The 227,449-nt window shown below is 62.8% G+C and carries 216 protein-coding genes, 3 tRNA genes, 2 rRNA genes and 4 pseudogenes (2 of these 225 only partly in view); 105 read left to right on the top strand and 120 right to left on the bottom strand.

The annotated features are described in order from the left end of the window. The 3 genes in view from fdhF to AC72UB_RS01945 are tightly spaced (each overlapping or abutting the next) and all read left to right on the top strand, a layout consistent with a single transcriptional unit that may run on beyond the window. Positions 1-1,534, top strand: partial view of a formate dehydrogenase subunit alpha gene (gene fdhF, locus AC72UB_RS01955; RefSeq protein ID WP_505188275.1) — the 3' portion only. The gene continues 1,346 nt to the left of window position 1, outside the view; 1,534 of the gene's 2,880 nt are visible here — the last part of the coding sequence; the start codon falls outside the window, past its left edge; the stop codon is at positions 1,532-1,534. After that, entirely contained in the window at positions 1,531-2,343 is an 813-nt protein-coding gene (gene fdhD / locus AC72UB_RS01950) for a formate dehydrogenase accessory sulfurtransferase FdhD (protein ID WP_505188274.1), read from the top strand. Before fdhF ends, fdhD begins: the two co-directional genes overlap by 4 nt. Further along, a complete protein-coding gene (locus AC72UB_RS01945) occupies positions 2,333-2,584 on the top strand; it encodes a formate dehydrogenase subunit delta (RefSeq protein ID WP_463288838.1) in 252 nt (83 codons plus the stop codon). The genes fdhD and AC72UB_RS01945 overlap by 11 nt, the downstream gene beginning before the upstream one ends. Before the next feature lie 115 nt (positions 2,585-2,699). On the opposite strand, the gene AC72UB_RS01940 is transcribed toward AC72UB_RS01945, so the two are convergent. After that, entirely contained in the window at positions 2,700-3,029 is a 330-nt protein-coding gene (locus tag AC72UB_RS01940; protein WP_505188273.1) for a TFIIB-type zinc ribbon-containing protein, read from the bottom strand. Positions 3,030-3,161: 132 nt separating this feature from the next. On the opposite strand from AC72UB_RS01940, the gene yghU reads away from it, so the two are divergent. Then, entirely contained in the window at positions 3,162-4,007 is an 846-nt protein-coding gene (gene yghU, locus AC72UB_RS01935) for a glutathione-dependent disulfide-bond oxidoreductase (protein WP_505188272.1), read from the top strand. A gap of 3 nt (positions 4,008-4,010) precedes the next feature. Here the strand turns inward: yghU and modC are convergent, their stop codons facing one another. From modC to AC72UB_RS01915, 4 genes are read right to left on the bottom strand one after another with little or no spacing between them, the layout of a single operon-like run. Beyond that, on the bottom strand, positions 4,011-5,117 hold the full coding sequence (modC, locus tag AC72UB_RS01930) for a molybdenum ABC transporter ATP-binding protein (protein WP_505188271.1): 1,107 nt from the start codon (positions 5,115-5,117) through the stop codon (positions 4,011-4,013). Then, on the bottom strand, positions 5,114-5,812 hold the full coding sequence (modB, locus tag AC72UB_RS01925) for a molybdate ABC transporter permease subunit (RefSeq protein WP_505188270.1): 699 nt from the start codon (positions 5,810-5,812) through the stop codon (positions 5,114-5,116). Before modB ends, modC begins: the two co-directional genes overlap by 4 nt. Positions 5,813-5,835: 23 nt before the next feature. Further along, positions 5,836-6,594 carry a molybdate ABC transporter substrate-binding protein gene (gene modA / locus AC72UB_RS01920; protein WP_505188269.1) on the bottom strand — a complete coding sequence of 253 codons (759 nt, stop codon included), beginning with the start codon at positions 6,592-6,594 and terminating at the stop codon, positions 5,836-5,838. Between the two features lie 60 nt (positions 6,595-6,654). Next, positions 6,655-7,020, bottom strand: a complete 366-nt coding sequence (locus tag AC72UB_RS01915) for a winged helix-turn-helix domain-containing protein (RefSeq protein ID WP_505188268.1) — start codon at positions 7,018-7,020, stop codon at positions 6,655-6,657. 121 nt (positions 7,021-7,141) lie between these two features. Between AC72UB_RS01915 and AC72UB_RS01910 the strand changes: the two genes are divergently transcribed. The 4 genes from AC72UB_RS01910 (at position 7,142) to AC72UB_RS01895 (ending at position 11,515) form a co-directional block, all read left to right on the top strand. After that, positions 7,142-7,504: a hypothetical protein gene (locus AC72UB_RS01910; protein ID WP_505188267.1), complete on the top strand. Its 363-nt coding sequence runs from the start codon at positions 7,142-7,144 to the stop codon at positions 7,502-7,504. Between the two features lie 78 nt (positions 7,505-7,582). Further along, complete coding sequence (locus AC72UB_RS01905; protein WP_505188266.1) at positions 7,583-8,521, top strand: copper uptake system-associated protein; 939 nt, start codon at positions 7,583-7,585, stop codon at positions 8,519-8,521. Between the two features lie 256 nt (positions 8,522-8,777). After that, a complete protein-coding gene (locus AC72UB_RS01900; protein ID WP_505188265.1) occupies positions 8,778-9,983 on the top strand; it encodes an aminopeptidase P family protein in 1,206 nt (401 codons plus the stop codon). Between the two features lie 449 nt (positions 9,984-10,432). Further along, complete coding sequence (locus AC72UB_RS01895; RefSeq protein ID WP_505188264.1) at positions 10,433-11,515, top strand: L,D-transpeptidase; 1,083 nt, start codon at positions 10,433-10,435, stop codon at positions 11,513-11,515. An 89-nt stretch (positions 11,516-11,604) separates the two neighbouring features. Here the strand turns inward: AC72UB_RS01895 and AC72UB_RS01890 are convergent, their stop codons facing one another. After that, positions 11,605-11,946 carry a cupin domain-containing protein gene (locus tag AC72UB_RS01890; protein WP_505188263.1) on the bottom strand — a complete coding sequence of 114 codons (342 nt, stop codon included), beginning with the start codon at positions 11,944-11,946 and terminating at the stop codon, positions 11,605-11,607. Between the two features lie 152 nt (positions 11,947-12,098). Here AC72UB_RS01890 and panB point away from each other — a divergent pair, with 152 nt between their 5' ends. From panB to AC72UB_RS01845, 9 genes are all read left to right on the top strand, one after another. After that, positions 12,099-12,938: a 3-methyl-2-oxobutanoate hydroxymethyltransferase gene (gene panB, locus AC72UB_RS01885; RefSeq protein ID WP_463288824.1), complete on the top strand. Its 840-nt coding sequence runs from the start codon at positions 12,099-12,101 to the stop codon at positions 12,936-12,938. After that, entirely contained in the window at positions 12,935-13,774 is an 840-nt protein-coding gene (gene panC / locus AC72UB_RS01880; protein ID WP_505188262.1) for a pantoate--beta-alanine ligase, read from the top strand. Before panB ends, panC begins: the two co-directional genes overlap by 4 nt. Positions 13,775-13,953: 179 nt before the next feature. Continuing rightward, positions 13,954-15,024 (top strand): hypothetical protein, encoded by a 1,071-nt coding sequence (locus AC72UB_RS01875; protein ID WP_505188261.1) that lies wholly within the window; start codon positions 13,954-13,956, stop codon positions 15,022-15,024. Positions 15,025-15,027: 3 nt separating this feature from the next. Next, a complete protein-coding gene (locus tag AC72UB_RS01870; protein WP_505188260.1) occupies positions 15,028-16,149 on the top strand; it encodes a hypothetical protein in 1,122 nt (373 codons plus the stop codon). Positions 16,150-16,288: 139 nt separating this feature from the next. Further along, positions 16,289-18,217: an AAA family ATPase gene (locus AC72UB_RS01865; protein ID WP_505188259.1), complete on the top strand. Its 1,929-nt coding sequence runs from the start codon at positions 16,289-16,291 to the stop codon at positions 18,215-18,217. A gap of 135 nt (positions 18,218-18,352) precedes the next feature. After that, on the top strand, positions 18,353-18,706 hold the full coding sequence (locus tag AC72UB_RS01860) for an endonuclease domain-containing protein (RefSeq protein WP_505188258.1): 354 nt from the start codon (positions 18,353-18,355) through the stop codon (positions 18,704-18,706). A 166-nt stretch (positions 18,707-18,872) separates the two neighbouring features. Then, positions 18,873-20,219 (top strand): DUF6638 family protein, encoded by a 1,347-nt coding sequence (locus AC72UB_RS01855; protein ID WP_505188257.1) that lies wholly within the window; start codon positions 18,873-18,875, stop codon positions 20,217-20,219. Further along, positions 20,216-20,497 (top strand): hypothetical protein, encoded by a 282-nt coding sequence (locus AC72UB_RS01850; protein ID WP_505188256.1) that lies wholly within the window; start codon positions 20,216-20,218, stop codon positions 20,495-20,497. Before AC72UB_RS01855 ends, AC72UB_RS01850 begins: the two co-directional genes overlap by 4 nt. Positions 20,498-20,508: 11 nt before the next feature. Beyond that, positions 20,509-21,162 carry a DUF1523 family protein gene (locus AC72UB_RS01845; RefSeq protein ID WP_505188255.1) on the top strand — a complete coding sequence of 218 codons (654 nt, stop codon included), beginning with the start codon at positions 20,509-20,511 and terminating at the stop codon, positions 21,160-21,162. A gap of 123 nt (positions 21,163-21,285) precedes the next feature. Here AC72UB_RS01845 and AC72UB_RS01840 read toward each other — a convergent pair whose 3' ends face one another. Beyond that, positions 21,286-22,884 carry a GMC family oxidoreductase gene (locus tag AC72UB_RS01840; protein WP_505188254.1) on the bottom strand — a complete coding sequence of 533 codons (1,599 nt, stop codon included), beginning with the start codon at positions 22,882-22,884 and terminating at the stop codon, positions 21,286-21,288. A 68-nt stretch (positions 22,885-22,952) separates the two neighbouring features. Beyond that, positions 22,953-25,364, bottom strand: coding sequence for a phenylalanine--tRNA ligase subunit beta (gene pheT, locus AC72UB_RS01835; RefSeq protein WP_505188253.1), 2,412 nt, complete (start codon positions 25,362-25,364; stop codon positions 22,953-22,955). A 191-nt stretch (positions 25,365-25,555) separates the two neighbouring features. Here pheT and AC72UB_RS01830 point away from each other — a divergent pair, with 191 nt between their 5' ends. After that, positions 25,556-25,708 (top strand): hypothetical protein, encoded by a 153-nt coding sequence (locus AC72UB_RS01830; RefSeq protein WP_505188252.1) that lies wholly within the window; start codon positions 25,556-25,558, stop codon positions 25,706-25,708. 26 nt (positions 25,709-25,734) lie between these two features. Here the strand turns inward: AC72UB_RS01830 and AC72UB_RS01825 are convergent, their stop codons facing one another. The 4 genes from AC72UB_RS01825 to argH all read right to left on the bottom strand — a co-directional run bounded on the left by AC72UB_RS01825 (position 25,735) and on the right by argH (position 31,306). Continuing rightward, the gene (locus AC72UB_RS01825) at positions 25,735-28,221 is read right to left on the bottom strand and encodes a TIGR02302 family protein (protein WP_505188251.1); all 2,487 of its coding nucleotides are present in this window, start codon (positions 28,219-28,221) and stop codon (positions 25,735-25,737) included. Positions 28,222-28,246: 25 nt separating this feature from the next. After that, positions 28,247-29,512 carry a diaminopimelate decarboxylase gene (gene lysA, locus AC72UB_RS01820; protein WP_505188250.1) on the bottom strand — a complete coding sequence of 422 codons (1,266 nt, stop codon included), beginning with the start codon at positions 29,510-29,512 and terminating at the stop codon, positions 28,247-28,249. Positions 29,513-29,570: 58 nt separating this feature from the next. Continuing rightward, entirely contained in the window at positions 29,571-29,747 is a 177-nt protein-coding gene (locus tag AC72UB_RS01815) for a hypothetical protein (RefSeq protein WP_505188249.1), read from the bottom strand. 158 nt (positions 29,748-29,905) lie between these two features. Beyond that, positions 29,906-31,306, bottom strand: a complete 1,401-nt coding sequence (gene argH / locus AC72UB_RS01810; RefSeq protein ID WP_505188248.1) for an argininosuccinate lyase — start codon at positions 31,304-31,306, stop codon at positions 29,906-29,908. A gap of 22 nt (positions 31,307-31,328) precedes the next feature. Here argH and AC72UB_RS01805 point away from each other — a divergent pair, with 22 nt between their 5' ends. After that, complete coding sequence (locus tag AC72UB_RS01805) at positions 31,329-31,871, top strand: TlpA family protein disulfide reductase (protein WP_505188247.1); 543 nt, start codon at positions 31,329-31,331, stop codon at positions 31,869-31,871. An 83-nt stretch (positions 31,872-31,954) separates the two neighbouring features. Here AC72UB_RS01805 and AC72UB_RS01800 read toward each other — a convergent pair whose 3' ends face one another. Next, a complete protein-coding gene (locus AC72UB_RS01800) occupies positions 31,955-32,458 on the bottom strand; it encodes a fasciclin domain-containing protein (protein WP_505188246.1) in 504 nt (167 codons plus the stop codon). 271 nt (positions 32,459-32,729) lie between these two features. Here AC72UB_RS01800 and AC72UB_RS01795 point away from each other — a divergent pair, with 271 nt between their 5' ends. Both AC72UB_RS01795 and pheS read left to right on the top strand, forming a co-directional pair. Next, a complete protein-coding gene (locus tag AC72UB_RS01795; RefSeq protein WP_505188245.1) occupies positions 32,730-33,221 on the top strand; it encodes a hypothetical protein in 492 nt (163 codons plus the stop codon). A gap of 86 nt (positions 33,222-33,307) precedes the next feature. Further along, the gene (pheS, locus tag AC72UB_RS01790) at positions 33,308-34,390 is read left to right on the top strand and encodes a phenylalanine--tRNA ligase subunit alpha (RefSeq protein WP_505188244.1); all 1,083 of its coding nucleotides are present in this window, start codon (positions 33,308-33,310) and stop codon (positions 34,388-34,390) included. 1 nt (position 34,391) lies between these two features. On the opposite strand, the gene AC72UB_RS01785 is transcribed toward pheS, so the two are convergent. Continuing rightward, positions 34,392-35,387 carry a P1 family peptidase gene (locus AC72UB_RS01785; RefSeq protein ID WP_505188243.1) on the bottom strand — a complete coding sequence of 332 codons (996 nt, stop codon included), beginning with the start codon at positions 35,385-35,387 and terminating at the stop codon, positions 34,392-34,394. A 105-nt stretch (positions 35,388-35,492) separates the two neighbouring features. On the opposite strand from AC72UB_RS01785, the gene AC72UB_RS01780 reads away from it, so the two are divergent. Further along, on the top strand, positions 35,493-36,194 hold the full coding sequence (locus AC72UB_RS01780) for an SDR family oxidoreductase (RefSeq protein WP_505188242.1): 702 nt from the start codon (positions 35,493-35,495) through the stop codon (positions 36,192-36,194). On the opposite strand, the gene AC72UB_RS01775 is transcribed toward AC72UB_RS01780, so the two are convergent. The 6 genes from AC72UB_RS01775 to AC72UB_RS01750 all read right to left on the bottom strand — a co-directional run bounded on the left by AC72UB_RS01775 (position 36,178) and on the right by AC72UB_RS01750 (position 51,106). Next, on the bottom strand, positions 36,178-36,390 hold the full coding sequence (locus tag AC72UB_RS01775) for a hypothetical protein (protein WP_505188241.1): 213 nt from the start codon (positions 36,388-36,390) through the stop codon (positions 36,178-36,180). The genes AC72UB_RS01780 and AC72UB_RS01775 overlap by 17 nt on opposite strands. Before the next feature lie 187 nt (positions 36,391-36,577). After that, the gene (locus tag AC72UB_RS01770) at positions 36,578-41,086 is read right to left on the bottom strand and encodes a MupA/Atu3671 family FMN-dependent luciferase-like monooxygenase (protein WP_505188240.1); all 4,509 of its coding nucleotides are present in this window, start codon (positions 41,084-41,086) and stop codon (positions 36,578-36,580) included. A gap of 36 nt (positions 41,087-41,122) precedes the next feature. Beyond that, on the bottom strand, positions 41,123-42,124 hold the full coding sequence (locus AC72UB_RS01765) for a glycosyltransferase (protein WP_505188239.1): 1,002 nt from the start codon (positions 42,122-42,124) through the stop codon (positions 41,123-41,125). Positions 42,125-42,127: 3 nt separating this feature from the next. Then, positions 42,128-48,511, bottom strand: coding sequence for a type I polyketide synthase (locus AC72UB_RS01760; RefSeq protein WP_505188238.1), 6,384 nt, complete (start codon positions 48,509-48,511; stop codon positions 42,128-42,130). 184 nt (positions 48,512-48,695) lie between these two features. Continuing rightward, entirely contained in the window at positions 48,696-49,688 is a 993-nt protein-coding gene (locus tag AC72UB_RS01755; protein WP_505188237.1) for a glycosyltransferase, read from the bottom strand. After that, complete coding sequence (locus AC72UB_RS01750; RefSeq protein WP_505188236.1) at positions 49,688-51,106, bottom strand: O-antigen ligase family protein; 1,419 nt, start codon at positions 51,104-51,106, stop codon at positions 49,688-49,690. Before AC72UB_RS01750 ends, AC72UB_RS01755 begins: the two co-directional genes overlap by 1 nt. 208 nt (positions 51,107-51,314) lie before the next feature. On the opposite strand from AC72UB_RS01750, the gene AC72UB_RS01745 reads away from it, so the two are divergent. Further along, a complete protein-coding gene (locus AC72UB_RS01745; protein WP_505188235.1) occupies positions 51,315-52,064 on the top strand; it encodes a WecB/TagA/CpsF family glycosyltransferase in 750 nt (249 codons plus the stop codon). Positions 52,065-52,260: 196 nt separating this feature from the next. On the opposite strand, the gene AC72UB_RS01740 is transcribed toward AC72UB_RS01745, so the two are convergent. From AC72UB_RS01740 to nth, 3 genes are read right to left on the bottom strand one after another with little or no spacing between them, the layout of a single operon-like run. Beyond that, a complete protein-coding gene (locus tag AC72UB_RS01740; RefSeq protein WP_463290710.1) occupies positions 52,261-52,428 on the bottom strand; it encodes a hypothetical protein in 168 nt (55 codons plus the stop codon). Between the two features lie 11 nt (positions 52,429-52,439). Next, positions 52,440-53,423, bottom strand: a complete 984-nt coding sequence (locus AC72UB_RS01735) for an adenosine kinase (protein ID WP_505188234.1) — start codon at positions 53,421-53,423, stop codon at positions 52,440-52,442. Continuing rightward, positions 53,420-54,064, bottom strand: a complete 645-nt coding sequence (gene nth / locus AC72UB_RS01730) for an endonuclease III (RefSeq protein ID WP_505188233.1) — start codon at positions 54,062-54,064, stop codon at positions 53,420-53,422. Before nth ends, AC72UB_RS01735 begins: the two co-directional genes overlap by 4 nt. Positions 54,065-54,202: 138 nt before the next feature. Between nth and AC72UB_RS01725 the strand changes: the two genes are divergently transcribed. The 3 genes from AC72UB_RS01725 (at position 54,203) to AC72UB_RS01715 (ending at position 56,737) form a co-directional block, all read left to right on the top strand. Further along, the gene (locus AC72UB_RS01725; RefSeq protein ID WP_505188232.1) at positions 54,203-55,057 is read left to right on the top strand and encodes a methylated-DNA--[protein]-cysteine S-methyltransferase; all 855 of its coding nucleotides are present in this window, start codon (positions 54,203-54,205) and stop codon (positions 55,055-55,057) included. Positions 55,058-55,165: 108 nt separating this feature from the next. Then, a complete protein-coding gene (locus AC72UB_RS01720) occupies positions 55,166-55,822 on the top strand; it encodes a YiaD family glycine zipper/OmpA-like lipoprotein (protein WP_505188231.1) in 657 nt (218 codons plus the stop codon). Positions 55,823-55,966: 144 nt separating this feature from the next. Further along, positions 55,967-56,737 (top strand): FadR/GntR family transcriptional regulator, encoded by a 771-nt coding sequence (locus tag AC72UB_RS01715; RefSeq protein ID WP_505188230.1) that lies wholly within the window; start codon positions 55,967-55,969, stop codon positions 56,735-56,737. Between the two features lie 49 nt (positions 56,738-56,786). Here AC72UB_RS01715 and AC72UB_RS01710 read toward each other — a convergent pair whose 3' ends face one another. From AC72UB_RS01710 to AC72UB_RS01690, 5 genes are all read right to left on the bottom strand, one after another. Beyond that, positions 56,787-57,344 (bottom strand): F0F1 ATP synthase subunit B, encoded by a 558-nt coding sequence (locus tag AC72UB_RS01710; protein ID WP_505188229.1) that lies wholly within the window; start codon positions 57,342-57,344, stop codon positions 56,787-56,789. A gap of 4 nt (positions 57,345-57,348) precedes the next feature. Continuing rightward, a complete protein-coding gene (locus tag AC72UB_RS01705) occupies positions 57,349-57,894 on the bottom strand; it encodes a F0F1 ATP synthase subunit B' (protein ID WP_505188228.1) in 546 nt (181 codons plus the stop codon). Positions 57,895-57,984: 90 nt separating this feature from the next. Next, on the bottom strand, positions 57,985-58,224 hold the full coding sequence (locus AC72UB_RS01700) for a F0F1 ATP synthase subunit C (RefSeq protein ID WP_463290718.1): 240 nt from the start codon (positions 58,222-58,224) through the stop codon (positions 57,985-57,987). Positions 58,225-58,274: 50 nt separating this feature from the next. Then, complete coding sequence (locus AC72UB_RS01695) at positions 58,275-59,054, bottom strand: F0F1 ATP synthase subunit A (protein ID WP_505188227.1); 780 nt, start codon at positions 59,052-59,054, stop codon at positions 58,275-58,277. Then, on the bottom strand, positions 59,044-59,385 hold the full coding sequence (locus tag AC72UB_RS01690) for an AtpZ/AtpI family protein (RefSeq protein ID WP_463290720.1): 342 nt from the start codon (positions 59,383-59,385) through the stop codon (positions 59,044-59,046). Before AC72UB_RS01690 ends, AC72UB_RS01695 begins: the two co-directional genes overlap by 11 nt. A 217-nt stretch (positions 59,386-59,602) precedes the next feature. Here AC72UB_RS01690 and AC72UB_RS01685 point away from each other — a divergent pair, with 217 nt between their 5' ends. Then, positions 59,603-59,962 (top strand): ArsR/SmtB family transcription factor, encoded by a 360-nt coding sequence (locus AC72UB_RS01685; RefSeq protein ID WP_463290721.1) that lies wholly within the window; start codon positions 59,603-59,605, stop codon positions 59,960-59,962. 93 nt (positions 59,963-60,055) lie between these two features. Here AC72UB_RS01685 and AC72UB_RS01680 read toward each other — a convergent pair whose 3' ends face one another. Next, complete coding sequence (locus AC72UB_RS01680; protein ID WP_505188402.1) at positions 60,056-61,564, bottom strand: malonate--CoA ligase; 1,509 nt, start codon at positions 61,562-61,564, stop codon at positions 60,056-60,058. Positions 61,565-61,748: 184 nt separating this feature from the next. Between AC72UB_RS01680 and AC72UB_RS01675 the strand changes: the two genes are divergently transcribed. Then, entirely contained in the window at positions 61,749-61,925 is a 177-nt protein-coding gene (locus tag AC72UB_RS01675; RefSeq protein WP_505188226.1) for a hypothetical protein, read from the top strand. Here AC72UB_RS01675 and AC72UB_RS01670 read toward each other — a convergent pair. From AC72UB_RS01670 to rplS, 3 genes are all read right to left on the bottom strand, one after another. Next, a complete protein-coding gene (locus AC72UB_RS01670; RefSeq protein WP_505188225.1) occupies positions 61,882-62,691 on the bottom strand; it encodes a division plane positioning ATPase MipZ in 810 nt (269 codons plus the stop codon). The two genes, AC72UB_RS01675 and AC72UB_RS01670, sit on opposite strands and share 44 nt — an antisense overlap. 187 nt (positions 62,692-62,878) lie before the next feature. Beyond that, entirely contained in the window at positions 62,879-63,100 is a 222-nt protein-coding gene (gene rpmE, locus AC72UB_RS01665; RefSeq protein WP_463290723.1) for a 50S ribosomal protein L31, read from the bottom strand. 11 nt (positions 63,101-63,111) lie between these two features. Beyond that, entirely contained in the window at positions 63,112-63,486 is a 375-nt protein-coding gene (gene rplS / locus AC72UB_RS01660; RefSeq protein WP_463290724.1) for a 50S ribosomal protein L19, read from the bottom strand. Between the two features lie 408 nt (positions 63,487-63,894). Here rplS and AC72UB_RS01655 point away from each other — a divergent pair, with 408 nt between their 5' ends. Continuing rightward, on the top strand, positions 63,895-64,698 hold the full coding sequence (locus tag AC72UB_RS01655) for a CHAD domain-containing protein (protein ID WP_505188224.1): 804 nt from the start codon (positions 63,895-63,897) through the stop codon (positions 64,696-64,698). A gap of 82 nt (positions 64,699-64,780) precedes the next feature. Here AC72UB_RS01655 and trmD read toward each other — a convergent pair whose 3' ends face one another. The 15 genes from trmD to pgsA all read right to left on the bottom strand — a co-directional run bounded on the left by trmD (position 64,781) and on the right by pgsA (position 75,731). Further along, entirely contained in the window at positions 64,781-65,584 is an 804-nt protein-coding gene (trmD, locus tag AC72UB_RS01650) for a tRNA (guanosine(37)-N1)-methyltransferase TrmD (protein ID WP_505188223.1), read from the bottom strand. 67 nt (positions 65,585-65,651) lie between these two features. Then, on the bottom strand, positions 65,652-66,455 hold the full coding sequence (locus tag AC72UB_RS01645) for a hypothetical protein (RefSeq protein ID WP_505188222.1): 804 nt from the start codon (positions 66,453-66,455) through the stop codon (positions 65,652-65,654). Between the two features lies 1 nt (position 66,456). After that, positions 66,457-67,392, bottom strand: coding sequence for a hypothetical protein (locus tag AC72UB_RS01640; RefSeq protein ID WP_505188221.1), 936 nt, complete (start codon positions 67,390-67,392; stop codon positions 66,457-66,459). A gap of 48 nt (positions 67,393-67,440) precedes the next feature. Beyond that, the gene (rimM, locus tag AC72UB_RS01635; RefSeq protein WP_505188220.1) at positions 67,441-67,947 is read right to left on the bottom strand and encodes a ribosome maturation factor RimM; all 507 of its coding nucleotides are present in this window, start codon (positions 67,945-67,947) and stop codon (positions 67,441-67,443) included. Between the two features lie 236 nt (positions 67,948-68,183). Then, positions 68,184-68,537: a 30S ribosomal protein S16 gene (rpsP, locus tag AC72UB_RS01630; protein WP_463290729.1), complete on the bottom strand. Its 354-nt coding sequence runs from the start codon at positions 68,535-68,537 to the stop codon at positions 68,184-68,186. Between the two features lie 51 nt (positions 68,538-68,588). Then, a complete protein-coding gene (locus tag AC72UB_RS01625) occupies positions 68,589-68,885 on the bottom strand; it encodes a chorismate mutase (RefSeq protein WP_505188219.1) in 297 nt (98 codons plus the stop codon). Positions 68,886-68,940: 55 nt separating this feature from the next. After that, positions 68,941-69,477 carry a GNAT family N-acetyltransferase gene (locus AC72UB_RS01620; RefSeq protein WP_505188218.1) on the bottom strand — a complete coding sequence of 179 codons (537 nt, stop codon included), beginning with the start codon at positions 69,475-69,477 and terminating at the stop codon, positions 68,941-68,943. Next, a complete protein-coding gene (ffh, locus tag AC72UB_RS01615) occupies positions 69,474-70,970 on the bottom strand; it encodes a signal recognition particle protein (RefSeq protein WP_505188401.1) in 1,497 nt (498 codons plus the stop codon). The genes AC72UB_RS01620 and ffh overlap by 4 nt, the downstream gene beginning before the upstream one ends. Positions 70,971-71,334: 364 nt before the next feature. Beyond that, on the bottom strand, positions 71,335-72,018 hold the full coding sequence (locus AC72UB_RS01610; RefSeq protein WP_505188217.1) for a hypothetical protein: 684 nt from the start codon (positions 72,016-72,018) through the stop codon (positions 71,335-71,337). A gap of 50 nt (positions 72,019-72,068) precedes the next feature. Continuing rightward, positions 72,069-72,602, bottom strand: coding sequence for a hypothetical protein (locus AC72UB_RS01605; RefSeq protein ID WP_505188216.1), 534 nt, complete (start codon positions 72,600-72,602; stop codon positions 72,069-72,071). Between the two features lie 194 nt (positions 72,603-72,796). Further along, entirely contained in the window at positions 72,797-73,261 is a 465-nt protein-coding gene (locus AC72UB_RS01600) for a BrnA antitoxin family protein (protein ID WP_505188215.1), read from the bottom strand. 132 nt (positions 73,262-73,393) lie between these two features. Next, positions 73,394-74,347, bottom strand: a complete 954-nt coding sequence (locus AC72UB_RS01595) for a hypothetical protein (RefSeq protein ID WP_505188214.1) — start codon at positions 74,345-74,347, stop codon at positions 73,394-73,396. 31 nt (positions 74,348-74,378) lie between these two features. Next, positions 74,379-74,819, bottom strand: coding sequence for a molybdenum cofactor biosynthesis protein MoaE (locus AC72UB_RS01590; RefSeq protein WP_505188213.1), 441 nt, complete (start codon positions 74,817-74,819; stop codon positions 74,379-74,381). A gap of 1 nt (position 74,820) precedes the next feature. Continuing rightward, entirely contained in the window at positions 74,821-75,069 is a 249-nt protein-coding gene (moaD, locus tag AC72UB_RS01585; protein WP_505188212.1) for a molybdopterin converting factor subunit 1, read from the bottom strand. Then, positions 75,066-75,731 (bottom strand): CDP-diacylglycerol--glycerol-3-phosphate 3-phosphatidyltransferase, encoded by a 666-nt coding sequence (pgsA, locus tag AC72UB_RS01580; protein WP_505188211.1) that lies wholly within the window; start codon positions 75,729-75,731, stop codon positions 75,066-75,068. Before pgsA ends, moaD begins: the two co-directional genes overlap by 4 nt. 190 nt (positions 75,732-75,921) lie before the next feature. Here pgsA and AC72UB_RS01575 point away from each other — a divergent pair, with 190 nt between their 5' ends. Next, complete coding sequence (locus AC72UB_RS01575; protein WP_505188210.1) at positions 75,922-76,125, top strand: YgaP family membrane protein; 204 nt, start codon at positions 75,922-75,924, stop codon at positions 76,123-76,125. A gap of 58 nt (positions 76,126-76,183) precedes the next feature. Here AC72UB_RS01575 and fnrL read toward each other — a convergent pair whose 3' ends face one another. Then, positions 76,184-76,930, bottom strand: a complete 747-nt coding sequence (gene fnrL, locus AC72UB_RS01570) for a transcriptional regulator FnrL (protein WP_505188209.1) — start codon at positions 76,928-76,930, stop codon at positions 76,184-76,186. Positions 76,931-76,994: 64 nt separating this feature from the next. Here fnrL and hemN point away from each other — a divergent pair, with 64 nt between their 5' ends. After that, positions 76,995-78,350 carry an oxygen-independent coproporphyrinogen III oxidase gene (hemN, locus tag AC72UB_RS01565; protein WP_505188208.1) on the top strand — a complete coding sequence of 452 codons (1,356 nt, stop codon included), beginning with the start codon at positions 76,995-76,997 and terminating at the stop codon, positions 78,348-78,350. Positions 78,351-78,620: 270 nt separating this feature from the next. On the opposite strand, the gene AC72UB_RS01560 is transcribed toward hemN, so the two are convergent. The 6 genes from AC72UB_RS01560 to AC72UB_RS01535 form a co-directional block, all read right to left on the bottom strand. Then, positions 78,621-79,844, bottom strand: a complete 1,224-nt coding sequence (locus tag AC72UB_RS01560) for a glycosyltransferase family 4 protein (protein WP_505188207.1) — start codon at positions 79,842-79,844, stop codon at positions 78,621-78,623. Beyond that, positions 79,841-81,433: an ABC transporter ATP-binding protein gene (locus tag AC72UB_RS01555; protein ID WP_505188206.1), complete on the bottom strand. Its 1,593-nt coding sequence runs from the start codon at positions 81,431-81,433 to the stop codon at positions 79,841-79,843. Before AC72UB_RS01555 ends, AC72UB_RS01560 begins: the two co-directional genes overlap by 4 nt. Then, the gene (locus AC72UB_RS01550; protein WP_505188205.1) at positions 81,430-82,545 is read right to left on the bottom strand and encodes an ABC transporter permease; all 1,116 of its coding nucleotides are present in this window, start codon (positions 82,543-82,545) and stop codon (positions 81,430-81,432) included. The genes AC72UB_RS01555 and AC72UB_RS01550 overlap by 4 nt, the downstream gene beginning before the upstream one ends. Then, positions 82,545-83,690 carry a microcin C ABC transporter permease YejB gene (locus tag AC72UB_RS01545; protein ID WP_505188204.1) on the bottom strand — a complete coding sequence of 382 codons (1,146 nt, stop codon included), beginning with the start codon at positions 83,688-83,690 and terminating at the stop codon, positions 82,545-82,547. Before AC72UB_RS01545 ends, AC72UB_RS01550 begins: the two co-directional genes overlap by 1 nt. A 3-nt stretch (positions 83,691-83,693) precedes the next feature. Then, a complete protein-coding gene (locus tag AC72UB_RS01540; RefSeq protein WP_505188203.1) occupies positions 83,694-85,619 on the bottom strand; it encodes an extracellular solute-binding protein in 1,926 nt (641 codons plus the stop codon). Positions 85,620-85,793: 174 nt separating this feature from the next. Then, positions 85,794-86,318: a c-type cytochrome gene (locus AC72UB_RS01535; RefSeq protein WP_505188202.1), complete on the bottom strand. Its 525-nt coding sequence runs from the start codon at positions 86,316-86,318 to the stop codon at positions 85,794-85,796. Positions 86,319-86,438: 120 nt separating this feature from the next. On the opposite strand from AC72UB_RS01535, the gene AC72UB_RS01530 reads away from it, so the two are divergent. Then, on the top strand, positions 86,439-87,269 hold the full coding sequence (locus AC72UB_RS01530) for a prephenate dehydratase (protein ID WP_463290748.1): 831 nt from the start codon (positions 86,439-86,441) through the stop codon (positions 87,267-87,269). Here the strand turns inward: AC72UB_RS01530 and AC72UB_RS01525 are convergent. Then, a complete protein-coding gene (locus tag AC72UB_RS01525; protein WP_463290749.1) occupies positions 87,266-87,748 on the bottom strand; it encodes an SRPBCC family protein in 483 nt (160 codons plus the stop codon). The genes AC72UB_RS01530 and AC72UB_RS01525 overlap by 4 nt on opposite strands. Positions 87,749-87,826: 78 nt before the next feature. Further along, a complete protein-coding gene (gene nudC / locus AC72UB_RS01520) occupies positions 87,827-88,780 on the bottom strand; it encodes an NAD(+) diphosphatase (protein WP_505188201.1) in 954 nt (317 codons plus the stop codon). Between the two features lie 323 nt (positions 88,781-89,103). Here nudC and AC72UB_RS01515 point away from each other — a divergent pair, with 323 nt between their 5' ends. The 4 genes from AC72UB_RS01515 to AC72UB_RS01500 all read left to right on the top strand — a co-directional run bounded on the left by AC72UB_RS01515 (position 89,104) and on the right by AC72UB_RS01500 (position 94,024). Next, on the top strand, positions 89,104-91,059 hold the full coding sequence (locus AC72UB_RS01515) for a bifunctional 2',3'-cyclic-nucleotide 2'-phosphodiesterase/3'-nucleotidase (RefSeq protein WP_505188200.1): 1,956 nt from the start codon (positions 89,104-89,106) through the stop codon (positions 91,057-91,059). Between the two features lie 42 nt (positions 91,060-91,101). Next, positions 91,102-91,743 (top strand): HAD family hydrolase, encoded by a 642-nt coding sequence (locus AC72UB_RS01510; RefSeq protein ID WP_505188199.1) that lies wholly within the window; start codon positions 91,102-91,104, stop codon positions 91,741-91,743. 84 nt (positions 91,744-91,827) lie between these two features. Continuing rightward, a complete protein-coding gene (locus tag AC72UB_RS01505; protein WP_505188198.1) occupies positions 91,828-93,267 on the top strand; it encodes an OmpA family protein in 1,440 nt (479 codons plus the stop codon). A gap of 25 nt (positions 93,268-93,292) precedes the next feature. Further along, positions 93,293-94,024 carry a helix-hairpin-helix domain-containing protein gene (locus AC72UB_RS01500; RefSeq protein WP_505188197.1) on the top strand — a complete coding sequence of 244 codons (732 nt, stop codon included), beginning with the start codon at positions 93,293-93,295 and terminating at the stop codon, positions 94,022-94,024. 174 nt (positions 94,025-94,198) lie between these two features. Here the strand turns inward: AC72UB_RS01500 and AC72UB_RS01495 are convergent, their stop codons facing one another. Continuing rightward, positions 94,199-94,618, bottom strand: coding sequence for a tellurite resistance TerB family protein (locus tag AC72UB_RS01495; RefSeq protein WP_463290755.1), 420 nt, complete (start codon positions 94,616-94,618; stop codon positions 94,199-94,201). Positions 94,619-94,728: 110 nt separating this feature from the next. On the opposite strand from AC72UB_RS01495, the gene AC72UB_RS01490 reads away from it, so the two are divergent. After that, complete coding sequence (locus AC72UB_RS01490; RefSeq protein ID WP_505188400.1) at positions 94,729-96,315, top strand: lysine--tRNA ligase; 1,587 nt, start codon at positions 94,729-94,731, stop codon at positions 96,313-96,315. Between the two features lie 86 nt (positions 96,316-96,401). Next, on the top strand, positions 96,402-96,791 hold the full coding sequence (locus tag AC72UB_RS01485; RefSeq protein ID WP_463290756.1) for a DUF4864 domain-containing protein: 390 nt from the start codon (positions 96,402-96,404) through the stop codon (positions 96,789-96,791). A 110-nt stretch (positions 96,792-96,901) separates the two neighbouring features. Here the strand turns inward: AC72UB_RS01485 and mog are convergent, their stop codons facing one another. Beyond that, positions 96,902-97,429, bottom strand: coding sequence for a molybdopterin adenylyltransferase (gene mog / locus AC72UB_RS01480; RefSeq protein WP_505188196.1), 528 nt, complete (start codon positions 97,427-97,429; stop codon positions 96,902-96,904). Between the two features lie 47 nt (positions 97,430-97,476). Beyond that, positions 97,477-97,938 (bottom strand): phosphatase domain-containing protein, encoded by a 462-nt coding sequence (locus AC72UB_RS01475; RefSeq protein WP_505188195.1) that lies wholly within the window; start codon positions 97,936-97,938, stop codon positions 97,477-97,479. Between the two features lie 63 nt (positions 97,939-98,001). Between AC72UB_RS01475 and AC72UB_RS01470 the strand changes: the two genes are divergently transcribed. The 5 genes from AC72UB_RS01470 to AC72UB_RS01450 all read left to right on the top strand — a co-directional run bounded on the left by AC72UB_RS01470 (position 98,002) and on the right by AC72UB_RS01450 (position 101,492). After that, positions 98,002-99,789 (top strand): DNA polymerase III subunit gamma/tau, encoded by a 1,788-nt coding sequence (locus AC72UB_RS01470; protein WP_505188194.1) that lies wholly within the window; start codon positions 98,002-98,004, stop codon positions 99,787-99,789. Positions 99,790-99,895: 106 nt separating this feature from the next. Next, positions 99,896-100,240: a YbaB/EbfC family nucleoid-associated protein gene (locus AC72UB_RS01465; protein ID WP_463290627.1), complete on the top strand. Its 345-nt coding sequence runs from the start codon at positions 99,896-99,898 to the stop codon at positions 100,238-100,240. A 3-nt stretch (positions 100,241-100,243) separates the two neighbouring features. Then, entirely contained in the window at positions 100,244-100,840 is a 597-nt protein-coding gene (gene recR, locus AC72UB_RS01460; protein ID WP_505188193.1) for a recombination mediator RecR, read from the top strand. An 84-nt stretch (positions 100,841-100,924) separates the two neighbouring features. Further along, complete coding sequence (locus tag AC72UB_RS01455) at positions 100,925-101,122, top strand: hypothetical protein (RefSeq protein WP_505188192.1); 198 nt, start codon at positions 100,925-100,927, stop codon at positions 101,120-101,122. Positions 101,123-101,285: 163 nt separating this feature from the next. Beyond that, a complete protein-coding gene (locus tag AC72UB_RS01450; protein WP_505188191.1) occupies positions 101,286-101,492 on the top strand; it encodes a cold-shock protein in 207 nt (68 codons plus the stop codon). A gap of 43 nt (positions 101,493-101,535) precedes the next feature. Here AC72UB_RS01450 and AC72UB_RS01445 read toward each other — a convergent pair whose 3' ends face one another. Then, the gene (locus AC72UB_RS01445; RefSeq protein ID WP_505188190.1) at positions 101,536-101,973 is read right to left on the bottom strand and encodes a hypothetical protein; all 438 of its coding nucleotides are present in this window, start codon (positions 101,971-101,973) and stop codon (positions 101,536-101,538) included. 182 nt (positions 101,974-102,155) lie between these two features. On the opposite strand from AC72UB_RS01445, the gene AC72UB_RS01440 reads away from it, so the two are divergent. Both AC72UB_RS01440 and AC72UB_RS01435 read left to right on the top strand, forming a co-directional pair. Next, positions 102,156-103,088 (top strand): alpha/beta hydrolase, encoded by a 933-nt coding sequence (locus AC72UB_RS01440; RefSeq protein WP_505188189.1) that lies wholly within the window; start codon positions 102,156-102,158, stop codon positions 103,086-103,088. After that, positions 103,085-103,846: a class II aldolase and adducin N-terminal domain-containing protein gene (locus tag AC72UB_RS01435; protein ID WP_505188188.1), complete on the top strand. Its 762-nt coding sequence runs from the start codon at positions 103,085-103,087 to the stop codon at positions 103,844-103,846. Before AC72UB_RS01440 ends, AC72UB_RS01435 begins: the two co-directional genes overlap by 4 nt. 59 nt (positions 103,847-103,905) lie before the next feature. Here AC72UB_RS01435 and AC72UB_RS01430 read toward each other — a convergent pair whose 3' ends face one another. The 7 genes from AC72UB_RS01430 to AC72UB_RS01400 form a co-directional block, all read right to left on the bottom strand. Further along, entirely contained in the window at positions 103,906-104,739 is an 834-nt protein-coding gene (locus tag AC72UB_RS01430; protein ID WP_505188187.1) for an alkaline phosphatase family protein, read from the bottom strand. Between the two features lie 67 nt (positions 104,740-104,806). Next, the gene (locus tag AC72UB_RS01425) at positions 104,807-106,441 is read right to left on the bottom strand and encodes an ABC transporter ATP-binding protein (RefSeq protein WP_505188186.1); all 1,635 of its coding nucleotides are present in this window, start codon (positions 106,439-106,441) and stop codon (positions 104,807-104,809) included. Continuing rightward, positions 106,434-107,249, bottom strand: a complete 816-nt coding sequence (locus AC72UB_RS01420; RefSeq protein ID WP_463290615.1) for an ABC transporter permease — start codon at positions 107,247-107,249, stop codon at positions 106,434-106,436. The genes AC72UB_RS01425 and AC72UB_RS01420 overlap by 8 nt, the downstream gene beginning before the upstream one ends. Then, positions 107,246-108,202 carry an ABC transporter permease gene (locus tag AC72UB_RS01415; protein WP_505188185.1) on the bottom strand — a complete coding sequence of 319 codons (957 nt, stop codon included), beginning with the start codon at positions 108,200-108,202 and terminating at the stop codon, positions 107,246-107,248. The genes AC72UB_RS01420 and AC72UB_RS01415 overlap by 4 nt, the downstream gene beginning before the upstream one ends. A gap of 13 nt (positions 108,203-108,215) precedes the next feature. Further along, complete coding sequence (locus tag AC72UB_RS01410; protein WP_505188184.1) at positions 108,216-109,805, bottom strand: ABC transporter substrate-binding protein; 1,590 nt, start codon at positions 109,803-109,805, stop codon at positions 108,216-108,218. 85 nt (positions 109,806-109,890) lie between these two features. Next, entirely contained in the window at positions 109,891-111,480 is a 1,590-nt protein-coding gene (locus AC72UB_RS01405) for an ABC transporter substrate-binding protein (protein WP_505188183.1), read from the bottom strand. Between the two features lie 106 nt (positions 111,481-111,586). Then, positions 111,587-113,614, bottom strand: a complete 2,028-nt coding sequence (locus AC72UB_RS01400) for a CocE/NonD family hydrolase (RefSeq protein ID WP_505188182.1) — start codon at positions 113,612-113,614, stop codon at positions 111,587-111,589. A gap of 164 nt (positions 113,615-113,778) precedes the next feature. Between AC72UB_RS01400 and betC the strand changes: the two genes are divergently transcribed. Further along, positions 113,779-115,287, top strand: coding sequence for a choline-sulfatase (gene betC / locus AC72UB_RS01395; protein WP_505188181.1), 1,509 nt, complete (start codon positions 113,779-113,781; stop codon positions 115,285-115,287). Positions 115,288-115,318: 31 nt separating this feature from the next. Here betC and yidD read toward each other — a convergent pair whose 3' ends face one another. Genes yidD through rpmH form a run of 3 tightly spaced genes read right to left on the bottom strand, consistent with a single transcriptional unit; the run spans position 115,319 to position 116,153 of the window. Further along, positions 115,319-115,573, bottom strand: coding sequence for a membrane protein insertion efficiency factor YidD (gene yidD / locus AC72UB_RS01390; RefSeq protein ID WP_505188180.1), 255 nt, complete (start codon positions 115,571-115,573; stop codon positions 115,319-115,321). Then, positions 115,570-115,977, bottom strand: a complete 408-nt coding sequence (gene rnpA / locus AC72UB_RS01385; RefSeq protein WP_505188399.1) for a ribonuclease P protein component — start codon at positions 115,975-115,977, stop codon at positions 115,570-115,572. The genes yidD and rnpA overlap by 4 nt, the downstream gene beginning before the upstream one ends. A 41-nt stretch (positions 115,978-116,018) precedes the next feature. After that, positions 116,019-116,153, bottom strand: a complete 135-nt coding sequence (gene rpmH, locus AC72UB_RS01380; RefSeq protein ID WP_100195973.1) for a 50S ribosomal protein L34 — start codon at positions 116,151-116,153, stop codon at positions 116,019-116,021. Positions 116,154-116,419: 266 nt separating this feature from the next. On the opposite strand from rpmH, the gene AC72UB_RS01375 reads away from it, so the two are divergent. The 9 genes from AC72UB_RS01375 to AC72UB_RS01335 all read left to right on the top strand — a co-directional run bounded on the left by AC72UB_RS01375 (position 116,420) and on the right by AC72UB_RS01335 (position 125,536). After that, on the top strand, positions 116,420-117,148 hold the full coding sequence (locus AC72UB_RS01375) for a TVP38/TMEM64 family protein (RefSeq protein WP_505188179.1): 729 nt from the start codon (positions 116,420-116,422) through the stop codon (positions 117,146-117,148). 2 nt (positions 117,149-117,150) lie between these two features. Beyond that, on the top strand, positions 117,151-118,569 hold the full coding sequence (locus AC72UB_RS01370; RefSeq protein WP_505188178.1) for a dihydrolipoyl dehydrogenase family protein: 1,419 nt from the start codon (positions 117,151-117,153) through the stop codon (positions 118,567-118,569). 106 nt (positions 118,570-118,675) lie between these two features. Continuing rightward, positions 118,676-120,031 (top strand): sensor histidine kinase, encoded by a 1,356-nt coding sequence (locus tag AC72UB_RS01365; RefSeq protein ID WP_505188398.1) that lies wholly within the window; start codon positions 118,676-118,678, stop codon positions 120,029-120,031. Between the two features lie 3 nt (positions 120,032-120,034). Then, on the top strand, positions 120,035-120,250 hold the full coding sequence (locus AC72UB_RS01360) for a hypothetical protein (RefSeq protein ID WP_505188177.1): 216 nt from the start codon (positions 120,035-120,037) through the stop codon (positions 120,248-120,250). Next, positions 120,241-120,317 (top strand) — tRNA-Arg (locus AC72UB_RS01355). Before AC72UB_RS01360 ends, AC72UB_RS01355 begins: the two co-directional genes overlap by 10 nt. A 144-nt stretch (positions 120,318-120,461) precedes the next feature. Next, complete coding sequence (locus AC72UB_RS01350; RefSeq protein ID WP_505188397.1) at positions 120,462-121,487, top strand: LLM class flavin-dependent oxidoreductase; 1,026 nt, start codon at positions 120,462-120,464, stop codon at positions 121,485-121,487. A 207-nt stretch (positions 121,488-121,694) separates the two neighbouring features. After that, entirely contained in the window at positions 121,695-121,880 is a 186-nt protein-coding gene (locus AC72UB_RS01345) for a zinc-finger domain-containing protein (RefSeq protein WP_463290603.1), read from the top strand. Between the two features lie 87 nt (positions 121,881-121,967). Then, on the top strand, positions 121,968-124,793 hold the full coding sequence (gene polA / locus AC72UB_RS01340) for a DNA polymerase I (RefSeq protein ID WP_505188176.1): 2,826 nt from the start codon (positions 121,968-121,970) through the stop codon (positions 124,791-124,793). Between the two features lie 134 nt (positions 124,794-124,927). Continuing rightward, on the top strand, positions 124,928-125,536 hold the full coding sequence (locus tag AC72UB_RS01335; RefSeq protein ID WP_505188175.1) for a LolA family protein: 609 nt from the start codon (positions 124,928-124,930) through the stop codon (positions 125,534-125,536). Positions 125,537-125,574: 38 nt separating this feature from the next. On the opposite strand, the gene AC72UB_RS01330 is transcribed toward AC72UB_RS01335, so the two are convergent. After that, positions 125,575-126,153 carry a transglycosylase SLT domain-containing protein gene (locus AC72UB_RS01330; RefSeq protein ID WP_463290600.1) on the bottom strand — a complete coding sequence of 193 codons (579 nt, stop codon included), beginning with the start codon at positions 126,151-126,153 and terminating at the stop codon, positions 125,575-125,577. 230 nt (positions 126,154-126,383) lie between these two features. Here AC72UB_RS01330 and hspQ point away from each other — a divergent pair, with 230 nt between their 5' ends. The 6 genes from hspQ to AC72UB_RS01300 all read left to right on the top strand — a co-directional run bounded on the left by hspQ (position 126,384) and on the right by AC72UB_RS01300 (position 130,724). Further along, on the top strand, positions 126,384-126,710 hold the full coding sequence (hspQ, locus tag AC72UB_RS01325; RefSeq protein ID WP_463290630.1) for a heat shock protein HspQ: 327 nt from the start codon (positions 126,384-126,386) through the stop codon (positions 126,708-126,710). 78 nt (positions 126,711-126,788) lie between these two features. Next, on the top strand, positions 126,789-127,127 hold the full coding sequence (locus AC72UB_RS01320) for an STAS domain-containing protein (protein WP_505188174.1): 339 nt from the start codon (positions 126,789-126,791) through the stop codon (positions 127,125-127,127). Further along, positions 127,117-127,635 carry an ATP-binding protein gene (locus AC72UB_RS01315; protein WP_505188173.1) on the top strand — a complete coding sequence of 173 codons (519 nt, stop codon included), beginning with the start codon at positions 127,117-127,119 and terminating at the stop codon, positions 127,633-127,635. Before AC72UB_RS01320 ends, AC72UB_RS01315 begins: the two co-directional genes overlap by 11 nt. Before the next feature lie 299 nt (positions 127,636-127,934). Beyond that, the gene (locus tag AC72UB_RS01310) at positions 127,935-129,506 is read left to right on the top strand and encodes a gamma-glutamyltransferase family protein (protein WP_505188172.1); all 1,572 of its coding nucleotides are present in this window, start codon (positions 127,935-127,937) and stop codon (positions 129,504-129,506) included. 1 nt (position 129,507) lies between these two features. Further along, entirely contained in the window at positions 129,508-129,960 is a 453-nt protein-coding gene (msrC, locus tag AC72UB_RS01305; protein WP_505188171.1) for a free L-methionine (R)-S-oxide reductase MsrC, read from the top strand. Next, a complete protein-coding gene (locus AC72UB_RS01300) occupies positions 129,960-130,724 on the top strand; it encodes a GFA family protein (protein ID WP_505188170.1) in 765 nt (254 codons plus the stop codon). Before msrC ends, AC72UB_RS01300 begins: the two co-directional genes overlap by 1 nt. A gap of 84 nt (positions 130,725-130,808) precedes the next feature. On the opposite strand, the gene lpxK is transcribed toward AC72UB_RS01300, so the two are convergent. From lpxK to AC72UB_RS01285, 3 genes are read right to left on the bottom strand one after another with little or no spacing between them, the layout of a single operon-like run. Next, on the bottom strand, positions 130,809-131,798 hold the full coding sequence (lpxK, locus tag AC72UB_RS01295) for a tetraacyldisaccharide 4'-kinase (protein ID WP_505188169.1): 990 nt from the start codon (positions 131,796-131,798) through the stop codon (positions 130,809-130,811). After that, positions 131,798-132,967 carry a 3-deoxy-D-manno-octulosonic acid transferase gene (locus AC72UB_RS01290; protein ID WP_505188168.1) on the bottom strand — a complete coding sequence of 390 codons (1,170 nt, stop codon included), beginning with the start codon at positions 132,965-132,967 and terminating at the stop codon, positions 131,798-131,800. Before AC72UB_RS01290 ends, lpxK begins: the two co-directional genes overlap by 1 nt. A gap of 11 nt (positions 132,968-132,978) precedes the next feature. After that, entirely contained in the window at positions 132,979-133,224 is a 246-nt protein-coding gene (locus tag AC72UB_RS01285) for a DUF4170 domain-containing protein (RefSeq protein ID WP_463290592.1), read from the bottom strand. A gap of 146 nt (positions 133,225-133,370) precedes the next feature. Between AC72UB_RS01285 and AC72UB_RS01280 the strand changes: the two genes are divergently transcribed. The 10 genes from AC72UB_RS01280 to AC72UB_RS01235 all read left to right on the top strand — a co-directional run bounded on the left by AC72UB_RS01280 (position 133,371) and on the right by AC72UB_RS01235 (position 142,396). Next, a complete protein-coding gene (locus tag AC72UB_RS01280) occupies positions 133,371-133,838 on the top strand; it encodes a RidA family protein (RefSeq protein WP_505188167.1) in 468 nt (155 codons plus the stop codon). Positions 133,839-133,848: 10 nt separating this feature from the next. Next, on the top strand, positions 133,849-134,613 hold the full coding sequence (locus AC72UB_RS01275; RefSeq protein ID WP_505188166.1) for a glycerophosphodiester phosphodiesterase family protein: 765 nt from the start codon (positions 133,849-133,851) through the stop codon (positions 134,611-134,613). An 82-nt stretch (positions 134,614-134,695) separates the two neighbouring features. Further along, positions 134,696-135,826: a GNAT family N-acetyltransferase gene (locus AC72UB_RS01270; protein WP_505188396.1), complete on the top strand. Its 1,131-nt coding sequence runs from the start codon at positions 134,696-134,698 to the stop codon at positions 135,824-135,826. Positions 135,827-135,920: 94 nt separating this feature from the next. Continuing rightward, positions 135,921-136,289, top strand: a complete 369-nt coding sequence (locus AC72UB_RS01265) for a 4a-hydroxytetrahydrobiopterin dehydratase (protein WP_505188165.1) — start codon at positions 135,921-135,923, stop codon at positions 136,287-136,289. A gap of 114 nt (positions 136,290-136,403) precedes the next feature. Next, entirely contained in the window at positions 136,404-137,654 is a 1,251-nt protein-coding gene (locus tag AC72UB_RS01260; protein WP_505188164.1) for an MFS transporter, read from the top strand. A 75-nt stretch (positions 137,655-137,729) separates the two neighbouring features. Beyond that, entirely contained in the window at positions 137,730-138,920 is a 1,191-nt protein-coding gene (locus AC72UB_RS01255; protein ID WP_505188163.1) for an MFS transporter, read from the top strand. Between the two features lie 3 nt (positions 138,921-138,923). Continuing rightward, positions 138,924-139,955 carry a glycosyltransferase family 4 protein gene (locus tag AC72UB_RS01250; RefSeq protein WP_505188162.1) on the top strand — a complete coding sequence of 344 codons (1,032 nt, stop codon included), beginning with the start codon at positions 138,924-138,926 and terminating at the stop codon, positions 139,953-139,955. Positions 139,956-139,976: 21 nt separating this feature from the next. Continuing rightward, complete coding sequence (locus tag AC72UB_RS01245) at positions 139,977-140,693, top strand: hypothetical protein (RefSeq protein ID WP_505188161.1); 717 nt, start codon at positions 139,977-139,979, stop codon at positions 140,691-140,693. Between the two features lie 113 nt (positions 140,694-140,806). Then, on the top strand, positions 140,807-141,829 hold the full coding sequence (locus tag AC72UB_RS01240; RefSeq protein ID WP_505188160.1) for an aspartate-semialdehyde dehydrogenase: 1,023 nt from the start codon (positions 140,807-140,809) through the stop codon (positions 141,827-141,829). Between the two features lie 15 nt (positions 141,830-141,844). Next, entirely contained in the window at positions 141,845-142,396 is a 552-nt protein-coding gene (locus AC72UB_RS01235; RefSeq protein WP_505188159.1) for a hypothetical protein, read from the top strand. On the opposite strand, the gene dxs is transcribed toward AC72UB_RS01235, so the two are convergent. The 6 genes from dxs to AC72UB_RS01205 are packed head-to-tail and all read right to left on the bottom strand — an operon-like array spanning position 142,393 to position 147,555. Next, entirely contained in the window at positions 142,393-144,306 is a 1,914-nt protein-coding gene (gene dxs / locus AC72UB_RS01230) for a 1-deoxy-D-xylulose-5-phosphate synthase (protein WP_505188158.1), read from the bottom strand. The genes AC72UB_RS01235 and dxs overlap by 4 nt on opposite strands. Before the next feature lie 12 nt (positions 144,307-144,318). Continuing rightward, positions 144,319-145,188 (bottom strand): polyprenyl synthetase family protein, encoded by an 870-nt coding sequence (locus tag AC72UB_RS01225; RefSeq protein ID WP_505188157.1) that lies wholly within the window; start codon positions 145,186-145,188, stop codon positions 144,319-144,321. After that, on the bottom strand, positions 145,185-145,424 hold the full coding sequence (locus tag AC72UB_RS01220) for an exodeoxyribonuclease VII small subunit (protein WP_164623645.1): 240 nt from the start codon (positions 145,422-145,424) through the stop codon (positions 145,185-145,187). The genes AC72UB_RS01225 and AC72UB_RS01220 overlap by 4 nt, the downstream gene beginning before the upstream one ends. A gap of 18 nt (positions 145,425-145,442) precedes the next feature. Beyond that, the gene (locus AC72UB_RS01215; RefSeq protein WP_505188156.1) at positions 145,443-146,357 is read right to left on the bottom strand and encodes a histone deacetylase family protein; all 915 of its coding nucleotides are present in this window, start codon (positions 146,355-146,357) and stop codon (positions 145,443-145,445) included. Next, entirely contained in the window at positions 146,357-147,058 is a 702-nt protein-coding gene (locus AC72UB_RS01210; protein WP_505188155.1) for a response regulator, read from the bottom strand. The genes AC72UB_RS01215 and AC72UB_RS01210 overlap by 1 nt, the downstream gene beginning before the upstream one ends. Continuing rightward, positions 147,055-147,555: a MarR family winged helix-turn-helix transcriptional regulator gene (locus AC72UB_RS01205; RefSeq protein WP_463290577.1), complete on the bottom strand. Its 501-nt coding sequence runs from the start codon at positions 147,553-147,555 to the stop codon at positions 147,055-147,057. Before AC72UB_RS01205 ends, AC72UB_RS01210 begins: the two co-directional genes overlap by 4 nt. 138 nt (positions 147,556-147,693) lie before the next feature. Here AC72UB_RS01205 and AC72UB_RS01200 point away from each other — a divergent pair, with 138 nt between their 5' ends. Beyond that, complete coding sequence (locus tag AC72UB_RS01200) at positions 147,694-148,560, top strand: branched-chain amino acid aminotransferase (protein ID WP_463290576.1); 867 nt, start codon at positions 147,694-147,696, stop codon at positions 148,558-148,560. Between the two features lie 39 nt (positions 148,561-148,599). Here the strand turns inward: AC72UB_RS01200 and AC72UB_RS01195 are convergent, their stop codons facing one another. The 4 genes from AC72UB_RS01195 to mtgA form a co-directional block, all read right to left on the bottom strand. After that, positions 148,600-148,785: a hypothetical protein gene (locus AC72UB_RS01195; RefSeq protein ID WP_505188154.1), complete on the bottom strand. Its 186-nt coding sequence runs from the start codon at positions 148,783-148,785 to the stop codon at positions 148,600-148,602. Positions 148,786-148,891: 106 nt separating this feature from the next. Further along, complete coding sequence (queG, locus tag AC72UB_RS01190; protein WP_505188153.1) at positions 148,892-149,908, bottom strand: tRNA epoxyqueuosine(34) reductase QueG; 1,017 nt, start codon at positions 149,906-149,908, stop codon at positions 148,892-148,894. 49 nt (positions 149,909-149,957) lie between these two features. Then, positions 149,958-150,623 (bottom strand): FtsZ-binding protein FzlA, encoded by a 666-nt coding sequence (gene fzlA, locus AC72UB_RS01185; RefSeq protein WP_463290573.1) that lies wholly within the window; start codon positions 150,621-150,623, stop codon positions 149,958-149,960. A gap of 81 nt (positions 150,624-150,704) precedes the next feature. After that, on the bottom strand, positions 150,705-151,421 hold the full coding sequence (mtgA, locus tag AC72UB_RS01180) for a monofunctional biosynthetic peptidoglycan transglycosylase (protein WP_505188152.1): 717 nt from the start codon (positions 151,419-151,421) through the stop codon (positions 150,705-150,707). Between the two features lie 131 nt (positions 151,422-151,552). On the opposite strand from mtgA, the gene AC72UB_RS01175 reads away from it, so the two are divergent. Then, the gene (locus tag AC72UB_RS01175; RefSeq protein WP_505188151.1) at positions 151,553-152,542 is read left to right on the top strand and encodes an MDR family oxidoreductase; all 990 of its coding nucleotides are present in this window, start codon (positions 151,553-151,555) and stop codon (positions 152,540-152,542) included. 145 nt (positions 152,543-152,687) lie between these two features. Here AC72UB_RS01175 and AC72UB_RS01170 read toward each other — a convergent pair whose 3' ends face one another. The 4 genes from AC72UB_RS01170 to AC72UB_RS01155 are packed head-to-tail and all read right to left on the bottom strand — an operon-like array spanning position 152,688 to position 159,410. Continuing rightward, positions 152,688-154,757 (bottom strand): hypothetical protein, encoded by a 2,070-nt coding sequence (locus AC72UB_RS01170; protein WP_505188150.1) that lies wholly within the window; start codon positions 154,755-154,757, stop codon positions 152,688-152,690. Further along, positions 154,754-157,522, bottom strand: coding sequence for a DUF4159 domain-containing protein (locus tag AC72UB_RS01165; protein WP_505188149.1), 2,769 nt, complete (start codon positions 157,520-157,522; stop codon positions 154,754-154,756). Before AC72UB_RS01165 ends, AC72UB_RS01170 begins: the two co-directional genes overlap by 4 nt. Then, positions 157,519-158,391, bottom strand: a complete 873-nt coding sequence (locus tag AC72UB_RS01160) for a DUF58 domain-containing protein (RefSeq protein ID WP_505188395.1) — start codon at positions 158,389-158,391, stop codon at positions 157,519-157,521. Before AC72UB_RS01160 ends, AC72UB_RS01165 begins: the two co-directional genes overlap by 4 nt. A gap of 2 nt (positions 158,392-158,393) precedes the next feature. Further along, positions 158,394-159,410 (bottom strand): AAA family ATPase, encoded by a 1,017-nt coding sequence (locus AC72UB_RS01155; RefSeq protein ID WP_505188148.1) that lies wholly within the window; start codon positions 159,408-159,410, stop codon positions 158,394-158,396. Positions 159,411-159,468: 58 nt separating this feature from the next. Between AC72UB_RS01155 and AC72UB_RS01150 the strand changes: the two genes are divergently transcribed. Next, on the top strand, positions 159,469-160,068 hold the full coding sequence (locus AC72UB_RS01150; RefSeq protein ID WP_505188147.1) for a DUF1285 domain-containing protein: 600 nt from the start codon (positions 159,469-159,471) through the stop codon (positions 160,066-160,068). Next, complete coding sequence (locus AC72UB_RS01145; RefSeq protein ID WP_505188146.1) at positions 160,069-160,845, top strand: hydroxypyruvate isomerase family protein; 777 nt, start codon at positions 160,069-160,071, stop codon at positions 160,843-160,845. It begins immediately after the preceding gene. 123 nt (positions 160,846-160,968) lie between these two features. Here AC72UB_RS01145 and AC72UB_RS01140 read toward each other — a convergent pair whose 3' ends face one another. Continuing rightward, positions 160,969-161,619, bottom strand: coding sequence for a GntR family transcriptional regulator (locus tag AC72UB_RS01140; protein ID WP_505188145.1), 651 nt, complete (start codon positions 161,617-161,619; stop codon positions 160,969-160,971). A 335-nt stretch (positions 161,620-161,954) separates the two neighbouring features. Here AC72UB_RS01140 and AC72UB_RS01135 point away from each other — a divergent pair, with 335 nt between their 5' ends. The 3 genes from AC72UB_RS01135 to AC72UB_RS01125 are packed head-to-tail and all read left to right on the top strand — an operon-like array spanning position 161,955 to position 167,431. Then, a complete protein-coding gene (locus AC72UB_RS01135; RefSeq protein ID WP_505188144.1) occupies positions 161,955-164,672 on the top strand; it encodes an Ig-like domain-containing protein in 2,718 nt (905 codons plus the stop codon). A gap of 27 nt (positions 164,673-164,699) precedes the next feature. After that, positions 164,700-166,043: a TolC family protein gene (locus AC72UB_RS01130; protein WP_505188143.1), complete on the top strand. Its 1,344-nt coding sequence runs from the start codon at positions 164,700-164,702 to the stop codon at positions 166,041-166,043. Continuing rightward, on the top strand, positions 166,040-167,431 hold the full coding sequence (locus AC72UB_RS01125; RefSeq protein WP_505188142.1) for an ABC transporter transmembrane domain-containing protein: 1,392 nt from the start codon (positions 166,040-166,042) through the stop codon (positions 167,429-167,431). Before AC72UB_RS01130 ends, AC72UB_RS01125 begins: the two co-directional genes overlap by 4 nt. Here the strand turns inward: AC72UB_RS01125 and AC72UB_RS01120 are convergent. Further along, a complete protein-coding gene (locus AC72UB_RS01120; protein ID WP_505188141.1) occupies positions 167,408-167,626 on the bottom strand; it encodes a hypothetical protein in 219 nt (72 codons plus the stop codon). The two genes, AC72UB_RS01125 and AC72UB_RS01120, sit on opposite strands and share 24 nt — an antisense overlap. Here AC72UB_RS01120 and AC72UB_RS01115 point away from each other — a divergent pair, their 5' ends adjacent. From AC72UB_RS01115 to AC72UB_RS01100, 4 genes and pseudogenes are all read left to right on the top strand, one after another. After that, positions 167,627-168,247 carry an ATP-binding cassette domain-containing protein gene (locus AC72UB_RS01115; protein WP_505188140.1) on the top strand — a complete coding sequence of 207 codons (621 nt, stop codon included), beginning with the start codon at positions 167,627-167,629 and terminating at the stop codon, positions 168,245-168,247. Next, entirely contained in the window at positions 168,244-169,425 is a 1,182-nt protein-coding gene (locus AC72UB_RS01110; protein ID WP_505188139.1) for a beta-barrel domain-containing protein, read from the top strand. The genes AC72UB_RS01115 and AC72UB_RS01110 overlap by 4 nt, the downstream gene beginning before the upstream one ends. A gap of 102 nt (positions 169,426-169,527) precedes the next feature. Beyond that, the gene (locus AC72UB_RS01105; RefSeq protein ID WP_505188138.1) at positions 169,528-170,373 is read left to right on the top strand and encodes a flagellar motor protein MotB; all 846 of its coding nucleotides are present in this window, start codon (positions 169,528-169,530) and stop codon (positions 170,371-170,373) included. Positions 170,374-170,470: 97 nt separating this feature from the next. Beyond that, positions 170,471-171,703, top strand: a pseudogene (locus AC72UB_RS01100) (flagellar hook protein FlgE); the annotation flags it as partial. Between the two features lie 23 nt (positions 171,704-171,726). On the opposite strand, the pseudogene AC72UB_RS01095 reads toward AC72UB_RS01100, so the two are convergent. The 3 genes and pseudogenes from AC72UB_RS01095 to AC72UB_RS01085 form a co-directional block, all read right to left on the bottom strand. Next, positions 171,727-171,867 (bottom strand): annotated as a pseudogene (locus tag AC72UB_RS01095) (flagellin N-terminal helical domain-containing protein); the annotation flags it as partial. Positions 171,868-172,082: 215 nt separating this feature from the next. Then, complete coding sequence (locus tag AC72UB_RS01090) at positions 172,083-172,403, bottom strand: hypothetical protein (RefSeq protein ID WP_505188137.1); 321 nt, start codon at positions 172,401-172,403, stop codon at positions 172,083-172,085. Further along, a complete protein-coding gene (locus AC72UB_RS01085; RefSeq protein WP_505188136.1) occupies positions 172,390-172,689 on the bottom strand; it encodes a rod-binding protein in 300 nt (99 codons plus the stop codon). Before AC72UB_RS01085 ends, AC72UB_RS01090 begins: the two co-directional genes overlap by 14 nt. A 696-nt stretch (positions 172,690-173,385) precedes the next feature. Between AC72UB_RS01085 and AC72UB_RS01080 the strand changes: the two genes are divergently transcribed. Continuing rightward, the gene (locus AC72UB_RS01080; protein WP_505188135.1) at positions 173,386-174,348 is read left to right on the top strand and encodes a flagellar hook-length control protein FliK; all 963 of its coding nucleotides are present in this window, start codon (positions 173,386-173,388) and stop codon (positions 174,346-174,348) included. 11 nt (positions 174,349-174,359) lie between these two features. Next, positions 174,360-175,034, top strand: a complete 675-nt coding sequence (locus tag AC72UB_RS01075; RefSeq protein WP_505188134.1) for a flagellar hook capping FlgD N-terminal domain-containing protein — start codon at positions 174,360-174,362, stop codon at positions 175,032-175,034. Between the two features lie 18 nt (positions 175,035-175,052). Here AC72UB_RS01075 and ubiB read toward each other — a convergent pair whose 3' ends face one another. Together ubiB and ubiE are read right to left on the bottom strand one after the other, a co-directional pair. Further along, positions 175,053-176,582 carry a 2-polyprenylphenol 6-hydroxylase gene (gene ubiB / locus AC72UB_RS01070; protein WP_463288682.1) on the bottom strand — a complete coding sequence of 510 codons (1,530 nt, stop codon included), beginning with the start codon at positions 176,580-176,582 and terminating at the stop codon, positions 175,053-175,055. Continuing rightward, a complete protein-coding gene (gene ubiE / locus AC72UB_RS01065; RefSeq protein ID WP_505188133.1) occupies positions 176,582-177,340 on the bottom strand; it encodes a bifunctional demethylmenaquinone methyltransferase/2-methoxy-6-polyprenyl-1,4-benzoquinol methylase UbiE in 759 nt (252 codons plus the stop codon). Before ubiE ends, ubiB begins: the two co-directional genes overlap by 1 nt. Before the next feature lie 75 nt (positions 177,341-177,415). On the opposite strand from ubiE, the gene mutM reads away from it, so the two are divergent. The 8 genes from mutM to gyrB all read left to right on the top strand — a co-directional run bounded on the left by mutM (position 177,416) and on the right by gyrB (position 187,004). Further along, entirely contained in the window at positions 177,416-178,267 is an 852-nt protein-coding gene (gene mutM, locus AC72UB_RS01060; RefSeq protein ID WP_505188132.1) for a bifunctional DNA-formamidopyrimidine glycosylase/DNA-(apurinic or apyrimidinic site) lyase, read from the top strand. A 59-nt stretch (positions 178,268-178,326) separates the two neighbouring features. Continuing rightward, positions 178,327-179,103, top strand: coding sequence for an enoyl-CoA hydratase (locus tag AC72UB_RS01055; protein ID WP_463288685.1), 777 nt, complete (start codon positions 178,327-178,329; stop codon positions 179,101-179,103). Positions 179,104-179,253: 150 nt separating this feature from the next. Next, a complete protein-coding gene (gene rpsT, locus AC72UB_RS01050) occupies positions 179,254-179,529 on the top strand; it encodes a 30S ribosomal protein S20 (protein WP_463288686.1) in 276 nt (91 codons plus the stop codon). 561 nt (positions 179,530-180,090) lie between these two features. After that, a complete protein-coding gene (dnaA, locus tag AC72UB_RS01045; RefSeq protein WP_463288687.1) occupies positions 180,091-181,458 on the top strand; it encodes a chromosomal replication initiator protein DnaA in 1,368 nt (455 codons plus the stop codon). Positions 181,459-181,577: 119 nt separating this feature from the next. Continuing rightward, the gene (dnaN, locus tag AC72UB_RS01040) at positions 181,578-182,696 is read left to right on the top strand and encodes a DNA polymerase III subunit beta (RefSeq protein ID WP_505188131.1); all 1,119 of its coding nucleotides are present in this window, start codon (positions 181,578-181,580) and stop codon (positions 182,694-182,696) included. 61 nt (positions 182,697-182,757) lie between these two features. Next, the gene (recF, locus tag AC72UB_RS01035; protein WP_505188130.1) at positions 182,758-183,855 is read left to right on the top strand and encodes a DNA replication/repair protein RecF; all 1,098 of its coding nucleotides are present in this window, start codon (positions 182,758-182,760) and stop codon (positions 183,853-183,855) included. Next, a complete protein-coding gene (locus AC72UB_RS01030; protein ID WP_505188129.1) occupies positions 183,852-184,472 on the top strand; it encodes a LysE family translocator in 621 nt (206 codons plus the stop codon). Before recF ends, AC72UB_RS01030 begins: the two co-directional genes overlap by 4 nt. An 81-nt stretch (positions 184,473-184,553) precedes the next feature. Further along, positions 184,554-187,004, top strand: a complete 2,451-nt coding sequence (gene gyrB, locus AC72UB_RS01025) for a DNA topoisomerase (ATP-hydrolyzing) subunit B (protein ID WP_505188128.1) — start codon at positions 184,554-184,556, stop codon at positions 187,002-187,004. Here the strand turns inward: gyrB and AC72UB_RS01020 are convergent. The 4 genes from AC72UB_RS01020 to AC72UB_RS01005 all read right to left on the bottom strand — a co-directional run bounded on the left by AC72UB_RS01020 (position 187,001) and on the right by AC72UB_RS01005 (position 189,881). Further along, positions 187,001-187,612 (bottom strand): dimethylsulfonioproprionate lyase family protein, encoded by a 612-nt coding sequence (locus AC72UB_RS01020; protein ID WP_505188127.1) that lies wholly within the window; start codon positions 187,610-187,612, stop codon positions 187,001-187,003. The genes gyrB and AC72UB_RS01020 overlap by 4 nt on opposite strands. Next, positions 187,583-187,658: transfer RNA gene (locus AC72UB_RS01015), tRNA-Arg, on the bottom strand. The genes AC72UB_RS01020 and AC72UB_RS01015 overlap by 30 nt, the downstream gene beginning before the upstream one ends. Before the next feature lie 411 nt (positions 187,659-188,069). After that, a protein-coding gene (locus AC72UB_RS01010; protein WP_505188394.1) for an IS3 family transposase occupies positions 188,070-189,214 on the bottom strand; the annotation gives its coding sequence in 2 pieces (ribosomal slippage) (positions 188,070-188,962 and positions 188,962-189,214; 1,146 coding nt in all). A 265-nt stretch (positions 189,215-189,479) separates the two neighbouring features. Continuing rightward, on the bottom strand, positions 189,480-189,881 hold the full coding sequence (locus tag AC72UB_RS01005) for a hypothetical protein (RefSeq protein ID WP_505188126.1): 402 nt from the start codon (positions 189,879-189,881) through the stop codon (positions 189,480-189,482). Between AC72UB_RS01005 and AC72UB_RS01000 the strand changes: the two genes are divergently transcribed. Beyond that, a complete protein-coding gene (locus AC72UB_RS01000; protein ID WP_505188125.1) occupies positions 189,873-190,823 on the top strand; it encodes an RsmB/NOP family class I SAM-dependent RNA methyltransferase in 951 nt (316 codons plus the stop codon). The two genes, AC72UB_RS01005 and AC72UB_RS01000, sit on opposite strands and share 9 nt — an antisense overlap. Before the next feature lie 100 nt (positions 190,824-190,923). Here the strand turns inward: AC72UB_RS01000 and AC72UB_RS00995 are convergent, their stop codons facing one another. From AC72UB_RS00995 to AC72UB_RS00960, 8 genes are all read right to left on the bottom strand, one after another. Then, complete coding sequence (locus AC72UB_RS00995) at positions 190,924-192,189, bottom strand: amidohydrolase family protein (protein WP_505188124.1); 1,266 nt, start codon at positions 192,187-192,189, stop codon at positions 190,924-190,926. Next, positions 192,189-193,136, bottom strand: a complete 948-nt coding sequence (locus AC72UB_RS00990) for an ABC transporter permease (RefSeq protein WP_463288596.1) — start codon at positions 193,134-193,136, stop codon at positions 192,189-192,191. The genes AC72UB_RS00995 and AC72UB_RS00990 overlap by 1 nt, the downstream gene beginning before the upstream one ends. Further along, the gene (locus tag AC72UB_RS00985; protein ID WP_505188393.1) at positions 193,133-194,176 is read right to left on the bottom strand and encodes an ABC transporter permease; all 1,044 of its coding nucleotides are present in this window, start codon (positions 194,174-194,176) and stop codon (positions 193,133-193,135) included. The genes AC72UB_RS00990 and AC72UB_RS00985 overlap by 4 nt, the downstream gene beginning before the upstream one ends. Then, the gene (locus AC72UB_RS00980) at positions 194,166-195,716 is read right to left on the bottom strand and encodes an ABC transporter ATP-binding protein (protein WP_505188123.1); all 1,551 of its coding nucleotides are present in this window, start codon (positions 195,714-195,716) and stop codon (positions 194,166-194,168) included. The genes AC72UB_RS00985 and AC72UB_RS00980 overlap by 11 nt, the downstream gene beginning before the upstream one ends. Beyond that, entirely contained in the window at positions 195,713-196,729 is a 1,017-nt protein-coding gene (locus AC72UB_RS00975; RefSeq protein ID WP_505188122.1) for a BMP family protein, read from the bottom strand. Before AC72UB_RS00975 ends, AC72UB_RS00980 begins: the two co-directional genes overlap by 4 nt. 159 nt (positions 196,730-196,888) lie before the next feature. Next, on the bottom strand, positions 196,889-198,319 hold the full coding sequence (locus tag AC72UB_RS00970) for an amidase (protein WP_505188121.1): 1,431 nt from the start codon (positions 198,317-198,319) through the stop codon (positions 196,889-196,891). Between the two features lie 978 nt (positions 198,320-199,297). After that, entirely contained in the window at positions 199,298-200,185 is an 888-nt protein-coding gene (locus tag AC72UB_RS00965) for an alanyl-tRNA editing protein (protein ID WP_505188120.1), read from the bottom strand. Beyond that, the gene (locus tag AC72UB_RS00960; RefSeq protein WP_505188119.1) at positions 200,186-200,794 is read right to left on the bottom strand and encodes a helix-turn-helix transcriptional regulator; all 609 of its coding nucleotides are present in this window, start codon (positions 200,792-200,794) and stop codon (positions 200,186-200,188) included. A 70-nt stretch (positions 200,795-200,864) separates the two neighbouring features. Between AC72UB_RS00960 and AC72UB_RS00955 the strand changes: the two genes are divergently transcribed. The 3 genes from AC72UB_RS00955 to AC72UB_RS00945 are packed head-to-tail and all read left to right on the top strand — an operon-like array spanning position 200,865 to position 203,888. Further along, complete coding sequence (locus tag AC72UB_RS00955) at positions 200,865-201,998, top strand: M20 metallopeptidase family protein (RefSeq protein ID WP_505188118.1); 1,134 nt, start codon at positions 200,865-200,867, stop codon at positions 201,996-201,998. Positions 201,999-202,005: 7 nt separating this feature from the next. Continuing rightward, the gene (locus AC72UB_RS00950; RefSeq protein WP_505188117.1) at positions 202,006-202,947 is read left to right on the top strand and encodes an ornithine cyclodeaminase family protein; all 942 of its coding nucleotides are present in this window, start codon (positions 202,006-202,008) and stop codon (positions 202,945-202,947) included. Beyond that, the gene (locus AC72UB_RS00945) at positions 202,944-203,888 is read left to right on the top strand and encodes a threonine ammonia-lyase (RefSeq protein WP_505188116.1); all 945 of its coding nucleotides are present in this window, start codon (positions 202,944-202,946) and stop codon (positions 203,886-203,888) included. The genes AC72UB_RS00950 and AC72UB_RS00945 overlap by 4 nt, the downstream gene beginning before the upstream one ends. An 822-nt stretch (positions 203,889-204,710) precedes the next feature. On the opposite strand, the gene AC72UB_RS00940 is transcribed toward AC72UB_RS00945, so the two are convergent. From AC72UB_RS00940 to AC72UB_RS00900, 9 genes are all read right to left on the bottom strand, one after another. After that, positions 204,711-205,622, bottom strand: a complete 912-nt coding sequence (locus AC72UB_RS00940; RefSeq protein ID WP_505188115.1) for an ABC transporter permease — start codon at positions 205,620-205,622, stop codon at positions 204,711-204,713. Further along, positions 205,619-206,686, bottom strand: coding sequence for an ABC transporter permease (locus AC72UB_RS00935; RefSeq protein WP_505188114.1), 1,068 nt, complete (start codon positions 206,684-206,686; stop codon positions 205,619-205,621). Before AC72UB_RS00935 ends, AC72UB_RS00940 begins: the two co-directional genes overlap by 4 nt. Next, positions 206,683-208,164 carry an ABC transporter ATP-binding protein gene (locus AC72UB_RS00930; RefSeq protein WP_505188113.1) on the bottom strand — a complete coding sequence of 494 codons (1,482 nt, stop codon included), beginning with the start codon at positions 208,162-208,164 and terminating at the stop codon, positions 206,683-206,685. Before AC72UB_RS00930 ends, AC72UB_RS00935 begins: the two co-directional genes overlap by 4 nt. Positions 208,165-208,199: 35 nt before the next feature. Then, positions 208,200-209,288: a BMP family ABC transporter substrate-binding protein gene (locus tag AC72UB_RS00925; RefSeq protein WP_463291011.1), complete on the bottom strand. Its 1,089-nt coding sequence runs from the start codon at positions 209,286-209,288 to the stop codon at positions 208,200-208,202. Positions 209,289-209,313: 25 nt separating this feature from the next. After that, positions 209,314-210,675 (bottom strand): amidohydrolase, encoded by a 1,362-nt coding sequence (locus AC72UB_RS00920; protein ID WP_505188112.1) that lies wholly within the window; start codon positions 210,673-210,675, stop codon positions 209,314-209,316. Further along, positions 210,672-211,325 (bottom strand): glutathione S-transferase family protein, encoded by a 654-nt coding sequence (locus tag AC72UB_RS00915; RefSeq protein ID WP_505188111.1) that lies wholly within the window; start codon positions 211,323-211,325, stop codon positions 210,672-210,674. Before AC72UB_RS00915 ends, AC72UB_RS00920 begins: the two co-directional genes overlap by 4 nt. Further along, on the bottom strand, positions 211,322-212,158 hold the full coding sequence (locus tag AC72UB_RS00910; RefSeq protein ID WP_505188110.1) for an aromatic ring-hydroxylating dioxygenase subunit alpha: 837 nt from the start codon (positions 212,156-212,158) through the stop codon (positions 211,322-211,324). The genes AC72UB_RS00915 and AC72UB_RS00910 overlap by 4 nt, the downstream gene beginning before the upstream one ends. Further along, on the bottom strand, positions 212,155-212,766 hold the full coding sequence (locus AC72UB_RS00905) for a Rieske 2Fe-2S domain-containing protein (RefSeq protein ID WP_505188109.1): 612 nt from the start codon (positions 212,764-212,766) through the stop codon (positions 212,155-212,157). Before AC72UB_RS00905 ends, AC72UB_RS00910 begins: the two co-directional genes overlap by 4 nt. A 162-nt stretch (positions 212,767-212,928) precedes the next feature. Continuing rightward, positions 212,929-213,180 (bottom strand): acylphosphatase, encoded by a 252-nt coding sequence (locus AC72UB_RS00900; RefSeq protein WP_463291006.1) that lies wholly within the window; start codon positions 213,178-213,180, stop codon positions 212,929-212,931. 373 nt (positions 213,181-213,553) lie between these two features. On the opposite strand from AC72UB_RS00900, the gene AC72UB_RS00895 reads away from it, so the two are divergent. From AC72UB_RS00895 to AC72UB_RS00855, 9 genes and pseudogenes are all read left to right on the top strand, one after another. Further along, positions 213,554-214,519, top strand: coding sequence for a sugar phosphate isomerase/epimerase family protein (locus AC72UB_RS00895; RefSeq protein ID WP_505188108.1), 966 nt, complete (start codon positions 213,554-213,556; stop codon positions 214,517-214,519). Continuing rightward, positions 214,519-215,448: an agmatinase gene (speB, locus tag AC72UB_RS00890; RefSeq protein WP_505188107.1), complete on the top strand. Its 930-nt coding sequence runs from the start codon at positions 214,519-214,521 to the stop codon at positions 215,446-215,448. Before AC72UB_RS00895 ends, speB begins: the two co-directional genes overlap by 1 nt. 435 nt (positions 215,449-215,883) lie before the next feature. Continuing rightward, positions 215,884-217,416, top strand: a pseudogene (gene istA / locus AC72UB_RS00885) (IS21 family transposase). Next, on the top strand, positions 217,406-218,200 hold the full coding sequence (istB, locus tag AC72UB_RS00880; protein WP_333790727.1) for an IS21-like element helper ATPase IstB: 795 nt from the start codon (positions 217,406-217,408) through the stop codon (positions 218,198-218,200). The pseudogene istA and the gene istB overlap by 11 nt, the downstream one beginning before the upstream one ends. A gap of 612 nt (positions 218,201-218,812) precedes the next feature. Then, on the top strand, positions 218,813-219,175 hold the full coding sequence (locus AC72UB_RS00875) for a hypothetical protein (protein WP_505188106.1): 363 nt from the start codon (positions 218,813-218,815) through the stop codon (positions 219,173-219,175). Between the two features lie 399 nt (positions 219,176-219,574). After that, entirely contained in the window at positions 219,575-219,775 is a 201-nt protein-coding gene (locus tag AC72UB_RS00870) for a helix-turn-helix domain-containing protein (RefSeq protein ID WP_505188105.1), read from the top strand. A 213-nt stretch (positions 219,776-219,988) separates the two neighbouring features. After that, positions 219,989-221,815 carry a tyrosine-type recombinase/integrase gene (locus tag AC72UB_RS00865; protein WP_505188104.1) on the top strand — a complete coding sequence of 609 codons (1,827 nt, stop codon included), beginning with the start codon at positions 219,989-219,991 and terminating at the stop codon, positions 221,813-221,815. Continuing rightward, positions 221,812-222,963 carry a tyrosine-type recombinase/integrase gene (locus AC72UB_RS00860; protein ID WP_505188103.1) on the top strand — a complete coding sequence of 384 codons (1,152 nt, stop codon included), beginning with the start codon at positions 221,812-221,814 and terminating at the stop codon, positions 222,961-222,963. Before AC72UB_RS00865 ends, AC72UB_RS00860 begins: the two co-directional genes overlap by 4 nt. Beyond that, positions 222,963-223,973 (top strand): annotated as a pseudogene (locus AC72UB_RS00855) (recombinase family protein); the annotation flags it as partial. The gene AC72UB_RS00860 and the pseudogene AC72UB_RS00855, both read left to right, overlap by 1 nt. Positions 223,974-224,183: 210 nt before the next feature. On the opposite strand, the gene AC72UB_RS00850 reads toward AC72UB_RS00855, so the two are convergent. The 4 genes from AC72UB_RS00850 to AC72UB_RS00835 form a co-directional block, all read right to left on the bottom strand. After that, positions 224,184-224,312 carry a hypothetical protein gene (locus tag AC72UB_RS00850; protein WP_505188102.1) on the bottom strand — a complete coding sequence of 43 codons (129 nt, stop codon included), beginning with the start codon at positions 224,310-224,312 and terminating at the stop codon, positions 224,184-224,186. Positions 224,313-224,559: 247 nt separating this feature from the next. Continuing rightward, positions 224,560-224,636 (bottom strand) — tRNA-Met (locus AC72UB_RS00845). A 74-nt stretch (positions 224,637-224,710) separates the two neighbouring features. Beyond that, a 5S ribosomal RNA gene (gene rrf, locus AC72UB_RS00840) occupies positions 224,711-224,825 on the bottom strand. Positions 224,826-224,970: 145 nt separating this feature from the next. After that, positions 224,971-227,449: ribosomal RNA gene (locus tag AC72UB_RS00835) — 23S ribosomal RNA — on the bottom strand (it continues 354 nt past the right edge of the window).

Below are 227,449 nucleotides of genomic sequence, written 5' to 3'. Positions count from 1 at the left end.
CCCGCGCCGCACTGAAATGGTGGACAGCCCGCATATCCGCGCCGCCCATCACCTTGCTCTGACCCCCGGCACCAACGTCGCCATGGTCACCGCACTGGCGCATGTGATCGTGACCGAAAAGCTCTACAACGAAGAGTTCATCCGCACCCGCTGCGACTGGGATGAATTCCAGGACTATGCCGAGTTTGTCAGCCGCCCGAACCATTCGCCCGAAGCGGTGGAAATCCTGACCGGCGTCAAGGCCGAGGACGTCCGCGCCGCGGCCCGCACCTATGCCAATGGCGGCAACGGCTCAATCTACTACGGTCTGGGCGTGACGGAACATTCACAAGGCTCGACCACCGTGATCGGCATTGCCAACTTGGCGATGATGACCGGCAACATTGGCCGTCCGGGCGTGGGTGTGAACCCGCTGCGTGGCCAAAACAACGTGCAAGGCTCGTGCGACATGGGATCCTTCCCGCACGAACTGCCGGGTTACCGCCATGTGAAGAACGACGATGTGCGCGCCATCTATGAAAACCTTTGGGGCGTGAAGATCGACAATGAGCCGGGCCTGCGCATCCCCAACATGCTGGATGCCGCCGTGGAAGGCACCTTCAAGGGGCTTTACTGCCAAGGCGAAGACATCCTGCAATCCGACCCGGACACCAAACACGTCACGGCGGGCCTCGCCGCGATGGAATGTGTGATCGTGCATGACCTGTTCCTGAACGAGACCGCGAATTACGCCCATGTGTTCTTCCCGGGCTCGTCGTTCTTGGAAAAGGACGGCACCTTCACCAACGCCGAGCGCCGGATCAACATGGTGCGTAAGGTGATGGCCCCGAAGCAGGGCTATGCCGATTGGGAAGTCACCCAGATGTTCGCCCAAGCCATGGGCGCCAACTGGAACTACACCCACCCGGTGCAGATCATGGAAGAGATTGCCATGACCACGCCGTCCTTCGCCGGTGTCAGCTATGACAAGATCGAAGAGATGGGCTCGGTCCAGTGGCCCTGCAACGACAAGGCCCCGCAAGGCACGCCTTTGATGCACGTCGATGCGTTCGTGCGCGGCAAAGGTCGGTTCATCAACACCGAATATGTCGCCACCGATGAACGCACCGGCCCGCGCTTCCCGCTTCTGCTGACCACGGGCCGCATCCTGTCGCAGTACAACGTCGGCGCGCAAACACGCCGCACGGCGAACAGCACTTGGCATTCCGAAGATGTGCTGGAAATCCACCCCCACGACGCCGAAGTGCGCGGCGTGAAAGAGGGCGATTGGGTGCGACTGGCCTCACGTGCGGGTGAAACCACCCTGCGCGCGACGCTGACCGACAAGGTCAACCCGGGCGTCGTCTATACCACCTTCCACCACCCCTACACCCAAGCCAACGTCATCACCACCGATTTCAGCGATTGGGCCACCAATTGCCCGGAATACAAGGTGACGGCGGTGCAGGTTGCGCCCTCGAACGGGCCTTCGGAATGGCAAGAGGAATACAACGCCCAAGCCACCCTCTCACGCCGGATTGCAGCGGCGGAATGATGAACAGCCACCGCCCCCTGCCGCGCCTTGCCTTCGGGCAAGGCCGCGCCTCGGACGGCTCGCGAGAGCTGCCCGAGGAGGTGGCGGTGGCACTTTCCTACAACGGCTCCACCCAGGCCGTGATGATGGCCAGCCCGGCGGGTCTGGTGGACTTTGCTTATGGCTTCAGCCTGACCGAAGGCATCGCCACCCCAGATGAAATCGACAGCGTTGAGATCGTCGAAACCGCTTTGGGCATTGATCTGCAAATCTGGCTGAAATCGCCTGCCGAAAGCCGCCTCAGCGCCCGGCGGCGGTCAATGGCGGGTCCGGTTGGCTGCGGACTTTGTGGGATTGATAGCCTTGAAGAGGCCCACCGCGCACCGCGCCGCGTGGCCAACAGCAGCTTTACGATGACACCCGCGCAGATCATGTCGGCCATGGCGGACCTCACCGCGCATCAGCCCTTGCATGACATCACCCGCGCCGCCCATGCTGCGGCCATTTGGGCCGCCGAGGGTGGGATCATCACCTCGCGCGAAGATGTGGGTCGCCACAACGCACTGGACAAGCTGATCGGCGCCTTGGCGCAGGCCGCCCCGGTTGAAGGCGCGCTGGTGCTGACCTGCCGCACCTCAATTGACATGGTGCAAAAGGCCGCTGCAGCAGGCTTTCCCATGATCATCGCCGCCTCTGCCCCCACGGCAGCGGCGGTTGATATGGCCGATGCCGCAGGCATCACCCTCGTCGCCCTCGCCCGCAAAGACGGGTTTGAGGTGTTCACCCATACCAATCGCATTGCAGCTTTAGAGGCCGCCCATGTCGCATGACGCCCCCCATTTCTCCGGTCCCCATGGCAAGCTGGTCTATATGGCCAACCAGATCGCCAAGTTCATGGAATCCAAGCCGCATGACGAGGGCGTGGCGGGCCTGTCCAGCCATATCAATGACTTCTGGGAACCCCGGATGCGTCGCCACTTGTTTGAAGTGCTGGACGCAGGCGGCACTGGCCTGCGCCCGCTTGTGCTGGACGCGGCGGCAAAGATCAAACGGCCAGCCGAAGCGGCCTGATTAAGGCGCCCCTCTCCTTAAGAGAGCGGGGAGACGACCTAGTCCGTGACCCATGCCCCAATCTCCCCCCTCCCCCTTGTTGGGAGGGATGGGGTGGGGGGCCACAGGTGCGCCGTTAAAAGTCGAAAATATCCGACAAAAAGCTTTCCCGGCGCTTGCGCGGGCGGTGATAGTCATCGTCGTCATCATCGCGGCGGCGACGGGGCTCTTCCCGGCGCGGTTCTTCGCGGCGAGGGGCCTCAGCATAGGTCGGCGCGGCAGGCTGAGCGGGCGCCCGGCCCGGTTCACGCAGCGCCACAGGCGGCTCTGCACCAGCGGCACGTTCGACGATCTTGTCCAATTCGCCACGGTCCAGCCAGACACCCCGGCATTTCGGGCAATAGTCGATCTCAACGCCATGGCGGTCAGACATCACAAGGGTTTCATTATCAACCGGACAACGCATGTTCGCTCCTGTTTGCATTTCCATGCATGTGGGGGTGCGCCAGCGCACAAACAAGTGCTGACACAGTGGATTGCAGCGGCGGGCCTTGCGGCCTAGCTTTGGCTCCAATCATTTGTGAAAAGGACTGCACCCATGGCTGACACCCCCTATGTGCCCCCAAAGGTCTGGGTCTGGGACAAGGCGAATGGCGGGGCCTTTGCCTCGACCAACCGCCCCGTTGCCGGGGCCACGCATGACAAGGACCTGCCGCGCGGCCAGCATCCCCTGCAGCTCTACTCGCTGGCCACGCCGAATGGAGTCAAGGTCACCATCATGCTGGAAGAATTGGTCGAAGCCGGGCTTCTGGCCGACTACGACGCGTGGCTGCTGGAGATTTCCGGCGATCAGTTTGGCTCGGGCTTTGTGGGGGTGAACCCCAATTCCAAGATCCCGGCGATGATGGATTACTCCGGCGACACGCCCGTACGGCTGTTCGAATCCGGCTCGATCCTCATTCATCTGGCTGAAAAGTTTGGGGCCTTTCTGCCAAAGTCCGGCCCCGAGCGGACCGAGGTCATGAACTGGCTGATGTGGCAGATGGGATCGGCCCCCTTTGTCGGCGGAGGCTTTGGCCATTTCTACGCCTATGCCCCCGAGAAGTTCGAATACCCCATCAACCGCTATGCGATGGAAACAAAGCGCCAGTTGGACGTATTGGACCGTCGTCTGGCCGAGGTACCGTTCGTGGCGGGGCAAGATTACTCCATCGCCGATATGGCGATCTGGCCGTGGTATGGCAGTTTGGTTCTGGGCCGCGCCTATAACGCGGCCGAGTTCTTGGACGTGACGTCCTATAAGAACGTCGTCGCTTGGGCCGAAAAGATCGACGTGCGGCCTGCGGTCAAGCGTGGCCGGATGGTCAACAAAAGCTGGGGCGATGAGGCCGAACAGGTGCCAAATCGCCATTCAGCAGCCGATTTCGCGGGCAAAGCCGTCTAGCGATCAGTCTGGGGCCACCCCGGCGGTGGCCCCCACGCTGTCTTGGGCCACCGAGACCGATTTCAAGACCGCAAAGACTTGATCCCCCGTGCCGAGGCCCAGCGCCTGAACTGACCGGCGGGTGATGCGCGCCAAGAGCGCCTCATCCCCCATCCGCAGTCGCACAATCGCGCCCGGCCCGTCGCCAAGGCGAATCTCCTCGACCGTGGCGGTCAGGATGTTCAGCGCAGAAATCCCCTCGGGCCGGGTGGTGGCCAGCATCACATCCTGCGCCAAAATCCGCAGGCGCAGCACAGCCCCCGGCGCGGCCCCCACGCGCGGCAGCCAGATCGGCCCGCCCGCGCTGGCAAGCTGGCTAAGCCCATCAGCCTCATGCGCTGCGACCGTCGCCGAAATCAGCGCGCCTGCCTCACGCAACCCCATCACCGGGGCCATCGCCGGATCGGCCATCACCTTGGCCGCCGGGCCTGCGGCCATAACGCGGCCCGCCTCCAAGAGCACGATGCTGGTGGCCAACCGCACCACCTCGGCCACGGAATGGCTGACATAAAGGATCGGCAGACGCAGCTCATCGCGCAGCCGTTCCAGATAGGGCAGGATCTCGGCCTTGCGCGCCTCATCCAGCGCGGCCAAGGGCTCATCCATCAGCAACATCTGCGGGTTTGACAAGATCGCCCGCCCAATCGCCACACGCTGCGTTTCACCCCCCGACAGCGCACCGGGCCGCCGGTCCAGAAGCGCACCAATACCCAGAAGCTCGGTGATGCGCGCCAACTCACCGGAGTCAGCACCTGTGCCTGCAAACCAGCGGCCATAGGTCAGGTTCTGTCGCACCGTCAGATGCGGAAAAAGCCGCGCATCCTGAAACACATAGCCCATGCGGCGGCGATGCGGCGGCAGGTTGATGCGTGCCGCACTGTCGAACAGCACCCGCTCCCCCAGCACAATCCGCCCCGTGTCCGGCCTGAGCAGTCCCGCCACCGCATTGACCACCGTCGACTTGCCCGAGCCTGACCGACCAAACAGCGCCGTCACCCCCGGCGGGGCGTCAAACTCGGCCTCCAGCGTGAAATCGCCAAAGCGGTGGGAGAGCGTGATCGACAGCGTCATTGGCCCGCGATCCTTTTGGCAATGGCGCGGCTGACCCATTCGGCCAGCAACAGCGCCGCCATGGCCACAACAATGGCCACCAGAACCAGCCGAAACGCCTGCCCATCACCCCCCGGCACCTGCAAGAAAGCATAGATCGCCGAAGGCAGGGTTTGCGTCTGGCCGGGGATGTTCGACACGAAGGTGATCGTCGCACCAAACTCGCCCATCGCCTTCGCAAAGGCCAGAATGGCGCCTGCGACAATGCCCGGCAGGATCAGCGGCAAGGTCACCGTGGCAAAGACCCACAGGCGCGGCGCGCCCAGCGTGCTGGCCGCCTCTTCCAGCTTGGGATCCACCGCCTCAATCGCCAAGCGGATCGCCCGCACCATCAACGGAAAGGCCATGACCGCCGCCGCCAGAACCGCCCCTGTCCAGCGAAAGGCCAGCACGATGCCGAACCATTCGTCCAGAAACTGCCCGACATAGCCCTTGCGCCCGAAGGTCAGCAAAAGAAGATACCCCGTCACCACAGGCGGCAGGATGAGCGGCAAATGCACCAGCCCGTTCAGCACCTGCTTGCCCCAAAACTCCCAACGCGCCAGCGCATAGGCCACGAAAATCCCCAAAGGCAGGCTCAAAAGCGTCGCCCAAAACGACACGCGCAGCGACAAGGCCACCGCGCGCCATTCCTCGGGTGATAAGGCGTCAAACATCAGGGGCGCGCGTCCGGTTCAGGTCAGTGTAGGATCTTGAAACCCTGTGCGGCGAACTTGGCATCTGCCGCATCCGCCGACAAGGCATCGAAAAAGGCGCGGTCGGCGGCGTCGGCCGCCCCGGTCAAGAGAGCAGCGGGGTAGGTGATCGGCGCATGGCTTGTCTCGGGGAATTGGCCCACCACCGTCACATTGTCACCCGCCACCGCATCCGAGGCGTAGACAATGCCATAAGGCGCCTCACCCGTCGCCACCAGCGCAAGGGCCGCCCGCACGTTTTCAGATTGCGCCACCAGCGGTTCCGCCACGGCCCAAAGGCCCAGCGCCTCCAGCGATTGCTTGCCATATTGGCCTGCGGGCACGGCATCGACCATGGCCATCGACAGCATCCCGCCGTCCAAAAGTGCCACCAGATCAAGCTCTGGCCCAATCTCGACCGGGCTTGCATCCGTGCCATGCGCGATCAGCACCAGATCATTGCCCAGAAGGTCACGCCGCTGTCCCGGCACCACAAGCCCGGCCTGATCGACCGCATCCATCCAATTCACCGCCGCCGACAGGAAGATATCCGCAGGCGCGCCTTCGATGATCTGTTTGGCAAGCTGGTTTGACCCGGCATAGCTGATCGTCACGCTGTGGCCAGTGCTGGCCTCAAACTCGGCGGCAACCTCATCCAGCGCGGTTTTCAAAGAGGCGGCGGCAAAGACCACAACCTCCTCGGCACGCAGAGGGGCCGCCAAGGTGGCGGCGATCAGCGTGGCAAGGGCAAGGCGGCGGGGCATGGAGGGCTCCGATATGTTTTTTGAAACATATCAAGCAGGCAGGCCTACAAACGGCAAGCGTTATTTTTCTGCAACCATATCGGACGGCGCGCGATCACGCAGCCGCGCCTCAAGTGCGGCGATGGGGGCGGCGGCTGCGGCCTCCGCCAATCGCAGCGCCTCATGATAGAGCGCCAGCACTTCGCCCCCCGCCTCGGTCAGTTGCGCGCCACCGCCACCCTGCCCGCCCCGCACGCGGGCGACCAAAGGATCAGCAAAGGCCGCGTTCATTTCCTCGACCAAGGACCATGCGCGCTTGTAGCTCATCTCCATCTGCCGCCCCGCCGCCGCGATAGACCCGGTCTCGCGGATCCGTGCCAAAAGCTCGGCCTTGCCGGGGCCCATCATCGCCCCGTCAAACAGGATCCGCAGTTTCATTGCCGTCATGATCGTTGCCCTTCATCGCTGCACCAATCTTTCCCTATCCCACCCCCTGCGACAAGCCGCCCTGAGTGGCGCGCGAAAAACAGTTGTCGCCCAGCAGAACTTGGGGCATCTAACCGTCATGATGCGTTATGCGGTTCTTTCTCTGCAGCGGCTGGTTCTTGTGGCCGCGCTGACCGTGGCCCTTGTGGCAACGGGCTTTGCGCATCGTATGCCCAGCACTGATGATGCAGCGCTGGCCGCCTATGCCTTGGCGGGCGGCGACATCGCCGATCTCTGCGGCGATCTTGATGGCGACGGGCTCCCCGATCACGGCGATTGCCCGGCCTGCCAGATTGCGGGCGGCGCCGATCTACCCACCACCACCCTGACCCTGCGCAACGCCGATCTGGCCTTTGTTGCCCAAGTCGTCGCCCCGCGCGAAAGCCGCGCCGTGCGTGCGGTGCTTGACCCCGCGCGCGGCCTGCGTGCCCCCCCTTTGGCGTGATCTCGTTTCACCTGTGAAAACCTGATCCAACCAGGTGCCGCCCCATGGCGCGCGCACCTTTCCACCAAAGGACCGCAAATGACCCATTTTCTAGGCCTTATGGCCGCTCTGCTTCTGGCGCATCCGGTGCACGCCCATGGCGTTACCGTGGGCGATCTTGAAATCATCCATCCCAACATTCCCCAACCTGCCAGCTCCGCCATGGCGGCGGCGGGGTATATGGGCATTTCCAACGCTGGTGATGAGGCCGACCGCCTGATCGGCGTGGAAACCCCGGTTGCCCAAAGCGCCATGCTGCACAAGACAGAGGTCAATGCCGACGGCGTGGCCAGCATGACCCATGTCGAGGGCATCGACATTCCCGCCAATGACACGGTGGTGCTAGAGTCCGGCGGCTATCACATCATGTTGATGGGCCTGACCCAAGAGCTGACCGAAGGCCAGATGGTGCCGGGCGTCTTGATCTTTGAAAAGGCAGGCCGGGTTGAGATGGAATTTGCCATCGATCCGCCGGGTGGGGTCGATCATTCCACCATGGACCATTCCGCGATGGGCGCCGAGGCCAGCACGGAAACCGCCAGCGCCGAAGGGCATGGTGACGGCCACGGTCATTGCGACGGGCATGGTGCTGCTGCGCCTGCCATGACGGGCGATGACCCCACCGACATCGAAGCGCTGTTGAAGGCGCAGTTCGACACCCCCGAATCCCCGCTGACCGTGGCACCGATCACCGTGCAAGGCGATGTGGCCATCGCCAGTTGGTCGCAAGACGGGCGCGGCGGTCGGGCCTTTCTGCGCAAGGACGCCGAGGGCTGGTTTGTTGAGCTTTGCTCGGGTGCCGGGCTGATGCTGCCCGCCACGCTGCAAGGCCTTGGGCTGACACCGGCGGATGCCGAAACCCTGCTGGTCGCCGCACGCGCTGCCGAAGACCCCTTGGGGACCGAGGCCATCCAGCGCTTTGATAGCTTTGATGGCACGCTGATGATCGGCCGCGCGGGCCACGGCCATTCGGACTGATCCGACACTGCGCTGCGGGCGGGGCCCAACCCCGCCCGCGCCACGCCAAGCCCCCAGGGGACCCACCAGACGACCCACCAGACGACCCCATAGACAGCCACGCCCCCCTTCGCTATCTTCTCGCCCGAGCCGGGGCGATGGCGTCGTCCCAGGGGCACCCCCCGCTGCTTGCAAGCATGGCTTGCCACAGTCCTGTACGCCGGGACCTTTCGGGGTCTTGGACGATGCGATCCAGACCCCTTTGATGAGGTCTGTTATGACGGAACGTCCGCAACAATACCGTTTCCACCAAGGCGACCGGGTTCTGCCCTTTGCCACATCCGAATATGACGCCCGCATCGCGGGCCTGCGCGAGATCATGGAAGTGCATGGCGTTGACGCCTGCGTTTTCACCTCGATGCACTCGATCGCCTATTACTCGGGCTTTCTCTACTGCTCCTTTGGCCGCCCCTACGGCCTTGTGGTCACCCGCACCGAATGCGTGACCATTTCAGCGGGCATCGACGCCGCCCAGCCGTGGCGCCGCAGCCACGGCGACAGCATCACCTACACCGACTGGCAGCGCGACAACTACTGGCGCGCGGTTCTGTCGGTCACGGGTGAAAACAAAGTCATCGGCTGCGAGGCGGATCACTTGACGCTGGTGCAGTCCGAAAAGCTGAACGCCTTCCTTAAGCCGAAAAAGGGCGTCGATATCTCGGTCGCCGTCATGCAGCAGCGCATGCACAAATCCGCCGCTGAAATCGAGCTGATCCGCCACGGTGCCAACGTGGCCGACGTGGGCGGCTTTGCCATCCGCGAGGCGGTGAAGGAAGGCGCGCGCGAGATCGACATCGCCATGGCAGGCCGTGACGCGATGGAACTCGAAATCGCCAAGCGTTTCCCCGATGCAGAATACCGCGACACTTGGGTGTGGTTCCAGTCGGGCATCAACACCGATGGCGCGCACAACCCGGTCACCGCCCGCAAGTTGCAGCGCGGTGATATACTGTCGCTGAACACCTTCCCGATGATCTCGGGCTATTACACCGCCTTGGAACGCACGATGTTCGTCAAGGAATGCGACGCCGCCTCGCGCCGCATCTGGGACATCAACGTCGCCGCCCATGAATATGGGATGAGCTTGCTCAAGCCCGGCGTCTCTTGCGCCGAGGTGACCCACAAGCTGAACACCTTCTTCGAAGAGCATCAGGTGTTGCAGTACCGCACCTTCGGCTATGGCCACTCCTTCGGGATCCTGTCGCATTACTACGGCCGCGAAGCCGGTCTGGAACTGCGTGAGGACATCGACACGGTGCTGGAGCCGGGCATGGTGATCTCGATGGAACCGATGCTGACCATCCCCGAAGGTCAGCCGGGTGCGGGCGGCTACCGCGAGCATGACATTCTGGTCATCACCGAGGACGGCAACGAGGATATCACCAAGTATCCCTACGGGCCTGAGTTCAATATTGTAGGGTGAGACCCGACCCCGGCCTTGGCCGGGGTCAAAACGCTCCAGTGGAGCGTTTTGAGGGGCGAACGCCCGAGCAAACCTGCGAGGGCAGGCAGGCAGCGCCGCTGGCCTAGCGGCCAGCGGGAAAACGCTCCAGTGGAGCGTTTTCAGCAGCGAACGACCGAGCAAACCTACGAGGGCCGGGGGGAACCTCCCGGCCCTTTTCCTTTACCACCCAAACCGCAACTTGCTCTGAAACAAGAGGATCCCACCATATCCGGCCCACGACATGACACCAAACACCAAGACCCACATCATGCGCGCCTGCCCCACTGCGCGCGGCGGTTGCAAGGCGACAAACCCCTCGCCATCGCCGCAACGCCCCCGGCTTTTCTTTTTGCAACCGCGCTCAACCCCTTGACGCAAGGCGCAGGGGGCGGCTTTTGTGCCCGAGTTGCCCTTTCCCGAGATGTAGTATGACCCCGATTCTTCGTTTTTTGGCGCTTGGCGCTGTTCTTGGCCTGTCGGCCTGCGCCACCTCCCCCTCTGTCGAAACTGCGACCCCACAGGTCGTCCCCGGCTATGAGGCGGTTGAAGACGGCGGGTTCATGATCGAGGCGGTCGAAGCGCGGCATCTGACGGGCGGGCGTGAACGGACTGAGGTTGCGTACAACGGCTCGGAAAAGCCGGGCACCATCGTGGTCGATACCTTCGCGCGCAAACTCTACCATGTGCAGGAAAATGGCCGTGCGATGCGCTATGCGATCGCCGTGGGGCGTGAGGGCCTTTCGTTCCGGGGTTCGGGCGTGATCTCGCGCAAGGAAGAATGGCCCGCGTGGCAGCCCACCGCGAACATGGTCAGCACCCGGCCTGATCTGTACGCCGAATTTGCTGGCGGCATGAAGGGCGGGCTGGACAACCCCTTGGGCGCGCGGGCGATGTATCTGTATCGCGACGGTCGCGACACCATGTTCCGCATCCACGGCACCATTCAAAACGCCACCATCGGCCATGCCACCAGCGCAGGCTGCATCCGTCTGTACAACCAAGACGCCATTCACCTTTATGACCAAGTCAAAATGGGCGCCCGCGTAAAGGTGCGCTCGCAGGCCGAAAGCCTTGAGCTTGAAGGGGCCCATATGGATGACGCTTGGGGCCTTGCCGTGCCTGAGACGCCCGAATCGATTGCCCAAAAGGAATTGGACATTATCGCGCGCGCCGAGCAGGAGGCCGCCGAGGCCAAGGCCGCGGCTGAAGCTGCAGCAAAAGAGGCCGAGGAAAAGGCCCGTTATGCCGCGATGACCCCCGAAGAACGCGCCAAGGCCGACGAAAAAGCGGCCAAAGAAAAGGCAAAAGCCGAAGCTCTGGCCGCCAAAGAGAAAGCCAAAGCCGAGGCGCTTGCCGCCAAGGAAAAAGCCAAAGCCGAAGCGCTGGCCGCCCTCGAGGCCGAAAAAGCCGCCAAGGCGGCAGAGCGGGCCGAGAAAAAGCGTTTGGCCGACTGTAAGCGCAAGGGCATCGCAGAAAAGGATTGCCCGGCCTTGGAAGAGGCCGAAGGCTAAGTCCTCTCTTGGACAGCCCCATCAAGACAAAGGCCCGGAGCATGCTCCGGGCCTTGTTCTTTCACGGCGCGACGGGGCAAATCCCCCCGTCACTCAACGATCACATAATCCTTCAGCGTGGTTTCCACACAGTCCCATGTCCCGTCAAACCCAGGGCGGATAATGAACCGATCACCCGCCTTCAGATGGGTCACCGTGCCATGCTGGTCGGTCAGGATGGAATGGCCGGAGTGGATATAGATGTATTCCCACTCGGCATAACTGATCCGCCACTTGCCCGGCGTGGTCTGCCACATGCCGCAGTAAAGCCCGTCCCGGTCCTCCCGCGACCAGGTCGAATGCACCGGATCGCCCGACACAACCTTTCCCGGATCGGGGCGCGTGACCTCGGGCGTGATCCCGTCCTGACTGATACCTTCCACAAGCAGCATGATCCCTCCACTGGCTGTTTGGCACAGAAAGGCTGTTGCGGCGGCGCAGGTCAAGCACCGGCTTTCGCCGCGTTGCAGCGCAATTATGTTGCGAACCCCGCGCGGCTGTGCCTGAATAGCAGGCAGAATCTCCAAAAGGCCCGGAGCCGACGATGAGCGCCACCTCCCCCCTCCGCCCCGTGCTGCCGCCCGACATCCGCGCCCGCAAGGGCAGCACGCCCCTTGTCGTTCTGACCGCCTACACCACCCCGATGGCCCGGCTGGTTGATGCGCATTGCGACATCGCGCTGGTGGGCGATTCCCTTGGCATGGTCCTGCACGGGATGCCCTCCACCCTTGGCGTCACGATGGAGATGATGATCCTTCACGGCCGCTCGGTTGTGCGGGGGTGCCAAAAGGCGATGGTGGTCATCGACATGCCCTTTGGCAGCTATGAGGAAGGCCCCGCGCAAGCCTACCGGAACGCCGCCCGACTGATGGCCGAAACCGGGGCGCCTGCGGTCAAGCTGGAAGGTGGCGCGCATATGGCCGAGACCATCGCTTTTCTCACCAAACGCGGCGTGCCGGTGATGGCCCATATCGGTCTGACGCCGCAGGCGGTGAACACCCTTGGCGGCTACAAGGTCGTGGGCCGCGACGATGAGGCTGACCGCGTGATGCAAGACGCGCTGGCCGTGCAGGCCGCCGGGGCGTTCTCGGTGGTCTTGGAAAAGGTCCCGATGGGCCTTGCAGGGCGCATCACCAAGGCGCTGGACATCCCCACCATCGGCATCGGGGCTGGGGCAGATTGTGACGGGCAGGTTCTGGTGATCGACGACATGCTCGGCCTCTTCACCGAATTCCGCCCGAAATTCGTCAAACGCTACGCCGAACTGGGCCACACCGCAGATGAGGCCATCGCTGCCTATGCCGCCGAAGTTCGCGCCCGCGCCTTCCCGGCCGATGAACACGGCTTCCCCGACGTGCTGCCCGCGAAAGGCCCGACATCTTGACCAAAGTGATCCGTACGGTGGCCGAGCTGCGCACCCTCGTGCGCGCATGGCGCGCAGCAGGCGAGATCGTGGGCGTGGTCCCCACCATGGGGGCCTTGCATGACGGTCACCTCTCCCTCGCCCGGCGCGGCAAGGTGGAATGCCACCGCGTCATCACCACGATCTTTGTGAACCCCAAACAGTTCACCAACCCCGAGGACCTGAAGAAATACCCCCGCACCGAAGAGGCGGACGTGGCGCTTTTGAACAGCGTCGGCGTCGATGCGGTCTTTATCCCCTCACCCGAGGAGGTTTACCCCGACGGCTATATGACCACCGTTTCCGTGGGCGGTGTCTCTGAACCGCTTGAGGGGCGGATGCGACCGGGGCATTTTGACGGCGTGGCCACCGTGGTGACCAAGCTTTTCGGCATGACCGAAGCCCATCGCGGCTATTTCGGGCAGAAAGACTGGCAACAGTTGCAGGTCGTTCTGCGGCTGGTGCGCGATCTGAACCTGCCCGTCACCGTGGTCGGCTGCGAAACCATCCGCGAGGCGGACGGTCTGGCCATGTCCTCGCGCAATGTGCGGCTGACGGATCAGGGCCGCGCGGTTGCGCATGTGCTTTACACCGCCATCACCGCCGCCGCCGATGACATCCGGGCCGGGCAATCCGACCGCATGGCCATTCGCGAGGCCGCCGAAAAGGTCCGCGCGGCGGGGTTTGAACGGGTGGAATACATCGAACTGCGCGACGCCGAAACGCTGATGCCATCCGACGACGTGCGCCGCCCCCGCCGCATGCTGGCCGCGGCATGGCTCGATGGCGTGCGGCTGATCGACAATATCCCGGTCTAACGCCCGCCCGGCCCCACAACGACATTGCGACCGCGCCCGGTTTGGGCAAGGATAACCCATTCATTCAGGTCCAGCCTTTGGGCCCACACCCAATTTTTTCAGTTTCCCCGCCAGACGGGGATGTATTGATGTGAAAGATCATTACATCAGCCTCTGGACCCAGTCACACGGAGAGCAAGATGGCCGATTTCGACGCGCAGATTCAGGAAAGCCAGAAACAGGTTGCCGAGGCGCAGGCCAAGATTTCCGCCGTAACCGCCCAGATTGAAACGGCCCGCACCAAGCTCGATCAGGGCCTGTCGATTGATGTGGAAAACGCCACGCTCGACGATGTGAACAAGCACACCGAGGTGATGAACGCCAACATCGCCGAGTTGATCATGGGGCTGGATGACGTCACAGCGGGCTTTTCCAAAGACTTCGATGAGATGCGCTCCAAGACGGGCATGGAAAGCTTTGTCGGCATCTTCTCCTCCGCCAAATCGGAATCGATGCGGCAAGAACGGCTCCGCACCGCCTCGATTGACGACAAGCTGCAAGACCTGATCGCCAAATCCGACGTGATCGTGCGCCTCTTGCAAGGCCAGTTGGACCTGCTCAACACCCAAAAATCGCGGGTGGAAGTGAACCTTGGCGACACGCTGTCCCAGCGCGAAGGCGCAGTGACAGCGTTGGAGGCCACGCGCGCCGAGATCACCGCGATGGACCCCAAGATCATCGAGCTTGAAAACAAGATTTCCGTCGAACAAGACGCGGCTGCCCGCACCAAACTCGAAACCGATCTGGCCGAGTTGAACGCACGTTACAACGCACTGGTGCAGGACGAACAGGTGCAATTGGCCAAAAGCCAGACGCTGGAACGCTATATCGAAAAGGGCAAAACCTGGGTGGACAGCCTGACCAATCAGGCCGCCACGCAATTGGTGCTGATCAACAAATTGCAAACCGACACCAAACAGCGCGTGGTGCTTTATGACGCGCTGACCTCCAGCCTCAAGACCGCCCAGCAACAAGATGTGGCCCACCGCATCAATGAAATCGGCGTGAAAACCGACCAAGAGGCGCAGGCCGCAATGGCCGCGATCGGGGCTGCCACCAACGACAAAATGGCCGGCATGCTTGAGGCACACGAAGGTCATATGGTCTTTGCCCGCCAGATCTTGGAGCAAAAAGCCGAGGCGGACGAACGCTTTGCCCGCCGCTTTGCCAAGATCGTCGAGAAACACGACAAGAACGCCTACGGGGGTTAAGCCGTGGCCGACCTCAAAGAGGCGCTGGTCTCAGACCATGCCCAGCTTTACGACACCGCCATCGCCCGGCGCTACTTTGCCAAGTTTGACCGGATCACCGGACATCTGGGCCGCGTGGCGGGCGAGGTTGAGGCCGAGGGCAAGCTGACCCGCACCGAAGCGCGGATCCTTGGCCGGTATCTGGCTGGGCTGAATACAACCTTCGCAGCCCTCAGCCACAAATACCTCATGACCGGGCGCAGCGACACCGCCCCGCGCCTGACCTTTGACCGCCACGACTCCGGCTTTCCGGTAGCGCAGGAACTGATGACCATGGCGCTTGATGCCGCACAGGTCGCCAAGCATCTGGCCGGGATGGCCTCCGAGGCCGAGTTGAAAGACCGCATGGTGCGCCAGATCGTCAGTGACCTGACCACGCCAACCGCGCTGCAATTCGCGCTTTCGCAGCGACTTTACTACGAAGCGCTGGCCGCCGGGGGCCTCTTCTGGGCCCGCAATGACCCGCAGGCGCAGTTCATCGCCGATGTCGGCGCGCGGCGCCACATCCTCATTCACTGGGCGGTCTGGGATGCCCAGACCAATCTGCCCGTGGTCTATCTGTTCGACGTTCAGGATTCCGGCCGCACCCCCTTGCCCACCGATGACCGGCGCTGGCCCTTGGTGCAACAGGGCCTGATGGCGCAATCCTTGGGCGGGCTGAAACTGCTGACCATGGCCCAAGGCTTTGACAAGGATTTCGAAGCAATCCACCCCAAACGCCTGCGCCGCATCACGCTGGGGCCGATGCACAGCCATGACTTCACCCTGCAATCAGGGCCGATCTCGGATGTGCTCAAGGCCGCCCAAGCGCCCGATGGGCTTGACTGGGCGCTGGTCTGGACGGTCGAAGATCTGGTGTCAGACCGCGAGGAAGAGGTGAAAGACGGCTGGTTCTCCACCGCCAACCGCCAGATCTGGAAGCTCGATCCGCTCCACGGCATCGACACCGGCACCAGCGCTACCGAACGCATGGTGATCCTGCCCGAACAGGTGTTTCAAGCGCTGGTCGAGGTCAACGCCCCCGGCCTGCGCCCTTATCGCAAATTCGTCGTCGGCGCAGGCGGGCGCATCATCCCGGCCGTGTGATTGGGCCAAGCCCCGGGGGCCAGCCCCCGGTCCCCCGGAGTATTTCTGCCAAGATGAAAATCCGCCGTTTCATCTTGCCCCAAATACTCCCGCCGGAGGCGAAGGCTGGGCAAAAGACATAGGTTTTGGAGAATGAGAGATGACCACGCGCGACACAATGGAACTGCGGGAAGAAGCGATCAAGGCGCAGTACGAGGCAGCGCTTAGCCTGATTTCAGGCTTTGACCATGCGCCGCGGCTGGCCAAGGCTTTGGCCCCAGTGGCTACCGAAGAACGCTCGCCCGGCATCGGCGCGCGGCCACGGTTTCGCTCGACCATCCCCGGCATGGCGGCGCGGTCCACGGCGCGGCCGGGCGGGGTGCGGCTTTATGAGCGGGTCGAGGCCTTGGGCGACGGGCTCTTGTCGCCATTGCAGGCCAGCGCCCTTCATGCGCTGCGGCGCGGGGTGGCGATTGCCTTGGCCCTTGACGAGGCCTTTGCAGCCCAATCGGGTCTGGCCGAGCTGAAGAAGGCCAATCTCGAGGGCCGCCTGCCCGAAGCGCGTCGGGCCGAGTTCACCGATCTTCTGGCCGGCGAGGCTTTGGCAGTGCTTTACACCTTTGCCAATGCCACCGCCTTTCTCCTTGCCCCGCATCTGGGCTCCACCACCGTCGAGATCGGCGAGGTGGAGGAGGTTTTGACCGACAACGCCCCGCTCGCCCTGCAAGGCGCCCTGTGGGAGTTGGATCAGGACATCGCCCTCTTTGCGACCGATGAAACCCGGCTTGTGGCCACCCTCGCCGCCTTTGCCGAAGCGCTGATGGCCAAGGTCAGCTTGCGCGCCCAGACCGCAGGCGGCACGGCGGCATTTACCGGCTCAGCGTGGAAGGTCGAGGCAGACGGCCTGGCGATCAACGGCTTCAAACCCGCCCGCGCGACCAAGGGCGGTGCGATCACCATGCAGTTCAAGAAACCGCATGAGGTGGTAGGCAATCACATTGCCAAATACCAATCCATGCGCTTGGCCAAGATGCTGATGGCCTATGACTTTGACCGCCGCCTCAACCCCTTTGCCGAACTGGGCGGCTTTATCTTCACCTTCATGGGCGATGGCAAACCCGGCACGGGTAAGACGACCCTCATCCAGATGATGGCCGGAATGCTGAATGACTATTGCAAGGTCGCAGGCTACCCGTTCCGCTATCAGAACTTTTCCATCGACCAGATCGACAGCTATCAGGGCAAATCCGGCCAGAACGCCAAGGCGTTTATCGACACTGTGCTTGACCCCACGGTCATCGGCTTTGGCACCATTGACGACATTGACCAAGTGGCCGGCAAGCGCGGCGACCGCCAATCCAGCGCGGGCCAGCAAGAGGTGACGGCGGTTTTTATGCAGGCCTTTGCCGGGGCGGGCACCGTGGTGCGCGGCAATTGCACCTTTGGGATGTTTTCGAACTTCCCCGAGAATGTCGACGATGCGCTGCGCCAACGCGCCGGGGCGCGGTTTTTGGTCGATGGCCCGCAAACGCGCGAGGATTACGTCGATATCCTGTCGCTCCTTCTGGGCAAGAACCACCAAATCCCCCTTGGCGCGCATGATCTTTTTGCCGCCCAAGAGATCAAAAAGGCCGTCGCAGCCAGCTTTGAAGGCCACGCCCGCCCACATGAGCCGGGGCTGGTCACGGTCTGGGACCGGGTGGCGGGTCAGATTGGCCCCTTGGACACGATTGCCAAACTGGGGGCTTACCTGAAGGCCATCCAAGAGGCCGACCCCCGGTTCACGGGCCGCGCGATCAAGAACATCACCGATGCAGTCAAGGTGCGGGCGATGGATTTCGACCTGCCTGACATCTGGATGGAGAACCCCGATCTGTTCCTCTTCAAACCCTACGACGACAAACTGGCGATGATCCGGGGCTTGATGCAACCGATCACGGTTGAGATGGTGGTGCAGGAGATCAACCGCTACGCGGACAGTGAGTTCCGCTATTCCGACAAGTCGGACGAGGTGGCGATTGAAGGCATGGTGCGGGAGTTTGGTCGGCAGGAAGAGGCGAAACGGCGGTATTTGGAGGGGAAGGGGTGAGCATGCCCAGAGCCCCCACCCCATCCCTCCCCACAAGGGGGAGGGGGCCCCTTTGGACCAAGCGCACAACCTCATTCACCGCGCACCTCCCCTCCCCCTCGTGGGGAGGGGCTGGGGGTGGGGGGCCATCGCTAAATGACTGATATCGCCCCCCAAACCCGCGCAAACGCCCGCCGCCTGCGGACCGAGATGCCACCGCAGGAGCGCAAAGTCTGGATGCAGTTGCGCGACCTGAACCATCGCCTTGGGCTTCATTTCCGCAGGCAGGCGCCAGTTGGCCGCTTCAATGCGGATTTCGTGGATTTTGGGCGGCGGTTGGTGATCGAAGTTGATGGCGGTCAGCACGGCGGCGCCGAAGACACAGGGTGGGATGCGTGGTTTCAGGGTCAAGGCTTCACAGTCTTGCGGGTCTGGAACAGCGATGTGGATGGCAACCTTGAAGGTGTCATGCAGCTGGTGCTTGATGCCTTGGAAGGTGGTTTGGAATGACAGAGAGTTTCTTAATGGCAAATCGCGCAGCCCCCCACCCCCAGCCCCTCCCCACAAGGGGGAGGGGAGGAGTCTCATGCCATATCGCCCGCCCGACGCCCAACGCGGCCCTCTCCCCCTCGTGGGGAGGGATGGGGTGCGGGGCCTTTGCCAAAGGAGCCACCCCATGAACCGCCTCATCTCCGCTGGCCTCATGTTCGGCAACCTGATCGAGGTCTCCTCCCCGGCCCTGATCGAGCGGTACAACCGCGCGCTGAAGCATCTGACGGGCAAGACCACCCAACTCACCGATTTCCACATCGACCTGTCGGGCTATTCCCCCGAGATCGGGGACGAGTTCAACGATCCGGGCTATCTTAACCCCAGCGGGGCGAACCGGCAGTTCATCTTGCTAACCACGAGCCAAAAGACCGCGCCGCTGCTCAACATGAAATTCTCCACCGCGCGCGGCATCCTCCAGCAGTTCATCGAGGCCAATGAGGCGCAGTTGTTCGCCCTCACCGCCCGCGATGCGGTCTGTGGGGAGTTGCAAGGCTCGGTCTATGAGGTCTCCACCGCCGCGTGCCTGCTTGAGATGAAACAGGTCACGGTCGAGGCCGACACCATCGGCGGCCATGTCGCCGATGCCGAAAAGCTCGCCGACCTTATCACCCGCTTTCGCGCCGAACCCGACGGCTGGCGCGATGAGGCGCTGATCGCCGAGATGATCCAGCTTGCGCGCAAAACCGGCGATATCACGAGGGTGCCGGTGGCTTTGCCCGCCATGACCTTCTCACAGCCAAACTTCTGGACGAGCCATTTCGGCGGGCTTTACATCTTTCAAGACCTGCGCGCGCCCGGTGTCATCAGCACCCAGCCGCGCGACACCCTTGGGACCTTGCCGATTTCCCCGGTGATGGACATCACCCGGCGCAACCAGATTGCCGAATGGCTGGACCGCAATGGCCTGGTGGAGCCCATCGTACAGGCGCGCGGCTTGGATGCCGCCGGCATCTTGCGCCAGAAGATGGATTTCATTCTGGTTGAGGCGGCCGAAACCCTGAAGATCGACATTGGCGACGCGCGCCGCACCGAACTGCGCAAGATCGCCTATCGCTTGGGCGATGCGCTGCCTGATGAGTTTCTGGGGCTGGCCGCGCTTTTGCGCTGGGTTGAAGGGGCCGGGCCATGGCCGCGCATCACCTCGGAACACGCCTGCTATTTCTACACGCTTCGCGCCAGCCCCGGCAAAAACCGCGATCTGGTGAATATGCTCTTGTCCGAGCTGGCCCCGATGGACGTGCGCCAGATGTTCATCACCCATAAGGAGCTGTTCTACGCCCATTATGCCCGCTGGTCTGACCGCAAGCGGCACTGGGTGGTTGATTTTCTGGAACGCGAATACAAGGTGGATGCCCAAGGCGCGCGCGAGGCGCTGTTTGGCCCTGAACCCGCCATGGACAGCCACGACCGGCCCACGCCCCGCCCGTCGCGCGATGTTGGACCTTGGGGCGCGGCAGGAGGACGGCGATGATCGGGTTGCTGCGCGCGGCGGTTCTGGCCTTTGTTCTGTTGAGCGTGGTTTATGTCATCGTCTCGATCTATTCCCGCTCCGTCAGGCGCGAAAAGCTGGAAAAAGACTGGGACAGCGACCCAGACAACCTGGGGGCTGAAAGTTCAGAGCGCGATGCCTATATCAAGGCAGGGCTTAACGCATATCGCCACAGCCTACGGCGCAAGCTGATCGTCTTGGTCTATATCATTCCCATGGCGGTCGTTTTGGCAACGGCCTATGCCGTGAACCATCAGTAAAGGGGGTCGCCATGTGGACCAAAACGAAATGGACCTTGCGGATTGTGGCGGGGCTTCTGGCGCTGGGGTTCCTGCATTACACGTTGCCGCAGCATGACATCGTCAAGATCACCGGCACCTACAACCGGCTCACCACCATCGGCTCTGAGAACGCATGGGCCTATGCCTCGCCCGATACCGGTACCGCCGAAAGCGGTACCACCCGCGACATCCGGTTTATCGAAGCGGCCTATCCCGATGGCGATGTGATGGTGTACCGCAACGAAGACACCGGCTGGATCTGGCCGCCCTATTTCAAATACGACAGTTCCAACCTGCAGGCCGAGGCGGGCAATTTGAAATCTGATGCCGCATCCCCGAAATGGGTGATGGTCACCCATTACGGCTGGCGCCTGCCGATCCTGTCGATCTATCCCAACGCCGTCTCGGTGCGTGAGGCAGAGAGCCCCGATGAACGGGTGATCCCCTATGTGTCGATCGTCGTCATCGCATTTTTGCTCTTTGCGATCTTCATGATCCGCCGGATCTGGGCGCAGTTCTGGGAACGCTCGGTGGAACCCGTGGCCGCCGAAATGGGCGAGACATGGGACGGGGTCGAGGCCAAGGCGACCGGATTTGTCGGCCGGATCAAGGCCTGGTTTAACCGCGGGCGCGCCAGGAAATAGCCCTGCTGCGGGGTGGAAAATTCTTGACAGAAGAATTTTCCCCAAGCGCCGTCATTCAGCGTTGCGCTGGCGGCGCCGTCGGACGCTCCGCGGGGAGTATTTGGGCCAAGATGAAAGACCGGGTCAGCGATTGCGGATCAGGTCTGCGGCTTTTTCGGCGATCATGAGTGTGGGGGCGTTGGTGTTGCCACCGATGAGCGCCGGCATGACGCTGGCATCCACCACGCGCAGGCCTTGCAGGCCATGGACGCGCAAGCTGGGATCGGTCACCGCCAGCGCGTCTTGCCCCATGCGGCAGGTGCCAACCGGATGATAGATCGTGTCAGCATGGGCACGGATCGCCGCCTCAAGCCCTGTGTCCGAGCCGTCATGCGGGTAAAGCCGTTTGCCTTTCCAAGGGGCAAGGGCGGGGCTTTCGAGCATCGCCTCGGTGATCCGCGCGCCTTGCATGAGAACGGCTAGGTCCTCGGGGTGGCTGAGGAAGGCCGGATCGATCAAGGGCGCATCGCCGGGGTTGGCCGAGTGCAGCGCGACAGTGCCCCGCGACTTGGGCCGCAGCACGCAGACATGGGCGGAAAAGCCGTCGGCCAGATGCAGGTGGCGCATGTGTTGGTCGACAATGCCCACCACAAAATGAATTTGCAAATCGGGGCGCGGCTGATCGGGGGTGGAGCGGAAGAAGGCCCCGCCCTCGGCCATGGGCGAGGCAAAGAGCCCCTCGCCGGTTTTGCGCCAGTGCAGGCCCGCCTTGGCCAGCCGCATCAGCCCGCGCGGGTTCAGCCCCACGGTGTCACGGCGCAAGGAGTGGTGGCTGATCGTATAGTCGAGATGGTCTTGCAGGTTCTGGCCCACACCCGGCAAATCATGGATCACCGGCAGCCCATGTTGGCGTAAGTGATCCGCCGGGCCAATGCCCGAAAGCATCAAAAGCTGAGGCGAGCCAAAGGTGCCTTGGGCCACGATCACCTCATGTCGGGCCGTCAGGGCGCGCCGGGCCAGGCCGCGCTTCACGATCACGCCCGTGGCACGTTTGCCGTCGAAGGTGATCTTCTCGGCCCGCGTGCGGGTCAGGACCGTGAGGTTTGGGCGGGTCAGCGCGGGGTGCAGATGGGCGGCGGCAGCCGAGCAACGCTCGCCTTTCCTTGGGCCGGAATGGAACTGCGTGACCTGATAAAGCCCGGCACCTTCCTGCGTCGGGCCGTTGAAATCGGGGTTTTCCGGCACCTGCACATTGCCCATCGCCTGCACAAAGGCGCGGCTGATCGGGCGGGGGAAGCGCTGATCGCCCACCTGCAAGGGGCCGTCCGCCCCATGCAGCGGGCCGGGGCGGGCGTTGCCTTCGGATTTCAGGAAATAGGGCAGTACCGAGGCCCAATCCCACCCCTCAGCCCCCAGATCCGCCCAGCCGTCATAATCCGACGGATGGCCGCGCACATAAAGCATGGCGTTGATGGCCGAGGAGCCCCCCAGCGCCTTGCCCCTTGGCTGAAAGCCCCGCCGCCCGTTCAGGCCCGGTTGTGGCGTGGTCTGCAAGGCCCAGTTGTGGATGGGCGGGCGGCCCGACACCATCGCCGCCACAAGGGCAGGCGCGCGGATGAAGATATCGCGGCCCATGCCGCCGGCCTCGATCAGGCAGACCGTCACGGCGGGGTCTTCGGTCAGTCGCGCGGCCAGCACGCATCCGGCCGACCCACCACCACAGATGATATAGTCAAACTCCATGGGACCAGCCTAAGCCTGCCCCATGGAAAGGCAAACGTGACGTTGCGCGCGACGAGGTCGACGCGGCGTTAACCGCGCAAGGCCCCGCCGGTGGCCTTGGCGACCTTTTCGATAATCTTGGCCGAAACCGCCTCGATCTCGGCTTCGGTCAGCGTCTTGTCCACCGGTTGCAGCCGCACCGTCAGCGCGATGGATTTTTTGCCCGCCCCCATCTGCGCCTCGGCCTTCTCGCCGGTGAACTGGTCAAACACCCGCACGCTTTCGATCAGCGCCTTGTCAGCCCCCTGAGCCGCGTTGACGGCGGTCAGCACGTCAACCCCCTTGTCGACAACAAAGGCGAAATCGCGGTCCACCGCCTGCAGATCGGAAATCGCCAGCGCAGGGCGGGTCGGGGTTTTCACCTTGGGATAGGGCACATTGGCGACCAGAACGGTAAAGGCCATGGCCGGGCCTTTGACGCCCATCTCGGCCAGCACCTTGGGGTGAACCTCGCCAAAGCTGGCCATCACATTCGGCCCCAGACCAATCGCCCCCGACCGACCCGGATGGAACCAGGCGGCCAGCTTGCGGCTGATCTGCACGCGGGCGGGCGCGCCGAGGGCGGCCAGCACCGCCTCGACATCAGCCTTGACGTCAAACACATCCACCGGGCGACGCGAGCCGTGCGGGTCCCGCGCGGCAGAGGCGCCGACCAACAGGCCTGCCGCTTGCAAATGCTGCTCGCCCGGCTCACCGCCGTGGAAGGCGGGGCCGATCTCGGCCAGCGCAAGGTCCATGAACCCGCGCGCCTGATTGCGCGCCGCAGCCCGCAAAAGGCCCGGCAGAAGGTCCGGGCGCAGATGGCTCATCTCGGACGAAATCGGGTTGTCCACCCGCACCGCATCGGTGCCGCCGCCAAAGAGCTTGGCCGCTGCCTCATCGATGAAGCTGTAGGTGACGCATTCATTATACCCGAGCGCCGCAATCGTGCGCCGCGCGGTGCGTTCGCGCACCTGCAACGGCGTCAGGATCGGGCGCGGCACGCCCGGCACCATGCGGCGCAAGGGCTTGCCTTCCAGCTTGGTCAAGCTGGCCACACGCGCCACCTCTTCCACCAGATCCGCCTCGCCCAGTACATCGGGCCGCCACGAAGGCGGGGTGGCCATATTGCCGTTCAGCGTGAACCCCAGCGCCGTCAGCGTCTGGCGCTGTTCGGCCTCGGAGATGTCCATGCCGACAAGGCTGATCACCCGCGCCGGGTTCAGCTTATAGGCGCGCGAAGTATCGGGTGCGGCCCCATCAACCGCGAGATCCGAAGCCTCGCCGCCGCACAGATCCAAGATCATCTGCGTCGCCAGATCCAGCCCCGGCAACGAGAACGCTGGATCAACCCCGCGCTCAAAGCGATAGCGCGCGTCCGAGTTGATCTTCAGCGCCCGGCCCGTGGCGGCAATGGTGATCGGATCCCAAAACGCGCTTTCCAAGAACACCTCGGTGGTCTCCTCGGTGCAGCCCGAATGTTCGCCGCCCATGATCCCGGCCAGGCTTTCGACGCCCGCCGCATCCGAAATCGCCATCATCCCAGGCCGAAAGGTATAGGTCTTGCCATCCAGCGCCAGAAACGCCTCGCCACCCGCCGCAGCATGCACCCGCAAGGCCCCGCCCTGCACCTTGGCCACGTCAAAGACGTGCAAGGGGCGGTTCAGGCCAAAGGTGAAATAGTTGGTGATATCGACCAAGGTCGAGATCGGGCGCAGCCCAATCGCCTTGAGCCGCGCTTGCAGCCAATCGGGTGAGGGGCCGTTCTTCACGCCGCGAATGGTTCGGCCTGCGAAATGCGGGCAGCCCTTGGCTTTCAGTTCGGCCTCAATCTGCACCGACACCGGGCTGGCAAAGCCGCCCTTGATGCTCGGCACGGCCAAAGGCTTCAACACACCCAGCCCCCGCGCCGCCAGATCGCGCGCGATCCCCCGGACGCCCAAGGCGTCGGGGCGGTTCGGGGTGATCTTTACTTCGATCACTGGGTCACAAACCGCAGGACGGTTCGCGGCCAGCCAATCGGTGAACTTTTCGCCCACCTCACCCGAGGCAAGTTCGATAATGCCGTTGTGCTCGTCCGACAGCTCCAATTCACGCTCGGAGGCCATCATCCCGTGGCTTTCCACGCCGCGAATCTTGCCAACGCCCAAGGTCACATCAATGCCCGGCACATAATCGCCCGGCTTGCACAGAACCACGGTGATCCCGGCCCGCGCATTGGGTGCTCCGCAGACGATCTGCTTTTCGCCCTCATCCGTCATCACGCGGCAGACGCGCAACCGGTCGGCGTCGGGGTGCTGCGTGGCCTCCAGAACCTTGGCGATGGTGAAAGGGGCCAGTTTCGCCACCGGATTCACCACCTCTTCGACCTCAAGCCCAAGATCGGTCAGCGCATAGAGGATCTCGTCCAAAGACGCTGTCGTCTCAAGGTGATCTTTCAGCCAAGACAAGGTGAATTTCATCGCACAGGGCCCTTTAGGTCGGTCATTCGCAGCTTAGCGCCCGGATTAGCGCAAAGTCTGGCCAAGGGGAAGCACCGGGGGCGCATTGGCGGTCGCATTGGGCACGCGGTTTCCGGATGGGAAACAGGCTGTCGCGGATAACCGGTCTGATTTGCCTCAATTCAGCGCACCATAGCGTGTAGAACCGGGTCATGGACCCAATGCTGACAACACCTCAGAATCGCAAACGCCTCTCGGTGGTCAGGCTGTGCCTCATCATGGGCATGACGGCGCTGCTGTTCATCACCGTCGTGAACCGCCTTGGATCGGCGGCTCAGGCTGTGCTGCTGTCGCCCCACGGCTAAGGCCCGCTTGGCCCCAGCCGCGAGTGTCAGAACGATTCGAGCAACCGCTTCAGATAATCACGCTCGCCTTCCGGCCGGTTCAGATCGCCCGACCGGCGGCGGATTTCGTCCAGCAATTCCTCAGCCCGGCGATAGACATCTTCATCACTCAGAAGGTTGTCATCCGACCCGATCCGCAGGCTGTTGCCCTGCTGGCGACCCAAGGGGTCGCGGCCTGCCGGATCCTCGCGGTTGGCCTGACGGCCACCCTGCGCCTCGCCCTCTTGACGATTGTCCTGCGCCATCGCCTCGCCCAGATCGCGGATGCCCTCGCGCAGCGCCTCAAGTGCCTCGGCCTGACGGTCCAGCGCGCCGGGCAGATCCTGATCGCGCAGCGCCTCTTCGGCCTCGCGCATCGCACGGCGCGCATCTTCCAGCCGCTGCCGCCCGGCCTCGCCGGCCTCGTTGCCAGCGCCGGGCAGATTGCCCTCGCGCTCCAGCTGTTCCAACTGGCGGCGCAAATCCTCTTGCCGCTCGGCAAGGCTTTGCCCGCCCTCTTGGCCTTCGCCAGGCTCGCCGTCTTGGCCCTCGCCCAGCGCTTCTCCCTGCCGTCCGCGCTGCATGTCGCGGAACGCATCATCCGACAGGCCCTGCTGGCCGCGCATCGTCTCGCCCAGATCGCGCATCGCCTGCTGGCCACGGCTGCCCCGGCCCTCGCCCTGCCCGTCCTGCTGCACCATGCGCATGTTTTCCATCATCTCTTGGATCTGCGCCAACAACTCCGCCGCCTCGGCGGTCTTGCCCTCTTCCATCAACTGCTGCAGCCGCTCGAGCATTTCCTGAAGCTGATCTTCGGTCATGGTCGCCCCGCCATCGGCCGATTGCTCTTCGGGCGTGCGCTCTTCCATGTTTTCGGCCAACTGGTCCATGTAATCATCCATGGCCTGCCGCATCTCATCCATCAGCTCTTGAATTTCCTCCGGGCTCGCCCCGCGCCGGATCGCCTCGGCCAGCCGGTCCTGCGCGCGCTTGAGCCGTTCCTTGGCGTCGTTCAGATCGCCCTCTTCCACCATCAGCGCAATCTGCCACAGCTCTTCGGCCACCTCGTCGCGCAGCTCGGGGGAAAGGCTTGCCGCCTCCGCCTCCAGCCGCCGCATGGCCACCCGCAGCCGCAGCCACGCCTTTTCGTTGGTGATCACCGTTTCCGGCGCATGGGTGATGGCGCGCAAGACCTGCACCGTGCGCGGGCCATTGCCGCGCGCCCACATCAGATCACGCCGCATCTCGATCAGGGCCGCCGCAACCGGGTCAAAGAACCGCTTGCCCGGCAGCGTCACGGCCACCGGCGCTGAAACCCCATCCTGGCCTGCGGCATCGCTTGCGGCAAAGGTCAGCGTCACCGGCAGATTGGCCAGAACCGATTGCGACAGATCATCCACCAGCGTGCCGACAAACTCCTCGCGGTCGCCCTTGCGCGGCAAGGGCAGGTCCAGCACCACCGGGGCCACGTCAGCCGGATCGGCGGCCAGACCAAAGCGGCGGTCCACCTTGTCCAGATACAGCGCAATGGTCACCTGACCGCGCGTGATGCCATAGTCATCGCTGACCTTGAACTGCTGCTTGAACCGCCCGCCGCGCTCGCGGTCAATCTCACCTTCGGCGGTGATGGTGGGGGCGCGATCAGGGGTCAGGGTAATCACCCACTTCCGCCCACCCGGTCCTTCGATCGCGAGCTTGCCGCTTTGCACCAGCACGAAATCCTGCACAGGCTCCGAGGCAGGCACCGCCTCGGTTCGTCCCGACACGGTTTCCGCCAAAATCAGATTGCCCGGCTCACCATAGAACCGCAGTTGCAGCTTGGTGCCCGTGGGCAGTTCCAGCGCGGCGGCGGTCTGGTCGTTGAGATAAAGCGTCGGCTTTCCCGTATAGGCGGGCGGCTTCAGCCAGCCCTCCCACGTCGGCCCCTCGGCCAGCGCGGTGGCCCCGCCGCCCGGTGCCAGTGCCGACACCGACCCCAGCCGCCAGACCGACCCAAAGATCAGCGCCATCACCAGCGCCGTCAGCGCCAGATAGCGCAGCGCAAAAGGGTCCCGCGCCGCCAGCTTCAGATCCGGCTCAACCGGCTTTGCGCCTTTCGCCCGCTCGGCCATCCGTGCCAAATGCGCGGCCCACACCGCCTGTGAGGCGGGGTCCTGCGCGCCAATCGCTTGAGTATCCTGCAAAGCCGCAAAGGGCTGACCGGCCAAGCGGCTGTCCAGCCGCGCCATGGCCTCCACCCGGGTCGGCCTGCGAAACGCGCGCAGCCCGTGAACCCCAGCCCAGACCAAACCCACCAACGCCGAGACCGCGCCAAACCACAGCGCCTCCAGAGGCAGATGATCCTGCAACCCAAAGGCCAATGCCGCCAAAACCGCAATCGCCAGCGTCCACAGCGGCCAGAACGCCCGCACCAACCGCTCAGCCCAAAGCCCCACCAGCGTCAGCCGCAGCGGGGTCTCGATTTGTCTCAGCGTGGCTTTCGCGCGGTCATCCATTCGGTGCGTGAGGCCCTCCGCCGGGTTACAACCATTCTGGGATGGTATCGCGTGCAAGGATTTCGTCAAATGTCGGTCGCGCCCGGATGACGGCGAAGTGATCGCCCTGCACCAGAACTTCTGGAATCAGCGGCCGCGTGTTGTATTCGCTGGCCATGACAGCACCATAAGCGCCTGCCGAGCGAAATGCCACCAATTCCCCCTCGGCCAACGTGGGCAAGCCGCGCCCCTTGGCAAAGGTATCGCCGGTTTCGCACACCGGGCCGACCACATCATAGCCCGCCGAGGGCCCACCCGCCGACGGTTCAATCACCGGCACGATGTCATGATGCGCGCCATACATAGACGGGCGCACCAGATCATTCATCGCGGCATCAAGGATCAGGAAATCCCGTCCCTCGCCCTGTTTCACATAGATCACGCCCGCCACCAAAATCCCGGCATTGCCGGAAATCAGCCGCCCAGGCTCAATCTCAATCTCACAGCCCAGATGGCCGACGGTCCGCTTGATCAGCGCGCCATAATCGGTGGGCAAGGGCGGCGCTTCATTGGACCTCGTGTAGGGAATCCCAAGACCGCCGCCCAGATCCAGCCGGTCAATCGTATGACCCTCAGCGCGCAGGGTTTCAGTCAATTGCGCCACCTTGCGGAAGGCCTCTTCAAAGGGGGCCAGATCGGTCAGCTGGCTGCCGATATGCACATCAATCCCCACCACCTTTAGGCCGGGCAGACGGGCAATTTCGCCGTAAACTTCAGACGCGCGGGAAATCGGGATGCCGAACTTGTTGTCCGATTTGCCGGTGGCAATCTTTTCATGGGTCTTGGCGTCGACATCGGGGTTCACCCGCACCGTCACAGGCGCCACGACACCCATCGACGTCGCCACCTCGGACAAGGCCCGCATCTCGGGCTCGGATTCCAGATTGAATTGGCGAATTCCGCCCTCCAAGGCCAGCCGCATCTCTTCGCGGGTCTTGCCCACGCCGGAAAACACGATCCGATCCCCCGGCACACCCGCCGCTTTGGCCCGGCGGTATTCGCCGCCCGACACCACATCCATCCCCGCGCCCAGATCACCCAGCAGTTTCAACACCGCGATGTTGGACAGCGACTTGATCGCAAAGCACACCTGATGCGGCAAGGGCGACAGCGCCTCGGTGAACAGCCGATAATGCCGTGTCAGGGTCGCCGCGGAATAGACATAAAACGGCGTGCCCACCGAAGCGGCGATATCGGGGATCGCCACATCCTCGGCATAAAGAATGCCGGATTTATAGATGAAATGATCCATGCGCGTGCCGCCCCAAAGTTGTCACGCCCGGATATAGCAGAAGCCGCCCGCGCCGCAATCAGCAGCGCACGGGGCCATCGGTCGAGGGGGCACCCATCGTCACGCCCGCCGAGGCGCAGCCCGTCACCGTAATCCCAGAGCCGGAGGACGACAGCGCCGTCGGGGCTTCGGGCAGACCATCGGCACCGCAAGCGGCCAGCGTGACAAGCAGAATAAATGCGGAAACGGGTTTCATGGTGATCCTTGTCGTCCGAGCAGAACCGGGAAAATCGGCCAAATCCATGGCTTGATCGATAGCCTATCAAACACCGCGCACAAGTCTTTTCATATCCGCGTCAGGGCCGCATGCCGCGGCTTAAACTAAAGTCACATCGTTCCGGCCACAATCCTGCCTCAGCCCAGCGCCGCCTTCCAGCGCGCCACCTGTTCGGCCACCCGCACCGGCGAGGTTCCGCCATATGACATGCGCGAGCGCACCGAATTATCAACGCCCAACACCTCAAACACCTCGGCCGTGATGCCCGCATGCACGCCTTGCATCTGCGCGAGGCTCAGGTCGGGCAGGTCAATCCCGGCCTTTTCCGCCATCGCCACCAGCGTGCCCGTGACATGGTGGGCATCGCGGAACGGCAGGCCCAAGCGGCGCACCAGCCAATCGGCCAGGTCGGTCGCGGTGGAAAACCCGCTCGCCGCCGCCGCCCGCAGCACATCGCGGTTGGCGGTCATGTCGCTGACCATCCCCGTCATCGCCGCCAACCCCAGCATCAGCGTGTCGGCGGCGTCAAAGGTCTGTTCTTTGTCCTCTTGCATGTCCTTGGAATAGGTTAGCGCCAGACCCTTCATGATGGTGAACAAGGCCACCGTCGCCCCCAAGATCCGCCCAAGCTTGGCGCGCAGCAACTCGGCCGCATCGGGGTTCTTCTTTTGCGGCATGATGGAACTGCCCGTCGTCCACTTGTCCGAGAGCCGCACAAAGCGGAACTGGGCGCTGGACCAGATCACCAATTCCTCAGCAAAGCGGCTCAGGTGCATGGCGCAAATGCTGCTGGCCGCCAGAAACTCCAGCGCAAAATCGCGGTCAGAGACCGAATCAAGGCTGTTCGCCGTCGGCCGGTCAAAGCCCAGCGCCTTGGCCGTGGCATGGCGATCAATCGGGAAAGACGTCCCCGCCAAAGCCGCCGCGCCCAAGGGGCACTCATTCATCCGCTTGCGCGCATCCTCAAACCGGCTGCGGTCGCGGGCGAACATCTCGACATAGGCCAGCATATGATGCCCCCATGTCACCGGCTGGGCGGTCTGCAAATGGGTAAAGCCCGGCATCACCCAATCAGCCCCCGCCTCGGCCTGCGCCAAGAACGCCCGCATCAATTCGGTCAGCCCCACAATCGCCGCATCGCATTGGTCGCGCACCCAGAGCCGGAAATCCACCGCCACCTGATCGTTGCGGCTGCGGCCCGTGTGCAACCGCTTGCCCGCCTCACCGACAATCTCGGTCAACCGGCTTTCTACGTTCAGGTGAATATCCTCCAGCGCGGTCGAAAAGGTAAACTTCCCCCCCTCGATCTCTGACAAGACCGTGAGCAGCCCTTCCCCAATCGCCGCCGCATCGCTATCGCTAATGATACCTTGCGCGGCCAACATGGCGGCATGGGCGCGCGATCCGGCAATGTCCTGCGCATAAAGCCGCTGGTCAACGCCGATCGAGGCGTTGATCGCCGTCATGATGGCATCGGGGCCCGAGGCAAAGCGCCCACCCCACATGGTGTTCGCGGCGGTGTCTTTGGATTGGGTCATGATCTGGCCTGTTGGGGGAAGAATGCGAAACGCTCTTGCGGTGCTTTATACGGCCTTGATGCTTGGTGCAAATCCGGCCCACGCTGATATGTCGGCCTTTATGACGGGCGACATGGCCAAAATGGTCCTGTCCGACCCCGCCCCCCTTCCAGACGCCGCCCTGATCGACATGGCCGACGCCCCGCGCGCGATGGCCGAGTTTCAGGGCAAATGGGTGGTCCTGAACTTCTGGGCCACATGGTGCCCCCCCTGCCGCGAGGAAATGCCCGCGCTGGATCGGTTGCAAGCCGCCATGCCCGAGATTGCGGTCGTGCCCTTGGCAACCGGGCGCAACGACCCCATCGCGATTGACCGCTTCTTCACCGAGGCCGCCATTGCGAACCTTGAAAACCTGCGCGATCCGAAATCCGAACTCGCCCGGTCCATGGGCGTCATGGGCCTGCCGGTCACGGTGATCGTCAACCCCGAAGGCCACGAAGTCGGCCGCCTGATCGGTGACGCCCATTGGGACAGCCCCGACGCCCAAGCCTTGATCAAGGCGCTGATGGCCGCCGACGGCTCCTAAACCCGGGCCATCCACGGAAACGAGAACATAGAGGCGCCCACCAGATCCCATTCTGATGGGCGCTTTGATCCGTAGCCGCCCGCTTAGTGGCAGGCAGGGCGCTTGCCCGGCAGCAGCACTTTGTCGATCACATGGATCACACCATTGTCGGCCTTAATATCGGCGATGATCACATTGGCCACCTCGCCCGTGCCGTCGGCAATCGTCACACCATCAGCGCCTGCCGTGATGCACAGCCGCTGGCTGGTCAGCATCGGCTTGAAATAGTTGGACCCGGCTGGAATAGCGGCGGCGGGCAAATTGCGGTCATCGACGTGATACAGCAGAATATCGGTCAACTGCCCTTTGTTCTCGGGCTTCAACAGGGTTTCAACCGTGCCCGCAGGCAGGGCGGCAAAGGCATCATTGACCGGGGCGAACACGGTGAAATGACCGGGACCCGCCAGCGTCTCGGCCAGACCCGCAGCGGTAACCGCCGCCACAAGTGTAGAGAACCGCTCATCCGCCGCCGCGATAGCGGTGATGGAGTCCGCCTGCGCGGCGGTTGTCGAAAAGGCCAGCATGGCCAAGGTAAGCTTCAATTTCATAATGCACTCCCTGCTGAAAAACGACCGGCATCATTGCCTCGTCCTGAGCGAAACGCAGGGCGGTCTGGGCCAGATGCCATTGTTTCAGCGCAGTGACACAGTCGTCAGATCGCGTGATCGCGGTCACGGGCTTAGGCGGCCCACGGCCCCAGCCGCAGCAAGACAAACGGGCCGCCACGGCCCCATTGTTGCGAAAATTCCCCCAATCCACCGCAATTGTGCCGCCTTTGTCCACAACCACTGCAGTCATGAACCCATAGGAGGTCATGTGATGCGTAAGAGTGAACAAACGGGCGCCCTTCCCCTGCCCAATGGCCTGAAAGCCTGGATGGAAACCCAAGGCCCCAAGGTCTGGCATGCCTTTGCCCGCGGTGTCGAATTTGACGACCCGAACGCCACCATCGACGTGCTGTTGGCCGCCCACTGGATCGTGCGGCAACCCGACATGGACCGCGCGACCGGCCTCCTCCTTCTGGCCCGCGCGCTGAAAGCGGGCTTGCACATCTATGCCCCGCCCGCGATGGATGACACCGCCGCCCGCGCCTTCTGCATTGATTTGCACCAACGCCTCTCGCTGTCGCAGGCCGAAGCCCGGCTGCCGGTGATGCCCGACGATCAGGCCACCATCGAAACGCTCTTCACCGCCGAAGCGCCCCTTCCCCTGCCCGCCTGCGGGCTGAAACGCGGGATCGTGCCATCGGCCTACAGCTTTCACGCCAATCGCCCGCATCTGATCGCCGCCGCCTTGCGCCGGGCGGCCTGATCCACCGTCCCCAAAACGCCCCTTTCGGCCTCTTGCATCGGCGGAACCTTCCCGCTAGCACCAATGCCATTCAAAGGAGGCGCGTGATGGACGGGCTTGACGATCTGAAGGCCAAATATCTGACAGCGGTTGCCACCGTCTCTGACGAGGCCGCGCTGGAAGAATTGCGCGTCGCCGCCCTTGGCAAGAAGGGCGAGATTTCCGCGCTGATGGCCGGTCTTGGCAAGATGGACCCCGACCAGCGCAAAGCCGCCGGTGCCATGCTGAACGTCCTGAAGGATGAGATCGACGCCGCCCTGCGTGCCAAGAAAATGGCCCTTGGCGATGCCGCCCTTGATGCCCGCCTGCGCGAAGAATGGCTGGATGTCACGCTCCCCGGCCGCCCCCGGCCCCGCGGCACCATCCACCCGGTGTCTCAGGTGATGGAAGAACTGACGGCGATCTTCGCCGACATGGGCTTTGCCGTCGCAGAAGGCCCGCAGGTGGAGAGCGACTGGTATAACTTCGACGCGCTGAACATCCCGCCGGAACACCCTGCCCGGCAGGAACATGACACCTTCTTCATGCACCGCGACGCCGGCGACGACCGCCCGCCCCACGTCCTGCGCACCCACACCAGCCCCGTGCAAATCCGCGCCATGACCGAACAGGGCGCCCCCATCCGCGTTATCGCCCCGGGCCGCGTCTACCGCATGGACATGGACCAGACCCACACCCCGATGTTCCATCAGGTCGAAGGTCTGGCGATTGACCGCGATATCTCGATGGCCAACCTGAAATGGACGCTCGAAGAGTTTTGCCGCGCCTTCTTCGAGGTGGACAAGGTCGAACTGCGCTTCCGCGCCTCGCATTTCCCCTTCACCGAACCTTCGGCCGAAGTGGACATCCGCTATTCCAACGTCGGCGGCCAGCTTCGCATCGGCGAGGGTGACAAGTGGATGGAAATTCTCGGCTCCGGCATGGTGCACCCCAAAGTGCTGGCTGCGGCAGGCGTCAATCCCGATGAATGGCAGGGCTTTGCCTTCGGCATGGGCATCGACCGCATCGCCATGCTGAAATACGGCATCCCCGACCTGCGGGCGTTCTTTGAATCCGACCTGCGCTGGCTGCGCCATTACGGCTTCTCGGCGCTCGACATGCCCGATCTGGCGGGCGGCTTGTCCAGCTAACCTAGCGCCGCCCGTACACCCGCGCCCAAGCGGGCTGTCTGTCCCCCGGCATCGGGCTCGCCTCATAAACCGCGCGCGCAATCGCGCGGGCAAGGCAACTTGCCGCCGCATGGCCCATCTGGAACGTATCGCGCAAGGGATCAGCCATCACCCGCTCCCCTGTCGCGGCGGCAAAGACCAGATCGCCATCCAAGGGCGTATGTGACGGCACCAAGGCCCGCGCCATCCCATCCTGCGCCGCCGTCGCCAGCCGCAGACACTCGGCTTGGGTCAACCGCGCATCGGTGGCGACAATCGCAATCGTCGTGGCCTCCCCCATCCGCTTCATTGGCTCCGGTTCCGCTGCAGCATCATAACGGCCAGCGGCCCTCAACCCGCCAAACTCACCCCCAAGCTCGAACGGATGCGCCCAGAACCCCGGGCCCTCGCCGATGGTGGCCGAGCCGAGCGCATTGACGGCCACCAGCGCCCCCACCGTGATCCCGCTCTCCAAAACGGCGGAGGCGCTACCAAGCCCGCCCTTCCACCGCCCCGTCAGCGCGCCATAACCGGCCCCGGCGCTGCCCAAGTCAAACTCCGCCCCCGCCGCACGGAAGGCCGCCAGACCCAAATCGGCATAAGGATTGCGCTGCCACCCCTTGTCGCCACCGTTCAACAGATCAAACAAGATCGCCCCCGGCACAATCGGCACCCGCTGATCGCCCACCGCAAAGCCGCGCCCCATGGCGCGCAACCCATCCGCCACCCCGGAACAGGCATCCAGACCAAAGGCCGACCCGCCCGACAGCACAAGCGCATCCACCTCTTGCACCAGCCTGTCGGGGGCGAGCAAATCCGTCTCCCGTGTACCAGGCGCCCCGCCCATCACATGGACAGCCGCCGTAAACGGCCGATCCCCCACCAACACCGAACAGCCCGACCGCAAACCCGCATCCACCGCATGGCCCACACGCAGCCCCGCGACATCGGTGATCAGATTGCGCTTGCCCTGCCGCATGGCCCCTCTCCCTGTTTACCGCACCCCGGCCGCCCCCGCATGATCCCTTGCGACGGACCCGCCCCCGTGCCACCGTTCACCCAGACAATCACCATGGGGGCGGAAATGCAAAAGGTTGCGGTCATCACGGCAGGCGGCTCTGGCATGGGGGCGGCGGCTGCACGGCGTCTGGCGGCCGATGGCTTTGCCGTGGCCATCCTGTCCTCCTCCGGCAAGGGTGAGGCTTTGGCCACCGAACTTGGCGGCGTCGGCATCACCGGATCAAACCAGTCGAACGACGATGTGCAGCGTCTGGTTGATGCCACCATGGCCCGCTTTGGCCGCATCGATGTCTTGGTCAACTCCGCAGGCCACGGCCCCCGCGCCGCCCTTCTCGACATCACCGATGAGGGCTGGCATCAGGGCATCGACATCTATTTCCTCTCTGCCGTCCGCCCCATCCGCGCCGTGACACCGATCATGGAAGCCCAAGGCACCGGCGGGTCGATCATCAACATCACCACCTTTGCCACGTTCGAGCCCGACCCGGCCTTCCCCACCTCGGGCGTCGCACGCGCGGGGCTCTCGGCCTTCACCAAGCTTTACGCCGACAAATACGCCCCCAAAGGCATCCGCATCAACAACCTGCTTCCGGGCTTCATCAACTCCCTGCCCGAAAAGGAAGAGTTCCGCGCCCGCATCCCCATGGGCCGCTATGGCCGGGTCGAGGAAATCGCCGGAACCGTCAGCTTCCTCGCCTCGGACGCCTCAGGCTACATCACCGGGCAAAACCTGCGGGTGGATGGCGGGATCACGCGCTCGGTGTAGCGCGGCGATAGTCGTCCGGGTAGGTGCGCGCCAGCCACATATAGGCAAAGACACCGCTGACCATGCCGACAAAGGCCAACAGTGCTGCCAGCATCACCTGCCCGCTGTCAAAATCTTGGGCCGACAGCGCCAAATAACCAAAGGCCCAAAACCCAGCCCAGCTGACCACGCAGATCATTGCGATCAGTTTTTTCATGGCTTTGCCTCCCCGCAACGCCGCGACAGGGTGTCGCCCTGCTTGAATTGGTAGCAAAGCTGCGCGCCGTTGCACGGTTTTTCTGCCGCCGAAAGCAGACGGCAAAACGATTCTTTCAGATATAGGATTTAACCGCCCCGAAGAGCGCCCGCCCGGGCGACGATGAGGGGCGGCGAGAAGCGGCATATCAGACCGCCTCACGCCGTGCCCGCATCGCCATGCGCCGCGCCATCGCATCCGACCGCGCCTCGGCCCGGTCATTGACCGGGGCCGCCGCAAGCGCAGGGGGCGGGTTTGGCCTGTCATCCAAGTGCTTGGCCAAGGCCTGCAACGTCGGAAAGCGGAAGATGTCGGTGATCGACAGCTTCGCCACCCCCAAGGCCTCACGAATCTCACGATGCGCCTGCACGGCCAACAGGCTATGCCCGCCCAGCGCAAAGAAATTGTCCTTGGCCCCCACTTTCGGCACCCCCAAGATCCGCCCCCAGATCGCCGCCAACTGCGCCTCGATATCGCTTTGCGGCGCCACAAACACCTCGGTCACCGGGGCCGCATGGGGCGCAGGCAGCGCCTTGCGGTCCACCTTTCGGTTCGGCGTCAGGGGGAAGGCGTCCAGCGTCACGAAATGCGCAGGCATCATATGCTCCGGCAGCACCGCCGCCAGTTCGGCCCGCAAGCCCGCCTCCTGCGCTGCGCCGACAATATAGGCCACCAGCCGCAAATCGCCGGGGCTGTCTTCCCGCGCCAGAACCACCGCCTGCGTCACCCTGGGTTGCGCCTCGAGCACCGCCTCAATCTCGCCAAGCTCAATGCGATAGCCGCGCAGTTTCACCTGAAAATCGGCCCGGCCTAAGAAATCCAGCCGCCCATCCTCGCGCAGCCGCACCAGATCACCGGTGCGGTACATCCGCGCGCCCCAAGGGCAAGCGCGATCCGCGGTGACAAACGGATCCGCCTTGAACCGCTCCTCCGTCAGATCCGGCCGCTGCCAATAGCCGCGCGTCACCCCATCACCGCCAATCCACAACGCCCCCGCCGTGCCCGGCGGCACCGGGGCCAAGTCATCATCCAGCACATAAACCTGCTGATTGGCCAAAGCCGTGCCGATATTGGCAATCGGCTCGACCTCGCCCACCTCATTCACCGACGACCAGATCGTGGTTTCCGTCGGCCCATACATGTTCAAAATCCGCGCCGACGTGGCACGGCGCAAGTCGGCCACCAAAGCTCCCGGCAGCGCCTCACCCCCGATCATCAGCGTGTTCACCCCTGACAGCGACCTACGCGCCTCGTCGTTCATCACAATCATCCGCGCCATCGACGGGGTGCATTGCAGATGCGTCACCCCATGGCGAAGGATTTGGGCGGCGATGGAGAAATCCCCCTCCTCCACGCCGCCCCCCGCATTGGCGCGCTTGACCACCTCGGCCAAGGGATACAGCCCCTCCAGCACCTTCTCGGGTGCGATGCCATAGTCCACCAGACAGGCCACCTCGGTCACACCGATGCGCTTCAACGCCTCCACCCGCTGCAGCGCATCTTCAACCGTGCCAAACAGCCCCGACTCCTCAAAATACCGCTGGAAGGCAAAATCAAGGATCGCCTCCGTCTCCTCCGCCGACAGCTGCCGCGTGTCGATCTGCATCGGGTCCGTCACCCCCGGCGGGCGCTTAAAGGCCGGAAAGGCCCAAGCATATTGCTTCACCAGATTGGCCGCCGCGCCAAGATATGTCTTCATCGGCCCCTCGGCTGTACGCCGCACCTGTTCACGGTCGCGGCCCACGAATGTGTGCAGCATCAAGGTCACGGTGAACTTGGCCGGATCATGCCCCGCCTTGCGCAAGGCCTCGTGATAGATGGCAATCTTGCCCGCCACCTCGTCGATCGTCTGGCCAAGTAGGTGGGTCAGCACATTCGCCCCAATCTCCCCCGCCTCGCGCCATGTGGCGGGGTTTCCAGCGGTCGTCACCCAGATCGGCAGCTCTTTCGACACAGGACGCGGCTGGCTGACCACACCGAAGCTGCCCGTTGCGGTGGGAAACTCCACCGTCTCACCACGCCAAAGCCGCCGGACCTGATCGGCGGCGGCAAACATCGCATCGCGGTTGGCGGGCGGCGTGTTTTCCGGGCGCAGCACGAAATCATCGGGATGCCAGCCACTTGCCACCGCAATCCCCGCCCGCCCGTTGGTCAGGTTGTCAATGACCGCCCATTCTTCGGCAATCCGGGCCGGATGGTGCAAAGGCACCACACAAGAGCCTGCGCGCACCGCGAGGTTCTTCGTCACCGCCGCCACGGCGGCCCCGGTCACGGATGGGTTCGGATAAGGCCCGCCAAAGGCGTGAAAATGCCGCTCCGGCGTCCAGACGGCGCAGAAGCCGTGACTGTCGGCAAAGCGCGCGCCTTCCAGCAAAAGCTCATACTTCTTCGGCCCCTGCCCATCATCATTGCCCCAGTAATAGAGCGAGAACTCCATCTTCTGGGCGCTGGCAATCCGCCCCGATGACACCAAGGCCCGGTTTTCATCGGACGAGATCACCACCTTGAACCCGCGCGCCAAGGTCCAGAACAGCTCCAACACCGAAATGTCGAAGGACAGCGAGGTGACCGCCAGCCAAACCCCCGGTTCCGGGCCAATCCGCTGATCCATCCCGATAAAGAAATTGGCCACGTTGCGATGTTCGACCATCACACCCTTGGGCCGGCCGGTCGATCCTGAGGTATAGATCATATAGGCAAGATCCGCCGGGCTGACGCCCGTCTCGGGGTTGGTGTCGGGGGCTGACGGGATCCGCCCGTCGGTGTCCAACTCCAACACCTGCGCGCCATGCGGCGGCAGGGCGATACCCGATTGGGTCACCACCACCGGGCAGGCCGAATCCTCAATAAACAGCGCAATCCGATCGGCCGGATAGGCCGGGTCCATCGGCACATAAGCCCCGCCCGCCTTGTGAATCGCCAAAGCCCCTACCACCAGATCCAGACTGCGCCTTGTGCACAGCCCCACCAGCGTGCCGGGGGTTACGCCCATGCCCATAAGCACATGCGCCACCTTATTGGCCCGGGCATTCAGCGCCGCATAGGTCAGGCTTTGGCCCTCACAGACCAGCGCGACGGTATCGGGCGTGCGGCCCACCTGCGCCTCAAACGCCTGATGTATCGTTGTGGGCGCACGCGGGGCCAAAGTGGCATTCACCCCGTGCAGCACATGGGTACGCTCCGCCTCAGTCAGGGCCGAAACCTCCTGCACCAGCGTATCCCCCGGCAGGCGGGCAAGCTCCGCCGCCACATGGGCAATGCGCGCGGCCAAAGCCTTGGCCTGCGGTTCGGCCAGCCGCGCGGCGTCATAGTGCAAAGCGCCCTCCGCCAGCGTCACCACGCTGCCCGGATGCGGCGCGCGGCCCAAGGCCACCTGCGGCACGCTCAGCCCCATCAGCGCAGAGTCCCGCGTCATCAGATCCAGCGGGAAAGACGGCGGCGCCTCGGCCTTGGCCAACGCCGCGACAACCCGCGCCTTGGCCTCGGCAATCGTGCCCTCGGTGGTCACCGTCACCGGCACCCAATCGCTCAGATAGCCCGGCAGACCTGTACCGCCCAAGGCAAGGTCAACGCTGGGCTGGCCCAGCGCCCGGGCCACGGCCAGCGCAAGGCTCGCCAGATCACCCGACACAGGCAGGCTCTGCCAATGCGCCACGGCAGCCGCCCCAGCCCCCGACACCTGCGCCGGGTTCAACCGCTGCAAGGCCCGGCGCAATGCCGCCTCGCCCGGCACCACAGCGGCCAGCGCCGCCGTCAGCGCCGCACCCTCGGTCAAGGCAGGCAACAGAGGGTCGGCAATGCTGGACGGGCAGACCGCCCCGCCCTTCACCTGACAGGTCAAACGGTTCAACCGCACCGCCCCCACGCCACACGCCACCACCAGCCCCTCAGCCGTGGCCGACAGCACCGCACCCGGCACCCCCGCGCCCTCAGCCAGTTCGGCAGAACCGACGTTCAGAACCCGGTCCGCTGTGGCGATCTTGGCGGTGGACAAGGGGTTCCAATAGCGCCCATGGTCCAAGGCCCGCACCAGCCGCACCACCTCCTCGGCGGGCTTGGCAAAATCAATCCGCCCCATCGCAGCGGGGCGATCATGGCGCAGATGCAAGGACCGCAGCGTAAGGTCCTGCTTCACACGCCGCAGCCCAGTTTCCAACTGGTCCACCAGCGCCGGGAAGCTTTCCATCCCCGCCTCGAAACACCGCGTGTTCAGCGTCACCGCGGTCTCATTCGGCGCAATGTCAAAGAGCCGCTGCTCCAGAATATCGCCCTCATCCACCCCGCCCTCGATCAGATGCCAGGTGATGCCATGCCGCGCCTCACCCGCCAAAATCGCCCAAACCGGGGCATTCAAACCGGCGTGGCGCGGCAAAGGCCCGTCGTGAAAATTAACCGCCCCTTTGCGCGCCATCGCCAGCACGTCACCCGGGATCACCGCCAAGTTCGCCACCGACAACAGCCAATCGACAGACAGCCCCGCCAGCGCCGCCCAGTCGCCCGCCGCCTCCACCCGCAGGCCCGCGCCCCGCGCCCATGTGCGCACATCCGCATTGCGCGTCACCACCGCCGCAATCCGGTGGCCCCGGTCCAGCAGAACCTGCCCACATTCACGGGTCAGGCTTTCATTGCCGATCAGCAACACAGAAAACACGGTCATCTGGCACTCCTTCCCGCGCCTGATGCGCGGCGGCCCTCAGGCGATGGGGCGGGTCTTGGCTCGCGGTTTCTTGCCCGGAAAAAGGGGCCGCATCATGGCGCGCAGCCCATGCACGGTCAGATCCCGCAAATACCCCGGCGGATCGCCCCGGTCCTTGCGATCAATCAACAGCCGCGCGCGCCACAAGGCACCCCCCGCCACCGTGGCCAACGTGGCGGCCAAGGCGTAAGCCGCCCCGTGGTTTTTCACATAGTAATGCAACCGGCTGTCCAGCCAGAACTGCGGGATGCGGCCCCAGGTTTTCATGCCCGTCGAGACCGACCCGATATGCGCCACCCGGCTTTCCACCACATAATCCGTGGGCCAACCGGCGTGGGCGGCACGGCGACAAAGATCGGTTTCCTCAAAATACAGGAAAAAGGTTTCATCAAAGAGACCAATCCTGTCCAACACATCCATCCGCATCATCATGCTGGCCCCAGCCAGCCAATCCACGCGTGCCGTCGCCTGCGGCAAAGGCTGCGCCACGATATGGCGCGCCAAAAGCCGCGACACGGGGCCAAAGCGGATGTTCTGCTCAAACTCGCCCAGGATCGAGGGAAAGCGAAAGGCCGTGCGGTGCGGCTCGCCATCGGGACCATGAATGAAACTGCCCGCAAACCCGGTTGCGGGGTGGCTTTCCAGATGATCCACCAGCGCCCGAATGGCCCCCGGCGCGGGGAAGGCATCGGAATTCAGGATATAGACGTAATCCGGCCTCGCCCCATCGGGCAGACCCGCGCGGATGCCAAAATTGTTGCCCGCCCCAAAGCCGCCATTGTGCCCCGATTGCAGCACGCGCACCTGATGCGGGCCCGCGTCCCAACCCCGCGACGCCACCTCTGCCGTCAACCGCTCGAACGACCCATCGCCCGAGTCATTGTCAACGACCACCACCGCGCCGTCGATTCCCTCCAGCGCCGCCAAGGCCGCCTCCACCGCGCGCAGCGTCATCGCGGGCGTGCGCCAGTTCAAAATGACGGTCAACACACGCGCCATGGCCTACTCCGCCGCCGTGGCGAGGGGCACGACATTGCTCTTGTCCCCCTCAACCCGCGCAATCACCGCCTTCAGCTTGGCCGCCATAACCCGCACATTCGGCTCTAGCACCATGCTGTCATGATCGCCCGGCACCTCGATCACCTCCAACCCCGGCGCGAACCGGGTCAGATCATTGTCCTCAAACACATATTCCTTGGCCGAGGACACCCATTTGCCGCCCGTCACCGGCCACTTGCGGTCCAACGGCGGGCGGAAGAGCACCGTCGGGCCATGCCGCAGCGGCATGGCATAGACCGCAATCGCCTGACGGAAGGCCGCCTCAATCGCAGCATTGTGAAACTGCACGGGGCTCGCCGCATCCGCCTTGGCGCGGCGCTTTTGCATCTCCCAGGCCCAGCGATTGCGCGCCCATGTCGCCAGAAACCCTGGCCCCCCGGCGCGCAGTTCTGCCCATTTGATAGCCGCCTTGTCCGCCCGGCTCAGGCCCGGCCGCATCGGCAAGGGCGTGTCCAAAAGCACCAGCACCGACACCGCCTCGCCCGCCTCGACCAACTGCCGCGCCATCTCCCACGCGGTCAGCCCGCCGCCCGAAAACCCGCCCAGCATATAGGGACCCTGCGGCTGCACCTGCCGCATCTCCGCAATGTAATCCGCCGCCGCTTCGGGCAGGGTCTGATGCGGGGCCTGATCGCCCAAAAGCCCGCGCGCTTGCAGGCCATAAAACGGCCGATCTCCGCCCAAAAGTTGCGCCAGATGCCGCAGGTTCAGCACATTGCCGAACATGCCCGCGACAAGGAAAAACGGCTGACGCGGCCCGCCCTCGCCCTGATGCATCGGCACCAGATGGGTGAACCGCCGCACCGGAGCGGCGGGTTTGTCTGGGGTCGCGGCATCGCCCAGATCCCCCACCTCGGCGGCAATCAGCGCCGCACAGGCGGCCACCGTCGGCGCCTCGAACAAGATCGAGATCGGGAAATCCAAGCGATATGCCTTCTTGACCATCGCAAACAGGCGCACTGCAATCAGGCTGTGGCCGCCAAGATCAAAGAAACTGTCCTCTACCCCCACTTGGCCCACACCCAAAAGGTCCTGCCAGAACCCCACCAGCGTGCGCTCAATATCGCTGCGCGGCGCGACATAGGCGGTGTCCAGATCGGGCCGCTCGAAAGACTGCCCCTCCGACTTCGCCGCCTCCGCCTCGGCGGTCTGGCGCACCAGCGCGGGCAGATCCAGCGACGACACGATGATCTGCGATTGCCCCAGCGCCACGGCACGCGAAAACGCCTCCGCGCCCTCATCCGGCCGGATGCCTAGGGCAAAGGCATGCATCAAACGCTCTTCGGCGGGCGACGGGGGTTTTGCCTGCGCCGGGCCCTCGTCAAACGCCACCTCACGCGGGTCGGGCGGGGGAAAGGACAAGGCCCCCTCCAGACGGCGGATCGAGAAGCCGTCAATCTCGACACAGACCTCGCCCTCGGGCGTGGCAAGAGTGACGTTGAAGGTCGCCGTCGCCCCCTCGGCGCGGTTGTCGGCGGCACTGACGACATGGCTGAAAATCTCACCAGGTAAGGGGCGCAAGACCCGCACCAACCCGTAAGATACCGGCACCCACAGATGATCGGGCCGATAGCCCTTGATCAGCCCCATCGCCCAGCCGGTCGCCAAATCCATCAGCGCGGGGTGCAACAGCCACACCCCCGCCTCGGCCCAGAACGGCGCAGGCAGCGCCAGCGTCGCCAGCCCCTCCGCCTCGCCCGTCGCGCGCGACCGTAAGACGCGCCAGCGCGGGCCAAACCTCAGATGCGCCTCTTGCGGGCTGACCAACCCCTCGCCCGATTCGGGCGCAGGCAAACGCGCCGCAATCGCTGCCACATCCAGCCGCTTCGCATTGGCCGCAATCGGCACCACCCGCGCTTGGGCATGGAGCTGCCAGCCGCTCCGACCCTTGGCAACCGCCTCGGACCGCAGTTCAAACCCATAGCCTTCCTCGCTGCGGATCAGCTTGGCCCTGACACCGCGCGCGTCACCATCCGCCACAGCCAGCGGACGGAAGAAATACAGATCGCGCAGTTCAAACGCGCCCACCTCGCCCTGCGCCCGCATGGCCTCGGCAGCAATCTCCAGATAGCCCGTGCCGGGGATCAGCGCCTGACCCGCCTTGGTGCGATGCCCGTCCAGCACCCAACGATCCATCCCATAGGTCGCGGCAAACATCCGGTTGCCCGCCCCGTCAAACCCCGCCTCATCCAGCATGGGCGCATCCACGAGCACCATCGGCGCCGCCACACGGCCCGTGCGATCGGCCAAAGCCTCCGCCGCCATGCCAACCCCGGTCCAAATCCCCCAGTTCAGCGCAACCACCTTAGTCTTGCCCCCGGCGCGCGATTTGGCAAAGGCGTTCAGATACTCATTCGCCGCCACATAATCGATCTGCCCCGCCGGCCCTGTCACCGTCGAGGTCGAGGAGAACACCACCATCAGATCAATCGACCCATCCGGAAACAGCCGGTGCAACACCTGCGTGCCATGCAGCTTCGGGGCAAAGACCTCCTCCACCTCCGCCGGGGTTTTGAGCATCAACGGCCCATCATCCACCACCCCCGCCGCATGGATCACCGCCTGCACCCGGCCAAAGCGCGCCACCCCCGCCGCCACCGCCTGCACCATATCCTCCATGTTGCAGACATCCGCCGGGGCGACCATCACTTGGCCCCCCAAAGCCTCCAGCCGTTGCAGCGCCAAGATGCGGCGGCTAATCGGATCGGCGGGGTCATGCGCGGCCAGATAGCGGCCCCAGGTCGCGCGCTCTGGCAGGGCGCGGCGGGCAATCAGCGTGATCTTCGCGCCAAAGCGGCGGATCAAATCTTCGGCCACCGTCAGGCCAATGCCGCCAAAACCGCCCGTGATCAGCACATGCGCCCCATCGGGCAGGGCAAAGCCCGCCTCGGGCAAGGCCTGCGCTTTGATGCCCTGCTCATAGCGCCGCGCACCGCGCAGGGCGGCCACCCGTTCGCCGGGGTCTTGGCACAATTCCTCCAACACGCGGGCGGTCACGTCGGACACATCCGATACGCCCCGGCGCGGCGCGGGCGGCAATTCCAGATCACACAGGCTCACCGTCACCCCCGGCACTTCACGCGGGATCACCCGCATCGGCCCCAGAAGCGTCGCCTTCTCCGGATAGGCCAGCACCTCGCCCTTCACCTGCGCCGCCCCGGTGGTAAAGGCGGTCAGATGAATAGGCCGGGGCAGGTTTTCCTCGGCCATGGCTTGGGCGAGGAACAACAGCGAATAGAAGCCCTGCTCCAGATTGCGGTGCAGGAACGACGACCCCGGGCGGAAGCTTTCCCCCCGCGTGACACCCCAGAAATGGGCAATGCGGGTGGGCGAATGGCCATGGGCCACCAGATCGCGGATGAGCGCATCATAGCCCTCACGGCCCCGCTCGGGGGCCAGCACATAATCCTGCCCCTCGCGGCCAAAAGCATCCCCGGCCCGAACACAGCGCACCTCATGCCCAGCCTCGCGCAAGGCAGCAGCGGTGGCCGCCCCCACCCCCTGATCATCCAAGAAAATCAGCCAGTTTTGCCGCGCCGCCTCGGCCAGATCGGCGGCCTCGAACCCCGCCGAGACCGGCTTCCAATGCGGCTTCCAACCCCATTGCGCCATGTCCTCAAGGCGTGCAGGCAAGGGTTGCGCTTCCGTCGTCGCCGCCTTGCCCGGCTCGATGAAATAGGGTTTGCGCTGGAACGCATAGCTCGGCAGCACCACGCGGTTGCGCCGCGCGCCGCCCCAGATCTGCGCCCAATCCACCGCCACACCACAGGCCCAAAGCCGCGCGATCGTGCCGATGTGCCAAGCATCATCGGCCATCGCCTGTTCCGGGTGGCGCAGCGCCGCAATGACCTGACCCGCCGCCACCCCATTGGCCTGCGCGAGTGACGAGAGCGGCCGACCGGGGCCCATCTCCACAAAGACGCGCGGGCTTGTCGCCATGAGCGTCGCCATGCAGGGCTGAAAATTCACCGTATTGCGCAGATGCTGCACCCAATACTCCGGGTCCATCGCCTCCGCCGCCGTCAGTTCCACCCCGGTCGTGTTCGAGATGATCGGCAGGCTTGGCGGGTTCAGCCGGACCCTACGCAGATAATCGCCAAACCGCCCCAAGATCGGCTCCAGCATCCGGGAATGGGCGGCGATGTCGATGGCCACCCTCTGCGTCTCAACCCCCTCCGCCGCCAGCCTTTCCGCCAAGTTCTTCAATGCCGCATCAGGGCCAGAGACCACACACAAGCCCGGCGCATTGACCGATGCCATGTCGAGGTCCCCCGTCATCAGGGGCCGCAAATCCCCCTCCGCCAAGGGCACCGACAGCATCCCACCCGGCGCGATGGTGTCGAAAAGCAACCCGCGCAACAGCACAAGCCCAATGCACTCTTCAAAACTCATCACCCCCGCCAAGGCCGCAGCGGTGTTTTCCCCCATCGAATGGCCGACCAATGCCGCAGGCGTAACCCCCCAGCTTTCGTAAAGCTTCGCCAGCGCATATTCGGTGATCATGATCAGCGGCAGTTGCACGGAGGGCTTTTTCAAAGCCTCATGCGCCGCCGCCTCAGCGACCTTGGGCGGAAGCCACAGCGCACGGATGTCGTAATCCAACTGCGGCTCCAACACCGCCAGACCCTTGTCCATCCAATCGGCAAAGACGGGTTCGGTTTCATACAAATCCCGCGCCATGCCGGCGTATTGCGCGCCGCCACCGGGGAACATGAACACCACCTCGGGACTGTCCCCAAGGTAATCATGATTGAACACCCGCCGCGCATCGGCCCCTTCCAACAGGGCTGCCGCCTCCTCAGGACTTCCCGCCACCACCACCCGGCGCTTTTCAAAGGCGCGGCGGCCTTCCTTCAAGGTATAGGCCACATCGGCCAAAGGCTGTTCAGGGTGCGCGCGCAAATGCGCGGCCAGCCGCACGGCTTGGCCCTCCAGCGCCGCCTTCGACTTGGCCGAAATCACCAAGGGCTGGAAGGGAAAGACGCTCTCCTCCGACGCCGCACGGGGCGGCGCCTCCTCAAGCACGGCATGGGCATTGGTGCCGCCAACGCCAAGCGAGTTCACCCCCGCCCGCAAGACAGGGGCCTGCCAGTCGGTCAGCCGATCATTCACCCGGAAGGGAGAGCTTGCAAAATCAATCGCCGGATTCGGCGCCTCATAGCCCAAAGACGGCGCGAGTTTCCGGTGATGCAGTTGCAAGGCCACCTTGATCAGGCTTGCCACCCCGGCCGCCGTATCCAGATGCCCGATGTTGGTTTTCACCGACCCAATCCGGCAAGACCCCACCGCATCCGTCGTCTCGCGGAAGGCTTGGCTTAACGCCGCCACCTCAATCGGATCGCCGAGATAGGTGCCCGTGCCGTGACATTCGACATAACTCACGCTCTCGGCATTCACCCCCGCCACAGCCTGCGCCTCGGCGATGCAGCGCGCCTGCCCGTCCACCGAAGGCGCCAGATACCCGGCCTTGGCCGCGCCGTCGTTGTTGACGGCGGATCCCTTGATGATCGCCCAGATATGATCCCCATCGCGGATCGCATCCTTGGCGCGGCGCAACACCACACAGCCCGCACCCGACCCGAACACCGTCCCTTGCGCGCGGTGGTCAAAGGCGTGGCAATGCCCATCGGGCGACAGGATCTCGCCCTCGGTGAACAGATAGCCCCGCGCATGGGGCAATTCGATGGTGACACCCCCGGCCAGCGCCATGTCACATTCGCCATTCAAAAGCGCCTGCGCGGCATAATGCACGGCGACCAAACTGGTCGAACAGGCCGTCTGCACGTTGATGCTTGGCCCCTTCAGATCAAAGATATGGCTCACCCGCGTGGCCAGAAAATCCTTGTCGTTCCCGGTATGGCGCAACAAGAACATGCCGGTCTGATCGACCAGATCAGGGTTCGAACACAGGTTGAAATAGAAATACGACCCCATGCCGCAGCCGGCATAAACCCCAATCGCGCCCTTGAAATTCTCGGGCGGATGGGCGGCGTTTTCCAAAGCCTCCCACGCCACCTCCAGAAACTGCCGGTGCTGCGGATCAAGGATCGCCGCTTCTTTTGGGGAAAAGCCGAAGAACTCGGCATCAAAGGTCTCAAACCCTTCCAGCACGGCGGCGGCAGGCACATAGTTCGGCTTGGCACTGCGCGCCGGGCTCTCGCCCGCGGCCAGAAGATCGTCCTCCGACAGAACCCGGATCGACTCCACCCCTGCGGCCAGATTGGCCCAATAGGCGGCAATATCGCCCGCCCCCGGCACATGCGCGGCCATGCCCACAACGGCAATATCCGTGTCAGCGACACCGGCCAAGCGTTCATCCACCGTCATTCAATGTCCAACCTGAAAAAAGCGCGACCCTAAGAGCTTCATCAAAACATCTTAAATTTAGCAGAATTGCGGCACGTCTCCTACCCAAAGCCGAGGGGGATCTGGAAAGTGCATGGCTTCGGGACAATGCCCCATTTTCGCCATGGCTTCGCCAGAAATCGGCAGGGAAAAAAGGCGAAACGGCCTACCAGTGCCCCGCCCCTGTGCCGCGCGCCATACGATACTGCGCCAAAACGTAAACAATCGCGTCAAAGCCAAAGCCCAAGACAGCGACAAAAACCCGCTTAGGCCGCAAAAGATCGCGCGGATGGGACCAAAGCCGCTGAAGCCGCTTGGTCAGGAAATGCAGCGGCACATAGCCAAAGGGCCAGCTTGGCAGCCGCGCACGCATGGCCCGCGTCAACCACCCCTCATCGGCCGCCGCCCGCGCCAGCGCCGGGCGTCTTGCCTCTTCGGGAAGTGCGCGCAAGGCCTCAAAGGCGGCAAAGTTGATGGCCGATCCGATCACAATCCGCGTCTGATGCCGGATCAGCGCCGCAATCCGCCGCTCGCTGGCGTAGAGATGCGACAGCCCGTCCAGCCCGTCGATCCGGCCGAAATCCTCTGGCCCGGTCAGCGCATCGGTGAGGACCATCGCACGCAAAAACCCATCCTCCACCGGCAGACCGATGGGCAAATGAAACCGCCGCGCCCGCGCGGCGGGCATGGCGTAAAGCTGGCCGCAGATCGCGGTTTTCCAATCGTCCAAACCCCCACCCGCCGCCGCAATGATCTTGTCCAAGACCCCCAACCCCTCGGGCCGGGCGACAATGTCCTTCACCGGCTGGCTGTTCAGCACCCAAAGCTCCGGCCTTGCCACCAGCCCCAGCGCCAACCGCTTCAGACAATCGGGTGCTGTAAACGCGATATCGGCATCGACAAAGATCAGCACCTCGGCCGCATCCCGCGCCAGATCATGCACAAAGCGGTTCCAGGTGCGCGACTTGCCGCCCTCGGCCAAATCCGCCACCTCCACCCCCGCCGCCAGCGCCAGATCGGCGGTCGCATCCGTGCAGCCATTGGCCAGAACCAAGATCCGCGCCTCCAGCCCGCGGAAATCCTGCGCCAAAAGCTGTGCCACCATATCAGCAATGCCCTTGGCCTCGTTGTGCGCAAAAACCCCGATATCCACCCGCATCAGATCACCGTCCGCAGCGGTTTGGCGGCGTTGTTCCGGTCGCGCCGCAGCTCGGCGTCAGCAGCCCGCCGGGCGCGCGCCAACCGCTCTGCCTCGCCCAACAGCGCCCCGGCCATCAGCCATGTGAACGGAATCTGCGTCGCATTGGGCAAGAGATCGATCATATTGGCCCCAAGGATCAGCGCCACCGCCCCCACCCAAGGCGAGAGCGTGGCCTTGGGCTGGCGCAACGCCTCACGGCCCAACAACACCAGCGGCAGGGCAAACAGCCCAAACTCGGCCACATAGCCGACCCACCCATAGGTGCCCATCAAGATCACCCATGCCCCATCGGCAATGTTCAACTGCCGCCCGGTAATCGGATCATGCGTAAAAGCCCGACCATAGCCGCCCCAACCAAACCAAGGCCGCTCTTGCGCGCGGGCCAAAAGGATTTCCTCATTCTCAATGCGGAACCGCAGAGAATAGGCCCGCTCGGGCGACAGGGTGTCGGCAAAGGCCAAAATATGGTCAATCGGCACCAGATGCGCCCCGCGCAACACCGGATAGGTCACCACCAACACCGCCAAGCCCGCCGCGATCACCAGCTGCAGCCGCACCGGAACCAGCAAGATCAGCGGCACCATCCCCAGCGCATAAACCAAGGGTCCGGCACTGCGGCACAAGACCAGCATCGCAGCGAGATACAGCATGACGACCAGCGCCTTCGGCCGCGCCTCGGGCGCGACGTGGCGAAAAAGGGTCACCGCCGCCGCCAGTGCCATAAAGGCGAAAAACGCCACCCAAAGCCCATGCGGCAAGAACACCACCGGGCGATAGCCGCCATAGCGCACCGTCTGCCAGAAATCATGCTGGAAGAACCCGTACACCCAGACGTTCATCTGCGGGCTCATCACCACCTCAATCAGCATCGGCACCGAATAGGCCAGCCCCGCCGCCACCAAGGCCGCCAGAATGGCGCGCATCCCCTCGGGCGTGCCCAGATAGCGCCGCGCCAGAAAGAACGGCAACAGCGCGATCAGCTGATAGGCGATCGAGGCCAGACTGTCATAAATCCGCATCCCGTTGATCATCGCCGCGCGAAAGATCAGCGGGTCGGTGTTGGTCAAAACCGTGCCAAAGGGCGACAGCACATAGGCCACAATCAACGCCTTGCCGATGGGGCTGTGCGGGACAAAGCTGATCTTGTCCTTCACCAGCCACAGCGCACAGGCCAGCGCCATCAGATTGGGCACCGACATCTTGTCGAGATCCGGGATCAGCGGAAAGTTGAACGCGGTCAGCGGCGGCAACAAGAGATACCCGCCCAAGATCGTCCAGATCAGCGCCCGGCCCGGATCCAGCCGCCGCCAGAGCTGCCAAAACACAAAGGGCCACAGCGCCAGCACGAGATAGGCAATGATATTGGGGCTCGGCAAAGGGCTTGGCTTTCAAAATGGCATGATCAATCCCACGCCAAAATCGGCGCGGTCACGCGCCATGCTAGCCTTGAAATGCGGGCAAACCAAGGCAGGCCGGGCTAGCGGTCAAAAGCATCGTAGCCCCCACAGCCGCCAAACTTCACCCTCGGCAGAGGGGCGATCCCTGTGCTATGACGACAGAATTCGGCGTTTCAGGTATTTTGACGTGCATTTTCAGATCGGCCCGGCGGTGATCCCCGTCAACATTCCCACGCCACAGGCGTTGATGACCGCGCTCGACCAGCGCCTTCGCGCGCGCCAAGGCTTTGCGCTCGCCACGATCAACCTGGATCACATCGTCAAACTGCACCGCCTGCCCGAGTATCACTCCGCCTATGCCCGGCATGAGATGATCTGCGCCGATGGCAATCCGATTGTCTGGCTCTCGCGGCTGGCCCGCCGGCCGGTGGGGCTGGTGCAAGGCTCCGACATGGTGCGCCCGATGCTCACGGTCGCCGCCCGTGCTGGGCGCAGCGTGGCGATGGTCGGCAGCACCGAGGAAACGCTGGCCGCCTCGGCCGAGCAGTTGATGCGCGACATCCCCGGCCTTGTGGTGGTGATGCGCCACGCGCCGCAGATGGATTTCGACCCCAAGGGCGATGAAGCCCGCCGCATTCTGGCCGAACTTGCCGCCCGCGATGTGGGCTTGTGCCTCGTTGCCCTCGGCTCACCCAAGCAAGAGCATTTCGCCGCTTTGGGCCGCGATCTGGCCCCGAATGTCGGCTTTGCCTCCATTGGGGCAGGGCTGGATTTCATCTCAGGCCGCCAGACCCGCGCGCCGCGCTGGGTGCGCGAGATTGCGATGGAATGGCTCTGGCGCGCCGTCACCGCACCGCGCCGACTGGTGCCGCGCTATGTCGCCTGCGCGGCGATCCTGCCAGGCGAGGCGCTCAAGGCCTGGCGCCTGCGCGGCTAGCCCCCTCCCCCTCCCACCCCCACAGGGGAGGACGGAGGCGCGGGTTCTGTATCGCTGGGCCCTGTAACGCTAAGCCCTAACAACGCCACGTCACCGGAAACCGTCACAGCAGCCCCAATCGCCTCCCCTCCCCCTCGTGGGGAGGGGCTGGGGGTGGGGGGAAATCCCCCAAAAGAGGGCCACCAAACCCGATCAATCAGCCCTTCTTCTTGGCCTCAGCCGCCGCCTTCATGCGTGCCAAAAGCTCTTCTTTGCTGGCCCGGCCACCGCTGGGGCTTTTCTCGGCCCCAAGGCCCTTTTTGCCAACCTTGTGCTTGGGCTGCTTGCCCGCCGAAATCGGGTTGTTCGCTGCTGCGTAATCCATCGTGTCGCCCCTTACAAAAGTCCCTGCGCCCGGAACAGCGCCTTCAGATCGGTCTCGGGCCGCGCGCCATAGTGGCTGATGACCTCAGCCGCCGCCACACAGCCCATAAGACCAGCTTGCTCCAAACCCTGCCCCGTCGCCATGCCGTAGATAAAGCCTGCCGCAAACTGATCGCCCGCGCCCGTCGCATCCACTGGCACGACGCGGCGCACCGGCACCACGGCGCGGTCCGACCCGCGCGCCAAGATCACCTCATCGCCCGACCGCGTGCAAACCACAAGCCCCGCATCCTGCACGGCTTGGGCCAGCGCCGCCTCCAGATCGGTTTGATAGAGGCTCGACCATTCGTGCTCATTGCCGATCACATAATCCAGATCCTTGACCAACCGGCGGAAGTCATCCCGGTGACGGTCCACGCAGAACGGGTCCGACAGCGCGATCCCGGCGCGGCCACCGGTTTTCTGGCAAAGCTTCGCCGCCCGCTCAAACGCCTCTTTCCCCTTGGGCTTGTCGTAAAGATAGCCCTCAAGGAAGAGATAATCCGTATCCCCGGCCACCGCGTCCGACACATCCTGCGGACCGAGTTCCGAGGAAATCCCCAGATAGGTGTTCATCGACCGCTCACCATCCTTGGACACAAAGATCATCGACCGCGAGGTCGGCAATTCCCCCCCCGCCACCGGAGGGTTCACAAAATCGGTGCCATCCTCGGCCATGCCCTCGGCATAGAACCGGCCCAAAGTGTCATCATGCACCCGGCCGATAAACGCGGTTTTCAGGCCCAAGTTGCCCAAACCCGCCAAGGTATTGGCCACCGACCCCCCCGGCGCCTGCACCCGGTCTTTCATCGCGGCATAGAGGATCTCGCCCCGCTCGCGCTCGACCAGCTGCATGATGCCCTTTTCGATGCCCATCATCTCAAGGAAGGACTCATCGGCCTGCGTAATCACATCGACAATCGCATTGCCGATGCCCACAACTTGATACTTCTTCATACGGTCTTGTCCTCGAACTGGCAGTCATCGCGAATGGGGCAGATGCCGCATTTGGGTTTGCGCGCCACGCAGATATAGCGGCCATGCAAGATAAGCCAGTGATGCGCGTGTTGCTGATATTCGGCGGGCACGTGGTCTTCAATGGCGCGCTCAATGGCCAACTCATCGCGGCCCACGGCAATGCCGGTGCGGTTGCCGATCCGCAGGATATGGGTGTCCACCGCCTGCGCCGGATAATGGAACCACATGTTCAACACCACATTCGCCGTCTTGCGCCCCACGCCGGGCAAGCGCTGCAACGCGGCCCGCGAGGACGGCACCTGACCGCCATACTCGTCAATCAGCATCTGACACAGTTTGATGACGTTCTTGGCCTTGTTGCGAAAGAGGCCAATCGTCTTGATATGCTCAATCAGCCCCTCTTCGCCCAAGGCCAGCATCTTTTCGGGCGTGTCGGCAATCTCAAACAGCCGCGCCGTGGCCTTGTTCACCCCCACATCGGTCGCCTGCGCCGACAGCGCCACCGCGACCACAAGGGTAAAGGCGTTCACATGGTTCAACTCGCCCTTCGAATCCGGCTCCAACTCTTGGAACCGGGCAAAGATGCGCTGCATCGCGGGATAGGAAAGCTGCTTGGCCATGGGCGTTCTATGCACCATCGCGCGGTCTGCCTGCAACGCTCTTCCCTCGCTTGCGCGTCGGTCATCGCCAGATTTACCCGCAAGTTCCGGGTCGCACAGCCGCGCGCCTGCCCCTAAGGTGGCATCAAGGAGAGCGCCATGACCGACCAAAGCCCCAGCTACCACTACGCCACCATCGCCCGCGCCCTGCGCGAGATTGATGCCGCCGGCCCCGGTCTTTCGCTTGAAGATCTGGCCGCCCGCATCGGCCTGTCGCCAGCGCATTTCCAGCGCGTGTTCAGCCAATGGGTCGGCGTCAGCCCGAAACGCTATCAGCAATACCTCGCCCTCGACCATGCCCGCGATCTTCTGGCCCGGCGCTTCAGCGTCCTCGACACCGCCCATGACACCGGGCTTTCGGGGGCCGGGCGTCTCCATGATCTTTTCGTCACATGGGAAGCGATGAGCCCCGGAGATTACGCCAAAGGCGGCGCTGGCCTCACCATCCGCTGGGGCCTTGCCCCCTCGCCCTTTGGCGAAGCGGTGGTCATGGCCACCGACCGGGGCATCTGCGGCATGGGCTTTGCCGCCGAGATGGGGCGCGAACCCGCGACCGAAGACCTGATGCGCCGCTGGCCCGCCGCGCAGTTTCAGCGCGACGATGCCGCCATCGCGCCTTTGGCGCAGGCGGCCTTTGGCGGCGGGCAAACCGCGCTCCACCTCATTGGCGCACCGTTTCAGATCAAGGTCTGGGAGGCGCTTTTGCAAGTCCCCTCGGGCCATGTCACCAGCTATTCGCAAATCGCCGGGGCCATCGGCCATGACAAGGCGGTGCGCGCGGTCGGCACCGCTGTCGGGCGCAACCCGATCAGCTTTCTGATCCCTTGCCACCGGGCCTTGCGCAAATCTGGCGCATTAGGCGGCTATCACTGGGGCCTGCCGGTGAAACGCGCCATTCTGGCTTGGGAAGGCGCGCGCGAAGACGCCCGCGACACCGCACCCACGGGGATGTGATGGGCAAGAATCCGCATCAACCTAGGGCTGCTATGGGATAGCACGGCCAGCCCTGCTATAGACAGGCCAAGGCGGCAGACGCCGTAACCTGCTGGATGAGGCATGACCATGACCCTGAAGACCCCGATGATTCTCGCCGCCCTTGGCGCGCTGACCCTGTCCGCCTGCGTGGACCCCAACGCCTATCCCGAAGACCCGAACGCCCGCACCAAGAACGGTGCGATCATCGGCGGGATGCTGGGCGCCATGGCCGGTGTTGCGGTGTCCGGTGACGGCGATGAGCTGACGGGCGCGATTCTTGGCGGCGCTGTTGGGGCCGCCACCGGTGCCGCCATCGGCTCGGACCTTGACCGTCAGGCGGCCGAACTGCGCAGCTCGCTCAACTCCAATATCTCGGTCACCAATATGGGCGGCTATCTTGTGGTGAACATGCCGCAAGACCTCTTGTTTGCCACCGACAGCGCCACGCTCTCGGGCAATCTGACCTATGACCTGCGCGCCGTGGCAACCAGCCTGATCCGCTACCCCAACTCCACCATCGAAGTGGTCGGCCACACCGACAACGTGGGCGAGGCCGCCTACAACCAAGACCTGTCGCAGCGCCGTGCCTTTGCCGTGGCCGATGTCCTGCGCGCTTCGGGCGTGCCGGCGGGGCGGATCGCCACCATCGGGCGCGGCGAAGATGCCCCCATTGCCACCAACCAAACCGAAGGCGGCCGCGCGATGAACCGCCGGGTGGAAATCATCATCCGCCCCACGAACTAACCTGACGAACTAAACCTGACGAACGAAACCGGGCACACGTCGCCTGTCAGAAAAATTTTGGGCCGGAGGGGAAACCTCCGGCCCTTCTTGATTGATGTCTCCCCGAAATTGGTAATATGTTTGAACCAATTGCCGGAGGAAACCATGCCGTTCCAGAAGATCGAAGCGGAAAAGCTCTCGCAGAGCGTGGTCCACCAAGTGGAACTCCTGATCCTGCGCGGCATCCTGCGCCCCGGCGAACGCCTGCCCTCAGAACGTGAACTGTCGGACCGGCTCGGTGTCTCACGCCCCAGCCTGCGCGAAGCCATTGCCGAATTGCAGGACCGGGGCCTTCTTACGGCAAAACCCAACGCTGGGGTCTTTGTTGCCGACGTGCTGGGCTCGGCCTTTTCACCCGCGCTCATTGATCTGTTCTCAACCCACGAAGACGCGGTCTTCGACTATGTCGCCTTCCGCCGCGACCTTGAAGGTCTTGCCGCCGAACGCGCCGCCCATTTCGGCTCTGATACCGATCTGGAAGTCATCGACACCATCTTCCACAAAATGGAAGCCGCCCATCAAAAGCGCGACCCGACCGACGAGGCCGAACTGGACGCGAATTTCCACATGGCGATCATCGAGGCCAGCCACAACATCGTCATGCTGCACATGATGCGGTCGATGTATGACCTTTTGCGCCAAGGCGTGTTCTACAATCGCCAGATGATGTTCAAGAACCGCCTGACCCGCGACATGCTCTTGGACCAGCACCGCGCCATCAACAGCGGCGTGCAATCGCGTAACCCGCAAGCCGCCCGCGCGGCGGTCGAGGTGCATATGGACTATGTGAAACAGGCCATGGTCGACCAAATCAAAGCCGCCCGGAACGAGGCCATCGCCCGCCAGCGCCTGCAACACGAGAAAAATCGGCAATAAAAAACCCCGGGCGCGGCCCGGGGTTGATGTCGTGATAGGGTCGGCCTGCTTAGTGCAGCTTGGCCTCAACCTGTGCAATCGCCTCGTCGATCGACGCAGCTGCAGCTTCAGCGGTGCTTTGCTTGGCCAGCACCTCTGCCGCGGCAGCCACAGCCACCGACACAGCGCGCTCGCGCACCTGACGCAGGGCCGACGCCTCGGCGCTGGCAATCTGGTCCTCAGCCGCGGCCAGCCGGCGCGCGATCGAGACTTTCAGATCATCCTTGGCCTGCTTCGCCGCAGCCATCGCCTCATCCTTGGCAGCCGCCACGATGCGCTCAGACTGCGCCTGCACTTCTTTTTGCTTCTTCTCGTAAGACGCCAAAAGCGCACGCGCCTCTTCACGCAGCGCGCGGGCCTCGTCCAGCTCAGCCTTGATCTGGTTGGCGCGCGCATCCAGCATGCCGGTCAGCATGGCCGGGACCTTGGCCCGCAGCAAAATGCCGATGAACACGAGGAAGGCCAGCAGAACCACAAAGTTCGAGTTCCACAGCGAGAAGAACGGGCCACCGGCTGCAAAGGCGGGGCTGGCGCTCAACAGGGCGAAGGGAAGGATCAGATGTTTCATAGCCTTACCCTTTCAACGCGGCGGTCACGGCTGCAGTCACAGCCTTTGCGTCAGCCTTGCCGCCCAGAACGGCCACCAATTCCTTGGCGGTGTCGCGGGCCACTTCGGTGACAGCATCCATCGCACCGGCGCGAATTTCGCCAATCCGCTTTTCGGACTCAGCCGATTTGGCGGCGATCTCTGCGTCGGCCTTGGCCAAAGCCTTGTCCAGATCTTTCTGGATGTCCGCCTTCGCCGCTGCCACGATCTTCGCCGCCTCGGCGCGGGCCGCAATCAGCGCGTCGTTGTAGGCCTTTTCAGCCCCCACAGCGCTCTGCTTCAGCTCTTCAGCCGCAGCCAGATCATTGGTGATCGTGCCTTTGCGTTCGGCCAAAACCCCACCGATGCGCGGCAGCGCAACGCGCGACAGCACAAGGTAGATCACGACCAGCGTGACCAGAAGCCAGAAAATCTGGTTGGGGAAGGTCGAGAAATCCAGCTGAGGCATACCAGCCTCCGCGGTCTTCGCGGCCCCATGCGCCACATCAGTGGCTGTCGTTTCGGTCGCCATGTCTCATGTCCTCCGTCGGACCCTTTGGGAGTTTCAGGGATGCAAAGCGGGTCGCTCTACATCCCTGACCGTAAGGATGCGAAGGTCAGATTAGACTGCGAACATCAGCAGAAGCGCGACGAGGAACGAGAAGATCCCCAGAGCTTCGGCGAAGGCCAGACCGATGAAGAGGGTCGCGGTTTGCGAACCAGCGGCCGACGGATTGCGCAGCGCGCCCGCCAGGAAGTTGCCGGCAACATTGCCAACACCGATGGCGGCTGCGCCCGAACCAATGGCGGCCAGACCGGCACCGATGAATTTGCCCATTGCGGCTGCTGCTTCGAGTTCCATGTGTCTTCTCCTTACGATGGAATAGTCAGTTTGATAGTCCGGCCTGCGGATCAGTGCCCCGGATGGAGCGCGTCTTTCAGATAGACGCAGGCGAGAATGGTGAACACGTAGGCCTGGATAAAGGCCACCAGCACTTCCAGCGCATAGATCGCCGTGATTGCCAGAATTGAAATCGGGGTGACCACAAGGCCGATGCCCGTGGAAATCAGGACCAAAGGCGCAAAGGCTGCGAACACCTTGATCACCGCGTGACCAGCCATGATGTTGCCCGCAAGACGGATCGAGTGGCTCACAGGGCGCACGAAGTACGAGATGACCTCGATCACAGCAATGATCGGGCGCAGCACCAAGGGCGCATCCGACATCCAGAACAGACCCAGAAAGTGCATGCCGTTTTTGGCAAAGCCCAGAATGGTCACGAAGATGAAGAAGCCAAAGCCCAAGACCGCCGTCACAGCGATATGGCTTGTGGGTGTGAACGAACCCGGGATCAGGCCAAGGAAGTTCGCGGTCAGGATAAATATAAAGAGCGTCATGATCAACGGGAAGTACTTGGCCCCGTCATGGCCCGCCACATCCTCAACCATCTTGTAGACAAAGCCATAAGCCAACTCGCCGACCGACTGCATCCGCGTCGGGATCAGGGCGCGGCCCTTGGACCCCAAGACGAAGATCGCGAAGATCGTGATCACGGCCAAGGCCATCCACAGGGTGGTGTTGGTGGGGGTATACCACTCGATCGGGCCTTCGCCAAACAACCGGGTGATCTTGAACTGGTCCAGCGGGTGGAAAACCAGGCTTTCGCCCTGTGCTGCGCTCTCAGTTGCCACGTCCGTCTTCCCCTTCTTCAGCCGCCTTCGCGGCCCGTCGCATCTCTACTTCCTTCGCCGAGCGCAGCATGGTTTTGATACCCGCCGCCAAGCCCGCGAAGATGAACAGCACCAGAAAAATCGGCATGGTCCCAAACAGGTGGTCCAGCCCGTATCCGATGCCAAAGCCGATCGCGAGACCGGCCACCAGCTCAATCACCATCCGCCATGCCAACTGGGCCTGCGAATACTTATCTCCCTCGGCGCTGCGCGGTGGATCCACCGCCTTCTTCGCCTCGGCGATCCGCTTTTCCAGCGCCTCAAGTCGTGCGCGGTCAGCCTCTGACACCATGGCAAAACGCCTCCAGAGAAGTTGCAGGACAACTACGAAAGCCAACGCCCTGAGTCAAGACGCCAAAACAGCCCCGAAAGACCCTATAGGCCCTTGAAAATACTTGATTTTACAATCCGCCGCACCCCGCAGCCCAAGCACGCAGCCCGTTCCGGAGCCAAAGGCGTCATTCAACCATCCGGTTGACGATTGCGGCCACCCATCGCAATAGTCCCCCATGGCCCCTTCGCTTGACACCACCTTTGCCGCCCTTGCAGACCCCACGCGCCGGGCCATTCTGGCCATGCTCTTGGAAGATGACATGGCCGTCACCGATGTGGCCGAGCCTTTCGACATCTCGCTCGCCGCCATCTCAAAACACCTCGGCATCCTCGCCGAGGCCGGGCTTATCAGCCGCGAAAAGCGCGGCCGCGTGATCTGGTGCAAACTCGAACCCGACGCCCTGCGCGCCGCAAGCGTCTGGATGCAGGGCTTTGGCCAGTTCGAACCCGTCGACCTCGACGCTTTCGAGAAATTCCTCGAAACCGAACTTGTCGAACCCGAGTTTCATCTTGGCGAAAATACTCTCGGGGGGTGAGCGCGGGACGCGCGAGGGGGGCAGACAGCCCCCCTTACCGCAGCGGGGACGTCGCCCCCGACGAGAAGCCGAAGGCGCCCGAGGAGGCGCGGCTTAGCCCTGAAACCACCCCGCATAGGTCTTGCGCAGTTCCGCCTTTTGCACCTTGCCCATGGCATTGCGCGGCAGCGCCTCCAGCACCACCGCGGCCTTGGGTTGCTTGAACTTGGCCAACCGCTCCTTCAACCCCGCGAGCACCGTGGCAGGCTCCAAGACCGCGCCCGTCTTGGCCACCAAAACCGCAAACACCGCCTCGCCGAAATCCGGATGCGGCAACCCGATCACCGCGCTTTCCAACACGCCGGGCTGGTCATCCAGCGCCATTTCAACCTCAATCGGATAGACATTGAACCCGCCTGTGATCACCAGATCCTTGGCACGCCCCACGATCTGCACATAGCCATCGCCGTCAATTCGCCCCAGATCGCCGGTGATGAACCACCCATCCGCCCGCAACTCTTCAGCGGTCTTTTCCGGCATCTGCCAATAGCCCGCAAACACATTCGGGCCCCGCACCTCGATGCCGCCCACCTCACCGGGCGCGACCGGCGCCCCCTCCCCCATGATCCGCAGCTCCACCCCCGGCAGCGGGAACCCCACCGTCCCCGCCCGCCGCTCGCCCTCATAGGGGTTCGAGGTGTTCATGTTGGTTTCCGTCATACCATAGCGTTCCAAAATCCGGTGCCCCGTGCGCGCCTCAAAGGCCACATGGGTTTCGGCCAACAGCGGGGCCGATCCCGACACGAACAACCGCATATGCGCCACCAACGCACGGCTGAACCGCGCATCGTCCAACAGCCGGGTGTAAAAGGTCGGCACGCCCATCATCGCCGTGGCACGCGGCAGCGCGGCCAGCACCTGCTCCAGATCAAAGCCGGGCAGGAAAATCATCTGCCCCCCCGTCAGCAGGCTGACGTTGCTCGCCACAAACAGCCCGTGGGTGTGAAAGATCGGCAGCGCGTGCAACAGCACATCGCGCTCGGTGAAGCGCCAAAGATCGGCCAAGACCTTTGCATTCGACAACAAGTTGTCATGGCTCAGCATCGCCCCCTTTGACCGCCCCGTGGTCCCCGACGTGTACAGGATCGCCGCCAGATCCCCTGGCGCGCGGTCCACCGGGGCAAAGGTCGTGGGCTGCGCGGCCATCCGGTCGGCAAAACTGCCCGATCCCGCGCCATCCAGCGTCTCGATCTCCACGCCATGCGCCGTGGCCACGCTCGCCATCGCCGCCGCGCGCGCAGGGTCGGACAGAAACAACGATGGCCCGGCATTGCCCAGAAAATAGCCAATCTCCTCCGGCGTATAGGCCGTGTTCAACGGCAAGAACACCGCCCCGATCGACACGGTCGCGGCATAAATCGCCAAGGCTTCGGGCGATTTGGCAATCTGCACCGCCACCCGATCCCCCGACCGCACCCCCGCAGCTTGCAGGCCCCGCGCCGCCTGCGCGATGCGGTCGTGAAACGCAGCCCCAGTGATCTCCCGGCCATCCGGCAGCTGCATCAACACCGTGCGCCGCGCCGCAAGCGGTGCAAAAAGCGTGTCATAAAGCGGATTTGCCATCAAAACCCCCGGATTGGCCGGCCTTGGTTCTGCCATGCCAAGCGGCAAGCCTTCAAGCCGCTTTGGAAACCCATTGTTTCCAGATCCTGCTCGCTGCGCCGCAATTCACCGCAAAGCGGCCATGCTCTTGCCGGGCCCGCGGCTCAGGATCACGCCATCACACTGCAAGACCGGAGGGCCCCACATGGCCAAGCTGATCCCTTTCCTTGCCCAGTTCGGGCTTTTCGCCCAAAAGCCGGAGGCCGCCGATCTCTTCGATCTGCGCCTCACCCGCATCGGCACCCGCGAGGCGCGGGCGCGCAGTCTGGGACTGACCTTTAAAAGTCGACCGTCACATTCGGCAGGCGCAGCGACTTCATAAGCTCGCGCACCTCTTGCCTTGCGGCCACGTTGGACAGGTTCATCTGGTCCACGCCCGTGTCCTTCAAGTCCAACACCGTCAGCCCGCGCGGGAACAGCTCGCGGAAGATCACCCGCTCGGCAAAGCCCGGCACTACGCGAAAGCCGATCCGGCGCGACAGGTCTTCCAAGGCCGCCCCCACCTTGCGCTTGTTGTGCATGGCCTGCGCGCCCAAACGGTTGCGCAGCACGATCCAGTCAATCGGCTTCAACCCCGCCTGCGCCCGCAACTGCCGCGCATTCCACACCATTTCGGCATAGATCGACGGACCTTTGACCTTACCAGTCTCCGGATCCACCCGCGCCAAAAGGTCAAAATCCACGAAACTGTCGTTCAAGGGCGTGATCAGCGTATCGGCCAGCGAATGGGCGACCTGACTCAGCCGGGTATGGCTGCCGGGGCAATCGATGATGATGAAATCGCTCACCGCCTCCAACGCTGCCACCGCAGCCGAGAGCCGCGCGTCAAAGGCGTTTTCGCCCTCCTGCAAAGCCTCAGGCGCCAACTCGGGCAGATCGCTGTAGCTTGGGCTTGGCAGGTCCAACCCCGCCCGCTTCAGATAGGCCACGCGGTTCTCGACATAGCGGCCAAAGCTTTTCTGCCGCAGATCCAGATCCAGCCCGCCCACCCGAAACCCCAGACGCGCCAGCGCCGTGGCGACATGCATCGAGGTGGTCGATTTGCCCGACCCACCCTTTTCGTTCCCGACAACGATGATATGCGCCATGGCAGGCACCCCCTAACACAGCCCCCACATGGGGCACCCTCAAATCCTAGGACGCCTCGGCTAGCGAAGGAAGCCTGCCAACGCAAGGGCTCAAAGATCATGCCCGCCCAGCACCCGCCGCCAAAGCAACGGCCACAAACGAAAAGGGGCGCCCAAAGGCGCCCCCCAATCTTCGCGGCAGTCCGGCTTAGAAGCCCAGACCGGCGTATTTGTTCTTGAACTTCGACACACGGCCGCCGGTGTCCATCAGCTTGGCGGTCTGGCCGGTCCAAGCGGGGTGCGACAGCGGATCGATGTCGAGCGACATCGTCTCGCCTTCCTTGCCCCAAGTGGTCTTGGTGCGGAAGGTGGTGCCGTCGGTCATTTTCACTTCGATGAAGTGATAGTCGGGGTGAATACCGTCTCTCATGGCGCCTCTCCTCACTCAGCTTTTTCTTTGTAGTTGGTGACTTCGGCGATACGGGCCGATTTGCCGCGACGCGCGCGCAGATAGTACAGCTTGGCGCGACGCACCTTACCGCGACGCACCACTTCGATGCTGTCGATGTTGGTCGAATAGAGCGGGAACACACGTTCCACGCCTTCGCCAAACGAAATCTTGCGAACCGTGAACGAGGCCGAGATGGTCAAGCCGCCCTTGCGGCCGATCACGACGCCTTCGTAGTTCTGCACGCGCGAACGCGTGCCTTCGGTCACTTTGTAACCGACTTTCACGGTATCCCCGGCTTTGAAATCCGGAATTTTCTTGCCAAGCGCAGCGATCTGCTCGGCTTCGAGTTGTTCGATCAGGTTCATGCCTGTCTCCATATGCCCGTGGTATGCCCACAGAGGTGATGCCGCGTCAGAGCTTCTGGTCTTCGATCGGGTCCCTACATCCGTAAGCCCGCCAGAGATGCCGCATGCCGTGTCTTGTCGCGCGCCCAGTGCCCTTGGCCGGTGGAAGGAACCGGAAACAGGCATAGGGAATCGCATCCGATGGGCAAAAGCCCCGGACAGGCGGCGTATAGGGAAACGGGGGGCGGGGGTCAAGCAGAACCGCGCCGCCCACCGCCCCCCAAATGCCGCCCGCCTGCGGCCCGTCATTGCACCGTTACATGGCACCCCTAGCCTACGCGGCGTTCACGGGCCGCGCAGCGGTCCCGCCCCCCGACGCCGGAGACCATCGTGCTTGCCGCTGCAGACCACATCACCATCCCGCAAGACATGCCCCCGACTGCGGCTTTGCTGCATCTTGCCGACAGCCTGACCGCTGCGGTGGAAGCCAACCTGACCCTCCTCATGGCCGACGACAGCGCCGACCCCGTCCACAAGGCCCGCGTCGCCCTGCGCCGGTTTCGGACCCTTCTCGACGCCTTCGCACCGATCCTCGACGATGACCTCTCCGACGCCCTGCACGACCGCAGCCGCGCGCTCTTTCGTGTCTTGGGGGCGATCCGCGACGCGGATGTGATGGCCGCGCGCTTTGCCGAGACCGACCGCGCCGCAAAATCCGCCACCCATGCCGCCCACCAACGCCAAAAGGGCCGCAAGGCGCTCAAGCGCAAAAAGGCCGCCGGGTTTCGCGACTGGGTGCAAAAGCGCTTCAGCGGCAAACGCTGGCGCCAAACCGGTAAGAAGGCCCGCACGCTGCGCGAGGGTCCGATGACCGTCCTGGCCGCACTGGCGCTGGACCGCGCTTGGGCCGAGGCGCTGTCAAACGGCGCCGATCTGCTGCAAATGTCGGCCCGCGCGCAGCACGACCTGCGCAAAGACCTCAAGGCCCTGCGCTACCTTAGCGAATTCTTCCAAGACCTCTGGCCCGAGGCCCCGTCAGACCTGTTTCTGGCCGATCTGCGCGCCATGCAGGACGATCTGGGCGAGGTCAGCGACTCTGAGACCGCCCGCGCCCTTGGCCATGACGACACCACCGACATCGGCGCCCCCCAGTCCCGCGCCGCGACCGCTTGGGCCAGCCTCGTGGCGCGCGGACCGTGGTGGCAGGCGGATCTGTTTGAGGCGGACAGCTGACACACCTCCTCGCGCACGTCGTGCACGCGTCGGTGCGGCCCCAGGAGGAGCGCACGACGTGCCCGACGCGTGACCCGGCGCGTTACCCCCGCCGCTTGTCCCACAAATCCGGCCGCCGCTCCTGCGTCAGCTTCTCGGCCTCGGCGCGGCGCCACTTGGCGATCTTGCCATGGTCGCCCCCGGTCAGCACCGCCGGAATCTCGCGGCCCTCCCACTCTTGCGGGCGGGTGTATTGCGGATGCTCCAACAGCCCGTGGGAATGGCTTTCCTCTTCAATGCTTTCGGCATTGCCCAAAACGCCGGGGATCAGCCGCACGGTCGCATCCAGCATCGCCTGTGCGGCAATCTCGCCGCCGGTCAGCACGAAATCCCCCAAGGACACCTCTTCAATGTCCCAATGGTCCAGCACCCGCTGATCCACGCCTTCAAACCGACCACACAACAGCGTAATCCCATCCGCCGCCGCCCATGTGCGCGCGGTCGCCTGATCAAACGGTTTGCCGCGCGGCGACAGATAGACCACCGGCCAACGCGCCCGGTCGCGCGGGGTGCCATCGGCGGCCACCCGCAACGCGGCATCCACCACATCGGCGCGCAAAACCATCCCCGCGCCGCCCCCCGCTGGGGTGTCATCGACATTGCGATGCTTGCCAAGACCAAAGCCCCGCAGATCAATCGCCTCCAACCGCCAGCGCCCCATCTCCAGCGCCTTGCCCGTCAACGACAGGCCCAAAGCCCCCGGAAAGGCATCGGGAAACAGCGTGACAATCTTGGCCACCCAAGCGCCCTTCAGCAAAAGCGGCTCTTCCATCAAGACACGCGGCTTCAGGCTGGCGCTGATCTGCAACCGGCCATGGGATTTCGGCTTGTCGGGTGTCTCGCTCATGCGCGGCTCGCGGCTGAAAGGGTCATGCGCGGTTCTACCCGTCCCGGCACGGGGGCGAAAGGGGCGATCAGCCCTCCTCCCCCGCCAGCATCCGCATCACGCCGCGCATCGCCATTTTCGCCTGCTCCAACTCCTCGGGCGGCAGCTTGGCGCGGTTCAGCATGACAAACGGATCCGCCAACCCCTCGACCGAGCGGCGCTTGTGCGCGCCCGTCGGCGCCAACCCCTGCCGCAGCGCGTCGGGCATCTCGATAAGGTCGTAAATCGCATCCACAAAGGCCAACCGCTGGCCCAGCAGGTGTTCCATCGGCGCGACATGCACCTCCGCCCTGCCCTGCAAAGCCGCGCGCAAAGGCGCGATCACCGCGTCAAAATCGGCGGCCGGGGCGAACTCTTTGCAAAACCGCCGCTGTTTCAGCATCATCTCCGGATGCAGCGCCAACTGCCAGTGCACCGACCGCAGCCAAGGCCCCGCCGCGCGGGTGGTCAGAACCACCCCCACCTCCGCCCCCGGAAACCGCGCGGCCAAGGCCGCCACGGCAGCCGGCACCGTAATGACCGCGGCGCGATAGTCCACCACCCCAAACCGCCCCGGGATATGGCCCACCAGATCTTCGGACGACACCACCAGATGCCGTCCCTCCAAGGGCGGCAACCGCGCCACCCAATCCCGCATCCCCTGCGCCAGCGCGCGCGCATCCACCGTCAGACAGAACCCCCGCGCCGCCTCGGCCGCGCGCGACAGATGCGGCGTGCCCTGCGGGGTCTCGAAATGGGCAAACCCGGCCAGCGCCGCGCGGTGCGCATCCAGCGTCACCTGCAGGCTGGTGGTGCCCGTCTTGTGAAACCCCGCATGCAACACGATCCGCATGCTAAGACTGCCCCCCGTTGGCCAGCGCCCCCGGCTTGGCCATCGCCGCCTTCGCCCGCGTCAAAGCCTTGGCCAAGGCCGCCAACTCGGCCGCAGCCCCCGGCACACGGGCCGCCAGCGCCATCACATCTTCCGGATCCGGGCAATCGGCCAGCCGATCCGGCTTCTGCGCCACCAAATACGCACAGCGCGCGGCAAAGAGCGCCAGCGTCGCCCCATCCGTAAGCGCCCGAAACACCGCCATCGGATAGGTCGAGCCTTGCAGCAAATCCACCACCGGAGGGTCGGTCGCATGCACCGCCGCCGCGCGGCGCACCACCGCTGTGGCCGATCCGTCATAGATCGGGTCCATCAACGCCACCCGCAGCGCCTCATGCGAGGTCAGGTTCGCCATCGCATGCAGATGATCGGCCAAAAGCTCGGGCGCCGCCTCGGCGGGCAGACGATCCAACGCCGCCACCATCCGCGCCGCAACCTCGGTCCGACGCTTCAGATCGTCAGCCGGGGCCGGGTCCTCCTCAGCCTCCAGCCGCGCCAGCGCCTCGTCCAGAACAACCTCACCCGTGTCAGCCCGCCACGGGTCCCAGATCATCCGCGCGAGCGGAATGGACAGGAAGGACACCGCCACCGGCAGCATCAACGGAATGGCAGGCATCACCCCCAAAACCCCGCCAATCCCCCGGCCAATCCCCAGACTGACCGCCACCAGCAAAAGCTGCACAAGGCTTTGGGTCAACAGCGCAATCAGCGCCTCAGGGCGCGACCAATCGACCAGTGTGCGCGGCCATTGCTGGGGGCGCAGAATAAACAGCCACAGCAGAAAAATTCCAACAAACAAAGGAACAACGTGCCAGCCAAACCCGGCTACTCCGGCCAAAAGCGGCCCAAAATACAAAAGCGCCGTCGCCCCTTTCAGCAACCGCAAGCGTGCCTGCATGCCAAACCCCTAAACCAATGCGCCGCCATCGTGGCGCGGGGCGGGGCGTTAGTCCAGCCCCTCCGGCAGGTCCACCACCACCCGGCCCGCAGCCAGATCAACTGTCGGCACCGCCGCCATCGTAAAGGGCAGCATCAGGGCAGTCTTGCGCCCCGGCCCGGTGATTTCCAAAATATCCCCGGCCCCATGATTGTGCACCGCGACAACCGAGCCAAGCATAACCCCGCCCGTGTCCACCGCCTGCAAGCCAATCAGATCAGAATGATAAAACTCGTCATCCGGCAACGAAGGCAGCCGGGTGCGATCGACATAAAGCTCGGTGCCGCGCAGCGCGTCGGCCTCTTCCTTGGTCTTGATGCCCGTGACGCGCGCGCCAAGGCCACCGGCCACCGGGCGCGTCAGCTTGACCACAAAACTGCGGCTGCCATCTTCGGTGTACAAAGGGCCATAATCGGCAATCGCGGTGGGGTCGGCGCAAAACGACTTCAACCGCACCTCTCCGGCCACCCCAAAGGCCCCGGTGATCGCGCCAACACAGATCCGCTCACTGCTCATAGGTCATGCCTCACCTGTCAGGGCTGATGGATCACGGCTGAAAACGCGGCCCCTCATGGCAAAGGGGCCGCATTGGTGCAAAATCCACGTGGGTCAAACTGCCCACCGGCCGCCGCACAGGCACCCGCCTGCGTGGACCCGGCGAACTGGACACCGGCCCAAAACGACGCGGCACAGAGCGCAATCGTGATGGACCGGCGGATCAGACCCAATCCGGGGATGATCGAAAACAAGGCTTATTCAGAAGCCGGAGCTTCGGAACGTGCGGCCTTCTTGGCAGCGCGCTCAGCCATGGCTTTGCCGGGGGTGCCGGTCTTCGGGTTCGAACGGGCTTTCTTGGCCAGAACGCCAGCCGATTCCAAGAAGCGGGCAACGCGGTCAGTCGGCTGGGCGCCGGTGGCCAACAGGGCCTTGATGCGGTCAAGGTTCATCACAACGCGGTGCTCGTCGTCCTTGGCCAGCATCGGGTTATAGGTGCCCAGCTTTTCCAAGAAACGGCCGTCGCGCGGCATACGGCTGTCGGTGGCGACGATGGCATAGTGCGGACGCTTTTTGCTGCCACCACGGGCCAGACGGATTTTCAACGACATAGGGTAGTCTCCTTTGGGTTGTTCGTTTGGCGGCATCGCCGCCGGGGTTGGTTATTTCTGCAGTTTCTCGTGATGCCTGATGACTTCACCGATGATGAAGGTCAGGAATTTCTTGGCGAGGTCGGGATCAAGGTCGGCCTCGCGGGCCAGCTGTTCCAGCCGTGCCATCTGATGCGCCTCGCGGTTCGGGTCCGAAGGCGGCAAGTCATGCTCGGCCTTCAGCTTGCCCACCGCTTGTGTGCGCTTGAACCGCTCGGCCAGCGTGTAAACCAAAATGGCATCCAGCCGGTCGATCGACTGGCGATGCTCTTTCAACACCTCGGCAGCACGCGTGCTGGTATCGGTCATTGCGGCTCTCCGGTGTGGCAAGAAAGGTAAAGCGTGGGCGCAAGGCGCGAGAGGGTCATGCAGCCCCCCGATCTGTCATTGAAAACCCACCCGCCGCGGCGCGCAGGTCATGCACGATCACCACATCGCCGGGGTCAATCCCCGGACGGCTCGCGTCAATCCGACCGCCCAGCCGCAGGCCGAGCGCAATGGACCGCGCGTTGCCCCCGTCGATGATATTGGTGATCTCATCCCAACCAAAGGCCCCACGCACCCAAGCCATCACGGCGCGTGCAGCCTCGGCGGCAATGCCGCGGCCCTCAGCCTCGGGCACCACAAACCAGCCCAGCTCCGGCTCGGGATATTCGGCGGCGTGATAGATGCCCACCTCGCCGACATAGCCGCCGTTTTCCTCGACCGAGAACGGCCCATAGCCCATCAGCGGCCACTGCCCGACCTCAGACGCCCAAACCCGCCATGCCGCAGTGCGCGACAAGGGACCACCCTCCCACACCGACCGGTCCGACGCATAGAACGCCGCCCGGTGCTGGAAATCTTGCAGCACGGGCATGCGCAGCGTCAAACGGCCTGTCTGCAGGGTGGGGGCGATCATTTCTTCTTCATCATCCCCGAAAGGCCCGCCGGCAGCGTCATCCCGCGCGGCATGCCGGGGAAGCCGCCGCCCATGCCCATGCCCTCTTTCATGCCCTTGGCGGCCGCAGCCAATTCGTCGGGCGACATCTTGGACGGGTCGGGCAGGCCGCCTTTGCCCATCATCTGCTTGATGGCTTGCTTCATCATGCCACCCTTGCCCATCTTCTTCATCATGTCGGCCATCTGCTGATGCTGTTTCATCAGCTTGTTCAACTCCGACACTTCAAGCCCCGCGCCCTTGGCGATCCGCTTCTTCCGGCTCGCCGCCAGCAGGTCTGGATTGGCCCGCTCTTTCTTGGTCATCGAGTTGATCAACGCGATCTGGCGCTGCAGCATCTTGTCGTTCAGACCCGCCGCCTCGGCCTGCTTGGCCATATTGCCCATGCCGGGCAACATCCCCATCAACCCCTGCATCCCGCCCATCTTGACCATCTGCTCAAGCTGGCCGCGCATGTCGTTCATGTTAAAGAGACCCTTGGCGAAGCGCTTGGCCATCCGCTCGGCCTGCTCGGCCTCAAAGGTCTCACGCGCCTTCTCGACCAAGGCGACAATATCGCCCATCCCCAGAATCCGGCCCGCCACACGCTCGGCCTCAAAGGTCTCGATGGCGTCCATTTTCTCGCCCAGACCGACAAACCGAATAGGCTTGCCCGTCACAGCCCGCATCGACAGCGCCGCACCGCCGCGCCCGTCGCCATCCATCCGCGTCAGGACAACGCCGGTAATGCCAACCTTGCCGTCAAACTCGGTCGCCACATTCACGGCGTCCTGACCGGTCAGACCATCCACCACCAACAAGGTCTCACGCGGCTGCGCAATATCGCGCACCGCCTGCACCTCATCCATCAGCACTTCGTCAATGTGCAGACGTCCCGCGGTATCCAAGAAGAGCACATCATAACCACCCAACGTGGCCTGAGTTTTCGCCCGCTTGGCGATCTGCACCGCAGTCTCGCCCTTGACGATCGGCAGGCTGTCAACGCCCACCTGACCCGCCAAAATCGCCAACTGCTCCATCGCGGCCGGACGGTTGGTGTCCAAAGACGCCAACAACACCTTCTTGCCGTTCTTTTCCTTCAACCGCTTGGCGAGCTTCGCCGTCGTCGTGGTTTTCCCCGACCCCTGCAAACCCACCATCAAGATCGCACTCGGCGGGTTGTCGATCTTCAACGCATCCGGCGCACCGTCGCCCGCCAGCACATGCACCAACTCGTCGTGAACGATCTTCACCACCTGCTGGCCCGGCGTGATCGACTTGGTCACCGCCTGCCCCGTGGCCTTGACCTTCACCGCCTTGATGAAATCCCGCGCAACCGGCAACGAGACATCGGCCTCAAGGAGCGCCGTCCGAACCTCGCGCAGCGCCGCATCAACATCGGCCTCACTCAAGGCGCCAGCCTTGGTCAGCTTGTCAAAGACCGACCCAAGGCGTTCGGAAAGGCTCTCAAACATCAGCGCATCCTTTTGACGGTTCAGCCCCAACAAGGGGGCGGCGGAGGGGTGTTCCCAAGCCCAAAGCGAAACGACACCTGCGGGCGCAACGCGCTGGCAGATGGCGATCCTTCGCACAGGGCCAAGGACCGGAAGCATGGGCCTCCGGGGAATTCAAGGGTGCGGATAGGGGGAAACGGCGGGGGAGTCAAGGAAGGAAGGCAAAGCGACCGCGACAGGCGCCGCACAAGCCATCACCCCCCGCACCTCCCCTCCCAAGCAAAAGCGCCTCCCCTCCCCCTCGTGGGGAGGGGCTGGGGAAGGGGGGCCGATGTTGGCAAGCAGAGACAGGGCATTGAGAAATCTGAGAGAGCTTAGCATGTGCTCAGTGTTTTGTTAGGCGTCCTGCCACAAGATCCATCACACCATTTGGCCCGGCAACTGTCGCTACGTTCTGTAGAAGCAAGATGTCCTCTTGCGACAGGTCATTGTTGTGGGCAACGATTTTCTTCACCGCAGCGTCTGAGGGCACGTCTGCAAGCGCAACGTATTTTGAGTTTACCGAGTTCGCATGGCGCGAGACTATTTCAATTAGCGTCAGTTGCTCTTTTCCTTGGATCGCCAAGTCAAATCTATAACGGCGACCGCTCTCCCCCAGAAAAGGGAAGTCCTTGGTGATTGTTCCCTTTGCAAGCTTAGGTTCAAGAAGGTGAAAGATCACGTCGGCCAAGTCACGCTCGGCTTTGATGTTGTTATCCTTGAGTGCATTTCTTGCTGCCGTCGCTGCTGTGTTAGCAACCGCGACAATCGCTGTCTCGAGCCACTCTGCAGCATCGATCTTCAGCGAAATGCGTCTTTCGCTGAAGGCTACGTCGAACCTCTTGCACTCAGAACGTATAGTCCTCTTCGCAGCATCTCCAGCTTGGCCATGGGACATTATGATGGCCATTGCCTCTCCGGCATCATGGACAACGAAGCCATCCCCAAGCTTGGCGACATATACGAAAACAGGCTCGAACGAAGGGAAAACACAAGTCGTACGAACTCTCGCACCGTTCGTGGTTTCCATACACGCCCAAAGCGACGAAGTGCTTTCAAGAATAATCTTGCATAGGGCTGTCATTGAAAGAGGTCCTCTCTAGAGGGCGGGTTCAGGTCCCGCTGCTCAGGAGTAAAGTCTATCCGACATTCGTTACAAATCAAAGCCAGAAGATGCCCAAACATTTGAGTTAACTGTGAAATTGGCGCCTTGATGGGAATCTCCCATTCATCTGGTGGCAAGGAATTCAACACATACTCCCTGTTGTGTTCCCAACGATGAATGTGCGTTCCATAGACCCTTGCTGGAAGCCCAAAGCTTCTAGCTTGAGGGGGATTGCCGTCGTATTCCTCAGGTGGTTTCACATCGATACGACACACTTTCTTGCGTTCGTAGATCAGGGAAACGCTTGGCTGATCTGTCGAAACACGGTTGTAGCGGAACGCCAAATGGGCTCTGGAGACCCCACCTTCCTCTTCGATCGGCCACTTAGCGTCTAACTGATCCTGTCTCCCATTAGGTCTCCATACTGGCTGGAGCCCGCTGAGGCTCTTCTTCGCGCTCAGGAACTCATCTATTTCGGCGCAAAGTCGGGTCTTTTCACTCTTACTCATGGTACGAACATAGATTAGGGAAATTGGCTTGTCATCATGATTAACGCACGGAAAGGTTGCAACGTGAATTCCTAATTTTATATATTTTTTCAATATCTTGACGATAACTTAGCGCAAATTTTCTTGCTCTGGGAGCTACACATGATCATTCTAAGAGTTGTAGATCGCAAAGGCATTTGTGGTGAATCCCCCCCTCACCCCACCTTCCCCTCCCAAGTCGCCTTGATCGCCTTCAGCCGCGCGGTCTCCACCGCCTTGCCCGCCAGCCGCGCCTCGGCGGCTTCTTTTGCCGCCTCCTGCGCCCGGATCACCGCAAAGATCTCATCCCGCACGCGGTGTTCCACCTCTTTCGGCGTCATCTCATAGCGGGCCTCGGCCTTCACCACCTCGGCCAGACGGGCGAGCATAAAGGCCCGCAGCACGGCGTTCATCCGCGTCAGGTGCCCCTGCCCCATGGCGCGGAAGAACCGGGCGACGTCCTGATCCACCCGCAGCGTGATCTTCGATTTCAGCGGCTGTTCGCGGGACTGGGCGATGTCGTGCCATTCGGCCGGGATGCGGACGGACCCGTCCAGCTTCCAGCGCAGATCGGTTTCCAGATCGCGCAGCACTTGGCCAAGTTGGTGAAAGGCAAAGTCGGTTTGGGCTTTGGTGGGCATGGCAGACCTCTGGCCGTGGGCGATGGCCGATCCTGCCACGGGCCGGGTTGACGCCCCGTTACCGCCCCGAACGCCCTGTCGGGACGGATGCCAGACGCAGGCCAGACGGGCGCGGGACGGCGGCGGGACGGGTCAGCCCACAATCCCCAGCATATCAATGGCCAAGCTGCCCCCCGCCAATCCCGCCACCGGAACCCCGGTCGAGGCCGGGCCGGGCATGGGAAAACGAGCATGGCGAACGGCCAGATTGCCGTGCAAATCCTCCGGCCCCGAACCCCCGACGTAATGGGTCGTGGCCTTCAAAATCGTCAAGTTTTGTTGGCGATCCAGCGCCAAAGCGTCCATCGCCTGATGCGCCGCCGCGGCCAGATCGGCCCGGTGGCCTTGGGCAGAGATCCAAACAAAACAACCACTTGTCCGTTTGATCGCCCCACCCGGCGTCTGCGACACCTGCACCGGACCGGGTGCCAAAGTCAGCACCGCCGACACCCCAGCATCCCGCGGCAAAACCACCCGAGCAGCCGGATCCGGGTGCCAATCATGAGGTGCCGGATCAGCCGCAAACCACTGCGCCGACAAAAGCCACGAAGGGTCCAACCCCGCCAAAAGCCCCACCGCCCCCGCCATATCGCCCGCACGCAAGGCAACCAGCTCTACCGGACCACCAGAAATCCGTGATAAACCAAGGGTTTGCTGGATCACCGGGGGTGTGGCAAGGGCATAAAGATCCACCTCAATCCGCATGCCCGGATAGTAGAAATGCGGCAACCGAACCGGCAAAAGCACCGCATCCGGAAACACCCCTCGCAAAGGCTCCAAGACCTCGGACTCGTCCGCAGCATCATGATAAACCACGAGAATCGCAGGATAATGCCCCGGCAAGTGCGACAGCACCCCTTGCACCATCCCCGCCACCAACCCCGCCTGCGCCCCCGCATCGCCGGGATGCAGCACCTGCCCCTTGGTGTCCAACGGGCACTGCCCACAACTGACAGCCAACCCTTTTGCCGCCACCGCCAAAGAACAGGCCACCGGGATCGGCATTTGCCACATCAGACCCATCGGAAGATGCGTGATATCCTGCATGCAACGGCCCTCCCAGTTTGCGCTTTACCGCCTACCAGCGGGTCAAAGCCGCCTCGTCGCTGTCCTTCGCCGCCACCCAATCAGCCCCGTTGGCACTGATTTCTTTCTTCCAAAACGGCGCGCGGGATTTGAGGTAGTCCATCAAAAACTCCGCCGCCGCAAAGGCATCCGCCCGGTGCGAGGCCGCCGTGGCAACCATCATGATCGGCTCTCCACTGCGCAAAACGCCATAGCGGTGAATGACCAAAGCATCCGCCAAAGACCACCGCGCCACGGCCTCTTCCATGATCGCCGAAATCGCCTTTTCGGTCATGCCGGGATAGTGCTCAATCTCCATCGCGGTCAGCTGCCCGCCGTTGTCACGCACCAACCCGCTAAAGGTCACAACCGCGCCGACACCCTTCAAATCATGGGAAAAGCGGTTGGCCTCGGCCCCCAGATCAAAGGCCGCCTCTTGCACGGAAAGCCGCATCTCAGCCCCCTGTCATCGGCGGGAAAAAGGCCACTTCACGCACCCCGGTCAGGGGCGCGGAAAAGCCCGCAAGCTCTTGGTCCACCGCGACACGCAGGCTGGTTTTGTCGGCAAAAGCCAACGCATGACCTTCCGAACGCGCCTCCAACTCGGCCACCAGATCGGCGACCGTGGCGGCAGACGTCGTCACCCGTTCCCGGTTGGTGCCAATGCGCTCACGCAGCCAGGCGAAGTAGAGCACATCGATCATTTCTCATCCCTCAGGAAGGGCTGCGCTTTGCGGAAATAATCAAGGCCCGTATAGGCGGTCAGCGCCGCCGCCACCCAAATCAACACCAACCCAACATCCCCCGCCAAAGACGCGCAATCGCGCTTGCCACAGGCGCGGATCGGGTCGGCCAGACCGGCACTGACAGCACTGGCATATTCCGCAGGCGTCATGCCCTGCATGGCCACCCCGTTCAGATATTCCAGCCCCGTGCCCAAGAACATCACCGCAATCGCCACCATCTGCGCGGTGGTTTTCCACTTTGCCAGTTTCGTAACCTTTAACGTCCCGGCCGATGCCCCCAGATATTCGCGCAAACCCGACACAAACACCTCGCGGAACAAGATCACGGTAGCGGGCAAAATCAGCCATGGATTCATGCCGTTATACCCGGTGATCACCATGATCGCGATCACCACCATCGCCTTGTCGGCAATCGGATCCATCATCGCGCCGAACTTGGATTCCTGCTTCCACAACCGCGCGAGATAGCCGTCAAACCAATCGGTGACCGCGGCCAGAATGAACAGCGACAGCGCAAACCAATCAGCCCAAGGGCGGTGAAAATACAAAAACATCACCGCAACGCCGGGGGCCGCCAAAAGGCGCAGCACAGTCAGGGCGTTGGGCAGGTTCCATGTCATGGCGTAATTCGTAGCGGAAGCCACGCGCGGGGGGAAGGGTGAAGGCGCGCAACCTTGCGGCGGCGCGTTGACCGCGCGCATAGACGCCTCAGGTTGCGGGGATCCGCCCGATCAAATTCCAACTATTGAATTTAATAAGAGAGCGTGTTAGGTCACAATCCAATCTTAGCCCTTCGTTTTGGAGACTCTCATGAACCTTGATCGTTCCGTCACCCTGTTCGCTGGCTTTATGGTGCTGGCGTCGGTGATCCTCACCCAGCTCGTCAGCCCTTATTTCATGTGGTTCACCATCTTCATCGGCGCGAACCTCATCCAGTCCTCGATGACAGGGTTCTGCCCGGCAGCCTCGGTCTTTCGGATGATGGGCATCAAAAGCGGCTGCGCGTTCAAGTAAAACAAAGGCGCCCTGCGGGGCGCCTTTTTGTTGCGGGGGGTGGGTCACACCAAAGCGGTCAGACCAGAAAGCCCCCATCGCTGTCGTCTCCGGCCTCTTCAACCAGCTTGTCGAAATCCGGCACCATGATGTGGCGCTTGCCCTCCAGCCCGATGACGCCGTCGCGTTTCAGCGCGCTCATCTGGCGGCTGACGGTTTCCAGCGTCAGGCCCAGATAATCGGCCATCTCCTCGCGCGTCAGCGGCAAATCAAAGGTCACATGGCCCGTGGCCGACCGCAGCTTCAGGCTGGCATCCCGCCGCGCGATGATCGACAGCAGCGAGGCGATCTTTTCCCGCGCCGTCTTGCGGCCCAACAGCAGCATCCATTCCCGCGCCGCGTCCAACTCGTCCAGCGTCATCTCCAACAGGCGCTGCGCGATATGGGGGGTCTGGATCATCAGCTCTTCAAAGGGCTTCTTGCGGAAACAGCACATCACCAGATCGGTCGCCGCCGTCACATCATAGGCGGCAGACTGCCGCCCCGGACGGCCCACAAAATCGGAGGGCAGCAGCAGGCCCACCATCTGGCGACGGCCATCCTCCATGGTCTGGGTCAGCGTGGCGATCCCGGTCACGACCGAGGCGACAAAATCCATCCGGTCGCCCGACCAGATCACGGTCTGGCCCGCCTGATAGCTGCGGTAGTATTTGATCTGCTCCAGCCTGACCAACTCATCCGTTTCACAGCGGGCGCAGACCGCGCGGTGGCGGATCGGGCAGGATTCGCAGTCTGGGGACAGGGTGTGAAGGTCCGGTTGCGGCATGCAGGCAATAATCCAGTTGATCTGCGTCAAAGCGGTGCGGTCTATACGCGATTAGGCTAACCCAATGACCGTACAATCGCAACTGATGCGGCTGGGGCTTTTTGACGCCCGCGTGCCAAGATACACCTCTTACCCGACGGCACCGCATTTTGCGGGCGGGGTGGGCCCCAAAACCTTTGCCCATTGGATCGAAGCGATCCCGGCAGGCAGCGAGATTTCGCTCTACCTGCATGTGCCGTTTTGCCGGCGATTGTGCTGGTTCTGCGCCTGCCGGACGCAAGGCACCTCGTCAGATGCGCCGGTTCTGGCCTATGCCAAAGTTCTGAAAACGGAAATCGCGCTTTTGAAGCGGCATTTGCCGCGCGGGGTGCGGCTCAGCCGTCTGCATTGGGGCGGTGGCACGCCCACGCTTTTGGCACCCGACTCGATGCGCGAACTGGCCGACGCGGTGTTCGATGCCGTCCCCATGGCCGAAGGGGCCGAGTTTTCGGTTGAGATTGACCCCAACGAAATCGACGCTGCCCGGCTCGATGCCTTGGCCGCTGCGGGCATGACCCGCGCCTCGATCGGGGTGCAGGATTTTGACCCCGAGATTCAGAAAACCATCGGGCGCGAGCAAAGCTATGAGCTGACAAAGCAGGTCGCCGACATGATCCGCGACCGCGGGATCACCAGCCTGAATGCCGATATCCTTTATGGCCTGCCGTTCCAGACCAGCGCCCGCATCGCGGATTCGGTGCAAAAACTGCTCACCCTGAACCCAGACCGCGTGGCGCTTTACGGCTATGCCCATGTCCCATGGATGAGCCGCCGCCAGCAGATGATCCCGTCGAATGCCATGCCCACCCCGCAAGAGCGGCTGGCGCTGTTTGAAACCGCGCGGCAACTGTTCACTTGGGACGGCTACGACGAAATCGGCATCGACCATTTCGCGCGGCCAACCGACAGCATGGCCAAGGCGGCCCGCGCGGGCACACTGCGACGGAATTTCCAAGGCTACACCGACGACACCGCCCCGGTTCTGGTAGGGCTTGGCGCCTCCTCGATCAGCCGCTTCCCCCAAGGCTTTGCCCAAAATGTCAGCGGCACCGCCGATTACACCCGCGCAATCCGCGACGGCGGGTTTGCCACCCATCGCGGCCATGTCTTCACCGGCGAAGACGTGATGCGCGCCCGGATCATCGAGGCGCTGATGTGCGATTTCCGCGTTGACCGGGCGGAAATTTTGGCCGGGTTCGATGTGACACCCGAACGGCTGGAGGCCATGCTGCGCACCGCCGCCGACGGCTTTTCCGGCATGGTGAAACTGGATACGGACGGGCTGACCATCCTGCCTCAGGCGAAACCCCTGACCCGCATGATCGCCCGCGCCTTTGACGCCTATGACCAGACCAAGGCACAGCATTCAGCGGCGATTTAGGGGGGAGGGGGCATTAGGGTCTGCTTTGCGGGACGAAGCACCCTTTGCCATAGAGCCGAACGAAGGGCCGCGCCCGACCTCGGGAGGACGCGCCAACACCAGTTCTAGGCGCTTTATGGTTCAACTTCTTTCCCCGAATTTCTGCTGGCACCCGTTGCAGACGCGCCCTCCCAGGGGGAGGTCGGGCGCGGCCCGGCGGCGCATTCGCGCCTTGATTCCGGGCAAGAAATAAGGTGCGGACTGACGTCCGCAAAGGGCTCAAACCACCCCTCACTTCGGCCCGAAACCCTCCACATATTCCACCATCGCCGGCAAGCAGATCGACCGCAGGTCATAGCCCTCCAGAATGGTCTGCCGCGCCGCCCGGCGCAGGTCCAAGAACGTCTCGGGTCGCGCCAGCGCCTTGGTCAGCGCCTTCGACCAGCCCTTGACGTCAAAGAAATCCACCAGCGTGCCGTTCTCGCCATCGCGGATCAATTCCCGCACGGGTGCAGTATCCGACCCCACCACATGCGCGCCCGCCGCCATGCTTTCCAGCATCGACCACGACAAGACGAAGGGATAGGTCAGATAGGCATGTGCGCGGCTTACCTGCATCAGGCTCACAAAGGTCGGGTAAGGCACCTTGCCCATGAAATGCACGCGGCTCAGATCCAGCTGATCCTTCACCTCGTTCAGGAAGGTGTCTTTCCACCCCTTCGCCCCCTTGGGCGCCGCGCCATAGCTCACCTCATCGCCGCCGACGATCACGACCTGAGCGTCGGGGCGCTCTTTCATCACCGCCGGCAGCGCGCGCATAAAGATGTGATAGCCCCGGTAAGGTTCCAGATTGCGGTTCACAAAGGTCAGAACCTCATCCCCCGCCTTCACGACCTGCCCGTTCGGCAAGGTCACCTGCGCCTGATCGTCTGGGCGCATCACCGCCGTATCCACGCCGTCAAAGATCACCTTGATCCGCTCACGCAGCGCCGCCGGATAGGTGGACGCCTGCCACTTGGTCGGCGACAGCCCAGCATCGGCATGCAACAGCGCTTGGCCCAGATGCGCGGTGCGCCCCTGCGCGATCATCACCTGATCGAAGTTTTGCGCGCTGAATTCCGGATCAAACCCCACATCCGCGCCGCGCCCGCGATAATAGAACTCGGCATAGACGATCAGCTTGGCCTCAGGCCAAACCTCTTTCAAAAACAGCGTCTCACCCCAGCCAGAATGGCCAAAGATCACATCCGGCACATAGCCTTTTTCCCGCAGTTGCAGGCAGGCACGCGCGACCACGACACCCCGGTCAGACATGGTGGTGTAATTGCGCCCCAGCCGCGTGGCGGCAGAGTCAACGGGCGCGGCGTCGAACTTATAGCGAAACCCCTCGGTCGCGAATATGCGCTTGTTGGCGGCATCGGTCAGCATCCGCACCTCATGGCCGCGGCGCGTTAGTTCTGGGGCAAGATGTAAAAATTGGCCGGGAAAATTCTGGTGAACAAAAAGAACCTTCATACAGTCTCCCCAAAGGCGGCCGCAAAAAGGGCGCGCGTGTAATCACTTTGTGGGGCGGCAAACAGGGCCTCGCCCGTGCCCGCCTCGACAATATCGCCATCCTTCATCACCATGACCTTGTGTGACAAGGCCCTGACAACGCGCAAATCGTGGCTGATGAAAACATAGGCCAGCCCCCATTTGCGCTGTAAGTCGCGCAGCAACTCAACAATCTGCACCTGCACAGTCATATCCAGCGCACTTGTCGGCTCGTCCAGAACCACCAGTTTCGGCCGCAAGATCATGGCGCGGGCAATGGCAATACGCTGGCGCTGGCCGCCCGAAAACTCATGCGGATAGCGGGTCATGGTGGCGGGGTCCAACCCCACCTCGGTCATGATCTCAGCCACCATCTCGCGCCGATCCCGGCCCGGCTCCAACCCGTGAATGCCCAGACCCTCGGCGATGATTTCTTCTGCCGTCATGCGCGGCGACAGGCTGCCAAAAGGGTCTTGGAACACAATCTGCAAATCGCGCCTGATACCGCGCAGCGCGCGGCCTTGCAGGCCACTGATCTCTTGGCCCAAAAGGTCGATCCGCCCCTCAGACGGGATCAGCCGCAACAGCGCCAGCGCAATCGTGGTCTTGCCCGACCCGCTTTCGCCCACAATCCCCAACGTCTCACCCGCCCGCACCGACAGGTTCGCGTCATTCACCGCCTTCACATGGCCGACGGTCTTGCGCAAAAACCCTTTCTGGATCGGGAACCACACCCGCAGATGATCGGCGCGGATGATCTCGGCGGCATCCGCCGCAACAGGGTCTGGGCGACCCTTGGCCTCGGCGGCCAAAAGCGTCTGGGTATAGGGGTGCTGGGGGTTGGCGAACACCTCAGCCGTTGGCCCGGCCTCCACAATCTCGCCGCCCTTCATCACGCAAACCCGGTCGGCAATACGCCGCACGATGCCCAGATCATGGGTGATGAACAGCATCGACAGCCCCTCAGCCGCCTTCAACTCGGCCAACAGGTCCAAAATCTGCGCCTGCACCGTCACATCCAGCGCGGTGGTTGGCTCATCGGCGATCAAGAGCTCCGGCCCATTGGCCAGCGCCATCGCAATCATCACCCGCTGGCGCTGCCCGCCGGACAACTGGTGCGGATAGGCGGTCAGCCGTTCCTCGGCATTGCGGATGCCGACCTTCAAAAGAAGCGCCAGCGCCCGCTCCCGCGCGGCCTCACCCTCCAACGCCTGATGCAACGACAGGCTTTCGCAAATCTGCCGCTCAATCGTGTGCAAAGGGTTCAGGCTGGTCATCGGCTCTTGGAAGATAAAGCTGATGTCATTGCCCCGCACCCGGCGCAAATCCCGCTCGCTCGCGCCGATCATCTGGCTGCCAAGGTAAGTGACCGACCCGTCCACAATCGCATTGTCCGACAACAGCCCCACGGTGGACAGCGCGGTGACGGACTTGCCCGACCCGCTTTCGCCCACCAAGGCCACGGTTTCCCCCTTGGACACCGTGAACGACACCCCCCGAACCGCCGGGATCACCCGGCCATCCTGACGGAAGCTGACATTCAGCCCTTCGACATTCAGAACCACCGTCATTGGAAGGTTTTCCTCGGGTCAAAGGCATCGCGCACGCCTTCAAAGATAAAGACCAGAAGCGAGAGCATGATGGCAAAGGTAAAGAAGGTGACAAAGGCCAAGGACGGCATCTGCAAATTCTGCTGCGCCTGCCGCGACAATTGCCCGAGCGAGGGCAATTCCGGCGGCAGACCAAATCCCAGATAGTCGAGCGCCGCCAAAGACCCGATGGTGCCGGTCACGATAAAAGGCATCATCGTCAGCGTCGCCACCATCGCATTCGGCAGCACATGGCGGAAAATGATCGTGCGGTCCGGCACGCCCAAGGCGCGGGCCGCGCGCACATATTCAAAATTCCGTGCCCGCAGGAATTCGGCCCTGACCACACCGATCAGCCCGGTCCAGCCAAAGGCCACCATGATCGCAACCAACAGCCAGAAACTTCGGTCCCAAACCGCAAAGATGATGATGATGACATAAAGCATCGGAATGCCGGCCCAGATTTCCAGAAACCGCTGGAAAACCAGGTCCACCCGCCCGCCGAAATAGCCCTGCACCGCCCCCGCCGCGATGCCGATCACCGAGGTCAGCGCGGTGACCATCAGCGCGAACGCGACCGACAGGCGGAACCCGTAAATCACCCGCGCCAGCACATCGCGGCTGGCATCATCCGTGCCCAGCCAGTGCTGGGCATCTGGCGCCGACGGCGCAGCCTTGCCGCCCAGATCGTTGATCGTGTTGTAAGAATAAGGGATCGGCGCCCAGACGATCCAGCCTTCGGCAAAGCCATCGGCCGTGGTGTCAAAACTGCCCGCCTCGACCGCCGCCGTGATGCCTACAGGGTCATCAAAACATTCCAAAAGCCCGCCTGTCACGATCAGACACTGCACCTCGGTCGATTTGTAATTCGCCTCGGTTTGGAAATCGCCGCCGAACTCCTGCTCGGAGTAAAACCGCAAGAAAGGCGTGTGCATCTCGCCCCGGTAGCTGACCAACAGCGGCTTGTCATTGGCCAAGACCTCGGCAAACAGCGTCAGGCCAAACAGCACGGCGAACAGGATCATCGACCAATAGGCACGCCGATTGGCCGTAAAGTTGCGCCAGCGGCGTTGGTTCAGGGGCGACAGCCGCATCACTGCCTCCGCTCAAAATCAATCCGGGGGTCAACCCAGACATACATCAGATCCGACAGGATACCGACGACAAGGCCAATCAGGCCAAAGGCAAAGAGCGTGCCGAAAATCACCGGATAATCCCGCTCCACCGCCGATTTGAACCCCAACTGGCCCAACCCATCCAAGCTGAAGATCGTCTCGATGATGATCGACCCGCCAAAGAACACCGACACAAACAGCGCCGGAAACCCCGCGATCACGATCAGCATCGCATTGCGGAACACATGGCCATAAAGCACCTGCCGCTCCGACAACCCCTTGGCGCGGGCGGTCATGACATAGTGTTTCTTGACCTCATCCAGAAAGCTGTTCTTCGTCAAAAGCGTCAGCGTGGCAAAAGACGAAATCGTGCTGGCCACCACCGGCAAGGTGATGTGCCACAGGTAATCCAGCACCTTGCCCATCATCGACATCTCTTCCCAACCGGGGCTGGTCAGCCCACGCAAGGGGAAGATCTTCCAATAAGACCCGCCCGCAAACAGCACCAAAAGCAAAATGGCAAACAACAGCCCCGGAATGGCATAGGCCGCGATGATGATGCCAGAGGTCCAACTGTCAAACGCCGACCCGTCGCGCACCGCCTTGCGAATGCCAAGGGGGATGGAAATGAGGTAAGCGATCAGCGTCGACCACAGCCCCAGCGTGATCGACACCGGCATCTTCTCGATAATCAGATCGGTCACACTGGCAGACCGGAAATAGCTTTCCCCAAAGTCAAAGCGCAGGAATTTGCCCATCATGATGGTGAAACGCTCCCACGCCGGGATCATTTCCTTTTCGCACTCCTGCGCCTGCTCCGTCAGGCTGCCCTCATAACCCTCGGGGCAGATAAAGCGGGCAAAGCCGAACTCCACCTCCAGCTTCGCACGAAACTCCGGCGGCAAACCGCGCGCGCCGACATAGCCGCTGTCGCCACTCGCACCCGGATCCTCGCCACTCGCCCCCGTCACCGCCTCAATCGCATCGCCGCCGCCTTCCAGCTTGGCCTCGATCTGGTCAAACGGGCCGCCCGGCACAAACTGGGTGAGGGCAAAGTTGATCAGCATGATCCCGAACAAGGTCGGGATCACCAGAAACAAACGACGAAGGATATATCCGCCCATCGGTTACTTCAGCGCGCCGGCCGCGCGCAGGGCGGCCTCTTTGTCGGGGTTGTGCCACCAGAATTCCAACTCGCCCCGCGAATAGGGCGGCAGGGTTTCGGGATGCTCATACATGTCGAAATAGGCCACGGTATGGGTCGCCTTATACCACTGCGGCACCCAGATCTTCTCGGCCCGCAGCACCCGGTCCAAGGCCTGCACCACCACATCCAGCTCTTCGCGGGTCTTGGCGGCCTCCACCTTGTCCAACAGCTTGTCCACCGCCGGATGGGCAAAGCCCATGCGGTTGCGGCTGGAATTGTCCTTGGTCACCGTCGCCCAAGCCTGCTTGAGCTCCGCGCCCGGCTCATAGCCGCCATTCACCGCATTGCCGACGATGATGTCGAAATCAAAACTCGGCGGGTCGACCCGCTGCACCAATTGGGCAGAATCCACCATCACCAACTGGGCATCCACGCCCAAGGCGCGCAGGTTTTCCACATAGGGGCTGATGATACGCTCAAAGGCGGGGCTGTCCTCGATGAATTCCACCTTCAAGACCTCGCCCTTGGCGTTGCGGCGCATCCCGCCCTCGCCCACGGTCCAGCCCGCTTCGTCCAGCAAGGCCGAAGCCGCGCGCAGGTTCTTGCGGTCCATCGCGCTCTCCACGGTGGACACGGCCCCCATCACCGCCTCATCCGTCAGGATCGTCGCGGGCAACAGCCCCTCGTCGATCAGCGGTTGCAAAACCGCTGTCTCCTCGGGGCTCGCCGGACCTTTCGCCGCCATGGCGGTGTTTTCCCAGATCGAGTTGATGCGGTCATAAAGCCCATAGAACAGCGTCTGGTTCGACCATTCAAAGTTGAACATCAGCCCGATGGCTTCGCGCACCCTTGGGTCTTGGAACTTCTCGCGCCGCAGGTTGAACAAAAACGCCTGACCCGAGGCGATCGACCCCGAAGGCAGCGTCGCCTTGATGATCTGCCCATTGGTCACGCCCGGAAAGTCATAGGCGGTCGCCCAGTTCTTCGACGAGTTCTCATTGCGGAAGGTATAGACGCCCGACTTGAACCCTTCGAGCGCCGCCGCATCATCGCCGAAATACTCAATGCGGATGCGGTCGAAATTGTTGTGCCCAAGGGCCAAGGGGTGATCAGCGCCCCAATAATCTTCATCCCGCTTGTACACCACCTGCTGGCCGGGGCGGATGCTGTCCAGCATATAAGGCCCGGTGCCGAGGAAGGGCGTCAGGCTGCTTTCCTCAAGATCGCGCGCGTTGGTGGTGTAATCGGCCTTGGAGATGATGGTCAGGCCGCCCGCTTGGGCCGGCATGTCGCGAAAGGCGGTGCCGGGGGTGAAGGTGAACTTCACCCGGTAAGGGTCCAGCGCCTCAACCGACTGGAACTTTTCGTTGAACACCGACCGGAACTCGGCAATCCCCTTGTCACGGAAGAGCTCATAGCTGAACACCACATCCTCGGCGGTCATCGGGCTGCCGTCGGAAAAGGTGACATCTTTCCGCAGGTTGAAAATCACCCAAGAGCGGTCCTCAGGATACTCCATCGTCTCGCACAGTTTGCAATAGGCCGCGCCCACCTCATCAGCGGTGCCCGACAGGATGGATTCGTAAAAGATTTGGCCCAGCGCCACCGGAGCGCCCTTGATGGTATAGGGGTTCACAGAATCAAACGTGCCCGGCGCCCATTGGCTGATCTCGCCACCCTTCGGGGCGTTCGGGTTCACATAGGGCAGATGCGGGAAATCAGCGGGAAGCTTCAGCGCGCCAAAGGTGGAAATGCCATGCGCCACGATCACCGGCTGATCGGCCGCGCGGCTTTGAACGGCCCAAAGCGTCGCGGCCAGACCCACGAGGCCAGCAGTCACAATCGCCCGCAGATCGGGGCCTACCGTTGCCGTTGCGACGTCGTGTTGCACCCGGTTTCTTGCCATCTTTGATGCCTCCCTTGCCTGCACAGTGTTCAGCTTCACCCCTGTTTCGGGGCGCTTGGGGGCGAATCTAGTCTGCACCCTGCCCCCTAACAAGGCGCGAATGCGTGAAGCGCGGGGGCGGAAACGAAAAAGGCCGCCCGAAGGCGGCCTATCGCGGCATAAAGCAGTCCCAGATCAGGGATTGGCTTCAAGATACTTGATGAGGTTCGCACGCTCTTCGCCCTTGGGCAGACCGGCAAAGGACATCTTGGTGCCCGGCGCATAACCCTTGGGGTTCAGCAAGAACGCATCGAGGTTTTCCGGCGACCAGACGTCCGAGGCCATCGCCAACAGAGCGTCGGAATAGCCAAACCCAGCCGAGGCGGCCTTGGCCTTGCCCACAATGCCGTTCAGATGCGGGCCAGTGCCGTCCGAGCCATCCAGCTTGTGGCAAGCTTTGCACTTGCCAAACACCTTTTCGCCCGCGGCTGCATCGGCGGCAGCATAAAGATCCGCGAAGGCCGGGCCTTCTTCGGCGACTTCAGTGCTGGCCTCTTCGGCACCGGTGTCAATCGTATAGGCTTGCGCCACTTCCTCATCGCCATGGGCGGCGGGGGCGGTGGCGTAAAGCTCGTCCGAGGCCCAAGTGGCGAAAAGATAAACCAGAAGCGAGCCGCAAATGGCTCCGGTCACTTTGGTCAAGGTCATCGTATCGAACATGTCTCGCCTTCCTCTGGGCTGGATTGCGCGCTATCTACCCGCTTCCCCCCATCGGTTTCAAGGTGTACATGCGCGACCAATCGCCCTAATCGGGCCAAATCGTCATGGGAGCCTGCCAAAATGTCGGGTCGCATCGCTTTCCAAGGGGAACTTGGAGCCTATTCGCATCAAGCCTGCGCCCAAGCGCGGCCAGATTTCACCCCGGTTCCCTGCCAAACCTTTGAAGATGTGGTCGAGATGACTCGCTCCGGCGCGGTCGATCTGGGCATGCTGGCGGTGGAAAATTCCACCTATGGCCGGGTGGCCGATGTCCACTCGCTCTTGCCCAAGGCCGGTCTGCACATCGTGGATGAGGCGTTCGTGCGCGTCCATGTCAACCTCTTGGGCGTCAAGGGTGCCAAACTGGCCGATGTGACCGAGGCGCACGGCCATGTGGTGATCTTGCCGCAATGCGCTGGCTTCCTGAAAGAGCACGGCATCAAGGGTCATGTCAGCTCTGACAACGCCCGCGCGGCCCGCGAAGTGGCCGAAGGCGGCGACAAAACCCGCGCCGCTCTGGCCAGCGAACTGGCCGCCGAGATCTACGGCCTCGACGTGCTGGCCCGCCATATCGAAGATCACAAGAACAACACCACCCGCTTTCTGGTGATGTCGCGCCACGCCGATCATTCCCGCCGGGCGGATCGCATGGTTACGACCTTCACCTTCCGCGTCCGCAACATTCCGGCGGCGCTTTATAAGGCCATGGGCGGCTTTGCCACCAATGGCGTCAACATGACCAAGCTGGAAAGCTACATGGTCGGCGGCACCTTCACAGCGACCGAGTTTTACGCCGACATCGAAGGACACCCCGAAGACGCCAACGTGAAACTGGCGCTTGAGGAACTGGCCTATTTCACCACCCAGATACAGATTCTGGGTGTCTATCCGTCCGACCGCGTGCGCGGCTAGGCCCCGGCCTGCCGCGCGGGCGGCTTGCTGCGCGCTTCCAACTCGGTCGCGAATTGCGCGATCCGAGCATCAAACCGACGGTCCACCTTGGCCCGCGCCAGCCGCAGCGATTGCAAGAACAGCCGCGCCCCCAGCGACCGGGGCTTGATCTCGGTCGTGACATGCATCCGCGTGCGCTTGGCGCTCATCTCCATCAGCTCAATCCGCGTCGTCGACTCAACCGCGGGCGAGACAAGGTAGAACCCCACCGCCCCCGGTGCGGCCATTTCGGTCAGTGACAGATCCACCTTGCGCTGCTTGCCGCGATAGGAAAACCGCGCGTGCCACGACATGCCCACGCCGGGCGCGCGCAATTGATCGGTGCGCGCCACCTCAACCCCGCGGCGCATCGCGGCCCGTTCCCAGGTTTCGAAATCGACAAGGGCGGCCCAGACAGTCGCAATAGGGGCCTCAACGTCTTTCTTGCTGGCAAGTTTCATGCTGTGCCTATCCGCTGAAAATGAGCTGTGGCGCGACACACCTGTCGCGCCTGAAAAGTCCTTCCGAAGAACTTGGGGTTAATCCAGCCGATCCGCAAGCCAGTTGCGCAGAAGAAATTCCGCAATCGCACCCTTTCGCGGTGGGCGCACCACGGGATGGCGGCCCGAAAACACCTGCAACACCGCTTGGCGGTCCAGCCAAAGCGCATCTTCCAACTCGCTGGGGTCCACGGTGATCGCCTCATCCAGCGCCTCGCCGTGACAACCCAGCATCAGGCTCGCGGGAAACGGCCAAGGCTGGCTGGCCAGATAGCGCACCGGCCCCACAGGCACGCCCGCCTCCTCCAACACCTCACGGCGCACAGCGGCCTCAACGGTTTCGCCCGGCTCCACAAATCCGGCCAGCAGGGAATACATCCCCTCGGGCCATACCGCATTGCGCCCCAAAAGCACGCGGTTTCCCTTGGTGATGAGCATGATGACCACCGGATCAGTGCGCGGGAAATGATGCGCACCACAAGCCGGGCACTTGCGCTGCCACCCCGCCTGCTCCACCGCCGACGCCGCGCCGCAGGCGGCGCAAAAGCCGTGGCTGCGGTGCCAATGCACCAGCGCGCGCGCCGTGGCCGCCAACTCCGCATCGCGCGGCGACAGCCGCATCATCGCATTGCGCAAATCCTCAAAGGCCATCGACGCATCAAGGGCCGGATGAGGCTGGCGGCTTTGGTCAAAGAACGATTGCTCCGCCCCTGACCCGCTCTCCGGCTCCCAGTTGGACAGATCGGCGGCAAAGCTCGCCTGCCCATCCTCCTCCAACCCCAGAAAGACCAAGGGGGCCGCATCGGCCAAAACCTTGTGATCGGCAGGCACCCATCCCAGCGCGCCCTCGGCACGAAACAAAGGCTTGCCGCGCCAAACCGGCAAAACCCGCCCCTGTGCCTGCAACCCGGCCAATACCTCCGGCTGGCCACGCAGGGCCGCCGCCCGGTCCAGCCCCGATGTGCCAAAGGTCACCTCTTCGCCCCCGCGCATGCCGCGCCCTCCTGTCCCACAGTCGCCCGGCGGGTCACCCTGCCGGCGGGCTATCTGGCATGAGCGCGGGGAAGAACGCAATTTGCACCCGCGCAGGATGGGGCGACTTTTCTTGCGGAACACCGCACAGCCCCCAAGTTAGGCGACTGATTGACATAAAATACAACCAAAACGGGAATTTTCCTTGGTTTACAGAACCCACGCACTATACAGTCCAAAACAGGCAAGACCCGCGCCCTGCTCTGACCCTTTGGCCGGGCAGCGGCACTCGCAAGGAACCGGCATGAAAGGTCAAACAGCCTTGACCCATCGCGGAGACCGCCGTGAGCGATGATTTGCGCGTTTCCTCCAATGTCCCCACCCCGGACGCCGCCGCGCCGCACCCCCGCGTTACCTTGCGAATTCTGGCCACCACCGACCTGCACGGCCACATCCTGCCTTGGGATGATCTGGCCGACCGCCCCGCGCCAGACCGGGGGCTGGCCCAAATTGCCAGCCTGATCGCCCAAGCGCGCGCCGAGGTGCCGGGCAGCCTCTTGCTGGACAATGGCGATTTCCTGAACGGCAGCCCGCTGGCCGACCATGTGGCACAGGCGGCCCGCTCTGGCCCTCGCCGCAAGAAAGACCAAGGCAAGCCCATCCACCCGATGATCGCAGCCATGAACCATCTGGGCTATGACGCGGTGACCTTGGGCAACCACGAATTCAGCCAAGGGCTGGACCTGTTGCGCCACGCCCTACGCCAAGCGCGCTTTGCCACGGTCTGCACCAATCTTGACCGTCTTGGCCCCACCGGACAGCGGAGACCCTTCGCACCGCGCCAAATCCTCTTGCGCCGCCAGTTGTGGGACCAAAACGGCACTCCACGTGAATTGGTGGTGGGCATCCTTGGCTTCGTGCCGCCCCAAACCACAGTTTGGGAACGTCATCACCTCACCGGCAAACTCGCCGTGCGCGCCATCCTCGAAAGCGCCCGTACCGCCGTGCCGCGCTTGCGCCGGGCGGGGGCGGATCTGGTCATCGCCCTCTCCCATTCCGGAATTGGCGCCGAGGGCAGCACCGACCCGCACAGCGGCGGGGATGAGACCATCTCCGACAGGCTGGCCCAGATCGCCGGGATTGATGCCGTGGTGGCCGGTCACACCCACCAACTTTTCCCGCCCGTCCCGGAACCGGGCGCGCCGTATGACACAGACCACCCCGCCCGCACCTTAACCGCCCCCCTCGTCATGCCGGGCTTCTACGGCTCACACCTCGGGGTGCTTGACCTCGCCCTCTGCCGCACCGCGCAGGGCTGGCAGGTGGACCGCTGCGACACCAGCCTGCGCCCCGTCGCCCGCAGGGTCGGCCCGCTCGGTCGGCTGCAACCGCTGGTCATACCCGACCCCCATCTTGCCGCACTGGTGGAACACGACATGGCCAGCATGCGCGCCGCCGCCAACCAGCCCGTCGGCCTCACCGCCAAGCCCTTGCACTCCTACTTCGCGCTCATCGGCTGGGCCCCGGTCCAAGACCTTCTGGCCGAAGCACAAGCAGCCAATATGCGCCGCCTGCTCAAAGATAAGCCCGAAGCCGCCTGGCCCCTCCTCGTCGCCGCCGCACCCTTCAAGGCGGGCGGTCGGGCCGGGCCGTCGAACTACATCGACATCCCGCCCGGCCCCCTCACCGCCCGCCACATCGCCGATCTTTACATGCACCCCAACAGCCCCGTCGCCCTGCGCATGACCGGGGCGGATCTGGCGCGCTGGCTGGAACGCTCGGTCAGCCTATTCCACCAAGTGACCCCCGGCAGCACCGATGCCACCTTGATCGACCCCGGCTTCCCCTCGCACAACTTCGACATGATCCACGGGCTCAGCTACACGATCGATCTGTCGCAAACCGCCTGCCATGACGCCTTTGGCCATATCATCGCGCCCAAGGCCCAGCGCATCCAAGACCTGCGCCACCAAGGCCAGCTGGTGCAGCCCGCCGACCGCTTTGTTCTGGTCACCAACAGCTACCGCGCCGGCGGAGGCGCAGGCTTTGCCGGCACCCATCCGCCCGATATCGTGGCCGAAGACGCCCGCCCCATGCGCGATGTCCTGCACGACCATATCCGCACCGCACCCCCCCTGCGCCCAACCCCCCAGCCGCACTGGCGCTTTGCCCCCATGCCCGGCACCTCGGTGATCTTCGACACCGGCCCCGGCGCGCTAACCCATGCCGACAGCATCGCCCCGCTTGAACCGCTTGGCCTCCAACCCACAGGCTTTCTGCGCTTTCGTCTGCGCCTGTGATCGGCTACTCCCGCCAAGACCACCCCTGAAGGCGGATCTGCCATGCCCTATGACGCCCTGCTCTTTGATCTCGACGGCACCTTGATCGACACCGAAACCGTTGCCATGGCCACCGGCATGGCCGCCTTTGCCGCCTTGGGCCACCCAGTTGACCAGCGCTTCATGCAGCGCCTTGTCGGGGTCGATCTGCCCAGCGCCGCCGTCATCATTTCCGCCGCCCACCCCACGCTGAACCAAAACGAGCTGCAGCATCACTGGCACCGCGCCTTCGCCGCTGAGATCGACCGCGGCCTGCCGCTGAAACCCGGCGCGCTGGAACTCCTCTCCGCCCGCCATCGCCCCATGGCGCTCGTCACCTCCTCCGGCCATGACGAGGCGCATCACAAACTGCGCCTGACGGGCCTGCACCTCTACTTCGACGCCGTTGTGACGCTGGCCGATGTCACCTCACCCAAACCCGCGCCCCAGCCTTACCTTCTGGCAGCCGAGCGGCTGGGGGTCTCCCCCACCCGCTGCTTGGCGTTCGAGGACAGCGAAACCGGGGCCGAGGCAGCGCATCGGGCGGGCTGCACCGTGGTGCAGGTGCCCGATGTCGGGCAGGCCACGGGCCGCTGGGCCCACCATCTGGCCCGCGATCTGATCGACGGCGCAGCCCGCGCCGGGCTGACCGCGCCCGCACTTTAGAGACCCATACGCAAACTTCTGCTTGATCCTTGATCTTTCGACAGCCATCCTAGCCCGCGTTGGGTAAGGGTGGAGGGTTTGTCCATGAGCAAAGGCATCGGGATCGCCGTGCTTGGCTTGGGTCTCTTGGGGTTGGGCTGGTGGGCGCATGGCCACCACGGCCCCCGCATCCAAGATCATGTCCGCCAATTGGCCGAAACGGCCGTTGCCCCCTCGATCCACGGCGCGACCGCCACGGTCTCAGGCCGCGACATCCACCTCAGCGGCATTGCCGACAGCAAGGCCGAGGCTGACGCGCTGATGGCCGCGCTTGACGGTCTGCCCGCCCGCCGGGTGGTGACCCAAGACCTGACGGTGCTGGAAACTGTCAGCCCCTTCACCCTCTCGGTGACCAAGACCGCAGCTGGGCTGACCGCAACCGGCCATGTCCCGACCGAAGCCTTGCGCGCCAATCTGGCGACGACCTTGGGCGAAGGTGCCGCCGCCCTGACGCTTGCCTCCGGAGCGCCGCAGGGCTGGGGCGATCTGGCTTCTGCCGGGCTGGCCGCCCTTGCGCCCCTGAGCGACGGGCACCTGACGCTGACCGATGCCCAACTGACCCTGACCGGCACCGCCGCAACCCCGGTTGAGGCGGATGCGGTCAAAGCCGCCCTCGCCGGGCTTCCCGCAGGCTCTGCCAGCACCGAACTTACCCTCTTGGACGATGGGACACCTGCGGCTTGGACACTGGGCTACACCGCCACCACAGGCGCCACCGCCGCTGGAAAGCTGCCCAAAGGGCTGGATCTATCCGCCGTGGCCGCCGCGATGGGCCTTCCCAGCATCGGCGGCACGGCCACCACCGCCCTGATGGGCGAACCTGCCGATGCCGGGATCTTTGCTGGCCTGAAAGACTGGATAGGCCAGATCGAAACCCTGGCCTACGCATTCACCCCCGAAGGCCAAAGCCTGCGCCTCGGCGTGCAAGGCGGGGTGGACGCCGAGGCGCTCCAATCCGCCCTGACCGCCAGCCTGCCCGGTGTGGCCGTCACCGTTGAAACCGCCACCGCCACTGGCGAAAACGGCGCGCGGCGCAACAATGCCGCCACCGGCACCGATGAACGCTTCATGGGCGGCTATTGGTTGGCCGTGCCCGACATCGACCTTGGCCTGCAAGGCTGCCAATCCGCCGCCGAAGAGGTGCTGACCAAAGGCACCATCACCTTTGTCACCGGATCCGATCAACTGGATGCCTCAGCCTTGGCCATCATCAATGACCTCGCCGCCGTCATGGCGCCCTGTGCCGAAGAGGCCGGGCTCAAGGCCGTCATCGGCGGTCATACCGACAATGTCGGCGATCAGGTGTCAAACCTTGGCCTCAGCCAACGCCGCGCCATCGCCGTGCGGCGCGAGATGATGGACCGCGGCGTTCCGGCGGCATCGCTCAAGGCCTTGGGCTTTGGCGACGCCCAGCCGATCGCCGACAACGGCACCGACGCAGGCCGCGCCGCGAACCGCCGCACCACGATTCAATGGTCAGAATGACCAAGACCGCATAGGGAGAGAGTAAATGATGTTTCAACGTTGGGGGTTTCTCATGGGCGAGATCTGGCTGCTCTTGCTGCTCGCCGCGCTTTTGGGCCTGCTTGCAGGCTGGTTTATCTGGGGCCGCCGCACCCCCGAAGATGCAGGCGAGGCCGACCGCCTGCGCGCCGCACTTGACGCCTGCAACGCCAAAGGCCGCGATCAAACCGCCCGCATCACCGCGCTTGAGGGCGATCTGTCAGCCGCCAAAGCCACCGCCAGCGAAAGCGCGGCAAAGGCCGAACGTGCCATGGCGGCCAACGCCGCCGCCGCCAGCGTCAGCGCGGCAGCGGTCGTGACACAGGCGGCCCCGAAGGCGGCAGCCTCGAATGGCCAAGCACCTTCGGCCGCAGCCAAGCCCGCACAGGCAAAGGCGGCCAAAGCCGCCAGCCCCGCGCCAGCTTCAAAACCCGATTCTGACAAAACCGCCTCTGCCGCCCCCAAAGCCGCCGACAAACCCAAAGGCCTGACCAAGGCGCGCGGCGGCAAGCCGGATGATCTGAAACTCATCAAAGGCGTCGGCCCCAAGCTTGAAGCGCTGTGCAACAAGCTCGGCTTTTACCACTTCGACCAGATCGCCAGTTGGACCGAAAAAGAGATCGCTTGGGTGGACGACAACCTCGAAGGCTTCAAAGGCCGCGTGACGCGCGAAGACTGGGTGCAACAAGCGCGCGATCTGATGAACGGCCTGCCCCCGCGCCCGGGCGGCGAGAAGTAGGGGCCCGTGGATTAAAACCCGCCTGACGGCCCCCCAAAGCCCCCCGCGCGGGGGGCTTTTTCACCTTTTGCCCGTGCCACCGAATGTCGGGACGGATGCCAGACGCATCCCAGACGCGAACCCGACACAGGCCAGACGCGCCAACCCACGGATGATAAACGAAAACCGGTCAGATCAGGGCGTCATATGACGCACCCGCGCCCCCCACTCGATCGCCGCCGCATGCAGCCGATCAATCTCCAATTCCTCACGCACCTCTTCCAGCATTTGCAACTCAACCTGACTGTGATTGCCATCCGCAGTCACCACATCACAGGCCAAGGCATAGGCAGTCTCATTCAACCGCTCAGGCAAGGCGGCACGGATCAGACCAAACAAGGCATCCAACCCGTCCTCTTCTTCAAACAAATCAAACACAATCTGGCTAACCCGCCGGATCCGGTCAGCGTCATAATCGGCGAACACTGGCATGTGGTTGACCATGCGCTGAATGGCCACCAACTCGGCCGTGCGGATGTTCTGATCGCTGGCCGAAGCCGCCACCATCACCGCAATCAACGCATCTTGTGCCGACATCGGCGCCGTTTCAGACATGTCCAAATCCCTTTGCATCTGCGGCGAGATTATTGACGGCCCGCCCCCATGGCAATATGGCACAGATGTCCGCCAGACATGGGGTTTCGGCGGCGCTTGAGGAACTGACCATGACCGCGCTCCGTGATGCCGCGATGACGTCGAAAGCCTGGCCCTTCGAAGAAGCGCGCGCCGTTCTCAAACGCTATGAAAAGAAAGACCCCGAAAAAGGTTATGTGCTGTTTGAAACCGGCTATGGCCCCTCGGGTCTGCCCCATATCGGCACCTTCGGCGAGGTGGCCCGCACCACCATGATCCGCCGCGCGTTTGAGGTGATCTCGGACATCCCGACGCGCCTGATCTGCTTTTCCGACGATGTCGACGGCATGCGCAAAGTGCCCGAAAACGTGCCCCAGCAAGAGATGCTGCGCCAGCACATGCAAAAGCCGCTCACCTCGGTGCCCGACCCTTATGAGCAGTTTGAAAGCTTCGGCCACCACAACAACGCCATGCTGCGCCGGTTTCTGGACACCTTCGGCTTTGAATATGAATTCATCTCCGCGACCGAATTCTACAAATCCGGCCGTTTCGATGACACCCTGCGGCTGGCCACCGAACGCTATGACGCCATCATGAAAATCATGCTGGCGTCCCTGCGCGATGAACGTCAGCAAACCTATTCCTGCTTCCTGCCGATCCACCCCGAAACCGGCCGGGTCCTCTATGTGCCGATGAAGCACGTCGACGCCAAGAACCACACCATCACCTTCGATGATGAGACCGGCCGCGAATGGACGCTTCCGGTCACCGGCGGCCATGTCAAACTGCAATGGAAGCCCGATTTCGGCGCCCGCTGGGCGGCGCTGGATGTGGACTTTGAAATGTATGGCAAAGACCACTCGACCAACACGCCAATCTACGACGGAATCTGCGAGGTCTTGGGCGGGCGCAAACCGAACCACATGACCTATGAGCTGTTCCTCGACGATCAGGGCCAGAAGATTTCGAAGTCGAAAGGCAATGGCCTGACCATCGACGAATGGCTCACCTACGCGGCCACCGAAAGCCTGTCTTACTTCATGTATCAAAAGCCGAAAACCGCCAAGCGGATGCATTTCGATGTGATCCCGCGCGCGGTGGACGAATACCACCAGCAACTGCGCGCCTACCCCACGCAGGATATGGCGGGCCAAGTGAACAACCCGGTCTGGCATATTCACCACGGGCAGCCCCCGGAATCGAAAATGGTGGTGCCGTTCTCGATGCTGCTGAACTTGGCCTCCGTGGCCGGGGCCAAGGACGCCAAGGGGCTGTGGGGCTTTATCAAACGCTATGCGCCCGAGGCCTCGCCGGAAGGCAATCCCGATCTTGACGCCGCCGCAGGCTTTGCCGTGCGCTATTTCGCCGACAAGATCGCCCCCACCCGCGTGTTCCGCCTGCCGACCGACCTTGAGCGTGCGGCAATGGAAGACCTGCGCGCCCGGCTTGCGGCATGGGATGGCGGCCTTGATGATGAGGCGCTGCAATCCATGGTCTTCGCCGTCGGCAAAGACCACGGGTTTGAACCGCTCCGCGACTGGTTCAAAGCGCTGTATGAGGTGCTTTTGGGCGCCTCCGACGGCCCGCGCTTTGGCGGCTTCATCGCGCTTTACGGGGTCGAGGAATCCATCGCGCTGATCGACAAAGGGCTGTCCGGTGCCCTGATCGCCAAGGCCTAATCTAACGGGGCCGGGGCCATCAGCGCCCCGGTCCTTTCCTTTTTGGTAACCGCGCTATGTTTTCCTCTCATCAGAGGGAGGTTTTCATGCGCGCCTTGCTTGCCTGTCTGTTTCTCGCCTTTCCTGCCACCGCGCAGGACGCCCCCATTCAATCCACCATCGAACGCCAGCTTCAGGCCTTTCAGGCCGATGACTTCGCCACCGCCTTCACCTTTGCCTCGCCCAACATAAAAGGCATCTTCGGCAGCCCCGAAAACTTTGGCCGGATGGTGAGCGAAGGATACCCCATGGTCCACCGCCCCGGTGCCGTGAAGATGCTGGAGCTGCGTGAGGTGTCAGGCCTGCTGTGGCAACGCGTGATGATCACCGACCAGATGGGCCGCACCCATATGCTGGACTACCAGATGATTGAAACACCCGAAGGCTGGCAGATCAATGGGGTGCAACTTCTGAAGTCTGAGGGTCTGGGGGCCTAAGGGCGCAAAGATGAGTATTTGGAAAGGCGCAAATCCAAGAGCCCGCGCGCCTTTGGATTTGCGCCTTTTGAAATACTCCGGGGTCCGGGGTGGAACCCCGGGGGCGGCGACTATGCGCCTTTGGGGCGATGGGCCTTGATAATGGCGGGGTCGGTTTCAATTCGGGCTGCGCCGATCAGGTCAAGGCAATAGGGCACGGCGGCAAACACGGCCTCAAGGCTGGTGGAAATTGCATTGGGGCTGCCGGGCAATGTGATGATCAGTGTGCGCCCCCGCACGCCCGCGCCTTGGCGTGACAGGATGGCGGTCGCCACGACCTTGCCATTTGCCGCGCGCATCGACTCGCCAAAGCCGGGCAGGTCAAAACGGATGACATCGGCCATCGCCTCGGGCGTCTGATCGCGCGGGGAGGGGCCGGTGCCGCCGGTGGCAAGGATCAGATCGGCCCCCCATGTGTCAGCCAGATCGATCAACGCCCCGGCCACTTCGGCGCGCCCGTCGGGGGTAATGCGGCGCAAAATCTCGATGGGCGTGGTGATGACCCCACGCAGCCAGTCTTCGCAGGCCGGACCGCCCCGGTCTTCGTAGTCCCCACGCGCGGCGCGGTCTGAGACGGTGAGAATCGCGATGCGGGCCATGGAATGCTCCTATGTTTCCTGACAGGTCGCGCCGATTGCGGCCGGGTTCAAGCCCCAAACGCCCAGCGCATCTGGGCCTTGGTTTCCACGGCACAAGGCCGGGCGTCGCGCAGGCGGGTCAGCGCGGGTTCCGGCGCCTCGCCCGCCTCGATCATCAGGCGCAGGGCAATCATGCCCGACCGCCCGCACCCGCCCATGCAATGCACCAAAAGGCGCGGGCTGCCGCGCAGCCGGGCCGAGGTTTCGGGCCAGATGGCACGCAAAGCGGCCGGGGGCGTGCCGAAATCGGGGATCGGCAGATGCAGCCAGCCCACCCCCGCCGCCGCCAGATCGGCGGGCAGCCCCGCCGCCCCGCGCGCGGCCAGCTCACCCGTTTCGGCCAGCGTCAGCACAAGGCTGGGCTGCCAATCGAGCACCACCGCCAGATCGCCCGCATAATCCCCCGTCCGCCCCGGCATTGGGCTGAGGCCCAGCGCCCCACCCGCCACCGCAATTTCTGCCACCTGCATCGCCAGTTTACCTTAGCCCCCCAAGCGCCTAGTCTTGGCCCCGCACGAATCCCGCGAGGCATGATGACAGACGCCGCAAATCCCGCCTCGGCGCAAGCCTATCAGGTTCTGGCGCGGAAATACCGCCCCGAAACCTTTGCCGATTTGGTCGGCCAAGAGGCGATGGTTCGCACACTGAAAAACGCCTTTGCTGCCGACCGGATCGCCCATGCCTTCATCATGACCGGCATCCGTGGCACCGGCAAGACGACGACCGCGCGCATCATCGCCAAGGGGCTGAACTGCGTCGGCCCCGATGGCACCGGCGGCCCCACGACCGAGCCTTGTGGCCAGTGTGAGCCCTGCCGCGCCATTGCCGAGGGCCGCCATGTTGATGTGATGGAGATGGACGCGGCCAGCCGCACCGGGGTGGGCGACATCCGCGAAATCATTGATTCCGTTCATTATCGTGCCGCCTCGGCGCGGTTCAAAGTCTATATCATCGACGAAGTGCACATGCTGTCGACCGCCGCCTTCAACGCGCTGTTGAAAACGCTGGAGGAACCGCCCGCCCATGTGAAATTCATCTTCGCCACCACCGAAATTCGCAAAGTCCCGGTCACCGTTCTGTCGCGCTGCCAGCGGTTTGATCTGAAACGGATCGAGCCCGAGGTGATGATGGCGCTTTTGTCGCGCATTGCCGCAGGGGAAGGCGCGCAGATTTCCGAAGGGGCCTTGGCGCTGATCACCCGCGCCGCCGAAGGGTCCGCTCGCGATGCGACCAGCCTTCTGGATCAGGCGATTTCGAATGGTGCGGGCGAGACCAGCGCCGATCAGGTGCGCGCCATGCTAGGGCTGGCCGACCGGGGCCGGGTGCTGGATCTGTTTGACATGATCATGAGGGGGGCCGCGCCCGAAGCCTTGGCCGAGATTTCGGCGCAATATGCCGACGGGGCCGATCCGATGGCAGTGTTGCGCGACCTGGCCGAGATCACGCATTGGATTTCGGTCATCAAGATCACCCCCGCCGCCGCAGAAGACCCGACCACCCCGCCCGAAGAACGCACGCGCGGGCTAGAGATGGCCACCGCCTTGCCCATGAGGGCGCTCAGCCGGATGTGGCAGATGCTGCTGAAGGCCATTGAAGAGGTGGCGCTGGCCCCCAACGCCATGATGGCGGCCGAAATGGCGGTGATCCGGCTGACCCATGTGGCCGACCTGCCCGACCCCGAAACGCTGGTGAAAAAGCTGCAATCGCAACCTGCCCCGCCGCTCTCACCCGGTGGCGGTGTGGGGGGCGGTGTGGCGGGCGGCGCCCCTGCGGGGGGCAGTTATGGCGGCACGGTGCATCGGCCCATGATGGCGGCGGCACAGAGCCCAACACGCGGGCCAACCATGATGGGCGGGCAGGCCACCGCCTTGGCCGAGGCCCCGGCGCTGATCTTGCCGAGCTTTCAGCATGTGGTCGATCTGATCCGCGAAAAGCGCGACATGCTTCTTTTGAAAGAGGTGGAGGATGGGGTGCGCCTCGTGCGCTATGCCCCCGGCCGGATTGAATTTCAGCCCAGCCCCTTGGCCCGCCCCGACCTAGCCGCGCGCCTGTCACAGCGCTTGCAAGGCTGGACCGGCGCGCGCTGGGGCATCTCGGTGGTCAATGAGGGCGGGGCGGCGACGCTGGCCGAGGACCGCGACGCCGAGGAAAACGCAGCCCGGGCCGAGGCGCTGACCAACCCCTTGGTGCAGGCGGTGATGGCGGCTTTCCCCGGCGCCAAGATCGCCGACATCCGCACGCCCGAGGCCATGGCCGCCGCCGCACAGGCCGAAGCCCTGCCCGAGGTGGAAGACGAATGGGACCCGTTCGAGGATGCCTGAAGGTGCGCGCCACATCTTTTCGAAAAGATGTGCAAATGTCTTCGAAGAAATTTGATCCCGCCGCCCCCTGCGCATATCTTGTGGGCGAGACAAAAGAGGTGACCAGATGCTGAAGGGTTTGGGCGGGCTTGGCGATATGGCCAAGATGATGAAAATGGCCCAAGAGGCGCAGGCCAAGGTGGGCGAGCTGCAGGAAGAGCTGGGCCGCATCGTGGTGGTCGGCGAAGCCGGGGCCGGATTGGTCAAGGCGCGCGCCACGGCCAAGGGCCAGATCACCGGGCTGGATATTGACCCCTCCATTCTGGTCCCGTCAGAAAAGGAAGTGATCGAAGATCTGATCCTTGCCGCGCTGAACGACGCGCAAGCCAAAGCGCAGGCCCGCACGCAGACGGAAATGTCCAAGCTGACGCAAGGGCTTGGCCTGCCCCCCGATTTCAAGCTGCCGTTTTAACCGATGGAAGGCACCCGCGACATCGAAGCGCTGATCGAGCTTATGGCGCGACTGCCGGGACTTGGGCCGCGCTCGGCCCGCCGCGCGGTGCTGGCGCTCTTGAAAAAGCGCGGGCAGTTGATGGCACCTTTGGCGCAAGCCATGGCCACAGTGGCGCTGAACGCCCGCGATTGCACGGTGTGCGGCAATATCGGCACCGCCGACATCTGCCCGATCTGCGCCGACCCCGCCCGCGCCACCGGTGAGATTTGCGTGGTCGAGGATGTCGCCGATCTTTGGGCGATGGAGCGGGGTCAGGCCTTCAAAGGGCGCTATCACGTTTTGGGTGGCACACTTTCAGCGTTGGATGCGGTGGGGCCCGATGAATTGGGCATCCCGCGGCTTGCCGCGCGGGTGACCGACGAGGGCGTGCGCGAGGTGATTCTGGCGCTGAACGCCACGGTGGATGGTCAGACGACCGCGCATTACATCGCCGATGCGCTGACCGGCACCAGCGCGCAGATCACCAGCCTCGCCCAAGGCGTGCCGGTTGGGGGCGAGTTGGATTATCTCGACGATGGCACCATCGGGGCCGCCTTGCGCGCACGGCGCAGATTCTGAACGGGGCACAAACTGACCCCGCTTTCGCCACCGTCCTGCCCAAATTGAGTCTGACACAGGATCGTCGGAGCAAGGGAGGCCATGATGGCAAGTGTTGCGGTGATCTTCGGGGGCCTGTCGGGTTTCCTCTCGACCTTGTTGGCGCTGATCGCTTTGGACGCGGGCTGGCTTTTGGCGCTTGGCCTCTGGCCTGTGATCGGGTCGGCAATCACCCTCTGCCTGATTGCACTGGCAACGTCGGCGCAGCACCCGCAGCGCGAGTTGCGGGCCGAACACGCCTGAGCCTGCCAAACCCTTGATCGTCCTTATCGGCGTCCCCATATCCTCGGGGCTACGTTATCTGCCCTCGATCCCTGTTTCCGTTTTCGGCCACAGCATTCGACCAAAAGCTGACAAGGCCGGGCCGCTGCACTGACGCGAGCGGCAGTAAGACAGGAGAGTCACGATGGCCAAGGGCACCGTGAAATGGTTCAATGAAACCAAAGGCTACGGCTTTATCGCCCCTGAGGGCGGCAAAAAGGACGTGTTCGTCCACATCACCGCCTTGGAGCGTGCCGGGCTGCGCAGCTTGAAGGATGGTCAGGCGGTGACCTTTGACATCGAGGCAGGCCGCGACGGCCGCGAATCGGCGATCAATCTGGCACTGGCCTAAGGGCCGGGGCAGATCAGGGGCGGGCCACGGCGCGCCCCTTTTTTCAGCTGGCGCGCGCCATCAAAAGCCGCTCTTGCAGCGCATGTTCAAACCCGACCCGCAGCGACACCGCGCTCAGCGGTGCGCGCAACTCGGTCGCGTCATAGCGGTTGAAGGGGAAGGTCTGCTCGGCACACTCGCTGCTGACCAGGATCACCGGAAGGCAGCGTCCCGTCGCCTTCAGCAGCATATGCGCCCGCCGACCCTGCGCCAGACCACCGATGCTGTCACAATCGATCACGATCAGTTCGAAGTCCTGCGGGCCATCAAGCACACGATCAATCGCGAAATAGAGTTCGTCGCAGACCTCAATCTGGCAGCCCATGCCCGAAAGCCTGCGCGAAACTGGTCCATGGGTTGGCTCGGACGAGACCAACAAAGTCTGGACGCCAAAGCCAACGATGGTGGCCGAAAATGGATCAGCTGCATTGAAGAGCGTCATCTCGGTGGTCCTTTTGTTGCCCTTAGCCATTGGTTAACGGTTAATTGTGCCCAAAATTGGCACAATTCCCGGCGGTTCTGGGGTAATTGACGGCCAGTGCTTGGCCATTGCCGCGTTCCGGCATTGTCGCCATGATGGCAACAGGCCGATCAACCCGATCGGCATGAGTCTTGGACACCAGCATGACAGCCGCTGATTACCAAAGCCTTATCGACGCCCCGACCTGGGGCTTCATCGAGGCAACCAATGCCGCCTACCCCCCGGACACCGCCTCGCTGACGATTGCGGATCAGCGCGCGATCTATGATCGCATGTGCCGGGTGTTCTTTCAGGGCTATCCGCCCGGCGTGACCGCACGCGATGAGGCGGTGGCCGGAGTGCCGTGCCGAGTTTATCCCGGCGCCGATCCTGTGGTGATCTATCTGCACGGCGGCGGCTATGTGGTGGGCGGGCTGCACAGCCATGACGACGTCTGCGCCGAGATCCGCGCCCGCACCGGGTTGACGGTGGTGGCGGTGGATTACCGGCTGTCACCGGAACATCTGCACCCGGCCGCCTTTGACGATGCCTGCGGCGTTGCTCGGGCTTTGGCAACAAAAGGGCCGGTCGTTTTGGCCGGAGACAGCGCAGGGGCCAATCTGGCCGCGGCCGCCGCCCATGCGCTGCGCGGCAGCGGTGTGGCGATCCTGGGTCAGGTGCTGATCTATCCCGGTCTGGGCGGCGATGTGAACGCGGGCAGCTATATCACCCACGCCTATGCCCCGATGCTGACCCGCGATGATGTGCTTTTTTACAAAGACATCCGCCACGGCGGCCCACCGCCCGAGGATGACGCCACGGTCTATCCACTGCGCGACACCCATTTCGCGGGCCTGCCGCCGACGCTGACCATCGGGGCGCAATGCGACCCCTTGGCCGATGATGCGCGCGATTATGCCGCCAAGATCCGCGCAGCGGGCGGGCAGGCGCAGTGGGTCGAGGAGCGCGGCCTTGTGCATGGCTACCTGCGCGCCCGCGCCAGCGTGCCGCGCGCGGCGGCAAGTTTCACCCGGATCGTCGAGACGATCTCCGCCTTTGCTGCTGGCCGCTGGCCTTTTGAAGGAGATGCATCATGAATGCCCCAACCGCCAATCTGACCCCCAACCTGTCGCATTGGGCCGAACGCACCGACATGGCCGCTGCCTTCCGCTGGACGGCGCGGCTGAACATGCACGAGGCGGTGGCGAACCATTTCTCATTGGCGGTGAACGCCGATGGATCAAAGTTTCTCATCAACCCCAACGGGCGGCATTTCAGCCGGATCACCGCCAGTTCCTTGGTGGAAATCGACGCGAATGACCCCGCAACGATGAACCGCCCCGATGCACCGGACCCAACGGCTTGGGGGTTGCACGGCAGCATTCACCGCGCCCTGCCCCATGCGCGCTGCGTGCTGCACATCCATTCGATCCACGCCACTGTGCTGGCCAGTCTAGCCGACAGCCGCCTTCCGGCGATTGACCAGAACAGCGCGATGTTCTTTGGCCGCCATGTGGTGGATGACCACTATGGCGGCATGGCGTTTGAAGAAGAAGGCGCGCGCTGCGCGTCGATGTTGTCGGACCCCAAGGTCACCACGATGGTGATGGGCAACCATGGGGTGCTGGTCGTCGGGCAGACCGTGGCCGAGGCCTTCAACCGGCTTTACTATTTCGAACGCGCCGCCGAGACCTATATACGCGCCCTGCAGACCGGCCAGCCCCTGCGGGTGTTGCCTGATGCGGTGGCCGAAAAGACCGCGCGGGAATGGGAGGCCTATCCGGGCTTTGCCGAGGCGCATCTGCGTGAGATCAAGGCAATGCTGGACGAAAGCGGCGACAGCTACGCCAGCTGATCCTCGTCGTCAGCTTCGCCGCTCCTCGGACGACGAGACGGCGAAGCCGCGCGAGGAGGTCAGGCGGTGAAGAAGGGTTTCGCTTTCATCGTGGCAGGCACTGGCACGCCAAGGCGGGTGAGGATGGACGGCGCTAGCGCCAGCTGGTCCAAGACCACATCCTTGGCGGGCATCTCGCTGTCGCCAAAATAGTAAAACGCCGCGTCCTGCTGCAATTCGCCCGTGCCGCCGTGATGGCCGCGCTCGTCCTGCCCATGGTCGGCGGTGACGATCACCTCATAGCCCTTGTCACGCCAGCGCTGCAGGAACGGGGCAAGCATCGCGTCCATCATGTAGCAGGCGTTATCCATTTCTTCACAGTCGTGATAGAAACGGTGGCCCATGCTGTCCAAGGTGCAGGTGTGCAGGATGCCGTAATCGATGCCATGCACCTCGCAGAGCCGGGTGAGCGTGGCGAAAAGATCGACATCCGAAGGCGTCATCTGGTTGATGTTGCCATAGCCCGTCATGGTGTGGAACCGGCCATGGGTGATGGGGCCGCCCGGCTCATCGTATTCGATGTCGCGCACAACATCGAACGGCGCACGGTTGAAGAATTCCGACCAGAAGCTGTGCGTCACCGCCCCGGTTTTCAGCCCGGCCTTGGTGGTTTCGGAAAATACATCCGGCTGCTCAAGCCGGTAAACCGCCTCATTGCCCCAGACCCGGTGGACCTGCGGCGGCACACCGGTGTGGATCGAGGCATAGCACGAGGCCGAGGTCGAAGGCAGCACCGCACGGATGCGGTGCACCGTGGCATCGCCATTCGCAACCCAGCCTTCGAGATTGCCAAAGAGCCGCCGCCAGTTGCGGTAGGGCACGCCGTCAAGGATGATAAGCAAGAGTTTGGTCATGGTCTGACACCTTGTTGCGGGCGGCACCGGCGGTGCCTCCGGCGGGAGTATTTAGGCCAAGATGAAATCAGTTACCGGCGCTTTCCATCTTGCGGGAGGCGATCACCTTTTCCAGCCAGCCCAGTTCCATTTCCGGGACCGAGGAGAGCAGAAGGTCGGTGTAATCGTCAAAGGGCGGGGCGAGAACGTCGGATTTCTGGCCATAGCGCACCACCTCGCCCTTGAACATCACGGCGATCTTGTCGGCGATGGCGCGCACCGTCGCAAGGTCATGGGTGATGAAGAGGTAGGCCACATTCTCACGCGCCTGAAGATCGAGGAGGAGCTTGAGGATGCCGTCAGCCACGAGAGGATCAAGCGCGCTTGTCACCTCATCGCAGATAATGAGCTTGGGCTTGGCCGCCAGCGCCCGCGCGATGCAGACGCGCTGCTTTTGCCCGCCGGAGAGTTCAGCCGGGTAGCGGTCGGCAAAACCGGCGCCCATTTCGATCTGGTCAAGCAGCTCCTGAATCCGCTGGCGCTTGGCCTCACCCGTCAGGCCGAAGTAAAACTCAAGCGGACGGCCGATGATGGTGCCGACGGTCTGGCGCGGGTTCATCGCCACGTCAGCCATTTGGTAGATCATCTGCAATTCGCGCAGATCATCCTTGCTGCGGCCTGCAAGGTCAGCCGAGAGCGTGCGGCCCGCGAACTGGATGCGGCCCGCCGAGGGCGGCAGCAGCCCGGTGATGGCGCGCGCCAGCGTCGATTTGCCCGAGCCGCTTTCGCCGACGATGGCGAGGGTTTGGCCGGGGGCGACATCGACGGTCACGTTTTTCAAGACGTCGAAATTGGTGCCTTTGTAGCGCGCGGTAACATTCTGCACTGTCAGCACAGCAGGCGCCGGAGCCTTTTCCGCGTGATCGATCGAGCGGACCGACACCAGCGCCTGCGTATAGGCTTCGCGCGGGGTGTTGATGATCTGGTCGGTGGTGCCGTATTCCACCATCTTGCCATGACGCAAGACGAGGATGTGATCGGCCACCTGCGCCACGACCGCGAGGTCGTGGGTGATGTAAAGTGCTGCCACCCCGGTTTCGCGGATGGCGCGCTTGATCGAGGCCAGCACGTCGATCTGCGTCGTCACGTCCAAGGCGGTGGTGGGTTCGTCAAAGATCACCAGATCCGGCTTGGGGCAGAGCGCCATCGCCGTCATCACGCGCTGCAATTGCCCGCCGGAAACCTGGTGCGGATAACGATCGCCAATAGTTTCGGGATTGGGCAGAGACAGCTGGCGGAACAGCGACACCGCGCGGGCCTCAGCCTCGGCCTTGGTCATCACCCCATGGCTGACCGAGGTTTCGATCACCTGTTCCATCAGCCGTTTTGCCGGATTGAACGACGCAGCAGCGGATTGGGCGACATAGGTGACTTCTTTGCCGCGCAGGCTTCGCAACGCGCCCGCGTCGGCCGTGCGGATATCGCGACCGTTGAGCGTAATCTCACCCCCGGTCAGGCGCACACCACCCCGCCCAAAGGCCATGGCCGAGAGACCAATGGTGGATTTGCCCGCACCGGACTCGCCAATCAGGCCAAGGACCTTGCCCTTTTCAACTGAGACCGAGACCCCATCCACCAACACCAGATGGCGCGGCGGTTCGCCCGGCGGATAGGCGGTTGCTTCGATCTTCAGGTTCTTGAACGACAACAAAGGCTCAGCCACCGCGGCCTCCTTTCAAGCTGGAGGTGCGCGACAAGATCCAGTCGGCCACAAGGTTCACCGAGATGGCCAAGAGCGCGATGGCCGCAGCCGGAACAAGAGCGGCGGATTTGCCATAGACAAGGCCACCCTTGTTTTCGCCCACCATGCCACCCCAATCGGTCAGCGGCGGCTGGATGCCGAGGCCAAGGAAAGACAGCGTCGAGATGAAGAGCACCGCGAAGATAAAGCGCAACCCGAACTCGGCCACCAAGGGCGAAAGCGCATTGGGCAGAATCTCACGGAAGATGATCCAGCTTTGTTTTTCACCGCGCAGACGCGCGGCCTCAATATAGTCCATGACCGAAATGTCGACGGCGACGGCGCGGCTGAGCCGGAAGACGCGGGTGCTGTCCAAGACGCCAATCACAAGGATGAGGACGGTCAGATTCAAGGGCAGGACCGAGAGCATGACAAGCGCCACGATGAGCGAGGGCACGGCCATGACAAGGTCAACGATGCGGGACAGAAGCTGGTCCACCCAGCCGCCGCGCACGGCAGCAAAAAAGCCCAGGAAAGAGCCCAGCGAGAACGACAGGATCGAGGAGGCAAGGGCGACAAAGATGGTGATCTGCGCGCCATAGATCAGGCGCGAGAAGATGTCGCGGCCGATGGTATCGGTGCCCAGCCAGTGCGTGGCCGAGGGTCCATCCCACACACCGCCGACAGTGCTGTCGATCGGATAGGGTGCGATGACTTGGGCGAAAACGGCGATGAACAGGAAGCCACCGGTCAGCACCAGCCCCAGAAGGGCAGAGAATGGTATCCTCATTTCGGGTGCCTCAGGCGCGGGTTGGCCAAAATCGAGATGATATCGGCTGCCATGTTCAGGAAGATATAGACCGCCGCGAAGATCAGCCCCACCGCTTGCACGACGGGAAGGTCTCGCTTGGTCACATGATCGACGAGGTATTTGCCAAGGGCGTTGTAGCTGAAGACCACCTCAACCACGACGACGCCGACCACCAGATAGGCAAGGTTCAGCATCACCACCGAAACCACCGGCGCGATGGCATTCGGCAAGGCATGGCGCCAGACCACTTGCATCGGGCCAAGGCCCTTCAGTTCGGCGGTTTCAACATAGGCCGATTGCATGACGTTCAGGATCGCCGCACGGGTCATGCGCATCATGTGCGCAAGCACCACCATGACCAGCACGATCACCGGCAGCGCGACCGCCTGCAGCTTGTCCCAAAACCCCATGCCCGGCAGAACCATCGACACCGGCTGGAAGATCGGGAACACCTGCGTCAGCAGGAAAATGACAAAATAGGCCGCCACAAACTCGGGCAGGCTGATGGTGGTCAAGGTCACGGCCGAGATCAGCTTGTCCGGCCAGCGGCCAACATAGCGGGCGGCGACGATGCCCAGAAGAATGGCCAGCGGCACAGCGATGACGGCGGCGGCGGCGGCCAAAAAGAGCGTGTTGCCCAAACGCGTGCTGATCGACTGCGCGATATCGGCCTTGTTGGACAAGGCGGTACCAAGATCACCGGTCAGGACGCCGCCAAGCCAGCTGAAATACCGCTCCAGCGGGGGGCGGTCGAGGCCCATTTCGGCCCGCAGGTTTTCCAGCGCCACGGGCGTGGCGGACTGTCCAAGAATGGCTTGCGCCGTGTCCCCCGGCAGCGCCTCAACGCCCAGGAAGATCACGGCGGAAACCGCGAGGAGCAAAAGGAGGCCCAGCGCAATGCGCTGGACCACCAATTTCAAGACGGGATGCACGTTATTCCCGCGATCAGGCGTTCAGCCAGCACTTGTTCAGCGCGGTGCCGTTCATCAGCGTGCCCTGCGGATCGGCGATCCAGCCACCCACTTCGGCGCGACGGCCTTCGACCCAGTCGTTGAACATCGGGCAGATCAAGCCGCCTTCGTCGCGCAGGATATGAGCCATTTCCGAGTAGATGCCCTTGCGCTTGGCCGCGTCCAGTTCGCCCTTGGCCGCCAACAGCAGTTCGTCGAACTTGGCGTTCTTGAACTTGGTGTCGTTCCACTCGGCGGTGGAAAGATAGGCGGTGGTGTACATCTGGTCCTGCACCGGACGGCCACCCCAATACGAGGCGCAGAACGGGGCAACGTTCCAGACGTTCGACCAGTAGCCGTCATCGGGCTCCAGCTTGATCGACAGCGGGATGCCAGCAGCATTGGCCGAGGCGGCAAAGAGGTTGGCCGCATCCACAGCACCCGGGAACGCACCCGGAGCAACCTGCAACACGATGGGCGAGCCATCATGGCCGGACTTCTTGTAGAAGTCTGCAGCTGCGGCCGCGTCGTACTCACGCTGCGCGATGGTTTCGTCGAACAGCGGATAGGCGCCGTTGATCGGGAAGTCGTTCCCGCGCGAGCCAAAGCCGCCCAGAACCTTGTCCACCAACTCCTGACGGTTGATCGACATCTTCAGCGCCATCCGCAGGTCGTTGTTGTCAAAGGGCGCCTTGTCGCAATGCATGATGAACACATAGTGGCCCGGGCCACCAACCTGCTCGATCGCGACATCGGTATTGCCAGCCAGCAGAGCGACGATCTTCGGATCCACGCGGTTGATCATGTGAACCTGACCAGACTGGATGGCAGCGGTCCGTGCGGTGTCGTCGTTGATCGTCAGGATCTCGACCCCGTCGGCATGGCCGCGCGACGAATCCCAGTAGTTCGCAAAACGCTCAAACGTGGTGATCACGCCCGGCTCGCTCGAGGTGACCTTGTAAGCGCCCGTACCGTTGCCGGCTGCCGGATTGTCAACGCCGCCGCCCGGCTGGATGCTCAGGTGATAGTCGGCAATCAGGAAGGGAAGGTCGGCATTCGCCGAGACCATCTTCAGGGTGACCATGTCACCTTCGGCCGACATCTCAGAAATGCCCTGCACAATGCCAAGCGCACCCGACTGGGATTTTTCATCGGTGTGGCGCTTCAGCGTAGCAACCACGTCATCCGCGGTGACGGTGCCGCCGCCGTGGTATTCCACGCCTGCGCGGATCTTGAACTTCCACTCGGTCGCATCAGCGTTCGAGGACACTTCCTCGGCAATCCGCATTTCGACGGCGCCATTAGCGTCCACGTCGACCAGGGTTTCACCCCAGGTGCGGTTGATCATGTAGGGCACGTCCGAGGCCGCCAGTGCCGGGTCCAGCGAGTTGGTGCTTTCGCCGCCGGTGACGCCCGCGCGCAGAATGCCGCCCTTTTTGGGCTCTTCGGCATGGGCAGCCTTGGTGAACAGCGCACCGGCCAGACCGGCCGAGAGGCCCATGGCGGTGGTGCGACCCACGAATTCGCGGCGCGTCATTGCACCCTTGCGAACCCGCGAAATCATCAGATCCAGTTGGTCAGTCATTGTGGTATCTCCCTGCGTTTTTTTTGATTTGACCTGCAGGCCACTTTCGCAGCCTGCAGCCATTTTTCTCAATCGTTAAGTCAGATCATGCGTTGAGCCAGCATTTGGACATTGCGGTGCCCCCCATCATGGTGCCAGTCGGGTCGGCAACCCAACCGCCAACTTCGGCGCGACGGCCTTCGACCCAGTCGTTGAACATCGGAGCGATCAGGCCGCCCTCGTCGCGCAGAAGATGGGCCATTTCCGAATACAAGCCTTTGCGCTTGGCGGCGTCCAGTTCGCCGCGTGCCGCGACCAAAAGCTCGTCAAACTTGGCGTTGACGAAACGGGTGTCGTTCCATTCAGCGGTCGACAGATAGGCAGTCGAATACATCTGGTCCTGCACCGGACGGCCACCCCAATACGAGGCGCAGAAGGGTGCGACGTTCCAGACGTTCGACCAGTAGCCGTCATCAGGCTCAACCTTGATGCTCAGCGGAATGCCTGCGGCATTGGCCGAAGCGGCAAAGAGGTTGGCCGCGTCGACGGCACCCGGGAAGGCACCCGGCGCAACCTGCAACACGATGGGCGAGCCATCATGGCCGGACTTCTTGTAGAAGTCAGCCGCCGCCGCCGCGTCATACTCGCGCTGCGCGATGGTGTCGTCGAACATCGGGTAGGCCGCATTGATCGGGAAGTCGTTGCCGCGCGAGCCATAGCCGCCCAGAACCTTGTCCACCAACTCCTGACGGTTGATCGCCATCTTCAGCGCCATCCGCAGGTCGTTGTTGTCAAAGGGCGCCTTGTCGCAATGCATGATGAAGACATAGTGGCCCGGGCCCGAGGCGCGCTCGACAATGACTTCCGGCGTGGATTTCAACAGCTCCACGATCTTGGGATCAACGCGGTCGATCATGTGAACCTGACCCGCCTGGATCGCCGCGGTGCGGGCGGTGTCGTCGTTGATGGTCAGGATTTCAACGCCATCCGCATGACCGCGCGAGCTGTCCCAATAGTTCGGGTTACGCTCGAACGTGGCGATGACGCCCGGCTCATACGAGGTGACCTTATAGGCACCCGTGCCGATACCAGCGGCCGGATTGTCCACACCACCGCCGGGCTGAATGATCAGGTGATAGTCACCAATCAGGAACGGCAAGTCGGCATTGGCCGAGGCCAGCTTCAGGGTGACCATGTCGCCTTCGGCCGACATCTCGGAAATGCCCTGCACAATGCCCAAGGCGCCCGACTGGGATTTCTCATCGGTGTGGCGCTTCAGCGTGGCGACCACGTCTTCGGCGGTCACAGTGCCACCACCGTGGAATTCAACGCCCTGACGGATTTTGAACTTCCACTCGGTTGCATCGGCGTTCGACGACACTTCCTCGGCCAGACGCATGTTAAGCTCGCCCGACGGGTCGACATCCACGAGGGTCTCGCCCCAAGTGCGCAAGATCATGTAGGGGTTCGGCGAGGCCGACAGTGCGGGGTCCAGCGTGTTGGTGCTTTCGCCCCCTGTCATGCCCACACGCAGCACGCCGCCCTTCTTGGGCTCATCAGCATGGGCAGCCTTGGTGAACAAAGCCCCTGCCAAACCGGCAGAAACACCCATCGCCGTGGTACGACCGACGAATTCGCGGCGGGTCATGGCGCCTTTGCGGACACGTGCAATCATCTGGTCAAGTTGATCGGACATCGTAGTCTCCCTGCTGCGGCCCAGATCTGCCGGGGCCTTGTTTTTGTTTGAAACCTTTAAACCGCGAAGAAAACGGGATGGCAACGATTCTTGCCACCTGCCGCCCTCACACAAACCGGCGCGCCACCTCTTCAACAAAGCTGCGCTCGAACACCAAGTCATCCCCCTCAAACGCCTGCAAACGCGCCTTCAGACGCAGATGGCTGGCGGTGGCAGTCATCTCGGCCCAAGCCTCGGTGCGCACGCGCCAATCCCCGCGCGACAGGCGCTGCTCCCAGGTGTGGACCGCCCGGGCCGACAAGGGATCCGCCGGATGAATCTCCCAAAGTTCCGTCATCGTCTCGCCCGTGCGCAGGCCATGGGTCAGGTTTTCGGCGTCCCCCAGATCATCGCGGATCGCCAAGGACACTTTGCCCGAGATCAGATCACTCTCGATCTTGCGCGTGGTCTGGCCTTGGCGCAGCACCTTATGTTTCCACGGCGTGGCATGTTCGGCCGGCGGCGGCACCCAGTCCCCTGCACCACCCTGATGCACCGGCAGATCCAGACTGCCCCCCAAAAGCGTCAAACGACCCGCCTCGGGCGAGGGCCAGACAAAGGGCCAATAGCTGTTGGACAGCGCCAGTCGCAGGCGGTGACCGGGGGCCAGCCGATAGGCCATCTGGTCAATGTTGAACGCGACCTCAACCACCTGCCCCGGCACCAGGGGCGCAGGGTTTTCCATGCTGTCACGGTGACACAGGTTCAGCATCCCATGGGCAATGCGCACCGAAGCACCATCCGGCCCCACATCGCACAGCCGCGCCACGACAAAGCCCAAAGGCGCATCGGAAGACAACCGCAGCGACAACCGCGCCGCACCAAGCAGATCCAGCGGCGCCTCCAGCACCGGCCCGTCAAAACAGACCGACAGCGCATCATCGCTGGCCTGATCACCCGGCATTTCGGCATTCAGCCCCATCGGGAAAAACTCGCCCGTATGCATCCCCAGATGCTGCGGCGTTGCGATCTCGGCCCTGATCCCGCCTTCAATGCGGTCCAAATATCCCACGGGGGCCCGGGGGTGTGAAACCCCCGGCGCTTGGGCCAAATGCCACCGCTCTTGTTGCACCTGCGTGCTGGGCCAGACGGCCTCGGCCACCCACTGCCCGGCGCGATCCGCGGGGCTGGCGTTCGGGGCCTCGCTGTCCAGACGGTAAACCCGGTAAGCCGGGTCATCTTCGGCCCCGTTGGCCACGCCTTTCAACCAGCGATCCCACCAGCGCAGCGCCTCTTGCAAGAACCCGACCCGGGGCGCGGGCACGGCGGTGTGCGGGTATTGGTGCACCCACGGGCCAACGATGCCCTTCACCGGCGCGGGCACATTGGCCACCAAGGCGGCGACCGTGTTCATGTAATTGTCCGCCCAACCGCCCCAGATCTGCACCGGAATGGTCATGCGGGCATAATCCTCGCAGACGGACCCGTGCTTCCAATAGGCGTCACGCGCCTGATGGCCCGCCCAGCGCGGCGCGAGCCACGGCTCGGCCTCCAGCCGGGCCAGCCAATCGGCCCGCCAGTCAGGGCGCAAGGCCGGATCGGCGGGGCGGCTGGAATAGGACAGCATCACCGCCCCCCAGCCAAAATTCTCGCCCAACAGGCAACCGCCCTTGTAATGGATGTCATCGGCAAAGCGGTCGGTCGTGGCACAGACCGAGACGACGGCCTTCAGCGCGGGCGGCTGACGGAACGCCGTTTGCAGGCAGTTAAACCCACCCCAGCTTTTGCCCATCATCCCGACAGCGCCGCTGCACCAAGGCTGGGCGGCAAGCCAAGCGATCACCTCCTCGGCATCTCGCAGTTCCTGCTCGGTGTACTCGTCGTCGATCAGCCCTTCGCTGTCGCCACAACCGCGCATGTCCACCCGTACGGCGGCATAGCCGTGACCGGCGAAATAGGGATGCATCATCTCATCGCGCGGCAAGGTTCCGTCGCGCTTGCGGTAGGGGATATACTCCAAAACTGCCGGGACCGGATTGCTCGCCGCATCCTCCGGCATCCAGACCCGCGCCGAAAGGCGGCAGCCATCCGACAGCACTATGCGCATATCCGGCGTTTCAATCACCTGATGCGGAAAGTCAGAACGAATGGTCATGGCAGTTCTCCCCGGTGCTATGAGGCAATGGAAAATCGCAAAACGCGCAACGAATTCGCCGCTTCTACCGACAATTGCGACACAGGCGCGCTGCACGACAAAAAACCCGCTTGCCCGCCCGATCAAGCCGCTGCACCCATTGGAAAACCGACTGCGAGGCCCAGATGACCAAACGCCCCAATATCCTGATCCTGATGGTAGACCAGCTGACCGGCACCTTGTTTGAGGATGGCCCCGCCGATTTCTTGCATGCGCCAAACCTGAAAAAACTGGCCACGCAGTCGGTGCGATTCGCCAACAGCTACACCGCCTCGCCGCTTTGCGCCCCCGCCCGCGCCGCCTTTATGTCAGGCGCCTTGCCTCGGCGCACGCGGGTCTATGACAACGCCGCCGAGTTCGCGAGCGACATCCCGACCTATGCCCACCACCTGCGCCGCGCGGGCTATTACACGGCGCTGTCGGGTAAGATGCATTTCGTCGGCCCCGACCAGCTCCACGGGTTCGAAGAACGGCTGACCACCGACATCTACCCCGCCGATTTCGGCTGGACGCCCGATTACCGCAAGCCCGGCGAGCGGATTGACTGGTGGTATCACAACATGGGCTCTGTCACCGGCGCGGGCGTGGCCGAGATCACCAACCAGTTGGAATATGATGACGACGTCTGCCATCAGGCGGTGCAAAAGCTCTACGATCTGTCGCGCGGCCTTGACCCGCGCCCCTGGTGCCTGACCGCAAGCTTTACCCATCCGCATGACCCCTTCGTGGCGCGCAAGAAATACTGGGGCCTTTACGAAGGCGTGCCTGAGTTACAGCCACCCCCGGCCCTTGCCTATGAAGATATGGACCCCCATTCCAAGCGCCTGATGGACGCCTGCGACTGGCGCGGGATGGAGGTGACGCCCGACCATATCCGCCGCTCACGCCAAGGCTATTTCGCCAATATCTCGTATATCGACGACAAGATCGGCGAGATTCTGGCCGTCTTGGAGGCCAGCCGCCAAGAGGCGATCATCGTTTTCGTGTCGGATCACGGCGAGATGCTGGGCCGCAAGGGGCTGTGGTTCAAGATGAACTTCTTCGAAGGCTCCGCCCGCGTGCCCCTGATGATCTCGGCCCCCGGCCTGACGCCCGGCCTTGTCACCACCCCGGTCTCCACCATCGACCTGACCCCGACGCTGTGCGATCTGGCGGGCATATCGATGGAGGCGGTGATGCCTTGGACCGATGGCGAATCCTTGGTCCCCTTGGCCAAAGGGACCGAACGCACCAGCCCCGTCGCCATGGAATACGCCGCCGAAGGAACGATCACGCCCATGGTGTGCCTGCGGCAAGGCGCGTGGAAATACATCCACTGCCCGGCCGATCCCGACATGCTGTTTGATGTGGCGGCTGACCCCGAAGAGACGACAAATCTGGCAGGTGACCCGCGCGTGGCCGAGGTTCTGGCGCATTTCCAGACCCTCGCGCAGGCCCGTTGGGACTTGGCCGCCTATGACGCCGAAGTGCGCCAATCCCAAGCCCGGCGCTGGGTGGTGTATGAGGCGCTGCGCAACGGGGCCTATTACCCGTGGGATCACCAGCCGCTGAAACTCGCCTCCGAGCGCTACATGCGCAACCACATGGATTTGAACGTGCTGGAAGAAAACAAACGCTTCCCGCGCGGAGAATAGCGGGGAATAGGCGCACCCGCTTGGGGCGTGGTCAGGGTCGGCGGGTCTTGTCGAACTCGGGGTCCGCACCCGGCACCGGGTCATAGCCCTGCCCGCCCCAAGGGTGGCACCGGCAAATGCGATGGGCGGCCAGATAGCTGCCCTTCAGCCCGCCGTGCCGCTCCAGCGCATCCAGCGCATAGGCCGAGCAGGTGGGCTGGAACCGGCAGCCGTGCCCGACCCACGGGCTCAGCAGCAGCCGATAGGCCCGCACCGGCAAGGCGGCCAAATGGGCCAGCGGCGTCATGGTTTGTGGAGGCGGCCCAAGGCGCCGCGCAAATCGGCCAGCAAAAGCGCGTAATCGCGCAGCGTCGTGACGCCGGGCTTGGCCACCAGCACATAATCCCAGCCTGCGCGCGCCCCCGTTGGCAAGATCGCGCGCGCCACTTCCCGCAGGCGGCGCTTGGCGCGGTTGCGCGCCACGGCATTGCCGATCTTCTTTGAGGCGGTAAAGCCGACGCGCACCAAGGCTTTGTCATCCTTGCGCTCGCGCGCCTGCACCAAAAACCCGCCCGTCGCCTGCCGCAAGGCCGAGGCCGCGCGCAAGAAATCAGGCCGGTTTTGCAATGTCACGATGCAAAGCGAAACCGCCGGAGAGGCTCCGGGCGTTGTGGCATCGCTGCCTTGGCCCTGCATCTCCGGCGGTGTCATGATCTTATCCATACCGAGGCCCCGATGAGAGGCCGCAGGGATCAAGCCGACAGCTTGTGACGGCCCTTGGCGCGGCGAGCGGCCAGCACCAGACGGCCGCCTTTGGTGGCCATGCGGGCGCGGAAACCGTGGCGGCGCTTGCGGACCAGGTTCGACGGTTGGTAAGTGCGCTTCATCGCGGCTCTCCATAAGACGGGTGCCCGAACCTTTCCAGATTCGAGGGCGGTAACTTGAAGCCCGGTCTTTACGCAGGCGCGCCGCGGCTGTCAACGCGGCTTTCGTAGGAATTCTGCAACATTTCCGGGCGCTGTCACCGCGTTACGCGGGTCCGGCCTTTGTAGACTGTCACAAATCCCCCGAAAACCCACCGTTTGGCTCGCATCGGATCAACCACGCGTGAGGTCTCTGGCCTTGACCTACCCGCTTGGCGCATGGTGCGGCCATGACCAGCACCCCATCCAAACGCCCGCCCTCTGCCTTAAGACATCTGCCACTGGCCCTGATTCTGGGCGCGGCCGTGATCGGGGCCTTTGCCTTTCGCGATGTCCTGACCTTTGACGCCTTGGCCCGCCACCGCGAAGCGCTTTTGGCCTTTCGCGATGCGCATTACCTTTTGGCGAGCCTAGGCTTTATCGCCGCCTATGCCGCGATTGTTGCCCTGTCACTGCCCGGAGCGACGATTGCCACCTTAGCGGGCGGCTTTCTCTTCGGCCTGTTTCCCGGCACGCTTTACAATGTTCTGGCGGCGAGCATTGGCGCGGTCTTGGTGTTTCTGGCAGCCCGGGCCGGGCTGGGGGCCGATGTCGCCAGTAAGATTTCCGCGCGCGGCGGGGCCGTCGCGCGGCTACAAGACGGGTTGCAGGCCAACCAGTGGTCGGTCCTTCTGATGATGCGGCTGGTCCCCGTGGTGCCGTTTTTCATCGCCAATCTGATTCCAGCCTTTGCGGGCATCCGGCTTTTGCCCTTTGCCGTGACGACTGCCGTCGGCATTGTGCCCGGAGCTTTGGTGTTTACCTCAGTCGGCGCAGGCTTGGGCGAGGTGTTCGCCCGGGGCGAAGCGCCTGACCTGTCCATCATCTTCACCTCGCCTGTCTTGCTGCCGCTTTTGGGCTTGGCGGCCCTGTCGGCCCTGCCGATGGTGATCAAGGCGCTGCGGCGCAAGGAGGCGTGACAATGCAGATTTTGACCCCTGATCTTTGTGTGATCGGTGCCGGGTCTGGCGGGCTGTCGCTTGCGGCAGGTGCCGCGCAGATGGGCGCCCGTGTGGTGCTGGTGGAAGGCGGTGAGATGGGCGGCGATTGCCTGAACACCGGCTGCGTGCCGTCAAAGGCGCTTCTGGCGGCGGGCAAGGCGGCGCAAGCCATGCGCAGCGGTGCGGCCTTCGGTATTGCGCCGGTAGAGCCCACAATCGACTTTGCCGCCGTGAAAGACCATGTCGCAGGCATCATCGCCAGCATCGCCCCGCATGACAGCCAAGAGCGCTTCGAAGGGCTGGGCGTCACCGTCCTGCGCGATTGGGCGCGCTTCACCAGCCCGCGTGAGGTGCAGGCGGGCCAAACCCTGATCCGGGCGCGGCGGTTCGTGATTGCCACCGGCTCGCACGCCGCGATCCCGCCGATTCCGGGCATCGAGGAGGTGCCCTATCTGACCAACGAGACGATCTTTGCCCTGCGAGACCGTCCTAACCATCTGCTGATTCTGGGTGGCGGCCCCATCGGAATGGAAATGGCGCAGGCGCATCGGCGGTTGGGCTGCCGCGTGACGGTGATCGAGGCCGCCCGCGCGCTTGGCCGCGATGATCCGGATTGCGCGGCGGTGGTTCTGGCCTCCCTGCGCGCCGAAGGGGTAGAGATCATCGAAGGTCAGGGCGTGGTCCGCCTGCGCCGGGTGTCCGAAGGGGTCGAGGCGGTGCTGGCCGACGGGCTTGTGCTGACCGGCTCGCATCTTCTGGTCGCCGCCGGGCGCAAGCCCGCGATTGAGCGGCTGAACCTTGAGGCGGGCGGCATCACCCACAGCCGGACCGGCATCACCGTGGGGGCCAATCTGCGCTCGGTGTCCAATCGGCGTGTCTATGCCATGGGTGATGTGGCGGGCGGCCTGCAATTCACCCATGTCGCAGCGGCCCATGCCGGGGTGTTGATCCGCCAGATCCTGTTGGGCCTGCCAGCCAAGGCCGCGCCTTCGGCCCCTTGGGTGACCTATACCGAGCCGGAACTGGCGCAGGTCGGCCTGACCGAGGCCGAGGCCCGCGCCGCCCATGGCGACCGCTTGACCGTCCTTCGCGCCGAGTTCGGCGGCAACGACCGCGCCATTGCCGAGCGCAAGGGCAAGGGACTGGTCAAGGTGATGGTGGTCAAGGGCCGCCCGGTGGGCGCTTCTATCGTTGGGCCGCAGGCAGGCGAGTTGATCGGGTTCTGGGCGCTGGCCATCGCGGCACGGGTCAAACTTGGCACACTCGCCGGTCTGGTGCTGCCCTATCCAACCTTGGGGGAAACCGCCAAGCGCGCGTCTGGGGCCTATTTCTCGGCCAAACTCTTTGATAATCCTGCACTCAAGCGGGTGGTGCGGCTGGTGCAGCGGTTCGTGCCCTGATCCGGGGGCCATGCCCGCCTCGCAGGGTGGCCAAGCACAAAGGATGGAGCGCAGCGTGACAGCAAAGAGGGGCAGGTTCCTGAACACCCTCTCGGGGCGGTTCCTGATGTTGACCGTCGCTTTTGTCATGCTGGCCGAGGTGCTGATCTTTGTCCCCTCGATCGCGCGGTATCGCGCCGATTTCATGATCCTGCGGCTGGAAAAGGCGCAGATCGCCTCACTGGCCCAATTGGCCGCCTCCGACATGGTAACGCCCGAACTTGAGACCGAGCTTTTGGCCAATGCCGAGGTCTATAACGTCGTCTTGCGGCGCGATGAGGTGCGGCAACTGGTGCTGTCCTCGCCCTTGCCCGCGCCGATTTCAGCCACCTATGACCTGCGCGATGCAGGGCCGTGGGAATTGATCCGCGATGCGCTGGTGTGCCTCTTTGATCCCAAGGATGATATCATCCGCGTCATCGGCAATCCGGTGCAGGACGCCGGATCGCTGATCGAAATCACCATGGACGCCGTGCCGATGCGCGAGGCGATGCTGGACTACGGGCTGCGAATCCTGCTTCTGTCGGCGCTGATTTCCATCGTGACGGCCTTCTTGCTGTTTCTGGCCGTGCAGCGGCTGATCGTCTTGCCGATCCGCCGGGTGTCGCAGCACATGGCGGCCTATGCCGCCGCCCCTGAAGATGCCCGCCTTGTCATCGCGCCCTCGGCACAGGTTGAAGAACTGCGCGCGGCGGAAGAGGCGATGCAGGCCATGCAGCGCCAATTGACGGGCAGCTTGCGGCAAAAGGAACGGCTGGCACAGTTGGGCGGTGCCGTGGCCAAGATCAGCCACGATCTGCGCAACATCCTGACCTCGGCGCAACTCTTCGCCGACCGGCTGGAAGGCAGCGCCGACCCGATGACCGCGCGGGCCGCGCCCAAGCTTCTGGGGTCGATCAGCCGGGCCGTGGCGCTCTGCGAGTCGACCCTGCACTTCGGCAAGGCCGAAGAACGCGCCCCGGTTCTGGTGCCCATCGATCTGGCGGCACTGGCCACCGATGTGGCCGAGGCCGAAGGTCTGGTCGCCAATGGCGATGTGGCGCTGCTGATCGACGTGCCCACCGGGATGCGGGTGATGGCCGACGCCGAACAGCTGTATCGCGTGCTGTCCAACCTGATCCGCAACGCCCGACAGGCCATCGAGGCCACAGGCGCGGGCGGCACCATCGAGATTTCGGCCATTGAGACGGCGGATGACTGGCGAATCCGCGTCGGAGACACCGGCCCCGGCTTGCCGCCCAAGGCCCGCGAACACCTGTTCGAGGCCTTTCAAGGCGGCGCGCGCAAAGGCGGCACCGGGCTTGGCCTTGCCATCGCCGCCGAACTTATCCGCGGCCATGGCGGCAGTCTGGAGCTTGCCCGCAGCGACGCCGAGGGCACGGAATTCCTGATCCACCTGCCAAAATCAACCGGACAAGCCTGATCCTTGCACCACACACCAGCCCGCCTGTCGTGCCATGCCCAACCTGCCTTGGCGCTAAAGGATCAGACCCGCCTTGCCACCTTGGGCTGCATCACGCCCCCCTCACCGCCACGCCCGATCAACCCGGCCAAGCCACAGGTTATTCGCGCAAATGATGCCGAATTGCCCTTGCAAAGCCATACCGGCGCAGCTAAACGCAGCGCCACGATGGACCCGTAGCTCAGCTGGATAGAGCATCAGACTACGAATCTGAGGGTCGGGCGTTCGAATCGCTCCGGGTCCGCCATTTCCTCCCAATCTTGGTACCTTGTGACAGCCCCGACAGGGCTGTTTTCAGCACTGCCATCACCCAGAATGGGCGCACAGGGCACGCGACCCCTTGGCCTGACGCCGCCACACGCGTAGCGTCACCCGCAAGGGAGCCCCCATGATGCAGCATTTCTCGCTTCTCGACCTCTCACCCATCCCCGAGGGCAAGACCGCCGCCGATGCACTGGCCGCCAGCGCCGATCTGGCACGCGCGGCCGAGCGGTTGGGCTATCACCGCTTTTGGCTGGCCGAACATCACAACATGCCCGGCATTGCCAGCGCCGCAACGGCGGTGGTGATCGGCCATGTCGCGGCGGCCACTCGGTCAATCCGCGTCGGCGCGGGCGGGATCATGCTGCCCAACCACGCCCCGCTGACGGTGGCGGAAAACTTCGGCACGCTGGCCACGCTCTTTCCCGGCCGCATCGACCTTGGCCTTGGCCGCGCGCCGGGCAGCGACATGGCCACGGCCCGCGCACTGCGCCGCCACATGGCACCCGAGGACAGCTTTCCAACCGATGTGCAGGAACTGATCGGCTATCTTGGCGACGGGACCGAAGCCGCGCGGGTGCGCGCCATTCCCGGTGCCGGCACCCATGTTCCGGTCTGGATCCTCGGCTCCAGCCTTTATGGCGCGCAGTTGGCGGCATGGCTGGGCCTGCCCTTCGCCTTTGCCTCCCATTTCGCGCCCGCCATGCTGGAAGAGGCCATCAAGATCTACCGCCGCGGCTTTCGCCCCTCAGCCCATCTTGACCAACCCCATGTCATGATCGCGGCCGGTGTCTGCGCCGCCGAAACCGATGCCGAGGCGGCCTTCCTGCGCTCGTCCCAGATCCTCGCCTTCGCGCGGCTCAGAACCGGCAGACCGGGCAAACTGCCCGAGCCGACGCATGATCTGTCCGAAATCCCCGCACCCGTCATGGCCGAGGTGCAGGCCGCGCTGTCCTGCTCCGCCATCGGGGCGCCCCAGACCGTCAAGACACATCTGCGCGCGATCCTGACACGCTACCAACCGGACGAGCTGATCATCAGCGGGATGATCCACGACCCCACAGCGCGCCTGCGTTCCTTTGAGATCGCGGCCAAGGCCTTGCATGAATTGCGCGACGAACGCCTCAGCGCCCGCGCAGACACCGCCATGGCCTGACCGACACATGTCTGCGCCAACCCCAGCCAGCCAAGCCGAAGCCCTGCGATTTGCGCCTTTTGAAATACTCCCGCCGGAGGCGCTCGGCGCTGGCCACAGGAGCCTCCGGCGGGAGTATTTAGACCAAGATGAAAGACCGGTTGTGCTCTTGTCGCCACCCGGGCGGCGCGGTTAGAATGGGGCTAATTCAGACCAGAGGTTCCAGACATGTCGAGCACCGCCCCCGAGACCCAGACCGTCACCACATGGAAAGTGGCCTGCGATGGGGGTGAGGGCGCTTTGGGCCATCCGCGCGTCTGGCTGACCATTCCGGACGACACCGGATTTGTCGAATGCGGCTATTGCGACAAGCGGTTCGTGATTGACCGCGACCACGCGCACGACGACCATTAATCGCGCAGCGTGACCCTTCTGGTCGGAGGCCCGACCAAGGCGCGCCGCCTTTTTGTGCCGCATATCTGAAAACAACGGGGGCGGATCATGGCATTCGGCAAGGGCAATCATCTGCATCTGATCGATGGGTCGGCCTTCATCTTCCGCGCCTATCACGCGCTGCCGCCGCTGACGCGCAAATCTGACGGCATGCCGGTGGGCGCGGTGGCGGGGTTTTGCAACCTTCTCTGGGGCGAATTGACCCATGCCCGCAAAGAAGCGCCCACCCATATTGCGGTGATCTTTGACGCAGGTTCCAAGACCTTTCGCAACGACATTTACCCCGCCTACAAGGCCAATCGCCCCGAATTGCCCGAGGATCTGCGCCCGCAGTTTGCCTTTACCCGTCAAGCCACCCGCGCCTTTAACGTGCCCTGCATTGAGGTCGAAGGCTATGAGGCCGATGACATCATCGCCACCTTGGCGGCGCGGGCGCGCGATGCCGGGGGGACGGTAACGATTATCTCGTCGGATAAGGACCTGATGCAGCTGGTCGGTGACGGCGTTGATATGCTCGACCCGATGAAGAACAAGCGCATCGGGCTGGATGAGGTGTTCGAAAAGTTCGGCGTCGCGCCCAACCGGGTGGTGGATGTCCAATCCTTGGCCGGGGATTCGGTCGACAACGTGCCGGGCGCGCCGGGGATCGGGTTGAAAACCGCCGCCCTGCTGATCCAGGAATACGGCGATCTGGATACGCTCTTGGCCCGCGCGGGCGAGATCAAGCAGCCCAAGCGGCGTGAGGCTTTGCTCGACAATGCCGAACAGATCCGCATCTCGCGCCGTCTGGTGCAGCTCGATGGCGATATGCCCTTGGATGTCGCCTTGGACAGCCTTGAGCTGAAAGACCCCGAGCCCGAGGCGGTGATGGGCTTCCTCAATGAGATGGAATTCCGCACCCTAACCAAACGGGTGGCAGAGCGGCTGAAGATCGACGCGCCCGAGATGGACACCGCCCGAGGCATGCATGTCGAAGGCGCGCATGATGCCGCCCCCGTGGTGCCGCAAAAGCCTTTTGACCACGCGGGCTATGCCTGCATCCGCGACATGGCCGCGCTGACCGCGTGGATCGACCGCATCAACGCCGTGGGCCATGTGGCGGTGGACACCGAAACCACCAGCCTAGACGAGATGCAGGCCGAATTGGTGGGCATCTCGCTTTGCGTTGATGCAGGCCACGCCGCCTATATCCCCCTTGGCCACAAACAGGGCGGCGGCGATCTTTTTGGCTCCACCGATCTGGTGCCGGGCCAGATGCCGATGGATCAGGCCCTTGCCGCGCTAAAGCCGGTGCTCGAGGATCCTGCGGTCCTGAAAATCGGCCAGAACATGAAATATGACTGGAAGATCTTTGCCCGCCACGGCATCCGCATCGCCCCCTTGGACGACACGATGCTGCTGTCCTATGCCATGCATGCGGGCCTGAATTCCCACGGCATGGATGCGCTCTCCGAGCAGTATCTGGGCCATCAGCCCATCCCGATCAAATCGCTCTTGGGCAGCGGTAAATCGCAGATCACCTTTGACCGGGTGGGCATCGACGATGCGGTGAAATACGCCGCCGAAGACGCCGACATCACCCTGCGCCTGTGGGAGTTGTTCAAACCCCAGCTGCACCGCGCGCAGGTGACCACGGTCTATGAAACGCTGGAACGCCCCTTGGTCCCCGTGCTGGCCGAGATGGAAATGGCGGGCATTCAGGTGGACCGCGATGTGCTCTCGCGCATGTCCAACGCCTTTGCCCAGAAACTCGCCCAATATGAGGATGAGATTCAAGAGATTGCGGGGGAGAAGTTCAACGTCGGCAGCCCCAAGCAATTGGGCGAGGTGCTCTTTGACCGCATGGGCGTGCCGGGCGGCGAAAAAGGCAAAACCGGGGCCTATGCCACCGGGGCCGACATTCTGGAAGACATCACCACGCTGCAAGACAGCCAGCCAAAGGCGGCGCAATTGGCGGCCAAGGTGCTGGACTGGCGGCAGATTTCCAAGCTGAAATCCACCTACACCGATGCGCTGCAAGAGGCGATCAACCCCGACACCGGCCGCGTTCACACCAGCTATTCCATCGCCGGGGCCAACACCGGACGTCTGGCCTCGACCGATCCGAACCTGCAAAACATCCCCGTGCGCACCGAAGAGGGCCGCCGCATCCGCGAGGCGTTCGTGGCCCCTCCGGGCAAGGTTCTTGTGTCGCTCGATTACTCACAGATCGAACTGCGCATCCTCGCCCATGTCGCCGATATCCCGGCCCTGCAGCAGGCCTTCCGCGACGGCATCGACATTCACGCCATGACCGCGTCGGAAATGTTCAACGTGCCCTTGGACCAGATGACCTCCGACATCCGCCGCCGCGCCAAGGCGATCAACTTTGGCGTCATCTACGGCATTTCCGGCTTTGGTCTGGCGCGTAACCTGCGGATCGCGCGGGCCGAGGCGCAGGGCTTTATCGACCGCTATTTCGAACGCTTCCCCGGCATCAAGGAATACATGGCCGAGACGGTCAAATTCGCCCAAAGCCACGGCTATGTGCAAACCCTGTTTGGCCGGAAAATCCACACCCCCGAGATCAACGCCAAAGGCCCCGGCGCGGGCTTTGCCAAGCGTGCCGCCATCAACGCGCCGATCCAAGGCACCGCCGCCGACGTCATCCGCCGCGCCATGATCCGCATGCCGGACGCCATCGCCGGCCTGCCCGCCCGCATGCTCTTGCAGGTCCATGACGAACTCTTGTTCGAGGTCGAGGCTGGTGCCGAGGCCGCGCTGATTGCCGCCGCCCGCGCCACGATGGAGGGCGCGAACCAGCCTGTCGTTCACCTCAAAGTACCCTTGACGGTCGAGGCAGGCACAGGCCGCACCTGGGCCGAGGCGCATTGAGCGCAACTCTTTGCACCCAAAGGGCTTTCGCCCGTCCTGATCCGGCACAGGCCAGGTTCACGCCTTCGGCACCTCTCCGCCAGTTGATCGCGCAGGGGGATGCACAGCGCTGCGCGATGGCCTATATCGCCGCTATGAGCATGTTGCGCGCCCTTCTCGCCCCGATCGCCCTTCTGGCGCTTTCCGCCCCCGCCTTTGCGGAGAAGATCGCGCTGGGGGACCTGTCGGCCTATCTCAACCGGCTGGCCACCGTGCAATCCGACTTCACCCAAGTGAATTCCGACGGCACCGTCTCCTTGGGCAAGATCTTCATCAAACGCCCCGGCCGGGTGCGGTTTGAATATGCGCCCCCCGACAAAAGCCTTGTGCTGGCTTCTGCCGATACGGTGGCGATTTTCGACAGCAAATCGAACCAACCGCCCGAAGAATACCCGCTGAAGCGCACACCCTTGAGCCTGATCTTGGCGCCCGAAATCGACCTTGCCCGCGCCAAGATGGTCGTCGGCCACACCGAGGTTGAGAACACCACCCGCGTTCTGGCCCAAGACCCGGCGCATCCGGAATACGGCACAATTGAGCTTGTGTTCACCGCCGACCCGATCGCGCTGCGCCAATGGGTCATCACCGATGACCTTGGCCAGCAGACCACGGTCATTCTGGGCGAATTGGCCCCGGTATCAAACCTTGCAGGGTCGCTGTTCAACATCGTTGAAGAGAAAAGCCGCCGGTCGCAGCGCGACTAGCGGCCCATAATCACTTACCCCAGATCACCGGTCCATAATCACCGGCAATAAGCCAACTGGCTGTCATAAAGCGTGGCGCGCGCGCCCACCTCGGCAGCCACCTCAACCAGCCAAGGCTTGTCGAGATAGGACTGGTTGGCATAACCCGTGCGGCCCTCGTGATAGGCCAGATACTGCGCCTCGGCATCGGTCTTGGAAATGCCCAACCGCTCGGCCGAATTGTGCATATACCAGCCCATGAAATCGGTGGCGTCCGTGATCCGGTTGCGCTTGGCGCCGCGACCGCCTTCGTCCGCTTGATACTCTTCCCAAGTGCCATCCAAGGCCTGACTGTAGCCATAGGCCGAGGATTGCCGCCCCATCGGAATAATGCCCAGCGCAAAGCGGTACGGCGTGCGGGCATTGCCGATGAATTTGGATTCTTGATAGATGGACGCCATCTGCACGGCAACCGGGATGCCCCATTTGCGTTCAGCCTTCTTCATGGCTTTCCAATAGCTTGGTCGCTGCGCCAGAATGGCGCACGCATCATCCAGGTTGCGCGGTGCCGATGAATTGCCGCCCCCGCAAGAGGCCAGCAACAACAAAAGGATCGCCGCACGGAGAGTTCTGCTCATCTGCCCCTCACGTTCTTGTTTTGCCGGCAAGATAGGGGAAAACTCTGCGCAGGGAAATGCCCCTTCACCCAAGGCCGATCAGTTTTCTGTGTGTCTGTGCCATGTCTTCGGCAAGTTCTGGCCCAAGTTTCGGCATTATTCGCCACAGACTGTTTCCACCCTGACCTTTCGGGCGCATGGACAAGGCGGCGCATCTGCGATTAGTAAATCGCATGGGAGACGCCGTGGCCATGTTGAAGACCGACGCAAAATATCATCTTGGGCAGATCCTGCGGCACCGGAAACATCCGTTCCGCGGCGTGGTCTTTGATGTCGATGCGATGTTTTCCAACACCCAAGACTGGTATGAGGCCATCCCCGAAGATGCCCGCCCGGCCAAAAACCAGCCCTTCTATCATCTCTTGGCGGAAAACGACCAAACCTATTACGTGGCCTATGTCTCCGAACAGAATCTGGTTCCTGACGACACCGGCGAACCCGTAACCCACCCCGACCTGCCCGATCTCTTTGGCGATTTCGAGGATGGGCGCTATCCGCTGCAGTTCCAACTGAACTGACATCGCGGCAGCGGCTTACACTTCCGTAACCTGTTGCGCCTAGCCTGAAGGGGTCAAACCTCGGGAAAGGGCAATGAGATGGAGCTTGTGGCAACAGAGCGTGGCGGCGTGTTGGTGATCCGCGCCATGGGTGACCGGATCGACGCGGCCAGCGCGATCCAATTCAAAGAAAAGATGCGCGTGCTGACGGGCAACAGCGCCGCGCCACGGGTGGTGTTCGACATGTCGAACATCGCCTTTCTGGACAGCTCCGGCCTTGGCGCGGTGGTGGCCGTGCTGAAATCGCTGGCCCCTGACCGCAAGCTTGAACTGTCGGGCCTGACCCCCACCGTCCAAAAGGTGTTCCGCCTGACGCGGATGGACAGCATCTTTGTCATCCATCACGGCATGCCAGATGGGTTTCGGCATGCAGGTTGACATGTCACGCCCCAAAGACCGGCCAAAAGGGCTGGCCATGACGTCCCAAGCCAGCGGTCAGACCGACCGCGAGATTGAGATCACCTTCCCCAGCCACCCCGAACAGGTCCGCCGCGCGTTGCAAAAGGTCTTGGCCAGCCCGCTCTTGACCAATCCCAGCCAAACCGCGCAGGAGGATGACCTTCGCGGCACCGCAGAAATCGTGCTGGCTGAGGTTTTGAACAACATCGTCGAACATGCCTATGCCGATCAGGCGGGCAACATCACCCTGCGGCTTGTGCGGCACGACGGGGGGTTGCACTGCACCGTAAGCGATACAGGCGCGCCGATGCCGGGGCTTTGCCTGCCCGAAGGCCAGTTTCAACCGCTCAAGGATCTGGCCGATCTTCCCGAAGGGGGATTCGGCTGGTTCTTGATTCGCAGCCTGACCGCAGGATTGGCCTATCAGCGGTCTAAGGGGATCAACCGGCTCTCATTTCAGCTGCCCGCGACACAATCTGACGCTTAGTCACCGACTGTTTCCAGTTTTAAGTTTCTGACGCGCAATGGTCATAGTTTCCCCCTAAATCCGCCCATCGCTGCCGTCATATAAGTCCCTGTAGCTGCATAAAGCTTCCCCCGGTGCGGCGGATCAAAGCCCCCACCCAGTTCGTCGCATCGGGGCACTTTCCCAAAACAATTCTGCACTTCCCAGTCGTGATCGCGGCGCAGCCAGACGCGACCCCCGCGCAGGGTTTTCTTTATTCTCGCGCGGCCTTGGCAAAATGCCGCAAGCCCCCTAGCTTCCAAATCTTCGGAGGGCTTCTCATGCGCGACTTTCATCTTCCCGGCCGCTCGTCGGTCTATGCCACCAACGGTGTCTGTGCGACCTCGCACCCCTTAGCCGCCAAAGTGGCCATCGACACCCTGCAAGCCGGAGGCAATGCGGTGGACGCCGCCCTTGCCGGGGCCTTCGTGCTGGGCATTGCCGAACCACAGATGTGCGGCATCGGCGGCGATTGCTTTGTGCTGATGAAACCCGCCGGCTCCGAAGAGATTCTGGCGCTCAACGGTTCAGGCCGCGCCCCTGCGGGCACCTCGGCCGACGCCTTGCGCGCCCGTGGCCTCACCGCCATGCCCCTGCGCGGCGCTGACCCCGTCACCCTGCCCGGCGCGATGGAGGCGTTCTGCCGCCTCTCGGACCGCCACGGCAAGCTGGGGCTGGATCGCATCGTCGCCCCGGCCATCCACTATGCCGACACCGGCATCCCCGTCGCCCCCCGCGTGGCCTTTGACTGGGCCGACGACGCCCCCGCCCTGCAAGGCGCGGCCCGCCGCCACTACCTCATCAACGACCAAGCCCCCCGGGTCGGCCAAGTCTTCCGCGCCCCCGGTCAGGCCGAAGTTCTGCGCCGCATGGCCCGCGAAGGCCGCAAAGGCTTTTACGAAGGCGAAGTGGCCGAGGACATGATCGCCTCGCTGCAGGCCATGGGCGGCTGCCACACGATGGAAGACCTGGCCGGTGTCACCTGCGAAGACACCACCCCCATCCACGGCCCCTACAAGGGCACCGATCTTTATGAGCACCCGCCAAACGGTCAGGGCGCGACGGCGATCCTGATGCTGAACATCCTCGCCCAATTCGACCTAAAGGCGATGGACCCCTTCGGCACCATGCGCGCCCATATCGAGGCCGAGGCGGCGAAACTCGCCTATGACGCCCGCGACCGCTTTATCGCCGACCCCGCCGCGCGGCTGGATCACATGCTCTCGCCCGCCACCGCGGCCAAACTCGCCGCGCTGATCGATCCCAAACGCGCCATGGCTTCGGCCAAACCGCTGACCGAAGCGGTGCACAAAGACACCATCTACATCACCGTCGTTGACCGCGACCGTATGGCCGTCAGCCTGATCTATTCGATCTTCTGGGGCTTTGGCGCCGGCATCGCATCGGAAAAATTCGGCATCACCTTCCAAAACCGTGGCGCAGGCTTCACCCTTACCCCCGGCCACCCGAATGAGGCCGCGCCGGGCAAACGCCCGATGCACACCATCATTCCGGGCATGCTGAAACAGGGCGGCCGCGTCACCATGCCCTTTGGCGTCATGGGCGGGGCCTACCAGCCCTGCGGCCACGCGCGCTTTGTCACCAACATGATTGATTACGGCATGGACGCACAGGCCGCCATCGACGCGCCGCGCTGCTTCTCGGGGGCTGACGGCATGCTGGTGGAGCGCGGCTATTCCGACAGCGTCCGCGCCGAGCTTGCCGCCATGGGGCATCAGGTTTCCATCGCGCATGAACCCATTGGTGGCGCGCAGGCCATCCTGATCGGCGAAGATGGCGTGCTTGTCGGCGCATCCGACCCGCGCAAAGACGGCTGCGCGCTAGGGTATTGATATGGATTATCAATCCGTTAGCCAAAGCATCCGCGCGCTCTGCCACGGCGAGACAGACACGGTGGCCCTCATGGCCACCTTCGTCTGCGAGGTGCATCACGCCCACCCTTGCGCCGATTGGACCGGGTTCTACCGCGTCACCGCGCCAGATCTGTTGAAGATCGGCCCCTATCAGGGCGGCCACGGCTGCCTTGTCATCCCGTTCTCGCGCGGGGTCTGCGGCGCCGCCGCGCGCACGGGGCAGGTCCAAAACGTCCCGGATGTCGAGGCATTCCCCGACCATATCGCCTGTTCCTCCTCGACAAAATCCGAACTCGTGCTGCCGGTCTGGAACGCCGCCGGAAAGCTTCTGGGCGTCTTTGACATCGACAGCGACACCCCCGCCGCCTTTACCAAGGCAGATGAAGACTGGCTCGTCCCGCTTCTGGCCGAGATTTTCGCGCAGGCCGACTGATGGGCGACACCCCGCTTCACGGCTCCTGCCTCTGCGGACAGGTGCAGTTTCACGCCACCCCTGACCGCCACGTCATCGCCTGCCATTGCAGCCAATGCCGCAAGCAATCGGGACATTTCTGGGCCGCCACCTTTGCGTGGCACAAGGATTTCCAGCTTACCCACTCTGAGACCCTACGCTGGTATGCCGCCAGCGATCAGGCCCAGCGCGGGTTCTGCGGCGGCTGCGGGGCCTTCCTGTTCTGGCAACCCACCGGTGAGGACCGCATCTCCATCGCCGCCGGGGCCTTTGACGGACCCACCGGCCTGCACATCGGCGAAAGCTGGCACAATCACGATGCGGGCGATTACTACGACCCCGCAGGCGGCCCGCCCCCCGCGGCCTCAACCGCCACCCACCTGCACGGGGCCTGCCTGTGCGGGGCCAATCAGTTCACCCTGCCCGGCCCCATGGGCGAGGTTTGGGCCTGCCATTGCCACCAATGCCGCAAGACCTCGGGGCATTACTCCGCCAGCTTTGACGCGGATGAGGCCTCGCTCACATGGCAATCGCGCAAAACCACCGACCATGTCAGCCCCGGCGGCGGTGTGCGCGGCTTTTGCACTGATTGCGGATCGGGCCTCTATTTCCGCGGCACGGACGGTGAGTTTTCGCTAGAGGCCGGGTCCATCGCAAACCCCAGCGGCGGGCAGCTTGCCCGGCATATCTTCGTGGCCGACAAGGGCGATTACTACGATCTGACCGACGGCCTGCCGCAGGACTAGCCCCCACCCCAGCCCTCCCCACACGGGGGAGGGAGCCGCCCCTTCTGAACAGCTGTTCACATTCGACAAGAGGCAGGGTTCAGCTCAAAGCCCCAACCGCTCCAGCGCCTGATCCAAGGGTGCCCAATCCGCCAGATGCAACCGCACCGGCAGTGACAGCACCGAGGACCGGAAGGCAGGCGGCAAGCGGGCCGCGTCCTTTTCGGTGGTCACCAGCTGCGCGCCCGTCAACAGCGCCTCGGCCTCCAGCCGTTTCATGAGCGTGTCTGACAGCGGCTGATGATCGTCCAGCGCCTCAGCGCGCAGAATTTCCGCGCCAAGTCCCCGCAGCGTCGCGAAAAACTTCTCCGGCCGCCCGATGCCCGCAAAGGCAATCACCCGCTCGGTCGTCCAGTCGATCCCCATAGCGATGGGCTCCAAATGGCCGGTCAACAAGGGCTGGCGCAGTGCCTTGCCCCACTCAGCCACAAAACCCGCCTGCGCGGCATCCGGGCCAATGGCCAAGACCAGATCAGCCCGCGCCAGACCCGCCGCCACCGGCTCACGCAGCGGGCCTGCGGGCAGGCAGCGGCCATTTCCGAACCCTTGTTCGGCATCGACCACCACCAGCGACAGATCCTTCAGGACAGACGGGTTCTGAAACCCGTCGTCCAGCACAATCACACCAGCCCCCGCCGCCTCGGCCGCCCGCACGCCTGCGGCGCGGTCACGCGCCACCCAAGTCGGCGCAAAGGCGGCCAGCAAGAGCGGCTCATCCCCGACCTCTGCCGCCGTGTGCCGCGCGGGGTCCACCTGCACCGGCCCGGTCAGCGACCCGCCATAGCCCCGGCTGACCACATGCACGCCAGCCCCCCGCGCCAACAGCCGACCAATCAGCGCCATGGCGGTCGGGGTCTTGCCCGTGCCGCCCGCGTTCAGATTGCCGATGCAGATCACCGGCACGCCCGCGCGATATCCGGGCTGCCGCAAACGCCGCGCAGTGGCCGCGCCATAGGCCCAGCCCAAGGGCGCCAAAAGCCGTGCCATCCATCCGGGGCGCTCAGGCGGGGTGAACCAAAAGGCAGGCGGGCGCATCAGGTGGCCCCGATCAACTGGCGCAGGCGAAGAAGCACCTTTTCCGTGACCTCCGCCCCGTCTGACGCCACAGTCCACGCCGCCTGTGCCGCAAGCGCGGCGCGGTCCGGGGCCAAAAGATCACCCAGCGCCTCGGCCAGATCGTTGGCCGATCCCACCGCCCGCGCCGCGCGTGCGGCACCCAGACGGCCAAAGACCGTGCCATAAGGCCCCGGACGCGGCCCATAGATGATGGCCGACCCCAGCGCGGCAGGCTCCAACGGGTTGCGCAGCGCCCCCTCCCCCGCCAGACTGCCGCCGATATAGGTGACCGGGGCCAGCCGATACCACAGCCCGTATTCCTCGGCGCTGTCCGGCAGGTAGACGGCGGTCTCACTGTCCGGTTCTTCATCCACCGCCCGCCGCGCGACGATCCAACCCTCCATCGCCTCAAGCTCGGCCGCCAAGGCCTCGGCGCGGGCGGCCTGCTCGGGCACCAAGATCAGCAACAACCGATGCGAAAGGCGCAGGGCCGCGCGATGGGCGGCGATCACGGCGGCCTCTTCGGCCTGCGGCACAGCCGCCGCCAGCCAGATCGGCCGGGCCTTCAGCAGCTCGGCCAAAGCGGCGCGCTCCCCCTCGTGGCAGGCCAGCGCCGCCGACACCGCCTCCATCCGACCCAGCACATCCACCTGCGCCGCCCCGGCCTTGCGATAGCTCTGCGCCGCCGCCTCATCCAGCGCGAAGACATGGCGCAGGCTTTGCACCGCGCCCCGCATCAGCCCCGGAAACCAACCATCCCGGCCCCGCACAAGGCTTGGCTCCCGGCCATCCACCACCATTGCTGGAATGCCGCGCGCCTCAGCCTCGAACAACAGCGCCGGGCGAATTTCCCCATCCGCCAGCACAATCGCATCGGGCTTCCAATGGCCCAGAAACGCCCGCACATCGGCAGGCTGATCGGCAGGCGCAGGCATCAGCCCCGCCTCACGCGGGCCCGTCACCAGCGTCGCAATCCCATCCTCATCAGCCAGTTTATTGGCCAGATGCGTCAGGCCCTGCAACGCCCCTTCCCTTGGGGCATGCAGCCAAATCAGCCGACCCTCCGGGCGCGGCGCAAACGCACCCTCCCCCACCGCCTCGCGGCGTCCTGTCAGGTTGTAAAGGCGCCGTCCAAGCGAAAGGGCCATGGGTTATCGCGTCACGCGCCCAGCTCTTCCGTCGTCGACCCCGACGCCGCCTCATCGCGCAGCCGGTGAATATGGGCGATGTAATAGCGCATATGGGCATTATCCACCGTGCGATGCGCCTCCGCCTTCCACGCTGCATAGGCGCTGGCATAATCGGGGAACATGCCGACGATATGAATGTCGTTCACATCGCGGAACACGTTCTTTTCCGGAGTGACCAATTCCCCGCCAAAGACGAGATGAAGGCGTTGGGTCATGTGACCTCCTGTAACTGGGCCGGTGGCTTTGGGCGAAACTACCCCTTGGCGCGGGCAGGGACAAGCACTGAGCAGGGACCAAACCGGGCTTGCCCCCGCCCGCCCCCCTCGCTAGCCTGCCGCCAAACTCTGAACACGAGGTCCCCATGTCCACCATCGAAGCCCGCCTTGCCGAACTTGGCGTCACCCTGCCCAACGCCCCAGCCCCTGCCGCCAATTACGTGCCCTTCGTGGTCGTGGGCGATCTGGTGCATGTCTCGGGCCAGATCAGCCAGAACGCGGGCGGCCTGATCAAAGGACGCCTTGGCGCTGACATGGACGTCACCGCCGGGGCCGAGGCGGCCAAAACCTGCGCCATCTCGATTCTGGCACAGGTGAAAAACGCCTGCGGCGGCGATCTTGACCGGGTGGTGCGGGCCGTGAAACTGGTGGGCTTTGTCAGCTCCACCCCCGAATTCATCGACCAGCCCAAGGTCATCAACGGCGCGTCCGATTTCATGGTGGCCGTTCTGGGCGATGCTGGACGGCACGCGCGCTCGGCGATCTCGGCGGCCTCGCTGCCCTTGGGCGTCGCGGTGGAAATCGAAGCCATCTTCCAGATCCGCCCGGCGTAGAACCCCGACAATGCCCCTTCCCGCTGATCTCCTGCGCCGCCCCATCGCGCACCGCGCCCTGCATGATCGCAGCGCGGGGCGGCCCGAAAACTCTCCCGCCGCCATTCGCGCGGCGGTCGAGGCGGGCTATGCGATTGAAATCGATGTGCAAGGTACCAGCGACGGTCAGGCCGTGGTGTTCCATGACGAATGGATGGAGCGGCTGACCGAGGCGACCGGCTTTGTCAAAGACTACACCGCCGCCGACCTAGGCCGCATCACCCTGCGCCACAGCACCGACACCATCCCGACACTGCCACAGGTGCTGGACATCGTGGCCGGGCGCGTGCCCTTGCTGATCGAAATCAAAGACCAGACCGACCGCATGGCCGAAACCGACGGTCGGCTTGAGGCGGCGGTGGCGCGCGACCTGCAAGGCTATACCGGGCCAGTGGCGGTCATGTCCTTCAACCCCCATGCCGTGGCCAATATGGCGCGCCTTGCCCCCAACATCCCGCGCGGCATCACCACGGCAGCTTATGACTACGAAGGCTGGGCGCCGCTTTCGCCCGAGCGCTGTGACGAGTTGCGCGAAATCGCCGATTACGACCGGGTTGGTGCCTCCTTCATCAGCCATGAGGCCGCCGATCTGGCCCGCCCCCGCGTGGCCGCGCTCAAGGCCAAGGGGGCCGCCATCCTGACATGGACGATCAAATCCGCTAAGGACGAGGCGAAGGCACGCCAGATCGCCGACAACGTCACCTTCGAGGGGTATCTTGCCCAGAACCCGGCTTGACCTTCGCCCGACCGGCCCCATCCTTCAGCACCAATGATCCTCGGGGGCTGGCGTGACGGATACGGCTGAACTTCTCGACAGCATGGCCGCGATCTCGGCGCAGGACTGGGACGCGCTCGCCTGCCCCGAGGCGGCCACGGGTCGCCCTATTGACCCCTTCACCACCCATCGTTTTCTGGCCGCGCTCGAAGCCTCCGGCTCCACGGGTGAAGGCACAGGCTGGCAAGCACGGCCCTTGGTCCTGCGCGACCAAGGTCGGGTGGTGGCGGCGATGCCGCTTTATGTGAAAGGCCACTCACAGGGCGAATACATCTTCGACCACGGCTGGGCCGAGGCCTATGCCCGCGCGGGCGGGCGCTACTACCCCAAGCTTCAGGTCGCCGTGCCCTTCACCCCGGCCACCGGACGGCGCTTTCTGGGCGATCCGGCCCACCGCGCCGCGCTGATGCAGGCGGCCATCGGCGTCACGCAGAAAAATGGTCTCTCGTCGCTGCATGTCACCTTTTGCACCGAGGATGAGGCGCAGGCCCTGACCGGGTTTGAGGGGACGCTTCACCGCATCACCCAGCAGTTCCATTGGGAAAACCACGGCTACGCCCGCTTTGACGATTTCCTCGCCCAGCTTTCCAGCCGCAAGCGCAAGATGATCCGCAAGGAACGCGAAACCGCCCGCGCCCATGGCCTGACCATCCGCGCGCTGACGGGCGATCAGATTGAACCGGCCCATTGGGATGCGTTCTGGCTCTTTTACCAAGACACCGGCAACCGCAAATGGGGCACGCCCTATCTGACCCGCGCCTTCTTTGACGCGGTGCAGGCCACGATGCGCGACGATGCGCTGTTGGTTCTGGCCTTTGATGGGGACCGTCCCGTGGCAGGCGCGCTCAACTTCATCGGGCGCGAGACGCTTTATGGCCGCTATTGGGGCTGCGTGGCCGATTATCCCTGCCTGCATTTTGAACTGTGCTACTATCAGGCCATCGACTGGGCGATTGCCCACGGCCTGTCGCGGGTCGAAGCAGGCGCGCAGGGCGAACACAAACTCGCACGCGGCTATCTGCCCAGCGCGGTGCATTCGCTGCACTGGATTGCCGATCCGGGATTTGCCAAGGCGGTCGCGCGCTATCTGGATCAGGAACGCCGCGCGGTGGGCGAAGAGATGGAAATTCTCACCGCCTACGGCCCCTTCCGCAAGGTCGAGACCGAGGATTGAAGGCGGGACTGATGTCCCGACAGATGCCATACGCCCGCCAGACGCGCGCCAGACGCAGACCAGACGGGCCAGAAACCAATTTGGAGACCCCCAGATGACCGCCCAATCGCTGACCACCGACGAACGGCAAGAGCATCTGCCGCCCTTGGGCGAAACCGGCTGGGGCGCGGTGCCGGGCCGCGACGCGATCCGCAAAGTCTGGAAGTTCCGCAGCTTTTCAGAAGCCTGGGGCTTCATGACCCGCTGCGCTTTGGCCGCAGAAAAAGCCAACCATCACCCCGAATGGACCAACCGCTTCAACATCGTCGATGTGACGCTGATCACCCACGACTGCGCAGGCCTCTCGATGCTCGACATCACCCTAGCCCGCCAAATGGACCGCCTTTCCTGCACCGCCGAGGTGGTGAAAAACCACGCAGAACCAATCTCTTGCTTGTGCGAGACAAGGGCGCGTCAGGCTTAGCAAGGTCACATCAAAGCGGCCCATCCGCCCCCTTGTTTGTAACATGCGCAAGATTCCGTTTGACCATCTGCCCGCCGCCAAGCAGGTTCGCCGCCAACACCGGAGCCCTGCCAGATGACCACATCCCCTCACCAGAACGCCTCGATCATGACCCCCGTTCTGGTGGCGGGCTGCGTCATCCTGATGCTATCCTTCGCCATTCGCGCCAGTTTCGGGGTGTTCCAGATTCCGGTCGGCAGCGAATTCGGCTGGCCAAGGGCCGAGTTCTCCTTGGCAATCGCCATCCAGAACCTTGCATGGGGGATCGGCCAACCGATGTTCGGCGCCATGGCCGAACGCTTTGGCGACCGCAAGGCGATTGTGGCAGGCGCGTTCCTTTATGCCTTGGGCCTTGTCCTTTCCTCCTATGCCATCACCCCCGGCCAGCATCAGCTTTTGAACATCCTCATCGGCTTTGGCATCGCGGGCACCGGCTTTGGCGTTGTGCTCGCAGTCGTCGGGCGCGCGACCAGTGCCGAGAACCGCTCGATGTCCTTGGGCATCGCCACGGCGGCGGGGTCGGCAGGGCAGGTCTTCGGTGCGCCGGTGGCCGAGATCTTGTTGCAATCCTACCCGTGGCAAACCGTCTTTGTGATCTTCGCCGTCGTCATCGTGGCCAGCCTTGCGGCCCTGCCCTTTCTTTCGACCGGCAAAGCCGCCACCAAGGCCGAGTTGGAGGAGAGCCTTGGCACCGTCTTGGTGCGCGCCTTCAAGGATCCAACCTACACATTGATATTCTTAGGCTTTTTCAGCTGCGGCTATCAGCTGGCCTTTATCACGGCGCATTTCCCCGCCTTTATCACCGATTTCTGCGGCGCGATTGATGGCGGTGGCATGCTGGCAGGACTTGGCATCACCACCACTTCCGCCTTGGGCGCGGTGTCGATTTCTGTGATCGGGCTTTTCAACATCGTGGGCACGCTGACTGCAGGGTGGCTGGGCAAGCGCTATAGCAAGAAATACCTTCTGGCCGGTATCTACACCGGACGCACCATTGCGGCGGCGGTGTTCATCCTCTTGCCGATCACGCCCGCCTCGGTCTTGATCTTCTCGGCCGTCATGGGGGCCTTGTGGCTGGCCACCGTGCCGCTGACCAGCGGTTTGGTCGCCCATATCTACGGCATCCGCTATATGGGCACGCTTTATGGCTTTGTGTTTCTAAGCCATCAGATCGGTGGGTTCTTGGGCGTCTGGCTGGGCGGCAAGATGTTCGACATCACCGGCGATTACACGCTGGTTTGGTGGATCGGCGTCGGCGTTGGGGCGTTTTCCGCCCTTGTCCATCTGCCCATTCGCGAAAAGCCTTGGGCCGCCAAACCGGCCTGAAAAGCCTCCTCTCTCGCCATTGACCCCGGTCGCATCCCCTGACAGGTTCCGCCGGATTGCCCGTTTGGAGACGCCATGCGCATCGGTATTGCGGCCCTGACCCTCGCCTATGTTCTCAGCCAGTTCTACCGCGCTTTTCTGGCCGTGCTGGCCCCCATTTTGGCCGTGGATCTGCAGGCGAATGCCGAGGCTTTGGCCCAAGCCTCGGGCTGGTGGTTCCTATCCTTTGCCTTGATGCAGATCCCGGCTGGCTGGGCTTTGGACAAGATCGGCCCGCGTCGCACCACGGCGGTTTTGCTGGCCGTTGGGGCAGCCGGGGCGGCGGTGTTCGCCGCTGCAACCTCGCCCTTGCACATCACGCTGGCCATGGTGCTGATCGGGATCGGCTGCTCGTCGGTGCTGATGGCAAGCTATTATATCTTCGCGCGCACCTATGCGCCTGCGGTGTTTGGCACATTGGCGGGGATGGTTATTGGTATCGGCAGCCTTGGCAACATCGGGGCCTCGCTGCCGCTCAGCTGGGCGGTGGACGCATGGGGGTGGCGCGGCACGGTTTGGGGGCTGGCCGCGATCACGCTGGCTGCAGCGGCGGCGATCTATATCTTGGTGCGTGATCCAGAGCGGGTGGTGACTGACGCGAAGGGCTCGCTGCTTGATCTGCTGAAGATGCCCGCGCTTTGGCCTGTTCTTATCATGATGACGGCCTGCTATGCGCCGGCCGCTGGGATCCGTGGCCTTTGGGCCGGCCCTTGGTATGCCGATGTCTTTGGCGCCGATGCCGCGCGGATCGGGACGGTGACGCTCATCATGGGTCTGGCCATGGTCGCGGGTAACTTCGCCTATGGCCCCTTGGACCGCATTCTGGGCACCCGAAAATGGCTGGTTTTCGGAGGCAATGCGCTGATGGTCGCCTGCCTGTTCGGCCTTTATGCGCAGGCGTCCAACGATACATGGGTCACCATCGCCCTTCTGGCTGGGGTGGGGTTCTTTGGCGCCTCCTTCCCGATGGTCATGGCCCATGGACGCGCCTTTTTGCCACCGCATCTGACGGGGCGGGGGGTGAGCCTGATCAACCTCTTTGGCATTGGCGGGGCGGGGTTGATGCAAATCATCACGGGGCGGATTCATACTGCGCTGACGCCTGCCGAGGGCCTTGTCAATTCGGCTCCACCCTCTACCCTATATCCCGCGTTGTTTGCGTTTTATGCCGGGTTGGTTGTGGTGGGGCTGGCCGTTTACCTGCTTTCAAAAGACCGGACGGATTAAAGGATGGCACAAGAAATCGAAGTCATCGTCCCGAACTTCAAACGCAGGCTTTCTGGCGTAACCGCGACCATTGTCAGGCTGATCCCCTTTCAAGCGCGCCTGATAAGCATCGTCACAACGGGCCCTGGGTTGCCTTCCCATCTGCCGCACGCGCCGCTGTGGAGGGTCGCGTTGCTGCGAAACAGTCGCTGGCGTGTGTTTCACGCCCGCCGAAATCTGGAAATGCTGGTTGGCATTCTGCTGCGGGACGTCCTTTTGCGTAAGTTGCGTCTGGTCTACACCTCGGCCGAACAGCGCGAACACGGCGCATTGACCCATGCGCTTGTTGCCCGAATGGATGCCGTTGTTGCGACCACGCCGAAGATAGCGCCTTTCGTGCGCAGCGCCGTGCAGGTGATCCCGCATGGAGTGGATGTCGAGACGTTTCACCCCGGTGATCGCGCCGCGGCGCGTCGGCGGTTCGACCTGCCCCAAGATGCCATCATTATGGGCTGTTTTGGCCGCATCAGAGCTGAGAAAGGCGTCGATCTGGCGGTTGAGGCCGCGCTGGAGTTGATGCCCAGCCGTCCGAACCTTCATCTAATCTTTGCAGGCAAAGTTACCAATAAAGAGCGCGCCTTCTTTACGCATCAGCAAATCAAGATTGCTCGCGCTGGCCTTACAGACCGAATCCAGTTTCTGGGCGAAAAAAATTGGACAGACATTGTCCCTCTTTACCAGTCGCTTGACCTGTTTCTCGCCCCTGGCCGCCGTGAAGGCTTTGGCCTTACCCCTCTCGAAGCAATGTCATGCAACATTCCTTGTGTCGCCGCGGATGTAGGTGCTTACGATACCATGATTTCCGAGACAAACGGCAGTCTTGTGCCTCCTGGCGATTCGACGGCCCTGTGTAACGCCATTGCAGGATGGATTGACAATCCCGTCCGCCTTGCGGCTGCAACTCCGCGCACCCAAGTGCTTTGCCACCACAGCCTGCAGCTTGAGGCCGAGGCACTGGTTGCGCTTTACCGACGCTTGATCGCTATTGGAGCGTAACCATATATCGGGGCAACACGGATGTTAGAGAATTTCGACGTTTACACCCTTGAGTACGCTCTTGTAAGGCTAAGGAACCGACTGGACTTCCTGCTCCGCTCGAAGGGTGAAACAGGAGCGAGAAAACTCTTCTGTCTTGGCCCTGCCAAATCAGGGACATCGTCGCTTCACGCATTGTTCGAAGCGAATGGCCTAACATCGCTGCACAGTGCAGGGAATTGGCCTGTTGCCGACTATGACTGCTTTTCAGATCGGGGTGATTACCGCCCGTTTGAGCGTTATGATTCCACCTTTCCTAACGCAGTGTTCATTTTGAACTGCCGCCCACTGGGAAGCTACATGAAAAGCCTTGCCAATCATCTGCTAAGGGAAGGCTCTGCGGTGCCCAATTATTTGGTTAACTCATCACTTTTGGTGGGTCAAGCCTTGCGGCGCAGCGCGTACCACGAGCGCGTCTTGAGGTATTTTTATCGTAAAAACAACATTTTAATCGTCGACATCGAGCGCGAGGGATCGATCAGCTTTGTCGCGTCGAAGCTTGGACTTCGAGTGCCCGAGGTTGTGCATCACCACCGAACTAAAGTACCCCTATCACAATACGGGCACGAGGTGATGAAAAGCGCGATCATGCGGCTTGGCGGGCCACAGGTTCTTACATCGCAGCTGATCCTCGGACAAAACGGTGAAAGCTCGATAACGCAAAGCCTGTTGCCAGCGTCAGAGCATGTTTGGTTATAGCCTTGGTCTTGCTGCAAACGTCCCTCTCGGATTTCCTTCTTTTCCTTTGCTACGCTGTGCGCTAACAGACCCCGTCCCTGAACGGTCTGGGACGAAATTTGGAGATACCCAAGATGGGCTATAAGGTCGTCGTCGCGGGTGCCACGGGTAACGTGGGCCGCGAAATGCTGAACATCCTCGCCGAGCGCGAGTTCCCGGTTGATGAGATTGTGGCGCTTGCGTCGCGCAAATCTCTCGGCACTGAGGTTAGCTTTGGCGACAAGACTCTGAAAACCAAAGACCTGGACACCTTTGATTTCACCGGCTGGGACATCGCCCTGTTCGCGGTGGGGTCCGAGGCGACCAAGATTTACGCACCCAAGGCCGCCGCCGCAGGCTGCGTGGTGATCGATAACTCCTCGCTCTACCGCTATGATCCGCAAATCCCGCTGGTGGTGCCCGAAGTGAACGCCGAAGCGGTGGATCAGTACACGAACAAGATGATCATCGCCAACCCCAACTGCTCGACCGCGCAGATGGTCGTCGCGCTCAAGCCTCTGCACGACCGCGCCCGGATCAAGCGGGTGGTGGTGGCGACCTATCAATCCGTCTCGGGTGCCGGCAAAGAAGGCATTGACGAGCTGTGGGATCAGACCAAGGGCATGTATGTCCCGGGCCAAGAAGTGGCCCCGAAGAAGTTCTCCAAGCAGATCGCCTTTAACGTGATCCCCCATATCGATGTGTTCCTGGACGACGGCTCGACCAAGGAAGAGTGGAAGATGGTGGCCGAAACGAAGAAGATCCTCGACCCCAAGATCAAGGTCACTGCCACTTGTGTGCGCGTGCCGGTCTTTGTCGGCCATTCCGAAGCGATCAACATCGAGTTTGAAGACCCGCTGGATTGGCAGGAAGCGCAAGACATCCTGCGCGAAGCCCCCGGCGTCATGCTCATCGATAAGCGTGAAGCAGGCGGCTACATCACCCCGGTGGAATGTGTGGGTGACTATGCCACCTATATCAGCCGCGTGCGCCAAGACAGCACCGTTGATAACGGCATCAGCCTGTGGTGCGTGTCGGACAACCTGCGCAAGGGTGCCGCGCTGAACGCGGTGCAGATCGCCGAAGTGCTTGGCAGCCGCTGCCTGAAAAAAGGCTAAAGGCCGACGGCCGCAGTGTCTGACGCGATATTCAACGAAGGCCCCGCTTTGGCGGGGCTTTTCTTTGGCGATTCGTTAACCTTGTCGCGGCAGGCTCAGGGCATGACCCATCACGCCCCCTTCCCCTGTGACCCCCAGCTTTGGCTGCGCTTTCTTGCAGCCTGTCAAAGCCGCGATGAACCCCCCGGTGCCGTGCTGCGCGACCTGGTGCGGCTGGAGGTGCAGTGCGTGGAGCGACGTGCGGCGAGGCGTGACGACGTCATCGACGAGCAACTCCTCGGGCGCTTTCGGCTTCTCGTCGCAGAGGCGCTTTATGCATCACACAGCTGGGGCCAGATGCAGGCCGCGCTGCGGGCGCGTGGCTTGCAGTATGTCCCAGCAGGTGGCGGGCTGCACCTGATCGACCCCGAAACCGGCGAGGTTTTATGCAAAGGCTCGCAGGTCGGGCCTAGCTATCAGGATTTGGTGCGCCGCTTTGGCACAGGCTTTCCCGGCCACCCAAGGCCGGGCCTTGCCGCCGTGGCCTTGACCCACAGCGCATGGGCCATGGCGGCCGAAAGCCCTTAGGCCCTTCTGCCCACCGTCGCCACGCCCAGCACTTCGAGCACCTTCGCCTCGATCTCGGGCGCGTTCATGCCGGCTGCGCGATACATCGCCTCGGGTGAGGCGTGATCGATGAAGGTGTCGGGCAAAACCATGGAGCGGTATTTCAGCCCCCGGTCAAACACCCCCTCATCTGCCAAAAGCTGCGCCACATGGCTGCCAAAGCCGCCAATCGCGCCCTCTTCCACCGTGATCAGCGCCTCATGATCCTGCGCCAGCCGCAAGATCAACTCGCGGTCCAAGGGCTTGGCAAAGCGGGCGTCGGCGATGGTGGGTGTCAGACCCTTGGCCGCCAGAGATTCGGCGGCTTTCAGAACCTCACCCAGCCGGGTTCCAAAGGACAGGATCGCCACCCGCGACCCTTGGCGGATCATGCGGCCTTTGCCAATCTCCAAGGGCGTGCCCTTGCGCGGCAGATCGACCCCCATCCCCTCGCCCCGCGGATAGCGGAACGCAATCGGCCCGTCATTATGCGCGGCGGCGGTGGCGACCATGTGCATCAGCTCGGCCTCATCGGCGGCGGCCATGACGACAAAGCCGGGCAGGTTGGCAAGAAACGCCACATCGAACGACCCGGCATGGGTCGCCCCATCAGCGCCGACCAGACCGGCCCGGTCGATGGCAAAGCGCACGGGCAGGCGTTGGATCGCCACGTCATGCACGACCTGATCGTACCCGCGCTGCAGGAAAGTCGAATAAATCGTGCAGAACGGCTTCATCCCACCGGCGGCGAGGCCCGCGCAGAAGGTGACCGCGTGCTGTTCGGCAATGCCCACATCAAAGGTGCGCTTGGGGAACCGCCCGCCAAAGATGTCCAGCCCCGTGCCATCGGGCATGGCGGCGGTGACGGCGACGATCTTGGGGTCCACCTCGGCCTCGGCGATCAGGGCTTCGGCAAAGACCTTGGTGTAGGACGGCGCGTTGGAGGGGGCCTTTTTCTGCTCGCCCGTCACCACATCAAACTTGGCGCGGGCATGGCCACGGTCGGGCGAGTTTTCCGCGGGGGCATAGCCCTTGCCCTTTTTGGTCAGCACATGGATCAGCATTGGCCCCGTGGCGCGGGCATGGGCGGTGCGCAGGACCGGCAAAAGCTGGTCAAGATCATGGCCATCAATCGGGCCAACATAGGAAAAGCCCAGCTCTTCAAAGAGGGTGCCACCCACAGCCATGCCCTTGACCAATTCCTTGGCCCGGCGCGCGCCTTCTGCAAAGGGTTCGGGCAAGAGGCCGGCTAGGCTTTTGGCCGCCGATTTCAGCTCTTGGAACGGCTCACCGGCATACAGCCGCGACAGATAGCTGGAAAGGGCCCCGACCGGCGGGGCGATCGACATTTCATTGTCGTTCAGAATGACAAACATCCGCTTTTTCAGGTGGCCCGCGTTGTTCATCGCCTCAAACGCCATGCCCGCCGACATCGACCCATCGCCGATCACCGCCACCGCATCGCCCGGATCGCCGCCGAGATCAGCCGCCATGGTAAAGCCCAAGGCCGCAGAGATCGAGGTGGAGGAATGGGCCGCGCCAAAGGGATCGTAAGGAGACTCAGACCGTTTGGTGAACCCCGACAACCCGCCTTCGGTGCGCAGCGTGCGGATGCGGTCGCGCCGCCCGGTCAGAATTTTGTGCGGATAGCACTGGTGGCCCACGTCCCAGATGATCTTATCACGCGGAGCGCTGAACACGGCATGCAGCGCCACCGTCAGTTCCACCACGCCAAGCCCCGCCCCCAGATGGCCGCCCGTCACCGAAACGGCCGAAATCGTCTCGGTCCGCAGCTCATCGGCCAATTGCCGCAGCTCGCGGTCGCTCAGACCTTTCATGTCGGCAGGCAGCGCGACCCGGTCAAGAAGAGGGGTAAGAGGACGGTCGGCCATAATGCTTCCTGTTCAATTTTCCCGCGCAATAACGAAACGCGCGCAGTCGATCAAGTTTTGCGCGGCAGGGCCATAGCCGGACAGCGCGGCTTCCGCCTCGTCTATCAGGGATTTGGCGCGTGCCTTGGCCGGTTCAAGGCCCAAAAGCGAGACAAAGGTGGCCTTGCCGGCTGCGGCATCCTTGCCCACGGCCTTGCCGGTCAAGGCAGCATCGCCGGTGACGTCCAAGACATCATCCCAGATCTGAAACGCGAGACCCAGCGCGGTTGCATAGCGGCGCAAGGGGGCCGGATCGGCCCCGGCCAGAATAGCCCCCGCCTCGGCGGAAAAGCGAATGAGCGCGCCGGTCTTGCCTGCTTGCAGCGCGGTGATCTCCTCGAGCGTCAGGGGACGCGCGGCGGTTTCAGCGGCAATGTCCAGCGCCTGCCCAAGAACCATGCCTTGCGCGCCACTGGCCCGCGCAAGGCCTGCGACCAAGGCAATCCGGGTCTCACCAGACCCCAGCGCGGGGTCGGCCAGCAACTCAAAGGCCAGCGTTTGCAAGGCATCGCCTGCCAGAACCGCCGTCGCCTCATCCCATTTCACATGCACCGTGGGCAGGCCCCGGCGCAGGGCGTCATCGTCCATGCAGGGCATGTCGTCATGCACCAGCGAATAGGCGTGCAGCGCCTCGACCGCCGCCGCAGCGCTGAGGCCATGGTTGGCGGAAAGGCCAAGCATCCGCGCCGATTCCAGCACGAGAAAGCCGCGCAGGCGTTTGCCACCATTGGCGGCATAGCGCATGGCCTGCACAACGGGCGTATCACCAAAGCCCGCCATTGCCGCATCCAGCCGGGCCTGAATGGCCAGCGCATCGGCGGCCAGTTGGGCGGAAAAGGTCACAGCCCCTCCACCGGTGTGGTGCCCACGGCGCGACCCTCGGCGGCGCGGATCAGCTCTACCTTTTCCTCGGCCGCCTTCAGCTTGGCCGCGCAATGCGCCTTCAACGCAGCGCCCTTTTCATAAAGAGCGATGGACTGTTCCAACGCGACCTCGCCGCGTTCCAACTGGGTCACAACCTGCTCCAAAGCGGCCATGGCCTCTTCGAAACTCATCTCGGATACGGCTTTGTCGGTCATCATCCCTGCCCAGTTTATCTACGATGCCAGAACACCCACATGCGCGGCGACGGATTCCGTCAGCGCGCCCAGATCATAGCCGCCCTCAAGACAGGATACCACCCGCCCGCCAGCGCAATCGGCGGCAATGTCGCAGATGCGGCGGGTCAGCCATGCGTAGTCATCGGCCTGCCATTCAAGGCCCGCCAAAGGATCATCGGCATGGGCGTCAAACCCAGCTGAAATGAGGATCAACTCGGGCTGCCATGCCACAAGGCGGGGGAAGATCACCGTGTCATAGACCTGCCGCATCCGCGCCCCGCCCGACCCTTCGGGCAAAGGGGCGTTGACGATCTGGCCATGTGCCCCCACTTCGCGCGGGCTGCCGGTGCCGGGGTAAAGCGGCATCTGGTGGGAGGAGGCGAAAAGGCAGCGCGGCTCATCCCACATCAGATCTTGCGTGCCATTGCCGTGATGCACGTCGAAATCGACGATCGCCACGCGCGACAGGCCGTGATGATCGAGCGCGCGTTTGGCGGCAATGGCCACGGTGCCGAACAGGCAAAAGCCCATGGCCGTTGCAGTTTCGGCATGGTGGCCCGGCGGGCGGCAGGCGACAAAGGCGGTGGTGTCGGCCCCGGTCAGCACCGCATCGACCGCTGCACAGGCCCCGCCCACAGCGTGCAAGGCCGCCGTCAAACTGCCGGGCGACAGGTAGGTATCGCCGTCCATCTGCGCCCAACCGTCGCTTGGCACCGCCGCGGCCACCCGATCGACATAGGCGCGCGGATGGCAGCGCGTCACCTCATCCAAAGGCGCCAATGGCGCCTCAGGTCGGGTCAGCGTCAGCCCTTGCAACCCGGCCCCAACCGCGCGCAGGCGGTCCACCCGTTCGGGGTGGCCGGGGGGCGTGACGTGGCCTGCAAAGGCGGGGCTGGTGAAAAGCTGCGCCATCAACCGGGCTGCAACATGTAACCCTCACCCCGCACAGTTTGCAGGAAACGCGGGCGTTTCGGGTCATCCTCGATCTTGCGGCGCAGGCGGGTGATCTGCACATCGACTGCCCGCTCTTGCCCCGCGCTGTCCTCTGCCGGGCTGTCGCCCACCAGCTTGTCTCGGCTGATCGGCTGGCCCGGTTGGGCGGCGAAGGCGCGCATCAACTGCGCCTCGGTCGAGGTCAGCTTCACCAGATCGGCCCCGCGCCACAACTCACCCCGGTCGACATCATAACGCACCGCCCCAAGCTGCAGGATCTTCGGGGCCTGCGTGGCGGCCTTGGCCTGCGGCACCCGGCGCAAAATGGCATTGATGCGCAGCAAAAGCTCTTTCGGTTCAAAGGGTTTGACAAGGTAATCATCCGCCCCCGCCTCCAGCCCTTCGATCCGGTTTTGGGTTTCGCCCTTGGCGGTCAGCAGCAAGATCGGCACCGACATCTGGCCGCGCAGATCGCGCGTCAGGCTGATGCCATCCTCGCCCGGCATCATCACGTCAAGGATCAGCATGTCGAACTCCAGCCCCGACAACAGCCGCCGGGCTTGGGCCGCATCGCGGGCGGTGGTCACCAAAAACCCGTTGCGGATCAGGAATTTCTGCAACAGGCCACGGATGCGTTCGTCATCATCGGCGACCAGAAGATGTGCCTGTGGTTCACTCATACACTGCCCTCTTTCAGGCTTTGATACTGCCTGCGCATCTCGGGGTCCATCATCGCTTCAAGCACAGCGCGAAAGCCCTGCACCGCCTGCGGCCCGGCTGCCCGATAGGCGGCGCGCATGCGCGCCCGTTGGGCATCGGACAGCGCCCGCTCCAAGGCCCGGCCCTTCTCGGTAAGGTACAGATGCCGTTCGCGCTTGTCGCGTTTGCCAACCCGCGCCTCAACCAAACCATCGTCAAAGAGCGCCCGCAGCACCCGGTTCAGCGATTGCTTGGTCACCCCCAGAATGGCCAAAAGATTGCCCACCGTGGTGCCGGGGCTGCGGTGGATGAAATGCACAGCGCGGTGATGGGCGCGGCCATAATCCATCGTCTCAAGGATGCGGTCAGGATCAGCCGTAAAGCCGCGATAGGCAAAGAACATCGCCTCGATGCCCTTACGCACCTGCTCATCTGTCAAAAACAGCAGGCTTTCGCCCCCGGTGTTCGGCTCGGCCATCGGCGCCTCCCTTTCGGGCTGAATTTACGTCAGGCTTGTTGACATTCCAAGTCACAAACGCTAGCGATTCGGCGGTTTAGCGCAATATTATGTCCGAAACGGACCAATACTGCGCAATATTCGCAAATGGAGGCGGGAATGGCTGGCTATGATGATCGTGATGGCTTTATCTGGATGGATGGCAAACTGGTCGAATGGCGCAGCGCCAATGTCCATATCCTGACCCATGCGATGCATTACGCCAGCGCCGTGTTCGAAGGCGAGCGTTGCTATAACGGCAAGATCTTCAAATCGACTGAGCATTCCGAGCGCCTGCGCATGTCGGGCGAACTTCTGGACATGCCGCTGCCCTATTCGGTGGCCGAGATCAACGCCGCCAAAGAGGCCGTTCTGAAGGCTAATGGTCTGACCGACGCTTACGTGCGTGCGCTGGCTTGGCGCGGAGTGGGCGAAGACATGGGCGTGGCTGCCAAGCGCAACCCGATCCGTATGGCGGTGGCTTGCTGGTCCTGGGGCAATTACTACGGCGACGCCAAAACGCGCGGCGCGAAACTCGACATTGCCAAGTGGAAGCGCCCCTCGCCCGAGACCATCCCCCATGCGGCCAAGGCTGCCGGGCTTTACATGATCTGCACCATGTCGAAACATGCGGCCGAGGCGAAGGGCTGCTCGGACGCCATGATGATGGACTATCGCGGCTATGTGGCCGAGGCGACAGGGGCCAATATCTTCTTCGTCAAGGATGGCGAGGTGCATACGCCAAAACCCGATTGCATCCTGAACGGCATTACCCGCCAGACCGTGATCGGCATGCTGCGCGACATGCAGATCAAGGTCCATGAACGCCACATCCTGCCCGAAGAGCTGGAAGGGTTCGAACAGTGCTGGCTGACCGGCACCGCCGCCGAGGTGACGCCCGTGGGCCAGATTGGCGATTACAACTTTGTGGTGGGCGACCTGACACAGCGTGTCGCAGCCAGTTACGAACAGCTGGTGCGCGCCTAAGCCTCCTCGGGCGCCTCCGGCTTCTCGTCGGAGGTGCCCCTAGGCCTCATGGCCTTTTTCGATGCGGATATAGTGCACAAGGCGCTGATTGTCTGCGGCCCGCTCGACCGGGCGTTTCCACAGGGCCTGCCAGACCTGCCCGCTGCTCCGGCGCGCAATGGTGACAAAGGCTTTGACCCGCCCCCCGCTGGGTGCGGTGCGATGGTCGGCAAGATGCTTGGACATGGCCGTCTCCCTTAGGTTGGTGCGACACGGTGAGCGGACAGACTAGGCCAGAATCGCCCACAGCAAAAATGAAGTTTATGCAAAACCCGAAACACCGCCGATCCGCCTACCGTTGCAGGCGGTTCACCGCCCAAAGTGCGGCATCGGCGACGGCGGGATCGGGGTCATCCAGACAGGCGCGGGCGGCGAGCAACAAACCCGGCAGGCCCGAATTGCCAATGGCATAAAGCACATTGCGCACCATCCGATCCCGCCCAATCCGCTTGATCGGGCTGCCGGCAAAGCGCGCGCGAAAGGCGGCATCGTCCAAAGCAGCCAGTTCGGCCAGTTCCGGCAAACCGACCTTCGGCTGGTAGCCGATGTCGCGCGCGGCGGCGGCAAACTTGTTCCATGGGCAGACGGCCAGACAATCATCGCAGCCGTAAATCCGGTTGCCCATCAAGGCGCGCAATGCCTCATCAACCGGGCCTTTGTGCTCAATGGTCAGATAAGAAATGCAGCGCCGCGCGTCCAACTGGTAAGGCGCAGGGAAAGCCGCTGTCGGGCAGGCATCCAGACAGGCCGTGCAAGTGCCGCAATGACTGACCTCGGGCGCATCCTTGGGCAAGTCCAGCGTGGTGAAAATCGCGCCCAGAAAGAACCAACTGCCCAGATCGCGCGCCAAAAGATTGGTGTGCTTGCCTTGCCAGCCCAAGCCAGCCGCCTGCCCTAAAGGCTTTTCCATAACGGGGGCTGTATCGACAAAAACCTTGATCTCGCCACCCTGCGCGTCAAGCAACCAGCGCCCCAACCGCTTCAGCCGCCGCTTCACCAGATCATGATAATCCTTGCCTTGGGCATAAACGCTCACCACCCCGCGGTCGCGCTCGGACAGCCCGGCCATCGGATCGCTTTCCGGCGTGTAGACCTCGGCCAGCATGATGACCGACCGCGCCTCAGGCCAGAGCGCCCCCGGATTGCCGCGCCAGTCCTCACGTTCGGCCATCCAGCCCATCTGCCCCTGTCGCCCATCCGCCAGAAACGCGCGCAGCCGCGCGGCTGCCTCAGGCACCGCATCGGGTGCACAGATGCGCAGTTTGGAAAACCCTTCGGCCTCGGATTGACGAACCAGCCTTGCCTTCAATGCGGCAAAAATATCCCGGGGGTCCGGGGGCTGGCCCCCGGGGCTGGGATCAGAAATCCAAGTCGGCATAATGGGCGGGTGGCGGAAAGCCCGGGATCTGATCGGCCAAAAGCGTGCGGAACGACGGGCGCGATTTGATCTTGGCGTACCAGTCCTTCACCGTTGCATTGCGGTTCCAATCGACGTCCGAGATGTAATCCAGACACGACAGATGCGCGGCGGCGGTAAAGTCGGCCAGTGTCATCTCATTGCCCGCAAGCCAGCGGCGCTGATCCAAAAGCCAGGCCATGTAATCCAGATGATACTTGATCCGCCCCGCCCCGGATTTCACGTTCTTGGAATCCGGATAGCCGTGGCCCATCACCTTCTTGTTCACCCGCTCATACAAGAGCTTCGAGGTGACCTCGGCATGGAACTTGTCATCAAACCACGCACAAATCCGCCGCACTTCATAGCGGGTGTCCGCATCGCGCGGCATCAGCGCGGGCGTCGGGATCGCCTCGTCCAGATATTCGCAGATCGCCTGGCTTTCGCTCATGACCTTTTGGTCCATGCGCAGGATCGGCACCTTGCCAGCCGGATTGCGGCGCAAGAAATCGGGGCTTGGCTCCCAATAGCGCTCTTCCACCAACTCGACCTCAAGCTTCTTTTCGGCCAGCGTCAGGCGAACCTTGCGGCAGAAGGGCGAGAGGGGGAAGTGATAGAGACGGATCATCGGAGAGGGGCCTGAAAAAGGGGATGCTTCTCAATAGCGCCCTTGGCGGCAGTTGCAACTGGGCTATTGAAAACAGCTGGCCTATTGAAAACAGCCTGCCCGCCCGTCGACGTCAATCGTCTCGGCCCCCGACAGGATCGCCCGGGTGCGCTTGCGCACAAAGCTCGAAGGCTCGCTCGCACTGCGGTCTTTGGGGTTGGGCAAGACGGCAGCCAAACGCGCAGCTTGCAGCGCTGACAGATCGGCTGCATCGACGCCAAAATGATGCTGCGCCGCCGCCTGCACCCCAAAGACGCCCTCGGCAAACTCGGCGGTGTTCAGATACACCTCCAAAATACGTTGTTTGGACCACAGAAGTTCGATCACCGGGGTGATCGCCGCCTCCATCGCTTTGCGCAGATAGCTGCGGCCATGCCACAGGAAGGTGTTCTTGACCACCTGCTGCGACAGGGTTGAGGCCCCGCGCGCGCCGCCCTCTTCAATCGCTTCACGGATGGCCGCCATGTCAAAGCCCCAGTGCAGGCAGTAATTGGCATCCTCCGCCGCCACCACTGACCGCGCCATAACCGGGGCAATCTCGTCCCAGCTCACCCAGTCCTTCTCAATACCGCCCAGCCGCCACGCCTCTTGCGCCTGATAGATGTTGATCGGCGGCGGCACAAAGCTGAACAGAACGATCAGCACGCCATAAAACGCCGCCACACCAACTAGCCCGCGCCAAAGCCACAGCCGGATCCGCCGCAAAAGCGGCGGCTTCGGCAGGTCTGCTTCGGGTTCAGGTTTCTTGCGCGCGGCCATGGGCGATCATAGGCCATGAACGGCAGGCCGGGGTCAAGTGACCGAGGAGCACAGCGCTTCAGGCCATAGTGACTTGCAACTGGTTGCTGCGCCGTGGAACATGGCAGCCGACAGAAAACAGGAGCAGGCAGATGTTCAAAGCACTGGTGGTGACCAAAGACGAATCCGGGGCAACCCATCCGGCGGTGACCTCGCTTGAGGTCGGCGATCTGCCGGCGGGCGATGTCGTGGTCGCGGTCGAGTATTCGACGGTGAACTACAAGGACGGGCTCTGCCTGGGCACCGGGGGTGGTTTGGTGCGCAGCTATCCGCATGTGCCCGGCATTGATTTCGCGGGCACGGTCGAAAGCTCTGACGATCCGCGCTATCGCCCCGGCGACAAGGTGGTGTTGACCGGCTGGCGCGTAGGGGAAAGCCATTGGGGCGGCTATGCGCAAAAGGCGCGGGTCAAGGCTGATTGGCTGGTGCCCTTGCCCGCTGGGCTGACCACGAAGCAGGCGATGGCCGTGGGGACCGCAGGCTTCACCTCGATGCTGGCCATTCTGGCGCTGGAAGATCACGGGCTGAAACCCGGCAATGGCCCGGTTCTGGTGACGGGCGCGGCAGGGGGCGTGGGTTCGGTTGCGGTCGCGCTTTTGGCGGCGGCAGGCTATGAGGTGGCCGCGGTCACCGGTCGGCCTGAAACCGAGGCCTATCTGCGCGACCTTGGCGCCACCCAGATTGTCCCGCGTGAGACGATCAACGAAACCGTCAAGCGCCCCTTGGAATCTGAGACATGGGCGGGCTGCATTGATGCGGTCGGCGGGCCGATGATGGCGCGTGTGCTGGGGCAGCTGAAATCTGGCGGTTCCATCGCTTCGGTCGGTCTGGCCGGGGGCGCAAACCTGCCCGCGTCAGTCGTGCCCTTCCTGTTGCGCGGCGTGAACATCTTGGGCATCGATTCGGTGCTGCAACCCTATGCGCGCCGCGTCACCGCTTGGGACCGCATCGCGCGCGACATGCCGAAAGACAAGCTTGAGGCGATGGTCGGCTTGCATGGCCTTGGCGATCTGCCGCAGCTTGGTGTCGACATCTTGGCGGGCAAGGTCAAAGGCCGGGCGGTGATTGACGTCAACGCCTGAGCAAGGGCGTTTCAGAATATTGAGCATGCCGCCCCTCTCTCGATGTGGGGTGGCATTGCACGTCTTGGCAGGACGCATTGCGGCCTGTGTTGCGGGGGATCACGCCTAAGGGGTCACGTGGATGCGGCGGTCAGTCAGCCCCCCCTCAGCCCGCCGTGATCCGTCTGCGCCCTTCGGCAAGCCACGCCGCCACCGCAAGCCCTGCGGCCAGAAGCAGCACCAGCCAGCCCGGCACCAAGGGCGAGATGCGCAGGTCTTCGGTCACATAGGCCCCGCGCGGGGTATAGCCCAGCCAGCCGCGCCCAGCCGCTGGGCGGCCTTCGCGCACCGCGCGCAAGGCCGGGAACCCCTCTTCCAGCCGCGGCATCCCGCCCTGCACCGTGTCGACCACCGGCTGTAGAAGGACGGGCGAGGCCAGCGTTTCGACAAACTCACGCGGAGCAGAAGGGCCAACGGCGACCACCCGCGTCAGATCATCCTGCTCCAGCCGATAAAGCCCGACCATCGGCGCCTGCCAGTCGATCTGGAACCGACCGGGCGAAAGCTGCGCCAGATTCAACTCGGTCACCGTCCCATCCGGCGCGGTGATCGTCAGCACGCCGGGCGGTTCTTCCTTGATCGTGCGGCGGGTCAGCGTCAGCACATCGCCATTGGAGGCGGCCATCAGCGCCTCTTCTTCCAGTTCCGGCTCTTTCAGCATCCAATGCGCCAGCCGTTTCATCAGTTCCAACTGCGGCCCGCCGCCTTCAAACCCCCGGCCCCAGAGCCAAGCATGGTCTGACGCCAGAACCGCGATCCGGCCCTCGTCCACCCGGTCGAGCACCAGCAAAGGCCGATCCCCCGGCCCAGACATTGCCACCTGTCCGCGCAAAAGTTCCACCTCGGCCAGCCGGAACCAGCGGCCCCAGCCCCCCTCGGGCGCCAGCGCCTCCAGTCCCTCGGTCACCGGATGGCGGCGGCCAAGCTCGGTCAGCGCGGGGCGGAAGGGTTCTTCAATCACCTGAGCGGTGGGTGCAACGGGCAGAATTTCTGCCAAAGGTGATCGCCACAGGCTGTCCACCGCACCAAACTCGGGGCCAGCGGCCACCAGAACGGTGCCGCCGCCACGGACATAGGACACCACGTTGTCGATGTACTCCATCGGCAAGATGCCCCGCATCCGGTAGCGGTCAAAGATGATGAGATCAAATTCGTCAATCTTTTCAACGAAAAGTTCCCGCGTTGGGAAGGCAATCAGCGCCAATTCATCCACCGGCACGCCATCTTGCTTTTCCGGCGGGCGCAGAATGGTGAAATGCACCAGATCCACCGCCGCGTCTGACTTCAACAGGTTGCGCCAAACCCGTTCGCCCGCATGCGGCTCACCCGAGACCAAGAGCACCCGCAGCCGATCGCGCACGCCGTTGATCTGCACCACGGCGGCGTTGTTGCGGTCGGTCAACTCGCCCTCCACCGGGGCCAGCGAGAAATGCAGCACGTTTTGTCCGCCATGCGGCAGGGTCACCGGCAGTTCCAGATCGGTGTTGACCGGCACCGAGAAGGTCACCGGATCCTCGGCATCCACGGCAATGGTGATCTCGGCCTCAGGGCCCAAGGCGGGGGCTGCGCCCTGATCTTCGATGCGCAGCTTCAGCGTGAACTCCTCGCCGATGATAGCAAAGGCCGGGGCATCGGTGATGACAAGGCGACGGTCCCAATCGGTGGCGCGCCCGGTCAACAGCACATGCAGCGGTGCAGGCAGGCTGGGGGCAAGGCCCGCATCATGCACCTGCCCGTCGGTGATGATCACCGCACCGGCAATCCGCGCACGCGGCTCGGCGGCAATCACCTCGGCCAGCGCGGTCATGGCCAGACTGCCCGCATCTTTGGCCCCATCCGCAAAGCGGATCACGCGCAGTTCGGTGTTCTCCAGCGCGGCCACCGCAGCTGACAGGCTCGCCAGCGCCGCTTCGGTTTGGGCGGGGCGGTCTGAAAGGCGCTGGCTCGCGCTGTCATCGACCACGGCAAGGATGATGTCGGACAAAGGCTTGCGGTTCTCTTCCTGCAAGGACGGATTCACCAGCGCCAGCCCCAAGGCCAGCATCGCCAGTCCACGTAAGGGCCATCCACGCAAGCCGCGCCAGATGGCAAAGGCCAACAGGACCACGGCCACCGCCGCCAGCGCCCAGATCAAGGGCAGCGGCACCAAGGGATCAAAGATCACTGTGCGGCTCATTCGCCCAACCTCTCCAAGAGCGCCGGGACATGGACCTGATCGGATTTGTAATTGCCGGTCAGCACATGCATCACCACGTTGATGCCAAAGCGATACGCCAACTCGCGCTGGTCTTGGCCCGCAAGACCGCGACCAACCGGATAGATCGCCGCCCCTGCGCCATCGACCGCCCAAGCCACAGCCCAGTCATTGCCGCCAATGATCACCGGCGTCACCCCATCGTTGAGGTTGCGAAACGGCATCCCCTCGGCGGTTTCCGCGTCAGGCGGTGGGGCTTCGACCCAAAGATCGGGGCTGGTGTGGCGGCCGGGAAATTCCTGCAACAGATAGAAGGTGCGGGTCAGCACGTGGTCTTCGGGCAAGATGTCCAAAGGCGGCACGTCAAGACCCGAGGCTAAAAGCTGCAGCATCTCGGCCTCGGGCGTCAGCCCACCCAACCCCGCGATATCCGCATCGCGGGTGTCAAAGAGGATCATGCCCCCGGTGCGCAAAAAGGCGTTCAGCTTGCCATAGGCGCGGGTTGACGGGATGGGCTGATCAGGAGTGATCGGCCAATATAGGAAGGGGAAAAAGCCCAATTCATCAGTTTCAAGGTTGACGCCCATCGGCGGCTCGGGCTCGACCGAGGTGCGCAGCCACAGCTGATCGCCAAGGCCCCGCAAACCGGCGGCCGCGGTTTCGTCCAAAGCGGCATTGCCAGTCAGCACATGTGCGAGCACAACCCCGCGCGTCGCCTCAATCCCGCGTGCATCGGAGGCGGGGTCTGGGGTGGTTTGTGCCCCCGCCTGCGGCACAGGCAGCGCAAGCGCCAACAGCACCACAGCCGCCGCCCGCGACCAGCGCGGCATCCGCCCTGACACAAAGGCCGAGGCCAGAATATCCACCACCAAAAGCGCCAAAGCCGCCGCCAAAAGCCAACCGCCCAGCGCCTGCGCGCGGGCCGCGCCCAGACCTTCAATCGCGGTGCCCGCAGGCCATGCGGCCGGGGTCAGCGTCGCCGTGGGCGGCAATGTGTTCAGCGCCACCAGCCGATCTTCATGGCGGTAAAGGCCCGGCGGCGCATCAGCACGCGGCCCGCCCACCAGCGCTGTGGCCAGCGCATCCCCAGCCACGCCCCCCAGATCACCCGGCTCGGCCAGATCGCCATAGCCGTCCATCCGCCGCTCAGGCGTCCAGAGCAGCCCCTCAACCGCGCCTTCGCTGCCACCGATGCGGGCCGAGACCGCCAGCCGCTCCAGCATTTGCATGAACAACCCCGACAGGGGCAGGTTCGACCATTCGACATTGGCGGTGACATGCACCAGCACCACCTGCCCCGCGCCCACCGCTTTGCGGGTCACCAGCGGTGTGCCATCGGCCAAGGCAGCAATGGTGCGCGCGCCAAGTTCGGGGTCGGGCTGGGCCAAAACCTGCTGCGAGACGGTGACATCCGCCGGAATGGTCAAGCCATGAAACGGGCTTTCCTCGGCAAAGTCAGCCAAGGGCTTCGGCTCGCCCCAACTCATGGTGCCGCCCACCGACCGACCGCCTTCGCGCAGGCGCACCGGCATCAGCGGGTCCTCTTCGCTGCGCGCCAGATCGCTGGCCGCCAGACGCGGCCCAGCAAAGCGCAGCAAAAGCCCGCCGCCATCCAGCCAATCCAGAATGCCATCCTCTTCCGCCTCTGTCAGGCGGGCGACATCGGCGAGGATGATGACATCGGGCTTGGCGGGCAGAATATCGGTCAAGGTGCCGTCGACTAGGTCGGCCACCGGCATCAGTGCTTGGCGCAGGTAATGGGTCGGCGACAACAGTTGCAGCCCCTCGCGGTCGGCGCTGTTGTCGATCACGGCGATCTTGCGGCGTTTCAGACTGTCATCGGTCAGCACCACCGCACCCGCGCTGCGCTGGCCCAAAAGGGCAAAGCGGTTGATCCGGTTGCGCAATTCGGGCGGCACATCCAACTCGGTCGCCGCCTCACCGCTGCCGGGGGCAAAGACCAGCCGCGCGCGGCCCAACTCACGGTCAATCCCAGCCGGATCGGGACCATGGGCGGTGACCTCCAACTCGGCCCCGGCGGCATCTGGCAGGCGGAGGGCGGTCAGGGTGATTTTTCCCTCGGCCAGCGTTGCGGGGCGCAGGCCATAGGCGGGACGGGGCGACAGCGCGGCGGTCACCTGACCGCGCGCAGCAAGCTCGGCCGCAAGCTCGGCCCGGCCCGGATGGTCCAGCCCATCTGACAGCCACAGCGTGTCAAATCCGCCTTCGGGCAGCACAGCCGTCCAAGGCTCAAGATCCGGCGCCCATGGCGCGGGCTGCAGCGCGGCCAGTCGGCCCTGCCACTCGGTCGGGTTGGAAAACACAATTGGCTGCGGCGCATCGGACAGGCGCGCAACGGCGGCGGGACGCCCCGCGCGCGCGGCCTCTTCCAAAGCCGCCGCCGCGCGGGCTTGGGCGCGCGGCCAATCGCGGGCATCGGCCCAACTGCCATCCAAAAGCACCAGCAAAGGCCCGGTGCCCGGCTGGCGTGCATCGGGGTTCAGAACCGGCCCGGCAAAGCCAATGATCGCCGCCGCCACCGCGAGCATCCTGAGCAGCAACAACCACCACGGCGTCTTGTCGGCTTGGCGATCCTCATCCTTCAGCCCCAGCATCAAGGCGACAGCCGGAAAGCGGCGGCGAATGGGGGCAGGCGGAATGGCCCGCAGCAACAGCCACAGGATCGGCAGCGCGATCAGCGCCAAAAGAAGCCCGGGCGCGGCAAAGGCCAGGGGACCAAAGGTCATCGCTTGCCCCCCGCCAGCGCCTGATAGGCCCAGAGGAGCGCCGATTGTGCCGGATCGCCGCTGTGGTGGCAGGCGCAATGCCAGCCCACGGCGCGCGACAGGGCGGTCAGACGATCCTTGCGCTCCGCGAGCCGCGCCAGATACCGCTCGCGCAGGGCAGCGGCGCTTTGGGTTTCATGGCTGAGACTGCCGCCCATGGATTGAAACACTGTGCGGCCTGAGAAAGGAAATTCCTCCTCCGCCGGATCAAGGATTTGCACCAAGACCCCGCGCACCCCGCGATCGGCAGCAAAGGCCAGCGCGGTTTCCAACCCCTCGAGCGGCCCCAGAAAATCGGACAGGAACACGGCCCGACCATGGGAAACAAGGCCACTGGCATCGGGCAGACCATAATCCTCGGCCCCCTCGGCCAAGCCATTGGCCAAGGTGACAATCTGCGCCCGGCCGGGGCGCGGCGGCTGGCCTGCCAGCCCCACCCGCTCGCCGCCCTTCAACAGCAAAATCCCCAAGGCCAGCGCCAATACCTTGGCCCGCCCGCCCTTGGTCGGCCGCGCGGCATCGCCTGAAAACCCCATGCTGCGCGAGGGGTCAGCCCACAGCGTCACCGATTGCGCGGCTTGCCATTCACGCTCACGCACAAACGGCGTGTCAGCCCGTGCCGAGCGGCGCCAGTCAATCGCCCGCGCACTATCCCCCGCATGGGCGGCGCGATACTGCCAGAACTCGTCGCCCTGCCCCGCCCGCTTGCGACCGTGTTCGCCCAGCATCACCGTCTGCGCCAGCATCTCGGCCTCGGCCAAAAGCGCGGGCAAAGACTGGCCAAGAAGCTCAGCCTCGGCGCGCAAGGGTGCTTTTGGGTCGGCGGCCAGTGTCAAGCGGCGGCCTCAAGGCGCAAGGTGCGGGTGGTCACGCGGTCAATCAACCCGGTCAGGGTTTCCCCCCGCGCCCGTGCGGCAAAGGAAAGCGCCATCCGGTGCTCCAACACGGGGCGCGCCATAGCAGCCACATCAGCGATTGACGGCGCAAGCCGACCGTCCAAAAGCGCCCGCGCCCGGACCGTCAGCATCAAGGCTTGCGCCGCCCGCGGCCCCGGCCCCCAAGCCAAAGATCCGGCCAGATCCGCGCCCTCCGGCTCACCCGGACGACAGGCGCGCACCAGATCCAAAATCGCCTCCACCACCGCATCGCCGACCGGCATCCGCCGCAAGACCGACTGCGCCGCCAAAAGCCCTTCGGCATCAAACACCGCATGGGCGGCCGCCTCGGTTGCACCAGTGGTGGCCAAAAGGATCTCCCGTTCCGCAGCACGGGTGGGGTAATCAACATTCACCTGCAACAAAAACCGGTCCAACTGCGCTTCGGGCAAGGGATAGGTGCCCTCCTGCTCGATGGGGTTTTGCGTGGCCAACACATGGAACGGACGGCCCAGCGGGCGATGCTGCCCGGCAATCGTCACCTCTTTTTCCTGCATCGCCTGCAACAACGCCGATTGCGTGCGCGGGCTGGCGCGGTTGATCTCATCGGCCATCAAAAGCTGGCAAAAGACCGGACCTTCCAGAAAGCGAAAGCTGCGGCTGCCATCGGCGGCAGTTTCCAACACTTCCGAGCCCAGAATATCGGCCGGCATCAGATCGGGCGTGAACTGGATGCGGTTCGACTTCAGGCCCATCACAGTAGAGAGCGTATCGACCAGCATGGTCTTGCCCAGCCCCGGCAAACCGACCAAGAGCGCATGGCCCCCGCAAAGCATGGCCGCCAGAACCTGATCGACCACCGTCTCCTGCCCAATGAACCGCCGCGCAACCGAGGCACGGGCCTCGCCCAGCCTGCTGCCCAAGGCTTCGATCTCGGCAACCAGCCCGGCAACCTGAGTTTGGGGTTCGGCCATGACATTCCTCCGCAAGCGTTTATATGTGCATATGACCGCAACATAGGGCCGGGCACAAATGGCAAAAGCCGAAGATGCACAATTCATCGTGAAACCCTCCGCCGACGGGCTAATGTCGGCGGTGTCGGGCGTCGCCAAAAAGGGGCCACCGCCGGTGCATCTGTGGAGCCCGGATTTCTGCGGCGACATCGACATGCGCATCGCGCGGGACGGGACCTGGTTCTACCAAGGCACCCCGATTGGGCGCGCACCGATGGTGAAACTCTTCTCAACGATCCTCAAACTGGAAGACGGCAAGTATTATCTCGTCACCCCGGTGGAAAAGGTCGGCATCGTGGTCGAGGATGCGCCGCTGCATGCCGTAGATTTTGAGGTAGAGGGCGCTGGCAAAGACCAGACCCTGACCTTTTTCACCAAAACCGAAGATAAGGTGGTGGCCGGGGCCGACAACCCGATTCGGGTCGAGCGTGACGCGACAACGGGTGAGCCCTCGCCCTATGTCCACGTGCGCCGCGGGCTTTGGGCGCGCATCGACCGCAAATCCTTTTACCGTCTGATTGATCTCGGCACCCATGAAACGGTTGACGGGCAGGGCTGGTTTGGCCTCTGGTCCTCGGGTCGATTCTTTCCTGTCATCCCATCTGCGGATTTGTATTGAATGCCCCGTTTTGCCGCCAACCTGACCATGCTCTTTACCGAAGTTCCGATGCTGGATCGGCCGGGGCTGGCGGCACAGGCCGGGTTTGACGGGGTCGAGGTTTTGTTTCCCTATGACCATGCGGTGACCGATTGGCAAACGGCGCTGGCCGGGCTGCCCTTGGCGCTGGTGAACACCCCGCCGGGGGATTGGGTCTCGGGGGACCGCGGCTTTGCCGCTGTGCCGGGACAGGAAACACGGTTTCGCGACAGCTTTCTGCGCGGCGCCGATCTGGCCAACCGGCTGGGGGCAGCACGGCTCCATGTGATGGCGGGGGTGGCCAAGGGGCCGCAGGCCGAACAGGTGTTCGTCGAGAACCTCGCTTGGGCAGCGGCGCAAGCACCAGATCAGCGGCTGGTGATCGAACCGCTGAACCCCGATGACATGCCGGGGTATTTCCTAAACGACTTCGATCAGGCCGCGCGAATTCTGGATGATCTGGGCTTGGCGCAGGTCGGTCTGCAGTTTGACCTGTGGCACGCCGCCCGGATCGAAGGGCAGGCTCAAGCGGTCTGGGACCGTCATAAAGCGCAGGTCTCCCATATCCAGATCGCCGGCTTTCCCAGCCGCAACGAACCGGGCGGCGGCGGGTTCGATTTGACCGGCCTTTGCTCCGAGGTTGACGCCATGGGCTATAACGGCTGGATCGCCGCCGAATACCGACCCGCCCGCGCCACCGTGCATGGGCTGGCCTGGCTGCAGGCCTTAAAAGCCCGCGCGCAGCCGATCGGCAGTTGACCGCACAAGATCGGCCTGCCCAGCTTTTTTCACCCCAATTTCATCTTGGCCCAAATACTCCCGCCGGAGGCGTCCTCGGCCAGCCGCTGCGCAACGGTTCAAGACCTTTGGAGTGGCACGCGATCACGACAGCGCCGCCAACAGATCCATCGCGGTGATCTGATCGAACTGCACATGGCGCTGCATCAGCGCCTCGGCCGCGTCCGCATCACGCGCCTCGATCAGTTGGGCGATCGCGCGGTGTTCGCGGGCCGATTGGGCGATGGCCCCCGCATAGTGATAGCGCGCTCGGTAATAGGCCAAAAGCTTGCGCGCATTGGTCTTGATCATTTCGGTCAGGAACGGGTTGCCTGCCGCCAGCGCCACGGTTTCGTGAAATCGCAGGTTCAACTGATAATAGCCGTCTGGATCGGAATCGCCCTTTTCAGCCGCATGGGCCTCGCAGGCCAGAACCGCTGCCTCAAGCCGTGCGGCCCATCCGGTGGACAGCCGCCTTGCCGCCAGACCTGCCGCCTGCCCTTCAAGTTTGGCGTGCACCTCCAGAATGGCGAGGAACTCTTCCAGCGTGGGCCGAAACAGCGTAGCCCCTTTGCGGGGATGGCGGCGGATCAGGCCAACCGCCTCAAGCTGCAAAAGCGCCTCGCGCACCGGGGTGCGGGACACCGAGAACTCGGCGACCAGTGCGGCATCGTCGATCAGATCGCCCGGCTTCAACCGCCCGATGTCGATCCACTGCAAGATCGTTTCGATCAATGTCTCTGTCTGTCCAGCCATACCGCTGAAAAAGCCCGAAACGCCGGGTCAGTAAAGCAGAAATCACCTCCGGCACCCCAATTGGGCGTGACAGCCTGCCCCGACCCTCGAAGTACGCCTTCCAACCGCGCCATCTGACCAAGGACCTAGGCAGGGGTTCACGTGGCCAACTGTCGCCGAAAAGCCATAATATTTACCATGTTTCTGACTAAATGTGACTAAATGTGAGCTTTTTCGCAGTCAATACTAGAAATTGTGTTCGTTCCCGAATATTGATCGTGCCAAGCGGCCCGCAAAAGACGGGCCCATAACAATATGCCGGGCACATCAGTTCGGTCTTGAGGCGGAGTGGTATTATGGTTGCAGCGATTGATTTCGCTGTCCGCGATTTTGCGGGCGGTTCCCAACTTGGCAGCGTGGCTGGTGAGGGTCAGGGCAATTTCATTCAGGTCGGTTCGGGCGACAGCATCTCGCTGAACCTGTCCAGGGCCTCAATCATTGGGTATGAAAAGCAGGGCAATGACCTTGTCATCCAGCTTGCCGATGGGCGCAGCATCCTGCTTTCGGGCTACTTCGACGAAGCCGCCGCAGGCCAAAACAAGCTTTACCTGTCTGACAACGGCACCATCACCGAGGTTCTGATTTCGAACACCGGCGATGGCGCGCTCTTTGCCGAATACGGCGCGGTGCAAGGCTGGGATAAGTGGAGCCCACTCGATGATCTGCGCTTTGCGGATGCTGATGGCGTCGCGGGGGCCGTTGGTGCCTCGGACGAGCCCGCCGGTATGGCAGCTTTGGTGCCCGGCCTGATGGGCGGCGCCGGTGGCCTTGGTGCCGCAGCGGCAGTTGTTGGCGGCGCGGCCGTGATCGGCGGCGGTGGCGGCGGCGGCGGAAGCAACGGCGGCGGCACGGGCGGTGACGGCGGCGGCGATGATGATGACGACGACACTGGCGGCGATGACGACGATGACGGCGATGATGACGGCGACGACACGCGCCGCCCGCCGACCGTTGACGCCCAAGACGCCGATCCGTTAACGACCAACACCACCAACCCCTCAATCACCGTGACCGGCACGGGCGAGCCTGGCGATCGGGTCAAGGTGACGATTGGCGGGGTGATCGAAGAGACGACAATCCGACCGAACGGCACTTGGTCGGTGACCTACCCCTCTGACGGGTTGCCCGGTGATGGGTCACACACCGCCTCGGTGGTGGTGAGCCAACCCAATGGCGTGACGCACAACCTGACCGGACCGGGTTTCATCATCGATATGACGCCCCCGGCCGTGCAGACCAGCTTTGGCACGACCACGCAGAACGACATTGAAAACCTTGCAGAATATGCCAATGGCGTCAGCCTTGGCGGCACAGGGGAGGTGGGCGCCGAGATCAAGGTGGTCATCAACGGTCACACACAAACCACCACAGTCGGCCAAAACGGCCAATGGTCGGTCACCTTTGCCAAAACCCAGATCGCGGCTGGACAGTATTACGAACTGCCCGCCGTCATCACGGCCACCGACGCGCTGGGCAACAAGACGGTGCTGAACCAGACCATCGCCATCGACACCCTAGCCGAGGTGGATGTGACCGCCGGGCAGATCGGCGGCGACGATCGCATGACCCTGTCGGAAAGCCGCAGCTTCAACCTGACCGGCACTGCGGATCCGGGGGCGACGGTGAAAGTCACGTTCGAAGGCCAATCCATCACTGTCACCGCCAATGGCGACGGCGCTTGGACTGCCCCCTTTGCCTTTGCCAACTTTGGCCTCACCACCCGCACCGGCACGGTGCAGGTGCAAGCGACAGACACCGCTGGCAACACGGCCACCACCAGCCACACGATCCAGATCGACACCGAGGTGCAAAACTTCCGCCTGACTGCGGTGGATGACCTAACAAGCCTTGCAGCCGGCGCCGACGCGGTCAACGCGATGGAGGCGCTGAACGGCGTCACCATCACCGGCACTGTCGAACCCGGCTCCACTGTCACCGTGAAATGGGGCGATATGACTCTGCCCGCCAGTGCCGTGACCGTCGGCGCGAACGGGGTCTGGACGGCCACCGTTCCGGCCTCAGCCATCCCGGCGGGCCAGACCTCCGTGCAAGTCACGGCGACCGCCCGTGACCAATATGACAACCTGTCCAGCACCCTAACCCAGAACGTCGCGATTGACCGCATCGTCACCCCGCTGACCCGTGGGGGCGGCCAAATTGGCGGCGATGGCTACATCAACGCCGCCGAGGCCGCCGCAGGGGTGACCCTCACCGGCACGGTGGAGGCCAACTCAACGGTCTGGGTCCGCGTCAACAACGGCGCTCCGATCGAGACGACCGCCACCGCCAACGGCACTTGGAGCATCACCGTTCCGAACAATCGCTTGCCCGAAGGCAATGACATCCCAGTCACCGTGCAAGTCTCGGCCCGGGATTGGGTCGGCAACGTCCGCCATCTGGACGCTGAAACCGTCCGGGTCGACACCGTCGCTCCGGCAGACCCGGTGCGCGTCGGCGATGCGGGGATGGGCAACCAGCTGATCGGTATCGCCACCGCTGTCTCGGCCGATGATTACACCTATCGCACCGTCAACGCGGCGGGCACGGCAACTGAAATCACCCCGGCGTCCGAGTTCAGGGGCACGGTAGAGGTCGGCGGCCAAACCGTGAACGCCAACTGGGCCATGTTCGGTGCGGCTATCCCTGATGGCACCTACCTTGTCATCAACAACGAGGATGCGGCAGGCAACGAGTCCAGCACGCTTTACCTGCGCAACACCACCGGCGAAGTGGTGGTGGACCTGTCGCGCAGCGGGCTGCAGACCTTTGACTTCGGCACGATCGACCTGTCGGCAGCAGATGCCAACCTGACGATCACGCCCGCACAGGTTCTGGCGCTGACTGGGGCGGACAAGCAACTGACCGTGGTGGGTGGAACCGATGACATCGTCAATATCTCGGGTGTCACCAGCGTCGCGAATGCTCCAGACGGCTTCAAGCTTTACACGCTGGGTGCCAACGGGCCTTCGGTGCTGATCGACGAGGACATCCAAGTCAACGCAACCGGCGTCTGATCGCCGGCGGAGACAGGCATCATGCCCATGGACCGCATCATCGGGTCCGGCGCGGGGAGCAGACCCCCTGCCCGGACACTGGCCGCGCTTGCCCTGACGGCCGTCCTTTTGGGGGGCTGCGTCGGGTTCAGCGGCGCAGAGGGCGGCTTTGCCAGCCGTGCCAACCAGACCCCAGCGGGGCTGGCGCGGGGGGGGGTGGACAGTCCCGCCGAGGGTGGATCTGCCCTGATTTCCGATCTGCAAGCCCGCCGGTCAGTCCTGCCGCCCGGCGGGGCCTATGCCCGGGTCGCTGATGCGGTTCTCAAGGCCGATTCCGGCACTGCCGCGGCTGAATTGCGCATCGCGCGGCTGCGGTCCGAGGCGCGAGCCAAGAACTGGTGGCCCAAGCTTGGCCCCACGGTCAGCTTGACCTCGCTGAACGGGCTGGCGGCGGGCCTGTTGCTGGAACAGGCGCTGTTTGATCACGGCCGACGCAAGGCCGAACGCGCCTATGCCGCCGCCGATGTCGAAGTGGCCGCCGTCACGCTGTCGACCGATATCAATCAGCGCATCTATGAAGGCCTGACGCATTACATCCGCGCCGAGCGCGCCCGTGCCCAAGGGGCGCTGTCGACCAAAGCCTATGGCCGCATGGAGGGCTTTGCCGAGGTGATGCGTCAGCGCGTCAGCGGCGGCATGTCCGACAACACCGAACAGCAGATCATCGCGCAGCATCTTGCCGAAATGCAGGCCACTGCCGCCACCGACCGCGAGGCCGAAATCTCGGCCATGGCCGAGTTGAACGCCATGTCAGCACCGGGGCTTGCCGGGCTGCGCGGGATTGATCGGCTTGCCGTGCGAGGCCATCGCAGTGAACCGCTTTCAGTCGTCAAAACCCGCGGCGAGGGTGAACGCAGCATCGCCGAAAGCCACATCGCAAGGGCGGGGCTCTTGCCCGGTCTCAGCGCCAATGCTGACCTGACGGGCGATGGCTTGACCCCCGGCCTGCGGCTTGGTGGATCGGGGCTTTTGGGCATGGGCACGCGCGCGGAGTTTGCCGCGCTTGACGCCACCGCCGATGTCGTCGCCCGCCGCAGCGCCGAGGCGGCCGAGAGCGCCGAACGGCGCATCGTCGCGCTGGAACGCCAGATCGCCCAGTTGGAAAGCCGTATGGCACAGGGCGCCACAGTGGTGGCCCAGACCGAAAGCAACCTGTCGCTGTTTGTCGAGCAGTACAAAGTCGGCCGCCGCAGCCTGCTGGAACTTGTCAGCCAATATGACAGCTTCGCCAGACTGGAGCGCGATCAAGTGGCGCTGCAGTACGAAATCGCTTTGCTCGAAATTGAAATCGCCCGCGACCGCGGCCTGCTTGTGGATGGGGCACGGCTGTGACGGATAAGGTTGTTGCCTTCGAGATGAACGCCACCAGCCGCGGGCCCGCCCTACGGCCCGCCGCCCCAGACCGCCCCAGCACACCGCGCCACAGCAACCGCGCGCTGGCTCGCGCGCAACTGGCCTCGGTCTATGCCGGGCTGATCGGCCATGATCTGGCCGTTGCAGATCTTGTCGAATCCTTGCAGCCCGACCCGACAACGGGCGCGCTTGGCTTGGCAGACCTCTCCGCAGCCCTTGGGGCTTGCGGGTTGGCGGCCACGCTCGAAGGGGTCGGGACGCTGAACGAGCGCCACCTGCCCGCCTTGGCCGAAATGACCTCGGGCCAGATCGTGCTGGTCCTGTCGCGCGACGATACTTGTGTGCAGATCTACGACACCACCTGCCCAGACATGCGCGCCGAAGTCCCGGCATCGGACTTTTCGCAGGTCTTTACCGGGCGCATCCTGCGCGCCAAGATCACGCTGGCCGAGCTGGAAAAGCGCCACGAGGTCAGCGCCCGCAAGCGCCATTGGTTCTGGTCGGAACTGCAGCATTACCGCCGCCAGATGCTTGAAGTCGCCGCCGCCAGCCTTGTGGCGAACCTTCTGGCGGTGTCAGTATCGCTCTTTTCCATGCAGGTCTATGACCGCGTGATCCCCTATCAATCTCAGGCTACGCTTTGGGTTCTCGCCCTTGGTGCGCTTTTGGCCATCGGGCTGGAAGGGGCGTTGAAACTCGCCCGCTCTGGCCTGATGGACATCACAGGCAAACGCGTCGAGTTGACGATGCAAAGCCGCCTGATGGGCAAGCTTTTGGGCATGAAAACCGGGCCCGGGCAGACATCGCCCAGCCAGGTTTTCACCGCCATGCGCGAATTCTCTTCGGTGCGCGAGTTTTTCACCTCGTCTACAATCGGCACGCTGGCTGACTTGCCCTTTATCTTGATCTTCCTTGCCCTCGTCGCCTCGATCGGCGGCAATCTGGTCTGGGTCCTTGTGATCGGTGGCATCTTGATGGTGCTCCCGGGTTTTCTGTTGCAAAAGAAGATGATGGCGCTGACCGCCGCCAGCCAAGGTGCCAGCCAGAAATCCTCGCGCCTGCTCTATGAGGCGGTTTTCGAGGCCGAAACTGTCACCACCCAGCGCGGCGAAGATCGCATCAAGCGCATCTGGAACGAGTTGACCGCACTTTCTGCCGCCAACTCGGCCGATCAGCGCAAGATCACTGCCATTCTGGGCTATTGGGCCGCTGCCGTGCAGCAGGCAACCTATGTCGTGGCGGTGATCTTCGGGGCCTTCCTTGTCTTTGTCGGCGACTTCACCGTCGGCACCATCATCGCCATCGGCATCCTGACCGGGCGAACCCTTGGCCCACTGGCCGGACTATCTTCCACCCTGGCAAAATGAACCAATGTCAAATCCGCGCTCGAAGGGCTCGACGCCATCGCCAACGCGCGCCAGCATGAAGAGGAAGGCCGTCACTACCTGCGCCGCAGCCGCCTTGCAGGTGCCTATGAGCTGCGCAATCTGGAATTCCGCTATGACGCGCAATCCGCCCCGATCGTCGAGATTGGCGCCCTCGCCATTCCCCAAGGCCAGCACGTGGCGGTGCTTGGGGCCAATGGGTCGGGCAAATCCACCCTCTTGCGGGTTCTGGCCGGGCTTTATGAACCCGGCAAGGGCCGCATCCTCTTGGACGGCGTGGACATCGACCAGCTGCACCCCCGCGATCTGCGCCGCAGCGTTGGCTATCTTGGTCAGGATGTGCGCCTGTTTGCCGGCACGCTGCGCGACAACCTGAACCTTACCCAACTTGAACGCGACGACGCCCGGCTGTTCGACGCGCTGGATTTCTCAGGCCTTGGCCCCTTTGTGCGCAACCATCCGCGCGGGCTGGATCTGGAGATCAAGGAAATGGGCGAGGGCCTTTCGGTCGGCCAGCGCCAATCCATCGGCTGGGCGCGCATCTGGCTGCAAGACCCGGCGGTGGCGCTTCTGGACGAGCCCACGTCGGCGCTGGACCAAACGCTTGAAAACACCCTTGTGTCCCGGCTTGGCACTTGGCTGCAAGGCCGCACCGCCATCATCGCCACCCACCGCGTGCCGATCCTGCAACTGACCAGCCGCACGCTGATCTTGCAAAACGGCAAACTCGCCGTGGACGGCCCCCGCGATCAGGTTCTGGCCCATCTGGCCAAGGCTCAGGTAGGAGCCAAGGGATGACCGCACTGGATTATGAAGACGAACTTGTCGGGCGTAGCCGGGGCCCCAGCGTTGTGATCTGGGCCATCGCCGCGACTCTTGTCATCTTCATCATCTGGGCCGCCTTTGCTTGGGTGGACGAAATCGTGCGCGCGCCGGGGCAGGTTGTCTCGTCCTCACGCCCGCAGATCATTCAGAACCTTGAAGGCGGCATTCTGGCCGAACTGAACGTTGCCGAAGGCGATATTGTCGAGGACGGCCAGATTCTCGCCCGGCTTTACGGCACCCAGTATCAGGCCACTGTGGACGAATTGGACGACCAGATCGCGGCGCTTGAAATCCGCCGCCTGCGGCTTGAGGCCGAGATGGCAGGCGAGGCCAATTTTGACCTGCCGCCTGATCTGGACGCCCGCGTGCCCGCCATTGCGGCGTCGGAGCGCGCGCTTCTGTCCGCGCGGCTGACCGAATATCAGGCCCGCGTCGAGGGGACTGAGGCCGTGGCCGAACAGACCGCCAAGGAACTGGAGCTGATCCAGCGCATGTTTGACCGCGAAATCGCCCCGCTGATCGAGTTGACACGCGCCAAGAAGGCCCATTCCGACGCCAAGAACAAGCTGAGCGAGGCGATCACCACCTCTGAAAAGGAACGCGCGACCGATTATTCAAAGACCCAGGGCGAATTGGCCTCGCTGCGACAGCAGCGCAAGTTGTCGCAAGACCAGCTGTCGCGCACCACCCTGCGGGCCCCCTTGCACGGCGTGGTCAACAAGCTATCGGTCACCACCATTGGTGGCGTGGTACGCCCTGGTGAAGAGATCCTTCAGATCATTCCTCTGGGCGAAGAGCTGTTCGTCGAGGCCAAGGTCAAACCCCGCGACATTGCTGCCGTCCGCATGGGTCAGACCGCCACTGTCAAGCTTTCGGCCTACGACTACACGATTTTCGGCAGCCTCAAGGGCACCGTGACCTTTGTTTCGGCCGACACCTTCAAGGACGAACACGCCCGCAACCCCGACGCCGAGGCGCATTACAAGGTGACGCTGGCCGTGGACCGCGGCCAGTTCACCGAGCGCCAGAAATCGCTGGAAATCCGTCCGGGCATGCAAGCCGAGGTGGAATTGCAGACCGGCGGCAAGACGATCCTGACCTATCTGACCAAGCCGCTTTACAAAGCGAACGAGGCGCTGCGCGAACGCTGAAACGCCATAACGCGGCCAAATTCCCTAAAATGCCGGGCCTTAACCCGGCCTCAACCCTGATCCGCTAGACCTGATCCCGGGTGTGAAAACATGGGTGTGTGAATGGCCGGGCAGGGGAATGCCGCGCCAGTCATCATCAAGCGGAAGAAGATCGTGCAGGGTGGCGGGCATCATGGGGGTGCCTGGAAAGTCGCCTATGCTGACTTTGTCACGGCCATGATGGCCTTCTTCATGCTGATGTGGCTGCTGAACGCGACAACGGAAAAACAACGCAAAGGGATTGCAGATTACTTCAATCCGACGATCCCGGTGAACCGCGTCTCGGGCGGGGGGGACGGCGCCTTTGGTGGCGACAGCACCTTTACCGAAAATACGCTGGCCCAGAACGGCACCGGCGCCACCGCCGCCCATCCCACCGAATCCGCTCAGGCGCGTGGCGAATCCGGCAACGCCGAAGCCGAAGGCGGGACAACGGCCGATAACGAAGCCTTGGCCGAGGTGGAACAGGCCCTGACCGCCAAGGGTGGCGAGAGCATGACAATGGAGCGCCTGCTCCGCCACGTCGTGACCCGCATCACAGATGAGGGTCTGGTGGTCGAGATCTTCGACCTGGAAGACGCGCCGCTGTTTGCCATGGAAACCGCCACCCCGACCGCAGTGACCAAAGAAATCGCCATGCTGCTTTCTGATGTCCTTGGCCTCGCCACCAATGAGATTGCCGTTAACGGCCATGTCCGCAGCTATCCCGTGACGCTGCGCCAAGACCCGACATGGGATCTGTCTACCCAGCGGGCGCAGGTCCTGCGTGAGCTTTTGGAACACCACAAGCTGCCCACCAACCGCATCGCCCGCGTCACGGGCCACGCCAACCGCAAACCAGCCACTGCCGATCCGACCGCGCTGCGCAACAATCGGATCGAGATCGTCCTCTTACGCCGCAACCGCTAACGGCAAACGCCGCGAATTTTAGCTGTTAGGTCGATCTTAACACGGCTGCCGCAGGTTGGGCCTCACCTGAAGTCGAAGCTGCAGAAAGGCGCCATCGATGACAATTTCCTCCTCGCTGAATGCGGGGGTGGCCGGGCTGAACGCGAATGCGAACCGGCTGGCCACCATCTCCGACAACATCGCCAACTCGGCCACCTTTGGCTATAAGCGGGCGCAGACCGATTTTCATTCAGTGGTGATTCACGGCAATTCGAACACCAGCTATTCTGCGGGCGGGGTGCGCACGACGAACTTCCGCCTGATTGATGATCGCGGCCCTCTGATTGCAACGACCAATTCCACCGATCTGGCCATCGACGGACGCGGGTTTCTTGCCGTCACCGACGCAAGCGCTGTGGCATCCTCCTCAGGCGGGTTTCCGATATCTCTGGTGACAACAGGTTCTTTCCGCGCCGATTCTGACGGGGTTCTGCGCACAGCAACCGGGCAGGTTCTGATGGGCTGGCCCGCCAACCCCGACGGCAGCCTGAACACCTATCCGCGCGACACGATGGCGTCGCTTGAACCGGTTCGCATCAATGCCAACCAATATGTCGGCAACCCCACCTCGCAGATGCGTTTGGGCGTCAATCTGCCAGCCTCGGAAAGTGCTGCCGGATCGGCGGGGTCGCCCCATAACCTGACGGTGGAGTATTTCGGCAACCTCGGCACGTCTGAGGCATTAGAATTCACCTTCACCCCCACCATCCCCGCCACCGGGTCGTCGAACACCTGGACAATGCAGGTGCGCGACAGCGCCTCGGGCGGCGCGCTTGTGGGGGAATATGTGCTGACCTTTAACGACACGCAGGTGGGCGGCGGCACCTTAGCCACTGTGACCGCCACCTCTGGCGGCAGTTACGACCCGGCCACCGGACAAATCGCGCTGACAGTGGGCGGCGGCAGCATTTCGCTGGATATTGGTGAGATCGGTGAGGCCAATGGCATGACCCAGCTGGCCAGCACCTTCTCCCCGGTCGCGATTTCCAAGAATGGCACCACAGTCGCCACGCTCTCCTCGGTCGAGGTGGACGAGAAGGGGTTTCTGTATGCGGTTTATGACCAGGGCTTTACCCGGCGCATCTATCAGCTTCCCGTGGTCGATGTGCCAAACCCGAATGGCCTGATCGCGCGCAACAACCAAACCTACCAGATCTCGCCGGCCTCGGGCCCCTTCTACCTGTGGGACGCGGGTGATGGACCCACCGGATCAACCGTCGGCTATTCGCGCGAGGAATCGGCCACGGACGTCGCCGCCGAGCTGACGCAACTGATCCAGACCCAGCGCGCCTATTCCTCGAACGCCAAGGTCATCCAGACCGTGGCGTTATCCTTGGCTGTTGCAACGGTCTTGCCGGTCGAGATTTCCTGCTGGGTGCGGTTCAGGTTGGCATTGATACTTTTCATGGTCTGCAGCGCGACCATGGCACTGGTATTGGTAAGAATGGACGACATGTCCTTTTCCTTTGCGAGCTGCCTGCGCTTTGCGCAAGACGGGTTGCGCCCCGGCTGGACGCCAAGGCTTCAAAGACCTTCTGGCCGCTGCGGCGGGCAATCTTCCCGGCGCGCCATCCCCTCATGGGATGCAAGGCGATTGAAGGCTGGGATCTGCTAACAGAGCCCTAACAATGGCCCACGAACTGCGCGGTATTTGACAAAAACTGGCTTCGCTAGAACCGCCCGGCAGTCGGGCCGTCGGGATTGATCTCAGAGCGGCGGCCTTTGCCATCGTAGGTTTGCAAGCCAGCCCCCACGCGCCGGGTTTCCTCCAGCCTGCGGCGCGCGGCGCGCAGCCCCCGCCGTGCGGCATCCAAAAGCAGGGCATTCTCTTCAGCCTTGCGCTGCAATCGGCCCATCACCGCCGTGTCAACTGTGCCACCAAGCCCGGCAAGGGCCGTCTCAAGCTGCGGGGTCAATCGGGCGAGGGCAGAGAAATCCGCCCGTCGCACCTGCAGGGCCATATCCTCCAAAAGCGTATCAAGCGGTGTCATTCTTGGCCGCCCCTGACTGCGAGACAAGCGATTCGAAGATTGTGTGGGCCAGCCCGATGCCGCCACGTTCAACCATCAGCCGCGCCTGCTCTTGGCGGAGGAAAGAGGCGAACTGGTCTTCGCCAACACCGCCCCCAAACTCGGTCGAGACCGTTCCAAGACCGGAAAAAGACAGCATTTCTGACAAAAAAGCCGTCTCAAGCTCTTTGGCCTTTTGCATCAGCACGGCCTGTGTTTGGCCAAGAAATTCAGGCGGGGGGGCGGGCAGTGACAGCGGTGGAATCATCTCAGCCTCGTTTGTGTTCAATTTTCCTGACTATGGGGGTTGGCGGTAAACAGCCGGTAACCGACGTCAGGCGATAACAAGGCGGTATCGGCAGAAGTCGGAGACCACATGCTTAGCGCCCCGCCAGACATTACGTCTGTCAGACCCACGCCATTTGCCTTTGGCAAAGGTTTGGAGGTTCCGGATGGGCAAACCTCCGAAGCTGAGGCCGATTTTTTTGTCGATGCACTTGGGTCAACCGACCCTGCAACACAAACCGCGTCCCCAGCGCTTGTGCCAAACGACGACCTTGGTGTTGATCCATCGATCTTGCTGGCGGTGGCTTGGTTTGTGCCTGACCGAACAGCTTTGGCCAGCGTGATACTTGAGGATATCCCCAGTCAACGCCCTCCCATGGGTGCCACAGAACTAACCACGCAGAAAAGCGCTGCGCTGCTAAGCGCAGGCCAAGCACCGCAAGAGCTTGGGTCGGGCGCCAGCTTCGGCCAAGAATTGGCAGATGCCCCCCGCTTGCTGCTGTCTGATCCGACGGCAGCGTCCTTGCAAACGCCTGACATTGCGCCGGGAATCCTTCAGAGTTTGCAGAGTGGCACGCAGCGCGCCGTGGACAACACCCTGCCTCTGGCCGACGCTGCCGTACGCCCCAGCGCGCCGCTCAATCCCGAAGGTCTTGGCAAAACAGGGGTCTCGCCTACCATGCCGGACACCAAAGCGGCCCCCTTGTTGGCGGACCTATCTGAAAGTGCCACAGCAAAGCTGGACCCGCGCTACACGCCGCAGCCCATGCCGGCCATTGTGGCCTCTCTTCGCGTTGAATTGCCGGGCCAGCCTTTCGCCGCCTCGCCCAAATCCAACGCAGCTCCGAATGAGGTCGATGACGGAGCATCAACCCCTATCCGCCAGCGCCACCCTTCGGTGCATGAGCATAGCCTACGGCTGACAGCGACCCCAGCCTTGGGCATTGATTCGCCCGGTCTGCTGCTGCCAGGCGCGCCCGCCGCCGCCTTCACAGCCGATACCGTACCTGCATATGCGCCGCTGCCTGCCGAGAAGCCGGCGATTTTGACAGATCCAACTGCAAGAGAGCCGGCAACAGCTCTGCCCGCGCCCATCGCTGAAGTGGCCGGCAAAATCACTCCTATGGTCAGCGATCAACCCGCCCAACCAAGTGATCTTGCCGTCGCGCTACAACCCGGCGCCCAAATCAACACGCCCGGCGCAGCGCCTGCAGGCCAAATCGGGACCACAACACCCGCGCCACCGCAAACCCCAATGCAACAGGCCAGCGCGGCGCTGGTGCGTCTTGCCGCCGACGCGCCCGGCCGAATTGAGCTGACGCTGACACCCGAAACGTTGGGCCGGGTGCACTTCGACATGCGGCCCGAAGGGGCGGGGCTGGCGATCACCGTATCGGCAGAACGGTCAGAGACTTTGGAATTGATCCGCCGACACCTGCCCGACCTTCTGGCCGAGTTGCGGCAAGCAGGGGTGCAGGCAGGGACCTTGTCCTTTGGCTCTTGGGCCGAAGGGCAATCCGCGCCGTCCAAAGAGGGTTGGACGAAAACGCAAGACGACGACCCCGCCCCAACGCCGCTTGACCGCTCAGCGCCCGTTCATCAGCCGACACTCGCCGTCACCGGCCTTAACCTTCGTCTTTAGGATCACAGACCATGACCACAACGGCACTCACCACCGCACCCGGCGCTGCAGCCCAGAACCTTGCGCCCAAACAACGCATCTCGTCAGACTTCGACACGTTTCTCAAGATGCTCACCGCGCAGATGCAAAACCAAGATCCGCTGAACCCGATCGAGTCAGCCGATTATGCCACGCAACTGGCCACCTTTTCTGGTGTTGAACAGCAGATGCGCACGAATGACCTTCTAGCCAGCCTTGGCAGCCAAATGGCGGTCTTGGGCATGTCGCAGCTTGCCGGCTGGGTCGGGCAAGAGGCGCGCGCGAATGCGCCGGTCTGGATGGACGGCGACCCGGTGACCATGCAGCTGTCGCCTGCCGTTGGCGCCGATCGCGCCGTTTTGGTGGTGCGCAACGCCTCGGGTGCGCTTGTCTCACGCGAGGAGGTGCCAACCACGCCGGCGCTTTATGATTGGCTTGGCGGCGATGCGGCGGGCGATCCACTGCCAAACGGGCGCTATACGCTGTCACTGGAAAGCTTTTCGGGCGAAACACGGCTGGGAGAAAGCCCGGTGGAATCCTATGCCCGCATCATTGAGGCGCGCAATGGGCCGACCGGGGCGACATTGGTTCTGGAAGGCGGGGTCGAAGTGCCGTCCTCGTTCATCACCGCGTTGCGCGTGCCGACTCAGGCAACGCAATCACCCTGACCTGCGCGTGCTTTGCGGTTACAAAAGGCGTCCCAACCAAAAGCCGCCAGCCAGAAGCACAATCGCCAACGCCGCCTGTGCCAGCCTGCGCCGTGTGCGGGGTGGCTTCATCGGCGGCGGCGCATCGGCCTGTGCGATCAGTGCCGCCTCCACCAGATGCGGAAGGCGCGGGCCAAACCGGGCCAGCACCCGCGCGGTCTGCGCCAAATCCCGCAGCAGTGCCAGCGGGCCAAGATTGCGACTGATATAGCCTTCGACCACCGGCTTTGCGACCTGCCAGATGTTGATATGCGGGTCCAAAGACCGCGCCACACCTTCGACCACGACCATGGTGCGCTGCAGGTGGATCAGCTCGGTCCGCGTTTCCATGCCAAAGCGCTCAGTCACTTCGAACAGGAACGACAGCAGCCGCGCCATGGAAACCCGGCTGGCCTCGATCCCGAAAATCGGCTCACCCACGGCGCGCAGCGCGCGGGCAAATTCGTCGATGTCGCGGTTGGCGGGCACATAACCTGCCTCGAAATGCACCTCGGCCACGCGGCGATAATCGCGGCGGATAAAGCCATAGAGAATCTCGGCATAGACCCGTCGGGTGTATTCGTCGATCCGCCCCATGATGCCGAAGTCATAGGCGATGATATCGCCATTGGCCGCCACTTTCAGGTTGCCCTGATGCATGTCGCCATGAAACAGCCCATCGCGCAGCGCATGGCTAAGAAACAACGATAAGACCCGCGCGCCCAAGGCCACCCGGTCGTGTCCGGCGGCATCAATCGCGGCATTGTCGGACAGGGAAATGCCTTCGGCCCAGCCCAGCGTCATCACACGGCGCCCAGACAATCCCCAGATCGGCACAGGAACCTGAAACCCTTCGTCGGTCTTGGTGTTCTCGGCAAACTCTGACGCAGCCGACGCTTCCAGCCGCAGGTCCAACTCGCCCATCACCACGCCTTCGAAATGGGCGATCACATCCACAGGACGCAGGCGGCGCGAGAAGGGGGCAAGATATTCAATGGTGCGGGCCGCCAAGTAGAACGCGTCAAGGTCCCGGCGAAACGCCCGTTCAATCCCGGGGCGCAGCACCTTAACGGCCACTTCAACGTCAGTCGCCATCACTCGGGCATGGTGCACCTGCGCAATGGACGCCGCCGCGACAGGGTCAGAGAACTCAGAAAACAGCGTCTCAACCGGAGCGCCCAGCTCGGAAGCGACCATGGCGCGGGCCTCTTCCATTGAGAATGGTGGAAGTTTGTCCTGCAGGTACTTCAGCTGCTCGGCCAGATCTTCGCCCACGATATCAGGCCGGGTCGACAGGATTTGTCCGAACTTGATGTAGGCCGGGCCCAGCGCCGTCAGCGCACGGGTGACAGGTGGCAAGGCCGGATCCCCCCGCAGTCCCAGCCACTTGAACGGCCAGCCCAAAAGCCAGGCCGCAAAGCGCAGGCGGGCAGGCGCCTCAAGCGCCTCAAGCACCACATCCATCGCCCCGCTGCGCTCAAACGTGGCACCGGTGCGGATCAGCCGCCAGATATTGTGCGGACCCCGCATCAGATCTTCCAGCCTGAATGAAGTGCCGCAATGCCCATGGTCAGGTTGCGATATTTGGCTTGGGAGAAACCGGCCGCCCGGATCATGGCAAGGAAGGTTTCCTGATCGGGAAACTTGCGAATGGATTCGACCAAATACTGATAGCTGTCGCGGTCATTCGCCACGATCTGCCCCATCACCGGAATGACGTTGAAGGAATAAAGATCATAGGCTTTCTGCATCAACTCATTCGGAATCTGGCTGAATTCCAGCACCATGAGCCGCCCACCGGGTTTCAGCACGCGGTAAGCTTCCTTCAGCGCATCTTGCACCCGAACCACGTTCCGAATGCCGAAACTGATGGTGTAGACGTCAAAGGAATTGTCCTCAAACGGCAGAGCCATCGCGTCGCCGACCACCCAATCCAGACTGCTGGCCATCTGCTCGGCCTCGGCGCGCTTGCGGCCCTCAATCAGCATCGGCTCGGTCATGTCACAGACCACCGCCGCCGCCCCCGGCGCGCGTTTCAGGAACCGAAACGCGACATCCCCTGTGCCCCCCGCCACATCCAACAGCCGCTGGCCGGGCCGTGGGGCCAGCCAATCCATCATGGCGTCTTTCCAGACCCGGTGGATGCCCATGCTCATCAGGTCATTCATCACGTCATATTTCGACGCGACCCGGCTGAACACACCATGCACCATGCCCGCCTTTTCGCCCTCGGGGACGGTCTGGAAACCGAAATGGGTCGTGCTATCGTCGGTTTTCGGCGCGGTCATCGGGTCTTGCCTTCCGTGAGGTTGCGCACCTTATAGGGGGGAAGCCCCAAACCCTCAATGCCGGCACGAGGTCGCATGCCTGAACTTCCCGAGGTTGAAACCGTCCGAATGGGGCTTTTGCCCGTGATGGAGGGCAAACGCATTGAACAGGCGGCGGTGAACCGGCCTGATCTGCGCTGGCCCTTCCCGCCGCGCATGGCCGAACGGCTGACCGGCGCGCAGGTGATGCGGCTGCGGCGGCGGTCCAAGTATATTCTGGCCGACCTGTCCACAGAGGAAACCCTGCTGATCCACCTTGGCATGTCGGGTCGGATGCTGATTTCAGGGGCGCAACTGGGCCAGTTTCATCACCACCACCCAGCGCCCGCCAAGCATGATCATGTGGTGCTGGACATGGAGGGCGGTGCGCGCGTCACCTTCAACGACGCACGCCGCTTTGGCGCGATGGATCTTTTGCCCACCGCGACCGCAGAGAGCCATCCGCTCTTGGCAGTGATAGGTCCGGAACCCTTGGGCAATGATTTTCATGAGGCACATCTCGCAGCCCGGCTGAAGGGGCGCGGCACGCCAATCAAGTCAGCGCTTCTTGACCAGCACAACGTCGCGGGTCTGGGCAATATCTATGTCTGCGAAGTGCTTTTCCGGGCACAGATCAGCCCACTGCGGCTGGCCGGTGATGTTACACCGCGAGAGGTGGCCCGCCTTGTGCCGATCATCCGCGATGTGCTGTCCGAGGCGATTGCCGCCGGAGGATCCTCGCTGCGCGATTACCGCCAAGCCGATGGCGAGCTTGGATATTTTCAGCACACCTTCCGTGTCTATGACCGCGAAGGTGAGGCCTGCGTGACCCCGGGTTGCAAAAGCCTGATCGCTCGCACCGTGCAATCTGGCCGTTCGTCCTTTCACTGCCCCACCTGCCAGAGGTGACTTGATAACGCCCGCGTTACTGATAGGAGTCCGCGCAACAAACCACAGGAGCCACTGCCATGGCCTATGAAACCCTGATTGTCGAAATCGAAGACTACACCTGCCTCATCCGACTGAATCGTCCCGACGCGATGAACGCGCTGAACATCAAGCTGATGTCGGAACTGGCAGATGCCATCACCGCCGCCGACCGAAACGACAAGATCCGCTGCATTGTGGTGACAGGGTCTGACAAGGCCTTTGCCGCCGGGGCAGATGTGCGGGAAATGGCCGAGAAATCCTATGTGGATGTGTATTTTGACGATCTCTTCGGACCCGAGGCCGAAGCGATTGCCCGCACCCGCAAACCTGTGATTGCCGCTGTCGCCGGGTACTGCCTTGGGGGTGGCTGCGAGCTGGCCATGATGTGCGATTTCATCATTGCCGCCGATACCGCGAAATTTGGCCAACCTGAGATTAACCTTGGAATCGTTGCCGGTATGGGCGGAACCCAGCGTTTGACGCGCCTTGTGGGCAAGGCCAAGGCAATGGACATGAACCTGACCGGCCGCTTCATGGATGCGGTCGAGGCCGAGCGTGCGGGGCTGGTCAGCCGTGTGGTTCCCGCCGCCCAGTTGCGCGACGAAGTGATGAAATGCGCCGCCAAGATTGCCGAAAAATCGGCGGTCATCACCATGACCGTTAAAGAATCGGTCAATCGCGCGCTGGAAACCACGCTGCGCGAGGGGCTTTTGTTCGAACGCCGCGCCTTCCATGCGGCCTTTGCCACCGAAGATCAAAAGGAAGGCATGGCCGCCTTTATCGAAAAGCGCCAGCCGCAATTCCGCGACCGCTGATTTTGGTTGCATTTGCCGGCCGGGGGGGCTAACTGCCGCCCCACATGCGCGTGGGCCCGCTATAGGCGTGAACGATTCCCTTTATATCGGAAGGGGTCTTCGGGGTTTTCGTGCGATCAGATAGACACAAGACCTAAGAGAGTTCAGCCCATGGCAAATACCGCCCAGTCCAAAAAGCGCGCCCGTCAGGCCGAGGCCCGTCAGGACGTCAACAAAGCCCGCCGCTCGCGGATCCGCACCTTCCTTCGCAAAGTCGAAGAAGCCCTGACGTCGGGCAACGCTGATGCTGCTGCCACCGCGTTGGCCGCAGCCCAGCCCGAACTGATGCGCGGCGTTACCAAGGGCGTTCTGCACAAGAACACCGCCTCGCGCAAAATGTCGCGCCTGACCTCGCGCGTCAAAGCGCTGGCTGCGCCGAAGGCCTGATCTGAGGCTAACCGATTCTCGGTTTGAAGGGGTGCTTCCTTGGGGAAGCGCCCCTTTTTCATGCCCGGATACAACCTCCGGGTTTGCGCTTTTCAGGGCCTCACCCAGACCTGCGTTGCCGTTTTGCACAGCCGAGGGGATTCGCGCAGGCCAAACCCTGTCAAGTGCATAGATCAGTTGCGCCCCATCAATGCAGGTTGCTAGCTTGAGGATGCGATTCACGACCACTTGGGGAACATGACGCAACCTTGGACGACATGCTGACCCCGGCTTTACCTGCCTTGCTGTGGTCAATCATGAAAAGACTAAAGAAAAGTCGTTCAAGATCATTGCGTTAATCAGTCTGCTGCTTGCGCAGCCTGAAGAAAGTAAAACCATATAGCGCCAGAGGGGTTTCTTGTGGCTTTATGGTGTAGCTGTGTGCCATGCGTTAGGTCTGCCTTGTCGGGCAAGCCTGTCGTTCCCTTCAGCCCTGTGTGGTTTGGTTTCGCTGTGAATGGTGAAACAACAATATCAGAGTGCCGCCGGACTTTATCCGGAAAGGCCGGGGACGGAAGACGAATGACAAACGAGGCCTGGGGCAAGCTGCGCGAAGACCTGATCAAGCGCGTTGGCCGCAACAACTACACAACTTGGATCGAACCGATTCGTCTTGCGGAGTTGCGTGGGTCCTTGGCCCGCTTCGAAGTTCCCACCAGCTTTTTTGGCGACTGGGTGTCGCGGAATTTCTCGGATCACATTCTCAAGCATCTGAATGCCTCGGGCCAAGAAGTCTCGCGGCTTGAGTTTTTTGTGCCGTCCGCCAGTGCTCCGGCACCGCGCAATGTAGCGGCCCCTGTGAAGGCGCGTCCCAAGCTTGCCCAGCGTCGGTCGGGGGCAGACGATGACCTGCCCGGCGCCGCGCTGGATGCCCGCTTTACCTTTGACAGCTTTGTTGTGGGCAAGCCCAACGAGCTTGCGCATGCCGCCGCCCGCCGGGTGGCAGAGGGCGGACCGGTCACCTTCAACCCGCTGTTCCTCTATGGCGGCGTGGGTCTGGGTAAGACCCACCTGATGCATGCAATCGCCCATGAGCTGAACGCACGCCAACCCGATCTGCGGGTTCTCTACCTGTCGGCAGAACAGTTCATGTATCGCTTTGTCCAAGCCCTGCGCGACAAGCAGATCATGGATTTCAAAGAGATCTTCCGCTCGGTCGATGTCTTGATGGTCGATGATGTGCAGTTCATCGCCGGCAAGGACAGCACGCAGGAAGAGTTTTTCCACACCTTCAACGCGCTGGTTGATCAGAATAAACAGATCGTGATTTCCGCCGACCGCGCGCCGGGTGAGATCAAGGATCTTGAGGATCGTATCAAAAGCCGCCTGCAATGCGGTTTGGTCGTCGACCTGCATCCGACGGATTACGAATTGCGTCTTGGGATCTTGCAGCAAAAGGCAGAATTCTACCGCCAGCAATATCCCGGCCTGCAAATCGCCCAAGGCGTTTTGGACTTCTTGGCGCATCGCATCACCACGAATGTCCGCGTGCTGGAAGGCGCTCTGACGCGCCTCTTTGCCTTTGCCTCTCTGGTGGGGCGCGAAATCACGCTGGAATTGGCTCAAGACTGCCTGGCCGATATTCTGCGCGCCTCGGACCGCAAGCTGACGATTGAAGAAATTCAGCGCAAGGTGGCCGAGCATTACAACATCCGCCTGTCCGACATGATCGGCCCCAAGCGGCTGCGTAATATCGCGCGGCCTCGTCAGGTGGCGATGTATCTGGCCAAACAGCTGACCCCGCGCAGCCTGCCGGAAATTGGCCGCCGCTTTGGGGGGCGCGATCACACGACCATCATGCATGGTGTGAAAAAGATCGAGGAACTGATGGCCACCGACAGCCAGTTGAACGACGATCTCAACCTCTTGAAACGGCTGTTGCAGGGCTGATCGCGGCGGGCCCTTGACGGGCCGAACAAAGCCCAGCAATGTCACGAAAACGCATGTAACCGGCGCTTGCCGGATCGGTCCCTTGTCCCTTGTGACAGGGTGGCGAAGGGATGGTAGGAATGAAGCTCTCGATTGAACGCGGCACGCTGTTGAAAGCGCTGGCACAGGCCCAGTCGGTGGTGGAGCGCCGCAACACGATCCCGATCCTCGCCAACGTCCTGATCGAGGCTGAGGGCGCGCAGGTGTCCTTCCGCGCGACCGATCTGGATATCGAAGTGGTTGACCGTGCCGCCGCCATGGTGGAACGGGCGGGGGCCACCACCGTCTCGGCGGTGATGCTGCATGAGATTGTGCGCAAACTGCCGGATGGGGCGCTGGTCAATCTGACCGAAGACGCCGCCTCGGGCCGTTTGGCCATCACGGCCGGTCGGTCGAGCTTTAATCTGGCGACGCTGCCGCGCGAAGACTTTCCAGTGATGGCAAGCTCGGAATATTCATCGAATTTCTCGGCGCCGGCGGCAGTGCTGCGGCGGCTGTTCGACAAGGCGAAATTTGCCATCTCGACCGAGGAGACCCGCTATTACCTAAACGGGGTCTATATGCACACCGCCAATGGTGACACGGGGCCCGTCCTGCGCTGCGTGGCCACCGATGGCCACCGTCTGGCCCGGATTGACGCGCCCTTGCCCGAAGGGGCAGCCGGTATGCCCGGCGTGATCGTGCCGCGCAAGACGGTGAACGAATTGCGCAAGCTGTTGGATGACGATGAAGCGCAGATCGCGGTCTCGATCAGCGAGACTAAAGTGCGCTTTGCCACACCCGCCATCATGCTGACCTCAAAGGTCATCGATGGCACCTTCCCCGATTACACCCGCGTGATCCCCACCGGAAACACCCGGCGGCTGGAAGTGGACGCAACCGAATTTGCCAAGGCCGTTGACCGCGTGGCCACGGTGTCCTCGGAACGGTCGCGCGCGGTGAAGCTGTCTTTGGATGAGGACCGTCTGGTGCTGTCGGTCAACGCCCCTGATTCTGGGGCCGCCGAGGAAGAACTGGCCGTGGCCTATGCTGATGAGCGGCTGGAGATTGGCTTTAACGCCAAGTACCTGTTGGAAATCGCGAGCCAAGTGGACCGCGAGAACGCGGTGTTCCTGTTCAACTCATCCGGTGATCCGACCTTGATGCGCGAAGGCAATGACATGAGCGCGGTCTATGTCGTGATGCCGATGCGCGTGTGACCGGCCCCGGGGGTTCCCCCCGGACCCCAGAGTATTTCTGCCAAGATGAAAGGGGTTTGCGTTGAGTGGGCTTGCCATATCATCGCTGACCCTATCGCATTTCCGCAGCCATAAGGCGGCGCGGCTGGTGTTTGATGGTCGGCCTGTGGCTTTGGTAGGGCCGAACGGCGCGGGCAAAACCAACATTCTGGAAGCGGTGTCTCTGTTGTCGCCCGGTCGTGGCTTGCGGCGCGCGGCGGCGGAGGATCTGGCGCGGCGGCCCGAGGCGGTTGGCTGGAAGATCAGCGCCCGTGTCGCGGGAATTGCGGCGCATCATGACATTGAGACGGGGGCCGAACCCGGCGAGCCGCGCAGTCTGCGGATTGACGGCAAGCCTGCGCCGCAGACGAGTTTGGGGCGGATCCTGCGGATCTTGTGGCTGGTGCCCGCGATGGACCGGCTGTGGATCGAAGCGGCCGAGGGGCGCAGGCGGTTCCTTGACCGGATTGCCCTGTCTTTCATGCCCGATCATGCCGACGTGACGTTGGCCTATGAAAAGGCGATGCGCGACCGCAATCGGTTGCTGAAGGATCAGGTGAGCGATGCGCGCTGGTATGGCGCGCTCGAGGCACAGATGGTGGAGGCGGGCACCGCCCTTGTGGCCAATCGGCAAGCGGCGCTGGCCCGACTGGCCGAGGCCCAAGACGGGGGATCGGCCTTTCCCCGGGCAGAGCTTTCGCTGACCGGGCCGGATGGAGAGCCGGATCTGCCGATTGAGGATCTGGCGCTGGCCTTGGCTGAGGGGCGGCGGCGCGACATGGCCGCAGGCCGCACGCTGCAAGGGCCGCACCGCAGCGATCTGCGCGCCATCTACGCCTCCAAGGGGGCCGAGGCGGGGCAGTGTTCAACTGGCGAGCAGAAAGCGCTGCTCATCAGCCTGATCTTGGCCAACGCCCGGGCCTTGGCGGCAGATCTGGGCCGCGCCCCGGTGATCTTGTTGGACGAGGTGGCAGCGCATCTGGACATTTCCCGGCGCGCCGCGCTTTATGACGAGATCTGCGCCTTGGGGGCGCAGGCGATCATGACCGGCACCGAGGCCGCGCTGTTTGAGGCGATGGGCGATCGGGGGTCTGTGGTGACGGTCAGTGATGACCATGGAATGTCTAGGATTGCAGAATGACGATCTCGTGGGTGGAACTGGGCCTTTATGCCCTTGGCATGGCGGGGCTTTGGGCGGTTCCCGGCCCGGTCTGGGTGGCCTTGCTGGCTCGCGCCTTGTCGGGGGGCATGGCGGCGGCCTGGCCTTTGGCCGTGGGCGTGGCCTTGGGGGATCTGATCTGGCCCTTACTGGCGATCTTAGGCCTTTCTTGGGTGGAGAGCGCTTACGGCGACATCCTGTCGTTGCTGCGCTGGGCGGCGGCGGTGATTTTCCTTGCGATGGGCGTGATGCTCATCCGCAAATCGGGCAGTCTGGGCGGGGCCGACAGTCGGCTGACCAAGCCCGGCATCTGGGCCGGGTTTTCCGTGGGCTTGGCCGCGGTCATTGGCAACCCGAAGGCCATCTTGTTCTACATGGGTGCGCTGCCCGGGTTCTTCACCCTTGGCACGCTGACGGCGGTGGACACAGCGCTGATCATCTCAGTCTCCGCACTGATCCCGATGGCCGGCAATCTGGTGCTGGCGCTCTTTCTCGACCGCGCCCGGCAACTGTTGCAAAGCCCCGAAGCCGTGCGGCGGCTGAACGTATTTTCCGGCGTTTTGCTGATTGGCGTGGCTTTGGTTATTCCCTTCCTTTGACCACCAAATCTTGTGTCCAAGACGTGACATTGCCCCCCTGAACCGCTATAAGTCGCGGACAATTCAAGGGATGCAGACCACATGGCCGAAGAGCCCAAAAAGCCGGAAAGCTACGGCGCCGATTCGATTAAAGTTCTCAAGGGGTTAGAAGCAGTTCGTAAGCGCCCCGGCATGTATATTGGTGACACCGACGATGGGTCGGGCCTGCATCACATGGTCTATGAGGTTGTCGACAACGGCATTGACGAGGCGCTGGCTGGCCATGCCACTGCCGTGACCGTGAAAATCCACGCCGACAGCAGCGTCTCGGTGCGCGACAACGGTCGTGGGATCCCCGTGGACATGCACAAGGAAGAGGGCGTTTCAGCGGCCGAGGTCATCATGACCCAGCTGCACGCGGGCGGCAAATTCAACAACACCGATGACAGCGGCAATGCCTATAAAGTGTCGGGCGGTTTGCATGGCGTGGGCGTGTCGGTGGTGAACGCGCTGTCGGAGTGGCTGGAGCTGCGGGTTTGGCGCAATGACATCGAATACCGTGCCCGGTTCGAACATGGCGACTGCGTGGCGCATGTGCATGAGGTGGGCCCAGCCCCCGGCATGCGCGGCACTGAGGTGCGCTTTCTGGCAAGCGCCAAGACCAATATCCCCGATGGCACGTTCTCCAACCTGGATTACAGCTTCAAGACGCTGGAACACCGGCTGCGCGAACTGGCCTTCCTGAACTCGGGTGTGCGGATCCTCATCGAGGATGAGCGCCCGGCGGAACCGCTCCACACCGAGCTGTTCTACGAAGGCGGCGTGCGCGAATTCGTGAAATACATTGACCGGTCGAAATCGTCGATCATGGCCGAACCGATCTACATGATCGGCGAGCGTGCGGGCATCACCGTGGAAGTCGCGATGTGGTGGAACGACAGCTACAACGAGATGGTCCTGCCCTTTACCAACAACATCCCGCAGCGCGATGGCGGCACACATTTGGCCGGGTTCCGTGGTGCGCTGACACGCACGATCAACGCCTATGCCCAGACAAGCGGCATCGCGAAGAAGGAAAAGATCGACTTTACCGGCGATGATGCGCGCGAAGGGCTGACCTGCGTCTTGTCGGTCAAAGTGCCGGATCCGAAGTTTTCCAGCCAGACCAAGGATAAGCTGGTCTCGTCCGAAGTGCGCCCGGCGGTGGAAAATCTGGTGAACGAAAAGCTGGCGGAATGGTTTGAGGAAAACCCTGCCAACGCCAAGGTCATCGTCGGCAAGATCATTGAGGCCGCGATGGCCCGCGAGGCCGCCCGCAAGGCGCGCGAATTGACGCGCCGCAAGACGGCACTGGATGTGGCGTCCCTGCCCGGCAAGCTGGCCGATTGTCAGGAGCGCGATCCGTCGAAGTCCGAGATCTTCCTTGTCGAGGGTGACTCGGCGGGCGGGTCGGCCAAGCAAGGCCGCTCGCGCAGCAATCAGGCGGTTTTGCCCCTGCGCGGCAAAATCCTGAACGTGGAACGCGCGCGTTTTGACCGGATGTTGGGCAGTCAGGAAATCGGCACGCTGATCACGGCCCTTGGCACCGGGATTGGCCGCGATGAGTTCAACATCGGCAAGCTGCGCTACCACAAGGTCGTCATCATGACCGACGCCGACGTGGACGGTGCGCATATCCGGACGCTGTTGCTGACCTTCTTCTTCCGCCAAATGCCCGAGTTGATTGAGGGTGGCTATCTCTATATCGCCCAGCCTCCGCTCTATAAGGTCGCGCGCGGCAAGTCCGAGGTTTACCTGAAAGATCAAGCCGCGCTTGAGGATTATCTGGTCGAGATGGGCATTGAGGGCGCGGTTCTGCGTCTGCAGACCGGCGAGGAGATTGCCGGGGCTGACCTTGCCCGTATCGTCGAAGCGGCCCGCGCGTTCCGCAAGGCGCTGGACAGCTTCCCCACCCATTATCCGCGCCCGATCTTGGAGCAAGCCGCCTTGGCAGGAGCCTTTGATGCAGGCCGTGCTGACGCCGATCTACAGGCGGTGGCCGATGCTGTGGCTGCGCGGCTTAATCTGGTGGCGGTGGAATATGAAAAAGGCTGGAACGGCCGCATCACGCAAGATCATGGCATCCGCCTCAGCCGCATTCTGCGCGGGGTTGAGGAGTTGCGCACGCTGGACGGCGCGGTCCTGCGCTCGGGCGAGGCGCGGCGGTTGGCCAATCTGGCCAGCCAACATCGTGACGTCTACGCCACCCCGGGCCGTCTGGTTCGCAAGGACCGCGAGCAGATGGTTTATGGCCCGATTGACCTGTTGAAATCGATTCTGGCCGAGGGCGAAAAGGGTCTGACCCTGCAACGCTACAAGGGTCTGGGCGAAATGAACCCCGAACAGCTGTGGGAAACCACGCTCGACCCCGAAGCGCGGACCCTCTTGCAGGTGAAGATCGACGATCTGGCCGATGCCGACGACATCTTCTCCAAGCTGATGGGGGATGTGGTCGAACCACGGCGTGAGTTCATTCAGGCCAACGCGCTGAGCGTGGAGAATCTGGACGCCTAAAGCGGCAGAAACCACAGCGCCAAAAACGGCGCAGGACCCGCCCGCATCGCATGCAAGATGCCGGGCGGGTTATAAATGAACCCGCCATGGCCCGGATCAGTCCATGGCATTTCGGCATTCCACCACTCGCCAGCCGACAGGGGCAGATAGACCTCGGCCGGCGCGTGGTCGTGGTCGGGATAAAGCACACCGGGCGCCATGACGGTGACGCCTACCCACAAATCGTTGCGCTCTTCCAACCCGCCTGGACCCAAGATCACTGCGTTCGCATGACCATCCCAAAATGCGAGGTTCGCCGGGTCTGCAGTCTTGCGCCGCCCCCATGACAACTGCCCTTCAATCCGGGCAAAGCTGCGTGCCAAAGGGCCATCTTGGGTTGCCAGCGCCGGTACGATCCAGTCGCAGACCGGAAGCCGCACCGGTTGCGCATGGCTTGGTCGCGGGTCTTTCCACCGCGCTACAACCTGCTGCACCACGTCTGCCCCCGGGCCTGTCACCCGTTTCAAGCCGGTTTCAGCGGCATTCAGAAACTCTTGCACGGCGGAAGCACGCACCATCTTGGCCTCGCGGTTCTTGGGTGGCGACCCCGGCAGGACTTGAACCTGCAACCTTCCCCTTAGGAGGGGGACGCTCTATCCGTTGAGCTACGGGGCCATTTTTTATACATTTTGTCAATGACTTACGGATCGAGACCTTGCGCGCGCTCTAGATCTTCAACGTCCCGCCACTGATTTAGCTAACTGATACAGTGAGTGTCACCAACTTCAAATACCCAACTTGTCGTAAAGCGAATAGAGCTGTTGAATCATGGCGTGATCACAAGACGCAACCCTCATGCGACGTCCAAGCTGTGATGCATACGGTCAAACTCAAGGTTTACGATGCCGCATACCTAGGTGCATCTTCGTTCTAAAGGAACCTTTAAGGTACCAAGCATTTGCACCCCATCGGCACCAACCCGCGCGCACAGCACTTCCTCTTGCAGTGAATTGAGTGTGTGGATCGCTCGCGAGAGAGAGTGCAAACTGAGCTACTCCCCAACTCTTGGACAGCTTTCCGGGTTGTTTAAGCTACTGCCTGCACCTGCTGATCGGTTTCAATGCGGTTAAAGTAGACCACGGCGGGCGGTTGGCCGCCATGGGCAGTGTGAGGGCGTTGGTGGTTGTAGAAGGTGATCCAGCGCCCGATGCCGACCCGTGCCTGCGATCCGGTTTCCCAGGCGTGCAGATAGACGCATTCATACTTCAGGGACCGCCACAGGCGCTCGATGAAGATGTTGTCGATGCAGCGCCCTTTGCCGTCCATAGAGATCCGGGTGCCAACCCGTTTCAGCCTGTCAGTCCAGACGAAGGACGTGAACTGGCTGCCCTGATCCGTGTTCATGATCTCGGGCGGGCCGAACTTATGGATCGCCTCGTTCAAAGCCTCCACGCAGAAGTCGGCTTCCAGCGTGTTGGATATCCGCCAGGCCAGCACCTTGCGGGTATACCAGTCCATGATGGCGACCAGATAGAGGAAGCCACGGCGCATCGGGATGTAGGTGATGTCAGCACACCAGACCTGATTGGGCCGCTCCACCCGTAGCCCGCCCAGCAGATAGGGGTAGGTCTTGTGGCCCTTCGCTGGTCGGCTGGTATCAGGCTTCTGGTAGATCGGCATCAAGCGCATAAGCCGCATCAGTCGACGAATGCGCTTGGAGTTCACGACATGCCCATCGTTCCGCAAGTGCCATGTCATCTGCTGGACCCCATAAAACGGCGTCTCGAGGAACTGCTTGTCGATCTTCACCATGAGGTCGAGGTTCATGGCCGTCTCGCCCATCAGTTCGTAGTAAAACGACGACCGCGAGATCGACAGCAGGCGGCACTGCGCCCCGGCCGACAGACTTGGGTGGTTCTTGTCAATCATCCCGCGCCTCACTTGCCGATCCAAGGCTTGAGCTTTCGTGACAAAAAATCGTTGGCCACAGCCAGCTCCCCGATCTTTGCATGCAGCGACCGCACCGTGTCCTCGTCGATCTCGGGCGCTCTCTTGCCGCCCCGCTCGAAGATCTCCGCCGCGCCGTCCAACAGAGCCTTTTTCCACTGATGGATCATCGTCGGATGCACACCATATTCGGCTGCCAGCTCCGACACTGTGCGCTCGCCTTTCAGCGCCTCTAACGCAACACGCGCCTTGAACGCCGCGTCATGGTTCCTGCGTTTCTTAATGTTCTGATCTCCTCGTTCTTGGAGACCAGCAGACGTCAGATCGTAGCTTCCGTCACTGTCCGATTTTCGGGGAGTAGCTCAATCACCTCAATCTAAGTTCGCCCGTCCTCGCTTCTTGATCGACTCAGCAAAGGTTCGTCTGCCAACACCCCTAAATGCCCGTTTTCAAAATCTGATCTTCCCGGTAAACCGCCAACCGTGCCACAAGGCATCTGGGAGCTGGGCGTCGGTGCGAACAGAGCCCAGCAACCCGTTCGCGCCTGTCCTATCGCTCAAGCAAATTGACCATCTGATCGTGATCCCCACTGCTCGCCTGCAAACCACGCTTGATCTGCTGTGTGACGTCGAGGGCGCAGGGCGCCCTGTCGATGCGGTCACATCTGCCTTCTTTCGGAGCCGGCGCGACATCGACGACCGGGATCGTGGGATCGTGCTTGAGCTGCTCTATGCGCTTCTTCGCCATCGCGCCCGACTTGGCTGGTGGCTGGCGCGCCAGGGATACAGTGACCTTCCACGAACCCGGCTGCTGGCCTGGCTTATCCTTGCGGAAGGCAAGGCTCCTGATCAGGTCAAAGGCCTTTTCGATGGCACCAAATTCGCGCCCTCCGCCCTGTCGGACGACGAATACGCGGTGCTGGTCAAGCTCCGGGGCTGCACGATGATGCATCCCGACATGCCCGTTGAGGTGCGCGTTGAATGTCCGGACTGGGCGCTCCCGGCCCTTCAGCGGCGCTTTGGAGAGGGGTTCTTGGCGGAAATGGCGGCGACCCTGACGCCGCCGCCTCTGGACCTGCGGGTCAATCCCGTCACATCGACGCGGCAGACTGTGTTGAAAGACCTGAGAGCCCTTGGCCTCGAGGCCGAGGCCACAGGTCTTGCGCCTCATGGCATCCGGGTGAAAGAACGCCTCTCCCTTGCTAGGCTGAAGGGGCTAAAGACCAGCGAGATCGAAATTCAGGATGAGGGTTCCCAGCTTGTCGCGCTGCTGGTCGGAGCCCGACCCGGAGAGCAGGTGGTTGATTTCTGCGCCGGGGCCGGGGGCAAGACGCTGGCCATCGCCAGCGACATGAACAACAAGGGCCATGTCGTTGCCTGCGATGTCAACGAAGCCCGCCTAAAGCGCTGCGCCGAACGCCTTCGCCGTGCAGGCCTGCACAATGGAGAGACCCGGCTTTTGGCCAGCGAAACCGATCGCTGGGTCAAGCGCCACAAGGGCCGTTTTGACCGCGTCCTGGTCGATGCGCCCTGTAGCGGCACAGGCACATGGCGGCGCAACCCCGATGCCCGCTGGCGCGCACCGGATTTGGGGTTGGACAACCTTCTGGCCTTGCAAGGCCGGATCCTGACCAGTGCGGCCCGTCTGGTCAAACCGGGGGGTCGGCTTGTCTATGCCACCTGCTCAATGCTGCCTGAGGAAAACGAAGCGCAGGTGGCTGCATTCCTCGCCGCACATCCCACCTTTCATGTCGTGCCACTGAGTGAGGCGGCACCTCATCTCACGGCTGCGGCCGACAGCGATTACCTGTCGTTGACGCCCGCGCGCCATGGCACCGATGGCTTCTTCGCGGCCGTCCTGCAGCGCAAGGCTGCGGTTGCCGAAGGCTCCTAGCCAACGTTTAGGCGAGTTGCAGTTCAAGTGCCTAACGCCCCGGCGCAGACGAACTGCGCCCTAATCTCTTCAGGGAGTTACAGGTGGCTGCAGCGCTCCATCACAGCCTGCGCCGGACAGACTGAGGCCGGGAAGCCAGATCAAGGCGGCAGTCGTTGCGGTGGCGTTCGGCCACAACACGTCCCTTCGACACCACCGCCAGCCGGTCAGGGCGCAGCCGCAGCGCCTCGATCGGATTCGAGGCGTCCAGCACCACGAGACTGGCCTGATCGCCGACCTTCAGCCCATAGTGCTGCAATCCCATGATCGCGGCATTGCATTCGGTAACCATGGTAAAGCAACGGGCCATCTCGGCGGGGTGGGTCATCTGCGCGACATGCAGGCCCATGAAGGCCACGTCTAGCATGTCGGCGGTGCCCAGCGAATACCAGGGGTCCAGCACGCAGTCCTGCCCCCAGCCAACGGTGATGCCCATCGCCTGCATCTCTTTCACCCGCGTCAAACCGCGCCGCTTGGGATAGCTGTCGTGGCGGCCTTGCAGTGTGATGTTGATCAAGGGGTTCGGAATGGCCGTCATCCCGGATTCCGCAATCAGCGGCAGCAATTTCGAGACATAGTAATTGTCCATCGAATGCATGCTGGTCAGATGACTGCCCGCCGCACGACCGCCCAGACCATGTCGTGTCACCTCGCGCGCCATGGTTTCAACGTGGCGCGACATGGGATCATCGGTTTCGTCACAATGGACGTCCCACATCAACCCCCGCTCGGCAGCCATCCGGGCAAGATCGCGCAAGGAGTCAGCGCCCTCCTCCATCGTGCGTTCGAAATGCGGGATGCCGCCGACCACGTCCACGCCCATATCCAAGGCCCGGACCACGTTCTGCCGTCCGGTTGGGGTGCGGTAGAGGCCGTCCTGCGGAAAGGCCACCAATTGCAGGTCGAGATAAGGGGCAACGCGGCGCTTCACTTCCAGCATCGCTTCGACCCCGCGCAAGTGGTCGGGGGTCGTATCAACATGGGTGCGGATCGCGAGAAGCCCCATGCTGACCGCCCAGTCGCAATAGCGCAGAGCGCGCTCAACCATCTCATCCACTGTCGCCGTCTCACGCAATTCGCCCCAAAGGCCGATGCCTTCCAAGAGCGTGCCCGAGGCGTTGATCCGAGGCAGACCATAGGACAGCACCGCGTCCATGTGAAAATGCGGATCGATAAACGGGGGTGAGACCAGATCGCCGGTCGCGTCGATCACCTTTACCGCAGGACCATCCAGCCGCCCTACGGCCGAAATCCGGTCGCCTTTGATCCCGATATCGGAAATGGTCCCATCGGGCAGCGTGCCACCCTTGATCAGAAGATCGAACATCAGCGTTCCCCTTTGTTGTAGGGCGTCATCAAGGCGGCGGGCACTTCGGCACGGCGCGACATCAGGATAAGCGCCAGAATAGACAGCACATAGGGTGCCATCAGAAAGACCTGATAGGGCAGATCTGCCCCAAGCGGCGTCTGTTGCAGCCGGATTTGCAGCGCGTCAAAGGCGGCGAAGAGGATCGCCCCCAGCACGGCCTTTCCGGGCATCCACGCGCCAAAAACCACAAGCGCGACGCAGATCCAGCCCCGGCCATTGACCATCTCAAAGAAGAAGGAGGAAAAGGCCGACAAGGTCAGGAACGCCCCGCCCATTGCCATCAGGCCAGAGCCAAAGATCACCGCGCCCATCCGCAGTCCGGTGACCGACAAACCTTGTGCCTCAACCGCCGACGGGTTCTCTCCCGCGGCGCGAACGGCAAGACCCAAGGGGGTGCGGAACAGCACGAGGGCGACAAGAACCGCACTGCCAAAGGCAAACCACGTGAAGGCCGTCTGGGTGAAAAACACTTCGCCCAAGAAGGGCAGATCAGACAGGATCGGCAGGTCCAGTGGCTGAAAGGGTTCGATTTTCGGCGGGCTGGTCACTTCGGGCAGGGCCAAACGGTAGGCAAAGGAGCTTGTCGACGTGGCCAGCAAGGTCACGCCAAGGCCGACCACATGCTGAGACAGGCCAAATGGCACCGTCAGCGTGGCGTGAAGCAGCCCGAACATCATCCCCGCCGCCATTGCCACCCCGACACCGCCCCACAGGGGCATGCCTTGGTAAACGGCCAGCCATCCGGTGAAGGCGCCGATGACCATGATCCCCTCGATCCCAAGGTTCAGCACGCCTGCGCGTTCGCAGATCAACTCACCCATGGTTGCCAGCACCAAGGGCGCGGCGATGCGGATCACGGCTGCCCAGAAACTGGCAGACAGCAGGATTTCAAGAATATCGCTCATCCTCGCACCACCCGCATCTTGGTCAGAAGGATCGCCAGGACCATGAACAACAGCGCCGAAGCCAGCAGCATATCGGCGATATAGGTCGGCACCCCGGCGGCACGGCTCATCGCATCGGACCCTACGAAGATACCGGCCACAAAGATCGCCGTCCCTATCACCGCAAGCGGGTTCAACAGCGCCAGCATGGCGACGATGATCCCAGTATAGCCAAAGCCCGGCGACAGGTCTTGGCTGAGGTGGCCCTTGAGACCCGCAACTTCAGACCAACCGGCAAGGGCCGCAAGACCGCCCGACAAGAGCGCGGTCTGGATCAGCACGCGGTTGACCGGCACCCCGGCAAACCGTGCCGCGCCAAAGTTTGACCCCACTGCCCGCATCTCAAAACCGAAACTGGTGCGCCGTTCGATAACGCAGACCACCACGGCGGCAATCATGGCCAGCACAAAGCCCCAATGGAGCCGCAGACCTTCTGCAATGCGGGGCAGACGCGCCTCTTTCAGCAAGGCCTCAGATTTGGGCCAGCCCATGCCCATGGGGTCTTTCATCGGGCCTTCAAGAAGATAGCTGACGAACAAGAGCATGATGAAATTGAACAACAGCGTCGTTACGACCTCGTCCACGCCTAGCCGGGTTTTCAGCAAGGCCGGGCCAAGGAGCACAAGCGCCCCCGCCAGCATCGCAAACACCGCCGTCACCGGCAGCACAAAGGGCGACGGCACGGCCCCGGTGCCCAAGAGCACCGCCACGATGGCGCCAGCATAAAGCTGCGCCTCGGCACCGATGTTCCACAGCTTGGCCTTGAAAGCCACAGCCACCGCCAGACCGGTGAAGATCAGCGGCGTTGCCCGGTTCAGGGTTTCCAGAAGCGCAAACTTCGACCCGACCGCCCCGGTGACGATCTGACCCAGAACCGCAAAAGGATTGGCCCCGGCCAACAGCGCCAGCAGGCTGGCAACGACGACCGTCGCCGCCAGCGCGGCAGCGGGCAGGCCCAACCGGCGTGCAAGTGTCGGGTTCGGGATCGGCTCAAGCCGCATGGTCACCTGCCCTAAACCCTTGCCCCGCCATCCACAGTCCCAACTCAGCCGCCGTCTTGGAGCCACGGGCAAAACCCGGTGACAAGCGGCCTTCGCTGATGACGTGGATGACATCGGAAAGGCTCTGTATTTCGTCCAAATCCTCAGAAATCAGTAAAACCGCCGCACCCGCATCGCGCGCAGCGATCAGGCGCGACTGGACATAGGCAATCGCCCCCACGTCCAGACCCCGGACTGGTTGATTGGCAAGGATAATCTTAGGACCCGGCTCGAGCACCCGGCCAAGGATCAGCTTTTGCATATTGCCACCCGACAAAAGCCGGATGCGTTGCAACACCCCCTGACAGCGCACGTCGTATTTGGCGATGACATCCTTGGCAAAGCCTTGCGCCGCAGGCCAGTTCATCCAGCCATGCCGGCTAAAGGGGGGGCGGGAATAGGCTTCTAGCACCGCATTTTCGGTTAGGTTGAAATCGGAAATCGTGCCGGTCTTGTGCCGATCTTCCGGGATGCGGGCGATCTGGTGGTTCACCGCCTGACGCGGCGACCAAGCAGCGGGTTCAGCCCCGTCAATCTCGATCCGGCCCTGATCGGGACGCAAAAGGCCTGAAATCAGATCAGCCAGCGCCGCCTGCCCGTTGCCCGACACTCCGGCCAAACCGACAATCTGACCCGCGCAGAGGTCCAGCGACAGATCAGACAGGCCAGTGGCGGTCCCCTTGGCCCGCGTCGTCACCTTAGAAATCCGCATCAGAACCGGGCCAGCGGCTCGGGTTTCTGCTTTTGGCAAGGCAACCGCGCTGCCGACCATCAGGGCTGCCAAAGCAGCTCGGTCCGTCGCGTGGGTCTCGACCTGCCCGACCACCTTTCCATGACGCAGCACGACGCAGCGGTCGGCAATCGCCATGACCTCATGCAGCTTGTGACTGATGAAGATGATCGACAGGCCCAAGGCGATCGCCTTGCGCAGCGTGTCAAACAGCGCATCTGTTTCCTGCGGGGTCAGAACGGCGGTTGGCTCATCAAGGATCAGAATGCGGGCCTCACGATAGAGCGCCTTGAGGATTTCGATCCGCTGCCGTTCACCCACCGAAAGGCTGCCCACCCGCGCATCGGGGTCGACGGCAAGCCCAAACTCGGACGAAAGCGCGGCGATCCGTGCCCGCGCCACAGCGCGACCCTTGCCGCGTGACCACAGGCTTTCCGTGCCCAAGGTTATATTGTCCAGCACCGACAAATTATCCGCCAGCGTGAAATGCTGGTGCACCATGCCAACCCCTGCCGCCAATGCGGCGCGAGGATTGCCGGGCGGCAGGGTCTGGCCGAACACTTCGACGCGACCTTCATCAGCCTGATAATGACCAAATAGGATGTTCATCAGCGTGGTCTTACCCGCGCCGTTTTCGCCCAAAAGGGCAACGACTTCGCCACGCTTTAGATCAAGGGTGACGCCCGAATTGGCAACAAGCGCGCCAAAGCGCTTGGTGATGTTGTCGAGGCGGAGGACAGTGTCCCCCGCCCCCAGATTGGCTTGGCTCACGACGACTTCGGCTCGTTGTCGTCAATGGCGACGGTAAAGCTGCCGTCCTTAATCGCGGCTTCTTTGGCGGTAACTATAGCCATCACATCGGCCGGAACCTTGCCTTCAAAAGTGCCGAGCGGCGCCAGAGAGCAACCGCCCACCTTCATGAAGGAATACTCGCCATAGTTCGCGGCCTTAAAGGCCCCGCCGTTGATCGCCTCAATCGCAGCGTTCAGCGTCGGTTCAAAGTGCCAAAGTGCCGAGGCAACCACCGTGTCGGGGTAATCAGCTTGTGTGTCGATCACGTTGCCGATGGCCAGAACGCCCTTTTCCTTAGCCGCATCCGACACGCCAAAGCGCTCTGCGTAAAGCAGGTCAGCACCAGCCTCGATCATGGCAAAGGCAGTTTCCTTAGCCTTGGGTGGATCGAACCACGACCCGATGAACGACACTTGGAACTTGGCATCAGGCCGGGTTTCGCGGACGCCCGCCATAAAGGCGTTCATCAGGCGGTTCACTTCGGGAATCGGGAAGCCACCGACCATACCGATGCTGCCAGTCTTGGTCATCGCCCCAGCGATGATGCCGGACAGATACGAGGCGTCCTGAATGTAGTTGTCGAACACCGCAAGGTTCGGGTTCGCGGCCTCGTCCGGCATGAAGGACGACCCCAGAAGGAAGGCCACGCCCGGATATTCGGCACACACTTCGCGGGCCTCTTGCTCGGCGCCAAAGATTTCGCCGACGATGAGCTGCATGCCCTGTTCGCAATACTCGCGCATGACGCGGGCATAGTCGGTGTTGGCCACGTTTTCGGTGTAGACATAGTCAACGGCCCCTGCCGCCTTGGCGGCTTCAGCGGCCTGATGGATGCGGCTGACCCATTGCTGCTCGACCGGAACCGTATAGATGCCCGCCATCTTGATCGGTCCGGCGGCATTGGCGCGCAGCGGCAAAAGCCCGCCAAGCGTCAGCGCGGCGCTCACTGTCAGCAGGCTCCGGCGGCTTAGCTTCATTACTTCAGTTGTCATTTCTTGCTCCCCAGGGTGTCCAGAATCTTGCCGAAAGCTAGATCAAGAAAAGGATTCCTAAAAGAGTTAACTTTCTCGCTGACACTCGATTGGATGTTAGCATCAAAGTGGTCGCTTACTTGCGCCCGCGTCCTCTTCCCAGCCGATTTCTCTGGTTGGTCACTCAGGCAACCCAGCCCATCCGATCGCGTCCTCCAGCGCTTTGGACAGGCGCAGGACAAGCGCATCCGCGCCGGGCCGACCGGTTATCTGTACAGCCACCGGTAAGCCAGACGCAGTCAGGGAAACCGGCAAAACCGCCGAGGGCTGCCCGGCAAGATTGGCCGGCGTCGCGAAGGGGGCAAAGCGATAGCCCCGTTCAACCCACGTCTGGAGCTCTGACCCGCAGGCTGCAAAGGTCAGAGTGTTCAGCGGGGCAGGATCCTCGCCCAATGCGGGCGTCAGTACCAAATCGATCTCACTCATCGAACGTCCAATCGCCTGCGCCACCGTGGTCATGTTCAGGCGGGCTTCCATCAGATCAAGGGCGGAAAGCCGCCTTGCCTGCTCGATATAGGCCCAAGTCATCGGCTCCAGTTCGTGGCGTTCGGGTTGGCGCCCAAGCTCGCGCGCGCGTTCCTCCACCAGATGAAGGACTTCGACGATCCAGAGCGAGTCAAACCACGCGCCAAACTGCGCTTCAACCGGGAACTCATAGGGCACCACGACATGCCCCATCGCGTCTAGGAGGTGGGCCACCTTCTTGGCCGCCGCAACTTGCGCGGCACCAGCGGACTGCCGGTAAGCATTCTTCGTCGCCAATCCGATACGCAAAGGACCAGTCGCTGTGTCCAATCCCTTCAGAAAGCCACCCGTTGGTGCCAGACGTCCGTTCCGCGTCCCACAGTCCGGACCTGCGGTCAGATCGAGTGCCGCAGCACTGTCGCGCACGGACCGGGTCAGGACGTGATCGGAATCCAGACCTCCAGCGATTTCGTCCCACCACGGCCCTAACGGATTTAACCCGACCGAGGGTTTAAATCCGAACACCCCGCAGCAGGCGGCAGGGATGCGGATCGATCCGCCCAGATCGGTGCCGTGCGCCAAGGGGACCATGCCGCTGGCGACGGCAGCACCCGCACCGCCGCTGGAGCCACCGACCGTTACCCCGACGTTCCACGGATTTCGGCATGTCCCGTAGAACAACGGCTCGGTCGTGAAATCGCCCGCGAACTCTGGTGTGTTTGTCGTACCCAGAACGACAAGCCCACCCTCGCGCCAACGGCGAACCATCGTGCTGTCACCTCTTGGCTGCGCACTCGCAAAGAAGCGCGAGGCGAAGCGGGTGGGCAGCACGGACGAATACAGGTTCACATCCTTAAGCAGGAACGGCACGCCCCAAAGCGGCGGTAGCTGTTCGGGTCGGTCGCGGTCCATCTCGTCCGCCTCAGCCCGCGCGGCATCAAACCGCTCAGCCACAACCGCATTAAGCGTTGGGTTTTGCCTTTCAATGGACGCAATCGCAGACTCCGTCGCCTCACGCACGGAGAGGTCTCGTCTGGCGATCCGAGCGGCCAAGTCCAGTGCATCGGTTTGGAGGAGTGTGCTCATCGGGTGTTCTGCCATTGGAAAAGGGGTGCCATGCGACATCCAGGGACGTCATTATAGCTTGCCCAATCCACTTTGCTTGAAGAACCATCACATCTCAAGGGCGCGCTTGGGTAACGGCATCTGACCTTTTGCAGACCTGTGAGCTTGTTCGTCAATGACATGGTTGCCACGGGGACAGAGGCAGCTTTTGCCCGCCTGTATCCGGTCATATTTGCCGGACCCTGCAGAATAGTGCGTGCTCCAGCGGAGTTATTCGAAATTGTACGTGATGGCGGAGGGAATGAGTTACCAACCGCAGGGGCGGGTTCTTCCAATCGAACAGAGTGGCCTTTGTTAGCCTTTTCTAAACCACGTTACATAGCCGTTCCTGTGGAAGGCAGGGCCGTTTCAGCCCCCGCGGGGGTGGGTCGGGGTCCAAGTTCCGAGGTCATTCGGTCCGAGGGGACCCGTAGTTGGATAACTAGGCACCAACAATCGCTTGCGGATGAGCTAACGCTCATGCAGCGCGGATGGATTCCGCCACCTACCGTCAGCTTTCTGGCTCTTGTTTATGGCGAACTTCCGCTTCGGTCATCGTCAAGCGACAAGTGAACGCGGCAGCGGACGTGGCAATTGTTCTGAAAGCCAAATGACGAAGCCCCCGGTGCGGGAGGCATATGCAATTGATATTTTTGTTACATTTTTTTGGTTGCGGGGGCACGATGCGTTGAAGAACCTACAATTCAGGTTGCTGCGTAGCGCGCTAACGCACACTCCACAGCGCAAACCGGCCGGTCAGGTTAATGCCGCGACGCCGACAATCTCAAGAGCACAGAGCGAGTCTTTCGGCCCATAGCGGACTTAGGACTGCCTATGTTGTCGCAGAACAATTGCGCCTTTGCGAACATTGGTTGCCGGCAAGGGGCTGACCTCAGACAAGACCTATGTCCGCGAGTTCGCCTTCGGGCAGTTCAGCCCTGTGGCCATCCAGCATCTCACTCAGTCTCTGCGGCTGGCCGTGGAAATACTGCATGTGCGCATGACGAAGCCGTCCTCGGTCGGATCCATAGAAACCATGATCTCAGTCAATTCCGTGAGGTCCGTCAGGTGGGTGCCGCCGCAAGGCATGGCGATATCAGCCCCGTTGAGGCGGGTTGACCAAAGGCGGCGATCGGCAAGGGGACCCTCTGGTGGGGAGATGTGGATAGGGGCCGGGGTTCCCAACAGTCCCTGCAGCGCCTCGTTCATTTCAGTGGCGCGCGCGGGCAGGTCTGCAAGGAAACCCGCCGCATCAAACCCTTTTTTCCGCAGCGATTTTCCAAGCCGGTAGTGATCGATCGAGGCCTCTTCGCTGATCAGGGAGCACGTCACCGCCGCCTTGTCGAGGTTCGGGGCGCCAAGGCTATCGGGGTCTTGCGGGTCTTTGCCCCAAAAGCCTGCCGCGACCTTGTTCAACACCAGCGCCGCGAGGTGGACCCCAGTGTGTTGCAGCGACAAGGCGGCGCGAAAGGTTGCGTCGACCTCCAGAGTCACGGCCTTGGTCGTAGGGGCAGCGTCGGTCACATGCAGCACGACTGAGGTCAGTTCGGGGTCTGATCGCTTCAAAGCGCGCGCCGCGTCGCCAACCGACAGAACCCCGGTTCGCTGGTTCAAAAGCCCCTCGCGGCAGTCCAGAACCCTTGAGCGATTGGTGCCGCAGATCAGCCAGCCGCGATCGCCGGGTTGATCTGGCCAAGACAGGCTGACCGGGTGGAAGGGGCTGCGATTTGTCACCACAAGCCACTCGCCTGCGACCTCGGCAGTTAGAACCACCAACGCGGCCTCATGCAGGCTGCCGCCTGCGAAAGTTACCACCGTTCCTTCGATGCCCTCGGTCTGCAGATCCATCTAGCCCTCCTCGCCTTTGGCGGCGCGCAAGTAGTTGTAAACGCTGGCCCGGCTCATCTGCAACACGCGCGAGACATAGGCCGCCGCGTGCTTTCCGCCAAAGGCACCGTCCGCAGCAAGCTCGCCCACCAACTGTAGCTTTTGCGCCCGGCTGAGGTCGGTGATCACGACACCGTTCCGCGCGGTCCAAGCATGGACATACTGGTTGATACGCTCGTGCCAATCCTCTTGGAAAAGCACGGCAGGCCGCCCAACCCCCGGGGGCACGCGGGTCAGGGCTGTCAGCAATTCGATTGCAGATTGCAGATGTGTCACGTCAAGGTTGATGCAGATCACCCCCACCGCCCGCCCGTCCTCGCGCAGCACCGCGCTGACCGATTTGAGTCGACGGCCATCGAAGTTCACCTTTTCATAGGGGCCTATCAGCGCGACTTCGGGACGAAAGTCGATCTCGTGCAACAATGAAGGCTCGCCCACCTCGCGGTGCGAAAAGGGGTTGGCGATATGCGCCACCGTTTCAGTTGCGAGGTCGTGCAACACGACTTCGGCTTGCGGCTGCAAGAGAAGAGCTATGGCGTCGCAAAGGGGGTAATAGGCGGACAGGGGCATGGCATCTCATCGGGCTTGTTCGGGTTATACCGATCTGTATAACTTGGACAAGAAAATCCATGGAGGCACTATGCTGTCGTCACAAGACCTAAATCGGCTGGTCGAGATGCGTCACCACCTGCACCGCCATCCGGAACTGTCCTGCGCCGAAGAGCAGACTGCCGCCTTTATGGCTGGGCGGCTGACCGAAATCGGTCTGCCCGTCGTCACGGGGATTGGCGGACACGGACTGGTGGCCACGGTCGGAAAAAATGGGCCGGCGGTGGGGCTGAGGGCAGATATGGACGCCTTGGCGATCACAGAGTTGACCGGCCTACCTTATGCTTCGCAGAACCTCGGCGTCATGCATGCCTGTGGCCATGATGGCCATATGGCGATCCTCATGGGTGCGGCGATGATCCTGCAGCGGCAAGATTTTTCTGGCCGAGTCCATCTGGTCTTCCAACACGCCGAAGAGAGATACGGCGGCGCCCGGATGATGCTGGACGACGGATTGCTAAACCGCTTTCCAATGGAGAGGATCTTTGGGCTTCACAACTGGCCAGGCCTCGCGGCTGGGGCGGTGGCGGTGCATGACGGGCCGGTCATGGCGGGCACGGCAGAGTTTTCTTTGCGGTTTCAGGCCGCAGGCGGCCATGCTTCGATGCCGCATCTGACCGGCGATCCGCTCTTGGCAGGCGGGCAGTTCATGGTTGGCATTCAGCAGGCCGTTGCACGCTCGGTCGATCCGATGGAGGCGGCTGTGATAACGGTCGGCAGCTTTCAGGGGGGCCATGCCCAAAACATCATCCCGCAAGAGGCTGTGCTAACCGGGACGCTTCGCGCGTTTCGCACCCAGACGCTGGGGCACTTGCGCGCCCGCGTGGCGGCAGTGGCCGAGGCATCAGCCCAGATGGCGGGCTGTGGATGGACGCTTGAGTTTGACCCACACCCCTGCAGCCCGGTTATAAACACCACCCCCGAACGGGACATCCTGCGCCGGGCGGCGGGGACGGCCTTGATCGCTCCGCCGGTTCCGGTCATGGCAGGGGATGATTTCGGCGAGCTCCTGAGCGTGCTGCCCGGTGCCTATGCCTTCCTCGGCAATGGCGAGTTGGCATCGGAAGCAGGCCTGCACCAGCCGAAGTATGACTTCAACGACGACACCATTGCGCCCGGCGCTGAGCTTCTGGCGCGGGCGGCACTTCTGGCGCTTGCAAACTGAGGTTTCGATGATCCAACTCTCTCGCCCTCAGATCGAGGCTTTGGTTTCGGTCGACGAAGCCGCCGCCGAGGCCGTGCGCGACGCCTACCGCGCAATCAGCGATGGCCGCGCCAACCTGCCGCCGGTCGGCTACCTGGGCTTTCCCGCGGCCCATGGCGATTGCCACATCAAATTCGGCCATATCGCCGGAGATACGGTCTTTGCCGTCAAGATCGCCTCAGGGTTTTATGATAATCCTGCCAAGGGATTGCCCTCCAGCACAGGGGTTGTCCTTGTGTTTTCGGCCCTGACCGGGCAGATGGAGGCGCTATTGGCAGATGAGGGTTATCTGACCGACCTTCGCACTGGGCTTGGCGGCGCGGTGGCAAGCTTGGCGTTGTGTCGCCCCAACTCACAGCGGTTTGTGATTGTCGGCAGCGGAACGCAGGCATACTGGCTGGCGCGGTCGCTACGGCACCTGATGCCCGAGGCTGAGATCGCGATCTGGGGCCGCGACGCAGGCCGCGCTTCGGCCTTGGTCGCAAGATTGCAGGGTGCGACCGTCGCCCCCGACTTGGAACGGGCCTGCCGCAGTGCGGACGTGATCCTGACAGCTACGCCTGCTGCTGAGCCGCTGATCCAAGCTGACTGGATCCGCCCGGGCTGCCACATCACAGCCATCGGTGCCGACAGCCCTGGCAAGCAAGAGCTGGAAACCGCACTTGTCGCCCGAGCCGACATTCGCGTCGCGGACAATCTGGCACAATCGCTGGACCACGGTGAGTTCGCCCATGCAAGGTCCGCAGGGCTGATCGGCCCTGGTGATTGCATGGAGCTTGGGGCTGTGCTGGCGGGCACATCTGTCCGCCGCGCGCCCGACGATATCACCATCGCCGACCTCACCGGCGTCGCCACGCAAGACATTGCCATGGCGCGCCTCGTCCTCTCCCGTGCCAAGGCTGCCCAATGACCGACCTGATCCTCGCCTCTGCCGCCCGCTCTGTTCAGGCACGCCGCCGCATTGCTGGCCACATCTATCAGACACCCCTTTTGCCTGCTCGCGCCCCGGGCCTGTGGTTCAAGGCCGAGAACTTTCAGCTGACCGGCTCTTTCAAGATCAGGGGCGCGGCCTCGGTGATGACAGCCCTGCCGCCGGGCAGCGCACTGGTCACTGCTTCCTCTGGCAACCACGGCATCGGTGCTGCGCGGGCTGCGCAGTCGCTAGGTGCCAAGCTGACCGTTGTGCTGCCCGAGAGCGTCGTGCCGGAAAAGCTGGCAAAGATCCGCTCTTATGGCGTTGAGGTCGTGCTTCACGGTGCGGAAACCGGTTTGGCCGAGCAATATGCTCAGCGCCTCGCGCAAGAGACCGGCGCCCGCTATGTCTCGCCCTACAACGATGCCGATGTGATCGCTGGTCAGGGCACAATCGGGCTGGAATTGCTGGACGGGCCGCCGATCGACAATCTCTTCATCGCCATGGGTGGCGGTGGGCTGATCAGTGGCATTGGCGCGGTCATGAAGGCGTTTTCTCCCAAGACCCGGATCATCGGCGCGGCTGCCGAAGCCTCCCAAGCACTGGCGCTGTCGATGAAGGCGGGCCATGTGGTGGACTGCGACCACCTTGACACTCTGGCTGACGCTGTTGCGGGCGGGATCGATGAGGACACCCTGACGCTGCCGCTGGCACAGGCGGTGGTTGACGAAGTTGTGACCTGTTCGGAGTCTGAGATCCTCGCCGCTCTGCGGGCCCTGGCGCAGGATGAAACGCTCTTGGTCGAGGGCGCCGCGGCGCTTGCGATGGCGGCCTTCCACAAAGTCAAAGCTAAGGGGCAAACCAATGTGGTGCTCCTTTGTGGCGGAAATTTCGACGGGCCGAAGCTGCGCACTTTGGTGTTGGGCGAACGGAATTGAGGCCCGTGCGAGGGCGATCCAAGACGACGGACCCCTGACCCAGATTGCCGGGGGGCTTGGCAGCATGGGCCGCACCATCGCTAAGCGCCTTTCGCGCGGCTACTGCATCGCCGTCGCCGAAAGTTCCTCGGCCGTATTGGATGCGCTCGCGGGCGACAGAGGTGGCTAGGTCAATCTGATCGCTTGCGTCCACTTGTGCATTTTGCTGTCTTTTGTTTAGCTTGCGAAGCGCGTCCGCTTGCCGCCCTTTTCGACTTCGACGGCGGTCCCGGCCCATAGCGGCCTTTTCCCTTGTCTTGAATGCGCGTTCGAAATCCTTCTTTTCTGCTCATCCTGAAAAACGACAAAGGTTGAAAGCTAGGCCCATCTCTCCACCATTGACCCGATGATCCGTTGCTTTCAGGGAAACGTCCTTAAACAAGGCAGCGTGGCCCGATTGTGCACTTCGATGGCTCAGACCCAGCCCGCTCCGCCAGCGCTTTAGGACCAGCCTCGAGATAATCCGTCTGGCGGTCCTGCAGTGTATTCAAACTGCCGTCCTGGGAGCGGGGTTAAGACTCCATAAATGGGACGCTCGACCGTGGTTAGCACAACCACGCCGCGGTCCAGGTTTCACCCGATCGCTCCGCTCTCCGGATTAGGGATGGGCAGGAGGCAAGTGGATGCTGTTCGCGTTGAGCGCTTCGAGCTCGGTAGCCCGCCTTGCTGCAGCTTCGGCACATGGGAACCCAACCGAAGGTCGCGTCCCTCAGATTCCCTCCCACAGATAACCACAGACTGGCGCAGGTCATTCCCCTGGTCGTCGGAGGAGGCCCTATGATGTCATGGGCCGAAGGGTTCGCCCAGGGACGCCACGCCGTTGACCTTCAACAGCCGCTTGTTCGAGGTGATGATGCCCAGCACCACAATGGTGACGATATAGGGCAGGCTCGACAGCAATTGCGACGGCACGGCCCAGTTTTCAGTCTGGGCGACAAGGCTTGCCAGCGACACTGCACCGAAGAGGCAGGCACCAAAGAAGATGCGCCCCGTCAGCCATGTGCCGAACACCACAAGCGCAAGCGCGATCCAACCGCGCCCGGCGATCATGCCATCGGCCCAGAGCGGGGTATAGACCGTGGCGGCATAGGCCCCGGCAAAGCCTGCCATGGCACCACCGAACATCACCGCGCAAAGCCGCAGGGCGGTGACGCGGTAGCCGATGGCACGGGCCGCGGCAGGGTTCTCTCCGATGGCCCGCAGGATCAGCCCAAGGCGCGAATAGCGGAACATGGCCCAGATCAGGGCGGTGGCTACGAGCGACAGCCAGACGATGATGTCCTGCACAAACATGCCGCCCACAACGGGCAGGTCCGACAAGCCGGGGCAGGCCAGCTTGGGCAGGCCGGTAATTGTCAGGCTTTCATAGGAATTGCCCACCAGCGACGATAGGCCTTGCCCAAGGATGCCCACGGCCAGCCCGACTGCCACCTGATTGGCCCGCAGCCCAAGGGCCAGACCTGCAAAGACCAGCGCCAGCCCGACCCCGGCAAAACCCGCCGCCGCAAAGGCCGCGACATGGCCGCCGCCTTCAAAGACCACGATGAAGCCGATGGCCGCCCCCAACGCCATCATCCCCTCAAGACCAAGGTTCAGCACGCCGGTGCGTTCCACCACCAACTCGCCCAGAGCGGCCAAAAGAAAGGGGGTAGCCGCCGACAACATTCCGGCAAGGATGAATTCAATCCCGCTCATGATGGCGCTCCTGATGTGCGAACAAGCCGGTAGCGTACGAAGGTGATCGCCGCGAGGTAACAGACCAGCAGGCTGCCTTGAAACACGCGCACGGCCGCGACGGGCAGGTCTGCCGACACCATCGCATTGTCGCCCCCGATATAAAGCGCGGCCATCAGCAGGGACGAGGCGACGATGCCGATTGGGTGCAGCCCGCCCAGATAGGCCACGATGATCGCGGCATAGCCGTAGCCGGTCGAGATGGAGCGTTGCAACTGCCCGATGGGGCCTGCCACCTCGGCCGCGCCGGCAAGACCAGCGGCAAAGCCGCCGATCAGCAGCGACAGCCAGATTGCGCGCGATTGCGAAAACCCGGCGTAGGTGGCGGCCTTGGGGGCCAGACCGCCCACCAGAAACTGATAGCCCCCGAAACTGCGCTGCATATAGACCCACGCCAGCAAGGCTGCGACAAAGGCCAGCAGAAGCGAGACATTGACCCGCGTGCCCGGGAGCAGGAGCGGAATCATCGCGTCATATTGGAACATCACTGATTGCGGGAAGTTGAAGCCCATCGGGTCCTTCCACGGCCCTAGCAGCAGATAGTTCAAAAGTTGGACAGCAATCAGGCTCATCATCAGGGTGACGAGGATTTCGTTGGCGTTCAGCCGCACGCGCCAAAAGGCCGGAACCACCGCCCAAAGCGCCCCGCCGATGGCCCCCATCACCAGCATGGCAGGCCAGATCCAGCCGCCTGTTGCTTGCGGGAAGTAGACCGGGATGGCAGAGGCGAAGATCGCGCCCAGAATGAACTGCCCTTCGGCCCCGATGTTGAACACCTTGGCGCGAAAGCCGATGGCCAAGCCTTGGGCGATCAGCAGCAGGGGGCCGGTTTTCAACAGCACCTCCGAGAAGCTCGACCATGACAGGAAAGGTTCAAGCAGCAGCGCGTAGAACACCGCCGCTGGGTCTTTGCCCATCGTTACGAACAGGATCAGGTTCGACAGGATCGCAGCCAGCAGCGCCAGTAGCGGTGCCATTACTGCCAGTTTGCGCGAAGCGCGGTCGCGCCGGACAAGGCGGATCACGCTGCCACCTCGGCCGCGCCGATCATCCAGCGACCAATCTCTTCGGGTCGGGTGCTGCGCGGGTCAAGGCTGGGGGACAAGGCCCCCTTGTGCAGCACCTGAATCCGGTCGCAGATCTCGAACAATTCTTCCAACTCCTCAGAAATAACCAAGACGGCAACACCTGAATTGCGCATCTGCACAAGCCGCTGCCGGATTGCCATTGCCGCCCCGATATCCACGCCCCATGTCGGCTGGGCGACGAACAGAAGGCGCGGTTGCAAGGAAATCTCGCGCCCCACGATGAACTTTTGCAAGTTCCCGCCTGACAGCGACCCGGCCTCGGCCTCGGGGCCGGCGGTGCGTACGTCGAAATCCTCAATACAGGCGGCGGTGAACTTTGCTTCGGCTTGACGGTCAATCAACCCGCGCTTCAACAGGCCCAAAGGGTGGGCGGTCAAAAGGCTGTTGTCGGCAAGGGTCATCTCGGGTACCGCGCCGCGGCCAAGGCGTTCTTCGGGGACGAAGGCAAAGCCCAGCGCCCGCCGTTCGGCAGGGCCAAGATGGCCGATCGCCTGATCCATCATGTGAATTTCGTCGCGTCTTGACCCTGGCAGGACAGTCTCACCAGATATGAGCCGCGAAAGTTCAGCCTGCCCATTGCCGGAAATGCCCGCGATTCCTAGGATTTCACCGGCATGCAGCCGCAGGGAGACGTCCTTCAGGCCGATGGCAAACGGATCGTCGGGGTCGTGGTTCAGCCCGGCCAATTTCAGCCGCAGGTCGCCATTCGGCATGGGCGACAGGTGCAGCGGCGCGGGCATATCACGCCCGATCATCATGCGGGCAAGGTCATGGGAATCATGCTCGCGCGGATCAACATCGCCGGTGACGCGCCCGCCACGCAGGATGGTGGCCCGATCACACAGCGCGCGGATTTCATCCAGTTTGTGCGAGATGAACAGGATCGACACCCCACCATCGCGTAACCGGCGCAGCGTATCAAACAGCAGGCCCACCGCTTGCGGCGGCAGAACGCTGGTCGGTTCGTCAAGGATCAGAAGGCGCGGTTCGGTCAACAGACAGCGGATGATTTCCACCCTTTGCCGTTCGCCCACCGACAGCGCATGCACATGGGCAAAGGGATCGACCACCAGCCCGAAATCCTGCCCCAAGGCGCGAATGCGGGCAGCAAGGTCGGCCTTTGACCCCGGCACGATGAGCGAGATATTTTCCACCACGGTCAGTGTTTCGAACAGCGAAAAATGCTGAAACACCATGCCGATACCCAAGCGCCGCGCCTCGGCTGGCGAGGTCAGATGCACGTGGCTACCGTTCCACAGCACCTCGCCCTCGTCGGGGCGTTCGACACCGTAGATCAGTTTCATCAAGGTAGATTTGCCCGCGCCGTTTTCGCCAAGGATCGCGTGAATGGACCCTGCGGCCACGTCCAGATCGATGGCGGAATTCGCCTTGGTCTGGCCGTAGGCCTTGGTCATATTGCGAAGCGACAGAAGCGGCGCGGGCATAGGCGTTACTGCGGCAGCGGCGTGGCCACGCCTTTGACGTGCCAATCCATCGCGATGATATCGGCATCGGCAAGGGACACGCCCGCGGCAACGCCTTCGCTGTCATCGGCCTTGGTGATCGGCCCGGTGAACGGGTTCAAGCTGCCATCGGCAATCTTGGCCTCGGTCTCGGTGATCTTGGTCATGATGTCGGCGGGGATATCTGCGCTCCAATCCACCACGGCGACGACCTTATCGGTCACGCCAAGGAAGGCATTGGCCCCAACGAAGCTGCCAGCCACATGGGCATCGACCGATGCCTTGAAGAAGGGCGACCAATCGGTGGCGACGCAGCCAAGATACTTGGTCGGCGCGTATTTCTTCATCGACGAGTTCAGGTTGAAGGCATAGACGCCCGCCTCTTCGCAGGCTGCGATGACCGAGGGGGTGTCCTGCGCGTTCGAGAAGATCACGTCACAGCCCTGCGCGATCAGGGCCTTGGCGGCTTCCTGTTCCTTGGCAGGGTCGAACCAGGTGTTGACCCAGACGACCGACACTTCGATATCCGGATTAACGGCTTGGGCCCCCAGCGTGAAGGCGTTGATCGAGGTGATCAGTTCTGGAATGGCAAAGGCCGAAACCGAGCCGAGCTTACCGGTTTTCGACAGGGCCGCCGCCGCCATGCCCATCAGATAGGTGCCTTGGAAATACTTCGCCGCGAAGGGCGAGAAGTTCGGGGCCACCATGAAGCCCGAGGCATGCAGAACGGTGACAGAGGGGTCACGCTTGGCAATCTGCATCGCGCCGTTCTGATAGCCGAAGGAGCCTGCGATCAGCACCTTGGAACCGTCAGCCACGGCCTTGTTCATGATGCGGTCGGCATCGGGGCCTTCGGCAATGTTTTCCAGAATGGTGAAGGTCACGGCGTCGCCGTAGGCTGCCTTGATCGGCTCCAGACCGGCGGCCAGCGTATGCGACCAGCCCACATCGCCAAGCGGCGAGGGCAGGATCAAGGCGATCCCCAGCGGGTCGGCGGCGCTGGCCCCGCGGGAACCGATCGCCGTGGCGATGGCGGCGAAGGCTGTGGTCTGAAGGAAGGTCCGTCTTGCGATCATGGTCGTGTCTCCTGTTGGATGTGTTTTAGGCGTTTAATGTGGCCAGCGCGGCTTCGGCCTCGGCGGCCATTTCGGCTTCGTCCAGTCCGGGGAATTCCCCCTTGGCCCAGATGATGCGGCCGTTGACCATGGTCAGGTCGGTTGGCATGCCGATGCCAACCTTGGCGATGAGGCTGGCTGGATCGTGGCGTGTACCGACATAGTCCATTCGGCGGGTGTCGATGGCGAAGATGTCGGCGGCCATGCCGGGGGCCAGGCGTCCGATATCGGCACGGCCAAGCAGGGCGGCGCCCCCCGTCGTGGCATAGCCCAGAAAATCGCGGGGGTCTGGCACGGGATGGGCGCGTTTTGATGCGACAAGGCATTGCAGCATGTAGGCTGAATGGATGCAGTGCATCAGGTTGGAATTGTCGTTTGATGCCGCCCCATCGCAGCCCAGACCCAGCCGCACCCCGAACGCCGCCATAGCCGGGATATCGGTCACTTCGGCGCCCACCAGATAGACAGGTTCGGGGCAATGTGACACGCCGGTGCCGGACGCCGCCATCTGGCGCAATTCGGCATCCGTCAATTCCCAGCAATGGGCGTAGAAGGTGTCGGGCCCGACAAAACCGATCTCTTCCAGATAGTCGACCGTCCGCATGCCATGACGCGCGGCGATCACAGGGCTTTCGCCTTCGCCGACATGGGTGTGCAGGAACACGCCTTTGTCACGTGCAAGGGCGGCGGATTCCACGAAAGTCTCGCGGTAGCAGTTCACCGGCTGGCAAGGGGAGACGACCACCTGCGCCATGCTGAAGGGGGCGGGGTCGTGGTAGGTATCGATCAGCCGCGCACAATCGACGATGAATTCATCGGTCGTTTCCAGCATTTCATCCGGGATCGTGGACCCTTGCGACTTGGGAAGGGTATTGCCACCGCGCCCGGCATGAAAGCGCAGGCCGATCTTTTCCGCCGCTTCGAACTGGCGGTCGATGATGCGTTTTCCGGCGTGGCGCGGGAAGTTGTACTGATGGTCAAAGGCCGTCGTGCAGCCATGCTTGGCAAGTTCGGCCATCGCGGTGAGCGAGGAGTGGTAGAAGCAATCCTCGGTCAGACGGGAGAAGATCGGATAGATCAGGTCCAGCCATTCGATCACCGACAACTTGGTCCAATCCAGATCAGCGCGGTTGCGCACAAAGGTCTGGAAGAAATGATGGTGCGTGTTAACGAGGCCGGGATAGAGGAACCAGCCCCGAGCATCGATGACATCGGCACCCGCCGGGGCGGACAGGTTTGCACCGATGGCCGCGATCTTAGGGCCTTCGACCAACAGATCCACATCGCGAAGCACGGTATGCGGGTCACAGATGACAGCCGCGCAGCCCTTGAAGAGATGGCTCGTCATAGGCTGCTGCCTGTGGGTTCGGGCTTTAACTCGTGCAAGCGGTGGATCCCCGGCATTTCGATGAACCGTGGCAAGGCGCGCAGCGACCGCGTCCAGAGCCGGATCGCCGGGTAAGGATCGGTCGAGATGCCGCCATCCGGGGCCAGCATGGCGTGCGGGAAACAGGCGATATCGGCCAGCGTGGGCCGGTGTCCGGCCAGAAAGGCATCACCGCGCAAGTGAGCTTCTATCAAGGCTGCCTCAAGTTCGCGCAGGGCGATGACGCCGCTCTTGCGGCAGGCGTCGATATCGGCGGGCTTTTGCAGCATGTCATGGGTGCGCGCCTTGCCGATGCTGGCGGATAGTCGATGCCCGAAGGCCAGCCATTGCGCCACCCGCCCGCGCATGATCGGGGTGTCGTCGCCCAGCCAATCCGGGCCATGGGCTGCCGCCACATAAGTCAGGATCGAAGCGGATTCGGTCAGGATCAAATCGCTGTCTTGCAGCACTGGGATGGTGCCCGCCGGATTGATCCGTAGGAATGGAGCGCTGCGATGCTCGCCGCCCGGATGGAAGTCCACCGCGCGCAGTTCAAGCGGTGCGCCGACAAAAGAGGCCAGGAGCCGCACTTTGTAGCAATCAGGGCTGAGGATGTAGTCGTAAAGGATCATGCCGCCACCAGTTGTGCGCCGTAAGTGTAGCCGCGCCGCTTCAACCAGCGCCGATAGGCCACCGAAGTCAGATCAGCCCGTGTCGGAATTTCCAGCCCCGGGTCCAGTGGCAACAGGCTGGGCTGCTGATTTTCAAGGATCGAGCGATCCTGAAGGAAGATCGTCTGCTGGAAATGAATGAGATCGGTCAGCGGTGTGGTGTCATCAAACAGCGCCATCCATGGCCAGACTTCGCACAGCGTTTCGGTTAAGGGCTGCACGAACAGGGTGATCACGTCCCATTCCCCCGGCCGTGGTGGGCAGGTCTTGTAAAGCACTGACACCGTCGGGGCCGGAACGCGGTACATGTATTCCGTGGTAATCCCGCCGGCCGCCGATTTCGCGGCTTGGGGTTGGTAAAACTGCACCTTGGTTGCCCAGACCTCGTCTACCTCGTCGCGGATTGCCACGTCATAGCGGCCCACCTCGGTATGGGGTTCGGCGCCGAGGATATCGGTGTGCACAAAAGGAAAATGCGCGATATCGAGAAAATTCTCGACCGCGCGCAGGGGCGAGCATTTGACGCGCACAAGGCCGACATCGACCAGACGCCGCCCGGGTTGATCTGCTTCCGGAATGTCAAACAATGGGCGGGTGGGCGAACCAAGGCTGGTCCAAACATGGCCATAACGGGCTTGCGATCGCAGCACCCGACCGGAAGCTGTCACCATCGGCTGGCCATCCTGCAGCGTTACGCGGATGGGTTCGCCCAGCAGAAGCGTGTCGCGGTCGCCCCGCGGCAGTTGGCTCACCAAGGCCACAGGGTACCATTCGTCGCGGATCGGATCGGTCATGCCAAGGCCACCTCTGCCTGACGGCGCAAGGCTTCAAGCCCGCGCGATGCTTCGATAAGTGCGGCGGGGGCGGCGCTGTTGGCCAGCGCATGCAGGGCAAAGCGGCCATCGGGAAGGGGCTGCACAAGGATCGTCATGGCGACGCCAGACAACTCTCCCCGCGCCACAGCACCCGACAGGGCAAAACCGCTGGCAGCCCAATCTACCACTGCATCCACGGTTAGCGACCGAAGGGCCGTTCCGCCAACGGCGGGCGGCATTGCATCGGTGGTTTTCGGGGCCACCCAGACCACCCCGCCGCTTTCGATCGCCTGAAAGACCGGAACGCGGATCGCTTCGGGCGGTGTCAGGTCGGGATGTGCCGGGATGCGCAGGCACTGGCCTTCAGACCCATAGCTCCAGCCGTGATAGATGCAGGACAGCGCCTCGCCCCGCACAAAGCCATGCGATAGGCGCATGCCGCGATGCGGACAACGGTCGGCCCATGCCGCGACCCGGCCCGAAGCGCTGCGCCACAGCGCAACGTCGATCCCGTCAACACAGAGGGGGACCACCCCCAAACGGGGCAGATCGCGCGCCAGCGCGACAGGAGTCCAAGCGTCAGTCATTCGTTCGGTTCCGTCAAACGGCATTCATGTTAAGCTACGCCGACTTCCGAAGACTGTCCTGCCGCGAAAGTGAGCATGGCCAGTCGCCGAAGGGAATCGGCAGACATGCCTGCTATTTAGACCGGATTGCCTAATAAGTAACCATTTTGTGATGGCGCAATCTCAGGGGCCATCCTTATTCTCAAGACTTTGCCGAGCGATCGCTTCGACCCAGACATCGATCGGACCAAGCGATATGCCCATCTCCATTGCATCGATAAGGTCTGTCGGCCCGCTCAGGGTGATTTCCACTTGCCCGTTTGCACACCGCACCGGAGCCCCACGAAGCCCAAGGCGATGCATATGTCGGACGATCCAAGGCAGAAAACTCTCAGCCTCAAGATCCCCCTCGATGGTGAAACGCTCTACTACCAAGGCCTCACACTCCTTTTGTAAAGCAATGCATGGCAGCAATACCTAGCGAAGCAAGAGGCATTCGAAAGCAACGAGTTTATTGCATCGACATCGGACCTGCATTTCTTGGCCTGCCAAGGTCCAACCCTCATTACGGCTCGACGACGACCTACAATTCGCCCTCGCGCCAGTGATGACGAGTGTCCGCTTTCCGCCAATAGTTGCCTTTCGGCGCAGCGGTCATCGCTTTTTCGCGGATTTCTTCAATTAGCCGTTCCGGACAAGGTTACCATCAAGCTTCGAAAAAGGCAGCGAGCAAGCCCGGCGATGAACACAGCCCTCTTGCGTTTGATTGGGGCCCGCACAATGAGTGGTGCAATGATCGGAGGCTCCTATGACCCGCCAAGACGCAGCGCGACTGATCGCTCGTATCGCAGAAATTCGGCTCTTCGCGCATGCCTATTCGTGGCATCTCAACTTTCGGTTTGGCGACGCAACCCCTGCCGAATTTCTGCTGTTCGCCCATCTTCAGGGAATGGTGGGCGTCAAGATCCATGTCGAAGATGGCGAGGGGCGGTCCCTTTTGCTGGCGCCGGAAAGCCGCGCGGCTTTTGCTGAGTTGGCGCAGTCGCTTGGCCTCGAGGTTCACATCGAAACCTCTGCCACCGACGAGGCCACGCTGCGTGCTGCAATAGCGGTGGCGCACGAAACTGGGGCCACCTCGGTGCGGTGTTATCCGCGCTATGCGGGGCGAGTGTCGCAAATCATCGCACAGACCATTCGCGATTTACGTCTGCTGCCGCAGCTTGATCCTGAGGGACGTTTGAATTTTCTGCTCGAGCAGCACGAAGATCTGAAGGCGCAAGAGCTGGTCGAGATTCTTGAGGCGGTTCAAAATCCGCGGCTGACGCTGCTGTTCGATTTCGCCAATATGATCAACGCGTTCGAAACACCCGAGGCGGCTTTGGCCACGATGGCGCCCTACGTGACCGATGTTCACATTAAAGACGCCAAGATCGTGCCGGATCGTGGAGGCTTCGCGCATCGTGCCTGTCGTTCGGGGGAAGGTGACGTTGACTTCAGGGGCCTTCTAACCACGCTCTTGTTACTCGGCGATCCACCGCAAGTGCGCGCCTTTGGCTGCGAGGAAGAGAACGAGATGTTTGCCCCGGCCTATCGGTTTCCAACCGACCCACCCGACCCGGTCATTCCTGCGCGTGACGCGTCGACTACGCTCATTACCGCCGGAGAAGATCTACAATCCCGCCTTGATCGGGAAATGGCAGAGGCAGTGGCGCAGATCACTTATGTTCGCCAGGTTTTGGCTGATATCAGCACGCAAGCTCGAAAGGCTCTTTGATGACTTATTGGCCCGCTTCCTCGTCCACAACGCCCCGCTATGCCGGTCCGGTCAGCTTTTTTCGCCTGCCCACGCTGTCAAACCCGGCGGACGCCGATATTGCGTTGATTGGCCTGCCTTATGACGGCGGCACGACAAATCGGTCTGGCACCCGCCATGGCCCGCGTGAGATGCGCGCGATGAGTATGTTCATCCGGCCATTCCATCACGTGACCAAGACTTCGCCCTACACGACGCACCGGGTTGCGGATTTCGGGGATTGCCCGATGAACCCCATCGACATCATGGAAAGCCTATCGATGATCACCGGGTTCTACGAGACTTTCCGGTTTGCAGGGGTCAAGCCGCTGACGGCAGGCGGCGACCATCTGATCACGCTGCCGATTCTGCGCGCTTTGGCCAAGGATGGGCCAGTGGGTTTGATCCAGTTCGACGCCCATTCGGATACGAACGATTCCTATTTCGGCGGTCACAAATACACCCACGGCACCCATGTCCGGCGGGCCATCGAGGAGGGACTGGTTGACCCAAAACGCTGCGTGCAAATTGGCATTCGAGGGACCCGGTATGCACCTGACGGCAATGATTTTGCCGAAAATGCCGGCGTGACGACGCTGTACATCGAGGACGTCTATGATTTGGGTATCCCCGGCGTGGTTGCCGAAGCGCGCCGTATCGCCGGCGACCATCCAACCTATCTGACCTTTGATGTCGATGGCATCGACCCGGCCTATACTCCCGGAACTGGCACCCCCGAAGTGGGAGGTTACACGGTGTTCGAAGCACAACAAATGATGCGCGGCCTCAAGGGGTTGAACCTGATTGGCGCCGATGTTGTCGAAGTCTCCCCGCCCTTCGATCCCAGTGGCAATACTGCTCTCGTCGGGGCCACGATCATGTTCGAAATCCTCTGCAATCTTGCCCATTAAGCGGGGCGACGGTTAGACGGCTTTCCGCCCAGATCAGGCCTTCCAAGTAGTTGTCTGCCCGAAAAATGTCGCCTGTTGCTGAGTGGCGGGAAAGGGCGACAAACCGCTCTAGAGCGTCACCACCAAGTGGATGATCTGCTGGGCTCGTCTTGAAGGATTGGAATGGGGATCGTTTGGTCTTCCCAAAAGGTCAAAAGCGGCGACAAAACCGGTTCAAGCAAAGTTCCTTTGACTCTGCCCAAACGATATCTAGCTCATCCCTTACCTTGCATCGCTTGCCAGCCGTTCGGCCACCAGTTCATTGACGATCAACACCGTGGGCCTGTTGATTTTCATCCAGAACTGCGCCGTTTAGGCGGATAATTTTCACTGAGAACTGAGCCATGTGAACCTTTCCCCAAAGCGGTGAGCGGCGGGGGCAACGGAGTGATCCACATGGGACTATTGAACATCACCCGACGGATGCATTTGCGGCAGAAGCTGTCGATCCGCGAGATCGCGCGGCTGACGGGAGTGTCGCGCAATACCGTGATCAAGCATCTGGCTGCGAACACTATCGAGCCCAAATTCGCGACGCCGGAGCGGCAAAGCAAGCTTGATCCCTTTGCCAAGAAGTTGGCGAGCTGGCTGAAGACTGAGGCCGGCAAGTCGCGCAAGGAGCGGCGAACTGTGAAGCAATTGCATGTCGATCTTATAGCGCTTGGCTTCACCGGCTCTTACGGACGGGTGGCGGCTTTTGCGCGATCGTGGCGGGCAGATCGGCAGCGTGAACAGCAGACGACGGGGCGCGGGACCGTTGTTCCGTTACATTTTAACCCTGGAGATGCCTTCCAGTTCGACTGGAGCGAGGATTTTGCAGTTCTGGGCGGCGAACGTACGAAGCTGCAGATGGCGCATATCAAGCTGTCGCACAGCCGGGCTTTTTTGCTGCGTGCCTATCCGCTGCAGACCCACGAGATGCTGTTCGATGCCCACTGGCACGCATTCCGGGTCTTCGGTGGCGTGCCCGCGCGGGGGATTTATGACAATATGCGCACGGCGGTTGATCGCGTCGGCCGCGGCAAGGAGCGGTAGATCAACATGCGCTTTCTCGCCATGACAAACCACTACGTCTATGAGCCGGAGTTTTGCAATCCGGCAGCGGGTTGGGAGAAAGGGCAAGTCGAGAAGAACGTTCGGGATTCCCGTCACCAGATGTTGCAACGGATGCCAGACTTTTCAGACCTTGCCGCGCTGAATACCTGGCTGGAAGCGCGATGCCTTGAGCTGTGGCGGCAGACCCCGCATGGCAAACAGTCTGGCACGATCGCCGATGTATGGGCCGAAGAGCAGGCCGCGCTGATGCCGTTGCCCGTCGCGTTTGATGGCTTTATCGAGTTGAGCAAGCGCGTCTCACCCACCTGTCTGATCAGCTTTGAGCGCAATCGCTACAGCGTTCCGGCATCCTTCGCAAATCGACCGGTCAGCCTACGGGTCTATCCGGACCGGCTGGTTGTGGCGGCTGAGGGCAGCATCCTGTGCGAACATGCGCGCGTGATCCAACGCAGTCACAATCTGCCTCCACGGGCGATCTACGACTGGCGACATTATCTGGCAGTCGTTCAACGCAAGCCCGGGGCTCTTCGGAATGGGGCGCCATTTCTGGAATTACCACCTGTCTTCAGACAGTTGCAGGATCACATGCTGCGCAAGCCGGGCGGTGATCGCGAGATGGTCGATATCCTCGCCCTCGTGCTCCATCACGACGAACAAGCAGTTCTCACTGCCGTAGAGTTGGCACTGACCGAGGGCGTACCGACAAAGACCCATGTGCTGAACCTGTTGCACCGACTGGTCGACGGCAAGGTGATCGGCGTGCCGCCACTCGATACTCCACAGGCACTGGCCCTTCACCGTGAACCCGAGGCCAATGTCGAACGCTATGACGGCCTACGCGCCCAGATAGCCGGAGGCCGCCATGCGTCATGATCCCGCCGCTGGCGCTATCGTCATCATGCTGCGTAGCCTGAAGATGTATGGGATGGCACAAGCCGTAACCGACCTGATCGAGCAGGGCGCACCAGCCTTTGAAGTGACCATACCAATGCTGTCGCAACTGCTGAAGGCCGAACTGGCCGAACGCGAGGTTCGCTCAATTGCCTATCACATGAAGTCCGCTCGCTTCCCGGCCTACAAGGATCTCTCTGGCTTCGACTTCACCGCCAGCGAGATCAACGAGGCCACTGTCCGGACGCTGCACCGTTGCGAGTTCATGGACGGCGCCCAGAACATGGTCCTCATTGGCGGCCCGGGAACCGGCAAGACCCATGTCGCAACAGCCATCGGCATCCAGGCCATCGAACATCACCGACGCAAGGTCCGCTTCTTCTCCACCATAGAACTGGTCAACGCGCTTGAACAAGAAAAGGCCAAGGGAAAGGCAGGCCAAATCGCAGAAGGCCTGACCAAGCTTGATCTCGTGATCCTTGATGAACTTGGTTATCTGCCGTTCAGCGCATCAGGCGGGGCACTGCTGTTTCATATGCTGAGCAAGCTCTACGAGCGCACTAGCGTCGTGATCACCACCAACCTGAGCTTCAGCGAATGGGCTATGGTCTTCGGTGATGCAAAGATGACCACCGCCTTACTCGACCGCCTTACTCACCGCTGTCACATCCTTGAAACCGGAAACGACAGCTTTCGCTTCAAGGCAAGCTCAGCCGTTGCAGCCCGCAAAAAGAAGGAGACAAACACGCCCTTGACCCCAGCATGAACCAAAATCCATAATCAGAGGTGGCTCACTTCTCGGTGAAAAAACCGGCTCCGGTCTGGGTGAAAATCAACATACTAAGAGCATAACGTTGGTGGTCACTTAGAATTGTAACCGGTGTTCATGCGCGTGATGGACTTCTACCTGCACCACGAAGGTCTGATCCGAGAGAATTGGGTACCCATCGACTTGCTACATCTATTTGGCCAAATGGGTCTGGACTTGCTTGGGCGGATGTCGCTGTTGACCAAGTAAGGCTTTCACGTCAGCGGATGCCCTTACTCTTTCAAGCACTACGGTCGCTACTTGATATAACGCCGCCACTTCAAAATCACGTTACCAGCTTAGAAAGCGCGAGGGTAAACTGCGTTTTGGAACGGTCCATTCTTCAATGGCTCGGATCACATTTCACACCAATTTCAAACTGTGCGTTGATATCTTGACTCGAACTTCGCGGCCCCCTCCCCAACGGCAAGGTTTTTTCTGCACATGCTCCCTCCGTCGCACCCTCACCTTGCCTCCATCTGGCAGGACGCGTGGACCGCTCTTGACCAAGCCTACGGGGGGACAGCTCCAAGGGCGGCAAATCTGCGGCTTAACGGCTTGCTAACCGATTTGGTCTTTTCCTACGTCGCTGTGCGCCAAGAGAAGCCCGTTTCCAGAACCCAAGAGGTCGCCAAAGAGCTGTCGCGTTATCTTGAGCGGCTCCGAGGCCGGACCAATCCTTCCGCGCGGGTCACGCTCAACAGCTTTTTCAAGCTCAGTGAAGAGGCACAGCAGATTTTGGGTTCGATGATCGCCCTTGAGACGCGCGGTGTTGTCGACAACTTCGTCCAGATCGACTTCGGTCGCCCAGATCATCATCAGGCGCTCCTCGCCGCAGCCGTGCGAGCGCATCATTGGATTGCTGAGCCACAGGGACGACCCAAACGGGATCACCTGATCGACTACTTCGACGGCACGAAGGAGTTGTTCTAGCAAATCCCAAATGCTGAGTTAAAGGTCTCCAACCACTTTGACGGCCAACCCAAAACGCCCTTCGAGACGCTCCTCCATGCTGGCCATCGCATGACAGATGTCGGTGTCTCTTATCAGGCAACGGTTAAGGCGTATCACCGCCGATAGCTGTCCAAATTCCTCCTAAAAACCCGGGAAGTTTTTGGACTTAGCGCGACCCCCTGTGGATCAGCCACGCTTACGGCATGATCGATTCGTCTGCCCCACCACCGCGCAAGGATCTTCCTGAGCCTCAACAGCTCGGGCCGTCTGCACACTTGACGGCACTGGCGCGGTTGCTTGGCCGGCAGGCTGCCCGCGAGGCGCTCAAGCTCGAAGGCAAGGTTGGATCGCTCCCCACCGCAAGAGGAGACTTCGATAATGGCACCTCACCCTCCACTCCCCAAGCCGACCCGTCTTCTGACGCCTTCTGAGGCGGCGGGGTACCTCTCTATCTCGCTACGGACGCTCACGCGGCTGACAGCCCCTGGCACTCTGCCGCATGTCCGGATCGGCGGGCAACGGCGCTTCGAGTTGGAGGCGCTACTGGCTTACGTGGCGCGCCAGCGCGATGGAGGCTGAGGCGATGGGACTGTTGGCTCCAGATCTGGCGCGGATTGGCGCTCTTTGGCGCGGGGTGTCTGGCGGTGCCGGACTGTCGTGCAAATCTACATGTTGTTATCTTCACTATTACAAGTGCCATATTTACACTATATGTAGATTTTGTCCAGATTTGGCTTCACGTGCCCCGACTTGTCCTTCACCCTCACTCACGACAGCGACTGGAGATAAGCCATGACGGCCCACACACCCATTTATGACCCCAAACTGCCGAGCCTCGCGGATCTGCGCCAAACAATCGAGGCGCGTCATGATCTGCCACTCATCCGTCGGCGCGACATGGCGTCAGCCATCCGCACGCTCGCCGGCTGGTTCAGCCTACCCGAGGAGAATGTTCCAGCCTCAGCAAAATTCATTCGCGAGAAGCTGGAGCGCGTGCATGCGATCACTGCCTCTGTCTCGCTGCGGCGGATCCAGAATGTGCGCTCACTTGTGCTGGCCGCAATGCGCGAGGCAGGTGTTTCCACAAAGCTTGCGCCCTACGCCAGTCCCTTTAGCGCGGAGTGGCAGTGCCTGTGGGATCTCCTAGATGGCGACACCTATGCCAAGACGGAACTCAGCCGTTTTCTTCGCTTCTGCTCTGCTCAGGGCATAGCACCGGGGGCAGTGACTGATACCGTGTCAGCGCAGTTTCTGGCAGCGATCGAGGCCGAGAGCCTGCTTGTGAAGCCGAAGACCCGACACCAGTCAATGTGCCGGGTCTGGAACAAGATGGCAGACAAGCATGCTGGCTCTGGCTGGCCGCAGGTCCGGCTCAGCGTGCCACGTTATGAGCAGCGCCTCTATCGTATTGGTGCCGACAAGGTCTCGGCCGCCGTGGCCGCTGACATCGAAGCCTATCTCGCGCATTTGCGTGGCACGGATATCTTCTCAGGCCTGCCAAAGCCTTTCCGACCGAAGAGTGTCAAAGCAGTGGACGGGCATCTGTGGCGCTATCTCTCGGCCCTTCACCACGCCGGTGTCGATCTGAGTGGGGCGCCCACCTTTGATGCCCTGCTCACCCCCGAACTTGTGAAGCAGGGCATGCGCTGGTTCTTGGGGCGCAATGACGGCAAGCCATCGAAGCACATCGGCGAGATTGCTTGGGCACTCCGGTGCTACGCGGTGAAGTATCGCGACCCATCCACCGAGACCGCCACCTTTTTTGCCGAGGTGCTGCCAAAGCTGCGCCAGCAACAGACCGGCCTGAGCGAGAAGAACATCACCGCCATGGCGCAGTTTGATGATCCGCTCGCCGTGGAGCGGTTCCTTCTTCTGCCACAGCGCCTCTGGGACTTGGCACTTGCCAAGACAAAGACCGTGGAAGACGGCACCTTGCGGCAGGAGGCGCATCTCTTGGTCCAGTCTGCCGTGGCGATCGAGATCCTGCAGTTCGCGCCGATGCGGATTGAGAACCTCAACCACCTGCGGCTTGACCAGCACTTCGTCTGGCAAGGTGGACGACAAGGCGGGCGGTTGCGCCTCGTCATTCCCGCATCGGAGGTCAAAAACAGCCAGGCCCTCGACTTCCTGCTGACAGCGGCCACGACCGCACGGATCCAACGCTACATCGCGCAGTGGCGCTGCCTCTTTTTGCCAAAGTCCAACCCCTACCTTTTCCCAGGGCGCGCTGGCAAAGCCAAGGATCAGGCGGCCTTGCGCAAGCAGATCGAGAAGACCCTCTGGGACCATGCCGCCCTCCGCCTCACGCCGCATCAGTTCCGACATGCAGCGGCCAAGATTCTGCTCGATGCCCGGCCGGGTTTTTACGAAGTCGTGCGCAAAATTCTTGGCCACAAATCCATGGTGACGACCTACAGCCATTACGCCGGCGCCGAGACGCAAGCGGCGGTCGAGCTTTATGGCGACATTATCACCGATCACCGCAGGACCGGCGTCGCCCGCGGGATGCCACGCGCTGCAAACCCAGCCCGCAAACCGACCACAAGCCGGGCCGCTGAGACGGATCTGTTTCTCGAGCCGCTGAGCCTTGTGGGCAAGCCGGGGCGGGTCAAGCGATGACGGCAGCCCTTCGGACATCGCTGCCGTTCGCGGCCTGGCCCAAGACAGATCAGGCGCTCTGGCAGGCCGCCCAGGAGAAGGGCGGGGTCTTTGAGCGGGACGGGGCGGCCGCGCATTGGGCCGAGGCCACAGCGATTCAGGTTGCCAAAGGCTACGGCAAATGGCTCTGGGCGCTGCAACGATTTGGATCTCTGGACGCAAAGATTGCCCCAGCAGCGCGCGTCACCGAAGACCTCCTTCGCCGCTATGTGGCGCAGTTGCATGAGCAAGGTCTTTCCACCGTCAGCATCACCTCGCGCGTCACCGATCTGATGGAGGCGCTGCGGGTCATGGACCCCAATGCCGATCTGACCCTGCTGCGCGGCTTGGTCTCGACCCTACACCATCGCGCTCAGCCTTCGCGCAACAAGGCCCACCGCATCAAACCTCCCGGCGAGATCTGGGAGGCCTGCATCGAAGAGATGCGCCGGATCGCCGCTGATCCCGCACCCCTTTCCATGGAGGCCGCCTCGCGCTACCGCGACGCCTTCGCGCTGGCCTTCTTAGTTTGGGCCCCGATCCGCCGTCGCAACCTCGCAGCCCTCAACCTCGGTGACACACTACGCTTTGAGGCCGGGCGCTGGCGCGTCGCCTTTGGGGCCGAGGCGACCAAAGACAAATCTCCCCTCGCCTTTACTCTGCCCGAGGACGACACCTATCAGCAGGCCTTGGAGGACTATCTGATGTGCATTAGGCCACGCCTTTTGCGCAGCCCAGCCATTGCCCACGACGCTCTTTCGCACCAGCGCGGCCCCCTCTGGATCTCAACGCGGGGCAAAGCCATGACGGCCCATGCGCTCTACTACGCCGTCACCCGCTCATCCGAGCGCCTGCTCGGTGCGCCCCTTAACCCGCACCTCCTGCGCGACTGCGCCGCCAGCGCCATCACCACCGCGCGCCCCGATCACGTCCTCGCCGCCTCGCGTATTCTCGGCCACAACCAACTCTCGACGACGCTCACACATTACGAACAAGCCTCGATGCTCGAAGCCGGGACGCGCCTGCAGGAAGTGCTTGAAGAGATACAGGCGCGGCAGACAGGCAACGAGGATATGGCAGCAGGTGACAGCTTCGATGCCCCATTTGACGACCCCTGGGAGACCCTCTAATGCGCGCCGCGATTTACGCCCGGTATTCGTCTGACTTGCAGTCGGCGGCCTCAATCGATGACCAGGTTCGGCTCTGCCGAGAACGGGCTCTGGCTTCGGGGCATGAGATCGTTGAGGTCCTCAGCGACTACGCGATCAGCGCAAGCGCGCTGCGCACCCGGCCGGGTATGCTGGCCCTGATGGAGGCTGCCCGGGCAAGAGATTTCGACGTGGTTATCGCCGAGGCCCTCGACCGGATCAGCCGGGACCAGGAAGATGTGGCGGCGATTTTCAAAAGACTGACCCATGCTGACGTCAAACTGGTCACGCTCACGGAAGGCGAGATCAACGAGTTGCATGTCGGCCTGAAGGGCACGATGAACGCACTGTTCCTCAAGGACCTCGCCGAGAAGACGCGTCGGGGGCAGCGTGGCCGGGTCGAAGCCGGTCGCATCCCCGGGGGTAACAGCTATGGCTACCGCCTGATCCGGCGCATTGCTGAGGATGGGAACCTCATCCGGGGCGAGAGAGAGATCCATCCTGGCGAAGCGGCAGTGGTGCGGCAGATTTTCGAGGACTATGCTGCCGGTCAGTCTCCCCGTGCCATCGCGGCCAGTCTCAATCGTCAGGGCATTCCCAGCCCCCGCGGTGGCCTCTGGAACGCCTCCACCATCAATGGCAGTCGACAGCGCAAGAACGGCATCCTTAACAACGAGCTTTACCTCGGCCGTATCACCTACAACCGGCAACGCTTCGTGAAGGATCCCGATAGTGGCAAACGACAGTCCCGAGTAAACCCAGAGAATCTGTGGGTGACCAAAGAGGTCCCTGCCCTGCAGATCATAGACGACGCCACATGGCAGGCCGCCCAAACCCTGCGTGGCCGCTACAGCTCGCAAGCCGGCAACAAGCGCCAGACCAAGAAGCGCCTCCTCTCCGGCCTTGTGCGCTGTGGCGGCTGCGGCGGTGCCATGACCATCATCAACCGTGAGCGCTACTCCTGTTCCGCGCGTCGGGAGCGCGGCACATGCACTTGCCCGGTCAGCATCAGTGTGGCCGAACTCGAGGACCGCATCCTGACAGCCCTGAAGGATATCCTCTTCCAGCGTGAGGATCTGATCGCAGAGTTTGCCGCAAGTTTCCGAGAAGAGGTGCAACGCTTGCGCCGCAGCCGGAAGGACAACAGCGCAACCCTACAAAAGGACCTGGAGAAGGTCACCCGCAGCATCGAACGCGCCTTGTCATTCATTCTGGAAGGTGACGGCGATCCGGGCAGCATCCGTGCGAAGCTCAAGGAGCTCGAAGCCCGCAAGCGCGACCTTGAGCGCCAGTTGACACAGGTGGACCCGACGCCGACCCTTGAGATCCATCCGAACCTCGGCGAGCTCTATCGGCGCAAAGTGCAGGAACTGGGTGGCTTGCTGACGGATGAGGCCTCACGCCCTCAGGCCATGGAGATCATTCGTGGGCTGATCGAGCGGATCGAGGTTGCTCCAGGGCAAGCGCGCGGCAAGGCCAATGTGGCGCTCTATGGCGCGCTCGCATCGATCCTGGATTTCGCAATGGGTGCCACACATGCAAAAGCCACCGCGGACGGTGGCTTGTGTAGGGACTTAATGGTTGCGGGGGCAGGATTTGAACCTGCGGCCTTCAGGTTATGAGCCTGACGAGCTACCGGGCTGCTCCACCCCGCGTCCGAGCCTTCCGGGGATATGTTTGGAAGGGTTTTGTTTCTTGAGATCGTTTATTGAGAGTTGTCTCTTTTTAGGTTTGGCGGTGACCTACTCTCCCACGTCTTAAGACGCAGTACCATTGGCGCGACGGCACTTAACTGCCGAGTTCGGGAAGGGATCGGGTGTTTTGCTCGTGCTATAGCCACCAAACCGAAGAAGAGACATGCCTGACTTCCTATTAAGGAAGGGGCAAACATCAGTGTTGTTCCAAGTCTAGGCTGCAATCGGGTTTCGATTTGCAGCCATGTGTTTGCTTTTGATTGTCCGTAAGGCCTTTGTCTGGCTGTTACTGGATCAAATCAAGCCTATCGAGCAATTAGTACCGGTCAGCTGAATGCATTGCTGCACTTACACCTCCGGCCTATCGACGTGGTGGTCTTCCACGGCTCTCAAGGGAGACCTTGTTTTGAAGGGGGCTTCACGCTTAGATGCCTTCAGCGTTTATCCTGTCCGAACATAGCTACCCAGCACTACCGTTGGCACGATAACTGGTCCACCAGTGGTTCGTTCACCCCGGTCCTCTCGTACTAGGGGCAACTCTTCTCAAGTCTCCTACACCCACGGCAGATAGGGACCGAACTGTCTCACGACGTTCTAAACCCAGCTCACGTACCTCTTTAAATGGCGAACAGCCATACCCTTGGGACCTGCTCCAGCCCCAGGATGAGATGAGCCGACATCGAGGTGCCAAACGATGCCGTCGATATGGACTCTTGGGCATCATCAGCCTGTTATCCCCAGCGTACCTTTTATCCGTTGAGCGATGGCCCTCCCACTTGGGACCACCGGATCACTATGACCGACTTTCGTCTCTGCTCGTCTTGTCAGACTTGCAGTCAGGCTGGCTTCTGCCATTGCACTCAACGACCGATTTCCGACCGGTCTGAGCCAACCATCGCGCGCCTCCGTTACTGTTTAGGAGGCGACCGCCCCAGTCAAACTCCCCACCATGCAGGGTCCCGGACCCGGATAACGGGCCGCGGTTAGACATCAAGAGTGCGAAGGGTGGTATCTCAAGGGAGGCTCCACGAAGACTGGCGTCCCCGCTTCAATGCCTACCACCTATCCTGCACATCACAATCCTGATGCCAGTGCAAAGCTAGAGTAAAGGTGCATGGGGTCTTTCCGTCTAACCGCGGGAAGTGTGCATCTTGACACACAGTTCAATTTCGCTGAGTCCACGTTAGAGACAGCGGGGAGATCGTTACGCCATTCGTGCAGGTCGGAACTTACCCGACAAGGAATTTCGCTACCTTAGGACCGTTATAGTTACGGCCGCCGTTTACTGGGACTTCAATTCAGAGCTTGCACCCCTCCTCTTAATCTTCCAGCACCGGGCAGGCGTCAGACTGTATACGTCGCCTTACGGCTTCGCACAGCCCTGTGTTTTAAGTAAACAGTCGCCACCCCCTAGTTTGTGCCCCCCACCAATAGTTGCCTACTGATGGGGCCTCCTTCTCGCGAACTTACGGAGGCATTTTGCCGAGTTCCTTTAACGTGGTTCTCTCAAGCGCCTTGGTATACTCTACCAGTCCACCTGTGTCGGTTTAGGGTACGGTCTGATGTGGGGCTATTTCCAGGAACCTCTAAGCGGCCCACCCAATCCGATAAGGGCAGACAACCTTCGAGATCCGTCACTTCCCACTGGCCTAGGAATATTAACCTAGTTCCCATCGACTACGCCTTTCGGCCTCGCCTTAGGGGCCGGCTCACCCTGCTCAGATTAGCTTTAAGCAGGAACCCTTGGACTTTCGGCGAGAGGGTCTCTCACCCTCTTTGTCGCTACTCATGTCAACATTCTCGCTTCTGATCTCTCCACCGGATGCCTTACAGCCCGGCTTCACAGAAAGCTCTCCATGTTTGTCGCTGCCCGAGGGCAGGTAAAACATGATGAGCTATATCACAGAACGCTCCGCTACCACGCACATCGCTGTGCATCCCGAGCTTCGGCTCATGGCTTGAGCCCCGTTACATCTTCGCCGCAGGACAGCTTATCTAGACCAGTGAGCTGTTACGCTTTCTTTAAATGATGGCTGCTTCTAAGCCAACATCCTGGTTGTTTTGGCCGTCCCACATGCTTTCCCACTTAGCCATGAATTAGGGGCCTTAGCTGCAGGTCAGGGTTGTTTCCCTCTTCACGACGGACGTTAGCACCCGCCGTGTGTCTCCCGGATAGTACTCTGCGGTATTCGGAGTTTGCTTAGGCTCAGTAAGGCTGTGGGCCCCCATCACCCATGCAGTGCTCTACCCCCGCAGGTATTCGTCCGAGGCGCTACCTAAATAGCTTTCGCGGAGAACCAGCTATCTCCAGGTTTGATTAGCCTTTCACCCCTAGCCACAAGTCATCCGGACCCTTTTCAACGGGTGTCGGTTCGGACCTCCAGTTGGTGTTACCCAACCTTCATCCTGCTCATGGCTAGATCACCTGGTTTCGGGTCTGATCCAACGAACTCATGCGCCCTTTTAAGACTCGCTTTCGCTGCGCCTACACCTATCGGCTTAAGCTCGCTCGTTAGACCAAGTCGTTGACCCATTATACAAAAGGTACGCCGTCAGGGCTCAAGGCCCCTCCGACTGCTTGTAGGCGTCCGGTTTCAGGTACTGTTTCACTCCCCTCGTCGGGGTGCTTTTCACCTTTCCCTCACGGTACTGGTTCGCTATCGGTCAGCAAGGAGTACTTAGCCTTCGGGGGTGGTCCCCCGATCTTCAGACAGGATTTCACGTGTCCCGCCCTACTTGATATGTCTTCTGAAGCTTCGCATACGGGGCTGTCA

The organism is Allotabrizicola aquatica (SeqCode) (assembly GCF_965194375.1).
Lineage (GTDB): Bacteria > Pseudomonadota > Alphaproteobacteria > Rhodobacterales > Rhodobacteraceae > Tabrizicola_A > Tabrizicola_A aquatica.
Note: the sequence above shows the minus strand (reverse complement) of the source record. Positions and strands in the feature narration are given on the sequence as shown.

Bases quoted from the DNA above. Each gene is read 5' to 3' on its own strand.
- fdhD (WP_505188274.1), top strand. From the start codon at position 1,531: ATGATGAACAGCCACCGCCCCCTGCCGCGCCTTGCCTTCGGGCAAGGC.
- AC72UB_RS01945 (WP_463288838.1), top strand. From the start codon at position 2,333: ATGTCGCATGACGCCCCCCATTTCTCCGGTCCCCATGGCAAGCTGGTC.
- AC72UB_RS01940 (WP_505188273.1), bottom strand. From the start codon at position 3,029: ATGCGTTGTCCGGTTGATAATGAAACCCTTGTGATGTCTGACCGCCAT.
- yghU (WP_505188272.1), top strand. From the start codon at position 3,162: ATGGCTGACACCCCCTATGTGCCCCCAAAGGTCTGGGTCTGGGACAAG.
- modC (WP_505188271.1), bottom strand. From the start codon at position 5,117: ATGACGCTGTCGATCACGCTCTCCCACCGCTTTGGCGATTTCACGCTG.
- modB (WP_505188270.1), bottom strand. From the start codon at position 5,812: ATGTTTGACGCCTTATCACCCGAGGAATGGCGCGCGGTGGCCTTGTCG.
- modA (WP_505188269.1), bottom strand. From the start codon at position 6,594: ATGCCCCGCCGCCTTGCCCTTGCCACGCTGATCGCCGCCACCTTGGCG.
- AC72UB_RS01915 (WP_505188268.1), bottom strand. From the start codon at position 7,020: ATGACGGCAATGAAACTGCGGATCCTGTTTGACGGGGCGATGATGGGC.
- AC72UB_RS01910 (WP_505188267.1), top strand. From the start codon at position 7,142: ATGCGTTATGCGGTTCTTTCTCTGCAGCGGCTGGTTCTTGTGGCCGCG.
- AC72UB_RS01905 (WP_505188266.1), top strand. From the start codon at position 7,583: ATGACCCATTTTCTAGGCCTTATGGCCGCTCTGCTTCTGGCGCATCCG.
- AC72UB_RS01900 (WP_505188265.1), top strand. From the start codon at position 8,778: ATGACGGAACGTCCGCAACAATACCGTTTCCACCAAGGCGACCGGGTT.
- AC72UB_RS01895 (WP_505188264.1), top strand. From the start codon at position 10,433: ATGACCCCGATTCTTCGTTTTTTGGCGCTTGGCGCTGTTCTTGGCCTG.
- AC72UB_RS01890 (WP_505188263.1), bottom strand. From the start codon at position 11,946: ATGCTGCTTGTGGAAGGTATCAGTCAGGACGGGATCACGCCCGAGGTC.
- panB (WP_463288824.1), top strand. From the start codon at position 12,099: ATGAGCGCCACCTCCCCCCTCCGCCCCGTGCTGCCGCCCGACATCCGC.
- AC72UB_RS01875 (WP_505188261.1), top strand. From the start codon at position 13,954: ATGGCCGATTTCGACGCGCAGATTCAGGAAAGCCAGAAACAGGTTGCC.
- AC72UB_RS01865 (WP_505188259.1), top strand. From the start codon at position 16,289: ATGACCACGCGCGACACAATGGAACTGCGGGAAGAAGCGATCAAGGCG.
- AC72UB_RS01860 (WP_505188258.1), top strand. From the start codon at position 18,353: ATGACTGATATCGCCCCCCAAACCCGCGCAAACGCCCGCCGCCTGCGG.
- AC72UB_RS01855 (WP_505188257.1), top strand. From the start codon at position 18,873: ATGAACCGCCTCATCTCCGCTGGCCTCATGTTCGGCAACCTGATCGAG.
- AC72UB_RS01850 (WP_505188256.1), top strand. From the start codon at position 20,216: ATGATCGGGTTGCTGCGCGCGGCGGTTCTGGCCTTTGTTCTGTTGAGC.
- AC72UB_RS01845 (WP_505188255.1), top strand. From the start codon at position 20,509: ATGTGGACCAAAACGAAATGGACCTTGCGGATTGTGGCGGGGCTTCTG.
- AC72UB_RS01840 (WP_505188254.1), bottom strand. From the start codon at position 22,884: ATGGAGTTTGACTATATCATCTGTGGTGGTGGGTCGGCCGGATGCGTG.
- pheT (WP_505188253.1), bottom strand. From the start codon at position 25,364: ATGAAATTCACCTTGTCTTGGCTGAAAGATCACCTTGAGACGACAGCG.
- AC72UB_RS01830 (WP_505188252.1), top strand. From the start codon at position 25,556: ATGGACCCAATGCTGACAACACCTCAGAATCGCAAACGCCTCTCGGTG.
- AC72UB_RS01825 (WP_505188251.1), bottom strand. From the start codon at position 28,221: ATGGATGACCGCGCGAAAGCCACGCTGAGACAAATCGAGACCCCGCTG.
- lysA (WP_505188250.1), bottom strand. From the start codon at position 29,512: ATGGATCATTTCATCTATAAATCCGGCATTCTTTATGCCGAGGATGTG.
- AC72UB_RS01815 (WP_505188249.1), bottom strand. From the start codon at position 29,747: ATGAAACCCGTTTCCGCATTTATTCTGCTTGTCACGCTGGCCGCTTGC.
- argH (WP_505188248.1), bottom strand. From the start codon at position 31,306: ATGACCCAATCCAAAGACACCGCCGCGAACACCATGTGGGGTGGGCGC.
- AC72UB_RS01805 (WP_505188247.1), top strand. From the start codon at position 31,329: ATGCGAAACGCTCTTGCGGTGCTTTATACGGCCTTGATGCTTGGTGCA.
- AC72UB_RS01800 (WP_505188246.1), bottom strand. From the start codon at position 32,458: ATGAAATTGAAGCTTACCTTGGCCATGCTGGCCTTTTCGACAACCGCC.
- AC72UB_RS01795 (WP_505188245.1), top strand. From the start codon at position 32,730: ATGCGTAAGAGTGAACAAACGGGCGCCCTTCCCCTGCCCAATGGCCTG.
- pheS (WP_505188244.1), top strand. From the start codon at position 33,308: ATGGACGGGCTTGACGATCTGAAGGCCAAATATCTGACAGCGGTTGCC.
- AC72UB_RS01785 (WP_505188243.1), bottom strand. From the start codon at position 35,387: ATGCGGCAGGGCAAGCGCAATCTGATCACCGATGTCGCGGGGCTGCGT.
- AC72UB_RS01780 (WP_505188242.1), top strand. From the start codon at position 35,493: ATGCAAAAGGTTGCGGTCATCACGGCAGGCGGCTCTGGCATGGGGGCG.
- AC72UB_RS01775 (WP_505188241.1), bottom strand. From the start codon at position 36,390: ATGAAAAAACTGATCGCAATGATCTGCGTGGTCAGCTGGGCTGGGTTT.
- AC72UB_RS01770 (WP_505188240.1), bottom strand. From the start codon at position 41,086: ATGACCGTGTTTTCTGTGTTGCTGATCGGCAATGAAAGCCTGACCCGT.
- AC72UB_RS01765 (WP_505188239.1), bottom strand. From the start codon at position 42,124: ATGGCGCGTGTGTTGACCGTCATTTTGAACTGGCGCACGCCCGCGATG.
- AC72UB_RS01760 (WP_505188238.1), bottom strand. From the start codon at position 48,511: ATGACGGTGGATGAACGCTTGGCCGGTGTCGCTGACACGGATATTGCC.
- AC72UB_RS01755 (WP_505188237.1), bottom strand. From the start codon at position 49,688: ATGCGGGTGGATATCGGGGTTTTTGCGCACAACGAGGCCAAGGGCATT.
- AC72UB_RS01740 (WP_463290710.1), bottom strand. From the start codon at position 52,428: ATGGATTACGCAGCAGCGAACAACCCGATTTCGGCGGGCAAGCAGCCC.
- AC72UB_RS01735 (WP_505188234.1), bottom strand. From the start codon at position 53,423: ATGAAGAAGTATCAAGTTGTGGGCATCGGCAATGCGATTGTCGATGTG.
- nth (WP_505188233.1), bottom strand. From the start codon at position 54,064: ATGGCCAAGCAGCTTTCCTATCCCGCGATGCAGCGCATCTTTGCCCGG.
- AC72UB_RS01725 (WP_505188232.1), top strand. From the start codon at position 54,203: ATGACCGACCAAAGCCCCAGCTACCACTACGCCACCATCGCCCGCGCC.
- AC72UB_RS01720 (WP_505188231.1), top strand. From the start codon at position 55,166: ATGACCCTGAAGACCCCGATGATTCTCGCCGCCCTTGGCGCGCTGACC.
- AC72UB_RS01715 (WP_505188230.1), top strand. From the start codon at position 55,967: ATGCCGTTCCAGAAGATCGAAGCGGAAAAGCTCTCGCAGAGCGTGGTC.
- AC72UB_RS01710 (WP_505188229.1), bottom strand. From the start codon at position 57,344: ATGAAACATCTGATCCTTCCCTTCGCCCTGTTGAGCGCCAGCCCCGCC.
- AC72UB_RS01705 (WP_505188228.1), bottom strand. From the start codon at position 57,894: ATGGCGACCGAAACGACAGCCACTGATGTGGCGCATGGGGCCGCGAAG.
- AC72UB_RS01700 (WP_463290718.1), bottom strand. From the start codon at position 58,224: ATGGAACTCGAAGCAGCAGCCGCAATGGGCAAATTCATCGGTGCCGGT.
- AC72UB_RS01690 (WP_463290720.1), bottom strand. From the start codon at position 59,385: ATGGTGTCAGAGGCTGACCGCGCACGACTTGAGGCGCTGGAAAAGCGG.
- AC72UB_RS01685 (WP_463290721.1), top strand. From the start codon at position 59,603: ATGGCCCCTTCGCTTGACACCACCTTTGCCGCCCTTGCAGACCCCACG.
- AC72UB_RS01680 (WP_505188402.1), bottom strand. From the start codon at position 61,564: ATGGCAAATCCGCTTTATGACACGCTTTTTGCACCGCTTGCGGCGCGG.
- AC72UB_RS01675 (WP_505188226.1), top strand. From the start codon at position 61,749: ATGGCCAAGCTGATCCCTTTCCTTGCCCAGTTCGGGCTTTTCGCCCAA.
- AC72UB_RS01670 (WP_505188225.1), bottom strand. From the start codon at position 62,691: ATGGCGCATATCATCGTTGTCGGGAACGAAAAGGGTGGGTCGGGCAAA.
- rpmE (WP_463290723.1), bottom strand. From the start codon at position 63,100: ATGAGAGACGGTATTCACCCCGACTATCACTTCATCGAAGTGAAAATG.
- rplS (WP_463290724.1), bottom strand. From the start codon at position 63,486: ATGAACCTGATCGAACAACTCGAAGCCGAGCAGATCGCTGCGCTTGGC.
- AC72UB_RS01655 (WP_505188224.1), top strand. From the start codon at position 63,895: ATGCCCCCGACTGCGGCTTTGCTGCATCTTGCCGACAGCCTGACCGCT.
- trmD (WP_505188223.1), bottom strand. From the start codon at position 65,584: ATGAGCGAGACACCCGACAAGCCGAAATCCCATGGCCGGTTGCAGATC.
- AC72UB_RS01645 (WP_505188222.1), bottom strand. From the start codon at position 66,455: ATGCGGATCGTGTTGCATGCGGGGTTTCACAAGACGGGCACCACCAGC.
- AC72UB_RS01640 (WP_505188221.1), bottom strand. From the start codon at position 67,392: ATGCAGGCACGCTTGCGGTTGCTGAAAGGGGCGACGGCGCTTTTGTAT.
- rimM (WP_505188220.1), bottom strand. From the start codon at position 67,947: ATGAGCAGTGAGCGGATCTGTGTTGGCGCGATCACCGGGGCCTTTGGG.
- rpsP (WP_463290729.1), bottom strand. From the start codon at position 68,537: ATGTCGTTGAAAATCCGTCTGGCCCGTGGTGGCAGCAAAAAGCGTCCG.
- AC72UB_RS01625 (WP_505188219.1), bottom strand. From the start codon at position 68,885: ATGACCGATACCAGCACGCGTGCTGCCGAGGTGTTGAAAGAGCATCGC.
- AC72UB_RS01620 (WP_505188218.1), bottom strand. From the start codon at position 69,477: ATGATCGCCCCCACCCTGCAGACAGGCCGTTTGACGCTGCGCATGCCC.
- ffh (WP_505188401.1), bottom strand. From the start codon at position 70,970: ATGTTTGAGAGCCTTTCCGAACGCCTTGGGTCGGTCTTTGACAAGCTG.
- AC72UB_RS01610 (WP_505188217.1), bottom strand. From the start codon at position 72,018: ATGGAAACCACGAACGGTGCGAGAGTTCGTACGACTTGTGTTTTCCCT.
- AC72UB_RS01605 (WP_505188216.1), bottom strand. From the start codon at position 72,602: ATGAGTAAGAGTGAAAAGACCCGACTTTGCGCCGAAATAGATGAGTTC.
- AC72UB_RS01600 (WP_505188215.1), bottom strand. From the start codon at position 73,261: ATGCCCACCAAAGCCCAAACCGACTTTGCCTTTCACCAACTTGGCCAA.
- AC72UB_RS01595 (WP_505188214.1), bottom strand. From the start codon at position 74,347: ATGCAGGATATCACGCATCTTCCGATGGGTCTGATGTGGCAAATGCCG.
- AC72UB_RS01590 (WP_505188213.1), bottom strand. From the start codon at position 74,819: ATGCGGCTTTCCGTGCAAGAGGCGGCCTTTGATCTGGGGGCCGAGGCC.
- moaD (WP_505188212.1), bottom strand. From the start codon at position 75,069: ATGATCGATGTGCTCTACTTCGCCTGGCTGCGTGAGCGCATTGGCACC.
- pgsA (WP_505188211.1), bottom strand. From the start codon at position 75,731: ATGACATGGAACCTGCCCAACGCCCTGACTGTGCTGCGCCTTTTGGCG.
- AC72UB_RS01575 (WP_505188210.1), top strand. From the start codon at position 75,922: ATGAACCTTGATCGTTCCGTCACCCTGTTCGCTGGCTTTATGGTGCTG.
- fnrL (WP_505188209.1), bottom strand. From the start codon at position 76,930: ATGCCGCAACCGGACCTTCACACCCTGTCCCCAGACTGCGAATCCTGC.
- hemN (WP_505188208.1), top strand. From the start codon at position 76,995: ATGACCGTACAATCGCAACTGATGCGGCTGGGGCTTTTTGACGCCCGC.
- AC72UB_RS01560 (WP_505188207.1), bottom strand. From the start codon at position 79,844: ATGAAGGTTCTTTTTGTTCACCAGAATTTTCCCGGCCAATTTTTACAT.
- AC72UB_RS01555 (WP_505188206.1), bottom strand. From the start codon at position 81,433: ATGACGGTGGTTCTGAATGTCGAAGGGCTGAATGTCAGCTTCCGTCAG.
- AC72UB_RS01550 (WP_505188205.1), bottom strand. From the start codon at position 82,545: ATGCGGCTGTCGCCCCTGAACCAACGCCGCTGGCGCAACTTTACGGCC.
- AC72UB_RS01545 (WP_505188204.1), bottom strand. From the start codon at position 83,690: ATGGGCGGATATATCCTTCGTCGTTTGTTTCTGGTGATCCCGACCTTG.
- AC72UB_RS01540 (WP_505188203.1), bottom strand. From the start codon at position 85,619: ATGGCAAGAAACCGGGTGCAACACGACGTCGCAACGGCAACGGTAGGC.
- AC72UB_RS01535 (WP_505188202.1), bottom strand. From the start codon at position 86,318: ATGTTCGATACGATGACCTTGACCAAAGTGACCGGAGCCATTTGCGGC.
- AC72UB_RS01530 (WP_463290748.1), top strand. From the start codon at position 86,439: ATGTCGGGTCGCATCGCTTTCCAAGGGGAACTTGGAGCCTATTCGCAT.
- AC72UB_RS01525 (WP_463290749.1), bottom strand. From the start codon at position 87,748: ATGAAACTTGCCAGCAAGAAAGACGTTGAGGCCCCTATTGCGACTGTC.
- nudC (WP_505188201.1), bottom strand. From the start codon at position 88,780: ATGCGCGGGGGCGAAGAGGTGACCTTTGGCACATCGGGGCTGGACCGG.
- AC72UB_RS01510 (WP_505188199.1), top strand. From the start codon at position 91,102: ATGCCCTATGACGCCCTGCTCTTTGATCTCGACGGCACCTTGATCGAC.
- AC72UB_RS01505 (WP_505188198.1), top strand. From the start codon at position 91,828: ATGAGCAAAGGCATCGGGATCGCCGTGCTTGGCTTGGGTCTCTTGGGG.
- AC72UB_RS01500 (WP_505188197.1), top strand. From the start codon at position 93,293: ATGATGTTTCAACGTTGGGGGTTTCTCATGGGCGAGATCTGGCTGCTC.
- AC72UB_RS01495 (WP_463290755.1), bottom strand. From the start codon at position 94,618: ATGTCTGAAACGGCGCCGATGTCGGCACAAGATGCGTTGATTGCGGTG.
- AC72UB_RS01490 (WP_505188400.1), top strand. From the start codon at position 94,729: ATGACCGCGCTCCGTGATGCCGCGATGACGTCGAAAGCCTGGCCCTTC.
- AC72UB_RS01485 (WP_463290756.1), top strand. From the start codon at position 96,402: ATGCGCGCCTTGCTTGCCTGTCTGTTTCTCGCCTTTCCTGCCACCGCG.
- mog (WP_505188196.1), bottom strand. From the start codon at position 97,429: ATGGCCCGCATCGCGATTCTCACCGTCTCAGACCGCGCCGCGCGTGGG.
- AC72UB_RS01475 (WP_505188195.1), bottom strand. From the start codon at position 97,938: ATGCAGGTGGCAGAAATTGCGGTGGCGGGTGGGGCGCTGGGCCTCAGC.
- AC72UB_RS01470 (WP_505188194.1), top strand. From the start codon at position 98,002: ATGACAGACGCCGCAAATCCCGCCTCGGCGCAAGCCTATCAGGTTCTG.
- AC72UB_RS01465 (WP_463290627.1), top strand. From the start codon at position 99,896: ATGCTGAAGGGTTTGGGCGGGCTTGGCGATATGGCCAAGATGATGAAA.
- recR (WP_505188193.1), top strand. From the start codon at position 100,244: ATGGAAGGCACCCGCGACATCGAAGCGCTGATCGAGCTTATGGCGCGA.
- AC72UB_RS01455 (WP_505188192.1), top strand. From the start codon at position 100,925: ATGGCAAGTGTTGCGGTGATCTTCGGGGGCCTGTCGGGTTTCCTCTCG.
- AC72UB_RS01450 (WP_505188191.1), top strand. From the start codon at position 101,286: ATGGCCAAGGGCACCGTGAAATGGTTCAATGAAACCAAAGGCTACGGC.
- AC72UB_RS01445 (WP_505188190.1), bottom strand. From the start codon at position 101,973: ATGACGCTCTTCAATGCAGCTGATCCATTTTCGGCCACCATCGTTGGC.
- AC72UB_RS01440 (WP_505188189.1), top strand. From the start codon at position 102,156: ATGACAGCCGCTGATTACCAAAGCCTTATCGACGCCCCGACCTGGGGC.
- AC72UB_RS01435 (WP_505188188.1), top strand. From the start codon at position 103,085: ATGAATGCCCCAACCGCCAATCTGACCCCCAACCTGTCGCATTGGGCC.
- AC72UB_RS01430 (WP_505188187.1), bottom strand. From the start codon at position 104,739: ATGACCAAACTCTTGCTTATCATCCTTGACGGCGTGCCCTACCGCAAC.
- AC72UB_RS01420 (WP_463290615.1), bottom strand. From the start codon at position 107,249: ATGAGGATACCATTCTCTGCCCTTCTGGGGCTGGTGCTGACCGGTGGC.
- AC72UB_RS01410 (WP_505188184.1), bottom strand. From the start codon at position 109,805: ATGACTGACCAACTGGATCTGATGATTTCGCGGGTTCGCAAGGGTGCA.
- AC72UB_RS01405 (WP_505188183.1), bottom strand. From the start codon at position 111,480: ATGTCCGATCAACTTGACCAGATGATTGCACGTGTCCGCAAAGGCGCC.
- AC72UB_RS01400 (WP_505188182.1), bottom strand. From the start codon at position 113,614: ATGACCATTCGTTCTGACTTTCCGCATCAGGTGATTGAAACGCCGGAT.
- betC (WP_505188181.1), top strand. From the start codon at position 113,779: ATGACCAAACGCCCCAATATCCTGATCCTGATGGTAGACCAGCTGACC.
- yidD (WP_505188180.1), bottom strand. From the start codon at position 115,573: ATGACGCCGCTGGCCCATTTGGCCGCCTTGCCGGTGCGGGCCTATCGG.
- rnpA (WP_505188399.1), bottom strand. From the start codon at position 115,977: ATGACACCGCCGGAGATGCAGGGCCAAGGCAGCGATGCCACAACGCCC.
- rpmH (WP_100195973.1), bottom strand. From the start codon at position 116,153: ATGAAGCGCACTTACCAACCGTCGAACCTGGTCCGCAAGCGCCGCCAC.
- AC72UB_RS01375 (WP_505188179.1), top strand. From the start codon at position 116,420: ATGACCAGCACCCCATCCAAACGCCCGCCCTCTGCCTTAAGACATCTG.
- AC72UB_RS01370 (WP_505188178.1), top strand. From the start codon at position 117,151: ATGCAGATTTTGACCCCTGATCTTTGTGTGATCGGTGCCGGGTCTGGC.
- AC72UB_RS01365 (WP_505188398.1), top strand. From the start codon at position 118,676: ATGTTGACCGTCGCTTTTGTCATGCTGGCCGAGGTGCTGATCTTTGTC.
- AC72UB_RS01350 (WP_505188397.1), top strand. From the start codon at position 120,462: ATGCAGCATTTCTCGCTTCTCGACCTCTCACCCATCCCCGAGGGCAAG.
- AC72UB_RS01345 (WP_463290603.1), top strand. From the start codon at position 121,695: ATGTCGAGCACCGCCCCCGAGACCCAGACCGTCACCACATGGAAAGTG.
- polA (WP_505188176.1), top strand. From the start codon at position 121,968: ATGGCATTCGGCAAGGGCAATCATCTGCATCTGATCGATGGGTCGGCC.
- AC72UB_RS01335 (WP_505188175.1), top strand. From the start codon at position 124,928: ATGAGCATGTTGCGCGCCCTTCTCGCCCCGATCGCCCTTCTGGCGCTT.
- AC72UB_RS01330 (WP_463290600.1), bottom strand. From the start codon at position 126,153: ATGAGCAGAACTCTCCGTGCGGCGATCCTTTTGTTGTTGCTGGCCTCT.
- hspQ (WP_463290630.1), top strand. From the start codon at position 126,384: ATGTTGAAGACCGACGCAAAATATCATCTTGGGCAGATCCTGCGGCAC.
- AC72UB_RS01320 (WP_505188174.1), top strand. From the start codon at position 126,789: ATGGAGCTTGTGGCAACAGAGCGTGGCGGCGTGTTGGTGATCCGCGCC.
- AC72UB_RS01315 (WP_505188173.1), top strand. From the start codon at position 127,117: ATGCAGGTTGACATGTCACGCCCCAAAGACCGGCCAAAAGGGCTGGCC.
- AC72UB_RS01310 (WP_505188172.1), top strand. From the start codon at position 127,935: ATGCGCGACTTTCATCTTCCCGGCCGCTCGTCGGTCTATGCCACCAAC.
- msrC (WP_505188171.1), top strand. From the start codon at position 129,508: ATGGATTATCAATCCGTTAGCCAAAGCATCCGCGCGCTCTGCCACGGC.
- AC72UB_RS01300 (WP_505188170.1), top strand. From the start codon at position 129,960: ATGGGCGACACCCCGCTTCACGGCTCCTGCCTCTGCGGACAGGTGCAG.
- lpxK (WP_505188169.1), bottom strand. From the start codon at position 131,798: ATGCGCCCGCCTGCCTTTTGGTTCACCCCGCCTGAGCGCCCCGGATGG.
- AC72UB_RS01290 (WP_505188168.1), bottom strand. From the start codon at position 132,967: ATGGCCCTTTCGCTTGGACGGCGCCTTTACAACCTGACAGGACGCCGC.
- AC72UB_RS01285 (WP_463290592.1), bottom strand. From the start codon at position 133,224: ATGACCCAACGCCTTCATCTCGTCTTTGGCGGGGAATTGGTCACTCCG.
- AC72UB_RS01280 (WP_505188167.1), top strand. From the start codon at position 133,371: ATGTCCACCATCGAAGCCCGCCTTGCCGAACTTGGCGTCACCCTGCCC.
- AC72UB_RS01275 (WP_505188166.1), top strand. From the start codon at position 133,849: ATGCCCCTTCCCGCTGATCTCCTGCGCCGCCCCATCGCGCACCGCGCC.
- AC72UB_RS01270 (WP_505188396.1), top strand. From the start codon at position 134,696: ATGGCCGCGATCTCGGCGCAGGACTGGGACGCGCTCGCCTGCCCCGAG.
- AC72UB_RS01265 (WP_505188165.1), top strand. From the start codon at position 135,921: ATGACCGCCCAATCGCTGACCACCGACGAACGGCAAGAGCATCTGCCG.
- AC72UB_RS01260 (WP_505188164.1), top strand. From the start codon at position 136,404: ATGACCACATCCCCTCACCAGAACGCCTCGATCATGACCCCCGTTCTG.
- AC72UB_RS01255 (WP_505188163.1), top strand. From the start codon at position 137,730: ATGCGCATCGGTATTGCGGCCCTGACCCTCGCCTATGTTCTCAGCCAG.
- AC72UB_RS01250 (WP_505188162.1), top strand. From the start codon at position 138,924: ATGGCACAAGAAATCGAAGTCATCGTCCCGAACTTCAAACGCAGGCTT.
- AC72UB_RS01245 (WP_505188161.1), top strand. From the start codon at position 139,977: ATGTTAGAGAATTTCGACGTTTACACCCTTGAGTACGCTCTTGTAAGG.
- AC72UB_RS01240 (WP_505188160.1), top strand. From the start codon at position 140,807: ATGGGCTATAAGGTCGTCGTCGCGGGTGCCACGGGTAACGTGGGCCGC.
- dxs (WP_505188158.1), bottom strand. From the start codon at position 144,306: ATGGCCGACCGTCCTCTTACCCCTCTTCTTGACCGGGTCGCGCTGCCT.
- AC72UB_RS01220 (WP_164623645.1), bottom strand. From the start codon at position 145,424: ATGACCGACAAAGCCGTATCCGAGATGAGTTTCGAAGAGGCCATGGCC.
- AC72UB_RS01215 (WP_505188156.1), bottom strand. From the start codon at position 146,357: ATGGCGCAGCTTTTCACCAGCCCCGCCTTTGCAGGCCACGTCACGCCC.
- AC72UB_RS01210 (WP_505188155.1), bottom strand. From the start codon at position 147,058: ATGAGTGAACCACAGGCACATCTTCTGGTCGCCGATGATGACGAACGC.
- AC72UB_RS01205 (WP_463290577.1), bottom strand. From the start codon at position 147,555: ATGGCCGAGCCGAACACCGGGGGCGAAAGCCTGCTGTTTTTGACAGAT.
- AC72UB_RS01200 (WP_463290576.1), top strand. From the start codon at position 147,694: ATGGCTGGCTATGATGATCGTGATGGCTTTATCTGGATGGATGGCAAA.
- AC72UB_RS01195 (WP_505188154.1), bottom strand. From the start codon at position 148,785: ATGTCCAAGCATCTTGCCGACCATCGCACCGCACCCAGCGGGGGGCGG.
- fzlA (WP_463290573.1), bottom strand. From the start codon at position 150,623: ATGATCCGTCTCTATCACTTCCCCCTCTCGCCCTTCTGCCGCAAGGTT.
- mtgA (WP_505188152.1), bottom strand. From the start codon at position 151,421: ATGGCCGCGCGCAAGAAACCTGAACCCGAAGCAGACCTGCCGAAGCCG.
- AC72UB_RS01175 (WP_505188151.1), top strand. From the start codon at position 151,553: ATGTTCAAAGCACTGGTGGTGACCAAAGACGAATCCGGGGCAACCCAT.
- AC72UB_RS01170 (WP_505188150.1), bottom strand. From the start codon at position 154,757: ATGAGCCGCACAGTGATCTTTGATCCCTTGGTGCCGCTGCCCTTGATC.
- AC72UB_RS01165 (WP_505188149.1), bottom strand. From the start codon at position 157,522: ATGACCTTTGGTCCCCTGGCCTTTGCCGCGCCCGGGCTTCTTTTGGCG.
- AC72UB_RS01155 (WP_505188148.1), bottom strand. From the start codon at position 159,410: ATGGCCGAACCCCAAACTCAGGTTGCCGGGCTGGTTGCCGAGATCGAA.
- AC72UB_RS01150 (WP_505188147.1), top strand. From the start codon at position 159,469: ATGGCAAAAGCCGAAGATGCACAATTCATCGTGAAACCCTCCGCCGAC.
- AC72UB_RS01145 (WP_505188146.1), top strand. From the start codon at position 160,069: ATGCCCCGTTTTGCCGCCAACCTGACCATGCTCTTTACCGAAGTTCCG.
- AC72UB_RS01140 (WP_505188145.1), bottom strand. From the start codon at position 161,619: ATGGCTGGACAGACAGAGACATTGATCGAAACGATCTTGCAGTGGATC.
- AC72UB_RS01135 (WP_505188144.1), top strand. From the start codon at position 161,955: ATGGTTGCAGCGATTGATTTCGCTGTCCGCGATTTTGCGGGCGGTTCC.
- AC72UB_RS01130 (WP_505188143.1), top strand. From the start codon at position 164,700: ATGGACCGCATCATCGGGTCCGGCGCGGGGAGCAGACCCCCTGCCCGG.
- AC72UB_RS01110 (WP_505188139.1), top strand. From the start codon at position 168,244: ATGACCGCACTGGATTATGAAGACGAACTTGTCGGGCGTAGCCGGGGC.
- AC72UB_RS01105 (WP_505188138.1), top strand. From the start codon at position 169,528: ATGGCCGGGCAGGGGAATGCCGCGCCAGTCATCATCAAGCGGAAGAAG.
- AC72UB_RS01090 (WP_505188137.1), bottom strand. From the start codon at position 172,403: ATGACACCGCTTGATACGCTTTTGGAGGATATGGCCCTGCAGGTGCGA.
- AC72UB_RS01085 (WP_505188136.1), bottom strand. From the start codon at position 172,689: ATGATTCCACCGCTGTCACTGCCCGCCCCCCCGCCTGAATTTCTTGGC.
- AC72UB_RS01080 (WP_505188135.1), top strand. From the start codon at position 173,386: ATGCCGGACACCAAAGCGGCCCCCTTGTTGGCGGACCTATCTGAAAGT.
- AC72UB_RS01075 (WP_505188134.1), top strand. From the start codon at position 174,360: ATGACCACAACGGCACTCACCACCGCACCCGGCGCTGCAGCCCAGAAC.
- ubiB (WP_463288682.1), bottom strand. From the start codon at position 176,582: ATGCGGGGTCCGCACAATATCTGGCGGCTGATCCGCACCGGTGCCACG.
- ubiE (WP_505188133.1), bottom strand. From the start codon at position 177,340: ATGACCGCGCCGAAAACCGACGATAGCACGACCCATTTCGGTTTCCAG.
- mutM (WP_505188132.1), top strand. From the start codon at position 177,416: ATGCCTGAACTTCCCGAGGTTGAAACCGTCCGAATGGGGCTTTTGCCC.
- AC72UB_RS01055 (WP_463288685.1), top strand. From the start codon at position 178,327: ATGGCCTATGAAACCCTGATTGTCGAAATCGAAGACTACACCTGCCTC.
- rpsT (WP_463288686.1), top strand. From the start codon at position 179,254: ATGGCAAATACCGCCCAGTCCAAAAAGCGCGCCCGTCAGGCCGAGGCC.
- dnaA (WP_463288687.1), top strand. From the start codon at position 180,091: ATGACAAACGAGGCCTGGGGCAAGCTGCGCGAAGACCTGATCAAGCGC.
- dnaN (WP_505188131.1), top strand. From the start codon at position 181,578: ATGAAGCTCTCGATTGAACGCGGCACGCTGTTGAAAGCGCTGGCACAG.
- AC72UB_RS01030 (WP_505188129.1), top strand. From the start codon at position 183,852: ATGACGATCTCGTGGGTGGAACTGGGCCTTTATGCCCTTGGCATGGCG.
- gyrB (WP_505188128.1), top strand. From the start codon at position 184,554: ATGGCCGAAGAGCCCAAAAAGCCGGAAAGCTACGGCGCCGATTCGATT.
- AC72UB_RS01000 (WP_505188125.1), top strand. From the start codon at position 189,873: ATGATGCATCCCGACATGCCCGTTGAGGTGCGCGTTGAATGTCCGGAC.
- AC72UB_RS01005 (WP_505188126.1), bottom strand. From the start codon at position 189,881: ATGCATCATCGTGCAGCCCCGGAGCTTGACCAGCACCGCGTATTCGTC.
- AC72UB_RS00995 (WP_505188124.1), bottom strand. From the start codon at position 192,189: ATGTTCGATCTTCTGATCAAGGGTGGCACGCTGCCCGATGGGACCATT.
- AC72UB_RS00990 (WP_463288596.1), bottom strand. From the start codon at position 193,136: ATGAGCGATATTCTTGAAATCCTGCTGTCTGCCAGTTTCTGGGCAGCC.
- AC72UB_RS00985 (WP_505188393.1), bottom strand. From the start codon at position 194,176: ATGCGGCTTGAGCCGATCCCGAACCCGACACTTGCACGCCGGTTGGGC.
- AC72UB_RS00975 (WP_505188122.1), bottom strand. From the start codon at position 196,729: ATGACAACTGAAGTAATGAAGCTAAGCCGCCGGAGCCTGCTGACAGTG.
- AC72UB_RS00970 (WP_505188121.1), bottom strand. From the start codon at position 198,319: ATGAGCACACTCCTCCAAACCGATGCACTGGACTTGGCCGCTCGGATC.
- AC72UB_RS00965 (WP_505188120.1), bottom strand. From the start codon at position 200,185: ATGGATCTGCAGACCGAGGGCATCGAAGGAACGGTGGTAACTTTCGCA.
- AC72UB_RS00960 (WP_505188119.1), bottom strand. From the start codon at position 200,794: ATGCCCCTGTCCGCCTATTACCCCCTTTGCGACGCCATAGCTCTTCTC.
- AC72UB_RS00955 (WP_505188118.1), top strand. From the start codon at position 200,865: ATGCTGTCGTCACAAGACCTAAATCGGCTGGTCGAGATGCGTCACCAC.
- AC72UB_RS00950 (WP_505188117.1), top strand. From the start codon at position 202,006: ATGATCCAACTCTCTCGCCCTCAGATCGAGGCTTTGGTTTCGGTCGAC.
- AC72UB_RS00945 (WP_505188116.1), top strand. From the start codon at position 202,944: ATGACCGACCTGATCCTCGCCTCTGCCGCCCGCTCTGTTCAGGCACGC.
- AC72UB_RS00940 (WP_505188115.1), bottom strand. From the start codon at position 205,622: ATGAGCGGGATTGAATTCATCCTTGCCGGAATGTTGTCGGCGGCTACC.
- AC72UB_RS00930 (WP_505188113.1), bottom strand. From the start codon at position 208,164: ATGACCAAGGCCTACGGCCAGACCAAGGCGAATTCCGCCATCGATCTG.
- AC72UB_RS00925 (WP_463291011.1), bottom strand. From the start codon at position 209,288: ATGATCGCAAGACGGACCTTCCTTCAGACCACAGCCTTCGCCGCCATC.
- AC72UB_RS00920 (WP_505188112.1), bottom strand. From the start codon at position 210,675: ATGACGAGCCATCTCTTCAAGGGCTGCGCGGCTGTCATCTGTGACCCG.
- AC72UB_RS00915 (WP_505188111.1), bottom strand. From the start codon at position 211,325: ATGATCCTTTACGACTACATCCTCAGCCCTGATTGCTACAAAGTGCGG.
- AC72UB_RS00910 (WP_505188110.1), bottom strand. From the start codon at position 212,158: ATGACCGATCCGATCCGCGACGAATGGTACCCTGTGGCCTTGGTGAGC.
- AC72UB_RS00905 (WP_505188109.1), bottom strand. From the start codon at position 212,766: ATGACTGACGCTTGGACTCCTGTCGCGCTGGCGCGCGATCTGCCCCGT.
- AC72UB_RS00895 (WP_505188108.1), top strand. From the start codon at position 213,554: ATGACCCGCCAAGACGCAGCGCGACTGATCGCTCGTATCGCAGAAATT.
- speB (WP_505188107.1), top strand. From the start codon at position 214,519: ATGACTTATTGGCCCGCTTCCTCGTCCACAACGCCCCGCTATGCCGGT.
- istB (WP_333790727.1), top strand. From the start codon at position 217,406: ATGCGTCATGATCCCGCCGCTGGCGCTATCGTCATCATGCTGCGTAGC.
- AC72UB_RS00870 (WP_505188105.1), top strand. From the start codon at position 219,575: ATGGCACCTCACCCTCCACTCCCCAAGCCGACCCGTCTTCTGACGCCT.
- AC72UB_RS00865 (WP_505188104.1), top strand. From the start codon at position 219,989: ATGACGGCCCACACACCCATTTATGACCCCAAACTGCCGAGCCTCGCG.
- AC72UB_RS00860 (WP_505188103.1), top strand. From the start codon at position 221,812: ATGACGGCAGCCCTTCGGACATCGCTGCCGTTCGCGGCCTGGCCCAAG.
- AC72UB_RS00850 (WP_505188102.1), bottom strand. From the start codon at position 224,312: ATGGATCTCAAGGGTCGGCGTCGGGTCCACCTGTGTCAACTGGCGCTC.